Origin of the sequence: Iodobacter fluviatilis, assembly GCF_900451195.1 — a bacterium.
Classification (GTDB): Bacteria; Pseudomonadota; Gammaproteobacteria; order Burkholderiales; family Chitinibacteraceae; genus Iodobacter; species Iodobacter fluviatilis.
The window spans coordinates 1,035,415-1,266,100 of record NZ_UGHR01000001.1 but is presented as its reverse complement, the minus strand read 5'-3'; the positions used below and the strand labels follow the sequence as shown (position 1 = coordinate 1,266,100).

Below are 230,686 nucleotides of genomic sequence, written 5' to 3'. Positions count from 1 at the left end.
ACTTATCAAACGTCTTCATTCTAAAAATATGACATGCTAACGCCATCCATAAGCCTTCTAAGCGCCATGTTTAAAAAACCAAAAACAGATGATGAAACAGCGTTTCGCAATCATCCAGATCCAGTAGAAAAAGATCATTCGACGAATCCAACACTCGATTTGATTGCAAATCTAAAAACGACGAATCGCAGACAGTTTATTGGCTTATGCATTTCAGGGTTAATTGTTACAACAATGGCGCTGGCGCTGAATGGGCTAACACCGCTCAAAACGACTGAGCTTTATGTAGCCAATGTTGATTCTAAAAAAGGGACCGTTTCCGTTAGCGAGGTTAGCGCACAGAAGTATGTACCTGGAGAGAACGAAAAAATCCACCTGATGAATGCGTGGGTAACGGATGCAATGACCATTGATCCCGTTTTGAGCGAGGCCGAATACCTACCTCGCGCATACAAAAAAGTCAGAGGTAAGGCAATTGATGAGTTTCAAGATTTTCTTAAAAAACAAAAAATTGCTGAAATTCTAAAAACGCTGCCAAACCTAACAAGAGAAGTTGAGGACGTAAATGTGTTTTTTCATAAAAGTGAAAAAATAGCATTCGTTCGATTTGTTACGCGAATCAGGGACAGTCGCAATCAGCCGATTGTAAATCACTGGCTATTGACTGCTCATTATGAAATTGAAGCGCCGAAAACAAAGAAAGAAATTTTCGATAATGCGATTGGCATGTTCATTACCCATTTTGAATTTGTTGATGACCCAGAGACATAACTCAATGAAAAAATTTTTACTGGCCACCGCCATTGCGACCCTTCCACTGCTTACTGCTAGTTACGCCTTTGCGGAAGCAAAACCAAATAGCTTCTCAGCGGATCCTCGGCTGATTGTGTATCAGTTCGATAAAAATAACAGCTATACCGTGATTTCTGCTCCAAACCGCGTTACCAACATTCAACTTAGCCCAGATGAAACACTCGAAATGTTAATTCTAGGCGACACGGTACAGTGGATCCCCGCCAATACAGACACACAAGTTTTTTTGAAGCCAACAAAGGCTGGTCTAAGTACGTCAGGCCAGCTCGTAACGAGCAAACGCACCTATCAGCTGCATTTGAAATCAGTAGAGGATTCTCAAACATGGTTTCAGCGTGTTAGCTGGAATTACCCGGAACTGATCGCCTACCAGCGACAAGTCTCTGCGGCAAAAGCTCAGGCAAATGAGCTGGAATCAAGCCGAATTGAGCAACCCATCGTCGAGCGCAATATCGATATTGAGACGTTGAATTTTAATTACGACGTTAATGGCGATGCAGATTTCAAGCCTTCACAAATTTTTGATGATGGCAAATCAACTTGGATTAAATTTTCACCACGCATGCAAGAGCTGCCTGCCATGTTTATGGTCGATAGCGATGATCGGGCCGTGCTCGTCGATTACACGCAGCGAGCTGACTATTACGTTTTAAATCGCTTGGTTGAACGTGCACTGCTCAAACTCGGCTCACAGGAAGTCAAAATTGAACGAGGAGAACGTGGCGAATCAAGACGCGTAGCTCCACGGATGAGGAGCCGGTAATGTCCGCTAACATCCAAAATGATCTTGATGAAAAAAGCCTCATGAAGGGGAAAATTTCACGAAAAATCCCCCACATCATTATCGGCTTAATTTTAGGTGGCCTATTCGTTGTTCTCGCCATAGAAATTATTCACGGAAATAGTAAAAGCCTGTCTCAAGTTGAAAAAGAAAAACGCGTTGCCGCACGCAAGGCCGAAGCGAAGGACAACGTTCGCCCCAATCTTCAGCTGAAGGCGGAAGAACAGAAGATAGAGAAGAAACAGACCTTAGATGAGCTATTAGCAGCCGCAAACACCCCCAATGCGAGCGGCGTTAGCGCAGAACGAAGATCACCTTCTCCATATGCAGCAAATGGTGAGTTTGACGCGACGGGCAGCATCCCAACCAAAGGAGGGGGTAGCTCTCTCGGTCTAGTTTCAGGCACAGAAGATGCTGCTGAATACGAGAAGAAAAAACAACAAGTTCAGGTTGATTTGCGGAAATCACCATTAATTTCAATTGCGGCTAAATCGTCAGCCTCAGGTGGTGATGCCGATACTCTTTCGGATACTGAGCTAAAAATTAAATTGCTTAAGCAACAACAGGCCGCAACAACCCCTGCTGGCGGTTCGATTCAAAATAGTGCACTGAATGATCGGTTAGCACTTCTACAAAAAGGTGCGGGGGCTGGCGAAAGCAAAGTAGAAGGCGGTAACAATGAAAACCTTGCTCAATTCGTTGAACATGCGAACAAAAGCAGCCGCAAAGGGGCCATTGTTGCTGAGGGTCCGGGTGATCCTAACACTATTTACCAAGGATCCATCGTCCGGGCAGTGACACGACAACGTATTGACTGCCAGCAACCAACCTCAATTACTGCCCATATAACACGAGATGTTTACGACACCGTGCGCAATCAACGCGTTCTCATTCCCGCTGGATCACGGGTAGTGGGTATCTGCAATGCCAATATTGATCAGGCAAGTACTCGCGTAGCCGTGGCATTTGAACGAATCATTTTTCCTAACGGTGCAGATATTCGTCTGGGCGGCATGACGGCTGCCGATGCAGAGGGTGTTGGCGGCTTAACAGGCGATGTAGATGACCATTTCTGGACTCAGTTTAGAGCGGCATTTGCGATCTCACTCATTCAGGTTGGCACAGATGTTATTTCAAATAAAAACAGCAATGGGAATGGCTCAAACAGCAATAGCCAAATAGTAATGAATAGCGCGGGAGCAACATTAGGCGATGTAGCAAAGCGCAGCATGGATAGGTACACCAAGATGGCCCCTACCATCGCAGTTCCTGCGGGTGAAACATTTCTAATTCAGATTAAGAGAGACATCGTAGTTCCCAATAGCGTTTTTAGAAAATCTTAATCATGCATTACCAATTACTTGCTACAGCCCTTTTATTCCCTGTTTTTGTATTTGCAGCGCCACTGCAAATTGCCGTTTCAGGGGGGAATATTGAAATCGCTAATGTTCGTCGCCTGCTTTGCAATGATCAAAACACCGTGAGTTATTTGCAAGCAATGGCCAATAAAAACGAATTAAAGCTAATTAAGGCCAATGGCGGTTACGACATTTGGGCCACGAATCAAACAGGGGCAATTAATGTTGGGGAAATGCTGGTTAAAAACGGATTGATTGGAGCCAGTGACAATCGATACGCCAGTTTTGAAGATGATGCAGTGGCAGAACGAAAAGGCATATGGGGTACAGCCTGCGTAGGAAAGCTGACCCCATTTGAAGCCACAGCCAAGCGGGCAGGCATAGAGCCAGCGGTCTTGTTTGCGCTAGCCCAAAACGAATCCGGTATCAATGGGCGGCCATGGCCTTGGACACTCAATGCAAATGGGAAGGCTAGGTATTTCCGTAGTAGAGAGGATGCATTCCGAGCGGCTGAATCACTCATAAAAAACGGAAACGAAAACTTTGATATCGGAACGATGCAGGTGCACTGGGCCTATCACAAACAGCGCTTTGGCAACTCAACTTGGAGAGCATTACAACCCTCAACAAATGTTTCAGTTGCAGCACAGATTTTGCGAGAAAACTACCGAAGTACCGGAAACATGAATGAGGCCATTCGGCGCTACCACAGCAAAAATCCGAATAAAAACCAGCCTTATTTCAACAAATTTATAACTCATTATCGTTCGGCCAGGTCCGAAGGGAGCATTTAGTGAAAAAGGCGACATTCGCGGCCAGCATCATGGCCATTCTGTTTGCAAGCATGGCGACGGCTGCAGATATTAGTAACTACGAATTTAATTACAGCGTTAATGGCTCGCGCTTTGCAAAACCTAGCCAGGTTTTCAATGACGGGGGGAAAACATTTTTTCAATTTCGCGACCCCTCTCAAATAACGATCGCAACAGTTGATAGCGAAGGTAAAACTGTTCCACTCACAGCTCAACTAATGAAGCCATATCTGGTTGTTGATGGTGTCTACCCCGCCTATGAGGTTCAAACCACTGGTGGAGAACAGTCCACGGTTCGTTACTCCGGTACACGCGTAAATATCCGGGCGCTGGCCAGTACAAACACAGCAACACAAAAAACAGCGATTACCTCGCAACCTTCAAATCAGGTGGTCGGAACGCAATCACCTGAAATGATGCTCGCAAAAATTGACTCGCAATTAGCTGAAATACGGGCCAAGAAAGCCGGAATTGAGGCACAGGAGTTGCAGGCAAATGTTGATCTTTTGGCGGCAAAAGAAGCCCTCATCCTGCAAGTTTCATCGAAGGCAGCTCCCAGAAAATCTGCGGCAGATAAACCTGCTGAATGTTGGAAGGTGGGTCAAACAGACCGGCTAGCAAGCACGGTTATATCAAATTGGTCACGTCAGGCGGGATGGCAAGAACCCATCTGGGAATACCCAACAGATGTTGCCCTCGATGGTAATGCTGAATTTTGCGGTGAGTTTGAAAGCGTCATTACCCAGTTCATGGACGCGATCAATCCCCAGCAAAAAATCCGAGTCCGCCTTTACGCAGAAAACAAAGCCATTCGCGTTTTCTCTGCCGCTAATTAATTGCCATAGGCCCAAAAGCTCATGTTTAAAAAATCAACTATTTCTGGCCTTGTCGCCCTTTCTCTTACTGCATGCTCAACAATGAATGTTGAGCAAAAGCGCGTCGAAAGCTCAAAACAAATTGAGCAGGCAAAATCAGCATTAATCGCGAGGGAGACGCTAAACAGTCGCCCTACTGTTGAACGAGTAAATGGCTCTTACCTTGGCAGCCGGACTGTTCCATTGTCTCGAGAGGCATCGCTTCCAGCCGTATTTGCAAAGCCATTTCAACACCCAGTCAGGTTGGTGTCTGAAGGGAGAATTAACCTCACCACAGCTGCAGAAATTATTCATAGCGCGACCGGCATTGTGACGGAGATTTCTCCTGATGTTTATGTCAAAAACAGTACGCTTCCCAATGGGGATGGAAAAGATACAGGTATCTCCGCCGCAAATACGGCCAGTGACTTAGAAGCCAATATCACCTTAGATTGGAAAGGCTCCCTTGCTGGTTTCCTGGACTCAGCAACGGCAAGGCTGGGGATAGCCTGGGAATTCAAAGATAATCGGCTGCAGTTTTTCCGATATAAAACGACGACTTATGAAGTTAAATCACTGGCTGGTATTAAAGAGGTCCAGTCAGAATTTAACTCAAGCGGGAATGTGGCCACTTCCGCAACGAAGGGCGGAAGCGGTGGCAATAGCGTCATTAATGTTCAGCAAAAAAGTAGCGCCAAACTCGATTTTTGGGGCGCACTCAACTCTGAAATTAAGGCTTACCTGACTGCTGGTGGCCGCGTCAGTATGAACGAGGCGGTGGGCACTGTTACGGTCACAGATACCCCTGTTGTTCACCGCCAAATTGCTCAAGTTTTGTCTGAACAAAACCGTCGTATTTCACGGACTGTTTATTTCCGAATTGATTTGATTAACGTAACAGCGCGTGATGGCGTCGAGTTGGGCCTGAGTCTGGATGCCATTTATAACGATGGATTTAATTCATTCAAACTCAAATCCCCAGGTGGACTGAACTCTACATCGGTCGGGTCACTTTCTGGTGCAATCATGGCACCAGTTACCACCAATGGTGTTGTAACTCCTGGCTCTGATAGCCCATGGGCAGGCTCTTCAGTGGTCATCAACGCACTGAAGCAAGTAGCAAACGTCGAGGTTAAATCCACCATGACGGCCACGACAATCAATAACAGCCCAGTGCCATTTACGATGGCCACTACGCAAAGTTACGTCGATTCAGTTGGCTCGTCATCCGCTCAGGGCTCAGGCTCTACCCAAGTGACGGTCGATCAAAAGCAGGTCACAACAGGCATCTTTATGCAGTTGCTCCCTCGCCTGCTCGACAATAACAAAATGCTACTGAGCTACACCGTCGATACCTCCGTGTTACAGGGCTGGGAAAGCACCCCTACCGCGGTCGCTACGCTGAAATCCCCCATCGTCCCACGACGAGCTACCTCACAAACCGTCAATATCAATGTAGGGGAAACGGTCGTTCTTTCTGCGATGAACAACCTCACTTTAAACCGTGATGCAAAGATCACCTTTGGTGGCAGTTACGCCAATACAGCGGCGGAAGAAAATCTATTGATTTTAATTACGCCTGTTCTCGTGGATAACGATGCAGCACTAGAACCAGGCAAGTACTTCAAAGCCGATTCATTAGTCGCTTTAAACCTATTGCAACCACAAATCATTGCCTCGATGAACCCTTCCCGAAAACTGAAACGGTTAGGGTGATCATATGGCGAGCATAGTTGAATACCAGGGTAGCAACTTAGCGATCGGTTTAGTCTGGTTGCCACTAGACATCGATCCCGCAAAAAGCAAAAAACAACGCAAGGAACAATTAAGCAGCACCAACTCACTATTTTGCGCTGAAATTAAAACCCCTTTTCCAATGCTGGGATTTGCAGGTGGCCGAAAAAAGAAATCCGACCTTGCAATTAAAAGTTGCTTTGCAGGAGCACTGTGGCTAACAGAACTGGCTCAGGGCCGGGATGCGATTATTGTACTGCCCTTGGCAGAAGACCAATTGTGGGTGTGTGCCACCGCGCAAGGCGTGCCGGTCGAAGGCTCTGATTTTGTATACAGTGCCGCGTCTATTGACAAGGCCCATGCATTCATCGCTGAGTTACACGCAAAATTCCCGACCGCGACTCTATTTTCTGCCGGTGGAATGATCTATGAACTCACTAGCGTGTATGGAGTTGAGGTTGTTGACGTTCATCCCCTCGCCTCCCCTTCGTCATTTTCATTAATGAAGCGATTGGGTAAGCCAGCTTATTTCAATGCACTGCTTTCCATCATCGGAGTTTCACTTGTTTGCGGAGCAGGATTTGGCTACTACCTCTACGAAAAAGAAGTAGAAGAACAAGAACGCATCCAAGCTGAAATAGCCGCCGCCGCTGCAAAAAAAGCGGCCGCCAAGCTGCCCACGGCAGAAGAGCTATACACCGTATCGTTCGTTAATCAATTTAACGCTAAACGCTTTATAACAGCCAAAGACTTTAATGAGCTCGTTACATCGCTTGCAAGTCATTTACCTGAACAAAACAATGGTTGGCTACCTAACGACTTAAAGTGCTCAAACTTCGGTTGTACCGCTCGTTATGAGCGACAAGTCTACAGCAGACCCTTTGGTGCTATTGAGGATGCAACGGCAACTGTCAATGATCTAGATTATGCCGATGTTGCGATGAACTTTACACACCCCAATGCTGCGATATTGCCCATTAACTTATCACCTGATCAGCTACTACATTTTTTTGAAGCCAATCGAAATGAAACACTTCGTGCTTTGCAGGGAGCAAAAGACAATGGCTGCTCAGCATCGATCCAATTAAACCAACCCGTTTGGCCCGATGTCGCAACACCAAGACCAGCCAGCGCAGTTGTTGGCGCAGCCTCCCCCTCAGCAAGCAAGATAAAGGTGGCCAGCCACGCCTGGACTATTCAGTGCCCTGCTTACTTAAAAGATAGTTTGTTTCGCTTCCCAAAAAATTTGTTTGCTACTGCGATTGACTGGGAGTTGAAGGATGCTAAAGAAGCAAAATTCGCAGCAAAAGGTTTTTGGTTTGAAGCGTCAGGTGAAATCACCAGCAAAAAACTGAGTGCCCTTACGCCTGCTACGGCATCTGCAGTGACCACTCAGTCGCTGGCCATGATGCAAACACTGCCACCCCAGCAACCAGTTACGCAAGCAGCCTCAAATGCCGCTGCAGCTCTATTGCCTGCAAAAAATACTGCTAGCAGCAGCTCTGCCCCCCAAAAACCGGCTCCTTCAGCGTCATTGATTACGACACAGAAGCCTGTGGCTAAAGTCACTCCAGCCGATGAGTTGTTAAACAGCCTTACTCCTCCAAAAGGGAAATAAAAATGCGCAGCAAAACACTCATTGCATCGCTTCTTCTGCTCACTGGCATTACTCATGCGGGCGTTGATTTAGATGCTATCGCCAATAAGGGCGCGGAATTACGTTTGAAGCAGCTCGATGAAGCGATTAAAAAGACTGAGAGCAATTCAATTTCAGCTCCAGCATCAAATGTGCAAGCTAATTCAGTATCACCGACGCCATTTAACCCATTAATGGGAACAACCGCCTTAGCAACTGATGAATTAAAACTTCTCGTTATCTACGGTGTCGGCAAAGATTTAATGGCCAAAATTGCAATCGGTGACCGTGGCACTCTCCCTGTCCGTGTTGGCTCTAAATTCGAAACATGGACAGTCAGTGCTATTAACGATAACGAAGTTATTTTAGAAAAATCTCTTAATACAAAAAGTACAAAGAAAACAAAAAAATCAAGAAAATCGACTGCTAATACAAATAGAACCATAACTAAAAAATTAACCATGTATGCCAGTGGCACAAACAGCACTTCTATACCTTCAGTTCCTGTAACAGAAATAAATACTGCGCCTCGAGCTGTTACGGATTCCAATCCATTTGCAGTTAAGCCATTTATTGGCTTAAGCAATAATGCTCGATAAGTAAATATAAAGGTTTCCACATGTCTATTATTTCACTGTTTATGTCCACTCTTTTTCCATCAAAAAAGGTTAAGGAAGAAAGCAATAAAGTAACAAATATTGCACCTCGTCCATCGATTCAATCCAGCTGGCTGGAAAAAGTAATTGCAGATATAAACGAAATAAATTTGGATGGGCGTGAACCAGAAGCGATCGCATTAAGCGAATTTTCGCGCTGCGCCATGTTGCGTAATTTATCTGCCAACGATATTTTTATTTTCAAAACAAAAAGCGCCCCTGTTGTGTTGTTTTCTATTGCATTTGCTCAGGTAAAGCGTGGCGAGGTCATGGCCATTAAACGCTGGCTAGATGAAGAATCTGGATTAAATACCCCATTCCAGCCCTACGTAGTATCCAGCCCGGTTCTAGCATCAATCTCAAATCTGCTAGATAAGGGAGCAATTTCCGCTACAGGAAAATTGGACTCTGAAATCGTTGAGGAGTTTTTAGGAATAGTCCAATCTGCGGCAGAAAAAAATGCCTCTGATATTCATTTTTGCGTGCGCGAACCGAATATGGATTTCAAAAAAGGAGGAGATAATTCCGTTGGACTGTTATTCCGTCTGGATGGGCGTTTAGTTAGACAATCACGTACATTAAGCTACGGCCATACCACCAATATGATTCGGGCTATTTATGGTGAATCTGAAAGTGGTGCAAATGATAAATCAAGCTTCTCCCCCAGTGGATCTAAAAGAACTTCAATTATTGTCTCTGTAGAAGTAAATGGCGTATTTCAAAAAATACAACTCCGCTTTCAATCTATCGAAGCAGCGGGAGGCTACGACGTCATTATGCGATTGTTGTGGCAATCTGGCGGAAAAATTAAAAAGGGAAAATCCCTTACATCAGACCTAATTCAACTTGGGTATTTGCCAGAGCAAGCGGAACTCATTGCGCTCTCGATGAGAAAAACATCAGGCGGCTTGGTTTTTTGTGGTCCTACCGGCGCAGGTAAAACCACTACGCTTTATTCCGCCCTCACGCATATGGCCACGCCAGGCGTGATGATTCGCACAGCAGAAGATCCGGTCGAAGTGAAGCTTTTTGGTGTGAGTCAGCATCAAGTTACACCCAAAGAAGATCAGACCACAGGGAAGATGGAAACAAAAGATCAAGCTCTATCGCTATTGATCGAAGCCTTCCTGCGCGCAGATCCAGATATTTGTATGGTATCTGAAATTCGCGGAGCGGATACTGCCGGGGGCTTTGAAGCCTTAGTTTCAACTGGCCACCTGACGCTCACAACACTCCACACCGAATCAGCAATGGGTGCGTTCTATCGGCTGAATGGTGCCATGATCGGCTTAGATTTACATACACTAACCCAGCCTGACTTCTTATCCCTAATTTGTTTTCAGAAGCTCGTTCGATCACTTTGCAAGCACTGCAAACTAACCGCAAAACAAGCCATTGCTGAAGGAATCATTGATTCCGACTATATGGAAAATGTTGCCACACTACTTGGCAATCTGACGTCAGATGTGCACTTCAAGAATTCGCACGGTTGTGCACACTGCTTTGAAGGTGAAAGCGATAGAACGGTCTGCGCCTCCGTATTAATGCCTGACAACACCCTGCTTGAGAAAATCAGTAAACACGATCAAATGGGAGCCTTGCGTTATTGGGAGTCCCAAAAATCCCCTTTATGGGATAGCTCTCAAAATGGCAAAACAGCGCACGAAATTGCACTTTTTAAAATGAGCCAAGGGCTTATTGACCCGCGTGAAGTAGAGCATGAATTTGAACCTAACTTGTTATACATCAGAAAAAAATCAAGTAAGAGCACTCAAGACACTAAGCAATTAATGTCCGATTTAATGGTTACAAAACCAGTTACCTCTGCCGCAGTAGTCAACGAATAGGGACTTCTATGTCTTTCTCATTATGGGCTTCAAAAGTAAGTTTCAAAGGCAAACGTATTAATGTTCTTAAAGATATGATTGCCGAAATGAAAATGAATATATTAACTCACCAGTATTTCGGGGCAATGAGCGAATTCTATGGAAAAAGCATCAAAGCGATTGCATTTGAAGATTTAGAAACAAAACTTCGCCGCAAAGGTGCTCGTGTTTCTGACGCACTCAGCGGTTATTACAGTATTGATGAATTATTGCTAATAGAGGTAGGTGAAAACACCAGCCGTTTAGAAGAAAGTTTAGGCTGGGCAATTAAAGTCAATGAAGCAAGAAAAGCTATTTTTGGATTGATTTCTAAAAGCTTAGAGCTTCCTTTATATTTCATTATCATCAGTATTGTTGGGCTAGGGATATTGGCGACAGCCATAGCACCGAGCCTGATGGAGGCTGGAATTAAAGAAGACAGAATGGGAATTACAACACGTTTTTCTCTTTTTTGTCTTCACACGCTAGAAAATCATCCCTATAGCATGCTGTTCATCATTATCTCTCTTTTAACCGCAAGTATTTGGTCAATGAGTAATTGGCGCGGAAAAACACGAGCGGTGGCTGAAAAGTTTCTGCCGCATTACATGATTTATCGTCAATTTTGTAGTGTGTATTTCATGATTGTTTTTTCAGCCATGATTCGAGCTCAACTTCCACCAAAGAAAGCAGTTCAAATGATTCAAGAAAAAAGTTCACCATATCTAGCTGATCATATGGCAAAAATGGCTAAAAATTTTGGGGATGGCCTGTCTTTAGCTGAGTCTATTAGTACTGGATTGATGCCTAAAGATTTAATAGCGCGAATTGATCGCTATGACAAAAACAAAAAGGCAGAACAGTTTATATCTGAACTGGGGGACGAAGGATTTGAGCAAATGCTAAATTCTATTCGCAGCACCCTTAAACCAATTACAACAATGCTAATTTTAATCAGTGGCTCGGTAATTATTGGTGTGGCTTTTGACTTTGCTGGAATGTTCTCCGCTCTTAAATCTGGACTTGGTGTTTGACTTTTTATTATTTTTTTTAATGTAACATCTCAACTAGGAAGAAAAATGAAATACTTCAACAAGAAACAAACAGGTTACACACTCATTGAAATTATGATTGCTATGGTCATTATTTCTATTATTGTTGGCGGACTGATCATGGGTTTCAAAATGCTTAAATCAGGGGCTAATGTGGATCGAGAAGCCAAAAAAGTATCTTTAATTCAGGCCAGCCTCGTTAAATACACAACAAACAACGTTGATACACAGGGCATTGATACCACTACCGTCATTAATTTGAAATCAGTCCCTGACGAAACAATTTTAGGTGGCAACAAGATTACTAATCGGTTTGGTGGGGAAACGACCATTGCTCCCGATACTTTAACCAATGCAAATGATGCCATTAACATCACCAATAATGGCATGAATAAAGAGCAATGCATTGAATATGGCAAGACGGGTGGGGCCTCCTATGAAGTGATTAAAGCGAATGGCACAACCGTCAAAGCACGGACAGAAACAAAGGTAAACGAAACCATCAATGCAGCCTGCATTGTAGGTACAACTAATTCTGTTTCCTTTATTTTTGGCAAAGGTTAATTAAAGCTTAGGTGACATTTATCTGCGCTGCACTACGTGATGAATAGTTAATCCCTATTCATCACGTACTTTGCTCTAGGAGGAGTAAAAATATGAAAAAAATAAAAAGCAGGCAGCAAGGATATTTGCTGCTCGAACTCATGATTGTAATGACCATCACCGCCATTATATTAGGTGGATTTATTCATAGTAGCGCACAAGAACGCAAGCAGCGGCGAGTTGATACCTATGCCCAGCAATTAAAAAACCTCGGCAATACCATTGAAGGGCAATACCTCACAAAAGTATATGCACTACTCCAATCAGGAGCCCCTGTGCCAGGCTTTGCTAATCCCAGCAATCCATCAATTGCTGAACTTAAAGCCGCGCATTACTTGCCTGTTGATTTTCCTGAAAAAGGCAAAATGGGTGGGAATTTTGTTATTGAAATGACACTTGTTCCTGCGGGCTGCACTCCCCCGGCCTGCGATGTGCAAATGATCGTTCGGGGCTCAGAACCCGTTTATCACCAAGGCACTACCGATCCTGATCCTGCCCGTGCGGCATCCGCTGCGCATGATGGAGGCGCTGATTTTGGGTTTTCTCGTTTAGACACTACGAACCTCATCACCGGCACGGGCGGCGACTGGCGCATTAACAACCCAATTAACAAACCAGGGATGCTTGCTTTCCGCCGTGGCTATATGTCATCTGGCTGGGGGCAGTTCGTGCGCACAGATGGCAGCACACCGATTAATGGCAACCAAGTCATTAATGGCAACGCCTCAATAAATGGTAGCACCACCCTCACAGGCCAAACCGATATCAACGGCAATACCACTGATGCCAATGGCAACATCGTCATCAAAGGTAAAACCAAGATGGAAATGGATATGGAGGCGCAAGGCGCGATTAAAGGCTGGAGTTACATCGAAGCAAAAGGCAACATCGAAGCGAAAGGCAATATTGCTGCTGGAGGTCAGTTCAACGGCAATGGTGTTGGACTCAATAACATCCAATATGCAAAGAATGCTGGTGATGCAGATAGAGCGGCTTGGGCCAATAAAGCAGGCGATGCTGATCGTGCGGTACTGGCCACAAGAGCAACAAATGCAGATTATGCAGATAAAGCAGGATGGATAGATTGTAAGAATATTGCCTATACAGAATCAGGGCTGCCATGCAAAAACACCCTCCCCAACCCCCCTCCTGTCTCGACTGAAAAAGCCATTTCCTCCGGCTCTATCCCCGTGGCTGGTGATCCTGTTTATAGCAGCTGGACAGTTAAAGTTGGCCAAGGTGGTGGTGGATGGCACTGGGTTACTTATTCAGGATATATAACCCAGTGGGTTTTTAATGGCGGAGGAGATCGATGCACCAATGTCAATGGCAATCCCGCATGCAATGTGGCTGGATTGTTTGCTGATCCAGGTGGCGCATTTTCGGGTGGGTATTTCACCTCTTGCCAAATTAAATTTAATGGCGACACCAACATCCTTCACGGAGGGCCAACAATGAACGCTGGAGACTCTAAAATGATTAATGGCAGATTGCATTACAAATGGAACATTTACATTGATACGAATGAAGTCGTTTTATATGGAGCAGGCGAGTACAACAACCCCCCATATGCAGGCAGGTCTGCAATTGATTACGTTTGCTATGGAATGGTATAAAACCATATTGGTATAATCCAAATTATTGGATTAGCTCATTAAAAAACCGCACATAGTGCGGTTTTTTAATGAAAACAAAATCACCACCATTTAAATGGGTCAATCACTTGTTTTGATAGTTGCCACTCATTTTTATGATTTAACTCTCCCAATTTAAAATCTCTCATCCATTTTTTAACTGAATAATCAGAAGTCCAAATAGGGTTACAATACCCCGCCAAATCAAAGTGCAAACTAGGATTTATTAGTTTAATTTTTCCTGCTTCTGATACTAAATCAATCCCCCATACCCCCCCCATTCTTCCACCAGTATAAGGATAGAGTTTTGTAGTTTGCACCACCGAACCACATACCGCCACATCATCTGACTGGGCAGGGCCATTCCAAGTTTCATTTGAGAGCGCTTTAGAAATGGCAAATTGGCTGTCGGCAATAATGCTTGATGTACTCAAGGAGGAGGTAATTCCGCCAGCAGTATCTGAGCGAACTAATCCCAAATAATATTCCTTGCTTAGCGACCCCATATAATTATGATCAACATCATCAGCTAATTTCACCTCCACTCCGTCGTCTTGCGGTAATCGAGTAAAGCTACCAGGCAAATCTCCCGACATTAAATCCATAATCGCTTGTTGCCCTCTTTTTGGGTAAGCATCTACAGTTACTCCCACCCCTAAAATATTCGGGTTTGGCACCCACGGATCACGGTGGCGAATATTCACTGCCGGCACTGGGAAATACTTCATTAGCTCAGTTCTGATAAATTCGTCGCTTGGCATTTTTGGCAACGTACCTGCCACTTGAATCGGCACGAGGGCAATATTCAAAGGCTGAGTAATATGAGGCTCAAGCTGAGCTGTTTTTACGTCGTTAGCCGAATTACTATCCAGCACAGTGCCCGTTACAATTTCAGCCTTAACAGTGAGTTTTTCAGCAAGCACTTGCCCGGCTGGCCAGCGCACCAGATAACTGCGATTCAGATCAGGCAAAGAAGTGCTTTTGATTTCTGTGGCTGGCTGGCTACGATCCTTGTATACGCCGACATTACTGCCATTATCAACATAATCCCGAGTGGTATAGGCAGCATAATAAATTGGTGCCTTGTCGATTTCGACAGGCAACACACGCTGGCCATCCCGGGCAGAAACAACTTGACTAAAGACCTCGCTGCCATCTTTATCTTTAGTGATAGTAACTTTTAGCTTAGGCGCTTTTAAGTTTGCCACTGAGCCGGAAACGGCCACCCGGATCAAAACATCCCGATTAGCCGCCAGCGCAAAATATGGCGAATCTGCGGTCTTCAGATTGATTTGCCCGAACTCAATTTTCTGGACGTTGACATCACCAGTGGCCACTGCTGCAGCAGACGAATCCCCGTTGAACCCGTCTAGCGCTGCATAAGTGAATGATTCAGCCGCATCATTAGAAAATGCCATTGCATCCCCCAATGCAGGAGGAGGAATAACTGGGTTAGGTGTTGGCACAACCACATTGCCCCCACCAGTAGAAGGATTACCTCCAGACGGTGCAGAGTCGCCACCACCTCCCCCGCCACCGCAGGCAGACAACAACGCCACAGCAGCCAATGTGACAACAGGCAGCAATGCAGAGTGGGGGGTATTTTTAACTGTCATTTTAAATTCCCTGTGTTTTCTTTGAAAGGTTATGCGGATGTATTAACAAAGACTACTTTACAGGAAATTTTATTTAGCGAAAGAGTAACGCAAGGGAAAATGAAGAGACCAAAAAAAATAATACGTAGTAATGACGTAGTATTTTCTTGGAAAGATAATCCGGTTCAAAAGATGGCATTAACACTACGTCATTACTACGTATTACTTCATCCACCAATCTCCAAGGTATTTATGAAGTGGAGTGAAATGATCCAGTATGCAAAGAATATGGAGAATGCCGATAGAGTGACCAAGGTGAATAAGGCTAGGTGATGCAGATCTTCGCTCATCCGTACTGCCGCAAAAGCCATCCTTTGGTAATGGCATATTAAACCCATCAGCAAAATCGATATTGACGAAGCCGTCAATACCGTTTACATTGGAATACAGAATGCAGCAGAACGGATCTTCATGATTCGTACATTCCTCCACCTAGATTGTTAAATTAGGTCGCGGCCAAGTCCGGTAAGGGGGTTCTGAAAATCAGAAAAGCTTACTTTTCTGTCCAGAGAAGTTTTCTGGCGAAGCCCGCTTAAGCGGGCTTTGTTACGTCTGGCCACTTCACAATCTACAGTGGTTTTCCGTTGGTAGTGCTCGTCCAGTCTTTAAGTTATGCGCTAACGTAAAAAAACCGACCTTTCCTCCACCAGGTTTCTCAAGTAGAGGATATGCGCTAGTTACGTGCAGACGAAACTTCCTCTGAGAGCGATAAACCTTAAATGGCACAAAATACCAGACTTTATTCCCACTCTCATCGACAACTGGTGCAGTGGCATAGCTACCAAAACCAGCATGTATTACTCGCACATCAGAATTGCCAAGTTTTTCGACAATCTGCCTAAGGTATGACTTAGCCAAAGCGTGTCGGCGATAACAAAAAGGACGCTGATCTTTTCCCGCGTAATACATTAAAGCATCTTTTTCTTCTGCGCTTTGGCCAACATATTCTTTCGCAAAACAATGGAATGAGTATGTCACCCAAAACGTATAAGTAATGTCATCCTTACCTAGAGCGGAATGAATGTAGTCTACTTTGTGCGCATCCAAATACGACAAATCAATGGGCGGACCACCATCCAGTGGCACAAATGGCTTCCAAGACGTGATTTCATCAAGATTCACGATTCGACACTACACAATAAAAGCCACTGATTATGCCCTATTCTGTTGATCTATATGCTTATCGATTTACCCCCAGCTCTTATGAAGATTGATAACCCAGTGGCTTTTAATTACAGGGGTAACAAATTTCATTTTTCAGAAGAGAAACACAATGAAAAAGAAAGTGAGAAGAATAAAAATTATACGTAGTAACTGCGTAGTATCATGGTTGTTAGGCTAATCGACACATAAGCACTATCTTTTTACTACGTCATTACTACGTATTATTTACTCCCTTTATCTCCAAGGAAATTTTTTAGGCTGGATAAAATATCCAGCCGTTGGCTGTAACACTACGTGATATTCAGGCGTATTAAATTGAGCAAATAACCGTAGGATTACGTGAACATTTGAATCCTCCATTCGGACTTGCATTGCATGAAGGCCCTTTGCTTCGTTTGCTGGATCACCAGTCCAAGCCCCCACCCAATGCCCAATAGACAGATCCTCTCCCAAAATTACTCTACGAATTGGCGAACCTTTAAACGGAGCAATTCCTAGGGTATAAACAGCGGCACAATATGCAATTTTCGCGATTGTTCGCGCAAAGTACCCAGGATAAAAAGAGAGCTGACTGCCTACGAAACATCCGCCGTAACGGAGACTCACCTCTTCAAAAGATGGCCCAGCAACGTGAATAAAATTAACGTCTGCCGAAAGCGGGAGAGATAAAGAAGTACCAACCAATATACCTGGCGGGGGAAAAATTGGCATAGGCAAATACAAAGGGAATTCATTGATTGGAACTTGAATTATTTGCTGCAAACCTTGATTTTCTAAAACCAAAGGCAAACTCAATAGACGTTCTTTTGGCCTCCGCGATTGCATTCTGAGAATTGTTCGAACATTCTGAAAAAGCCCTTTCATCGTATCCCGCTCAAATCGATGTGTGATACCTGCACACTTTGCACAACTCGCATCTAATAACGTCCAAGGCCCATTTAACCCATATGGGATAGCATGCTCCTTTGTAAGATTATCGTCAGTAGAGCCACAATAAATACACTGCCCCACTTTGGGCCCATAGCTAGAAACTTGAGTTATTACCACTCTGGCACCTTCTATCTCAGCAAATCGAACCCCAATATCTGTATTACAACAAAGTACTCACAGCAAATATATTACTCGTACATTTCATACACCTACAAATTATTGACACCATGCAAACCAAATAACTAAGCTTTATGTTCACAAACCTACCGAGATTTCAGATGAAAAAGTTACTTCTAGTACTTGTATCTGCATACCTTGCTGTTAGCTCTCCTGCTGCGATGGCCGATCAAGATGCTTCGTCCATTTATCCAGAGAAAAAAGCGTTTGATGACTATGTTTTTGGCCAACCGCTACGCCTAGATCTATCTCAAATAAAACCTGCAGAAACAACAAAGTCATCAGCTCACGCAGAAAACACAACTTTCGCACCTGCAGCACCTCTATCTCAAGTTAGAGTAATTGCCGTTGGTTCTAACAATATAGGTTGGGAAAATATTCCAGTAGGTGCTCAAGCGACAGTACAAGATCATGGGGGAGCGTTTTTAGCCGTTGCCGTTTTAGAAATGGGCTATGGAGGCAATCCGATTGCACGTATGAATGGAGGAGTAGTCCCGTCAGCATCGATCTTCCGTCGTGATACCTTATGCTTTGTAAATGGAAGTGCCGCTATTCCATGCCCTCCTGGTAATACAGTTGCAGGGTTTATCGTTTACTGGGATGTTTCAGGGAATCAAAATGGCTTCTTCCAACATACAAATACATCTCTTAACTCGCCTTGGAATACACTTTCGGCTCAAATAAGTATCCGATAAAAATATTTTTAGTAAAAAAAAGCCGCCTAATATTTGGCGGCTTTTTTTTATGCTGAAACATTAAGTCTTCTTCCTGGTTCCGTAGCTGTTTGTTTTAAAACATCCAGAAGGTGTTGGTAAATTTTAGCGCCTTGCTCATCATTTCTTGACTGGCAACTACGAACACTTGTTTCAGCATAATCAATGAAATTCCACTTTTTCGATAAAGTTGCAGTGTCTTCTGTGCGAGGGCTACCATCTTCATTAATATTTAGATGGCAAAGCTGCATTGCCCCAAGCTCATAAAAGCTAATTTTGCCGTCATTGTACAAGTCAGTGGCTAATTTTGCCGCCTCCTTATCCGTCATGCTTGTCGGGTCATATCGACTCGAATCACTACTAGGGGCATCTGTCTGATAGGGTATCTTAGGCCGCATGCTGCTAGGAAAAGGACTTAGAGGGGAGACTCCTGAGATGTTCATTCATGGCACCTTGGTTGTTGATTCAATATCAAGCAAGCAAAAAGTAAGCCAGAAAAATACAAAACATTATGTCAAAGCACTCCTTCTAATGCCAATGTGTCTCACCAGAACTAAAGCTGGGAAAATCTAGTACCACCTAGCCTTATTTAAATAGAGCTCAACGGCTCTTTTTGGCGAAACTATCGAGGCAGGTGTAACTTCAGTTTTTTTTAAGCTGGGCCAGCGGCATGCCCGATGCAGGGTCTAGCCCCTTGGCTTTTGCCAGTTTTGCGATCAATTCATCGCTCGGCTTTTCAGGGGCGACTTTAGCCTGGTATTCTTTCAACCACTGAAATGTGCCATCCCACTTGGGCAGTTTGGCTGGTGGCAAAGGCACGATTTGATCCAAATCGGGCACTTTGGGATTGGCAAAATAATAAGCTGTCAACATCTTGCCAATGGCTTCGTAGCGCTTTGAGCGCTCATCGTCTTTTTCAAGGCCAAGGTAATCCAATGGGTTATCAGGGGAGGGGGCTTTAAATCCACCAGCTAAGTACGATGGAGCAAGTTCATTTCCTGCTGCCACGCCCAGTTGGTATGACTTAACTGCCTCTTTATAATGCTGATCAAGTTTTTGGTCACTACCTAGCTCAATAGCCGCTTTCCCGTGGCCTTGTTCTGCTGCACAACGTAACATTTGACGGGAAATATCCGGTGCAATATCAATTGGGGCCAGCTTATCACCTACATAATATTGCGCATCTGGATTACCTAAATCAGCCGCCTTGCGGAAATAGCGCAAAGCAAGATCAGGATCCTTTTTAATCCCTGCGCTGCCGTTTTTAATATAGAGGCCCATTAGAAAATAACCCGCAGGAATATTGGCTTTGATCAACTCCTCCGCCCAATCGGCCATTTCGGTGGAGCTGCCGTGTAAATAGCGGCTCATCATGCCATTCTGTAAATTTATACTAGCTTTATAATGACCATTGGCGGTAGCAATTCGGTAAAGTCGCTCAATTTCTGCAAAAACACCTTCATCTTGTTTCTGGGTATTATACTTTTCTAAAAATCGGGCGTATTTAAATAAGATATCTGCCTCGACAGGCAAGGCCGGTAAATGGTCTTTTTCGTAAGTACAAGTAAAGGCCAGCTTGGCTTTGATACCATCCAGATTATCCAATTTTCTTTCCTTAAAATCATTGCCGCAGGCGGTGATTGCAAGGATAGAAAACAAGACGGAGCAATAAATACGCACAGGTATTCTATTGCCTCTCGCCCCCCTTAAAAAATCATGCATCGGTATATTTTTCCAATTGCCATTCCATAGCCAGCTCCATTTTTTCAGGACCTTTTAACCATTGGGCTAGCCTATTGCTGCGGGGAATCGATGTTGAAATTGTCGGCATGGGCTGGCCTTTGCTTAGCAGATGGCTATATTGCTGTCCTTCAAAAGAGCCAAGCCATAGACCCGCCTCGGGGCAAGGCTGGCCGGTGCGGCAAAGCGTGCCAAGGGAAACACGGTCTGGCGTAGTGGCTGCGATGGTTGCTGGAGCAACTTCCGCTTTTTTAAGCTGGGCCAGCGGCATGCCCGATGCAGGGTCTAAGCCCTTGGCTTTAGCCAATCTGGCGATCAGTTCATCGCTTGGTTTTTCAGGGGCGACTTTAGCTTGATATTCTTTCAGCCACTGAAATGTGCCGTCCCATTTGGGCAGTTTGGCCGGTGGCAATGGCACGATTTGATCGAGCTCGGGGACTTTGGGGTTGGCAAAGTCATAAGCGGTCAACATATCGCCAATGGCTTTATAGCGTTTTGCGCGCTCATCGTCTTTTTCAAGGGCTAAATAATATAGTGGATGATCAGGGGGGGGGCTTTAAATGCATTTTCTAAATTTAATGCAGATATATCATTTCCTGCTAACACACCAAGTTGGAAGGCTTTTATGGATTTGGAATAGATCCCATTTAATTGAAAGTCCATACCTAAATCTGTTGCCGCCTTCCCGTGCCCTTGTTCAGCAGCACACTGATGCATTTGACGGGCGACATCCGGTGCAATATCAATAGGGGCCAATTTGTCCCCAACATAATATTGCGCATCTGGGTTGCCTAAATCAGCAGCCTTGCGGAAATAGCGCAAAGCCAGCTCAGGGTCTTTTTTAATCCCTGCACTGCCGTTTTTAATATAGAGGCCCATTAGAAAATAGCCCGCAGGGATATTGGCTTTGATCAACTCCTCAGCCCAATCGGCCATTTCGGTGGAGCTGCCGTGTAAATAGCGGCGCATCATGCCATTCTGTAAATTAATACTGGCTTTATAATGGCCATTGGCCGTGGCAATTCGATAAAGGCGTTCTATTTCTGCAAAAACACCTTCATCTTGTTTCTGGGTATTATACTTTTCTAAAAATCGGGCGTATTTAAATAAGATATCTGCCTCGACAGGCAAGGCCGGTAAATGGTCTTTTTCGTAAGTACACGTAAAGGCCAGCTTGGCTTTGATACCATCCAGATTATCCAATTTTCTTTCCTTAAAATCATTGCCGCAGGCGGTGATTGCAAGGATAGAAAACAAGACGGAACAATAAATACGCACAGGTATTCTATTGCCTCTCGCCCCCCTTAAAAAATCATGCATCGGCATATTTTTCCAATTGCCATTCCATCGCCAACTCCATTTTTTCAGGACCTTTTAACCATTGGGCCAATTTATTGCTGCGGGGAATCGATGCGGGAATGGAGGGCATAAGCTGGCCTTTACTTAGCAGATGGCTATATTTCTGCCCTTCAAAATAGCCAAGCCATAAACCGGCCTCTGGGCAAAGCTGGCCGGTGCGGCAAAGCGTGCCAAGAGAAACACGGTCTGGCGTGGTGGTGGTGGCGATGGGGGCAGGTGCAACTTCAGCTTTTTTAAGCTGGGCCAGTGGCATGCCCGATGCAGGATCTAACCCCTTTGCTTTAGCCAATTTGGCGATCAGTTCATCGCTTGGTTTTTCAGGGGCGACTTTAGCCTGGTATTCTTTCAACCACTGAAATGTGCCATCCCACTTGGGCAGTTTGGCTGGTGGCAAAGGCACGATTTGATCCAAATCGGGCACTTTGGGATTGGCAAAATAATAAGCTGTCAACATCTTGCCAATGGCTTCGTAGCGCTTTGAGCGCTCATCGTCTTTTTCAAGGGCTAGATAATTTAATGGATCATCAGGAGGGGGGGCTTTAAATCCACCCGCTAAGTACGATGGAGCAAGTTCATTTCCAGCCATAACACCAAGCTGAAAAACTTTTACTGCCTCAGGAAATAACTCGTCACCTTGTAAGTCAACCCCCAAATCTATTGCTGCGCCCCCATGGCCTTGTTCCGCAGCACACTGCCTCATTTGACGGGCGACATCTGGTGCAATATCAATAGGGGCCAATTTCTTCCCAATATAATCTTGTGCATCTGGATTGCCTAAATCAGCCGCCTTACGGAAATAGCGCAAAGCCAGCTCAGGGTCTTTTTTAATCCCTGCACTGCCATTTTTGATATAGAGGCCCATTAGGAAATAGCCAGCAGGGATATTGGTTTTGATCAACTCCTCCGCCCAATCGGCCATTTCGGTGGAGCTACCGTGTAAATAGCGGCGCATCATGCCATTTTGTAAATTAATACTGGCTTTATAATGACCATTGGCAGTGGCAATGCGATAGAGACGCTCAATTTCAGCAAAAACACCTTCATCTTGTTTTTGGGTATTATATTTTTCTAAAAATCGGGCGTATTTAAATAAGATATCGGCCTCGGCAGGCAAGGCGGGTAAATGGTCTTTTTCGTATGCACAAGTAAAGGCCAGCTTGGCTTTGATATCATCCAAATTATCCAACTTTCTTTCCTTAAAATCATTGCCGCAGGCGGTAAGCGCAAAAGTGCAAATCAAGAGTAAACGGGTCAACATATTTAATCCTGATCGCTAAGTTTTGGGTCGTCACGGTAAAATTCGACCAATGAGGCTATGGGGGACTTATGCTTACTTTGAGCCTCATTATTTTTGTTGATAATTTTTCCCCACTCTTCAAAAGCCTTCACCGGATCATCCTGTGCTCCCAATCCCTTGGTATGCAGCGCCCATAAATCACGGCGCATTTTCTGGGTGACGCTACCTGCTTCATGGGCGATATTTAATTCGCTATCTACTTCCATGCTGCGCACATTGATATTGGCCGAGCCGTGGGTGGTAAAGACATCATTAATGATCATCAGCTTGCTGTGGATATAAACAGGCGTCCATGGCGTCCAAGTTGGCTGAGGAGCTGGGGGCAGACTGCCTACCGGACGTGGCACGGGTCTTTCACCTTGTGAGCTTGCGCCATTGCGGTAAGTGCCATAGGCATCTGGCAGGGTGGACGCTTTCATGGATGAATCCGGCGCGACCAGCGTACATACAATCACCTTAAGCCCCGTCCTTGATTCGGGATGTACGCTGTAATCTGGGTCTTTTAACTCTGCTTGTTTTTTTTCTAGCTCAGCGGTTTTTTGTTTGGCCGCGGCTAGCTCTTGATTGGCTTGTTGGCGCTCGGAGTCGAGTGCTTTTTGGGCTTGTTTGCCCATGCTGCTGTTTGGGTTCAGCCCTACATTAGTTCTGCTGGCGTTATTGTTTTTAATTTGGGCAAGGTGTTGCTGGATTCTGGCCTGCTGCAATGCTTTTTCAGTATCGTCCAGCCTCATTTGCTTAGTGACGCCGGGGATATTATCTGCTTTACCTAGGCTATCCATCATTTTATAAGTATTGACAGTGCCAGGCCCCACGCCCTCGTCACTAGAATTTGTTACAACAAATAAGTGAACAGGCGGGTATTTGCCCGCATCGCTACCATGCGCTTCTTTGCTTTTAGCCAGATTGGCTGCAACGTCTTTGATCGTTTCCGCTAGTTTAGTCCAGCGAAAATATTGATTTTCCAGATATATAAAACCAAGTGAATTGTTCACGGCTTGCATATACAGCTTTTCAATATCACGCACGGCCTTTTTACTCTGAGATTGTGTGCGTAATATTTGCGCCATCAACAGCTTGCCCGCTCCATCTGGCCGAGGGCACAGCTTTGCACCAGCCTCTTTGGCCTTGCGCAAACCCATTAAATCTTCACCCGTTTCTTTTTGCCAAGCTGTTGCAAAGTTATGATGTAAATGCTCCAAAATCGGGCCATTCACTTTTGATGAAATATCTTGGCGAGGTTTATGGCCATTGGCCCCAAGATTGCCTGCGAAGCGCTGAATGCTATGTGCGTTAGTATCCCAATATTCGTCTAGCATATTGTGACCCATCACAAAACCACAGGCCGATTCAGGCAGCTCATAATCAATCACGACCATTTTTTGATGGTGAGTGACCGATGCGGCATACAGCTTTTGGGTGGTGCCACTGATTTCTTTTTCGCTGCGATTGATTTTTGCGCGGTAATAAATTTCTGCGCGTTCAAATGCATCAAACCCACGCCCAATAAAGCGTAGAGGAATACCTAATCTGGGGCTGAGCGGCTGGCACCAGTTTTCTTGCGCAACCTTCCAAGGCTTGCTGCCATCGCCGTACTGGCTGTACCACTTTTTATCGTAAGCATACTGATCATTGCTAGCCGTTTGCCCTGCTCGATCTTTAATCCCTATTGTTCCATAGCCGGGCAAATTAGATTCGCCGCCTGCGCCAGTAACATTGATCCCTGCTGGGGCCATTGCCCAGCCCAATACCCTCACCTTAACGCCTTCTTTAGCTTTTATAACTAACAGCTCACCAATTGATGGCTCTTTTCCATTGCGGATAAAATACATCGACGGCTGAAATCCCCAGCAAATAATATCAACTGTTTTTTTAGCTTTCGCAATCGCTAGGTGGACTTCACGGAAAGTATCTTCACCATTTATCAAAGGCTGATAGCAGGTAGGAACAGGGTGATATTCTGTTTTTTGTACAAACCACTTTAGGGAGGCTGTGGCACTGTCCGTTACTTTAGTGCAGATGGGTACTACGGTGTCTTTACTCATTAAGCCTTACCTTTGGCATTAAAAAGACCCTTCACGGTATCTAAGTAAGATTGGCGATGATCTGTATGCTGGTCTGGCTGATTGATTTCAGCGTTACTTTCTGGTTGGTGATGTTGTAAACCTTGGTTGGCAAGGTTTGCCTGCTCAGCATTACGATACTCGCTTGGCACTGGTATTTGGTAAGTCTCGCCGTTAGCGAGTACCAGCTTGTAATGTTGAGTCACAATTTCATGATCAACTAATAGCTGCCCTGTTGAATCCATCACATCTTTTTTGACCTCTGCCCCATCTGCAAACAAGGTATAAGGCATCCCAGCCAAGCTGGCATCGGTTGTGCCAGGTGTTTGCTGCAAGTTTAATTTTATTTTTTGTTTCGGCGTACCTTGGGGGAAAGCGGGATGTTGGGCGGTCATTTTAGCGGGGCCGCTTACATCATGATTCGCACCTTTTACCGTTACCGTACCGGGGCAATGAATCTCGATATTGCCGCCTTTCAGCCGGATATAGCCGCCCCCTGCCGTGACCAGAATTTCGTCTTTGGCCACTACGGTAATGCTTTCTTTGCAGGCAGTGACTTTTAAATCTTTATCGCCGGTAATTTCAATATCGTCGCTTTGCGCCTGCAGTTGGATTTTGCCCTTGGCAGCAATTAGCTTCAGTGCAACTTTGTCTTTTACTCCCGCTACAAACAGACTGATGTGTTGGCCTACATTATGTATCCAGCGGCGGCCTGAGGTTTGATTGGTGTCGCGCAGCGCAACCAGATCTAGGTTGGTGCCTGCGGTGAGCGTCTGGCTTTGCGGGCTGGTGATGGCCACGCCGTCTTCCCCGTGCAGCAGGATGATTTTTTGTTGGCCTACCTGGCCTTGGGATTTACTCTTGCCGTCTTTATCGGTATTGCTGCCTGCTTCCAAGCTTTTGCTGGCGTGCACATGGTGATACAGATGGCCGGAGGTGGCTTTGTCGCCTGCGCTATTGTCGGGCTTAACGGTTTTATCGCCTTCGCCGGTTTCGATAGTATCAGCGAGTTGGTTGGTGGCCGTTTCGCCTAGGCTTTGGGCCAACGCTAAAGCTGATTCGAGCTGGCTTTGGGCTGGGCTGTGGTCTAGCTGCTTGCCCGATGCACCGCTCTTGGCTTCGGTGCTGATCAGTAAGCCTTTGGCGCGGATGGCTCCCTGATTATCCGTGCGTAATTCAAAGCCTTCGCCGCGTGGTTCGCCTTTGCCGTCGGCTCTTGGGTGGATTAAGTAGCCAAGGTTGAGCTGGGTTTTGCCGTGCTCGCTGGATAGCTTAGTGCGTACTTCGCCCTTGGTGTCATCAAACAGCAGCTCGCCGTACTGGCCGCCTTCATGTTCTTTGGTTTTGATACCTGACAGTGTTTTATTAGCGGGTAAAGCACCAGTGCCGCTAAAGGCGGGTACTGGATGGCTGCCGTTATAGACCACTCCAGTGACTACAGGGCGGTCGATATCGCCTTCAACAAAGCTGATGGTCACTTCCTGGCCAATGCGCGGGATGAACTGATGTCCCCAGCTTGCGCCTGCCGATGGCGCGGCAACCCGTATCCAGCAGGAAGATTGCTCATCCATATTTGCGCCAAACTCAAGATGTTCTGCAGGCCGGGCCCAGTGAAATTGCACTTTTATGCGCCCTAGCTCGTCGGTATGCACTTCTGCACCGGCAGGGCCAACAACGGTGGCGGTTTGCAAGCCTGGGCTGGTGGGCTTGGTAAATTCTTGCTCGCCCAGATGGCTAAGCACAGGCTGGCCGCGCCTTTGGGCGGTGAAATCGGCTTGGTAAGGCGCGTTATCTTTGGCTGACGTGGCAAGCAGGCTAGGTGCAACTAAGCCAAGTTGCAGGGTTAAATCCACCGGCAAATTATTATAGGCGGTGAATTTAAGCTCAGTGATGGCGAATTCGCGCTGTTCAGCCGAATCGAAATCATGCGCAGGGTGATCTTCTAATCGGAACCATTGGCCTGCTTGCAGGCTGCGCAATGTGCCAGAGCCGGTAAATGATTTCTTTTGCCCGTCTAAAGCATCTTGGCGCAGTTTTGCATCTTGGTTAAGCTCGTCTAAATTGCTGGCATAGTAATGCGCTTGTGGGTCGTAATATTCCAGAGTTGATTGGATTTGTTGCCCACCTTCGCCTTGGTCGATCGCGCTATTACTTGAGCTGTGGCTGGTACTGCTAGCTTTGTAGTCGAAGCTGGCAAGGGAAACAGAGCTACTGCCAATTTTCCTTTGACTGTTCCATTGGGTAAGAGAGTCACTTTTCTCGCTCGCATCGGCACGGTGAAAGCGGGCGGTTGGCTCCAAAGCTTCTGGGATGGAGAATACGTCATCAAAAACCACAAGCTGCACTTGTGGGGAATCGCCCGCCAAATGTTCAAATCGCCATGATAAACCGCATTCTTTCAGTTGCCTGGACAAGAACGAAAGATCATCCTCTCGGTATTGCACGCAGTAAGATCGGGGCGGGTATTCGCCGGACAATTTAAAGTCTAGCGTTTGTACTGAGGCAAACACAGGATTCTTGGCCTGATGCTCTGCCAGTACCTGCTTCACAATATCGATGATCGATAAGTCTTGGAATACCCGCGAAGTGCGACGATATCTAAGTAGCGCAAAAGGCGGCTCTACTGTGAGGGAGTATTGAGCAAAGCCGCCATCAGATCCCAATAATTGCGCCTGGCTAATTACCCCGCAACGCTCGATCGCATTGCCATTGGCGTCAGCTATAGACAATACCACCGGCTGGCCTAGCAGCGATTTGAGTTCTAAAGAGCCGTCGGGGGACAGGCAGTTAACCTGATAATGATAAGCGTAATTAATCCCCTCGCTACCGATCACATGCTGGGGTAGCAACTGCTCGCCCCATGCTGCACCATCGCCTAGCTGAAGAGAGATAAGTCGCTGATCTTGATTAAAAGCAGCGGCGAATGAAGCAAGCAGATCAACGGTCATAAGAAACCAAGGGCTTACAGGAAGGATGCTATATTACACGAAGCTTTATTCTTGCTGATCTACCATTGCAAAGATTGTATGGTGTAATTATGAACATAGTTAGAATTTGTAAGGTAAACCACCTATTAGAATATCGAGATAGAACGCCCAAGTGGCGGGGATATCTCCTGATTGATTTTGTACGAGATCTGCAACACCATCGCTTAAGCCCACTAACGGATATGCTACGTATCTGAACAAAAAAATATCAAGAAAAGTGACCTTATACTACGTATAAAGTACGTCGTATAAAGTGCGGGGTGTAAAACACAGCCCAACTACCGTAGAAACAATGAAGAAATCATAGCGAAAGATTTAAATGAAATTTAAGCCAATAAAGACACACCGGCTATCAGTTAGGAAATATTGCACTAGCTTTTATTTTCCTGCTAAACTATCATTTTGATAGGTTAGTGAGATGACGATGGGTGTTGAAATACAGACCATGACTCATCTAGAAGCGATGCAAACCATCAAAGCGGCATTCAGCTCTGGTGATAATTTCGTAACAACCAGCCATGCAAGTGAGCGCATGGCAGAACGTGAAATTAGCTTGCACATGATCCGTCATGCTGGGAAAAATGGGCACTTGCAGCGCCCGCCCGTTTTTAATGAGGCACACAAAAACTTTGAGTGTCGCATTCAGAATTACTGTGCTGGTATGAACTATGTTGTTTGTGTTGCTCTATCCAAGAACGATGATGGCGTAATTGTTATTACCGTCTGGGAAGTTAGCGAAGAATAACTCGCCAACACTTATACATCTATTCGCAAAAAAACGTGCTGCTCTAGCGCGGGAATTAAGGCGCTATTTTGCAATAGCGTCTTTTTTCATAAGCGAAACTCTTAGGTATGAAGATAATGACTCAGCTATATCACTATACGATGTGTGGTTTAGACAACGTATATCTTGAAAATGGCTATACGCACACCCAAACCACCTATGGTCCAGCGGTTAAAATCGAAGACTCCGAAGGTCTTGATCGAGCAATTGCTGTTGCCCTTATCAACGGCAACGCTCCACTCAACGGGAAAGAGATCCGGTTCATCAGAACGATGATTGGCATGTCCCAAGGCGACCTAGGCGCTCAATGGTTCAACAAGGATGCGCAAACGATTGCCCGCTGGGAGAAAGGCACCAACCAGATCCCTTGCGCTGAAGAAATGCTATTTAGACTATTCAGCAAGGCATTTCTGGATGGCAATGAAACTGTACGCCAAGCCGTTCATGCGCTTAATTTTATAGATCGAGTGAAAAACCAGAACATCGTTCTATCAGAGACAGATGGCCACTGGGTCCCATTAACCCAAATCATCGAGCCTGAAGAATGCACTGGGTAATCTACGACTCTAAAAACAAAAAAGCCACGAAAAGATTCGTGGCTTTTTAACTTTAAAGCCCCTTATCCCGGTGGGAGCTGACGTATCAAGTATTGCGCCTAAAGTTCAAAAAGAGTAATTGTTTTTTTATACGGAAACCGCAACAATTCTAGCGCCAATTGTACAGCTCACGACAAGAACCAAACCTTGCCAGCCTGTGTGTTTCAGCCCCATTATTTCGGCTTACGGCATGCACCAACTTTATTTTAATGATTTACCTGCAGTTGATACGGTATGCGCACGCCAGGCTCATCCGCGTGGAAGTCTTTAGGGTTACGGGTGACCAGTAATAAATTATTTTCTTGAGCTGTTGCCCAAATAATAGCATCCGGTAGCTTTACCCTTTTAGCCTGCCTAATTTCAACGGCCCTGCGTGCAACGTGCATATCGACGGGCAGTAGTTCAAAAGATTGTAAAAAAGCCTCTGTCTCAAGCCGATCTAGGTCTGTGGCTCCTGCCATTACCTCCATCCAGGTAATCATGCTGATTGCCACTTCGGTATAACGGGATAGCTCGTTACGCGCTTCTTCATGGCCATTCAAATAGTCGATCAGAATATTGGTATCGAATAACGCTTTTACCATTCTTCGCGCATTCCGTTTTCATACTCCACCCCATCGATGGCCCGTGTTTTCCACAAGCCAAATGCTTCATCTGTTTTAGGTGTATTGGCTTGAATAAATGCGTCAATAGCACGCCTCACAGCTTCAGCCCTGCTGATACCTGCTCGCTCACAGACCTTGGCCAACGCATCTATTTTGTTATCTGGTATATCCATCAGTGCCCGCATAACAGCATCTCCATGTTTACGATATACATATCATATATCAAAATCAGGTAAAACCAAAAAGTCAATATTATTCGCGCCATGAACGGCTTAAACATTCTGTCTTAAAACCCGTTCCGGGACACTTATAGTTAGTCCGATATTTGTATACATTTTTTCGGACAATAAATCAGGCTTATAGATGAAGGCACTCGATTAGCAGCCTTTATTCAATGAAATACTACGTATATGCTACGTATATCTTAAGCAAGATACAGGATGTAATTATTTATACTACGTATTAAATACGTAGTATAAATTGATAAATACAGGCATAAAATCTAACTCCAATCTTTCCCTATTTTATCGATCGTGTAAAAAGTCAGACTATCGTTTTATCTAAGGGAGATGGCCACTGGGTCCCATCAACCCAAATCATCAAGCCTGAGAAATGTACAGTGTGATTTACGATTCTAAAAACAAAAAGCCACGAAAAAATTCGTGGCTTTTTAATATTAAAGCTCTTTAACCTATTGGGAACTGACGTATCAAAAATTACGCCTAAAGTGCACGATTCCTTGCTCTTCCACTACGGAAATACGGCTGGTCTTAGAAGAGGCAAGCGCCTTAATTGCCCCAAAAGAAATCACTTTCCCTTCCAAAACTACGGGCCTTTTTGAGTGGAGAGCCCCTTCAGTAGTCACGCCGTTATGCTGGTATAGCAGTGAATAATTGGACATCATTTTTCCTTAGCCCTTACACAAAAAAATCGAAGAGACGTATTAGTAGTACCTCTCTTCGAAAACCCAAAACGTCATAAGCTCACACACAATAACGCGACCTACTTCCGCGCTTCAAGCCTTCAAAATACACGTACTCAAAACTAATAGCTGCCATGTGCTATGGCATCTTGTCTGCTCGATCTAGGCTAGTTTCCTCACCAACCCTGCTTGCTGCATCTGAAACTTCATCGGCCTGATTTGGGTATAGACTTTTCATCAAATGAGCACGAAGAGATCTTGAAACAAGCACCAAATCCCCTTGATCAGAAATTTCATATACCCCTGTCTCTTGTCGCCCGCTTGGTAATTTTTTTGGCATTAAACCTGTCCATTTCTTCTCAATTTCAAAAGATTTCGCACGGCAAAGAACAACCCTATCGTGCCAAAATATACTGAATCTACTATGGCATTATCAGGCTGTGTTAGAAACACAACGTGCTCATTAAACGTCACGCGGCCCATGCTTTTAACCTCCCAATATTCTTTAGCTTCTGAAGCCAAGGAATGTAACGTCGGAATTTCAATACGCCCTGCAGCAGATGAATTTATCACCATCAAGCTTTCTAAACTGGCCCCTTCAATCACCCCAGATACATGCAAAACTGTCAGCATAAAACTCTGAAATTCTGTCTTAATAACCCAGTGAGAAACACACTCTGAAACCATCTTTTCGCGTCGTGGAACCTGAATTTGAATGACTTTAAAAACTGATTTTTTGGCATACCATCTACATATCGCTTTCACATAAATTTTAAGCATTTTTGGTAATAGCCAAACCATCAACTTATGATCATTTGCGGGCTGGCGTAACAGAGATCTCGTAATCGAAAAGCCCGCAGCTAACATAAAAGCAATAACCGTAAACGTCTTGATAGCATTAACTCGAACCTGTTCGGGCAGCGATAAAAGAACAACCGCCACAGCAAAAGTCACTCCCAACAAGCTAATCCACAGCAAGGTTTTAGGCAACGCTTGCATGGTGATAATCATTGAGACAATTGCGAAAAAAGATAAGCACATGGCAATGCAGAACAAAAAATTAATAACCAGGTTAGGTAACGGAATTAATTGAAGCACGCATAACATTATGCCGAAGCAAATTAGAATCGCTTTGGAAATTTTTGACGCCAGCTTATCTATAAATAGTGGAGCAGTTTTAGACATACAAACCTACTTATTCATGTAAAAGAACGAGGCTCAGAACAGTTTTTTTGCCCTTTAAATTTGATTTACTGGGGTACTAGATCGGGCGATATTATCTTCAGCAATTTTCATAAAAGACAACTCAAGATCATCATCTGACATCTCATTCAAACCGTACTTTAATGCGAGCCTGCCCAGGCGATCTATTTTAACTTTCAGCTCTTTCTGCTCTTCAGCCTTAATTCTTTTTTTCAAATTTAGCAGCTCAGCCCGATGCTTTGCCTCTTTATTTTTCAGCTCCAACACACCACTTTTAGCACCGGCCATCTCTTAATCCCCTTTAAAGAAGTTCAATTATTTAAGCCCCTATTTTACGACAGGGCTAGTGTCGCCTCGTTTGCTAAGTCCCCCTATATTTCACGCCATTAGTACACATAAAACTAAAGCCGTAAAAAAATCACTTAATGAGTGATAATTAGAGAGACAAATCAATGCCGTTAATTATCAATGATTTACCCCTATAAATAATGTGATACTTACAGGAGATTAAAAACTGAACGCAAAATAATGTTGACACTTACAAGTGTTTTACTTAGATTGATGTTGCAGTCACAAACGCAAGCTGAGCGTTCAATAAATGCAGCGCCTCTAAAAAGGGCAAATCAAAAATGCTGGTAGAGATACCGGACTAGGCTAGGATTACCTAGACCATTTAGAGGAGTTCGCTCCTTTTGTAGATCGGTAGAAATAGCATCAAGCGATTGTAGCTATTTGAATACTGATGAGTTAAGAAGTACGGCCATGGCAATAGCTTAGGCACATAGATCAGTTTTTTTTCAGACTGACAGAAAAAAAGCGGTAGAAAATATCGCTCCTATTGGCGCTCGCCAATGGGTCAAGTAATCCACCTGTTGTTCTCTCGAACAACACATACCAATGCATCTTAAGTAAGCAAATTTCGCAACGCCTGTAGTGTTGGCATTTTTTCGCCCCTATCTACTTCGCACAACGCGCTTTTTGTTTTTTTTGATCCATTGAATAGATCGGCCATGCAGAGCCGGTTGGTAAAAAAATACGCATATAGCCCCATAGCACCCGCAAGCAGCCGCTTGAATTACATACCGAACCTCCCTATCGCAGGCGTGGCAATCGTTATGGAATTGTGCAGAACTGATCGCTCAAAAGTAGGCCCATTGAGTGAAGATATGATCAGGATGGAGGTGCGAAAGAATTAGTTGCCGGTACTTATAACCGGATCATTGCTTATCGGGTTTTGTCTCCCGGTAAGCCTACGCCTAGCGTAGCCCTGTATTGCGTATGCCACGCACAACAGGAGGATGAATTCAGCTCTAAAGAACATGGCTGGCCAAGATTTATTAATCGCAACACCTGTGGTACTGCAACCGCACAGCATTGAATATTGATGACCTCGACTGCACGGGTATTGAATTGATTTACAAATACAGGCAGAGCACAGCATGAACACACTTAAACAGGCAGCAATCAATAAAGACCGAGCACGCCGGAAGCGAGTAAACACAAGTAGCCCAGCTCACAGCCCAACAGTAAAAAAAGATTTGCAAGTCGAAAGAATGGCCACGAGATTGCGCGAAAAAAATGGCGAATTGCAAATAAGCCCACTGCACCTCGATATATGCACCCTGCTTGCGGAGCACAGCGGCAAACCGGCCAAGATGAAGCACAGCCACCACAATATTGTGAGTGACGAAACCAGAGATAAAAAGGCAACAACGATCTTTAACGCATTCAAACAATTGCGCGGGCTTGGTTACAAAATTGAGCGTAGTCACTCACTTGGCCAGAAGCATTTGATCGCATTGTTTTCGCTTTGGCAGGATCAAAATTTAAGCGCATCAACAATCGAAAATCGTGTCAGCGTATTACGTCAATTTTGCTGCTGGATGGGGAAGTTTGGCATTGTTGATGATGCAAAGGCCCAACTTTCTAAGCCTCTGCCTAAACGGGCATACGGGGCAACAAGTGACAAAACGTGGACAGGAAATGGTGTTGATGTGCTCAGTAAAATTGAAGAAGTTGCCGACGAAAATTTAATTATCGGCTTACAACTCAAGCTTCAATATCATTTTGGCCTGCGCCGGAAAGAGAGCTGGCTATTCCAGCCTTGTATCGCCGACTGCCTGGATATGATTGAGCTATCGCGAGGGACCAAAGGTGGCCGTGGCCGTGTGATTGCGATCAAGACGGTAGAGCAACGTCAGTTGCTCGATACCTGTCGATCCCTTTTCAAAGGAAAGGCAACGATGGTGCCGAAAACCTACAAGACACTAAAAGAATGGGAAAACCATTATGCCTACGTTTTGCGCAAACATGGCATAACAAAAAATGAGCTCGGAATCTCCAGTCATGGGCTTCGTCATGAATTTTCAAATGAGCAGTATGAAAAATTAGAAGGCGTGCCATCACCGATTAAAGGTGGTGTATTGCGGCCACAGCAGGACATGGATACTCGTTACCGTATTTCTCAAATGCTCGGGCATGGCCGACCTTATGTAACGAGCTGCTACATCAGCAGTCCAGGCTTATTAAGAAGGCATCAGGCGGAGACACAAAACAAAGATATGGCGTAGTAAATACGTAGTATTTCTACTATTTGATTGATTTGTTAGGGGCAATGAATAATTACTACGTATCAATTACGTAGTTCAAGTAGTACTCAGTTAAATTTAGCCTTCTCTCCGTTCAGTTTTTATTTCAGCATCCGTGAATCGAATTGATACGCCCGTAACGATGACAACTGAATTTGTCTTGCTGCTGGATGGCGAGGGTTAATTACGAGATTTAAAGACTCTGGCAATAGCGCTGAAGGAACAATCAAGCCGAGATACCGGCCTGTATTTAAAAAGCTGGAACCGTATGCTTGTGTTTCCTCGGTAGCGCTCTCGCTACTCCATGAGAGTGGCAAACTATCCCTTGTAGGCTGAAAATATAGCTCTGGGTCATCAGGCAGTGACAACTCAACGATTACATAATCATCAGGCAAGGTATCACCCAAGTGAACAAACGTCTCAAGCACACATATGGCCGGTGTAAGCCCAGCATATAAAGCAAAATCACCACGACGATTCCATCGTTGTCCAAACCGAGCTGCACCAGTTCCGCTTAGGTCTTCAGCATAAATATTTTTTGCAATTCGCCACACCTGCATCAGAACCCACCACCGTGAACAATAGCGGAAAGTGTGCGCCGAATATGCATAGCTCCTTCTTCTGTATCCAAGTATTGCAATGGAGACTCACCACTAAGTGTGTTCAAACGGGATGACATCCAATGGCCCGCTTTCTCTTTGCTACCAAAAGCCTCGGAGGCCAGAGTTTCAATCTCTGCGATTCGCATTAAACGCTCAGACTGAACTTCATTCATTAACAATTGATTGTCTTGGTAACGTTTACGCGTGGTCTTTGGTAAGCCAATAGCTGCCTCGATTTCATCTTGTGAAACCAGTAAATCACGCGCAAATACTGGAACCAACTGAGGAGGAAACCCTTTCTTAATCAGGATACGCCGATTAGGCGACGAAAAAGCACGCATTGAATCTTGGAATTGTTGAATAGAGCCTACGGAAATATTTATGCCAAGAAAATCGACAACAACGGGGTGAATCGCTGCTTTACTGGGGGTTACATTCCCCCTATTTGGTAGCGCTGGCCCTGCTGATGTTACTAACTTCAGTTGCTTCATCACGCTCTCCATAAAAAGTCCAAATGGTCAGTTAATTATAACCAAATGGATCAATCTTTAAAGGTGAATTGCATCATTATTTATTTCTGAGGACAAAAAAATATGTTTAGCTTAAAGCGCTTATTTTTTAAGCACACCAATCGATCGCGTTACTTTTAGCGGTTCAGTACAACGTAACACTGAATTAACGAGGTCTTTATCCACAGATTGTGTGAGCAACTTAGCCTTTCCCAAGGAAAATATTACTAGCAAACAACAAAAACCAAACAAAAAGTACGTATAACGCAAGAACCATACGTAGTAAATACGTAGCATATCTCACCAAATATTACATAACACTACGTATTTACTACGTATATTTTAGTTATTGATTGCTAAATAAGAGCTACTTGACAGCCTACATCGGCTCAAGCTAATGTTATGACTCATACCCTATCTTTATCGCTTTACGACGTGCGAGCTGGCCACGGATAGACACACAGCAAGGACTCCCTGTAGTCCCTATTCAAAATCTTGTGCTTTATGCAAGTTCGACATCTTTGGTACAGATGTGTGATTTCACCGTGATCCTTGCCGCTTTACCTCGGCACTCCCCTCTACCCAAGTAAGACCATCCCCACGCATTTTTAATGCACTTGGATGGCTTTGGCACGTCCTGTTTCGCTTAAGACCGCCTGCGGCCACGAAACCCACTCTCATCGCACATTGCGCATTAAACATCACCTAGATTGCACTAATCTCCCGGTGATTTTTTTTGCGTGTCGTCATGAGAGCATCTGCCAGGCTGCTGAGAACCTTGTTCTCGCAGTCTGGCCATCAATTCCAGTGCTCGCTTCACCCCTACACTGAAAACCTACCTCTGTTATGAACTCTGAGGTATTCCCTTCCCTTTTTTTTATCAACTACGATTTACTCACCCACTGGGCGCACTACCCCAATGGGGATATTGCGTCGTCTTTAAGGAAAACATGATGAGCAAAGAAATCGCTTTAAACAGCAGCATGAATAAAAAAGAAAAATCATTCATCGTCTGCTGGACAATTGGCGATACAGATCACTGGCAGCCATACCTTCTTGGCGATCACAACGACCCAGAAGCTGAAGCTCTAAAACATTACGATCGTTTAATCGAAAGCGGCGTAAGTTTAGTCAATGTGACAGCCGTGATTAAAAGCACAGACTATGCAGAACCAACTCTTTGCACTAATCCAGACAGCACACATACTTTTACAACGAAGCAGGTACTTGCATTACGTTGCATTTTTGCCGACGCGTTGGGGGCCTTTCAAAACAAAGTAACGCCCACAGAGCATGATTGGAAAAACCACTTACTTAGTTTGCAAGATCTTAAAGACGCGTTTCCTTCCGTACTCAGCAATTCACCGGAGACAGAAGATCTGCATTTAGCTTAAATAAATTCACCTTCATTCAATCCCCATTGGGTCATGCCCACTGGGGGCATGATTCCCTTAAGAAAGGAACAATCATGCAAATTTACACATCAGCTCAAGAAACTTCACCAAACTACTCTTTGGATGAGATGACACAGCTCCTGCAAGCAAGGGATCGCTTGCTTGCAATATGGGACAGCACATTAAAAAGGGAATGTGTAATAAAGAGTCCCAAAGCACTGGTAGACTACTATCAGCTCGTATTTGGATATGACGGCCTAGAATCTTTCTTTGTATCCTACCTTGATGCCAAGCATCAAGTAATCGCCACACACCGAGAATTTAGCGGAACAGTCAACGAGGTCAGGGCTTACCCTCGTGTCATTGCACGTCGAGCACTTCAGCATGACGCAGTTGCAGTTGTATTAGCTCATTGCCATCCAAGCGGACACGCGGAACCAAGCCAATCCGATTTAAGAACCACAACCGAAATTAAAAACGGTTTAGAGCTCCTGAATATTAGCGTCCTAGATCACATCATCGTAGCAAGGAAAAATCATTACAGCTTTGCAGAGCATGGTCTTCTATAGCCTTTGGTCGTCAGACCAAAGAAACAAGAACACCTTAACGAAAGCGCGATGAAGTGAGATCTTTAATGGTTAAAAAACATAACTTTGCGGCTAGGAAAATGGCAGACCATTTCCGAGTGGTTGGCCTCGCTGGTGCAGGGGGGTTTTATGTGGCTGGCACAAAGGTATCAGGAGATGAGTACATTATCATTTGTGCCATCGGTGCTATACTAATTTGGATGTCTGCATTCGCTGCAGCAACCCTATTAGATTTAATTTTTGGGGAGCCAGATCAATGAACCCAGTTCTTACCCAAATCATCCAACTAGCTTTAGTATTTATCTTTGCAATTATTTTCACAGGCGTGGCCGCAGGTTTAGCGTTGTCGTGGAATAGTCGCAGGCTGAAACGTAACGATGATAATCAAAAAATAAAACCAAGCTAAAAGTTACTTTTAGCTCAATAAAGCCTACGTTTCGACGTGGGCTTTTTTACGTCTATTTTTCAAACCCAGTGGGTGCATCGACACCTAACGGGTTGGTGTACCTGCTTATTACGAGATACACCATGAAAAAGCTAGCAATTTCGATTACCGGCAAAACAACGTTAGATTTAGAAAATTCCATACTTGAGGTTCTAAGGCTGATAAGTAATGGCAATACTTCAGGTTTCGATTCAAACGAGTCTGGCCAATATACTTTTGAAGTAGAAAGCCGAACAGAACCCAGTGCCTTTCCAGAAGAGTTTTACAAAGGGCATTGGTATTTAGATCTTGAAACAAGTCAGCTTTATATCGTTCCTAATAGCCAGTATGCAATTGCCGAAATTATCGGGGCTGACGATGAAAAGCTGGAGTTACTCAACACAATCTATCGAGAAACACCATTCGATAAAATTAATCCATTACTGATCGCTGAAAAACTCCATCTTGAAATTGTTATTGATGCACTTAAGCGCTTTGATCCAGATGAAGAGTTTTACTACGTAGCGTAATATTTTTTTAAAATCTAAATTGGAAATAAAAAATGACCATTCACTCAACACATCCTGATTTAATTACACGTATTCATTCAAATGTTTTACTTATAAAAGCAGGATATGACGTAAATGACCCAGATGTTATAGATTTAGCTTACCACCCTGAACAGCTCAATGGCAAAGTTATTGATGAACAACATAAATCATTAAATATAAACGCACTGGAATATTATCTTGATCATTTATATTCTAATTGCGAAAAATCAAATACATTTTTTGACAAAGTAAATGGAAAAGTAATCGATAAAATGTGTGATAATTTAACAATCACTTTAATTATTATGTTCATACTCTTGATGGCAACATTGGCCGTTATAGATAGCTTTCATTCAAAAGAGTTTACATTTATCCCTGTTGATGAAGTTCAACGTTTCTGCTTCTCATTTGAAACATCAAAACCATACACATTTTCGCCGGGAGGAGAGTATACGTTTAACGGAAAAAACTATCGGTGCGAACAGGTAGCCAATTTTTACCAATGGATACCTATCGATAGCAATGCAAATAACTAGACCTAGCGATTAATGCCAGCGCTAAATAACAAAGCCGCTCCCCTTTCAGGGGAGCGGCTTTTTACAGCTCAAACATATAGGGAGTGGCCGCACTTTGGCTTAAGCCGTCACCTGGGCCATGTAAGGTTTTGAAGTCATATCGGTCGTTGAATTTGAAAACGGGACTATTTGTTTTTCTAAGGATTAGATAACATGTGACCATGACTAATCTATGAGTAGTGAGCGGTGCAAAACTCTCCCGTACTAAAATTGCAGGACATGGCAAGTTCAACCTCGACTAGCATTGAAGAATTGCTATCAAGAGCAAAGATGATATCAGTAAAGCTAGGCTTACAAGATATATCCGATTGGCTTGAATATGAGCTAAATGGTTATCCATCAGCAGACATTCTTCCTGATTACCGAATTTTAAAAGATATTCCAATCAAAGCATGGAATCCACACAGGGGATGGATTCCATGTGAGGTTGGTAATTTTGCAAATAGTGAAACACAGGATATCTACGATGAGCTAACAACGGTTAGCATCAGCCAACCAGTGTCAATGCTGACTGAATTAGCCAAAAGTGAGGAAACGTTGCATGCTGATCTACCTTCTTATCTGGCGACTGTATTAAATGCAATGACTAACACCAATTTCCAGATGAAATGGTTTATCCCCTCAACTCAAATGACTAAAATACTTTCAAACACGCGATCAAAAATACTCGACTGGGCATTGTTGCTTGAACAAAAAAATATTTTAGGTGAAGGATTACAGTTTTCTAATGAAGAAAAGAAAGGGGCGGCAGAAATGACAATAAATAATATTAACTTCCATGGAAATGTTAATAACGCTGGAACAATAGGTGCAGGCAATACTGGTGATATTAGCCAGCAAAACAGGATCATTGCAGGTGACTTCAGTTCGCTTGAACATCAACTTAAAGAATATGGCATCCAAGATAAGGATATTGCTGAATTAAAGCTGGCTGTTGATGGCTCTCCTGCTCCTACTTCATCAGCTAATTTAGGTCATAAGGTTGGAGGTTGGCTTGGAAATATGATTGGAAGCGCTTACTCAGGTAGCCTTAAAATTGCCGGATCAGTTGCTCCAACTCTGCTTACTAATGCGCTCTGCCACTACTACAATATTCCTGCTTGATCCCCTTGGAATTTGGGAAGCTGAACGGGCACTTTCAAGCATCCTCAATACTATTTGAAAGAGCCCGCAATAACTTCATTAAGGCACTTCAATCAAGATCTGTTCTTACCAACTTGAAACATGTGGTTGCAACGATTACAAAGAAACGAGTCATCCCATATGGCTTTGAGAGGTGGCCATGTTTTCGAGTTGTAATTAACAGCAAAGACTATCCAAGCTACAGAACCTGCAATCCACAAAGTGCCAGCAAGCCCAGCAAGTACCTTGTTGTGCCCCATAAAGAGACTAAGAACAAAATACGCTAGAAAGATGTACCCAAGCGGCTTCAATAGTCGCTTTTTAGGTGGAGGAGAAGCCTTCAGAGACATTGCTGTCTGGGCAGTTCCCCGTGTTTTCGTTTTTGCTAACCCTAGGCCCAAACCACCTCGGCCCAGCCCGATACCTGATGTATTGGATGAAGTATTAATGTCAGATATTCCGTGCTCAAAGATCACAGAAAGTCGCTGTGTCGCATCGCTATTACATGTAGGGCAATTTAAGTCTGTACTCATTGTCATCTCGCTGATTTTATCCTTCGAACATTGTAACAAAGTAGTAAAACTTTGAAAGAAATTATGCTGATTTAATATGACTATTCTCAAAATAATTCAAATAATTAGCACTTCCCTTTAATGTTGCAAACAATAAGGGCTTCGTAGATAATGAAAATTCATGCTTCAATCATTAATTTGACGTGCGAACTGAACACGAGCTGAAACACAGTCATTGCGTATAGCAAATCGCCTCAACTTGTATTTTTCACCCCCCAAACACAAAGAAGATTATTCAGTTTTTTTGTGTAGCAGATCTTGAAGCCGTTTGTACTAAGGCACAGATCAGCATTTAAGCTTTTCACTTTTAAATTCACCCCACTGGGAACACCATCCCAGGCGGGCATGGTGTTCTTCTTTTTTGGAGATTCATCATGTTCGGTACTTCTCATTTAATGCACAGTAATCGTGGCGCTATCGCGTCCTCTCTAAGCAATGACCAACTCCGTCGTGCAGCTTCAAGCGTCTTTGCTGAAGATCCTCACGACAGTCGTTCTGAGCGTTATCAGTTCATCCCCACCATCCAAGTACTTGATGCCATGCGTGCTGAAGGTTTTGTGCCGGTCCGAGCCATGCAAAGTAAGACGCGTGATCTCGACCGCCGAGATCACACCAAGCATATGGTTGTGCTTCGACACCAAAATGATTTATCCAAAACAGATATTTGCCCTGAAATTATTCTATTAAACAGTCATGACGGAAGTAGCAGCTACCAGTTGCATGCTGGCTTATTCCGCTTTGTCTGCTCCAATGGAATTATTGTTTCTGATGCCACTTTTGCGTCTGTGCGAGTACATCACTCCGGTCGAAATTTGATTGATGATGTTATCGAAGGGACCTATGAAGTTGTTAAAGAAACACCCATGTTGATGGGCAAAATAGACCTGATGCAATCCACGCAATTGAACGATCGGGAGCGAAATATTTTTGCTGAATCGGCATTAGAGCTGAAATATGAAAGCGCAGATGCAGCTCCCATCGACAGTTCAAAGTTACTTTCTTATCGTCGATCAGAAGACAAACTGCCTGACTTATGGACCACCTTTAACACTGTTCAAGAAAACTTGATCCGTGGCGGATTAAGCGGAAGAACAGCCAAAGGGAACCGGACGTCAACACGCGCAGTGAAAGGCGTATCTGAGAATGTACGCCTGAATAAAGCTTTGTGGACGCTGGCCGAAAAAATGGCTCAGCTTAAGCATTAATTTTTAAAATCGCACCGAAGCTATTATGGTGCTTATCAACGAAGAGTGTGGGCCTTAGGCCCGCACTCTTTTTTTTGAGGAAAATATTTATGCTCACTACTGACGAAATGGCAACTTTCGCGGCCTTATGCTCGAAGTTGAAAAACATCGAAGTAATGCAAATTGTGCTTTCAGACGGGGAATATGACCTAACGTTGCAAAGACGAATCCACATTCCAGATTTCACCACAGCTCTTAACCTAATCACGACGGCTGTGTCTTTAGAACAACTCAAGAAAATCATTGAGAGGTGCGATGCCCTTTATCTCCAAGGAAGCCTAGAAATGGCAGATGAAAATTGGCCACGACTTACTCATGCAATCTCTATTCGCGCAGACCAAATTAGGCTGCAAACAAATAAGCCGCAATAAAGGGACAATCATGGCGGTAAAATATGTCGTTAAAGATGAACATACCCTTGGTTATATTAATGATGAGTATCCAGGCCTAATGGGGGTTCTTTTTGGAAGCAGGCTTAAAGGTGGCCATGATTGGCTAAACGGGCCAGTTCACATTACAAGCGATACACAGGTACGTTCTGCCACTAAAGAGGATTTTGAGACTTTTCGGGTAGTGATGCCTTCAGACTTCACGTAAGAAAGATTGATTGCAATTTAACCTTACCGATTTATCGTAATTAATCATTAAATTAAGTCTTAGTCTTTTATATAAAGCGTTTAAGAAATTTTCACATTTTATAACCCTTAGGGATACTAATCCTTAAGGGGATTGGTGTCTCACTTTCGGAGCACATCATGTCTTATAAAACCATTCGTAAAAATGCACTAAAAACCATCAAAGCAACGTTGGAACAATGCTCTGTTATACATTGCCACGAATATGATGAGATGAAATCATATGCGGACAACAAGACATTCTCAGTTACAGACGTACTTGAAGCAGGAAAAAAATTTGAATTTGATCGGGTATATCTCAGCTTAGAAGGCGAGGAATGGACCTATATTCGTTGTGTAATTCATAGCAACTACTTTTTCACCGGCTATCGCTCTAAAGAAGCTGCAAGGCGTCTGATGACAAAAGAAGCTTTTGCTAAGTCTTTCCCTGACGATGCAGCAGCAGAGCTTGTCCTAGATGAATTAAAACAAAAGCAATTAGCAGAACAACGCAGCAATGATCAAGCTAAAGCAGTAATAAATCAAAAAACAAATGTTTCTCAGCCAATTTTCTATTTAGGGCAACACATAATTGCGAAATTTTCAACGAAAATAAAATTTAGCCATATTGCAGACTATATCAATGAATGCTCTAAACCACAGGAAAATCCCCCTTACTGGATAGACAACCAGTGGAAGAAAAATTTCAACTGGGAAATTAGGGAATGCAAAATACAAAAAATCCTGACGTTAGAGCCATTAGAATATGATTTATTTATGGTCAATCTTTTAGAAGATCGCTATTATTTTTTCAATGGGACAGGAGGGACAAGCAGCGACTTCAATCTCAATAGAGAAATTAAAAATTTTGGAGAATTAACCGATGAGGAACAAGTAAAGTGGCGAGCTCTTGCATATAGCTTGGTTGTCATCATTCAATCGCATGGACGTAAATCAATTGCGGTAAATCCAGAAGGACATAACTATGTTCGCTACGTTGGAATAGAACCTACACAAATATACGTAGATAAATCAATTAAAATAGTGAGCAATCAACATTAGTAAAATGCCACCATAAAAAGACAAACCCCAGCCTTATTCCTTTGGAATGCGACTGGGGTGTTTTTTAAATATTTTCACTATAAAAAAGGTAAACATGATACCAAAAATAAACATCATACTTACTTAAAAATCAAAAAAATCCTGTAGCCTTTTATAATAAAAAACTGAATTTGAATATTTTTTCAACAATTCATCACTCACTTTTTTCATCGGCTCAGCAAATTGAGGCTTCAAAGAAAAGATATTTGTAAATTCAAGCGAATACTTATTTAAAGCATTGAGATACGCCAGCATAACTTTCCCCTCTTCAAGAGGGTTATTACCCCATGATCTTAACGTAACTAAATCGCGAATTTTGTTTTCGATTTCACTCCCGACCTCCACTAAAAGCTGACATTGCCTTTTTAAAAAATCTCTATCACTCATTGTATTGCCGTCAAAGATAGTCAAACCATCAATATCAATCTCTTTAGCGCGTGTTACAAGCTCATAAATTGTTGTCATTACAATTAACCTTATTTTAAATATAAACACATAAAATCGAAAAGAAATCAATAACACTACATTTTAAATTTATATTTTTTAACTATTTAGGCAATCTGATATAACCATTTCGACTAGGTATAAAACAATCATCACTTCTAGCCGAAGTTTTAAGATTACCACGCAATGCCTGAACCCAACCCCGCTCATACTCATTAAACTGCACTGAACCTTGTTCGAAAGGTATCTTTAACGGCAGGCCAGATAAGAAATTTTCTTGGCCTAATAAAAATTCATTAGATTCCATCAGGAACGTTCCTTACTATTTTCCTTATTGCGCTCACGCAATTGAATAGCAGACATTCCTTGAATAAGTCCAAGTATGCAATGAAGCACCCCAGAAAAAACAATAACGTGCAAAATAAAATCAAATAAGCTAGATGAGCGATTTGAAATGATTCCGGCAACATAAGCCGTCATTATTAAGCCAATAGAAATGGCTATAGCGAAAAGTGCGCCTTTCTTAAGACAAAGGCACCACTTATAAATGGCGAGTAATTGATTGTTTGTCATTGGTAAAAACGCGATTCATCGCAAGTTGAAGAGGAAAGCTGTATATGGGCGATCACTTTATTTTTCGCTTTAAATAAAAGTGCAAGTCCTTCTTCACGCTCAACTTCATTTGCAAAATTAGCCTGCGAAAAACAAGCGCCTAAATTTTCTAATGCAGAGCGTGCCCGCAGGTAATCCGTAGATGGAAGAGTGTCAAAAAGTTTAAAAAATCTTTTTGTCTCTTTTTTCATTTGATTTAAAGCGTAACTCATACCAATCACTCCAAATTACTTTGTTATACGTATAGCTAGCGATTCTATCGCTCTCCAATACGCAATGGGACCAACAGATAAGATTCACATAAAACCGAACTGAAATAAAACAATTTGATGCTGCCATTCTCTATGAGGGTACAGTGGCAACATTAATATTTTAGCAAACAGTAGGAAACTCTAATTAATCAGCACATTTCAAAGCCAGCCAAAATTTACTCCATTCAGTACGATATTATCCCACCCTAACCTCTGTAAGCTTTCACCGACAAACCTCAATAAATATTATACCAATCGAAAGCAATGAAACAACTTTAAAATGGAACAACAACTTAAATGTCGCTATTTTTTAAAAATAAAAAAAACCTCGCTTAATCCCCGGAGAAGGGATTAAAGCGAGGTTAAGATTCAAAATCATAAAGCAACTTCTTTACTTTCTTGAGAGACGCGATTGTCCTCATCAAGCGGTAAAGGTAAAGACTGCTGCTGTGCATCATCAGGTGTTTCCGGCTCAACTAACTCCCCCATCAGCTCCATGATCTCCTGGCGAAGATCATCCGGTAAATGATCAAACACCGGGTGGGCCTTTAACTTAGCTACAGTTGCATACAGCTTTGGGGCAGCTTTTTTTACCTGTTTTTGATGAGCAGTCTGCGGATTTAAGTGCTTACTTGTAATCTTTACGCGAGCACTATTATCAACAACACCGCCTTTCACAGAAAGGTCAGCTTTAGCTCTTAGTTCTGCCAAAGCTTTTTCCAGAACTTGCACAACATTGCTTCCGTGCTCTTTAATTGCATCGATGGCCACATCAACAGCGACTAATCGCTCCTGAACCATTTGACGAACACGAAGCGGGGAAGACATCAACAATAATAAGCGATCAACGTGAGTGACCGATACGCAGGCACTATGGGCAATTTCAGCGGTCGTTTTACCGAACTGCATACTTAGCCTCTTAAATACCACCGCTTTTTCATACTGGGTTAGTTGCTTGCCCGAATTGCTTTGGACCAATCCCAGCGTGATATCTTCCATCGAGGTGCCAGAAGAAACTGTAACAGCGTAAACCGTTTTAATTTGATCTGCTTCACTTAGCTCTGAGTTAGCCAAGTGCACCGCTTCATATCGGCAATGACCATCTGTAATGTAGATAACATCTTCTAAGCCTTCTTTCGCAACAAAAACCTCCATTGCTCCGTTTTTCTTAAAACCGTGAGCCTTCATGCTGTCTGCCAGATAGCGGATATGAGCGTGGTATTCCTCATCTTTCACACGCACATTGAAATCAGGCAGAATTTTCAGCTTATCAATTGATGGCTGCCAAAGATCGGCACTGCTCGTACCTTTCATACTGCCTTTAATTGAGCCAGGAACCAAATCTTTGATTATTGATTGATCATCGGTCATTTTTAATACCTATTAAATAATATGGCATGCCATAAAATGTACATGCTGGATATTGAATGATTAGGTATATCATAGCAAGAGGGAAACAAACCCCTTTTGCTATGAATTACCCATTATGAATTTTTTACTTATTATAGCATAATGCCAGTTTAATTTATTAATGGAACATATAACGATCCAAATTACGTAGCAATCTAAAAATATAAATGATACTTTATATTAAAACCCTTAAAACATAAGCGTCAATGATCGCTTATGTCCTATACAAAGCATATTTAATCTATTTTTAACATATGCATGCATGCGTTCCCTTGCACTATTCCTCAAGGGAGCCTCCATACGTTTGATACTCTCTATTTTTGCGCTTAAACGACGCGACAAAGGATAGTTTTTATTTTCCAAAAGAATAACCAATTCATCATCTGAGTAGCTCTCAAAATTCTGCCCTGATTCACGCATTAGCTCTTTTTGAATATCACAAAATTCAGACCAACTTAATTGACCTACATTAACTTTGTAAATCAGACTGTTTAACTCATTTCCTTGCTTCCACATGGTTGTCCTGTTCAGTTTATCTAGCATGCCAAGTGCTTTTAAATGATATGAACAGCACATTTCTTCTGCAGCAAGCTCAACTGTTTTATATGTACCGTGTGACGTAAACCCTGAAGCCCGGAAATATTGGATGCGATAAGCTCCATCTTCGGGATTGCTCATTTCAGGTAATATCACGGCCCATTGATCACCAGAACGATTTGAGAACTCAACCCCCACAGGATTGCCCTGTGTGGACCCCATAACCCATTCATATTTACGCTGCAAACCTAGCGTAAAATTTTTTAATAAGCACAAGGACGACTCACTGGCTTGTTCTGCCTGCCTACTAGGGCAAAGATACTTTCTCATAACACCTCCAAAAAAAAGTAAACGAGAGGTGCCCCCTAGAGGTTGCACCCTCTAGGGACTTGAATAAAATTTATTTATCCAAAAATAATATTTTTTAGATAAAGTCTGGACGAAAAAAAACGCCACTGGGGGCGTTAACTGAACATCGCATTAAACGAAATAGATAAAGTACCGAGTAGGTACACACTGTGTTTTCAGCTCGCGTTCAGTTCCCGCGTCAAATTTATTGATAAAAGCATGAAATTGCATTGTCATTGAAGATTCAGTATCTTGCAACTGCAAAACCACTCTGAAAAAAATTAATCACACCTAAGCAAGAAGTAACTGGTCGAAATATATTTTCGCAACAAAAATCGACAGGAATTGACAGCAGTGAGACGACTAGAAAGCCCTATTTTTGATGGCATTCGTGAGAAATTTGGCCAGCCTGCGAAACTGCTACGCTTGCTCACAGAACGGCAGGACATTCATGTAGCACTAAAGCCTACATCAACACTCATTGATGTAAATAGCGTCGTTGCATGGCATAAATTAGGCGAAACGCCTCGATCATTCCCCCGTCATAAGAAAGGAGATGTTCACGGCTGGAGTAGTACCAAAGGCTTTTTCCACACACACCGGCCAGAATACGATCAAATTAGCAGTTGCCAGCTTATTGAGCAGTGGGCATGCGATATCCAAGAAGTATATGGATTTGCGTGTTCAAAATCCGACCTAAGCAAATTCAGCAGTACAGATGCAATGGTAGAAAAAAACTCATTAGAGATGATTAATGAAATCACCAAAGCAAAATTAGCGCAAAATCTTGCACATAAAGAAATTCGCATAATTCATGCACCACAAAGCTCAGATTTTTTTTTCATATACCAATGGGATAAGCGTGTATTTTTAATGAATAATGGCGGTTCGCATCATTTTGCGGCCGCAAAATTCATAGCAAATCGCCTCGCTATAAAAGTACCGCTTAAGGGAAAAATCCGTATCTATTCACTCAACCCACTAGCTATTGCCTCACTACGTAATGATTTCGATATCTTCATTATTTCAAACAAACCAGATGTCTGTAACGCATTTCGCGAGGCAATGAAATCTTTCAAGGCAACATGGCTATGGCACGCACTGCCAATTCCCTATGACAATGCACAAGCAGTATTACTCCCAAGAAACGAGCAGCGATCAATAAGTGTGTCTAAAACATTACGCCAAGCAGGAATAGTTGACCTTGGCCAATATTTAGCAGACCTCTGTAAAAGGCAAGATCAACATTAAAACGACTAAAATAAAATTTGCTTTGCCGCCCACATAGTCATGATTATTCAGTCCTTTTTTTCAGTATGATATAAATAGTAATTAATAGGATAATCTAGGTTGATGGAGGTGAAATTTAATTGAAACCCCATTTTTAGCTAGATTGGTTAAATAAATTATTAGATAAATCTAAATATTAATGAATCCCTACGCTACGGCTAATGACACGCGATTCACACTGGTTCCATGAGTACGAAATGGCCTGTGCATCCTGCCGTATATTGTTCCTAATCTCACTTTCTTTACTTACCCGACCGAGTACAATTCCGGTAATGAGCAGTGCTGTTGCCGGAACAAATAAAATTAAGAATTTTTTAAGTTTTTTCATTTTTTCCACCCATAGCTTGGTAAGTTAATGTCGTCCGCATTCATATGCTTTTCGGATAACTTGGTTTGCTGCTAGATTTTGGCACTTATGCCCACGCTCACACCCCATAGCTGTCATTGATTTAATCTATGAGTTCAAAATTTAAAGAATGAATAGTCGTACCTACCCGATGGACCTCAGTGCAGGATGCATTTCAAAACCATTAAACTTTTGAAATAACCCTGCGGCCCCGCGCAAATATTGAATGATCAACTCTGTAGACATCCAACGACGGCCAAGGCGCTCTGCAGCCAGCCCCGTTTTTATTGTTCCTCCAAAACAATCGACAACTAATTCATTTGGCTCGGTCAAGAACTGGATAAAAAACTCGGGGATACTCGTAGGAAACATTGCGCCATGAATAGGTAGGTTATGATTTAGTGCGTACTCCCTGTACGCTTTAGTATCACTACATGCGTGGCCACGCTCTAAAACATTTCTAGCAATTTTTCCCTCAGTAACTCGGCCAAACGAATCTGGGCGAATCTTATAAGCGCCATCACCATACGTTGCCGATCGTTTTGCCCCACCAGCGGCCATCAAACGCTGCTGCCTATCGCTGTGAGGTTCCAGTACGCGCCGGTTGTCCGATCGGACTTTCAATGGATCATTTGTGAACCAAAAAATTGGCTCATATGCAGTTGTTAATTGCACTCGATTCACACATGCCCAGTATGTCGGGCCTGGCGGCTTACTTTTATTAACCCACGGAATCCGATCCATAAGAAAAAGTCCCAGTCGGTCATGTAGTGACAAGACCAGTCTCTCAACATACAAGGAGCGAGCCGGAGATTTACTCAGAAAAATGTCACTACTCAGATTTAGAACAACGCTAGCACCTGGAATTAAATTTTTAATGATGGGCTCCAACGCGGAACAGATGAAATCAATATATTCTGATTCGGCTGGATTCCCATATGCCCGTGCATTCCGTAAAGGGTAGGGCGGTGAAGTAATACACAACGCAATTGGCTCGCTGACAGAGGCAAATATGTCTTTGCAATGCCCCCAGAAAGCAACACCAAGATCTGTACTAAAAGCGACAAGACGAACACCATCTGCAGCCTTATGCAAGTCCTTTCCTACTGGCTCAGCAAGCCGCCACACGCCCCTTTCTCCTTGGACCCGCTCTATTACACCAAGCTGTTTAAGCGTCTGCTGAAACCAGCGTATTTTACGCTTTATCAGGTTATGCATTTCTCCTGAAGAGCCAACTGGAGTTTTAATTTTGAGCAATTCAGGGCGACCCAATTTCTCAGCTACAACGGCATATAAAGAATCATTGCTTATTGCTTCTTCACCGGCTTGAGAATAAGTATTTCTCACATGAGAAAAAAGATCGAGCTGTATTGCCTCTTTACCAAAATCACTATCCATAAAAAAACCACACATTATTATTCAATACAAACACAATACATTCTATTTATTCATAATCAATAGCAAAATACAGATTAAATTTAATAATTAAAAAATATTAATTATTTTGCATCAAAATATTCTTGCTCAACCTTTTCAATTTTTTCAATATCCCTTATAAAATCTGGCCGCATAGATTGCCTTTTTTTAAAACGATACTCTTTCCCATTTATGTGCAAAGGAAAAAACTCAGTTAATATCTTTAGGCTTACATCAAGAGGCATAGGGTGCTCAAAAAACAAGGCAACAACTTGAATTTCGGATAAGGAATATGCAGGTCGTCCATCAACGTATACTTGATATATTGGAGCGCTCAAAACAGCGCAGCCAAATTCAACGAAAAGTCGATCTTTCGCAGTCTTTGCTGAGCTAGACTCTAAAATTTCGAAACTACGGCGGATTTCCATCACTAGCTTAGCAACTAAATAGAGCACAAACAAAATAGATATATACGACAATATAAGAAACATATAATATACCCGTGATTGATTAATCGCCACAAATCAGCATTTATTCAGAACGGGTAATTATGAAGCATCATTTAATGTAATATTTTCTTTAATGAGTGCTAATTAGCCATAAAAAAAGCTTAAAAAACAAACAAAAACATATGAAATATTAATTAACTCATTCAACAAACAAAAAAAGGGGGAGAGCCCCCCCATTCCAATCCGCCACCATCAGGGTGCAATACCAATACCCCAAGTGTACCTTTCAGGTCCATCCTCACCAACATAAGTCAGAGAAATCCGTTAAACTTCAGTCGGTGCAACCTGCTTGATATATGGTTTTACACTTATAATCGCAGCATCTTCTAAAATCACATATTGAATGCCACGATCACTAAGTCCGCTAGTTTCCATGGCACGGAGCGTGCCAAAGATCATCCAAATACCCAATTGTGCAAGATGTAGATTACGTTCTTTCTTTGTAAATTTAGATATAGTCATTTCAATAATATCGCGAGCATCCAGTGTATCCTTAAAAGAAATTTCACATTTAGCTAGATGCAAAAGTTTAACTATTGAAGAACGAGCCTCAAAAGTCTGTTTTTTAAAAGGTTCATCAAGGTTAATGACGTAACTCCTATTTCCCCTTACCTCAACCTCATATATTTTCCCCTTCCTGTAAGGATAACAACCAGCAACTAATAGATCTTCAGTTAAATATACTCCTGGACCCAAAGGAGTATTATTTTGTGCAAAGGCAATTTTTAAGCTAGTAAGATCAGGCAGAGCGGAACCATGAAATAATCTTAAGGGAATATGCGGAATATTCATTGTCATTATTTAATAAATTAATTGGAGACACTATCAATAGGCTAAGAAAATACAATATCACTCACCGATCCAAAACCATCAAGCCTTAGTTTTTTCTCTCACAGTCTTACCTGTAATATACAGAACTGCACAGCCAGCAATTCCAATATAGACAGGTGCTTCAGAAACTTTAACCAACATAGAAGAATCAAAAGCCGCAAAAATAAAAAGCACACCTGAAGGAAAAGAACTTCCTGTAATGCCAACGACAAACATGTCCTCGACGGTAACAGGCTTAGATTTAAGTGCGCGATAACCCCAAACAGTGAGCATGACAATTAACCCACAAACTACCGGCGAAACCTTTATGCAGGTATTCAGATCAAAGGTCATCTGGAGCCTTCTTTGCATGCTCAGCCAACGCATACCCAATCAATGCCCCAATAATCGCCCCAACAGGCCCCGCAAGACTAGCCCCAAGAATCCCTCCTCCGATGGCAGCCCCTCCATCAGAAACTTGATCGGCAACTTTTGACACCTGCAAATGAAAACCCGTGCGTTCAATATTATCGAGAATTTCGTTTGCATCAGCCCCAATAATTTTTTGGCCAACATTAACTTCTCGCGACTTAATAAACGTCAAAGGGCCAAGCTGATCGAGCACGCTGGAAACAACGGCACCTGGATCCTTATCTGCCATCACAAAGAGGTAAAGATCTAAGCGTGTCTCAGGTCTGTAAATATCAATATTCATCCCGTCCCTATTTATATGTCGATGTCCTTGGATTTTACCTTACTTTTACCCAAGGTCAATCTTACTATTTTTTTAATAAGGATCAATTACCGCAAAAAACCCCAGCAAGCCGCTCAGGCTCATATAACCCCATCACGAAGCGAGAGCGGAGCAATTTGAAAATATTGATCGCTGGATTATCCTAAATCTTCCCTTGGTCATTTAGTCATTGCGAGAATTAACTGTTCACAGTCAAATCTAGCTTGGCCATAAACCCCACCGGCATCCCAAAACTCCCCCTGTGACGTTTGGTAGCTATCGCCAGCGGCAATACACGCTACTCCACCGCAGGCTTTAGCGGCATCATTCAAAGCCTGCCGGTAGCCAGCTTGGTAATCAGCGGATTTAGCATCAATCTGAACGCCCATAAGCATTCCTTTGTTTATTCATACTTTAAAAGATACTTTCTGTTTCTTTATGTCGTTGATTTGAATCATCATCGACATAAATCATCGTGGTATTCATATTGCTATGACGTAAATTACGCATCACATTACGTAACTCAATGCCATGATCCACCTGCCATTTTCCATAAGCATGGCGCAGCCAATGTGGGCTAGCACTGCTCACCACCTCGGCCTGCTCCAAACGCCCCTCATTTTTCAGCTCAAGTGCAATGTCTGCCAACACCCCTTTAATGATGCGATAGAGCGATTTCCTATCCAAAATCATAGGCGTGCGCGTAGACACATTGATGCCAAGGGGCAGTAGCAGAGGTAAACGCGCAATTTTGCTCGGAGTTCCCATTACGCCAAAGCAGACACGGTATTCATACAAAATAGGCAATAGCGCGGGAGGGATCGGAACCTCAGCCCGCTTTCCCCCCTTGCCAACAACGCACCAATACCAACGCGTAATATCACCATCTCGCCGACCAACAAGATCGCCTGAATATGTGGCCACTCCCTCGCTAGATCGCGCACCGACCATAAGATAGAACGCCATAACGAATCGTGCACGAGCCAGCTTTCTTTTTTCTATGAGAGACACACCATCTGGATAGGTCAGGTTTTTTGAAAAAGCTAAAATCCGTTCGATGATCTCACCCTCAAGCAATCTGCCCCTTACTGAGGTGCGAGCATCTTGCCCCTGGCTACGCCTTAATTTGCGCGATAAAGCGACTGGATTGCCTTTTAAGTAATTCGCCTCAACAAGGTAACTAAACATGGATTGCAGACAAAGCATGGTGTGATGGACTGCTCCGGGCTGAAGCCCATGAACAAACGGTTTCCACTCCGCATGTGTACGAGCTCTTCTTGGCCCGCACCATTTAACGGCTGGCTGAGGATCCGCCAAAAAAAGGGTGTACCTTAAAATATCCTCTCGACTGACATCACTAATTCCACGCCAAGTCTCCGCCAACCACAACATGAATCGCTCCGCCTCCTTTCGATAGGAGACTACGGTATTCGGGCTGCCTGTATATTCACTTAACCAACACAGCACGGCTTCAGCATCATTCATTGCAGAAATTTGAGCAGTTCCAGATGCACGATTTTTCCCATCAGGAATAGGCCAGTGCACGAAAGAGCCTTCAAATATTTTTGGAAAAGTAGGGGCAAGAAGTTCTGTCATCATTCAATCCCGCCCGCAACAGCCCCGGCTCTAGGCTTGACAACCAATTGCTCAGCTGCAAGTTCAAGCCGCAGGCACTTCAATTCCAACTCATTCCGCCGGATATTGTCTTGCTGAGCCTGCTCATTCATCGCGCTTATCTTTTCCAATGCACCGTCTAACCTGGCTCGTTCATGAGCAAGATCCGAGCTCAGTTCATTACCACGCTGTGTGGCCAAGGCTAAGTACTGGGTAGATTGCTCAAGTTTATGGCTGTAATCCCGAGCTTCGATTTGTAATTCATCCAGCCTTTTACTCATAACGGCCACTTGCTCCTCCGCCGATCGTTTTATTCGTTCTGCCTCATCAAACTGCGCCTGCAATTTTTCATGAGTGATCACAGAGGCTGAATGCAGTGCAGCGTCCCACACAGCTAAAATTGGTGCGATTAGAGGACTAGGGAGAGGGGGCTGCTGTAGTTGCTGAGACACACGCAACCCAAGAGACTCTTTCCATTCATTAAGCACGCCTTGCAGCACCGTATTAGATCCTGAGTTGCCCAAAAGCTGACGCAACTTTGTGATGCTTGAGGGTAATTCATGCTGCTTAAAAAACATATCATCTAAAATAGCCGCGGCTTTAGAGCGCGTATTAGTGAGTTCTAGTTCTGCATTAGGCATGGGTCACGACTTTAGAGAATTGAGAAGATCCAGCATTTTTTAATTGGCTCTGTTCAATAACATCCAACATCGCATAGAGCAGAGTTTCTTCAGGAAGAAAACGCCATTGATTACATAAGTTCACAACCGCCTTCCCCATTAAATAATCTATATTTTCATCATAAATAAAAAAACCATTTTGTTTGTACTGTGCATGTAATTCAAAAAGTATTGATTTCAGGTCATCTAAATATTTTCTGCGTAATAAAGGCAGATGTGTGTTTTTCCTGATTTTTTCCGTAACATGAAAACATAGAAGTATTTTATCAAAGTGAGCTGGTCCCATTTGCCCACTCGAATACATTTCTAAGGCCATAAAAATAGGAACAACCAAATTATTGTATAATTCAGAAGAAATAAGCTTTTTTTGTTTTTTCTTAAATGGATTCATTTTGCTCTTAAACCACTATTCAGAATGTTACTAATATAGAAAAAAACCAATTATAAACAAGCATTAGGCAGAGCAAAAGGGTAGTGCTTGCTTAAAATATCATTGAGTTTATCAATTAAATTTTTCTGCAAAAAAACAATATGCGCCGTGCCTTTTTTAAACCAGCGAACAGAGAAAAAATCATTCTGAAAGAATCTTTGCCCACTCCTTTCTTGATTCCCAATCAAGTAGCTCATTGCATGCCGATGATCTGGTTCTGGCCGATTACATAGTTTACAAAAGACTCTCATTAAATCATCCAACTTATTTGTTGCTTCACTTCTGATATAAAGAGATTTTCCACACATAGTAGAGCTAAAGTAGTTAATTATTATTTTATTCCCAAACTTGAAGGGCTGATTAGTTTTATGGTCCCACGACAAATTCTTGAATAATTGAATCACACCACGTTCTAACATTTCCTGCCTTTGAGCATAAAGAGAATTAAATGTGGACTCAATCGCATTTCTATCTAGGGGAACAACAACTCCTTTTCGTAATTGATCCTCCCACTGCTCACGAGCGGAGCTATCCATAAACGAACGAATTCCAGATTCATTCATCAAATAACGCCAACCATTAATATCCAACACCCTAATCAGTGACTCAACCCCGCATTCCAGTAAGCGATGCTGGCTTGGCATATGATTCGAATACTTAGACTCTAAAACTAGCAAATCTGATAAGTCCCCCAAATGAGCTTCACCGGCCAACTCAGCGGCTTCGCAAAGCAGACGATGCGCCTCTGTTAGGCGCTCAATCACAGCGCTACGCTGTAGCAGCATTTTTTCAAGACTCGCACTAGGAATTAAGTTCATTTAGCGTTGCACCAAGCAATTACTTTGTGACAAAGAAGAAGAGGTCATCCAGGCAATCAAATTCGCCGGAGGATCCGCAGGCAAAGAGCACCAGCTGAGCACATCGCGGCTCACATCCAACCCATCAGAATTATCTTCAACCCACCGAACAAAATGCGGATCGTCTTCGTCTGGACAGCTACATATCACAACCGTTTTTCTGCCTCCTTTCAAAAAAGCCAACACGGGCTTTGACTGTGGCCACCCGTATAAATTTTCTGACAACAGAGGTAGCACTCCAGTTGATTCCCACGCCATAAAATTATTCCTTTTAGACCATCAATCTTTAAAACCACTTGGTTTGAAGCAAAACTCATTCGCTTTGCAATACAAATACAGAATACAGCATGTTTTTTTGCACACAATGGGCAAAGAAGGCCCAAAAGCCATAGATGTAAAAATAAATGAATTATCATGTAATTCATGCATATTTACATGAATTGATTTATCAATGCCCCATAACGATTATTATGGGACATTTGAGCATGAATTATTCCTGTCACGTTACGCACTTAGTCACAATACAAGTAAAGAAAAACGATTAGATATCGGCGTAAAAAAAGCCCAACCCGCAGGTTGAGCTTCATTATCTAATTAATACACTGAACCTCTTTTACCTCAAATCATTCAAAGTTGAGTGCTATCGGGCATACTATCCAAAAATGGCAATAATGCAGTCAAAGTACCAGGAAACAAGTGCCGATATGGGCCTTTGCAGAATTCACTCTTTGGCAAAAAAGTACTCTGAATATTATGCCTTGCGACGTCTTGCATATGCTTTTCGAACTGTTGCGCGTTAAATAGCAAATAAGGGCAGTCATCTACAATCGATATAGGCAAATTTGCCATCGCGACTTTTTGTCGTATCAAGGCATCCAAATTATCTTTAATCATAGGGTGTTGCGCTCTCCAATTTTCCAAAGTAACAACTACGCAAAACACCGGCAAGCCATTCATCTCGAAATCAGGCAATAATTGATTGCGTGCATCCTGAATGTTTTTATAGTTCTGAAGAAAAAAATTGGCTAGCGTATCTATTTCTTCGTTCAGCGCTATATCATAAAAATCCATTTTGGCCTCAATCTTCAGCCGCTTGGTCTTACATTCTATGAACACATGGCCAGTCGCATCACTAATTATCCAGTCGGCCCCGTCATGTCTTTCACTCGGTTTTGGAAAATAGGGCTGTTCAGAAAGGACAGTAAAACCTGACCCAGATAGTGCAGCAGTGAGGACATCACCGATATATTTCTCAAAAGCAGCTCCCCACCCCACTGAAAAACCTTTTAATTTACATATATCGTAATACAGCCCATCAGTAATTCTCCAAATCAGCAGTTTTTCACTGATACCCATGAGTAGATCCGGCTGTTGTGAGTCAAAAATCAGCGGTTTCGCTCTTAATGGATTGAAGGAAAAGGCCCATCGCCGATCATAGATTTGGTTTTCTTTAGTGGTCTGACGAAGCTCATTTAGATCGGCCGCAACCAGTCTAAAAAAAGCCTTTTCTGCCCCCTGTGCAATACCTGGCGCATTCGAATATGAAGAAGCCACGACACAAGGATTTTTATCAATTGCGCCAGCAACAGCAAACCCAATAGTATATAAATCACGAATAGTTAGGCCAATTTTGGCTTCAACTAGATTTTTCAATTGGTCAAACTGCATTATTCTCGCGTAACGTGCCATCCGAGATAATAGATCATCGTCCTGCCAAGGTATTTGTTGGTGTATCAAAGCATGGGCGGCCCGTAAAGCATCATCCGGCGACTTAACCGATACTTCAGAAATAGCTTCCGCGATCCTTCGGACATGGCTTATTCCGCGATCAATAGGGAATTGCGCATGATCATTCTGCCGTGGCACTATGCCACCTTGGCTATTAAGAATAATCTCTCTGGCAAGAAGTTCTAATTCCCAATCATAAGGAATGTTAGTCGAAGCATCAGGCCTATAACGTGAATCGGGTTTTCCGATGCGAGTCCCCCGATACCAGACTTGATATAAAGCCGAATGCAGGCTATAGGTGCGCAGCATATTGCGTAGTGGCTTATAGTGGACATAGTACATTGAGTTCAACCTTTCTTTTTCTCAATGATAATTTCATTCTCATTGTTAGTGCAAACAATAAAACCGGCCCAAATTAAATCGTGCGGTGCCACTCTCAGAGTGTTTTTAAAATAATTTAGCACAGCCATTCAGTACTATTTTTTTCTCCTAGTTACTTCGTGATCTTTTGAAAGAGCATTGCAAAGCCAACTTGGTAATTCATATATTTTTGATTCAAAAGTATTTTCAGGTACTCCTTGCCAAAATGCCACTATTGCATCAGAGAATGACTGAAGTTGCGTATCATTAACTAAAAGATGCGTATGATTAACCATCCGATACCATGACAACTCCTCCGCAAAACTACTCAAATATTCTGGATGATCCCGCTTTAGATCAGCAAAGGCGTTCCCTTCCCCATGCTTATAAACATTAACCACTAAACGACAAGCATTAAGTTTTCCGAAATATTCTGTAGTCCGAACGGGCCATGAAAAACATTCAAGCAGATCAAAAATCTCACTAAAATTTGCTGCCCAGATTTTAAATGCGGCTTTCTCTCCCAAATGCCAGTGATGAACTTCACCCACCAACCAGCTACGTAATTTTTTGTCCCACTCATGAAACATACCAGCAACAACATTTAAATAAGTTTGATTCCGCATATCACTAAGCAACCGGTAAAACTCAATGCCAGCGTTATTAGCTGTCTCATAAAAGCTCCCTGGATCATCACGGTCTGGATCAAAATAATGTTTGTGCTGATTTAACCATTCTTCAGCAGCACTATCTGCTTCTTTTTCAATATCAGTAAATTGAGACAGTAAACGCTTCTGTGCCTGCTCTATATAAAAGAGATGCTCATCAATTAACGACTGCCTAAAAGGTCCATACATTTGGAACAATACATAGTCACCCACGCAAACTTTCCTCTAAAAATGGTTATAAATTTAAAAGGTCCGGTGCTAAAAGATACAGGCATTACCACTTCTCCTATCACATGCCTCATATTACCCTCCCCCTAAAATTTCATATTTGGCGGTACTTTAACTTCTTTTATTTTGCTATAGGTTTGCCAAGTTAACTGGCGAGGCATCCAATAAAAAGGGCTGACTTTTCCCTACCGTTACTACGCCTACTTGCGAAAAGGCTGCCGCTCGCGCTCTTGGATCTAACACTAAAGGTTGTTGCGCCTTGGCCGCCAGCCGTGATCTAGCACTAGCGATTACATAACGATCCTACCCGCTTAATTATCAAAAAGTTATAAAAGCATTATTTAAACCGACCCTATTAATAAAGTGCTCCCCTAGCACCATAGGTTTATAATTAAAATTCGGGGTGCTTAATTTTTCTGGTGGGCCATAGACAACAGTACCAAGCAATTCTGGTTTGTTATTGACCTTCCCAAAACTAGTCATAAAGGATACGTCTAATATTTCCATGCTAGGCAATGTTAACCATACATGCAAATTTGCAGCATAATTCCCATTATGTCCCTCTGGGGAATTAAGTAATTCTGCAATCTCTGCTTCAGTCATTTTATAGTAAACGTTATTAGGATAATCCTCAATATAACCAATAGTTAAAACCAAAGGAACCCCAAAATACTCTTCTAAAAAAATTTTTATAAATATATTAATTCTCCAGCATTGCCCAGCTACATCATCTGCACGAATTTTATTTTCAAAATAAAACTCACTAAGAGCCTGAGCTAGTTTTGAGGCACTTTCCATATCAGACAAAAAAGTTTGTTTTTTAAAGGATATAGAGTCAACTTCAAGCCCAAAATTTATTGTCCGCTCTCTCGCCTCAATAAACGCCAGGTGATAATCCCCTGGATATGCTACATTTTTATATAAGAAATTATTAAAAATAACACTTTTCAGTTTTTCCACAAAAAACATAATTCCTCTCTTTTTTCTTGCTCCGCCAATTGGCGGTAGCTCTCAAGGCTCGATTTAATTGAGCCTACCGTTAGGTGCTAAAAACCGATGCCAGCTCTCAATCCTAAGAATCTCAGCCCACAGCAGCAACGTCCCATCTAGTGCAGATATAATCCCAAAGGGGCCTTGGTATCGTATATTTTAAATTGACCCACCCCGATTAATCATGAATAATAAATACACTTTAGCCTTTATCATTATTTTGAATGACGCGCGAACTGGACGCGAGCTAAAAACACAGTATTTTGTCTAAAATGACAAAAATAAATCATCGTTGTACATTCACGAATTCCACTCACGCCGTTCAGGCGTTTTTTTTCGCCCATATTTTAACCACCTGAGGGTCATCGCCCCCAGGCCATGATCCGTTTATAAGAAACCAATCATGGGAGCAACCATATTCACTAATTGCCGGGTATTCTCATTACCAAAAATATCAGGTCTTGATGGCAAAGGTATTGATATATCAATCGCCAATACACCTGCTCATTCTAATTTACAACAATTATAACTATCCACTTATCTTTTTATTACGTTTCAAACTACCCAATGGGGACTCTCTCATTGAGGGTAACTTCAACCCCATATTTGACACTCAATTAAACCGCAAGGGATAAGATCCCTTGTGGACTTGTCTCTCATATTTGGAGAAAGAAAATGTCTACATTCAACTTTGAAATAGCAATTAGTATTGCCGCTGATTCACTGGCGAAACTAAAAGAAGCGGATGTATTTCGTGTTCTTGAATCGACAGAGAATAGCAATCGAAACGAGCTTGCACTATATATCGCAAAAAACAGATCAGATCTTGCCCTGGAAGTTAAAGCGCTCATGGTTGTAGCTTTTTGCACTCCTGATTGGGACGTTCCCCAAAAAGAAGCAACATCAATTAAAACTGACAAACCAAGAACCTTGACGTGTTGTTGCTGCGGCAACTCTACACGAGGGCGACAATGGTGGGGCAGAGACAACGGATTTGGCCTTTGCACAGATTGCATCAGTTTTTGTGAGGCCGACGTAGGCCAAGGAGAAAAAACAGAAAGCTACGGAATACGTGGTGTTCATTTTGACTTACAAAACGAAGCTTAATCGCTCAATTTATTACGTTTGAGAATATCAAATTCATGCCTTTAACCCGTCACACGCGGGCGGCACTTGAATGGTCGCACGAGCTGCATGAAAAAGGGCTCGATCTATTCGAATCCCCTGCTCCATATCGCTCTGGATCAGCATTTAAAACAAACCCACGCGGGAAAGTATCCCCGCTTGGGGATACTCCGCATAATTTTTTTAGGAGTATCGAATTATGGAAAACAACCGGAATATGCCAAGAAAGGCTTCAAATGCCGATTTGGAAGGTAAAGAGCTACCCATCACCCTATACGACGTTGAGCAGTGCTTTGTAGGGGAAAAGTTCATAAAGGCTGAAGTTCGACCGATTACTGTTATTCGCTATGGTGTTGATCATTTGGTTGGTGCGGCGATACCATCAATTTCGTTCATAGACTCTGATGGGGCGTCCTGCCGAGGATCGGTCAACATGTTTTATCTCAACGAAGCGGGGGCAGATAATGAGGTCGCTCGCTTACTGAGTCTAAAAGTTACTAAATCAGCAGATCGGAAACTACCTCCGAATAATCTTGTTGAGCTGAATAACAGTTTATTTCGGTTTATCGATTTGGCTAATCAACGATTGGAAAAGCTGCATAACAATTCATTCGAAGAGATGCTCAAAGAAGGTGATCCTATCGCTGTGATATCGCTTGACGACATAGATCATGAAATGGATCAGCTTAGAATTCTGTTAAGTAATGCAGGGTATAGCATTCCACGATTTAACAACGTTAATGCATCGGATTTTCCTGATTTGATAGCACAGCTGCCACCGAGCTACGATGATAGATGGGTGTTCGATGACGGAACTCGAAGACTTGAATCAGAAGTTTCCGCGCTACTGCGCGACGCTGGCTGGAGCAATACTCGGTTCGGTCAAGCGGCCGATGGTAGTGGGCATTACATCGGGAGGTTCGGAGACATCCAGGGTGCATTTATTGGACTTTGGCACCGAGAGAAGCACGATGGATGTATTGCACAGTATCCAGTCACGTTACCAGTTCACGAAATTGCTTCCTCCGTTCGTGAATTGGCAGAGCGGAAAGTGCTAGGTAGCTACATTAAGGGGTATTGAAGATGTATTTCTTTATAACTAGGCGGGGCAAACGAAAAGCGTCGAAAAAAAGTAAGTTGCCGTGGAATCGACATTCAATTCGGGCGAAACGTGTTTTCTTTGAGCTTCTGTTCTGAGCTAGTGCATACATAGCCTTTTTATAACAACTCGAACCGCCGATCTGGATCATCCAGCGGCGGTTTTTCTTTGCCTGGCGTTTTGATGTGCAACGTCTGTTTTGCGTAGGCGATGGAAAAACAGTGCATGGGATTTTCCGAGAAGGCGAGGATTGGCGCGGGTCGCAGCGTGTGATGTGATAAAAACATCACTAACTTATTGTATTTATTACATCGTTCACTAGCAAAAATCAAGGTTTAGCTAATGGCGCTCTGCGGTCACATCGTTTCAATTATTACTCTTTATCATTGATATATTTTTAAATTTCAAACCATCAGCAGATCTATACATTTTTCCATAGTGCAAACTTCCTGATGAATTTAAATAACTCTTTCCATTTTCTCCTAAATGGATCTGATCTAATTCAAACTCATAATCAGTTAAATTTATTTCTTTAGAGTGAACCCATTCCATTAAAGTTTTTGAAATTCTTCCATCAACCAATCTATAGTAACCATCTTTTTTTCCAAAACGCTTAACAAGCCAAATTGCAAGCCATGCCCAGGGAACAGAAAATACTAACTTTGAATCTGCATAATCATTGAATACACGAAATCGTTGCATACTATTCCCCTATATATATTTTAAAAATTAATAAATATAAAAACCATATTTTACATTTTATTTCTACAATTCAAAATCAAGAAGACATCTATAGTTACCAACCAAATGAAAATGCCCCAAAAATTCATAAAGAATTATTGGGGCTCGTAAATCATATAAACATAAATGGTTTCAATCATATTCAAATCACTTTGAATTGAACTACTTCCTTCACCTCAAACTGTGATCCATAGACACGACACCATTCTGACTTAGCATCAATTTGATGCTTCCGAGCAACAGAAAGCCCGTGGCCACGACATGTCCAGCCATCATTGCTAAACTTCACTGTTACAACCAATCCAGTTTCACTAGACGAAACAAGTGACATTTCATTTCTCGAATGTTATTGAACACGCAGGGTAACCAACCTCGAAAGGTTGATTACCATGCCTATAAATTGATTTCATATAACTTTCATGTATAGAAATCACTCTGAGGTAAACCTCAAAACGGAATATCATCCTCAAAATCGTCAAAGTTTCTCGGAACTGAAGAAGCAGGCGTTGCTGCAGCAGCAGGACGCTGTTGCCGCCCACTACTTTGCTGGCCATCCACTCCACTGCTGCTATCACCGGAACGACTACCAAGCATTTTCATTTCATCGGCAATAATTTCAGTTGTATAGCGATCTTGCCCTGTGGCTTTGTCTTGCCATTTACGGGTTTGCAAACGCCCCTCCAGGTACACGGAAGAACCTTTTTTTAGAAACTGGCCAGCAACCTCAGCCAAGCGCCCATACATAGTGATGTTATGCCATTCGGTTTTTTCTTGCTTTTGCCCGGAGGCTTTATCTTTCCAACTTTCGGTGGTCGCAATACTGAAGTTACACACTGCACCACCCGATGGCAGAAAACGATTTTCAGGATCTTTACCTAAATTTCCAATCAGAATTACTTTATTAAGAGAAGCCATGATTACAATCCTTGAATGTTTTATGTTTGCAAATCAGCATTTATAAATTAAATACTGCTGCATGAATGAATTAACGTTTTTAACAACAAGACTGCCGTCAGTCGATTTAATATTTTTCTTAATAACAACAGGAATTCTCCCATTTTTAGAAAGAGAAATTTTATCACCTACTTTTGCGCCTGACTTTTCCAATGCCCGTTCAAGATCAACGCCCCAAATTTCACGGCCATTAATTTTCAAGAAAAAAGATTCAGACTCTTCTGGGTTGTGTTTATAACAATCCCCACCAAAAGATTCTAAAGTTCCTCGACGAACAAATGTCGATTCACTGTGATTAGAAGTTTCAGCTACAGCGGGGATCTCATTCACAGTTTCAGCAACTTCATCCTGCCTTCCTGAATAACTCTCTGGCATTTTTTTAATCGTTTCATTAATGGGTAAGACAATAACAGGTTCAGGCAGTGTAGGATCAGGCTTGCCATCCAACATTGCATAGACTTGCTCTAGTGAAAACCACTTAATAACTTTTTCTGTTATTAAAGCAGTCACTTCAATCACACCCATATCGTGTTTTTCGGACAAGTTATATTTTTTTTGAACAAAGTCATCGCACAATAAAGTGCGTCGAATTGCCGTAGTGGAAACCTCCATTTGCAAGGTCATTCCCTCCTGGATCCAAACGTTAAAAAAGTTTGTTCCATCAAAAATATTTGATTTATTACTATGGCGATCTTCCTCGTTAAAATAATAACGAGGCAACTCAACACGATGACGAAGAGTTGAAGGTTTAGGCTCTAATACTTCAGGAGCAGTCGTTTTGGCAGGTGTTTCCGCTACAAATAAATTACGAAAGAATTCTGCTGGATTTACGATAAGCATAAAAAGGTTAGATTTCATGATAAATTCCAAAATAGAAGTATTTAATAAGGGAGTGCCGTAGATTAAAATTCATCCGAAAGCGAAATACCTTTTCGACAATCTAAATCTGCGTAACCACACCATGTTTTAAAGTCAGAATTTGGATCATAAATCCAATCCAAAATTTCAGACTGACAAATCAAATCACCACTTTTTAGCAGTGAAAAAGTATGTTTTAAATATTTAATTGAAAGCTTATGAATATCATCCTTAAAGTAATGACAAACAAAGTTCCTATAAAAATCGACATCATGTAAGGGCTGATTATGCGAATGATGGTATTTATTCATTGCATCAACCCACATATCTAAATCGCTTGTCGGGTCAATAAACCAAATAAGCGTTTCATGAAAGAGTTTTCCTTTTCTTATCGCGAAATGCAAATTTCTCATTGATTCCACAATAAGCGCCTCAGCCAGCTGTCCTCTACTATTTTCAGAAAATGTAATATCCTGAAAAATGATTTGCTTCTCGCGCATCATGATTTTTCTCCATTAAATCAAACGAGGTTGTATTAATGAATCATATGAATCACTAAGCTGAGAGAGTGGAACAGGTTTGAATTCAATTGCATCGTAATATAATTTACGATTTGGTAGCGTATGAGACGAAACAATTGCGGTTTCATCTTTACTCCCAAAGAAAAGAATAATTTCATTCTTTTCTACAATATCTATTCTTGCCTTATGAATAACAGGGTGCTCTAAAGTCCACGTATAAAGCCGCTTACACACATTGGCCATACGTGCTTCAAAACCTTCAGGTACTTGAACAGCCATGATGTTTACCTTTATAAAAAAGACAACACCACGCCGCAACGGGTGGTGTGCCCGTTGGGGTTGGATATAACTGAGCAGAAAAATACTGCCCCTACTGCGTTTCTTCCGACGTTCAGGTCGCGCCCTCAATAAATTGAGCAAAGGAAGAATCTATTTTTCTAAAAAGCCACAAATATAGTTCTTTAGAAAAATCACCCCCTACGGGGTGATTAGATGAAACTGATATCAAGCAAAATTAGAAAGTTTTCTTTTAAACTCTTCTTTTGCTTTTCCTTGATAAGACGACGGAATCGATTTAATACTTGAATTTATGATTTTAGTAGCCTCTTCTCTTGATGCAGCTACGTTTAACCTCACCATAAAATCATTAAAAATCTCTTCTGGATCATTACTTTCAGGAGTACCAGCATCAGGAGTTTTACTACCTTCTGGCTGATTCACTGGTGCGGCTTCTTTCTTTACATCGGACTTAGTACGATTCCGAAGAATATCTGCTGCACTTGCTTTAGGTTTGAGCTCATCCTCCCCTGCCTGCACATGAGAAAACTCACCTTCAATCGCCTTCCCGTCAGCTTCCTCTGCGGTAACATCAGCGCAGCACTCGGGAAATCCCTTGCGTAACGCTGCCGCTTCAGCACACTTATCCGCCTGCCCATATGGCCGACTCATCCATGTGTCATTAGGCCGTTCAGATTTTGAGAGCTTTGCATAAATCTCCGCCCAAAATAATTTAGCTGGAAATTCGGCAACGACCCCATTCACTGAGCGCTTAGCAACTACTTTCACCCATTCAGGATGAACAAGCGTTCTAGCTGGATATACCTTCTCTTCCCAATCACCTTTAGCATTGATAAAATTAGCTTTATGCTCTGGGAATGCCGTAGAAATTGGCGGGCCATATTCTGTATCACTTAACCCTAAATATGTCCCAGTCCTTGTTGCATTAATTCGATGTAATGCAATACCCGGCATCACAACATCACGAAAAACTGATGTAACAGAACCATTTGCCGAACGTACTTTTGTATACATTGGAACTAAGTACACAACACGAGAAAGAATATCTAAATTACGAGCTTGGCAATATGCCACGGCCATTCGTATTGCTTCATCTGTTGCGCCAGGGAAAACTGTATCCTGAAGTGTTTTAAAAAGCACGGGAGGTAAATTTAACTCCACCAACTCTGATTTGGCGGTCATTATTTATTCCTCCTTGGATTAATAAACAATCGATAATTTTGTTTATTATCTTTTGTTTTTTGTCGATAATCATGAATAAACCCAGCAACAATTAGTGGCAACAAAAAAAGACAAAGACCACCAATACATATTGTTAATTCATCAGCATAATTCATGGATGACTCCGTAAATAGCAGCCACCCAGCGCGGGTGGCCCGCAATGGGATGAGTAAATTAAAATTAACCTATTTTTTTACGACGTGTTATTGGAGCTAATGCAATTAGTCCTTCCAAGCTTTTAATATTGCGTGGAGTCGTAGGCCAATGGTTTGTGAGTTGACTTTGCTTAATTTGCTGCAATGCTGATTTATACTTATCACGACCCTGCTCAATATAGCGAGAATCGACTTCGTACATATAAACAGCATGTGGGGCTTCTTTATGGACCACCGCAAAAATAAACGGAGGTACTTCGCCTGTAATAGCTTTTACACCATCAACATACATCGCGGCTTGCATGTCGTAACCTTTATCATCAGCTTCATAAAGAAACCGATGAGGCCGAGGATCTGCTGCAGTTTTAGGATCAACAATAATGTACCCAAGCTCGGGGTTCATCATGTCAACTCTTCCCTTTAACCACATGCCTGTATCTGCATCTTGCCAATACATAGATTGCTCAAATACGGAGCCCTCACGTATCGCTTCAAAAACAGGGTTAGTTTGTAACGCGATTTGCATTCCAGAAATTAAATCCCAATCCTCGTGAGAAATAACCTCCTTCTTACCAATAAGCTGCTCCCTTCGTTGATCCCATGTCTGAAAATATGGGTCAACTTCAAGGATACGATCAATTAAATCTGCCTTTGCTCCCGATATAGCTAAACCAGCATCTTTACAGCGCTGTTTTAACTCCTCAGCAGAATTAGCATATCCATTAGGTCGCGCTGGCTCTTGGCAATATTGATCAGCAAATTTTAGAGGCTCTAAAACCGCCTTGTGAAATGCCGATCCGAACGCCATGGCTGGTGTTCGTTTTGTTGATGTATTGGAATCCCATTTATGCTTGAGATATGCGGTTCCCCATTGATCCACAATCAACAAATCGCTTCTGCTTAATGCACGGCAATCTGAGTGATAAAGATCTTCAGGTGAATCAAAGAAACCCGCCTTGAGAGGGGGAAGGTCGTTTAGGTTCATAAAATTTCCTATGAGCTAACGAGGTTCCGCCCAAAGGGGCCGGAGCCCCAAAGAGGGTTGGTTTTACTCGCCGGTTGCTTGGGCGATGGCTTGTTCATGCTTTAACTTCGCAGCTGCAACAGCGCTCGTTGCGCCTTGTGCAAAATATGAAAACGATGCAACGGTAATGGCTGCGATGACAAATAATTTTTTCATGATGGATATCCACCCTGGCTGGAAGGGATATTAAAAAATATTCTCCACGGCCAGCCGCACGGGAGAAATGTGCACCCGCACGGAAAAACTAAAACTTACCAATCAAATTGGCATGATTTGACTTTTAATTAAGCCTTTTCAACTCGGAAACATACCCAACCAGTTCCTTGAAAACGCTCTGTTAGTTTTGCCCCATTAAGAACGATCGTTCTTTGCATGATTAAACCTCTATCGTAAAGATGAAAAAAATGCGCATCACGGATGTGAATGCGCATTATTGGAATACCCTTGAATCAACAAGGGTTGGTTTTCAGTACTCGCGTGAAGCAAGCACTGGAATTAAAGGCCAGGCTGCAAGAACAAGGTTCTCGGCAGCCTGGCGGGTGCTCTCATGACGACACGCAGAAAAAATCACCGGGAGATTAGTGCAATCCGGGTGATGTTTAGTGCGCAATGTGCGATGAGAGTGGGTTTCGTGGCCGCAAGCGGTCTTAAGCGAAACAAGACGTGCCAAAGCCATCCAGTGCATCAAAAATGCGTAGGGATGGTCTTACTTGGGTAGAAGGGAGTGCCGAGGTAAAGCGGCAAGGATCAGCTTGAAATCACACATCTATACCAAAGATGTCGAACTTGCAGAAAGCGCAAGATTTTGAGTAGGAACTACAGGAGTCCTTCTGTGTGTCTATCCGTGTTCAGCTCGCACGTCGTTGAAAAACGATAAAGATAGTGAGGTATGAGTTCCAACATTAGCCAATACTGGCTGAGCTTGTCAAGCAACTTGTCAAGCTTGAGTTTTTCGAGCTTTAAATACCGCAGATTGATTGCTATCAGTCATTTCTAACTCAATACGGCGATTCTGGCTTCTTCCCTCTTCGCTATCATTACTGGCAATGTAATCGAATCGTGCTTTGCTAAGCATCCGAATTTTAGACGCATGAACGCCTCGCTTAATCAAAAAACTTCTCGCCTCAATAACTCGATTAAGGGCAGCGGCCTCACTTTCAAAGTTGTCTCCACGCCCCCGCAGTATAATTCGCTTCGATTTATTAGACTTCCAATGACTGACAATTTGCAGTAAAGCAGCTTCATTATCTTCTGCAATCTGAGTTTCATTTGCCCCAAAGTTGACTTTCACAACACCCGCCTCACTAGACGTAAAATTTGCATCCATTACAGAAGTTGAAGTGCTTGAGGCTTTCGCCAGCGCGGGCAAAATCCCACCTTGATCATTTGCAGCCTGTACAGGCACTTTACGAAACCCCACGGCTTTCGCTTTTTCATATGCAACCATTGCCTTGGCTAGCCCTTTAGATGGCCCTGAACTCGCCACCTGAACATCAGCCGGTTTGTTTGCTTGGCTCATGATCATTTCTGCATCAATGGTCCCTCCCCCAATTGACCTCCCCTCATAGTGAAAAACTTCTGATCGCCCCCCCTCACCAGCCAAGATATAGTGGTTTGCAGAGCCTGAAACAACAGCCACATTTCCCACTAATTCAAAAGGCACAGGCTTTGTGCTTTGGCCATCGACAACAAAGATTGCAGGCAAAGAACCTTCCGCAAGGACAAAATGAGTACTGCCATTTTCTTGATAAACTAACTTTGGGGCTGCTCGCTGATCACCAGAAACAACAAAGCTTGAGTCGGCCAGAGCAGCGGCTGATATAACAAGCAAAGCAGAGCAAACAGCGATTTGGCATAGGTTCTTTTGCATCTTCCACAATCCTTATTAGTGGTTTATTAGCCTTTCCAAAATCGGCGGCGGCCAATATCAATATGAATAAATTTACTCCCAGGGTAATAACCAATGCCCCCTGCTTTGAAGTAATTCGCTACATTAAATAAATCAGGGAGAGGGACACGCTCATAACGCAAGTCTGCCGCTGCTCCATAAATATGGAGGCTTTGTTTAGCTGCATTTTCTAGGGAATTATTGGTTTTAACTGTTCGATGACCTGATAGCAAAATACCAGGCTGGCGGCGATAGTATGTAGCAACTGTTTCTTGCATTGCCCACCATAAATTCAATAAGCCAGGCTGCATCAAAATAGTTTGGTTCTGCCGGATATCTCGCATAATCCGACAAATCTTCATGTAGCCATCTTTTTGAATTTGCCCATCAGCCCAAAAAGTTTCTTTTATCTGCTCACCGCTCTCGGGTCGAGTCAACCAAATCGACCGTTCCTGAGTCCAAAACTTTTGTGTTGGTGACGCCTGACTTTGAAGAGGACTAGCGAGCAAAATCACCCCTGCTCCTTGCTGTAGAAATGCTCGCCTATCCATTTTGAACGCCACACGAAAAATATAATTGTCCTCTATTTCTTATGGCTACACATTTATTAAGTCTTCATATTTAATACACAGTTAAGCAACAAGAATTATCTTAAACCAAACAAAAAAAAGCTCGGCAGGTTCTCTTGAACCTATCCAAGCTTAAAATAAGACCGCAAAAAAATAACTTTACCAACTAACTAACTTTAATCGTTCTATTCATTAATTACCAAATAGATAAAGAATTCGAAAACAACAAAGAAACTTTATAGACCTTTGCACTCTTGGCTTTTCCTTCAGCCAAGTGCCCAAGCACATCAACCAACGATCTAGCCTCCTTAACATCTAAACGAACTAAAGGTGAAAGCGTATCCGCAGCAACTTTAAACTTTTCTGAAAGTACCAATACTGATTTAACTCGACGATTAGCCTCATAGCCCTCATTAAGCCACGAAGCTAAATAAATAAAATCAGTTTTTCTCCCTGTAATTAGATGATCACCAAAAACTACATCATCACCATCTTTATCTACTTGTTTAAAAATTTCAAATGTCATTTTATTATTGCCTTTCTCTCAGTAAACGCAAAAAAACAATTAAGACGAAGTACTTTACTTACCCACTATTTGCATAGGCTTTCGCATGCGACACCATCCCGATCACGATCTAATTTAGTTCGTCCACACTTTGTTAAGTACATCTGAGCCTCTGCACATGAGCTCATTTCTTTACAATATTGTTTAACTCCACAGGAGCTTAATAAAGGAGAAGTAGATAGAGTTGAACTTGACAATTTACTACCATGCCGCCATTCCCAAGGTGGAGTAGGCGCAGAATCATTCCAGAGTCCAATGCGTAGGCTCTTGGCTTTTTTTTCAGCTTCACGATAAACCGAATCATGCCCATATTGCGTATAAAACCAAGCCATCCCCCTTTTGATTTGCTCTAAATTAACATCAACACCATTAACAAAAATCGTTCCAATAGTGCGCCCATATTTATCAACACTTTCAGTCTTAATGGTTACTGTTTTCCCATAAACTAAATCAGACAATGACTGTTTCGACTTTTGCCCTTGGGGTTGCTTCGACTCAGGCGCATCGATTTGAGAAAGTCTTATTTTAATTTGTTTTTTGTCTAATGTAACAACCGAAATAGTATCTCCATCCATTACGCCATAAACCTTAGCTTGGATTTCAGACGTTTGGGCATAGGCAGATTTCAACAAGACAAACATTAGCAGCATAATTTTTAGCACACTTAATGATCGCATATTTATATAACTCCTTTGTTTAAACTAAAAAACATTATATTTATTTCAAGTAAATAGACCAACCTGTATCACTTGTACCAAGAGAATCACCATATGCATCCTTACGTCGTTTTCGATAAATATTACGCTGATCTTGGATCAATAAATCATCCGGCTGAGCACATGCCAAAACTAATCCACATTGCAAAAAATGCAATCGATCCGGTTCAGAATTAGAGCTAAATACATACGCTCGCACATCATGAAAAGGACGGTGAGCAACAATAGACAAAAAAGGGTTTTCAAGTAACTTGGCATTAATCAATTGCAGCGTATTTGCATCAAATCGACCACATCGCTTCACTAATTGATCTGTATCTGCAAATTGTTTCGATGCTTTAGCGATTGTTTGAGTTAAATTAACCCGCAACACATCAAATGAAACTTTAGGTACGTCTAACCAACGTGGAATTTTCCCTCTGCACGTATCTTCTATATGTGAAGATAAACCTAATAACACTTCTCCCATAGTTTGAGAAAACTCAGCGACTTGCTCATGAGTTCCAATATACAGCGGCAAATCTGGATACGATCGCATGCCCTTCGGTGGCCAATGTGCATTACGCCATTTCCGAAATATCCCCTCCGGGCTTAAAGACGAGGTTTTTATATTTTCCATTTTGCAGTTTAGGCTATTTGCTTAAATCAAATAAGATGAAATAAATCATATCTGACCTTGTAAATGAAACAAGCTAAAAACAGCCAAACAACGCTGATTTCGATAATTTAATTATTCAGGGCTGCGCTCTAACTTCTCACGAACAAAGACACGCTCACTGGTGAACAATCACAGGCATATATCCATGCTTTAGCCGACGAGCACACTCTTTTCTCATGGCAGTAACCTGTTCCTGAACGGACTCCACAACAACAAGGCATCGAGGCTTATTTGCAGACACATGCCCAATTCGTCCATTTCTGATCGTGAGCTCTAGCATGCCAAAGAGATCCGCAGGTAAGCACTCAATAATATAAAAACGGAATCTGTTTCTCGAAGGATCAATGCTGTGCCACTCGATACATCGGGCGCTCTGCAGTTGATCCAAAAGCTGCTGATGCTCTTCACTTAGCTTCTTTGCCATTCCCACGCTCCTATAAAAGAAAACGCCAATAACTCCCAACAATAATATTTGTATGTTACACACTAAAATTTTATGTAAAATCAATATAGTTGCGTGTATCTTATGTCTACTAAAAAATATTGAAAATTATAGGGAAAGTGCCAAATGAATATCTTGATCGGGAATTTAAAAGGAGGCGTTGGGACAACCACTCATGCGACAAACATTGCGGTGAAACGGGCAAGCATTGGGCGTTCAGTTTTTTTAATAGATACATCGACGCTACTTAATGCAGACATGTGGTGCACCGCACGATCAGAGAAGCACCCTGGTAAGGCAGAGATTGTAGGGGGGCCAAAATTTGGGACTGGAGTGAGTGGCCATATACAGCAGCTAGCACGGCATTACGATGATGTAGTAATCGATGCAGGCGGCTCTGAGACAGAGGAGTTTCGCCTAGCCCTAACACAGTGCCAATTGCTACTGGTTCCTTTCCGCTCCAGCCAGTTTGATCTCTGGGTGGTCAAGCGCATGGCCACGCTGCTTGAGGAAGCACAAAAGATCAATCCACTATTAAAGGCTCGCGCCTTCCTTAACTTAGTGAGCACTAATCCCAGTAGCCGCGATATCGACGAAGCTCGTGACCTATTTTCATCCGTAAACCTGCAACTGCCGCTGCTCACTTCAAAAATAGGTGATCGCATTGCTTTTCGTCGTGCATCTGCTGAGGGACTAGGGATCACTGAGTACAAAGGGAAGGATAACAAAGCGCTAACAGAGTTTGAGGGATTCTATGCAGAGGCATTCCCGTCATGAACACCGGCAAAGAAATTATTGAATTAGGCCCAGAAACTAAAGCGTCTTCTGAGGAAAATATCCCTGTCTGCCTACAACTCATTCAGCAGCTGGTGAGCGATGCTGCCGATCAAGCAGTAGTTCAAACTCAAATCCAAACCGATTATGATTTTTTTGCTCAGTTAAGCCACAAAAATTTCACTAAAACACTGCCGCTGCGCGTCACACCAAGGCAGCAAGCTATGTTGGATTTTCATCTCGGAAAAAAAGTAGGGATTGCCGATCGCACTGCATTGTTCAGAATGCTACTTGACGCATATTTAAGACAAGCTTTCAAAAAAATACACGGAATTGACGCAGATGAGCTTCTCCCAAAAGATTCTATTGACAATTCACAAGCACTTTAACTAAGGTTGTGGCTCATACCCTATCATTATCGCTTTATGACGTGCGAGCTGGCCACGGATAGACACACAGCAAGGACTCCCTATAGTCCCTACTCAAAATCTTGCGCTTTCTGCAAGTTCGACATCTTTGGTACAGATGTGTGATTTCAACCTGATTCTTGCAGCTTTACCTCGGCACTCCCTTCTACCCATGTAAGACCATCCCCACGCATTTTTAATGCACTTGGATGGCTTTGGCACGTCCTGTTTTGCTTAAGACCGCCTGCGACCACGAAATCCACTCTCATCGCACATTGCGCATTAAACATCACCCGGATTGCACTAATCTCCTGGCGATTTTTTTGCGTGTCGTCATGAGAGCATCAGCCAGTCTGCCGAGAACCTTGTTCTCGCTGCCTAGCCATCAATTCCAGTGCCCGCGTCACGTGAGCACTGGAAACCAGACCTACGCATTTAGGTGTTTTTTTAACCCAAGCGGGAATGTATCCCCGCTTGGGGATACTCCGCGTTTAATAGGAGTAATTTAATGGAAAACAATCGGAATTTGCCACATAGCACTCATATTTCCAGCTTTGAATTTTGGCGCGGCGATGTTGTCAACCAAATTGAAGAAATCGGAGCAATGGACAACAGCGATGCAGATGGTATAACCATGATGAATAAAAGCAAGCTTGAGGAATTGCATCAGCAAGGAGTCACCCCTGAAGTTGTTGCTCGGCAACTACTTGGCTTACCTACTGAGTTAAACCCGGAACAACATCACTGAGACAAGAAAAAAAGACTTGAAGTCTAATTATTCCTTGTAAAACAACCAAAACCGCTGATTTGGAGAAATCCATCAGCGGTTTTTCTTTGTCCGTTGGCTTTCATGCTCATGGCTCGTCAAACGAATGTGTTGATACATTATTCCTGAAGATTTGATTGGAGCAGGGGTATCTTAAAATATGCGCCTCGCAATAGAAACAAAACAGCCAGTTCATAGTAAAGAACTGGCTCTAGTCATAATGCTCCAGAATTACTGATTCTGGTTCAGTAGCTTTGCTACTTCGGAGATGCCAGCATCCAGAGCGTCAAGCAACATGCGCCGTGGTTTGCAATCGTCGTAGCCACGCTCAATGATGATGCGGGCTTTTAACAGGACCTCCAGACGCTCAGCATCCGTTTGGCAGACGGGTGATCTCTGCGGGCCATAGTACACGCTGTAGACCGCATCAGGATGCTCATGCTTATGCTCCCGAATCACCCATTCATCCAACTTGGAATGGGCGCGTGTCAACTTCGTACCGACCCGATACATGAAACCGCCACTGAGCGCTTGCATTAGGGGGCTGAGCTGCTGATGTAGCTCAAACGGCATTGCTTTCTTAGGGCGCCATTCAGAAGGAATGCCAGCAGTACCGCCATATGGCACGGCACCTTTGTACTCTCGCCAAGATGGCCCGGGGCGAGGGCGACGTGGCCTCGCATCAGCCTGGCGATTCGGACTAATAAAATAGTCGTTGTATGGAGCAGTCTCATGTGGCCATGATTCCGGAACGGGAACGGGAGCAACGCTCGCCAAGATCGTTGAGATACGCTGCAACAGTTCGGCGTTATCACCAATCAGACGTGGCAAACACTCGCCCGGAAAGTAGATGCCCTGCCAGTCAGGTGCTTTTTCGAGCAAGTTATTGTACTCAAGCCAGCCTTGTCGCTCCCCAGCGACGTTACGCAGGGCTGGGGCATACGGTTCATCGAGCACCAGGCCGAAGCCGGTAAGCGGATCGAACCATTGCGATTGATGATCGCGCCCAGGTATGTTGGTAATTAGGCTGAGTCGATCACGTTGCTTCTGAGTAGTAACCGGCTGCAAGCCAGTGGCCTCAATGAAGCGCAGGCCGCGTGCAGCGGTTAACAGCAAATCTCTGGCCGCATCCTGCCCTATGACATCTAAGCGGTGTTCCAGGTGATCGTTATATTCCATGCGGAAACCATGCAGACCCCGACAATAGGCGACACGATGTTTGGCAACAATTTCCGGAAGGGGCCGGTTGAGGTCGATGCGCCACATCTCACGGCCTGCACGCAGTTCACCTGGGTCGCGACGTGGCATGTGCCAGTGTACAGTCAGATATACAGGAAAAAGTGGTCGTTTGACCTGTCTTCGAGCATGCACAAAGTTCTCATAGCCAGCCTGTCGGCTGGCCACATCGAGAGCAATGGTATGGGAGATTTTCTGCTCGCAGCTGATTTTTTTGGCGAGCTGCTTTATGCCGTCAAGAGTAGACGGTCGAATGCTGGCGATATTCATACGTTCAATCCTATCGGCCTAGTCCGCAGTGTTACCGTCGCCACCGCTATAGGCCGGGATAGAAGTATCGGCCAAAATACGTTACAAACACTGCTCTAGGAGCTTCGGAAGACGGTATCGGGCTTGTGTCAAGCGCAAGCAGAAATTAGCAGCTTCATCGGGCGGAGTCAACTGCCGCAGGCAGGACGAAAAACGCCTATGCAAAGGCAGTATTTGTAACTTTCAGATACAACCAAAGGTATAAAGACCAGTTTACATCGTGATTCTTAGACAGCATATGAGGCGCTGGCCAAGATAGCCAATGAGGTGGCGGCACAACAACAAACGTGGCCCTTTCTTCTAATGCAAGAAGTAGGCATAAAAGAATCATACGCAGTAAATTTTAGTCATTGATTGCTAAATAAGCACTACTTGACAGCCCACATCGGCTCAAGCTAATGTAATGACTCATGCCCTATCTTTATCGCTTTATACGACGTGCGAGCTGGCCACGGATAGACACACAGCAAGGACTCCCTGTAGTCCCTATTCAAAATCTTGTGCTTTATGCAAGTTCGACATCTTTGGTACAGATGTGTGATTTCACCGTGATCCTTGCCGCTTTACCTCGGCACTCCCCTCTACCCAAGTAAGACCATCCCCCACGCATTTTTAATGCACTTGGATGGCTTTGGCACGTCCTGTTTCGCTTAAGACCGCCTGCGGCCACGAAACCCACTCTCATCGCACATTGCGCATTAAACAACACCTGGATTGCACTAATCTCCCGGTGATTTTTTTTGCGTGTCGTCATGAGAGCATCTGCCAGGCTGCTGAGAACCTTGTTCTCGCAGTCTGGCCATCAATTCCAGCGTCCGCTTCATGCGTGCACTGAAAACCTGCCGCTATGCATTTAGAGGCATTCAAAAGGCCTTGTAGCCCCAACCAAAGGTGACTTCATGAACCCTGATCAAAAGAAACAACTCCTTTTAGGTTTATTAAAATGGGCATCAGTATTTTTACTACCATTTATATGGCCGTTATTAAGAGGAAAATATAAACTAGGATTTATTTTACTAATAGCATCTTCTTTTGGATTTTTGGTAATAGCGGCCACATCATTTTTCGGCATTTATTACGCATTTTTTTATAAAGAAACACGCTCAATTAATGGTACAAATCATCGAGATAATTATGATGATAATATAAATATTTCTAGGAATTCAAAACGTAAAACCGTTAATTCTTAGCAATTAAACTCGCAACCTACTTCGGTAGGTTGCACCCCTATGTTAACCAACAACATAGGCGTGCAACCTACCAACCAGGAGTAGACAATATGAACACATGCGAGGCAACAACACTACAAAAGAAGACAAAGGCAACAATTAGTAATGCCAAAGACTTTAATGCGTGGTGTAAAAAATTTGGCATTTTTGATGCTGCAACCCAAGCCCGTGATGCAGGTGTAGATGTGCTAACTTGCTTGAACTGGCTAAAAAGTACTCATTAAAAACGATCCAGTGTTGTTCCCTAACAATAATGAAACAACACTGGATTTTCCTAAGTAAGGCAATAAACTTTATTTAGGAAAATTAATTCTTCCTTTGCCCAATTGGGGACGCGACCTGAACGTCGGAAGAAACGCAGTAGGAGCTTTTTTGCTCAGTCATATCCAGTTTTATAATTACCTTCATCACTTCAATCCCAACGGGAACATCCTCCCGTTTCGGGCTGATGTTCTCTCTTAACTATTCAAGAGGAAACATCGTGATTTCTATTTATTTCCCTCCCGTTTTTATAAACATCTTATCCAATTTTGGTCTTGCTTATTGACCTATTAATTTTTTATTAAATATTAGGAGAAGCAAATGGGTAACGATAGTTCAATAGAAATGTATAAAGAACGGATAAAAAATACCATATCCCTAGCCAACGGACATTGGTTATTTATCCTTGATCGCTTGGGCATTGATAAAAAATATTTGTCTGGTTCTAATACAGCTTGCCCTGTGTGCAAAGGAACAGATCGTTTTCAATTTCATGATAGAAATGAGAATGGGGATTGGTTTTGTCGTAAAGCAGGCGGCCACAGTCAAAGTGGTAACGGCTTTAATTTACTCATGGAATCATATGGCTGGAGCTTTCATGAAGCACTGGTTGAAGTCGAAAAAACAATTCAATGCAATAGTTACCGCACTGAATTGAAAAGATCCATTTCTTATTCAACTCAATTAAAAGAGAAACAAGATGCAGCTGAAAAGATCCAGAAGATCCTAAAGTCCTCTTTTCCGTTTGAGAAAAATGATCCAGTAGGCCGGTACTTAAAAGCGCGAGGCTATGAAGGGGTTGCAGATAAGTGCGACTTTCTTTTCCATCCTTCTTTGGCTTATTGGGAAAAGCAAGGCTCCCAGTTTGTTAAGTTGGGCACCTATCCAGCAATGATCGCCAAAGTAGTCAACACCCAAGGCGAAATCATAAGTCTCCATAGATTATGGCTCACACCCGAAGGAAAAAAAGCCCCAGTCCCATGCCAAAAAAAATCAATGCCTCCGATCGGTGGTTCAATGAAAGGCTGCTCAATACAGCTTTTTAAACCCGATAGTGGTCCCTTAGTTCTTGCGACGGGCATTGAAACATCGCTAGGTGCAGCAGCATTAACACAGCGGCCAGCATGGGCAACCATGTCTGACGCAATGCTGGGATCCGTCATCCTCCCAAGTCATACCACCGAAGTATGGGTATTTGGTGATAGCGACTTCCCCTGCACAAATAGTAATAACCCAGGAAAAGATGCGGCCATAAAAGCTGCTCAAACTTATCGTGACCAAGGTAAAAAAGTTCGTTTATTTTTACCGCAAACACCAGGTTTAGATTTCGATGACGTTTGGCAAACAGGGCAATATAGCCAGCAAAACAAAATTGCTGCGTAACTATTGCCAAGAATTGATTTCACACCTCCTTTATTCTCAACTCAATATGCTCTTACATAGAGGTAATAAATGAACAATCAGCCCAACCAAAGTCTCTCACAACGCCAACAGAGCCCACAGAGCCCACAGAAAAGTCATGATCATATGAGCTTAATGAGTTATCTCGAGGAAGAGCGTCAACGAGAGCTACACAAAATTTACAGTAAACGCCCGGATAAACGTTAAGAGCAGATTAATGACTCAAGCAATAACAATTTATCTTTCATCACGTCCTTTATTCCCTGTTGAGGGAATAAAGGACGGATTTGGCGAAATTAGAATTGGATCTGTTTCTGGTTGGGATTTTTCTCGCCCACTCACTAAAAATGAAATTGCAAAAATTGAGTATCCTGAAATAGTTTCAGTGGATATGAAAATTACACCATAATCATTTTTGACTAATTAATATTTCATCTTCCCAACAGGGCATATTTGCCTGTTGGTGAATATGCCCTCTTCCATCAAGAGGTCAACATAACACCTAAGACAATAAAAACCCTCGACAGCACAAAGCTGATCGAGGGTTTTTTATGATATAAAAGATACTTTTATGAAGTAATTGCTTCAAATGCTTCATTCATATTTGCATTTGCGCTAATAGCCATCCCACGAATTGTAATCATCTTTTTACAAAAATCTTTTTCATTTTCATCGGTACTGGCTCGTAACTTTGCGCGATAATCTGTCGTATCATTTACGATTTCATTTAATGTTTTTCCAGTTGATCCAACACGCTGGAAAGCGGGGTTTTCATAGACAACACCACGGGATGGAGTCTGAAATGATTTAGTAACGAATTTATAACTTAATATTGTTTCAAACTCAGCGTCTGTATCGCTATCTATTTCCACACGATTAAATAATACGCGAATTTTTTTAGCAGGAACGCCCAGCTTATTCAGTAACCTGATTGTTTCGATGGTGTCTTTTTGCTGTTTATCTTCTGAAACTGTCGGCAGAATAAAAAGGTCAAACTCACTATGCGAGTCAACGTTCTGAGCCATTAACTGCAAGAAAAGCTCAACATTAGAAGAGCCCACATCAACAACAGCAGAATCAAGTCCTAATAGCTCTTCATGCAAAACATTAAATTGCCTGCCCCGTAACTGCTCAACTTCAATACTGTCAATTTGATCTGATGAATTAATGCTTTCAACTGAGAAATATTGAGCATTAGGCATACGAGGCATAAACATGTGCTGTGCCAGTGTTGATTTACCTACATTGCCACTGTAATTCAAAATGCATAACTTGATATCTTTTTTCATAAACAAATCCTTTATTTAGTTTTTTTACTTTGACGAAATTTTTTAATCATTTCGTCGTGATTAATTGGTTCTGGTGCAAACTCATAAGGCATGACTACATTGACATTGCTAGGAACAACCTCCCCCCCTTGCTTAATCTCAACACCGGGTTGGGCTGACGCATTAGATACAACTGTCTCTGCCACATGCGCCACGCTTGGGAGAACTGTCACCCCCCTACTCTCATGCCATGCTCGGGCAGCCTCTGCAATGGCTACCGGGGCACGCTTTAAATGCCGACACCGAGAGAGATAAGTTGTAAACGTTCTCGCTGAAAAAAGAGGTATTTCTTCACGGATAAACTCAAGTACTACTTTTGATGACTCCCCCGCCAGCAATCGCTTTTCAATAACAGGGTACATACTCTTGAACTTAGAGTACTGATCCTCCATTCCCGATTTGCCAACCCCAAAATTTGTGGATTTCACACAAGTACTCCATTTTTATTACTACGTATTTGATACGTAGAATCATACTACACGTATTTTTTTCTGGCGCAAGTTTCCTAAAAATACTACGTATTTACTACGTATATATATTTAGAAAGGTATATGAGGCCAATCTACAGATGCAAAAGTTATGTCTTTATGGTTTAGAAAGATGGCAGTACCGCCCAAGCTCATGACTGCTTTACTGAAGACGCTGCGGCCACTGACAAATCAGAGCATGACCAAACTGGTCCGTATGCGTCCGGCGTGAGCACCTGGTCAATAGCGTCGATTTGGATTAGCCACACTGCGGCAGTAATTCATTAATCCTGCTATTGGGCCAAGGTAAGCAGTTTTTCCAAGATAGCCTTGAGCCATTGAGCTTGGCGGTGGCCAACAAACTTTGGATCGCAGCAGCTGCGTTTACCTGCACGTTCGCTACCGGCAAATAACCAATTCTTGTTGCCACTCGCAATGGGTCTAATGGCGTTCTCGATGGGACTGTTGTCAATCGGCAGATCACCCATTTCTATATAATGAATCAGTGCTGGCCAACGGCGTAGCGTGTAGTCGATAGCTTTGGCCAAGCAACCACCATTGGCAATTTTCGGATACAATTTCAGCAGCCGGTCGTGCAAAAATTGCAGTTCGGACTGATTGTTTAGGGCGCAACTTTGCGCGCGTTGGTCTGCGGTTTGATCTTTGGCCTGTTATTCGATAGCGTACAGGCGTGCAATGTGTTGCAAGGCTTCTGCCGCCACCGGATTGTCGCGTACAATCGTTGCCAATCCACACCAATAATCAACCAATCCCATTGTTCCTTTGGCATCGTATAGGTTAATTCACAGGGGTATTAGCCAATGAAATCGCCCGGCATATAAACTCCGCTGACATAGCCAGACGCCATTGGCATCCCAGATCAACAACTTTAGCCGTGAATAACTTCGATTGGCAAAACCACAGGCGGCGAGCGGCCGAGTGTCTGCTGCACCAGTAATGACAGGCGTTCGATAATCCAGCTCATATTGACAGGGGTAACGAGCAAAAAGATTTACTCGGGCTGGATCATTGCAACCAGCCCTATAGCCACTGGCCACATGCTGCAGCACAGTTCATTAGCCATTCGATTTGAATGTGAGTTTTGCCTTTCTGGATCTGGGTGCGAATCGGCAATGCGAATTCCGCAGGTTCCATCAGACAGTAAGATAGCTCTCGTTCATCTCTGGATGAACTTCAAATCTTTCAGTTCCAAAGTAGATCAACCCTATCTCCCTCGGAAGAGCATTCAGTCTCTCAATCGCTCTGTTGATCCGAGCACATTGCTCGGCATTGACATAGAAGCGATGGTTGTCCAACCAGTTTCGAGAGTCGTGATAGTTCTCTAGTGTAGCAGCTTCCAACCCTGTGACATGCTGCTCGATCCGAGTGCGACTAATCAATCGTCTGAGTCTAGGAATAATATCAATCGTGCGATCATCCGACACGACAATGGCTAACCTTCGATGATTGTCCGTCTGCACGTAGCGGACGCCAGAGTTGTATCGCGATCCACGTGAAGGAGTGCATTGATCGGTCGCTTCCCCGTCGAGAATGATCCCGATAGCGTGGCACAAACCAGAAGGATCGAGCAGTATGGTGCCATCGATTCCGCTGACACTCCGGAGCAACGATTCAGAGAGTAAGGTTGGCACGATACTGGTTCCTTGCTTTCTGAGCCGGTGTGCTTCGCTGGCCGCGTCTTCCGCGACGACAATCATACTGCCGTGTTCCTGGCGAACTTGGGCCAGAAGCAGGTTCCACAGCCGCAATCCATTTTCCTGTGACGTCTGAGGAAACAGTCGAACATAGTTTGCGAGGAAGGCCGCCTTATCGAAGGGTTCCTGCGGAAGTTTTGGCACTGCATAGTGACAGCGAAGCAGCACTTGATTACCACAGCACAACTCCCAGTGATAGTGATCAATGAAGGCTACAGTGAACGCATCTTGTGCGCTGGAGTCATGCGAATCCTTAAGTTGCCCAAGTCCGTAGATACTACGACTATCTGCGATGATTCCAACACCTGTCGTCGCCATCTGTAGCACTTTCCGAACCCATCGCGGCGCACGAAAAGTCACTGGCTCAGCAAACTTAACCATGAAATCGATGGCATCGTTCTCAGGATCGACGAGTATGAGATGGCCTACGCCTTTCGCACCCTCGTACATGAGAGAGGAGACGAGGTTTAGTACATCAAAAAGATCAGTATGGGTGTACCGTTGTTCGATCGATAGCCCCGGCGTATGCATAAAGTCCTTCGCTGCAATGCGAACGACTTCCTCTGCGCTTCTCATGCTGCGATGAGTAAAGCGCCCCGGATCTGGATTTTGTAGCTCCTCGGTTGCCTCACAAAGAGCTGCAGCCATTGCCGCGTGGATCAGGCTTCGATATCCCTTTCCAAACTGTCCCTTCTTGATAGGCTTGGAATGCAATGGAGGAAACTGCAAGAAGATAGCACTGGGAATTTGCACGACCGGGACGACATAGTAATCACCAATCTTCCTCGTTTCGCCACAGAACGATGTCACATCGTTCTCAGAATCGAAAGATCTGAGAGCCTTGCCAACCGACGTGCGCACTGAATCTCGGCGTATCCACTCCGGCTTGTCGCGCATACTTGGCCCGTCGCTGTAAAAAATGTTTTGCGAGTCGTGGTTGCGATAAGTAGATTCGACCGAATCGAGCAAACCATCAAAGAGTGAAAGATGCCACTTCCCATTTTCCGGCTCTACACACACCGGATTCGGGTTCATGCTATTGGGGCTACGTGCTCCGACAATAAGCACCTCAGCCTCCGCTGGAGCTCCCAATACCTCAAGGACATCTCGAGCCAGTGATCGAATTTGTATTCGGTAGCTCTCTTGGTATTCCCACATAAAAAGGTTGATGACGCGACCGACCATTCGTATCTCCACTTGTTCGCCGACCGGATTATCCTTGCAGCGGATGATTGTTTATGGTGCGGCTCACCATACTCTCCAGAGCATTCTTCGCCTGATTATCATGGACTACTTACTTATTTCAAAAGTGTTCAGCCACTATATCGTCAATGTTTTATTGCAAAAGGCGGGAATCGATATCGGAAGCCATTAATTTTTCCTTGTCCAGTTCATCGTACCGAAAGTCATCCGGCTATAGCCATTGAAGTATTCACCTTTCGCCGACTTAAGATCCTTGGCGATAGTCATAACGGAGCAGCCCATGTGCGATGCCAAGCCTGTGGCTCCGGCCTTGGGGTCATTCCGATAGTGATAGAGAAGCACGAATCCGTCGATGCTGTCGTGGGCGACAGCAGCTGAGATGCTGCTGGAGCCTGACGTCTTGGTGACAAGGCGAATGCGTAACTTGTCCCACGACTGGACGATTGTGACTTCGGCTTGCCAGTCGTACCTCATAGAACCGTCGCTTTCGAACGTCTTTCCAACACAGTCCCAAGTACCGGAGATGTCGGGGACCTTCAGCGCCAGACCTATGCCAGGCCACTTCCATGCCCACTTATTCAGCACCCAGTAGAGTAAGCCGAAAACTGCCCCGGCTCCCACCAGAGATAGCATGGTCGGCGGCACATTAACATTCCAGCCAAACTTCTTTGCAAGATCAACGGCGGACAGTAACGCGAATACTAATGCGCCAGAGATGGCGCTTGCTGCAAAGCTCAGGAGCCGACCGACATTAGCCCGATTTGCTCCTCCCATTACTGAATATTCGTGTTCTTGTGGGGCGACCATGAGTTTGGATTCGAATGATGTGGTTATTGATTGACATAAATGGGGAGGGCTTTGTATAAGTCAATAGTTACTTTGTGAATAATTGTGAATTCCAACGCTTGATCCACATTTCAAGCGGAAAGATGCGCCCAGTAAAGGGAGGTCAGAAATTTTGTGTAAAGCAACCACTGGAGCCTCTGTTAAAGCCGCAAGAGTGGGCAACAAAATAGTTTTAAAATAAACAATAAAGTCGTAGAAATTGACAATGCAGTTATAAACTAATTCCGCCGATTTATTGAAGTTGTTGGGTCAAGATAATGAATCTCACAACAAAATAATTTTAAGATCACAAGCAGAATCAATGGGATACGTTTCAAATCAAGCTTGATATACATCGTTTTGATGTACACCAAAACAGTGTATATCAGCAACTGCTACATTGATTAGTTCAGAACTATTTTGTTCAACCACAGCAAGGATGACGCTCAGCATGGATAGCTTAGCGACCGCTTCCGAATGCTTATCTACCATTAATGAAGAGGCTCACCGAGTGTCGGAAATGGGCAGGGAGTTGCCTCTCAAGTCCACAGGGTAAATGCGAAAGCGCGGGTGGTGACATCCGATAAGAACGGGTGGATAAATTGATAAGAATCTGCACACATAGTCTATTTATTCGTATTGCCTAGATTTACACCTTACAATGCATGCCTATTTTCAGCATCACAGAGTTTTTATGGAATTTGAACTATCGAATCTTCCAAGTTCTGATCAATACAGCGAGCAGGAGTACTTTACTTTAGTAGCTAAGGCGTTTATCAAAGCCGCACCGATACCAATGCCATCTAGTGCATTGGCAGGCGTGATCAAAACATTTAAAGATAAGCACGCCAACAAAGATACCTTGTATGCTTTTTTGCAAAAAATGTACGTACAAGTGGAATCAATGAATGATCAACTGGAAAGCCTCGGCAGCGAACCGGGGGAGATGCTTCAGTTAAAAATGGAAGATGGCACTCTAAGATTAGAAAAATCCACGGCCAAGCTGGATCTCTCGAGCATCCGTCCAATAGACGGCAGGCACGAAGAAATGAACATGACGGCTGATTTAATTTGCGAAACATTGCAAGCGCAAGACAACGGCCTTTCACCCACACTACTAACAACTGCTGGTTTAGCAGGAGTTCAGAGTTTTGCTAAAGAAGCAGGCCTCACAAAAACAGCTTTTATAGCCTTACTACACAGTCATGCAGTCATATTGGCAGAAGCTGAAGATGGAACTAAACCGTTACATTGAGCATAGACACCGGCAGATAATCACTTAAGTAGATCAACCTGGCCGCCTATTGACGTTAAAAAAATGCAGTAGGCTGCTAGGTATTGCAAACTAGATATGCGCATTTTGCGGTGATAAATTTAGAGCTTGTCTTTTCGGGGATTAGAGCGCTTTGATTGATGGCCGAGTTTTGGGTAATACCATTGACGCATTTTCCTAATTCAATTTTACAACTCTGTGATTACTTCCAGCGAAATACCATGCGCAAGCAATTTGCGTTTGGCTGTCAATAACAGTGCTTGAAGAACAAGCACAAAAAATAAAGTACACAACATCCCTAAAACCCATAAATAGAAAGCAAAATTTGGGGATAATAGCTGCACAATAAAATCAGGCAGACCAAAACCAGTAATATTAATAGTTTCATCTGAAGCACTAAAACAAAGAGGCCACTTAAATTTTAGTGGCCTCTTTTATTTTTAGAATATATTCAAACTAAATAAATGCTTGCTGTAACTCACTGGGTCGGTGGTGTTGAATAAGATCTATTTGTTTATCATTTTTTAAAATTTGGTTTAACTACATTATCAGCTGTTATATCTACACCGAATTGATTGCTAAGATACACTCCGAGACCTTGAACTGTTGCCCGATATTTTTCAGCTTTCCAACCAACAGTTCTGCCAGCAGACGTCCAATTCCACTGGGGCTTACTATCTTGAATTAATGGATGAAGTCCCACTAATTTGCTTTTCCCATCTTCTTGTTTAAGCCCATATGAGCCATCTGCTCGTTGAGTAAGCGAACCTTGCTCGCTCAGCAATGGTGTTCCTGCTGAAATAAGGTCACTTTTAATATTAACAGCTTTTACTATCAATTTATCCAAAGCTTGATATGCAGCGATATCATTAGCTGGTGCAACATCGGCTAATAAACTTGGATTCCAATCAAGCCAGTAATAAATATTATTTACCATTTCGAGTTCCATGCCATATTTTTTTCTGAGCTTATTTTCTGCTTCTGCTGTTGTCAAACCTTCAATATTAACTAGGTTTTTGAACTCAATTCGTTGTTGCATTCTGAAATTAATTTTCTCTTCTAAAGAGGCTCCCACCCTCCAATGTGTTGGCGTTTTCCCCTCATCTCCTGAAGAAAAAACCCCATCTTCCATGTCGGACCGTACCGAATCAATTACAGCTAGCTTATATCTTCCAGCGACCGCATTTGGGTCAATACTTAATAATTGCGCCACATCACCTGTCGCTTGCAATAATGCCTTTTGCTGACCATTCATAAAACTCTCTGATATAACTAAACTATCTCTTAGCGTATTTATTGTTTTACGATCATGCGCATTAATTGACTCAAGACGCACAATATAACTCTGCAATTCTTTGTTTTTCTCAGCAAGCTCCAAAAACATTAAATGAGTTGATTCTACTTCTGCTTGAAGTGCGTCTTTTGTACTGTTGGCCAATCTAAGCTTCGACAGAGCAAGCTCGGCATCTAGCTGAGATTCTTGCAAAGCTCGATCACTCATTCCCTGCTTAATTGCCTCAAACATACTCATCCTCACTTCGTTTTTTTGATTAGATTAGTTTTAACTAAATTGGTTTAAACCTCAAGCCATTACATTGCAAAAATTCAAAGAAAACCAAGTAAGTTTTTAATTTGCATCTCATTTGAATTTTTACTCCGACTTCATTAAGAGTACGTCATTCATTCGCCACAATCAATACCGCTCGGTAATGATTGCCAAAAATACCACACCATGCCGATAGAATATTTTTTGCTTCGTATTAAATCCATGGCACAATCACAATATTCAGTACCGAGCGGTAACATAATGAGCAATATTACGTCCCTCAAAGATGTGGGTAAAATTCTACGAGCCAAAAGGAATGAGATGGGCCTGAGCCAACAAGCGTTGGCTATTCAGGCTAATGTAGGCAATCGAATTATTGGCGAAATTGAGGCTGGAAAGCCTACTTGCCAATTTGATAAAGTCGCACATGTCATGCAACAGGTTGGGCTTCAATTGCGCGTTGTAACGACCAATCAAGGGTAAGTGCTCGTTTATTTCATACTTTCTAAAACTTCAGCAATCTTTCCTTTGCAAATTGGTTCGTTTTTTAAGCCGAGTTTAACTGTTCAGCATCTTTCTCGCCATCTTTGGCTCTTGTTACTTAAGCCATATACGGACAGCAATATAAGTAAAAGCCACACTCAGAAGAAATATAAAAAATCCTAGAATACTTATTCCAGTTTTCGATGCCATAACGAAGCTACACAGAAAAAACCCGAAACCAAAAAGAAAAACGACGCAACTTAAATAGCCTCAATACAATGGTAGAAAACATTATTATCTTCCCTATTTTGCCTTCGGCGGCTTCAAGCTCAGTGTCTACCCATGCACAGGTAAGATATACAGAGAATATTTTTCGCCATACAAACCGATACTTTACTATTTCGTTCGTTCCGATAACTGCTAGGATGCCAAGGTAGGCGATGGACAGTTCAACCGAGATTCCAGGAACCGTCCCGGTATTGGTAGTTGTTGTTTAGAATACCCGCCAGCCATGCCTGCACTGTTGCTGATTTTAGTAGTCCGAAGTGGACTAGCTGCTCGCCTTCGGTATTCAGCATTGCTACTGGCAGATTTGGTGGCATGCCGGTGCCAATACCCTGAGGTGGCATCACGTTGTCGAATTCACGAGTTATAAGCTGCCGCGAGGTGGCCTTTCCCAAGGTGATGAACGTCTCCTGGCGAACTAACCAATAGCACTCAACTGATGAATCCTTATAGCGGTCCTGACGGAGAGTAAAGTCACGAAGGTGCTGATAGGAGCGTTGCAGTTCGATCGCAATAGTGCGGCCGCCGACCGAGAAGAGAACATCGGCCTTCCACTTGTCACCGTTCGATGATTGACCCTGTACTTCATCACTACCCTCAATACCAAGTTCGTTTAAGGCGGCCAGCACGGCTGTTTTGCCAGACCGATGCCATATCGTCTCGGGTGCGGTAGCGCACTCATCCGATAAATGGGCAAAAAAAGGTAGTCCATTGATGCTTGTCTTAAGGACTGCCGGAGCCTTGCAACAAGGCATTACAAAATCACCGAGCTGTGCAGCTTGCTTCAATATCTCCCAGTCGACACTTAAATATGTAGCTGCATTTACAGGTAGTCCGTCTCTGGTCCAAGCACTCTGTGTCATGGTTTTTTTCCTATCAGTAGCCTCACGCTACATGTAGCGTAAAACTATCGTTTCCTTGTAAAACTAAATACAGGCAGATTCAACTCGTTCGATTGCACGGCTCAAATAATTCACTAATGCTGAATGAGCTTCAGTCAACTGAGCGCGAGCCCGTTGAGCTTCGCGAGGATCATCAGAGCGAATTGCTAAGGAACGCAATTCACTAATGTCATTTAATAGTTGTTTCAACTCAGCGGTTACTTCAATTGAAGCCAGTTTTTCTTGGATCTCTGACGTGGTTGTTTCTGCAGCTAAACGATCAAGGGCTGCAGCGTGGTTTGTTTGAAAAGCATCAATCATAAATTTTCTTTCCTCTTTTCCGTGGGTTATTTTTTTCCTGCCAAAAGCAAATCCTCAAGCGTTCCCGGCTTGGGGTGGCGTACCTTGTTTGGCGTAACAAGAAAAACTTGCTCTTGCACCCCATAACAAGTACCAGCCAAAACACCAGTAAAATCGGGTTTAACCGTTTCCTCCGCGAGCGTCTTTCCCGCGCACGTTAGCGTGATCTTGCGTTTTGTCGAAGAAACGTACTCGACATCAACAAACGCACGTTGGACATTGCCGTTTTCAGATGAAGCATGGACAAGGCTGCGTACATCACGGGCTACCCAATCTGCCCCACCATGCCGGACCTTGATTTGCAGAACCTTGCCATGCCACGGTTCCAAACCCGCGGCTTGTGCTCCTGACGCAATCAACAGAACTGCAAGAGCAATCATTTTTGAAGTCAATGTTTTTTTTCTGTCAAATACTCGGAGCTGAAACGTAATCAGCGTGTCTTTCTCACTCATCGCGACTTATCCGAATTAGTTGTTTATCGAGCGTAACGCCCGTAGTTTTTTTACTGCATTCGCTTTTTGGTTGCGGATCGAATGAGCAATATCATTTTCAAACTATCGGCAAAGTCCATTATGGTTTAGTCCGACATTCCGTTTATCCTTTCAGCTTTTCTGAATTAGTTATTGGGCATCAAGCGGCCTTTCTTTGTCCTACAACGCTGACAACTCTGCCGCAGATTTTTCAGCTAATCGCTGCATCAGTTCCAATGCCATGTTTAATACTTTGTCGTGCTCACCGGCATGGTAAGCTCGACGAAGTTCAGCAGGTCCTGATGTTTCATAGACCTCCAGCTTTTTTAATAAATCCGCACCAATTTGAGCTTCTTCGCGAGTCATGGCGTCCTTTCCTTAGTGGCACCAGTCTTCCAAATTTAGCGCTGGAACGCGGCTAAATTCTCGGACATTATTAGTAACCAATACACACCGACTAGCGATAGTGTGGCCTGCAATGGCTGTGTCGTTTTCGCCAATCGGTGTACCTGCAGCTATGAGCTGTCGTTTTATTTCCACCGTGGCATCCACAGCTGCCATATCCCAAGGCAAGATACCGTCAATTCGGCGAATGAATTCATCGACCAGCACGGTATGCTTGGGTGACGCCTTTTTGCCAATCTGGCCGTAGCGCATTTCTGCATAGGTGATCGCAGAAATGACGATCCGATTTTGCTGGGCTACTTCGTTTGCCAGTCGGCGTAAAACGGATTCAGGGCGCTCACGCATAATGAATGAACAAATGCAGGTATCAAGCATGTACGTAATCACAGAACAAACCTGCCTTCGTCAGCAATGATCGGTGTGCGGTCTTGCAAGAAATCATCATCTGCTTTGGGTAAATCAGCAAATGATTCCCAGCTAGGGCGCACTGGCCGGAGCGTAGTAATATCCCCTAGCCTGACAATTTCCAATTCGGAAACCCCGTCATACTCCATGTCTTTAGGAAAACGAACCGCTTGATTCGTGCCATTTTTGAATACTGAAACTGTTCGCATAAAGCCCCCTGCTTAATTTAACATATGTTCAACATATGCAAGTTACGCCTTTTTATAGGCATATGCAAGCCCTATGTTTTGATAGGTCACTTTGCTTTCGTATGTCTCTGCCATCGTTCCGTGCAAACTCTATTTAGCTTCTATTCAGTGACGGCACGCCAAAATTAGGCAAAAAGAAAGCCGCCAATGGCGGCCTGCTTCACAACATAGGAAAGTGGTATTAGGCAATACTTGATTGCCAATCAAATTTTCCGAATACCCTAAATTTAAAACTTATCTTTTTCTTGCCCTCTTAATGCCAATCACCACCCAGGATAAAGTGCATACAATCTGGCCCAATCACCTAGTGCATCACTTTTTTTGAGCTCATTAATACCTTCACACGCATGCCATTTTTTCGGAACGCGAACCATCCAATAATGATCAGGACCTTGCCTATATAGCTGTAAGATCGTGGCCACCATCAATTGTTTAGTAAGAGACAACAAACGAAACTCAGCACGCCATTGGGATAGCACATTGGGCAGCTCGGGCTGATCAGGGTCGGTCCAATTAAACCCCCGTGGGCGCATGCAATAGTGATCACCAAGCCTAGAATCACCTTCCACTCGCTCAAAAAATACGTCCAGCTGGTATCGTGCAATGACATCCCAAAGATGCTTTGCAAATGGCGCTGGATTGCCCCAAAACGGTGGTGATACTTCAATCCCACACACCGCTGCAAAAGCAAGAATTTCCCTTTCATCCATAGCTGGGCGCTTCTGAATAAAATCGATAAAACTTACTTTTGGGAAACGTCCCTGAGCAAATTCAGGTGAAACCATAGTAAAACCAGCTAAGGCTGTAGGCATTGATGAATGATGGACATAACACTCCCCTGCAAGATAAAAATCCACAATTTCAGTTTGTCCACCCAAGCCAATTACCAAACCGAATTGATCTAAAATCTTCTGAGTTGTAATGGATAATTTCATATCTGGATCCTTGAACCCTTGCTTATGCAGCAGTCGATATCGCTTTATAAACAGGTGTAGGTGGCACTAATCGCTGAGCAAGGTTCACAACCCTTCTTTCAGCTTTTGATGATTCAGCTAATGCATTCGAAATAGGGTTAAATCCCATCAAAGTCGCATTAACAATTCGTTTCGAAAAATTTGTATTGCTCCAACCATCTAAAATCATTCGTAGTCGATTTAATTCTGTGCCATTACACAAAGGAATCAATATATCCAGATTATTTAAAGCGGCAGGTGACCTAGAAATCACTGTCCCTTGATTAACAGCTTTCCAATAAGTACCATACTCAGCAATGCGCATAGAGATCAGCCGAAGGGGGACTGATTGCATTCGCTTGCATAATGCATCAGCTAATTCATTTAAACTTCTTTCAACCTTCACTACATATAAATAGTCAAAGCTTTCTAATAGGTAATTTCTTTTCTCTACAGTTTCATTCAAACTCAAACTAAGCGTCTTTTCTGCCCCGTCCTTTTTATAATAAGGGACTCCGCCTGACATAAACTTCACAACGGCCAATGCATCAGTGTGAATGATTAACTTTCTTATCCCCATATCAGCTGCTAGAGCCATAACACGCAATACTGAATTTATTTCAGCATCAACACTATTACTACCTTCAGCCAGATCTGAATACATTACTAATATATTTTTATTAGAAGAGCAAATATACCCACCAATTTGTAACCGATCAGGAGCACCACCATCACACCATGCCAAATGAAAGGACTCTACTAATGGATAGTTTGAGTTTTCTTTTGCAGCAACAACCACCGCATTATTTTTTACCGAGCGGAGCTTACCAAGTAGGTTCCTATGTAAAGGGCGACCAAATGGGCGGTTTGATTTTAATTTCGGCATTATCGTTACATCATCAAAATCAGGCGCAACTTCAGTTGAGCGTGACGGCTTAGTCGTTGTTGTAATAAAAATACTTCTTTCTTGATTAATCATATTCTTTCTCTTTCTTCACACAGATAAGAACACTATATCTAACTTCCAAAACACAACAATACTAAAAATCATAATTTATTACAAAATAGATAATTTATTAATTCATCACTAACCACAAAGGAATGTAAAAATTAGTATTAAAGAAAACAGCCGCATATAGCGGCCTTTACACAGAACAGAACAGAACAGAACAGAACAGAACAGAACAGAACAGAAATAAAAATTTAATTGTTAATTTGCAAATTAGACAACATCACAAACGATGAAAATGATGCAAATCCAAACCACAAAGGGACCATTGATGCTGAAATATACGAGGGAATACACAAGTAAACCCCCAACAAGCCAATCAATGCAATTATGCCATGTTCTCCTGCATTAAATAATATAGGATTTGACAATTTAAAATTAAATCTCCTAATTAACTTATTCGCCCTTGAATCAAAAAAAACTCCGACAAAAAACACTGAAAATGGTATTGCCCATAAGCAAAAAACCAACGAGCGCAAGATAAACCGATACCCTAAAATTACGGATGTAGCGACCACTTTCGACATTAAGTTATTACTTTTTGAAATGCCCTCTCCCACAGTTTCTCTCGTATGGTCTACTTCAGCATCAGAAACGATATAATCTCGCATTGCCACGCGAACATATTCAGAAGTCATCACAATTTTATATGTAGAATCGACTTTTGTAGAAATCCATTCACTAGATCCGCTACCGACGTGAGATTTTAATTCAGAAATTTCATACTGAATTCCACGTATAGCGCCAACAGGGCTTTGGGTAAAAGCCCCATAAAAAATCACACCAATGATTATAAGTAGCCAGATGCGAAAGTGAATTAAGAAAGACATTTTAATAATGCCTTTTTTATTACAGAGTCACGATATAACGTAGCCATACCTGGGATATCAAGAATTCGGCTACACATCATATGGACTACAATTTCATCAAACTGAGGGGTATGATCTTCCAAAAAATCTTCTAAAATAAAATCAGGAGATTGCTTCACTAAAGATCGGAACTCCGTATAGGGCTCGACAAACGGCCTCCAGTTTAATGACTTATTCCCAATGTGAAATGCCGCTTTACAATGAACAACCTCAGATGTGAGTTCTACTAAACCAAGTAAAAAAATTCGCATACCCTCGATTGTTTGCGGTTGATTTGCAGCAGTGTATTTATCTGCTGCATTGGCCAGACAGCGAATAAATAATGGTTCGTCATTAAATTTACAACCAGGAAAATCACCCAATTCAAACTGCAGCCTATTAATGGCATGATCTGCAGCTGGCCAAAGTGTTCTAACTTTACGAATTACATTGTGATAATTTTGAGGTCTTTTCATTGTCTTTATTTCTTAATTAGTGATAATCGGCAAACGACCTTTAACTATCGTGCCACCCGCAATAACTGCAAAATATTGAAGATTCGGAAGAGCCCCTAAGCATTCAGATGGGATTCTATCCATATCTTGAAAACCTCTTGATTTGGACATCCCCCCACCAAAATGAGCTAGATTTTTTTCTGAGGATGTAGAAACATTTTGTGTTTCGTTTTCAATTTCGATGGGACATATCCCAAATTTGCGGGTAACAAAGTCCCATGTATCTGTGTCAACGGTTCTTAGTACAATTAAATTGTTGGCATTACCCAATAACTGAGTGGCCTCCGCTTGCGTGCCCATTTTAGCGGTAAAATCAGCAACGGTTTGTGTCGCAAACGTGTTATTAAAACCTGCGCCACGCGTTTTATTTAAAATCTGGACGTACCCTTTATTAACAGTTTCAGAGGCTTCATCAACAAATACACTAATTTTAATTGGGTCGGAATCATAGTTATACCTTACACCCGCAGCCGCCTTTAGGTCCTCGATGAGCGATGTGCCGATAACGGTTCCGATCACATCATTACTCAGCATGTCCAAGCCCACGTAAACACATGCTTTTTGCTTAATTACCCGGTTCCAATCCCAAATTTCTCGCGTGTCATGAATATCAGCAGCATCAGGTGAAAAGAGATCCCCGACCTCCCCTGAGGTCAGCATTTTCAAAATTGGAATAACTTCAATCATGATCTTAGAGTAGTGCTTCTGATCATGCCCAGCTGACGCGATCAAGGATTCTAAATCTGGATCTTCATAATCAGACATGTGCTCTGAAAACAGCTCGATCAGCTTTTCACCCCGATGGATGTTTTTTGTTTTCTTCCCCGCTAAGGCCTGCTCAAAGACAGAAATACCCAGATGTTCTTTCAGTAGTTTTTCTAACACGCGAGCAACCAGCTCAATAGGCGGTTGCAGGGCATTTTTTGCAATTTTCTTAATTGTGGGGCGCTCACCTAACAACAGTAGGCCATTCACAATATCGTTCATGACCTGCCAGCCATATTTAGTACTGAACGACGAACCACTGCCTATCGTTTCAATCACAGATGTCAAACGACTAGCAATCTCAGATTTACTGTTCCAGTTTTTTAGCGGGTCCATCCTGGCGGATAGTTCAGGGTGCGCCAAATGGATATATACAAACGGCTTCCCCTTTCTTAAGCACTCTTTCCTTAAGCGTTCAGCCCAATCTTGATCGCCCTTAGGATCCATGCAAATCACTACATCGTCACGATGGATGGCCTGAGTTGTTACCGTTTCATAAAGCCGAGTCTTGCCCGATCCCGTTGTGCCAACAACTAGCGTGTGCCCAGCTTGGGCAACAATTGAAAACCGAACGGATACTTCTTCAGTTTCAACGCCATGAATCCATGGTGCACCAATAGGATTACTATCGATAATGCCATTGGACTTTCTAAGTTTTTTATACCAGCTAGGGACTTCCAGGTACTCGGGCTTACTACGCATCAAGTCATATAAGCGCTGGGAATGCTCTGTATGCCATTCAAACCCATAGCCCAACCATATTGCATCAGGGACCTTCAAGCACCATTCTTGCAGCTGCTCTGACTTAACAGTGGGCAACTCTTTAATCTGCAAAGTATATTTTTTTTCCCAGCTATCCCATGATTGCTTCAGCCTTAAGCCACTAAAAGAAAGTGCAAAAGCAGCATAAATAGAAGCTGTACCAAGAGGTAGTCCTGCTGCATTTGCAGCAATGAGCGTACCAACCCCTGTTGTTGACCAAGCAAGTGCCGCAGTTGCCTCGTAAGTAGGCCTCCACGGGGTTTTATAGTTATTCAGGGCCATTGGTAGGCTCAACAGTAGATAATGTGCCTAAAATAGAAAGCATCACTGGCTTCGTCAGGGTATAAGCATCCAGTGACTTGCCATCGATTTTCACTTTCTTCTTCGTGGCTTTACCTGCCTCTGTTTTAAAAAAGCCTCCGACTTCTAACGATTGAGCAACACGCTTAGCGTCAATTCCATACTGGCCCAACAAATCAAGGGTAATTTGAATGTCATCGCCTGTATGAATAAAATGCTTTTTTGTATCTTCATTTGACTGGCGTAAGTCATCAACAATGCTTTCAAGAACCAAAAGACCAATTTGATCTAATTTTTTAACCAGATCCGCAAATGGAATTTCAACAAATGGCTCGTCAGGATTATTTACCTCTTCCAGCTCCTCATTTTGGGTATTGGCATTAAATAAATCAATTTGTGCTTCTGGTGCTAAAGCAGCCCCACCTTTATGAGAAACACTAGGCATAGAAATTGGATCTGGAGCACTAAAGGATGAGTCTAAAGGTAACAAACTAGCAGGATCTCTCACTTTGATAGATTTAATCAATACACCATTAAATTCCACCATTTCATATGGAGAATGTTCACCTGTTGACGTACTAAAAAAACCACACTTCAACAACGTATCAACAATCGTTATTTTGCTACGTGGAATATCCACAAACCCATTAATCAATGCACATTCAATCAATTCATCAATACATTCAACATTAACAAATAAACTTTTATCTTTCTTTAAGATACCCAACCCGAGGTCAACACTCCATCGATTCCTTTCAATAAGGAATCGAATGTTGTCAATAATCTTGGGTTCAAGATAAATATCCTGCCGTGATGTTGAAAAATTATGAGAAAGAGATTTGTCATGCTCAATTAATTTAGTGATGATTTTATTGAGAAGATTAGATAAGACGGTTTGCTCACTACTTCCATAGAGCGCATTATTCAATGCAAATAAAATCTGCACATCCGCTTCAATAAGATAATTAAGGGAATTTTTTGAAACGAGTTGTGAAAAAACGATAGGTGATAATTTTCGGGTATGAACAAAGGATGTCATTACACTGTGCGGCCAACTGGCAACAGCTGTGCCATGCTCCATCTCCCACTCTGCAAGTGGTCCCTTGTAGATATTCCAATCATGCAGGCCCACTGCGCGTACCACCCTTCCATCAAGTAGCCAGCAAGCTCCTTGGTACAATCCTGCCAAAAATGCGGCATAACGCCATACAGGTTCTAGCTTACGTCTTTGGGCCATGGTTTCAGCTGCACAAAAAATAATTCCATCTGTGGCCTGCACACAGAAAAAAGCACTTTTCATGCAAAACTCTAACATCCCACCTGGATGCGCGAACTCAGCATTACTCGTTAATGGCTGCTGGCCAATATAGGAGGCAAGCTGCCGGATCGGCAGGGAAACCAACTCAGCACTGTTTGGCATACTGAGTAGAGATAAAATTTTTCTTTCGATCTCAGCGTACTGAAAATCTTGAGTCAACCTATTTACATTAAGCGTGTTTTTCTGAGGTTCATTACTTGCTTTGTCCGTAGGCTTTTGTCGTGAAAACAGCTTAAACATAAGATGAGTGACTTATAAAATTTATCCCATATATCTAACCATAAAATCAGGAAAAAAAAAGCGCGTAAGTCTGCAAAAAAACGACACAATTAAGCAACAAAGACGAAGAGGCCTAGTCTGGCCTATTAACTTTTCTTGTTTTTTTGATGCCTGTTAGACTTTTGCTTTTTGCCATCCATCTAGCCATTGAGCCATTGCATATAGGGCACACATAGGTGCTCCTAAATCCAAACGAGGGCAGGATATATAGCCGTCCGCAATTTTTCTTAGAACAAACAACCTCCATTACATGGTTCGTATTGACGTGAGTAATTAACTCCCAAAGTGTATTTATACAAACACGGGGCTCAATCCCGGCTATATTACAAATTCCTAAATATAAGCGCATGGTTGCATGCATTGATTCTGATAAATCAAAACCAGCAGACTCTAATCGGCGGTACTCTGATAAACAAAAAGAAAACTCAATAACGTGCTTTACCGATCTAAAAAAATATTCACCGGATGTCGTTTTAGGCCGTGGCCCCATTTTTTTATAATTTGGCGCTAAACGAATGCGCTGTTTCAAATGCATTGTTGGAAAAATAACTTCGAGAATTTCAGAACGAGCTCCTAATGCTGAGAATGAAGTTGCCAGATATTCAAGCCGATGCTTTTCATCTATGACTTCAATCCAGGAGTTTTTAGGCATTTTCTGCATCTCTCATCTCATGAAATACAACCATATTTACTCCATAGCCCTGTTGCAATGCAGAAATAGGTTTTAGTTTAAAAATGGGTGATGTCATGCGATCGGCAATAGCCTTTAGATCTTCCACATCACCATCGCGCAATAAATCAACATCTGCGGGATGAATTCCATACTCCGCCATTGCCAGAGCAGGATCACGAATCATTTCGTCGCGAATTTGCATTAAAATACGATAATTAAGATTTTTTCTTATTTTTTCGTGTTTCAAACTCACAGATGTAATTTCATTCATTTCTATAGCTCCCTAATTAGCTATCAAATTCTTATTAAGCAATAATTTCATATACGCAGGTAATGAATTAACCAAGTCATCATTTAACGTTGGAACAGGTAAATTTTGGGTCACATACTGAAGGCCAGTCATTCGTGAAGGCGAGTTTAGATTCTCCCCCACTACAGCATCATTTTTTACGCGATGCTCCGAAGATGAAAATGAAGCAAATGGTGCATCATCATCTTTCCAGAAATAATCTGGCACATTCAATTTACCATTATTTGCGTTTTTGACTAGCGCATTGAAGTACGCAATAGGCTTGGCGATTTGTTTTATGCTTAATTTTTGAAGAAATATTCGAGCAACGTCAGGTTGATACGTTTTTTGACATTGCCTCATCAATATTTCAATAGTCCGGCATTGACTATTAGGGAGCAGTTTTGCAATTAAATTTAGAAATTCAGCACCAATTTTTTTAGTTTTAACTTTGGCGCTATCTGCTTCAAATACCTGGCTGGATGCATTTTCATTTGAAGCACCAGCGATTTGATCCGAAGCATCCATAGGCTTAACAACCTGAGAAGCTGCACCAGTAGGGGTAGAGTTATCCACACCAAGCTGGTTATCACCCTGTGGTTTGGTTTTAGAATTACCAACATCCTGTACAGATAAGGGAACGGGAGTTTTTGCTGTTGTAGAGCGGACTTTTTTGGCTTGATTGCTGGCTTTGTAGCCGGGAAAAAAACGACTTACAACACTTTGAATCAACTCCGAATTACGCACCCAGATCATTAAATTACGTTTTCTGTCATAGTACGAGGCATACAGTTTGCCTTTAAAAGGTTCAGCTTCAGCAAAAAATGCGGTCGCACTTTCATAACGTGAGCCAACACTGTCAAATGAAGCCCTGACAGTTTTAGCAGACAGATGAAGCGCCTCACACATGCTCTGACCCTCTTTGTACAGGCGATGCTTTGGAGATGGTTCTAAAAATTTATAGAACGTTTTTTTCCCTTTCTTGCTCATGACCTCAAACCAGTGTTCCAGCTCTAAAATGAGCAGAATTAGGTTGCCAGGGCGAGCATAGCCCTGATTAACGGCATGAGTAGAAAGGGCGACGCTAATGTCGCGAATGGAGGGGTTAGTGCTCATTGACACACCCCCTCTTTTTGAAAAGAGGACGACTTTTTCGGCGAGCGAAAATCGTGCGCGATCGGCGGCGCAATACGTTGATTACATGAATTATTCACGCAAATATACCTTGCGGAAATTGCATCGCCGATGTACAATTTCCGCAGTTGTTAGGAGTACCGGTGCGCAATCTCCGCTAAGAAATTTGGCGCACCCTGTTTTGAAAAAAAACCTCATTTGCCGTGAGGTTTTTTTTCGTCTGTACTTTGCGTATCGCGAAGAAATCACCCTAAAGATAAAATTCTCATTAGAATGCTACGCAAGCGAAAAAGCATGGCCTTAGCTTCTAGGGCACATGCTTAACAGGTCGTGTTTTTTGGGATTTACTGCTGAGGAAAAATCATGAGGCTAACTAGATATTTAACCTGGAACGTGCAACACGTTCCAGGTCAAAAATTGGTGCCGACGGCAGGAATCGAACTCGCGACCCCCTGATTACAAGTCAGGTGCTCTACCAACTGAGCTACATCGGCGTAAAACTTTACAAACAAACTGTGCTGCCAGATAAGCTAAGCTCACCCTTAAATATTTTCTGGTGCCGACGGCAGGAATCGAACTCGCGACCCCCTGATTACAAGTCAGGTGCTCTACCAACTGAGCTACATCGGCAACGGCACGCAGAATAATTCATCAGGCTGATTAAGGCAAGCCTTAATCCTAACTATTTCGCTAAGTCCTTGGAAGTAAAGAAGGCATCAGAGAAAAATTCATCGTTTGGCAAACCGCGTGAAACACAATGCGTGTACGCCGCCTCCACCATCACGGGCGCACCGCAGGCATAAACTTGATAGCCTTCAAGGTTAGCAAAGTCATTCATCACCGCCTCATGCACCAGCCCGGTACGGCCATTCCATACATCCGCATCGCTTGGCTCAGACAAAACAGGAATAAAGGTGAAGTTAGAGTGCGTTTGCTGCCATTCGGACGGCAGCTCAGGCATATAAATATCAGCCAGAGTGCGTGCGCCCCAGTACAGAACGATTTCGCGCTGAATGCCATTTTTAAAAGCGTGTTCCAGAATACCCTTAATCGGCGCAAAGCCTGTACCGGTTGCGATCAGCAGAATCGGCTTATCGCTGTCTTCACGTAAAAAGAACGAGCCCAAAGGGCCGGTAAAGCGCATGATTTCGCGCTCTTTCATGGTATTCCATACGTAATCAGAAAACTCGCCGCCTGCTACATGGCGAATATGCAATTGCAGGTATTCAGCATCGTGCGGTGCATTCGCAATTGAGAACGAGCGTTTCTTACCGTTTTTAGTGTGGATATCAATATATTGCCCGGCTAAAAAGGCCAACTTTTCGCTACTTGGCAGCTTAAGTGATAACACGGCCACATCGTGCGAGACTTTATCGATGGTTTGCACACGACATGGCAGGGTTTTAATCTGAATATCTTTGCTGGCAGTCACTTCTTTGCATTCAATCGTGATGTCTGCATCGGTACTGGCACAGCAAAATAGTGCGTAGCCGTTTTCACGTTCCATTGTGGATAAAGCGCTTTCCGCATGATCGCCGTGAGTCACTTCGCCGGTAATCACTTTGCCTTTACACGAGCCACATGCGCCATTTTTGCAGCCGTAAGCCATATTAAAGCCGCCGCGCATGGCCGCGTCTAAAATAGTTTCATTATCATTCATGGCGATTTGCTGGCCACTTGGTAGAATAGTAAGTTGCTTGCTCATTGCGATCCGCTATGCGAAAAAATCGATTACTTATTATAGGGTGCGGCGATGTACTCATCCGCGCCCTGCCTTGGTTAACTCAACGTTTTAAAGTCTATGCCACGGCGCGAAGCGCTGAAGCGGCAGCCAAGCTGCGTGAGCTTGGGGTCATTCCTGTACTGTGCGACTTAGACCATTCAGCCAGCCTTAAGCGCTTATCCGGCCTTGCCCGCTGGGTGGTTTACAGTGCGCCGCCAGCAGGAGATGGTGCAGATGATGTGCGCTGCAAGCGCTTTATTGCCAAAATGGAGCGCTACACAGGCTTTGATAAGTCAGCGATTCTAACACCTCGTCACCTTGCCTACATCAGCACCAGTGGCGTTTATGGAGATTGCAAGGGTGAATGGGTGGCAGAAACCCGGCCCCTCTCTGCACAATCAGCCAGAGCGATTCGCCGGGTAGCGGCTGAAAGCTGCTTAAAAGCATGGGCCAGATCACAAAAAATCAAGCTGGCCATTTTGCGCGCCCCGGGGATTTACGCTAAAGAGCGCTTACCCGTGCAGCGCATTATGCAGGCCACACCGGCACTGATCAGAGAGGAAGACAGCTGGTCTAATCATATCCACGCCGATGATTTAGCACGCGCGGTGAGTATTGCTCTGTTTCGCGGCAAACCATTACGCGCCATTAATGTGGCAGATGATCAGCCGCATAAAATGGGTGATTATTTTGATCAGGTTGCCGATTTTATTGGCCAGCCCCACCCGCCGCGTATTAAACACGAGGAAGCCCCGGCTGTATTATCTGCCAGCTTAATGTCGTTTTTAAATGAATCAAGACGGCTGAAAAATACCCGCTTAAAGAAAGAGCTCAGACTGCAATTAAAATGGCCCGCAACTGAGCAATTTTTGCAGCAGAAATAAAAAAAAGGGGCGATTTATTTCGCCTCTTTGTTTATTTAAAGCCCGGACATTATCCGGTTAACGCTTTTCTTTCGGCTTCAAGCTGCGCCATTAATCTTTGAATATTCGCTTCAGTTTGTCTTGGCAAATTAACAAACTGACAGCCCATCATCCATGCAAATTGGCCAGGCCTTTGCTCCAACTGCCGTAAAGAGCGTACTTCAAAATTAAGTTTCAGAATTCCGGCAGGGCCAAAATCAAAAGGGACTTCATTATAAACATTTCCCCTTTCAATTAAAGGCTTCAGCTCATCAGGCACCCATGCACCAATACCACCTAAGGAAACATCATGCAAATTAACCCACTCCCGCGCACCATTTGCAAAAGTCATCTGACAGCGATAAGGCCGTGCAACAGGTGTAGGCAGCCGGTAATATTCGCGGCGTTGCAGCTTGATTAAATCTGCAGGAAAAGCAGCAGTTAAAGCGGGGCCACCTTCGTATTTGCAATTACGCACAATACCCACAGCAAATTGTATTTTTACGCCATCAGGGATGGCCAGCACGAGAGAGCGGGCAGAATTAAGTAAAACCTGATTGGTTTCGGCGTGACCGCCCACATCAAAAATAAAGGTTTTACCTTTAATATCCACTTCAAGAATACGGGATAAAATCAGCTCCCTGCCTTCATTCACATAGATAGTAATAAATGTTCCACGCTGCGCCAGCGTGCGCAGCACTGCGCCAATCTCCATCGGGGCAGTGATCCGATAAGCCTCAATATCTTCACCATCCGGAATCGGACTTACTTGCTCGCTTTCACCCACGGATTTCTCGCCTTCATTAATTATTCATTAAGCAAAAGTGTTAAATCATGCACAAAGACACCTGCACCCGCACCATAGCTTACCATTACACGCGGCTTGCCGTTTTTATCCAGCAAATAACTGCCAGCACTATGATCCACGGTGTAATCGCCACTGCCGCTCACTTGCTTTTGATAAATGATTTTATAACGGCCAGCGATCTCAGCTAATTGTTCCGGCGTACCGTATAAACCTAAAAACCTTGAATCAAAAGCGGGTACATACTGACTTAATACTTCTTTTGTGTCTCTCTCCGGATCAACAGAAACAAACAAAACCTGCACCTGATCTGCTTTTTTACCCAATTGCTGCATTGCATTTTTTAATTCAATCATTGTGGTCGGGCAAACATCAGGGCAATGAGTATATCCAAAAAACAACACGACGATTTTATCTTTAAAATCGGCTAAAGAGCGCGTTTTACCCGAATGATCACTTAAAGTAAACTCGCCCCCCAAAGTACTACCACTAATATCACTACCCTGAAACTGAGGTTTAGAACAAGAAGTCAAAAAAACCAGACATAAAACACACCATAGAGCCTTAAACATCAGCATGATCCTTTCAATTATTTATAGTGTGCTTTGCACCCGCTCTACAAGCAAGTGCCGCTATTGATTGAGCAGGTAAGGCCTGATCCAGGGCCTGCGGGCTATAAGCGATTTCAGCCAGTAAAGGGGCAGGCAAATGCGTTTGCAAATATTGCACATTCTCGGCATAGCGTGGCATCACTGAATCAGGCTGATTAGCAATCCACCCTGCTAATGGCAAACCCGCAGCTAAAATAGCTTTAGCGCTCAGCATGGCGTGATTTAAACATCCCAAACGCATACCAACCACCAAAATCACCGGTGCTTGTAAACGTGTCGCTAAATCGGCCATGGATGCGTCCTCTGATAAAGGCGAAAACCAGCCGCCCGCGCCTTCTACCAGCACCACATCCGCCAGCGCCTGCAGCGCATTTGCGGCGCTCACCATCAAATCCAAATCTAAAACCTGAGCAGCATCTTTAGCCGCCAAATGGGGCGAAACAGGGGCTTCAAACAAATAGGGGCAGGCCAGATGCGCGGGGGCTGCGATATTCGATGCTGCGGCATGCGCAGCCACATCGCTATTCCAAAGCTGGCCATTGCGCCACTCGCAGCCTGCCGCCACCGGCTTCATGCCCACTGCCAATTGGCCACCCGCCACAAAAGCACGCAAAAGCTGGGCCGTGGCGATGGTTTTACCGACGTCAGTATCGGTGCCGGTCACAAAATACATTTGCCCGCTCATGCTTGCCTTGGCCTGAATTCAATAATCTGGCTGCCATCTGCATTCTTTTTGGCAGGCTGAGTTAGCGGCTTCCATGCATGACCGTAAACCACTTCGTAGGTACACGGCAACAGACCATCTCGCCTGAATGTCTCGTATTTCGCCACAATCTTTTGCCATGCTGCTTTGCCCAACATGCCCCGTGAGCGCCCTTCTGCCACATTATGTGCGCCGATATCTTTTAAATCCTGCATGATGGCCTTGGCACTATCGTAAGTCATGGTGAGGTATTCCATATCCATCACAGGCGTGCTCAGGCCATTTTTAACCAAAGCATCGCCCAGATCGTGCATATCGATAAAGCGGTTCACATGCTCTTTATCATCCACCGCAGCAAAAGATGCGCGCAGCTCTTTCAGCGTATCCGGGCCAAGGGTAGAAAACATCAGCAAGCCACCGGGCTTTAAAACGCGGGTGAATTCTGCGAATGCGGCATCCGGCTCATTACACCATTGCAGGGTCAGGCTGGACCAAATCACATCAACCGATTCATCCGCAAGCGGCAGCGATTCAATATCTGCACACAGATAAGCCGCGCCCTGGCCACGCAAGCTGGCCCAGAGCTTTTTAATGCCACCACCCTCTTTGGCTCTGGCCACTTGCAACATGCCCGGCGCTAAATCCAGCTCGATCAGCCGGGCTTCTTTATACAGATTTTGCAATTGCGGCGCACAATAGCCCGTACCGCAGCCTGCATCTAATACCATCACGGGATTAACCTTGATGTAATCCAAACGCTCAAACATACGGTCCGCTACTTCGCGCTGTAAAACAGCGGCGGCATCGTAGCTTGTTGCTGCTTTATCAAAAGCGGCCCGCATGGCCGCTTTTTCGGTATGAAAGGATTTACTCATTGAGTCCTTGTAACACGTTTACAGCGATATCAAATAACACCGAATAACATCAGAACCATCCGGCTTAAACTAGGATGCAAACACCACTCGCTTACAAGCTGATCTGCATCAGCAGCGAAACAGGCGTGTAAAACACCCACATCTGGCATGCTTACGCTTCTTTTTTAGCAAATTTCATTTTAAAAAATTCAATCACCACCGGCATGGCCGGAATTAAAACCAGGGCAATGGCAATAGAGCCGATATTTTTGGCAATAAACGGAATACCGCCCAAGAAATAACCGGCGTAAAGCAGGGAAACCACCCAAACCGCTGCGCCAATAAAATTGAACATTAAAAAACGGTGGTAGCTCATTTCCGCCATACCGGCCACAAAGGGTGCAAAGGTACGCACAATCGGCACAAAGCGCGCCAGAATGATTGTTTTACCACCATGCTTTTCATAAAAAGCATGGGTCTTTTGCAAGTAATCCTGGCGAAATATTTTTGAATCTTTATTGGCAAACAGTTTATGCCCGAAATAACGGCCGATAGTGTAATTCACGGCATCCCCTAATACCGCCGCAGTAAATAACAAGCCCATCAGCACATACAGATTCATATGCCCGCCACCGGCCAGCATCCCTGCAACAAACAAGAGCGAATCACCCGGCAGAAAAGGCATCACCACCACACCGGTTTCTACAAAAATAACGGCAAATAATAGTGCATAAACCCAGCTGCCATATTGGGCAATAATCTGGGCCAGATAGACATCTAAATGCAAAAAAACATCAACTGGATTGAATTCCATACCTGCTCTCCTTGGAGGCAAAAACACCCGGGATATGAATCATCGCCGAATGGCATGTCCGGGCGATTTACCCGGGAGGGGGATTATTTTGCGATGGCTGGCTTAACATAAAAACGCCGACGAAAAACTCGTCGGCGTAAGATTAAACACAGGATAAAACTTTAAACCACCGCTTCTTCTTTAATTCTGACGGGCTTAATCATGTTTTCACGAGTAACACCCAGCATCAGTAAAAGAGGGGATGCCACGAGAACCGATGAATAGATACCAAACACAATACCAATAGTCAGCGCCATTGCAAAACCATGCAACGCCGCGCCACCGAAAATCAGCATGGATAAAACCATGCATTCGGTAGAGCCGTGGGTAATGATCGTACGGCTGATCGTTGCGGTAATGGCATTATCAATCACTTCCGGCACTGTTTTGCCGCGCAGATTAGGCTTGCGGAAGTTCTCACGAATCCGGTCAAACACCACCACAGATTCATTCACCGAATAGCCCAGCACGGCCAGAATACCCGCCAGCACGGTTAAGGTGAACTCCCACTGAAAGAGTGCGAAGCAGCCCAAAATAATGATCACATCGTGCATATTCGCGATCACGGCCGATACCGCAAACCGCCACTCAAAACGAACGGCTAGGTAAGCAATAATGCCAAGACAAACCAGCAAAATCGCCGTTGCACCGTGAGAAACCAGCTCGCTGCCTACTGAAGGGCCAATAAACTCAACTTTACGCAGCTCAACATCAGCGCGATCCGTTTTAAGTAAATTCAGCACTTCATTAGATAACTGTGCACTGGTTTTAGTTTTGATATTAGGCAGGCGCACCATCACATCGCGCGTAGTACCCAAAGACTGAACCTGAGCTTCGCCATACTTTAATCCGTCCACTTTTTCGCGAATCTGATTTAAGTCTACCGATTGTGCGTAGCGCAGCTCCATTACCGTGCCACCCGTAAATTCCACGCCCAAATTCAGGCCTTTCATCACGAGGAACACGACCGCCAAAACAAAGGTTGCCAGCGAAATTGCCGTTGTGAGCTTACCGTAGCTCATAAACGGAATATCACGCTTTACATGAAAAAATTCAATCATAGCGATGCACCCTTACACAGCCAGCGTCGAAACACGACGGCCGCCATAAATGAGGTTAATGATGCCGCGGGAAACAAACACCGCACTATACATCGACGTTAAGATCCCGATGCAATGTACCCATGCAAAGCCACGTACAGCACCCGAACCAAAAATCAGCAGGGCAAGGCCAGCAATCAGGGTCGTGACGTTAGAATCCAGAATCGTAGCAAAAGCATGTTCATAACCATTGCTGATGGCAGCCTGAGGCGTCATCCCTAGGCGCAGCTCTTCACGAATCCGCTCATTAATCAACACATTCGAGTCAATCGCCATGCCCAAGGTAAGCGCAATCGCCGCAATACCCGGCAGCGTTAAAGTCACGCCCAGCAAAGACAACATCGCCAGCAAGAATAATAAATTCCCCGCCAGTGAAATGGCCGATACCACACCAAATACACGGTAATAAACCATCATAAACACGGCAATCGCAAGGAAACCGTAAAGAGTTGAGTGGAAACCCTTGCTGATATTGTCTTTACCTAGGCTTGGGCCAATGGTGCGTTCTTCAACGATATTCATAGGCGCTGCCAATGAGCCAGCGCGTAAGAGCAGCGCAGTATCGTTGGCTTCTGCAACACCCATCGAGCCGGAAATCTGCACCCGGCCACCGCCAATTTCAGAGCGAATCACAGGGGCAGTCACCACTTCGCCCTTGCCTTTTTCAACCAGCACCATGGCCATACGCTTACCAATACTTTCTTTAGTCAGCGTTTTAAAGATGGCAGCACCGGTTGAATCCAAGTTGATATGCACCGCTGCTGAGTTCTGATCATCAAAGCCCGCTTGTGCGTCATTGATATTATCGCCAGTCAGCTCAACTTCTTTTTTCAGCAGGATAGGACGATTCTGGCCATCATTGCCGCGCTCACTCAATAGCTCAAAGCCGGCAGGTACATTGCCATTCAGTGCTTCAGACATTTTAGCCTGATCGTCTTCCACCATACGCACTTCCAGCGTAGCAGTACGGCCCAGAATATCTTTTGCCTTTGAAGTATCTTGCACGCCTGGCAATTGCACCACGATACGGCCTTCGCCCTGCTGCTGAATAACGGGCTCGGCCACCCCCAGCTCGTTCACACGATTATGCAAGGTGGTGATGTTTTGCTTTACAGCATCGTTTTTCAGCTGCTGCAATGCAGCAACAGAATAAGAAATCACAATTTTGTTATCGCGAATATCAATCTGGCGCTGTTGCAGAACCTGACGCAAGGCCTTGGCAGCGGCCTGTGTGGTTTCCTCATCACGCAGCTGCACTTCAACGCTATCGCGGGTTGCAACAATCCGGCCGTAGCGAATTTTCTTTTCTTTTAATTCACGACGAACATCGCCTGCGGTTTTTTCCAGCGCCTTATCTACGGCCGCTTTCATATCCACTTCAAGCAGGAAGTGCACACCACCGCGCAAATCCAGGCCCAGCGACATTGGCTTCGCGCCAATTCGAGTCAGCCAAGATGGGGTATCTGATAAAAGATTTAAAGCCACGCTGTAATCGTCGCCCAGCTTGGCTTGTAACAGATCTTTGGCCTTAAGCTGAACATCAGTGTCTTTAAAACGAAACTTCACTGAATTGACATCAAGAAGCGCATCTTCAATTTTGACACCGCCGCTCTTTAAAATAGCTTCAGCATTTTGCTGTAGCGCAGCATCCACCTTCACCGTAGCGCGAACGCTGGCAATTTGGACTGCAGGGCTTTCACCAAACAGATTAGGCAGGGTGTAGAGCGCGGCCAGAGCAACGGTCAGAATAATTAATAGGTATTTCCAAATCGGGTAGCGATTCATGGCAGGACCCAGAAATGCACAAAAGGCGGCCGGGTTGTTGATACAACCACGGCCGCCTGATTGGCTTTACTTGTTATTTTTAATAGTGCCTTTTTCCAAACGAGCCGCAACAGCAGAACGTTGGAACAGGATTTCTACGCCATCGGCTAACTCAAGAGTGACATACTGCTCATTCACCTTGGTGATACGGCCAACCATACCGCCGCTGGTTACAACTTCATCGCCTTTAGCCAGAGCAGCCAGCATGGCTTGTTGTTCTTTAGCGCGTTTTTGTTGTGGACGAATCAACATAAAGTAGAACAAAACAAAAATCACGATCATTGGAAGAAAAGACATAAAGTCCATTCCTGGCGCCGGTGCGGCACCTTGGGCAAACGCGGGTGCAATAAGCATATCGGGTCGATTCCGTGTCAATAAAGCAAAGCGGCCCATTCTAGCCGCTGAACCACACAAAATCTACCCGGCTTTTTTGCCTTGAGTCATCAAAGCGACTTAAATGCGCCTAGCTTTGCTCCCTGCCTAGTAGGCCGCAGCTTTTTTGAAAAAAATACGGAACTTTAATCACCCGCGAGGATCAGGCCGCCTGTCTTCCTAAGACAGGGCTCGTTTTGACTTGATTCTGGCGCTCCTGATCCTGCCAAAGCTCAGGCAGGCCACGATTTTTTACTTTGCCCAGAAACGCTCCAACCAACTTTTTTTATGCCAGCTCGCTTGAGCACCTCGGGATAAAAAATGTTCGGTATAGCGCTTATCGCCTTCAATAATGTGATGAGTCAGCCAGTTTCTGAGGAAATGCATCAGCTCAAAAGTAATCGCCTCCCCTCCCAGTAAGCGCGCTTGTAAATCATTCATTTGCTTTATTAAATCTTCATGATGTTGCTTATGTGCATCGTAATCGGGATACCCCAAAATACGCATCAGGCTTTCTTCCACAGTAAAATGAGTCCGCGTGTAATCTGCCAACCTGCCCAGAATATGCCCTGAAGCCTCACTGCCATGATGCAGACGAATCGCATCGTGCAACTCATTCAGCAAATCAATCAGCACTTTATGCTGCTCATCAATTTCCTGAATACCTACTGACAGCTCATCACTCCATTCAAAAAAGACGGCCATTTCGTGTTTCTCCCTATTTTATTTAAGAAGAATCTTGCAGACAAAATGCCCTCCAAATATTGAGCCATATCAATTTTTGCATAAGCCCAGGGAAAGCCTGAACAAGATTGCACACGGATTTTTTTAAGTTTCAAGCTAGAAATACTGACATCCCCAGCATAAATACCGGCTAATCAGGCAAAATAAATAACGATAAAATCACCAGAAACCGCAAAAGCGTTCTCAAAAGAAGGCTGGAATGCGACAATACGGCAGAGAACTCCTATTAGGTAAGAAAAAATGCCCTGGCAAGAACTACGCATCACCACTGAATCATCCCAAGCAGAACGCTTTTCCGACGCACTTTTTGATCTGGGCGCTTTGTCCGTGAGTGTTGAAGATGCAGCTGCGGGCACAGATGCAGAAAAACCCATCTTTGGTGAGCCAGGCGAGCCCGTCGATCAGATGTGGGAAAACAGCGTGGTCCTCGCACTTTTTGATGAAGATATCGACACCAGCCTGATTGTCACCGCAGCCAGTAATACGCTGAAACTAGCCATCCCACCTTACGATGTGGTGCGTGTGGAAGAACAAGACTGGGTACGCCTCACCCAATCACAATTTAACCCCATTCCTATTTCTGATCGCCTCTGGATCACCCCAACCTGGCATGAATGTCCTGATGCTGGTGCGATCAGCATTCAGCTTGACCCGGGCCTAGCTTTTGGTACGGGCAGCCACCCAACGACGCGTCTTTGCCTGAAATGGCTGGACAGCAATCTGGCAGGCGGCGAGAAATTGCTCGATTACGGCTGTGGATCGGGGATTTTAGCGATTGCCGGGATTAAGCTTGGTGCTGCCTCGGCTGCTGGTGTGGATATTGACCCACAAGCCATGACCGCATCACGACAAAACGCAGAACAAAATGCAGTTGAAGTCGCCTTTTACCTTCCAGATGCAGAGCCGGTTGACAGCTACGATGTCGTGATTGCCAATATTCTAACTAATCCGCTCAAGGCCTTAGCGCCAATGCTGGCTGCTAAAGTAAAAATCAATGGTCGCATTGCTTTATCCGGCATTCTGGCCGAGCAGGCTGACGATGTGATCGCAATTTACAGCCAATGGTTTGCCATGAACACGCCGCAAACCGAAGACGGCTGGGTCTGCTTATCAGGTATTCGTAAATAAACCGCATGAACGATATTACCCGTTGCCCAAACTGCCAAACCGCTTTTCGTGTAACGGAAGCGCAGCTGCAAGCCCACCGCGGCAAGGTTCGCTGTGGGCGCTGCGCCTTTGTTTTTAATGCCACTGAGTGCCTGGAAAGCGAAACAGAATCAGCCATTGTAGCCACAGAAACGACAACAACGCCTGCGCCTGTTGCCGAGCCTGCTAAACCAGCGCCTGAGACCACCGAAACGCCGGTCAGCCCCAAGGCCCCGGCCAAGCCTCAGCTCAGCCTTGAGCCTCAGCCCCTCAGCCTCAGCCTCAGCCTCAGCCTCAGCCTCAGCCTCAGCCTCAGCCTCAGCCTCAGCCTCAGCCTCAGCCTCAGCCTCAGCCTCAGCCTCAGCCTCAGCCTCAGCCTCAGCCTCAGCCTCAGCCTCAGCCTCAGCCTCAGCCTCAGCCTCAGCCTCAGCCTCAGCCTCAGCCTCAGCCTCAGCCTCAGCCTCAGCCTCAGCCTCAGCCTCAGCCTCAGCCTCAGCCTCAGCCCTCAGCCTCAGCCTCAGCCTCAGCCTCAGCCTCAGCCTCAGCCTCAGCCTCAGCCTCAGCCTCAGCCTCAGCCTCAGCCTCAGCCTCAGCCTCAGCCTCAGCCTCAGCCTCAGCCTCAGCCTCAGCCTCAGCCTCAGCCTCAGCCTCAGCCTCAGCCTCAGCCTCAGCCTCAGCCTCAGCCTCAGCCTCAGCCTCAGCCTCAGCCTCAGCCTCAGCCTCAGCCTCAGCCTCAGCCTCAGCCTCAGCCTCAGCCTCAGCCTCAGCCTCAGCCTCAGCCTCAGCCTCAGCCTCAGCCAGCAGAGCATGCCCGGCCTAAGCGTATCGTGCCAGACACACCTGCCACAGAGCCTGTGGTTGATTTTGCGGCGATGGGCTTAGCAGTGAAAAGTAATTCCAAGCCGGCCGAAGAGCCTTTTGCGCCCACGGAATTTCTCATCGACGCAGAGCCAGAGCCTGAAAATAAGACTGAACACTTGGCAGAACCAGATGCTCATCACAGCTACCGGCCGATCTACACCGAAGTAGATGAAACACTGCTTGATGTGCAGCCTGTACGATCGCGCTGGCAAGGCGTATGGATTGTAGCCTGCCTGATTCTGATTTTCAGCTTTGCGGCACAACTTGCTTACCAGCAGCGCACAAATATATCGATGGAATTCCCATGGATGCGCCCTAAGCTAATTGCGGCCTGCCAGGCTATAGGCTGCAGCATGCCCTTGCCTGAAAACGCAGAAATGCTGCGTTCCGAATGGTCTGAGCTTAGTTATGTGCCCGAGTTTCCAAACATCATTCAGCTTAATGCTACTTTGCGTAATCTTGCTCAGTACGAGCAGGCTTTGCCCATGCTTGAAGTAACTCTGACCGACGATCAGGAAAAAATCGTCCTTAAGAAAGTATTTAAGCCCGCCGAATACCTGAGCAGCCATGATAAAAACAGGCTGAAATTTGACGCGCAAGATGATTTACGGGCTTTCCTGCAAATCGATTTAGGCGAGTTGCATTCAACGGCTTACTCCATTTATTGGTTTTATCCCTAGCTTTGTCTTGTATCGATAGCGGGACATTGCATTTAAAACTAATCTGTAAAATTCAATAAAACAGGCGGGATCGGTCATGGCCACTGTTTACTTAAACCATACTGAAATTAATGTCGGGGGCCAGTTCCCAGTTGTTGGCGAATATGCTCACAGCTTTTTATTAGTTGATTCCGGCATGATCGATGTGCCGCTCTCACGCTTTGCTGGCAAACCTAAAATTATTGCCGTCATTCCAAGTATTGATAGCGAAATTGGCCTGATCATTGCCCGCCAGCTGGATCGTTTATCTGCAGACTGGCCAGACTGTGTCATCCTGGTGATTTCTGTTGATACGCCCTATGCCTTAAGCCGTGTGATAGAACAAGAACGCTTTCGCCGCGTTCAGCTACTGTGCACGCTGCGCGGCCGGGATTTTCACAAAGACTATGGGGTAATGATCACAGATATCCCACTCTCCGGCTTTATGGCAACAGCACTGATTGGCTTAAATGCTTACGATATTGTGATGTATAGCGAGCTAGTGTCTGATTTAAGCTTCGAGCCCGATTACGGTGCAATGGCAGAATGCTTATTCCCGCCTGTTGAAGAAGAATCAGAACCCATCATTGACGATGCAGAGCAAATTGCCAAGCTTGAGCGCTACGAACCCAACAGCTGATCGTTGAAAACCTTCATCTTTGACAAAAAAAACCGGAACCTTCTTTTCCAGGGGCATTCATAGATATGCCCTGTTTGCTTTACGCTTGCCTTCAGGCGCCGTAACAATAGATAATTGTTATCGTACTTAAAAAATGAATAGCCACATAACGGAGATTATTTATGTCTGCAGTGACTCTTGGCGGCAACGCCATCGAAATCAAAGGTACTTTCCCTAAAGCTGGCGATAAAGCTCAAGACTTTAGCCTAGTTGCAAAAGATTTGTCCGATGCCACACTGGCCACTTTTGCGGGCAAAAGAAAAATTTTGAATATTTTTCCTAGTGTCGATACTGGCGTGTGTGCAGCATCAGTCCGTCGTTTTAACGAAACGGCCTCAAGCTTAGAAAACGCCGTTGTCCTGTGCATTTCTGCTGATTTGCCCTTTGCGCAAAGCCGTTTCTGCGGTGCCGAAGGCCTAGAAAACGTGATCAGCTTATCGACCATGCGTGGCCGTGAATTCTTAAGCCACTACGGTGTTGAAATTGTCAGTGGCCCATTAGCGGGCGTATCTGCCCGTGCCGTTGTAGTGCTCGATGAAAACAATCAGGTATTGCATGCAGAATTAGTTTCTGAAATTAAAGAAGAACCCAATTACGCTGCTGCACTGGCTGTTTTATAAGCCGCAATCAGATAAACGCCATTTAATAAGCAGCGCATTAGCCAGACTTTGCCTGCTAAAAAACACAAAGCCGCTCTATGCGGCTTTGTGTTTTGATCAATACCGATTCAGAGCTCAATGATCACGCGAGCTAAAATCTTGCTTATCGGTGAAATGCCACATCGGCCTACTTTTCACACCGCTCCGGCTATTCTGATTCAATTATCAATACCTGCATAAGCTCAATTTGAAACCGGCGAGTACATACAGATATTTTGTATTTTTTATGATATAAATTTTTCAAATTAAAAATAAATAATATCGAAACAATCAAAAATAACCTGAATCAGCCATCTGTGCTTATAATCCCCTCATTTTCTGCAATAGCATGCAATGACTTCTACTTGGCCACTTTCATTTTTTGATCAGCAAGCGCCCTTCGCTCCCTTACTTAAGCAGATCAGGCAATTTAAACGCTTTCCCAATCACGCAGATTGGGATGCCACCGACTCGCTTGCCTGTAATCAGCAAGGATTGCCCATTCGCTTTGTAGCCCCTGAAATCATCAGTGATTATTACGAAGTAGAAATCGCCAAAAATGGCTGTGTGGCAACCCGTGCCGACAACTGGCATGATTGCTTTAATGCACTGGTCTGGGGCGTTTTCCCTCAAAGCAAAGCAGCCATTACCGCACTGCATATGAGGCATTTCAGCCCGGATGGCCCACGCGGCGCAATTCGCGATGCAGCCACTTTGTTTGACGAATGCGGGCTGATCCTGCCCTATTGCGACGATGCACTATTGCAGCTATTAATTGACCATCAGTGGCACCATTTATTTCACACGCACCGTACAGAATGGAGTGTAAAAATAAATGCAATTTGCTTTGGCCATGCCAATTATGAAAACCTGCTCAATCCTTTTTTAGGATTAACCGGAAAATGCTGGCCAATTAAAGTCAGTGCTGATTTTTTTGAAAAAGAAATCACAGAACAATGCGCATGGCTGGATAAAAAACTGGCACAATTTCTTGACAGTGAGCAATTAAAAAAACCCCGCCAGCTTCCCCCTCTCCCATATTTGGGAATCCCACACTGGTGGCCGGCGCAGGATGAAGTATTTTATGCAAATACAAACTATTTCAGGCCACCAAGAAAAAGTATTACAAAAAAATAGATGCCCAGTATATTAAATGCAGTGCGTTTTTAATAAAAAATAATTTTGCATATTTTTTCAGCGGGCATTCGTAAGAAATATTTATTTAACCCTAGTTATTTTCATCAAAATTTAATCAAATCTGGCTAGATTTGCACTTGGACCAAGTGCCTCATTCAAGCGCATAAAATTAAACGGTGGAAGCAAATATTAGAAAACGATTAAATATATAATTAAAAACCTATCTGCAACATCTTTTAATCAATATTTATCACCATAGTCTGGATCAGGGTATGATCTCTGGCCGCGCCGGGCAAACAATTATTTATAACCATATTAATTGCCCGCTAAAAAACAGGCTTTGCCTGAAATATAAAACACAAAAGACCTGGCATTTCTCATTCATGTTTACTTTGCATCAATCCTTGCACAATTGTTTTAACGCCGGAGAATTGCCCGCAATGCGCTCATTTTTATTTGCCTCAGCCCTTCTGCTCTCACTTTCTTTTGGGGCACAAGCCAATACTATTGACTTTGATACGGGCAGCGCAGACGAACTTGTTGACTCATTTTATTCAGGGTTAAGATTCTCTGAGGCCCGCTTTGCAGAAAATTTCGCGAAACCGGGCTCTTCTGGTGCTCTGGGTATAGTTAGCAGTCAAGGTTATCAGTGGGATGCCAATAACCCAATCTCTGTCTATTTTAAATATGGAATATCCGATTTCAGCATTGGTGTTTTAGATTTGGGCGAAAATGGCTTTACCATCAACGCTTATGATGAAAACAAACATTTACTTGGCAGTGAAACCAAGTATGGCACGGGAACAGGAGAAGATTTTTACGATATAGTCTCTGTATCCTATTCGGATATCACAAGCATTGAGATGTTTCAAGTGGGCAGTATTTTTGGCGATGGCATTATTTTAGACAATATGAGCTATATACCTGAGCCGATTCCTGAGCCCGAAACCTATGCACTGATGGGGCTGGGCCTCATGACTTTGCTTGCCCGGCGCCATTATCAGCTTAAAAAATAATCCGCCCTCCAATAAAAAGCTAGGCTTAAAGCCTAGCTTTTTTATTGCTTATTCATTACTTGGCAGCAAGCAATTGCTCAATCTGCTCTTTAGGAATGGCACCCGATACAATCTGCCCTGATTTAAAAATCAGAGCGGGTGTACCGCTGATTCCAAGGCTTTCGGCCAGTTTCATATTCTTTTCAACCGGGTTTTCGCAATCACCTGTGCCTTCGGCCATTTGATCTTTGAGCATCAGATTGCTCCAAGCGGCTTGCTTATCGGCAGCACACCAGATCACTTTGGATTTACGTTCTGCATCAGGGTGAATACTTAAAGGCATCAGGAAAGTATAAATAGTGACATTGGTAATGCCATTTAAGCTTTCACGCTCTAAGCGCTTGCAATATGGACAATCCGGGTCAGAAAACACGGCCAGTACACGCGAGCCATTACCACGCACTTCTTTAAATGCCTGCTCCAGCGGCAATTTACTGAAATCCGTTTTTTGTAATTCAGCAGAACGCTGTTCAGTCAGGCTGGATTTTTTAGCCAGATCAATCATATCACCCGCTAAAATATATTCGCCCTTAGCGTCGGTATACACAATTTGACGCTTGCCAATCACCACTTCATAAATGCCTTTCATCGGCGTGGTATTAATTGAGGTAATTTCACGGCCCGGTAATTGCTTTGCCAGTTTCTGTTTAAGCTGACTAATTGAATTATCAGCAGATGCAGAACAAGCGGTCAGCGCGATAAAACCAGCTGCAATCAAAATACGGGAAATCGATTTCATAATCATAACAACCTCAGGCATCCATGGCATGGCGGATTAATTGTCTTTTAAGCCATGGTAATTGATTAGTGGCCCCCAAGCCGAGATTTCTCAAGTTTTTTAACAGGGGGTTTGAATTATTAAATAATTTTTGCAAGCCATGGCACACGCCTTGCATGGTATAAACCGCCTCACGCCGGCTGCGCTCATAACGACGTAAGAGTAAATAATCGCCAATTTGGTTCAATGGCGCACTGGCTAATAATGCAGCCAGTTCAATCACATCACCAAAACCTAAATTCACACCCTGCCCTGCTAATGGATGAACAGTATGCGCAGCATCGCCAATCAGCACGACTTTATCTTTTACTGTTTCGGGTAAGTGATTTAATCGCAAAGGAAATGCGGCAGGTGGCGTAATCAGCTGCAATGCACCTGATTGATGCCCCCCTGCTGCGGCAACGTGCTCACACAATTGCTCTGGTGAAAACGCCATCAGCTCTGCACGTTTTTCTTCATTACAAGACCACACCATCGACATGCGATTGCCCGCCAGCGGCAGCCAAGCCAAAATGCCATCCGGCATAAACCATTGCTTTGCCACGCCCAGATGCGGTTTTTCAATTTCAAAATTAGCAACCACACCAAACTGCTGATAAGGCATGACTTGCGGCTCAATAGCCAGCTGGCTGCGCACCCAAGAATTGGCACCATCGGCCCCCACCACTAAACGCGCGCGCAATTGCCGGCCATCTGCAAGCTGCAGTGTTGCACCAGACTGATCGGTCGTGAGCCTGACTGGGCTTGCAGGTGACAAAATCTGTATCTGCGGCACGGCTTGCACTCCCCGCCACAGCGCTTTTTGCAGTTCACGATTTTCCAGCATAAAAGCCAGCTCATCGACGCCAGCTTCAAGTGCATTAAATTGCAGCGCCGCACCTTGAGCATCACCAAAAATCTTCATGGCGGATGTGGCCTGCAGGCGGTTTGCATCCATACGTTGCCATGCGCCGATACGCTGCAACATGTTTCGGCTGGCACGGCTGATGGCGTAAATACGCTGATCCCAAGAATCTTGCGGCCATTCAAAGACAGGCTGGCGGCCTTCGATCAATAAAACCGAGAGGCTGGTTTCTTTCAGCGCCAAAGCTAAAGCGCTCCCTACCAAACCGCCACCGACGATGATGACATCTGCGTCAAAATTTTCCATGGGGGGAGTTTATCAGGCCGCTTTACGCTTTGGGAACCCGCAAAACGCTCTATAGACCCTTTAGTGTCAAACTACCTTCTGCCACCAAAGGCTTCAAGAAGCATGTCTTCCTGCGGCAAGACCAGTTTTTCTGCCAAGGCCCCCTGCTCCCACTCCTTCATGGCCGGGTGCTTCAGCATCACATCACGATAAATTGCCACATCGTCAGGCAGTGCTACGTTATAACAATGCAAGCGCCAAACCACCGGGGCATACATTGCATCTGCCACAGAGAATGCACCAAATAAATAAGGCCCAATCTCTGCCAGCTGACGCGCTTCCCGCCAAATACTACAAATGCGCTCAATATCCCGTTTTACGCTAAGAACTAAATCCCCTCCCTGTGCGCGCAATTTAATATTCATGGGCATCACGCAGCGTAAATTAGCAAACCCCGAATGCATTTCTGCCGCAATACATCGGGCACGCGCCCTTGCTTTGGGGTTTTTTGGCCACATTTCCGGATGTTTTTCTGCCAAGTATTCAGCGATTGCTAGGCTATCCCAGACATTAAACCCATCGTCGTACAGGCAAGGAAGTAAGCCGTTTTCTACATACTCCCGATAAGCTTGTTCGCCATCCAGAGGCGCATTTTTTTCTAAGAATTCAATATTGAAATGCTTCATTAATATCCAGGGGCGCAATGACCATGAGGAATAATTTTTACTGCCAATATGCAATTGATACATTCCAGCACTCCTTTATTCTGGCTGCAGCGCAGCTCGCTCAACCAGACTATGTCATTGGGCACTCTATTTCCAGACGGACTTACTTCAACAAACAAAACGAACCCCATGGCTTTTAAGCAAGCATGTCCGTATTAAGCCAAAGATAAATATCAGCTGCTAAGCTGATTTATGCTGACTTCCTACCTGCTTCTCATTACAGCCTTTATATGTGGTGTGTGCTTTTTGCAAAGCCAGCCCGTATTACCCCTGCTTTGGCCGGCAATTTGCATATCTTTGCTGTGTTTTATCCTGAGCCATTGGCGTTTTAAACTGGCTTTTTTGATTCTGGCGGCATTCTTAACCGGCTTTTCATGGGCTAACTGGCAGGCACATCTTCGTATGGCAGACAGGCTAAACCCGGCGCTGGAGCAGCAACTCATCGAAATCAATGGTCTGATTACGGATTTGCCCCAAACCACACGCTTTGGTACACGGTTTTTGTTTATTCCGGAGCAAACGCCTCAAACACGTTTACCAGGAAAAATTCAATTGCAGTGGTATGGTGGTCAGCCCGACCGGGTTAAAGCGGGCGAGCGCTGGCACTTTTTAGTAAAACTCAAACAAATTCACGGCCAGAGCAATCCGGGAAGTTTTGATTCTGAAAGCTGGTTTTTGCAACAGGGCATAGGCGCAACCGGCACGGTTAAATCAGGCGAACGCCTCAGCGGGCAGGGAGCTTGGCTGCATCAGATGCGCGCCCGTTTAAGAGCACACATATTAAACGCCTTACCCGATGCACCTTATCGCGGGGTCATGATTGCACTCACGGTGGGGGATCAGGGCGCGATTCCCCAAGAGCAATGGCAACGCTTTGCGGCCACGGGGATTACTCACTTAATCAGCATTTCCGGCCTGCACATTACCCTGCTGGCAGCCATTGCCGCTGCGATCAGCAGCTGGATTTGGCGGCGCATTCCCTGGCTGGCCGCCCGCTTTGCCGCACAACGCGCGGCTTTAATTGCTGGTGTGATCACCGCGTTTTGCTATTGCCTCCTGGCGGGCATGGCCGTACCTACTCAGCGCACTCTCTTTATGCTGGCCATTGCTGCGGCGTGCCTCTGGCGCACCCAGCCCAGTGCCAACAGTGCCATCTGGGCGGCGGCCCTGCTTGTTACGGTCATCATTGATCCCTTTGCGGTTCTGTCGATTGGCTTTTGGCTGTCTTATCTAACCGTTGGCGCATTGCTTTGGGCTGGCAGCAATCAGCTTGGCGAGGAAGCCAAGTGGAAAATGTGGATCAGTACGCAGGCAGCGGCCACTCTGGCTTCTGCGCCGATTCTCTTGGTGGTATTCGGCCAGTTACCGCTGGTTTCCCCATTGGCCAATGCCTTTGCGATTCCAATTGTAAGTATTCTGATCACCCCGCTCGCCCTAGCGGGTTTACTGGATCCTGGAGGCTATTTACTCTTAGGTGCAGAGCGTTTATTTGCACTGACAGACTATCTGCTGCAATGGTGCACCACCTTGCCCAGCCCTGCTTTCAATATGCCCGGCGCGCTCACGCTTGTGCCCGCTGCATTTGGCATTATGCTTTTACTTCTTCCCCGCGGGCTGCCTGCAAGACATTTGGGGCTGATCTGCTGCCTGCCGCTGTTTACCAGTACCCCAAACAGCCTTCAGCCTGGCCAATATCGGGCAACCGTACTGGATGTGGGCCAAGGGCTGGCCGTCATGGTGCAAACCGCGCAGCACCAGCTGCTGTTTGATACCGGCCAGCTGCCCAATGGCGAACGCGTCCTACTGCCAGCCTTACGCAGCATGCATATTCGTCAGCTGGATACACTGATTTTGTCGCATAACGATCAGGACCATATTGGCGCAGCCATCCCCTTACTAAATAAGATGCCCACAAAAACAATCTGGCACAGCCTGCCGGATCAGCATTCACTCTGGGCGCAGTACCTAGGCAGCAGGCAAAACTGCCAAGCGGGTAAAACATGGCTTTGGGACAAGGTACGCTTTACCCTGCTCTGGCCCGACGCCCAGTTTGCAGCCCGCTCAGACAACGCCATGGGCTGCGTGTTGCGGGTTGACAATGGCCGGTACACATTGCTTATCCCTGCCGATATAGGCATCCATGAGGAAGCCCGCTTAATCGAACAAGGCATGGGCAAATCCGACATCCTTTTGGTACCGCACCACGGCAGTAAATCATCGTCATCATTGCCCTTTGTAAGCCAAAGTGCGCCGCAATACGCCATTTACTCCGTGGGCTATTTAAATCGCTTTGGACACCCCAAAGCTGAAATCGTCGCCCGCTACCATGATATCCAGTCACAAAACTTACGCACAGACCAGACAGGTGCATTAATTTTTGACGTGGGCCAGGAGATCAAAGTCACAAGCTGGCGGCAAGCTCATCCGCATTATTGGTCAGCAAACACAAAGTAAAATGGCAAAAATTAAATCAGCCCTAGCCTTAGCAGCCGATTAACCATCCGCATTCACGTATTTATCTTCCCGCATAAAGCCGCCGCACCCAGCCTGACAAGTAAGATAACCTCTATTGTTTGTTAACTTATATTCAGTTAACGTAAGCAATTTTACAGGGTTAACACCATGCCAATCCGGCTCACAGGGCTTTACCGCTACCCGCTTAAATCCAGCAAGGGGCAGCGCCTGCAGCAAAGCGAAGTGCTGAGCAGTGGCTTGCCTTTTGATCGTATGTGGATGATTGCAAGACCCAATGGGCTGCTGGTTACCGGACGTGATTTTCCCAAATTAGTGCTGCTATCGGCCGAGCCCAGTGATGAAGGGCTGACGCTGAGCGCACCCGGCATGCCCACGCTTTTCATTGCCACCTCGCGCTTTAATCAAATCCACCCGGCCAGCGTATGGCAAAGCGACTTCACCGCCCGCCACGGAGCCAGCGATGCCGATGCATGGTGCTCTGCCTATCTGGGAGAGCAAGTCGTATTACTTTGGGCTGGCTTTGAGCTGAACCGGCACAGCAGCACCGAAGTGCCCATTGCCTTTGTGGACGGCCATCCCTTGCTCCTGATTGGCGAAGCTTCTCTGGGAGATCTAAGCGAGCGTGTTGGCCGCAGCTTATCCATGCAGCGCTTTCGCCCCAATTTAATCGTACGTGGCGCTGAAGCCTTTGCAGAAGACCGCTGGAAAAAAATCCGCATTGGAGAGGTGATTTTTAATTTCGTCAAACCCTGCGAGCGTTGCGTATTTACCACGATAGACCCGGAAACCGGCGAAAAATCAAAAGATCAGGAACCTTTGCGCACCATGGCCAAATATCGTAAAAGCGCAGCGGGCGTGCTGTTTGGCCAAAACATCAATGTAGAGAAAGGAGGCATCATTCACGAAGGCATGGCCATAGAAATACTTGAGTAATCCCCTGAAAAACATAATGGAGATATAAAAGTGGTAAAAAAACTTTTCTGGCCCCTGATTTTGTTGTCGCTCTTGCTCTCTTTTGCTATTGCCTGTTTTGCACCTGTTTCTACCAATGCAGCCGCCAGAGCCTCGGCCGTCATCAGCCCCGCCAGTGAAGCATGGCAGGCCGCATTACCTGCCGACCCAATGGCCGCCACAGAAGCCTATATGCAGCGGATTTCTCCAATTAATAAAGCCCGCTCCGATGCTTATTTTGAAGGAGGCTACTGGCTGCTGCTGGCTAATACTCTGCTTGGTATCGGTGCCTGCTGGATTATTCTTAAATCGGGAATATTAATTCGCATCAGAATTAAGGCAGAAAAAATAACGCGTTTTAAATTTCTGCACAATTTATCAATCAGCACCGGCTTTGTATTTTTCTTAACCTTATTATCATTTCCGCTCACGGCGTACCAAAGTTTTTTTCGGGAGCATCAATACGGCCTGTCAAATCTGAGTTTTACGGCCTGGCTGACAGAACAAGCCATCAGCACTACCATTTCAGTACTCAGCATGGGCTTTTTTCTTAGCCTAATTTATTTGCTTATTCAGAAGATGCCCCGCTTATGGTGGGCATTGGGTGCCGTACTAAGTATTGGCCTACTTTCAGTTATGATGTTACTGGGCCCGGTCTATATTGATCCATTATTTAATCAATACCAACCACTCAGTGATCAGAAAATTAAAGAGCCCATTTTATCTATTGCCCGCGCCAATGGAATCCCTGCAGATAATGTGTATCAGTTTGATGCCTCCAAACAAAGCAACCGAATCAGCGCCAATGTAAGCGGTATATTCGGCAGTGCCGCAATTCGTTTAAACGATAACCTGTTGCACCGCTGCAGCCCTTCAGAAATTGAGGCGGTCATGGGGCATGAAATTGGCCATTATGTTTTAAATCATGTTTATAAATTGCTTTTGAATTTTGGATTAATTTTATTATTTGGCTTTATTTTCATTCATAAAATCCTAACTTTTTCAGTAAAGCGCTGGGGGCAAAAGCATAATATCAGGCATCATAGTGATCCTGTCAGCCTGCCATTTTTTATGGCGTTTTTATCTGCTTATTTTTTCTTGATGACGCCGGTTCAAAATACCATTATCCGTACCGCTGAAACTGAAGCAGACGCCTTTGGAATTAATGCGGCAAGACAAGCCGATGGAATGGCCGAAGCTAATTTAAAACTCACCGAATACAGAAAATCTGATCCGGGTTATTTAGAAGAATTATTCTTTTTGATCACCCCAGCCCTAAAAAACGCATCTATGCCGCAATGCGCTGGAAAGCAGAGCATTTGAAATAGAAGCATGCAAATGAATAAAGCCGGCATTGCGCCGGCTTTATTTTTTACGCCTTATTCAACCGGAGCTGGCCTGACCCTCGCAATGACCTGATTGCCACAGCCTTTGTATTCCACCGATTGAAACGATAACATCCGCGCCATCGAAATCCCCCGGCCATGCGGATCAAATGCACGCTCTGGCGACATTTCTAAAAAAGGCTGCCATTCAAAGCCCTTGCCTTCATCGGTAATCGTAAAAATAATGTCTTCTTCTTCCCTGTAAAAAGCCACTTTCACTTTGCGCTTTTCATATTCAGGCAGGCTTAAACGAGCTTCAACCTCATCTTGCCAGCACCCATGCTGTAACAACCGTGTTTTTTCAGCATAGCTGATCGCCAAATTACCATGCTCAACGGCATTGACCAATAATTCTGACAAGCCCAATGCAACCCTTTGCGGTTCCGGGCAGGCATTGGACAGCAATAATGTAAGATGCCGCGCTTCTTCCAGCGTTTGGAAATGAAACTCACCTTTCATTAATAAATGATAGGAGCTGGCCTGTGCCGCAAGTTGTGCATCGAGCTGGCTTTTTTCCCGATGAAAATTAACCGCTGCCGCCACAATCGCCAACAGCATATCGCGCTGAAATGGCTTAATCAGATAGTAATATGCGCCAGCGGCAAGGCCTTCACGCACATTCTCTGCCGCGCCTACGGCCGTTTGCATAATCACCGGCAAATGTTCAAATTCTGGCTGCTGTCTTAATCGGGCAAGCAAGGCCATGCCGTCCATACGTGGCATCATACGATCCAACAAGACCGTATCAAACGCCCGGTCTTGCGACAAAATTTGCCAGGCTACTTCGCCATCTTCGGCCACAACCACTTCGTAGCCAGCATCGCTCAGATGCTCAGACAATATTTCCAGATTAAAAGGTTCATCATCAACGATGAGTACCCTGGCCCGCTCTTGCATGACGTCTCCTTTCTATCGGCGCATGAAGTATTGATTCAAGCTGTCTTGCTCAATAATCAGTGTAATTTTTTTAATTCAGTAAAAGCTGGCTTTGATGATAAACAAGCCACTTTATTTCTTACTTCGCCATTTTAATACTAGCGAAGCAAGCGCAAGCGGGCAGAGGCATTACGCTAATTTGCCCGCCTGACGTTAATTAAGCAGGGCGTATAGTGCGCTAAACTGCTGCGATAATTTATGGTTAGGATCAAGCAACAACAAGGGAATCGCCCGTTCATGAGATTCTCTTACCTTTACCGATGCCCCCAGGAAAACATCCAGCACCGGCAAGCCCTGCACTTGCAACTCTGTAACCATACGCGCAGGCAAGCTTGCACGCGCCTGATACTGGTTCACAATGATTCCTTCTACTGCCAGATCAGCATTATGGTCATTGCGTATTTCTGCCACCCTGTCAATCAGTCCCAAAAGAGCATGGCGAGAAAACTCATCGCAATCAAAAGGAATTAAACAGCCCTGAGCGGCAATCAGGGCTGAAAGCGTAAAGAAATTTAATGCCGGTGGCGTATCCAGCCAAACTTCATCAAAATCACTGGCTAATTCATTGAGCGCCTCACGCAACTTATAAATTTTATGCCGGGATTCTAACTTTGATTCTAATTCAGCAATTGAAGGATGCGAGGGCATAATTGAAAGCCGCTCAAATGGCGTACGGTGAACAAATGCCGCAGGCGCTTTAGCATACATACTAAAATTGAGCACCTGATCAAAAAAATCAAATAAACCGGGCTTAGCCAAATCAAGCCCAGCGCCCAATAGATAATGACTGGAATTACCCTGAGGATCGAGATCAACCACCAACACACGCTGGCCAGCTTTAGCTGCTGCAGCGGCCAGATTAACCGTTATTGTCGATTTACCTACGCCGCCTTTCTGATTAAAAACCACTCTGATTTTCATTTTGCCGTCTCATCACCACATCATTGTTCAATAGATGTTAGCAGCTCTGATTCAACTTGTATTGCATCGCACAATAAATGTGGCAATTATGTTAATCATTGATCATTGGCAAAATGTCAGCAGAGAACGCCCGCTTTTTATTAATCACTCAATTGGCAAAGGCTGCCAGCGGCCATTGAATAATCCCTCAATCGGTTTATAGCGTGCTTTGTAAGCCATTTTACGGCATTGATCAATCCAGTATCCCAGATACACATAGGGAAGCTGCATTTCTCCGGCCAGTGAAATTTGCCAAAGAATATTAAATACACCAAAGCTGCTATTGGGCATATCCGGATTATAAAAGGTATAAACAGAAGAAATACCGTCATCTAACTGATCAATCAGGCTTACCATCTGAACTTCATTATTGATACTAAATTCAGCCAGAAAACTACTGACATTACTTTTTAAAATAAAATTCTGATATTGCTCACGATTATCCTGATCCATCCCTCCGCCAGCATGACGGGCAACCTGGTAACGCTGATAGAGTAAATAATGTGATTCTAAATATTCAAGGCCCATTACCCGCACTTGCAAATCTGCATGCCGCTTCAGCGCACGGCGCTGAGTGCGGTCTGGCTTAAACAGGGCAACAGGAAGCCTGACAGGCACGCATGCTTTGCAATGATCACACCATGGCCGATAAACAAATAAACCACTGCGCCGAAACCCATGTTGCACCAGCTGGCTATAGGCATGCCCGTCAATCAGCTCGGCAGGTACGGCAACCTGAGATCTGGCGACCTGATGATCTAGGTAGCTGCACTCATAAGTTGCCGTTGTATAAAATTGCAGCTGAGAGGTGCGCGTTCGTAAGGAATCATTCATCCTTCTACCCTGTATTGATAAGTCCAAGGCCCGGCAAGATGCTCTTTTGGAGTAAGCCGCTTCAGCCGCTCTATAAATTCATCACGCAAAATCTCCCGCGCACCAAAACGAGCCAGATGATCGGTACGCATCTGACAATCAATCAATTCAAATCCCTGCTGATGTAAATATCGCACTAAATGCACAAAAGCAATTTTGGAAGCATCCGGTTTTCTGGCAAACATGGATTCACCGTAGAACATTTTGCCAATGGCGATTCCATATAATCCTCCTGCCAGCTCCCCATCCATCCAACACTCTGCAGAATGTGCCCAGCCACCGCGATGCAAAGCCCCGTAGCTGGCACGAATCTCATCGCTGATCCATGTTGCTGGCTCTCCGTCCCGCGGTGCAGCACAGCCCTGCATCACCCGATCAAATGCGGTATCAAAACGTACGTCATAGGGACGATTACGCAAAACCTTGTCGAGGGACTTAGGAATATGCAGCTCTTCAGGAAAGAGCACCATACGTGGATCGGGGCTCCACCAAAGAATAGGTTCACCCGGCATAAACCAGGGAAAAATCCCCTCCGCATAAGCCGCCAGCACCCGCCGGGGCGATAAATCGCCTCCAGCCGCCAGCAGACCATTTGGCTCTCGCAGCGCAAGGGAAAGCGCAGGGAATTGCAAAGTATTATCCAGCCACGGAATCACAAATTACGCGGCCTTACATTTTACACAAATGCCATACAAATACATTTCATGGTCCTGAATTTCAAAATTATGCTTTTTCGCAATCTCATCCTGTCGTTTTTCAATTTCCGAATCATAAAATTCTTCAACCTGCCCACACTTCACGCAAACAAGGTGATCATGATGCCCGCCTGCACTCAATTCAAAAACAGATTTACCTGTTTCAAAGTGATGGCGTACTAATATTCCTGCCTGCTCAAATTGAGTCAGCACCCGGTAAACGGTGGCCAGACCAATATCTAAATTGTCAGCAAGCAACAGACGATAGACATCTTCCGCTGTCATATGGCGCTGATCACCTGTCTCAAATAAGTTCAGAATCTTCAGGCGGGGTCCTGTCGCTTTCAGCCCCATTTCTTTTAATTCGTTTGCTTTACTCATGTCTTATCTCCCTGATTTAGGCTATGTGCTTCGGCAAGCGGCCAGATCAGGTTATGATATAGCGTTTAAGTTGGTCACTCCAACCCGCTCTGGAAGAATATCGCTCATGTTGAAGGCAAAAGTACTCATTTTGTTGCTCCCTATCGCGCTGATGACCTCAGCGTGCAGTGTTGCAAATTTTATTACACCTTATAAGCTCGATATCCCACAGGGAAACGAGATCACAGCCGATCAGGTTACTAAGCTCAAAGCAGGAATGACGCGCTCGCAAGTCCGCTTTCTTTTAGGCACCCCCTTACTGAACGACCCCTTTCACGCCAATCGCTGGGATTACATCTACAGCGATGCACGGGCAGGTGAGCTAAAAGAAAAAAAGAGCTTTGTCCTTGTATTTGAAGGAGATAGCCTGATTCGTTTCAGCGGCGAAACATTACCTGCCCCCGCAAAATTCAAATCAGCAGACCTGCCCGCTGCCACAACGGCAGCAAGCGGCGTAACGGCTGCACCAGCCAGCAAGGAATAATCCATGAGCATAAAAATTGCCATTGCCGGCAGCAGTGGCCGCATGGGCCGTATGCTCATCGAGGCCGTACTTGCCCAGAGTGATTGCCAGCTTTTTGCGGCTCTTGATCGTGAAAACAGCTCTGCTGTGGGCCAAGATGCATCTGCTTTTCTTGGTAAAAATTGTGGTGTAAACATCAGCGCCAATTTTGAAAATTTAGCAGGAGCCGATGTTTTAATCGACTTCACCCGTCCTGAAGGCACACTGCAACACTTAGTTGCCTGCCAACAACACGGTGTGAATATGATTATTGGCACCACTGGCTTTGATGAGGCAGGAAAAGCAGCCATTCAGGCTGCAGCAGATAAAATTGCCATTGTGCATGCCTACAATATGAGTGCAGGCGTCAATTTGCTGGTTAAATTGCTTGAAGTCGCCGCAAAAACGCTCAACACCGGCTATGACATTGAGATTGTAGAAATGCATCACCGCATGAAGGTTGATGCTCCTTCAGGAACAGCTTTAATGCTGGGCGAAGCCGTTGCTGGTGCATTAGGCCGTAATCTTGCAGATTGTGCCGTTTATGACAGGCAAGGCATTACCGGCGAGCGTGATCCTTCAAGTATCGGCTTTGCCACACTGCGTGGCGGAGATGTGATTGGTGATCACACCGTGATTTTTGCAGGCATGGGCGAGCGGATCGAAATTTCGCATAAAGCCTCTAACCGCAATATCTACGCACAAGGCTCAATCCGGGCCGCCCGCTTTTTAACAGAGCAAACAACTGGCCTATTTAATATGCAAGATGTGCTTGGCCTGAGCTAAACCACGAAGAGCGGAGAATGCTATGCGCTGGCAAGATTTAAGACGAAGCGATAATGTCGAAGATCACCGGGATGATGAAACCGGCAGCGGCACTTCATCAAGCGGTTTGCCACTGGGTCAGCTGGGTATTGGGGGTGTAGTGGTGGTTAGCATTATCAGCTTGCTTCTGGGTCAAAACCCCTTGCAAGTACTGGGGCTGATCGCAAATCATACACCACCCGCCCCAGTGGCCCGGCATGCGCCCGCACAGCATCCAGCAAAAGACCCGGCCAGTGAATTTGCCCGCAGTATTTTAGCGTCCACAGAGGATGTGTGGAACAAAGTCTATCCTGAAGCCTTTGGCTCAGCCTATATCCGTCCCAAGCTTTATTTATTTAGAAATGCAGTTGAATCCGCCTGTGGCAGCGCATCTTCTGCGATGGGACCTTTTTATTGCCCGGCCGACAAAAAAGTCTATATCGACCTTAGCTTTTATGATGAGCTGGCCAAACGGTACGGTGCTCCTGGTGACTTTGCCAATGCCTATGTGTTAGCTCATGAAATTGGTCATCATGTGCAAAATTTATCAGGTATTTCCGGCAAAGTGCATCAAAAACAGCAGCAGTTATCTAAGAAACAAGCTAACGCTTTATCTGTAAAACTTGAGTTGCAGGCAGATTGCTTAGCGGGCGTCTGGGGCTATTATGCCGCTCAAAATAAGCTATTAGAACCCGGGGACATTGAGGCAGGGCTGGCTGCGGCAAATGCAATAGGCGACGATACGCTGCAACGCAGTGCTGGCCGCGCTGTCACTCCAGACGCATTCACGCATGGCAGCTCGGCGCAGCGGATGCACTGGTTTAAGCAAGGGCTGGAAAGTGGCGCAGTAAATAGCTGTAATACATTTTCAGCCAAGTAAAGCAGGGGCACTTCAATAAGCGGGATTAAGGTTCAGACCGGAAATGCAACAACAGACAAGTTCTGAGCCCTATTAAGCAAGTTAATGATTAACAAGCAGAAACGACAACGGGACGCGAATGCGCCCCGTTGCTTCTTGCGGTAAAACAGATGAAATGCATACTGAAGGTTAATGTTAATAAAAACAACTTTCACTTCAACAGCAGCTACAGGAAAAACACGTACAAAAAATACTACGGTACGGCCACATCTACAGCTACAACCTTAACAGTTCATACATTAAACACACTTACATCTAATACACGCAAAGAGCAGTTACTACGACACCTGATGGCTTTCACGTGATGGCTTGGTTCTGTGCCTTCACTGCACTACAGGCATCCAGCAAAACGACACATTAGCCGCGTCGCAACGGGGGTTAACTTCACCTCCGAAAACAGCACACCTTGGAAACTATTCATTCGATCTCCTTTTGCTGTTGCTGGAGATTTAGTTATACACCTAACAATTTAATCCTGCAACATATCCGGATGACCAAGCCCATTGAAAGTTGTATCCGCCCAGCCAGCCGGTCACATCAACCACTTCACCAACAAAAAATAAGCCCGCAACCTGGCGCGATTCCATCGTTTTAGAAGACAGCGCCTGTGTATCCACCCCACCGCGTGTTACTTCTGCTTTTTTATATCCAACCGAGCCCGAAGGAATAATCCGCCAGCAATGGAAGCTATCAGCAATTGCAGCCCGCTCTTTAGGGGAATATTGTTTCAGCGGTTTGATCTCACCCCATGCAGCCAGCCATGCATGTACCAGTCGTTTTGGCAAAATTTCAGCAAGCGCAGTAGTGATAAGCGCATCCCGATTAGCAGCAGCCCAAAACGCATCAAAATCTACATCCGGCACCAGATCGATCTCTAATGCATCACCAGAGCGCCAGTAACTTGATATTTGCAAAATCGCGGGCCCTGAGACCCCTTTATGCGTCAGTAAAATGGCCTCCCTGAATTCTGTATGACCGCACTTAACGATAGTGTCTTCAATGGCCACGCCCGCTAAATCAGCCCAAAGATCCTGCGGCTGAAATGTGAGCGGTACTAAAGCAGGCGCAAGTGGCATAAGAGGAATATCAAATTGTTTGGCAATTTCAAAGCCCAGCCCTGTCGCCCCAATCGGAGGGATAGATAAGCCTCCGCAAGCGACTACCAGCGAGCTACACAGCCAGGTTTCCCTGCTGGTTACCACCTCAAAACCCGCTTCAGTTTTTTGAATAGAGATTATTGCGGTATCCATACGCCAAATTGCGCCGCCAAGATCAACTTCAGCTTTGAGCATGTCAATAATCGCCTGCGATCCCTGATCACAAAAAAGCTGACCTAGCGTTTTTTCGTGGTAACCGAGGCCATGTGACTCAACCATTTTGATAAAATCAAACTGGCTGTATTGTTTGAGCGCTGATTTAACAAAGTGCGGGTTTTCTGATTGATAGCAGCCAGCCAATGTATTCAGATTGGTGAAGTTACAGCGCCCGCCTCCGGAGATGCGAATCTTCTCAGCAAGCTTGGTGGCGTGATCGATCAAAACAACACTGCGCCCTTTCTGACCAGCCGTAGCGGCACACATCATTCCCGCAGCACCCGCCCCAATAATGACCACTTCAACTACATTTTGCATAACGCTCCACACACAAGCTGGGCTAAAACGGCGTATTGTAACCCACTATCGAAATGACTTACGGAGCAACAATGAATCCAGCAGATGTACTTTCTTTCTGGTTTGGCAGGCAACTTGAAGTTCGAACCGAATGGTTTCGCAAAAATGCTGAATTTGACGCACAAATAAAAGCGCAATTTCTGCCTGCAATCCTTGCCGCTGAAAAAGGTGAGCTGAATCACTGGCTGAACGCCCCTCACTCTTGCTTGGCTTTTATTATTTTATTGGATCAGTTTCCACGCAATATTTTTAGGAATGATGCACGCTCTTTTGCGTATGACCACCTTGCGCTGCAAACCGCGAAAGAGGCAATCAAAGCCAAATATCACGATCAGCTTCAAGCGCTGGAGCAGCTTTTTCTTTATTTACCTTTTGAGCACTCAGAAAATCTTAGCGATCAGGAAGAAACGCTCATGCTCATGAAAGACTGGCAATCGCACGAGCAACTCAAAGGTTTTTATGACTATGCCGTTAAGCACCACGCCGTCATCCAGCAATTTGGCCGTTTTCCCCACCGAAACCGTTTGCTGAACAGAAGCGCTACTGCAGCAGAGCAAGCTTATCTGGCATCACCAGATTCGGGTTTTTAATTAGTTTTAATTGGCATTTTTACAAGCGCAATGCAGGCTACATAGAAGATAAAATCAATGCTCTCAGAATCTACCGGATTGCCCACAATGTATCAGCTTATCGCCTCCGATCTTGATGGCACTTTGCTCAATAACGAACACATGGTGGATGCCTACACCGCAGAAACGCTTCAAACACTCGAAAAAAAAGGCATCCAATTTGTCATTGCCACTGGACGCCATTATCTGGATGTAATGGGGATTCGTGATGTGCTCGGTGTGCGTGCGCACTTAATTACCTCAAATGGCGCGCGGATTCACAGCCCGGAAAACAAACTGATTCATGAAGAAAATATTGAGCCCAATGTCGTACAAGCGCTGGCACAGACCGAGTTTTCGGCGGGTACACTGCTCAATTTTTACTTAGACGATGCTTGGCTAATTGATCAGCACAGCCAATATTTACTTGATATGCACCAGGATTCAGGCTTCACCTATCAAATTAGTGACCTAGCCCGGCACCATGGTCAGGGCGTGGCAAAAGTACTTTATATCGGTGATCATGCACATCTGCTTACCGTAGAACACAAGCTGCGTGAACGCTTTGGCAATACTTTGTATATCACCTTCTCTATGCCGGACTGCCTAGAGGTCATGGCGGCCAGCGTATCCAAAGGGCACGCGCTGCAGGTCGTTTTAGAACGCCTGAAAATGTCTGCCAGTCAGTGCATTGCCTTCGGTGACGGTCAGAATGATCTGGAGCTTCTCCAGACAGCAGGCCATCCGCGCCTAATGAGTAATGCCAACCCACGCCTCGTCGCCGCTCTTCCTGATGTTTTAAAAATTGGTAGTAATGAAGAATCTGGCGTAGCAAAGCATTTGCGCACGCTCTTTCAGATAGCACATTAATCAATTTTAATCACTCCGGGGGCTGTACGCAGCCTCCCCCTTCCAGCCAGCAAACCCTGATATTTGCACGTTTTTTTGCAACACTCTCCTTAGCTCCTGCATAAACATAAAACAACAATTTTTAAAAACTCACCTATCCTATTCCTTAGCTTAGTGTTCAACCTGTCTTGCAGCATTTTTTTTGTTCTGATATAAATAGTACTAACACGAACAATCAAAGCCTCAACTCATGGAAAATTTCCAAATTACGATCCGTGAACTGGTGCGTTGCTATCAGGCATTTGAGCAGTTGTCCAACAGGCACATCCGTGCAATGGATTTAACACCAGCTCAATTTGACATCATCGCTACCCTCGGCAATACACAAGGCATGAGCTGCCGTGAATTGAGTGAAAAGACCCTGATTACTAAAGGCACGCTCACCGGCGTACTCGATCGTTTAGAGGCACGGGGAATCATCAACCGGGAAACCATTAACGAAGACAGGCGAAGTTTCCGTGTTTATTTAAGCGCAGAAGGTGAAGCCATTTTTCACCGCACATTCAAACAGCACCTTGAATATATACAGCCATTTTTTTCAGAGTTTACTGAACAAAAACTGTCAGAAATCACTTGTACACTCGCTGAACTTCGTAGCAAGTTTCAAGACTAAGCACTGCGACCTCACGACCTTAATCATTTTCTAATAGTGAAAAAAATGAGCAAACAACATTACGATAGCATTCAAGTTTTATTACATTGGCTTGTCGCAATCCTCATCTTTGTAGCTTTCGGGCTAGCATGGACCATGGATGATATGCCGCTCTCGCCCACGAAATTCAAAATCATTTCATGGCACAAATGGGCAGGTATTACCGTTCTGGGATTGGTTGCTATACGACTTATCTGGTTAAAACTCAAAGGCGCGCCCCCGGCAGACCCTAGTCTGCCTGCATTGCAACGCAAGCTATCTGCAGGTGTCCATCACCTACTTTATCTGCTGATGTTCGCAATGCCGCTTTCCGGCTGGCTGATGAGCTCTGCTAAAGGATTCCCTGTTGTCTACCTTGGCTTATGGAAATTACCTGATCTTGTTGCCAAAAATGAAGGGCTGAGCGACACGCTAAAAAACAGTCACGAACTATTTGCAACCGCTTTATTAATTTTGATTGGCCTGCATATTGCAGCTGCACTAAAGCATCACTTTATTGATAAAGACACTATTCTTGCCAGAATGATTCCTTTTTTACGCAAAAAATAAATCAGGTATGGTTATCTGCCATTTAATACCAGCACCCATGGAGCATCAAATGATTCGTCATATCCTTAGCGCCACATTACTTACAGCACTTAGTTTTTCGGCAAATGCAGCACAAACACTGGTAACACAAAAAAGTAAAATCGATTTTAGCTTTAAGCAAATGGGTGTAAGTGTTGATGGCGGGTTTAAAAATTTCTCTGCAAAAGTGGATTTTGACCCAAACAAGCCAGAAAAAGCACAAGCTGAAATTAGTGTTGAACTAGCCAGCATTGATGTAGGAGGTAGTGATGGCAATACTGAAGCCAAGAAAAAACCATGGTTTGATGTAGCCAGCTTCCCTAAAGCCACTTTTGTAGCCAGCAGCATCAAAGGATTGGGAAATAATAAATTTGAAGCAAAAGGAAAATTAACAATTAAAGGTATCAGCCGTGATGTAACAACTCAACTCACAGCAAAGCCAGAAGCAGGCAATCTGATTGTAGAAGGCAATTTACCTATTCTGCGCCTGCAATATAAATTAGGTGAAGGCGTTTGGGCAGATACCGAAACAGTTGCAGACCAAGTCATCATCAAATTTAAAATTGCGCTTGCAGGCACGGCAGGAAAATAAAGTTTACCACCCACTGGAGTCATAAGATGAAGCGTTTTATTGCCACAGCATTATTAGCTGGCTTAACCAGCACCGTATTCGCAGCACCTGTTGTATATCAATTAGATCCATCACATACATATCCTAGTTTTGAATTAAGCCATATGGGCTTCTCAATTCAAAATGGTCGCTTCGACAAATCCAGCGGCACGATTACACTGGATGCAGAAAAGAAAACGGGCAGCGTAGACATTAGTATTGACACCCGCAGCCTTAATAGCGGCTGGGAAAAACGCGATGCACACGTCAAAGGCCCTGATTTCTTTAATAGCGACAAATTCCCGGCTATGACTTTTAAATCCAATAAATTGGTATTTGAAGGTGAGAAACTTGTTGCAGTAGATGGTAATTTCACTCTGTTAGGCGTAACAAAACCACTCACATTAACAGTTAGTAACTTCAAATGTGATATGCATCCAATGATGAAAAAACTGGCTTGCGGCGCAAATGCAAGCGCAACGATCAAACGCAGCGAGTTTGGTATGAGTGCATACGTACCAAATATTGGCGACGATGTTAAGCTGAATATTGCAGTAGAAGCCGTACAGAAATAAGCCTTAGCATATTAAATAAAAATAGCTTCCAGAAATGGAAGCTATTTTTTTGTCTGGATATTTAATAATTTGATTCGTCTGCTACAAAATATATTTAGAATTGATTCTAATCTTTACAGTCGGAATTATTCTCTATCAGTGCATTAACAACAGCACTCTATACTTGTCCCCTAAATACCGTAAATTTGTAATTGTTTATGGCTTTCCACCCGGAATAAAAAACCATCAACATACACCAACAAAAATCGTCAATCCGCATAAACAATCATTCTGAAAAAGACAACATTGACGAGTGCAACACCGCCCCTATAGCTACAAAACTATCCTGAACAGATCTGCTTGGTAGTCTGCGTACAAGATTCACCCCGTGCAGATTAGGTTAGCAGTTCTTCGCACGAGATTTACCTAGCCTAACCCAACACGCAAACCTCTGGTGCTTATCGTTACGCTACAGCGCGCATTTCTTCCGCGCAAAGCAAAACCCCCGCCTCTTTCGAGTACGGGGGTCTTGGTACGGCTTAGGGTGTCTGGCAATGACCTACTTTCACACAGGTAATCTGCACTATCATCGGCGCTAAGGTGTTTCACTGTCCTGTTCGGGATGGGAAGGAGTGGGACCACCTCGCTATGGTCGCCAGACTTTAACGGGTTAACTCGTTGCACTTACTGCTCTGCAACGCGTTCAGTTCAATAGAAGAAGTAATATATTACCTTGTACTGCTTGTTTCTCAAATTCAGCTCTAATCTTGGGTAGATTATACCGTCGCACACACGCGCTTCAGGTTATAGGATCAAGCCTTACGGGCAATTAGTATCGGTTAGCTTAACGCATTACTGCGCTTCCACACCCGACCTATCAACGTCCTGGTCTCGAACGACCCTTTAAAAGGCTTAAAGCCTTGGGGAAATCTCATCTTGAGGCGAGTTTCGCGCTTAGATGCTTTCAGCGCTTATCTCTTCCAGATTTAGCTACCCGGCGATGCCACTGGCGTGACAACCGGTACACCAGAGATCTGTCCACTCCGGTCCTCTCGTACTAGGAGCAGCCCCCCTCAAATTTCCAACGCCCACTGCAGATAGGGACCAAACTGTCTCACGACGTTTTGAACCCAGCTCACGTACCACTTTAAATGGCGAACAGCCATACCCTTGGGACCGGCTACAGCCCCAGGATGTGATGAGCCGACATCGAGGTGCCAAACTCCGCCGTCGATGTGAACTCTTGGGCGGAATCAGCCTGTTATCCCCGGAGTACCTTTTATCCGTTGAGCGATGGCCCTTCCATTCAGAACCACCGGATCACTATGTCCTGCTTTCGCACCTGCTCGACTTGTCTGTCTCGCAGTTAAGCCGCCTTATGCCATTACACTATCAGTACGATGTCCGACCGTACCTAGGCGACCTTCGAGCTCCTCCGTTACAATTTGGGAGGAGACCGCCCCAGTCAAACTGCCTACCATGCACGGTCCCCGATCCGGATAACGGACCAAGGTTAGAACCTCAAAGGGGTCAGGGTGGTATTTCAAGGACGACTCCACACAGACTAGCGTCCATGCTTCAATGTCTCCCACCTATCCTACACAAACCACTTCAAAGTCCAATGCAAAGCTACAGTAAAGGTTCACGGGGTCTTTCCGTCTAGCAGCGGGGAGATTGCATCTTCACAAACATTTCAACTTCGCTGAGTCTCAGGAGGAGACAGTAGGGCCATCGTTACGCCATTCGTGCGGGTCGGAACTTACCCGACAAGGAATTTCGCTACCTTAGGACCGTTATAGTTACGGCCGCCGTTTACTGGGACTTCAGTCAAGAGCTTGCACCCCATCATTTAATCTTCCAGCACCGGGCAGGCGTCACACCCTATACGTCGTCTTTCGACTTTGCAGAGTGCTGTGTTTTTGATAAACAGTCGCAGCCCCCATTTCTCTGCGACCCATGTCAGCTCCAGCCGCAAGGGCCTTCACCTAATATGGGCTCACCTTCTCCCGAAGTTACGGTGATAATTTGCCGAGTTCCTTCTCCTGAGTTCTCTCAAGCACCTTAGAATTCTCTTCCTACCCACCTGTGTCGGTTTGCGGTACGGTCAATATAAAGCTGAAGCTTAGAGGCTTTTCTTGGAAGCATAGGATCAATCACTTCAGTCCGAAGACTTCGTCGTCACGTCTCAGCGTTAAAGCAGCCCGGATTTGCCTAAGCCACACGCCTACTCGCTTAAACCCACTATTCCAACAGTGGGCTGACCTACCTTTCTCCGTCCCCCCATCGCACTTTATATCGGTACGGGAATATTAACCCGTTGTCCATCGACTACGCATTTCTGCCTCGCCTTAGGGGCCGACTCACCCTGCGCCGATGAACGTTGCGCAGGAAACCTTGGGTTTTCGGTGTGCGGGCTTTTCACCCGCATTATCGCTACTCATGTCAGCATTCGCACTTCCGATACCTCCAGCATCCTTCTCAAGACACCTTCGCAGGCCTACGGAACGCTCCTCTACCATATGCACATCGTGCATATTCGCGTCTTCGGTTATCAGTTTGAGCCCCGTTACATCTTCCGCGCAGGACGACTCGACCAGTGAGCTATTACGCTTTCTTTAAATGATGGCTGCTTCTAAGCCAACATCCTGGCTGTCTATGCCTTCCCACCTCGTTTTCCACTTAACTGATTATTTGGGACCTTAGACGGCGATCTGGGTTGTTTCCCTCTTGACCATGGACGTTAGCACCCACAGTCTGTCTCCCATGCTCGCACTTGACGGTATTCAGAGTTTGCCATGGTTTGGTAAGTCGCGATGACCCCCTAGCCATAACAGTGCTTTACCCCCGTCAGTGATACATGAGGCACTACCTAAATAGTTTTCGAGGAGAACCAGCTATTTCCAAGTTTGTTTAGCCTTTCACCCCTATCCACAGCTCATCCCCTAATTTTGCAACATTAGTGGGTTCGGACCTCCAGTGCGTGTTACCGCACCTTCATCCTGGCCATGGATAGATCACTTGGTTTCGGGTCTACGCCCAGCAACTATGCGCCCTATTCGGACTCGGTTTCCCTACGCCTCCCCTACTCGGTTAAGCTTGCTACTGAACGTAAGTCGCTGACCCATTATACAAAAGGTACGCAGTCACCCCATTTTGCAAGGGCTCCCACTGTTTGTATGCATCCGGTTTCAGGTTCTATTTCACTCCCCTCCCGGGGTTCTTTTCGCCTTTCCCTCACGGTACTGGTTCACTATCGGTCGATGATGAGTATTTAGCCTTGGAGGATGGTCCCCCCATCTTCAAACAGGATTTCTCGTGTCCCGCCCTACTTGTCGCATGCTTAGTACCAACCAATCTTTTTCGTGTACGGGGCTATCACCCACTGTCGCCAGACTTTCCAGACTGTTCCACTAAAGTTTGATTTATCACATGCAGGCTCTTCCCATTTCGCTCGCCACTACTTTGGGAATCTCGGTTGATTTCTTTTCCTTCGGCTACTTAGATGTTTCAGTTCGCCGAGTTCGCTTCTCATGACCTATGTATTCAGTCATGGATGACCCAAAAGGGCCGGGTTTCCCCATTCGGACATCACGGGATCAATGCTTATTTGCCAGCTCCCCCGTGCTTTTCGCAGGCTAACGCGTCCTTCTTCGCCTATCATCGCCAAGGCATCCACCAGATGCACTTAGTCGCTTGATCCTATAACCTCAAACACGTGTCTTGTTCTATTCATCAATAAAGATAAATAAAGCGATTCACATTTTTAAAGTATCTGATTTCGCTTTGTTTGCGACATCGATTATTCAGTTCTGACTTCGAACAATCGATTTTGATACAATCTACCCTTATTTATTTTTAAATTTGAGTATTACTTCTTCTATTTTTTTAAAGATCAAAGATACGTCTTGCTGATTTTAGAAATCAGAAATAAACCATCGTCCCAAGCTTTGAATCTCTCTTGAGACAGTGTGTTATTTCTAGTTTCTTTATTCCACCAACCCAAGGGGATGGTGGAGGCTAACGGACTCGAACCGTTCACCCCCTGCTTGCAAAGCAGGTGCTCTACCAGATGAGCTAAGCCCCCAATTACTGCTTACTTTCTTGCAATCAAAACCAAACTGGTCGCTCTGTTGACAGAGCCTTCCAACCATTAAAAAATTAATGGTGGGTCAGACAGGAATCGAACCTGTGACCCCCGCCTTATCAAGACGGTGCTCTAACCGACTGAGCTACTGACCCATTTCAGAATACTCAGGTAGCTAATCTACGCCGCCCGAGCTACTGACCCAATCTGATTTTGTATCTTTGTTTTTTTACAGTCGATGAGTGTGAGTACTCAATCCAAAAGACTTTTCTCTTGAAAGGAGGTGATCCAGCCGCAGGTTCCCCTACGGCTACCTTGTTACGACTTCACCCCAGTCATGAATCCCACCGTGGTAAGCGGCCTCCTTACGGTTAGCCTACCTACTTCTGGTGAAACCCATTCCCATGGTGTGACGGGCGGTGTGTACAAGGCCCGGGAACGTATTCACCGCGACATGCTGATCCGCGATTACTAGCGATTCCGACTTCATGGAGTCGAGTTGCAGACTCCAATCCGGACTACGATCGGTTTTATGAGATTAGCTCCACCTCGCGGCTTGGCAACCCTCTGTACCGACCATTGTATGACGTGTGAAGCCCTAGCCATAAGGGCCATGAGGACTTGACGTCATCCCCACCTTCCTCCGGTTTGTCACCGGCAGTCTCCTTAAAGTGCCCAACTAAATGGTAGCAACTAAGGACAAGGGTTGCGCTCGTTGCGGGACTTAACCCAACATCTCACGACACGAGCTGACGACAGCCATGCAGCACCTGTGTTCAAGTTCCTTGCGGCACTCCCCAATCTCTCAGGGATTCTTGACATGTCAAGGCTAGGTAAGGTTTTTCGCGTTGCATCGAATTAATCCACATCATCCACCGCTTGTGCGGGCCCCCGTCAATTCCTTTGAGTTTTAGCCTTGCGGCCGTACTCCCCAGGCGGTCTACTTCACGCGTTAGCTGCGTTACTAAGGAACGAATTCCCCAACAACTAGTAGACATCGTTTAGGGCGTGGACTACCAGGGTATCTAATCCTGTTTGCTCCCCACGCTTTCGTGCATGAGTGTCAGTATTAGCCCAGGGGGTTGCCTTCGCCATCGGTGTTCCTCCGCATCTCTACGCATTTCACTGCTACACGCGGAATTCCACCCCCCTCTGCCATACTCTAGTTGACCAGTTTGCAATGCAATTCCCAGGTTGAGCCCGGGGCTTTCACATCACACTTAATCAACCACCTGCGCACCCTTTACGCCCAGTAATTCCGATTAACGCTTGGACCCTACGTATTACCGCGGCTGCTGGCACGTAGTTAGCCGGTCCTTATTCTTCCGGTACTGTCATCCCCAATGGATATTAGCCACTAGGATTTCCTCCCGAACAAAAGCGCTTTACAACCCGAAGGCCTTCTTCACGCACGCGGCATTGCTGGATCAGGCTTGCGCCCATTGTCCAAGATTCCCCACTGCTGCCTCCCGTAGGAGTCTGGACCGTGTCTCAGTTCCAGTGTGGCGGATCGTCCTCTAAGACCCGCTACAGATCGTTGCCTTGGTGAGCCTTTACCTCACCAACTAGCTAATCTGATATCGGCCGCTCTAATAACGAGAGGTCTTGCGATCCCCCTCTTTCCCCCTCAGGGCGTATGCGGTATTAGCTATCCTTTCGGATAGTTATCCCCCATTACTAGGTACGTTCCGATATATTACTCACCCGTTCGCCACTCGTCAGCGGTGCAAGCACCCTGTTACCGTTCGACTTGCATGTGTAAAGCATGCCGCCAGCGTTCAATCTGAGCCAGGATCAAACTCTTTAGTTTAATCGCTAAGCTAGTACTTACTGGCTTACTTTATTCAGAGCAACCATCGCTGGTTACTCCTTACTCATGTAAGCACTTGTTTCGCTTCCGAATCAAGCACTCACACTCATCGACTGTATTTTTTTAAAGATCGTTTCGCTACTGCTCGAACACCGTGTTGCTGTGTGTGCTGCAGCGAGAGGCCGAACTATACCGGCGGCACCCTATTCGGTCAACCCCTTTACCGCAATAAAACACAACAAACAGCTAAGTTATTGATTCAAATGGGATCAACATAAAGCGTATGTGATGAGAATTATGCGACCGCATCTTTGATTGCTTTAAGCGGTGTGTACTTTAGTGCTTTCTTTGCGGGGATTTGCACTGGCTCACCTGTTCTGGGGTTGCGGCCAACGCGTGCATCACGATGTTTAACTGCTAATTTGCCAATCCCTGGCAAAGTCACTTCGCCGCCACCCTTCAAAGTTGCACCTGTCACATCGCCTAGGGCTTCTAAGGTGGCTTCTACTGCCTTTTTAGAAATACCTGGTATCTCGTACTCAGCAACCCTGAGTACGGCCTCGATGAGCTCTCTCTTATTCATAGTTAAATTCCAGATATTGAAATAATTCAGAGCCTATTGTGCCAGCCATTATTACTCTATGTCTGTTTGAAATTGAGAGAAAGATTATTTATTAGGCTTTGCTGCAACAGTTATCTGATTAGCATTTCATTCACACACTAGGTACAACAACAATTGCGATTCTGTATATTTACTGAAAAAATAGATAAATGCCTCTTAAACTCAATTCCCAAGCCATTCAAATTGCCGTGCTGCTTTTGCCTCCGGCGCCCATGCTAAGCATCGCTGGCATCGATACTATTTTGGGCATGGCAAACACAATCAGCGATGCGCCTTTATATAAGTTGCAGTACTACACTTTAGATGGCTCTGCGATACCGCTGGCAACGGGCGGACACTCCCCTCAGCTTCCCGCTTTAGCTGATACAAGGGCGATTGATGTTTTACTCATTGTTTCCCAAACCCCTCCTTTTGCGAACGATCCACGCCTTACGCAGCTTAAAACTCTGCTAAATGACGCCACTTCAGTTGGGGCGATAGATTGTGGAGCATGGTGGCTGGCAGCCTGCGGTGTATTAGATCAGCACCGGGCCACATTGCGCTGGCCTGAGCTGCGATCTTTTACTGCAACGTTTCCCAGTGTAATTTGCACACAAAATATATATGAGTTTGATCGCAAATATTTTAGCTGTGGTGCAGGCGCAGCAACGCTGGATGCCATGCTGGCCTTAGTTGCTAAGCAGCAAAGCCTTGCTCTGGCCGAGCAGATAGCTGAATCTCTATGTATTGAACGCATCCGAACGCCTGAGACCCGCCAGCGCACTTCGCATGCGGTGCAACTTGGGCAGCGCCAGCCCAAGCTCAGCGCCGTACTGCAATTAATGGAAGCCAATTTAGAAGAGCCCATCAGCAGTGACGAGCTTGCGAGGCACGTCGATTTATCCCGCCGCCAGCTGGAACGCCTGTTTAAGCAACATTTAGATACCCTGCCTGCCCGCCACTATATGCAATTGCGCCTAGAACGAGCCCGTACGCTACTGCAACGCACCGGGATTTCTGTGGTACAGATTGGTTTGTCTTGCGGATTTTCTTCTGGCGCGCATTTTGCTACCGCCTACCGTGCCCACTTTGGTTTGTCGCCTCGCGATGAGCGTGCCGCTTTTTCTAAGTCATAACGCTCATAAGCATCTACATCAGTTTGATGCAGCTGTTCCCCCTTTGAAAAAGAAGGGATAGGGAGATTTGTCGTTGATTTTTGGCTTAAAGAAGTAAAAAACTACAAGCTAAATCCCCCTCGGGCCCCCTCAGCCCCCTTTTACAAAGGGGGAGGCTAAGATCAAAGCCTCTTGAGTGAACGGCATTACCCTCTCACCTCCCCTTTTTTACTAAGGGGGAAGTTGTAGCGGAGGCGACGGCTGAAGTTGTGTAGATACTAATGCATGAACCTGCTGCTTTCCCCAGGTCGTAAAGGTGCAAAGCTATAGCTTTATGTCGCATTTATAGAAGATTGATGAGTGATGCCCGCTCTACACTGGATGCACTTTATCCCGTATGCAGGATCTACCCATGTCTGACGTAAATCGCGCCACCTTTGATCAAGTTATGGTTCCCAACTACGCACCTGCGCCGTTTATTCCAGTAAAAGGCTTGGCCTCACGTTTGTGGGATCAGGAAGGACGCGAGTATGTAGATTTTTCCAGCGGCATCGCTGTGACCAGCCTGGGGCATTTACACCCTGAGCTGACTGCAGTGCTGCACGAGCAGGCCGATCAACTTTGGCACTTATCTAATGGCTTTACCAACGAGCCAGCACTGCGCTTGGCGCAGCGCTTGATTGACGCCACTTTTGCCGAGCGCGTATTTTTTTGCAACTCGGGCGCAGAAGCCAATGAAGCCGCGCTGAAACTAGCCCGCCGCTATGCTGTAGATCATTTCTCCAGCGATAAAGATCAGATTATTGCCTGCACCCAATCCTTCCATGGCCGCACACTGTTTACCGTGTCAGTAGGTGGCCAGCCCAAATATGCAGAAGGCTTTGGCCCAACGCCAGCGGGCATCAACCACGTGCCATTTAATGATCTGGCCGCCATTGAAGCCATGATCAGCGACAAAACCTGCGCGGTGATTGTAGAACCCGTGCAAGGCGAAGGCGGCGTCATCCCTGCTACGCAAAAATACCTCGCCGCCCTGCGCGCCCTTTGCGACAAGCACAATGCCTTGCTGATTTTTGATGAAGTGCAAATTGGTGTGGGCCGCTCCGGCTCGCTTTATGCTTATATGCACTACGGCGTAACACCAGACATCCTGACTTCGGCCAAAGCACTGGGTAATGGCCTGCCCATTGGCGCGATGCTGACCACCGCCAAAATTGCCAGCGCCTTTGTGGTAGGCACGCACGGCTCTACTTACGGTGGCAACCCGCTGGTCACTGCCGTGGCCGACAAAGTAATCGAGCTAATTAATACGCCTGCCGTATTAGATGGCGTAAAACACCGCAATAAGCTGTTTGTAGATGGCTTAAATAAGATCAATGCCAAACACGGCGTATTTAAAGAGATTCGTGGCAGCGGCTTATTGATTGGTGCCGAGCTTGCCCCAGTATTGCAAGGCCGCGCTAAAGATGTAGTGACCCTGGGTGCAAAACACGGCGTAGTACTACTGATGGCAGGCCCGAATGTGCTGCGCCTGCTGCCGTCTTTAGTTATTGCCGAAGCAGATATCGCTGAAGGCCTGCGCCGTTTAGAGGCGGTGATTGCTGAGCTAGTACCGGCAACAGTTGCGGCTTAGAGTTGCCAAATAGGATCAAACCCACACCTTAAACCACGGAGGACACAGAGAACACGGAGTTTCACGGCGAACAACAAATTCAACACAAACATGTAATGCCAAATGGTTTTCTCCGTGTAACTCCGAGTCCTCCCAAACGCCGTGGTTCAAGATTTGGGGGTTAACCTCCACCATCCACCTCACCCGGATCGCCCCTATGCTTATCGTAAGACCAGGAAAACTGTCCGACCTTGATCAATTAGAGCGTATGGCGCGCTCTAAGGGGCCGATTTTGCATTCGCTGCCGCCCGATCGCGCACGCCTGCAAGAGCTGATTTTGCGCTCGATTGATTCCCTGCAAAACGAGATCGACTACCCTGGCGAAGAAAGCTATTTATTTGTATTAGAAGAAAACGGCGTTTTATATGGCTCCGCCAGCATCGTCGCCCTCGCGGGGCAGCACGAGCCTTTCTATGCCTTTCGCAACGAAGTAGTCGTACACGCCTCGCGTGAATTACAGGTTAATCACCGGATTCACGCCTTGGTGATGTCGCATGAGCTAACCAGCTGTACTCGGCTGACCGGCTTTTATATTGAGCCGGAAAAAGCCGCCTATGCCGATTTGCTCTCCCGGGCGCGGCTATTATTTATTGCTCAGCACCGCCAGCGCTTTAGTAAAGATATCTTCTCTGTGCTGCCAGGTATTGCCGATGCAGAAGGCCACTCACCATTTTGGGAAAGCGTGGGGCGCAAATTTACCCGCCGTGATTTTGCCGAAATGGAGCTGGAATCTGGCGGGCGCAGCCGTGGCTTTATTGCCGAAGTCATGCCGGTTGACCCGCTCTATGTACCGCTGCTTTCGGAAGACGCCCAACGCGTCATGGGCGAACCGCACGCCAGCGCTCGCCTGCCTTATCAATGCCATCTGGACGAAGGCTTTGAGCCGGACCGCTTTATCGATATTTTTGATGCTGGCCCCGTGCTCACCGCCACGCTGGACGCCTGTTATTCGCTGCGCCACAGCGCCCTGCACCGCATTGCTTACGAATCAGACATCCACGGCACAGCCAGCTATCTGATTTGCAATACATCCAGCAGCGAATTTCGCTGTATTAAAACCCATTTGCCTAAGCAGCTCAGCCACGATCTGGCCTTGCCACCCGCCTTAGCCAGCGCATTAGAAGTGGGCCTTGGCAGCGAAGTGCGCTGCGTAAAACTCAATCACTCAGGGGCCGTATTATGAAGATTGTCCGCCTCTGTCAATTTAGCGATGTAGATAAGCTGGTCGAGCTAGCGCATAAAGCCGGCCCCGGCATGACCACACTCAAACCCGATCCGGGTGCACAAGCCGCCAGAATCGATCGCGTTCGCCGCACCTTGGAAGGCAGCGCTCAGCTTGCCGATCAGGGTTATTTATTCTTAATGGAAGAAACCGACACTGGCGAGATTGTCGGCGTATGCGGCATTGAAACCGCCGTGGGGCTGGAACAGCCGTTTTACACCTACCGGATCGATACCTCGGTATACGCCAGCCGTGAAATGAAGATCTGGAGCAAGATGGATAAGCTGACCATCTCGCACGATCTCACCGGCTATACCGAGCTATGCTCGCTGTTTTTAGACCCGCTGCACCGCGTGAACTGCAACGGTGCGCTTTTGTCCAAATCTCGCTTTATGTTTTTAGCGCAATTTAGCGACCGTTTTGGCGAGCGGGTCTGTGCCGAAATGCGCGGCGTATTTGATGAACACGGCGATTCCCCCTTCTGGCGAGCGCTAGGCAGCCATTTTTATCGCATCGATTTTCATGAAGCAGATCGCTTGGTATCACTCGGACAAAAATCTTTCTTAGCCGAACTGATGCCGCGTTTTCCGGTGTATATCGACTTTTTGCCGGACGACGCCAAAGCCTGTATTGGGGCCACGCACAAAGATACCACCCCTGCCCGTCATCTATTAGAAAGCGAAGGCTTACGTTTAGAGCGGCATATCGACATCTTTGAAGCAGGCCCGGTGCTGGAAGCCCGTATCGACAGCCTGCGGGTGATGCGGGAAAGTGGGCTATGCAGTGTGGTCATCAGCGACAGCAAAAAAGCACCATCGGCACCGCATTTAATTGCGACCAGCCAGTTAAAAACTTTCCGTACCGGGCTGATCTACACCGCGCCAGAACAAGGCTTGATTATGCTGACACCAGCAGAAGCAAAAGCATTGCAAGTAAAAACAGGCGATCAGGTCAGAATGATGGAAGCTTATCCACGGAGAGTGGTGTAAGCCTCAGAAGCCATAAGTATCTGCACAATATTTGGCGGCTGTTAATGCAGCCTCCCCATTTGTAAAAGAGGGATTGAAAGTAATACTGTTCACTTAAGCGATTTTGCTTAATTCCCCCCCTTTGAAAAAGGGAGGCTAGGGGGGGATTTGCAGTTGGCGCTGAGCTTAAATAAGCAAAAAACCAAAGGCAAATCCCCCTTTGAAAAAGGGGGAAGCAAAACCAATACCTTAAGTGTATGGAATTACCTCCTAGTTCTCCCCTTTTTCAAAGGGGGAAATCAGTACATCAAACTGATGCAAATAGTTTTGGTCTAAAGCACCAATCTGTAACTTACAAAGCGAACTCACGCTGCATAGCTGCGTACAACACTTTTCAAAGCCAGAACTCACTTTCACAATAAAGGACAGCAACATGGCTCAACTGTTTATTAATGGACAATGGCAAGATGGCACGGGTAGTGAACTGATTTCTACCAATCCGGCGAATAACGCGGTGGTGTGGCAAGGCAAGAGCGCCAGCAGCGACGATGTAAACCTGGCCATGCAGAGCGCCCGTGCGGCCTTCCCCGCTTGGAAACGCACTTCCTTAGAAGCTCGCATCGCCATTGTGCGTCGCTTTGGCGAGCTGCTGGGCGAGCATAAAGAAGACCTGGCCCATGCGGTTGGCTTTGAAACCGGTAAGCCGCTGTGGGAATCACGTCAGGAAGTAGCCGCGATGGTCGGCAAGATTGAGATTTCTATCCGCGCCCACGCAGAGCGCACAGGCGAGCGTAGCAGCGCCACGCCAGATGGCAACGCTGTTTTGCGCCATCGCCCACATGGCGTGGTCGCCGTCTACGGCCCTTACAACTTCCCCGGCCATTTGCCCAACGGCCATATTGTGCCAGCGCTGCTGGCGGGCAATTGCATTGTGTTTAAGCCATCCGAGCAAGCGCCGCTGGTGGCCGAGAAAACGGTTCAGCTTTGGCAAGCAGCTGGCCTGCCTGCAGGGGTAATTGCGCTCTTGCAGGGCGAAAAAGAAACCGGTATTGCGCTGGCTAAGCACGATGATCTGAACGGCCTCTTGTTTACTGGCAGCTCCGGCACCGGTGTGGCACTGCACAAGCAATTTGCTGGCCGGCCTGACTTTATGCTGGCACTGGAAATGGGCGGCAATAACCCGCTGATTATTGCCCCAACCGAAACACTGGATGCAGCGGTACACCACACCATTCAGTCGGCATTTTTATCTGCGGGCCAACGCTGCACCTGCTCGCGCCGCATTCTGGTGCCGCAGGGTGAATTTGGCGATCGCTTCCTAGCCCGCCTGATTGAAGTGGCTGGCAAGCTGTCTATCGGCCATTTTGACGCTGCCGAGCAGCCTTTTATGGGTTCGGTCATTTCCTTAACCGCTGCACGCCAGCTGATGGCCGCGCAAGACAAGCTAATTAGCCTTGGTGCTGTACCATTACTGAAAATGCAACACGCGGACCCAAGCAATGCCTTTGTTACACCGGCAATTCTGGATGTGAGCAGTGTGGCCCAACTACCGGATGAAGAATACTTTGGCCCGCTGACGCAAATTATCCGCTACAGCGACTTTGCCAAGGCGATAGAGATTGCCAACGACACGGCCTATGGCCTATCTGCTGGCCTCTTAGCCGATGACCCAGCGCTGTGGGATGAATTTAAAACCGAGATCGACGCTGGGGTCGTGAACTGGAACCGCCCAACCAATGGCGCATCCTCTGCCGCGCCATTTGGCGGCACCGGCAAATCCGGCAACCACCGCCCCAGCGCCTATTACGCAGCCGACTACTGCGCCACCCCGATGGCATCCATCGAATCAGCCACGCTGGTGCTACCTGCGCAGCTATCACCGGGAATTAGCCTGTAAAGCGCTTAATCAATAAAAAACGGGAAGCCTAGGCTTCCCGTTTTTCTTCTGACTACCTGCTGCTTATTTACAAGCAGAAGAATCATTCACCTTAGAACACTTGCTTAAACAGATTGCAGCTTACGACGACGAGCAGCAAGCAGACCAACCAAACCCAAACCCATCAAAGCGTAGGTTTCTGGCTCTGGAACAGGTGAAGGCATCTGAGTATCCATTGCAATATTATCCAAAGCAAAATCATTGCCATGTGCTACGCCAGTATAATTTACCAGATTTAAATTGGCAGTTACGTTTGTGCCAGAATTCCAAACCGCATAAAAATTTTTCCAGCTACCATCAGCGGTCGCGATAAATGAATCCTGCCCTCCTCCTGAAAATGGATTGAGCTTTACCCCATTGATGCTGAACGCAAGTTGAGCTGGGCTATGAGAATCAAGCGAAGCCACCCAAGCAGAGAAATAGTAATTTGTGTTTGCCAACACTTGCACGCTCTGATTCCAAACGCTGACATCAGCTACACTAGTACCCGGTGCAGCATACGCGCCGTTAACCATCATCATTTTCGAACCAGAAGAAAACGACGCTTTGTCCTTGTTATCGAACCATGGATTTGCAACACCAACATCAGAACCTACTAAGTATTTACCTTCGTGCCAAACTTTTTTACTCTCGTCCCTTTTGCCTTCTTCGCTTAGATCTTGGTTACCTAAGGATACATACTCACTATTAAAACCTGTATCGCCCCCCTCAAACCCACCATTTACGACTAAGTTTTCAGCACGAACTTGCGAAGAAATTGAGAGCGATGTCAGCACCATCAATGTTAAAAATTTTAGCTTCATAAATATCCAACCCCTAACGATTTATATTTTTTGATATGAAAAACCATCAAAGCCGCAGCCATATAACCAGATAATTTTAAAAAAACATGGATAAAACACAAATAAATTCAATAAATTATACGATTACAAGCTGCTGCAGCTAGGATAGTACTGCACATGTATTAAGGAAATACGTACATACTTTAGTGCAGTCACAAAACATTTTCTTTGCAGCTGTTTTAAATAATAAAATCTGTCTTTTCGATACAACAGAAGTGGTTAATTCCGTGCATTTAATCAAAGACAACACCGTATATTAGCCAACAGTAATTAAGCATCATTCCGAAAACATCACGCCCCAACATTAAAAATAATATAAGAATAAAATTAAACCGGCAAGACATAGCAATCTAATATCATCATTTATTAATATTCAAATCTTCGATTTTTGTTATTAAAAACAAACTTAAAACCCTTATACCATTAATTGCTTATATACCAGAACAGGTAGAGATTATCTATCAAACTTTATGATTTAACGATAGAATGCGCGCATAAAAATTTAATATTGCGCTGGCAAAATATAAACATAGCTGCATATAGCCCTTCACCCAGCGCCCTCATTGTTTTCAACATTCTGGAAAAATAAATGTTCAAAATTAAACCCGTATCCGGATTAATTGCGCTCGCGCTGGCAATGAGTGCGATTTCTTCAATCAGCTATGCAGACGAGCAACCCAAAGCGGTAACTTCAACTGATTTACTGGATAAATTATCATCCCCCAACAGCACTAAACCCAAGCCTAGCTTTGATGCAAAAGAATTTGCTGATACGGGCCGCCAAAGCCCGTCACCGATTGAAGCTGGCCCATTTTTCATTTACCCAACGCTGGGTATTTCGGTAGGAAGAGATAGTAATGTTGCCCGCACCAGCAGTAATGAAATTGCCTCTACCGCTACACTAATCAGCCCATCGTTTGTTGCTGATTTATTAAACAACGGTGATCGCTATGTATTTGGCTACAAAGGAAAATTCCTTCGCTACGCAGATAGTAAAGACAACAATACCGACAGCAATGAACTGCAATTTCAAGCAGAAAACACTTACAGCGCACGCCTTAGTTCTCTGATTCTGGGCAATCTGCTTTATGCAGAAGATGCACAAGGCACGACCGACAGCGGCTCAAGCACGCCAGACAAATACCGCTCTTTAAGCCTGAAAGGTTTAGTGGGCTACGGTGCTGCAGAAGCAACAGGCCGTATTGAGCTGGAAGCGGGCATACAGAATAAACGCTATTCAAACAATCAAAGTGTGACGCGTTTTTTTGATCAGGATTCACTCTCTGCTGCTGCACGCTTCTTTTACCGCGTAGCGCCAAAAACAAGCTTGGTCTTTGAAGGCAGAGCGCAAAACTTTGATTACGTAGTGAACCCAGAGCTGCAAAACAGTAAGGAATATCGCCTTTATACCGGCCTTAAATGGGATATGGACGATTCATTCATGGGCTCTGTGAAAGTTGGTATGCTCAATAAAAAATATGATTTGGATACCAAAGGGGAATTCACTAAATTCAGCTATGAAGCCCTGTTGCGCTTTACCCCGCTTTCCTATAGCAGTGTTGAGCTTAGCGCAATGCGCACGCCATCAGAATCCACCGGCTCTGGCAACTTCTTACTGGACGATGTCCTTAATGCACAGTGGAATCACTCCTGGAGCAGCTACTTGTCTTCACGAGCTTACCTTACCTATGTAAATAGTGACTATTCAGGAATCTCACGCACTGATGACACTTATATCACCGGGCTTGCCGTGGATTACAAACTGACCCGCTGGCTAAAAACAGGGGCAGAGTTAAGATACGAAAAACGCAATTCAAATATTACACTCCAAGACTACCAACGTAATCTGTTTATGGTTAATCTAAGCGGTTCACTGTAGTTTTTGCTTACAATTAACTAAATGAGACATTCCACTGATGCCAACTAAACCGTTGCTATCAACCTCTGAAGCGCAGGGTGGCCTGTGTTTCAGAGGTTTTTTATCTTCCGCCCTGCTTGCTTCTGCGCTACTGGCGGCAAATGCCAGTGCATCAATCTTTGATGCTCCCGAATTAAATGCTCCCAAAGCCAGTACAGAACCAGAACTGCCCGGCATTAAACCAACCAGCCCTTTATCCAACTACAAGCTAGGAGCAGGGGATATAGTGACCATTCGTGTATTTGGCGAAGACGAGCTAAGCCGTGAGCGGGTAAAGCTGACCGATGCAGGCACATTGCAATACCCTGTGCTGGGCGAGATTGTGATCAAAGATATGACCACCGGTGATTTACAACGCTTAATCACCACGGGGCTAAAAGGGCGTTATCTGGTCAACCCGCGCGTCGCCGTTTTTATCGAAGAATACCGCCCCTACTATATCAATGGCATGATCGCCAGTGCAGGTGGCTACCCATTTCAGCCTGGATTAACTGTACTAAAAGCAATTGCTTTAGCGGGCGGTTTTAAAGAACGCGCTTCTAAAGAAAAAATATTCGTAATCCGTGCGAATGACCCAAGCCAAGTGCAACAAAAAGTGGATCTTAATACGCTCATTTTCCCTGGCGATATCATTACCGTACAAGATAGCTTTTTCTAACTGAATATTTAGTCAGCCACCACAGATCGACAAGGCAAGGATTAGGCAATATGAATCGACCCCAACATCTTGCAGGGCTAATACCCGCGCAAGAAACCACTCCCCTGCTTGAATATTGGCGCAGCATTAACAAACGCAAATGGAAAATTATTGTTTTTGCCGTTGCAATTGCTGCTGTTGCCACAGCAGTCGTCTTTTCAATTGCCCCCTCATATCGATCCACCACAACCATTTTGGTTGAATCAAGTCGGCAAAAAATTGTATCTGTTGAAGAAGTTTATTCTGGAGTAACGGCCAACCGAGAGTACTTTCAAACCCAGGCAGAAATTTTGCAATCCAGAGATTTAGCCATTAAAACGATCAAGAACTTAAAGCTTTGGGAAAACCCGGCTTATGATCCACGCATCACAAAAAAACCGCTTTGGTCATCTTTTTTGAAGACTGAAGAACCCACACTCAATAATAACTGGACAGAAGAAAAACTGGCTGCAGCTATTTATCCCAGCTTTGCGGCAAACGTTGATATTGAGTTAGTCCGTTTAAGCCAGCTAGTAAAAATAAGTTTTACCAGCACAGATAAAGAACTGGCCGCAGCAGTGCCAAATAAACTAGCTGAAATGTATATTGATAGCGACAGAGATGCACGCTTTGCTATGGCACAAAGTGCATCACAATGGCTAAATGGCCGCGTTGGAGGCTTGCGCGAGAAACTGGATAAATCCGAATATGCTTTACAGAAATACCGCGAAACAAATGGCATTATCTCTTTAAGTAAAGAAGGACAAAATGGCACCAGCACGCAAATTGCAGATACAAACCAACAATTAATTACTGCAAAGATGAAACGGGCAGAGGCAGAAAACGCCTATCGACAGGTGACTGCCGTTAAAAATGGCGATTACAGCAGTGTGCCGGCAGTGATTACCAACCCACAAGTATCTGACTCAAAAAGACAAGAAGCAGAAGCCGAAAGAAAAGTATCAGAACTTATTCAGCGCTACGGTGAAGACCACCCAAAAATGGTACAAGCCGAGGGTGAGCTACGCTCTGCCAAAATAAATGCAAAACGCCAGGTCGATGCTGTCGTAGGAAGCTTGCGCCAAAGCTATGAAGCCGCACTGGGTACAGAGCGCGCTTTAGAAGCCGTATTAAACCAGGCCCGTGGCGCAGTATCAAATTTAAACCGCAAAGAAGTACAGCTTGGCGTACTGGAGCGTGAGGCCGCAGCGAATCGCCAACTATATGAAAGCTTTATTGCCCGAGCTAAAGAAACAGCAGTATCGCAAGACCTGCAATCCGCGATAGCCAGAATTATAGATAACGCAAGTATCCCAAACACACCAATAAAGCCCAAAAAGTTACAAATAATAATGATGGCAACGTTGCTGGGCTTATTAGTTGCAGCAAGTGCAGCCGTTCTATTAGACCGCCTGAATAACACAATTAATAATAGCGATGATGTAGAACGCTTATTAGGCCACCCATTACTGACCAGCATTCCACTGCTTAATAAGAAACAAGCCAGTGATGCAGGTAAATTAGTATTAAGTGAACCAAGATCTATTTATGCCGAATCTATCTTTACGGCCCGCACAGGCGTAGCTTTATCTTCAATTGATGCCACAGAGCGCACCCTGCTGATTACATCCAGCATGCCAAATGAAGGTAAAACCACTTTTGCCAGTAATTTAGCGCTGGCATTATCCAGCACACGCCGCACACTAATTATTGATGCCGATTTGCGTAAACCTGGTTTAGCACGCAAATTAGGGCTAAACCCTGCAAGCCCTGGCCTCAGCAATCTAGTAGCAGGCAATGCGACTTTAGAAGAATGCCTGCAGCGTGTTGGCGACAGCCAATTGTATTGCATTGGCACCGGGGATATTCCGCCAAGCTCTTTAGAGATATTGATGTCTAAGCGCTTTAGCGAATTATTAAAACAATTATCGGCAAGCTATGAAATGCTGGTGATTGATGGCCCGCCATTAAGCTTGGTTAGCGATCCACTGATTTTAGCGCCGCTGTGCAGCGATACCCTTTTTGTAACCCGCGCCCAAGAAACGCCGCACCCAATTGCACGCAAAAATCTGGCGCGACTTACACAAGCTGGCGGGCGGGTTTTAGGCGTAACGCTCAGCCACTTGGATTTTAAAAAGGCAGAGCGCTATTACGGGCAATACGGCAGCATCAGCCAATATGGAAAAGCATACGGGGCAACCTAATAGCCGGTGATGTAAAAACAAAAGGGCAACTTATATAAAGTTGCCCTTTTGTTTTATTGCTGTGAATTTGCATCTTTAGTTAATAATCTGCTTACAAGGTTTACCCCCTCACAGCGAGTTTTACTCAGCTTGACAGACCGGGGTAAAACCCGAATATTATGTTGCTCACCCCTCACTAATTGCAAGATTCAAATACCCAAGCATGCGATAATTAAATATTGTATATCTGACACCGTTAATACAATCAATACTCTAGGTAAAACCAATCATCATGATTGATATTCACTGCCATATATTACCCACTGTTGATGATGGCCCAAGGGATATGGAAATGGCGCTGCAATTAGCAGCAGAAGCCGTAAAAAATGGCATTAAAACGGCGATATTAACGCCCCATATCTACCCTGCCCGCTGGAATAACCAGCGCACAGCGCTTGAATGCGAAATTGCCATCTTTAAATTGCACCTAGCCAGCAAGAAAATCCCCCTAGATATTCATTTAGGGGGGGAGGTACGCCTTGGCGAAGAGATCTTGCCGCTGCTGGAAAAAAACGAAGTGCCTTTTCTGGGCGAAGTGGATGGCATGAAAATCATGCTATTAGAGTTTCCAGACCAAATGATCCCCGTGGGCAGCGAGCAATTTATCCGCCATTTTTTAAAACTGGGTATTCGCCCGCTGATTGCCCACCCAGAACGCAATGCCGCTATTCAGGCCCAGCCAGAAAAAGCGCAGCATCTCATTGATTTGGGCTGCTGGCTGCAAGTAACAGCCGGATCGCTTTGCAATCAATTTGGCAGCAAGGCCCGCAAAACAGCAGACTATTTATTAGAAAAAGACTGGGTCTATTTATTAGCCAGCGATTGCCATAACTTAGCGTACCGCCCCCCAAATCTGCACCTAGGCCATGCCGCTGTAATGGCACAACACGGCCAGGATTATGCAGATATGCTGACCATTGAACGCCCATTGGGCATTATAAATAAGCGCATATGAATAAATTAAAATCAGCAGCGGTATTACCGCTAATGGCTCTGGCTATCTGGCTGGCAAGTATCGCAATCTGGCCAAGCCTTAAATATGCTTGGTACGATATTCAAACATTAGAAGCACGCAAACAGGTACAAAGCTGGCTAAGCCAGCCGCAGCAGCCACTTGATTTGGCCCAATGGATTAAAAACCGAGACATTTTAGAAAAAGCCAGCATAGCCTGCCCCGATATTGCCCAATACCATACAGATCTTGCACGCCTGCAAGTATTGCGCGGGCTAAAAGCGGCTAATTTTAAACTAGTAAGAGATGTGTTTTATCAGGAGGCAATTAATCAATACCGCGCAGCCCTGCAGGTACAGCCTAATAATGGAAGTAATATGGCCAATATTGTGCAATTTAAAGCGTATCTGAATCAGCACGATGCAGAGTTTGAGCAATTACTGATCAGATCAGCACAATTAAACCCCTACGAGCCCGATACCCAACTGGCTATTTTGAATGCAGGGTTTCAAAATTGGGACAAGCTATCTGCTACAATCCACCAGAAAATGGGCCAAGTTTATAAACAAGCCATGCTGCAGCAAAAAGACAATGTGCTAAAGCTAAAGGCCAGCTATCCTAATCTGAATGTATAAATTGCCTGCTCTGCCCACCCGTAAACAAGCCCGCTTTAAAGTGGGCTTATTTGTGCTGGCGCTGAGTTTATGCACCGCAATCAGTATGGCTTCAGGCTTAACCGAATTTTCTGCTAATTTGCTTAGTGCAATTGCTAAACGCTGGGGGCAAAGTGCTGTGCCTAGGTTATTAGCATGGAAAGAATTTATTCAGGAAGAAAAGCCAGCGGCACAAGGCCAATGGAGCCCGCCCAAAACACCTGTGGTCAATACACTAAAAAACACCAATCGTTTTTTTAATAAAATACCCTACCAAACCGACCAGGCCCATTGGGGTGTAACAGATTACTGGGCCACACCTATTGAAATGCTGGCATCGAATGCGGGCGATTGCGAAGATTATGCTGCGGCCAAATATTTTAGCCTGAGGGATTTAGGCGCACCAGCTGGCCAATTACGTATGGTGTATGTACGGGCACTAAAAATAAATGAAGCCCATATGGTACTGGCCTGGTATCCCACCCCCGAAGCCGAGCCCTATATCCTAGATATTTTAACCGGCGAAATTAAACCAGCATCACAGCGCACAGATTTAGAGCCGGTATACAGCTTTAATGATGATGATATCTGGGCGGGAGATACCCAGAAAAAAGGTGGCGCAAGCCAAATCAGATTCTGGAAAGACCTGAAAGAAAAAATGGCCCGCGAGCAGGCCATGTGATAAAAAATGAACATTATAAAGGAACAAATCAAAGTAAAATTAACGGCCAAATTTATAAGGGGCGATAAATAAAAATTTAATGGGGTTGCGCTTTGCATAGTGCCATACAAACATAGGCATGAGCACAGAAGTAATCAGTCCAGCTATGAATAGAATATAAAAATTTTGAATTCCAAAAAATTTATTCAATGCAATTCTTGCACCACTTCCAACAATGACATGAATTAGATAAATAGCTAACGAAGCCTGACCAACTCTCATAATAAAACCATACTTATCACCTATTCCAATACAAAAAGAACTAAGTAACAAGATACAAGATAGTGAATAAACGAACATCAACATTCGGTTAATGATGTCACTTTCATGAATAGTTCTGGCAAGTAAAAAAGTAAACACAGCAAACGCTAAATAGATCACCATCATCCATTTATTCACTCTCAAAAATTTAGCATTCTGTTTAATCAGCATACCAAAAACAAAAAAGACAATAAAATGTGCTGGTAAATCAATAGCAGCAATTTTTGTAAGTGGTAAAAAAAACAATATCAACAAAGAACATACAAATGTGATGGTAATATTTTTAACTATCCAGTCTTTAAAATAAATAATAAAAATAAAAATAAAAAACAAGGCATAAAGAAACCAAAAATGAGCTCTGGGCTCCCAAAATAAACTCAATACAGAAGCACCATCTATTCCTGCATTGGTATACCTGCTTAGCATAACCTCAACCGCACCTTGAATTAAAGACCAAATAATATACACATACAATATAGAATCAATTTTATTAAAAAATAATTTTTTACTATTCCACCTTTGGGCAGATTGTATAAAAAGGTAACCGGACAAAAAGAAAAAAAGAGGCATATGAAAGCCATAAATAATAGCATCGATAAAGTTTAATTCTGACAGATGGATAGCCAAGCCAGCTTTAATTAATCCACGAATCACATGACCATATACCACCAATAAAATACCAATACCCTTGGCATAATCAACCCAATCATCACGATAATTATGAGACATACAGCCTTCTTAAAAATTAGATAATCACTAAATACATTCCATACTAGATTAAAATCATTTATTTATTATTAAAATATCAAATAAAACATACTCACATAAAAGCAATGTATTTCAATATGCGAATATACTATCAATTTACACATTCCATTTTTATCTTTTTAGTTCGTATAAATCTCTTTCCTAAAAACAAGGTACTCAAAATTGGACTCTTGGACAGAAATTTGTATAAGACAATTGAACCAGCAATAGCGCTGAAAACTCCAACACTGAGGTGTAGCGCAATATCATAAGTAAATAAACCAATCGTCATGCGGGCAGATGCGCTAAAAAAAACATGATATAAATAAACACCATAAGAGTATTTTCCAATACCAGACAAAAATGAAGACTTTAAATCTAAATTAATTAAAAAGTAGCATGCAATCAAACCTACACAAAGAGCAACTGGAGTTTGCCTATTAATGGCACCACCTACCAGCCCTATCGCCCCTAATACAAACACAGCAACAAAAAAAGATGCCATTTTTACAAAAAACCGATCTGACTTTAAATTAAATCGACAAACACCAAGCCCAAAAAGAAAATAAGGAAGTAAATATAAAGCACCATGAATACCAATGTATACAGGAGCAGATATAGTGCAAAACATCAAAGTCGCAATTACAAATATAATAGCAAATCTTCTACCATCATTAATAAAATTAAATTTCTCAAAAAATATTACAAAACAAAAAACAATAAACAAAGACTCAACAAACCAATAATGAGCCACTGGCACAATATGTAAAAGCCATATATTTTCAGTTTTAATATTAGTTGCATCTATATTGTATTGAATAACAGCAAACAAACTACCTGCTGTTAACATAGGCAACAGCAAGCGTCTTGCTTTTGAACGCAAGAACAAAAAAGAGGAATAGTTTCCTATAGGCCGCAGGCTATAAACATAGCCTGATAAAAATGTAAACAAAGGCATTCTTATATAAGCTAATATATCATTTGCATCACGAAGAAACCCATTCGAAATATGCAAGCCTTGATCCGGCGAGCCACCAATAACGTGATAAACCACCAATAAAATGCATGCAAGTCCACGCAAAGGGGTTATATTATTAACGATCACATTCTCCCGCTATATTTTATAAATTAATCACATCATATAGATATTTAAAATATATATAATTTAACTATCAATGCATAAAAGATTTCATACACACATAAAAAAAATACAATCTATTAAAGATAAAAAACCAACAACCAGCAACATTCAACAATTAAAAAAGTCACCAATAGTTTTTATCATATTCATCAGAATGATAAACACAGAACAACACAACAATCAAAAGACTAAACGTCACACTTTTTGCAACTAAGCCAACCCCAGATGAAGTACTCACAAAAAAGAAGACAATAGACCAACAACTAATTAATCCATACTTTTTAATGATTAAAACTAGCATTTTAAAAGTAAAATAAAATAATACAAAACTGAGGATCAAACCATAAGTTAATACCATGCCAACCCAGAATATTTCAATACCATAAATAGTACCGTATGCAACTTGGCGAGCAGCAAGAGTTCGATGTATATCGCCTAAAAATAACTCCATATTTGATACATCAGCTAAAATTTGCATTGCTAAAACACGCGTATAACCACTGCCATTATCATATTCAATACGGTCAATTAACTGATCAAACATACCCATTTGGAACGCCACAATTAATGCAAGCACTGCAACAGTAATTGCTATCTTTATTTTTATGACATTAAAATAATTAGTTCCCTTGCCAACTAATTCCAGCCAAAACCGCACAAGACACATTAAGCCAACAAATACCAAAGCCATTGCAATACTTGTACGACCTCCAAATAATGGTAATGCTAATAGGCAATGTAACATGGTAAAAATCTGTAAACGTGATGCATTCTTAAAACAGATCAGTGAAAAACAAGCTACTATGTATAAAGAGCAAATTAAAGTCGATGCTAATGGGTGACCAAATAAACCTAGTGCACGCATCTCCCCCCAATCACGCATATCTAAAATTTCACCTGAGCCAGTGTAATCAATCAGAATCGCAGGTATAAGGGGAGCACCTACTTTATATTCAAAAATAGCCATTATGGTATTTATTAGCAGCAAACCATGCATTAAATAGGCTAAATATTTAATTTGCTTGCTATTTACTTGCAACAATAACACCAGCAATAGGCCGGGGGTAAACCAACTAACGATTAAACCGGATACAGGTAAACCCAATATGGCTTGGGTATACACAATTGAGATGCAGCTAACAAAGAGATAAGGAAAAACACCCAATTTAAAAATGCTGTAACTTATTTTTTCTTCCCCCTGGGGATAGGCCAAAAAAGCCAGTAAAGCTAAAATAAGCGTAAGCGTAGAGGGATGAATTTTTTCTAAAGCATTGCCACCCTCACCGGCATAGTTATAGCCGAATAAAGCCAGCATATTTCCTGATGCACCCAACAATAACAAAACTGAAATAAACAATAGAATATAAGACCACTTAGGCAAGCCCTGTTGTACTTCCACCTTAAACAGTGCTGCATGATGGTTATCTAAAATAAATTTTTCTGCCATTATTATTTCTGCCCAAAATAGTGTTGCAAGCGGCTACGATATGCAAAGGCCAAAACAGCGGCATAGACCAGCATGCCCAGCAAGATATTGCCTGCTAAATTTAATTTTATATCTTTTAATTCTGGTTTAAGGAATATCACTAGGGCCATGACTAGGGTAGCTATCACTACTTTGCTGGCATCTTTTATGGGAAAACGTAATTCACGCTGCCCTAGTAAGTACACCATCAAAGCAATCACCACGCAGATGCCAGCTAATACCATAGACAACACGCCGCCCACTAAGCCTAAATAGTGAATTAATGGAAAAGACAAGGCCAGAGTAAGCAAAGCCAAGCTACCATCAACTAGAATTAATGGACGAGTATTTTTGGTAACTAAAAAATAATGATTTAAATAATTATAAATAAATGAATACAGGCCGCCACTTAATAAGGCCCAGGGTAAAATTTCTAGGGTCACAGTTTGAAATTTTTTAGCCACACCTAATTGTACTAAATCGGGGCTAACTAAATATAAGCCAACCAAACAAGGTAGCATGGTAGCTAATAATAAAGCGCAATTATCTCCTAATTGCTGCATGGCCACGCTAATACCTGATTCCTGCATACGGCGAATAGCTAGTGGCAATCCTGCGGCAGTTACCAGCATAGCGGCTAGTGCCGCAGCCCTTTGCCCCAGCCCAAAGCCCACGGCATAATCACCGGCCGCAGCCACCCCCAACTGATGATCAATAATATAACGGGATAAATTTCCGGCGCTCCATGCCAGCGCTCCAGAAATAATTAATGGCAGGCTATAAGTAAAGGCCTGCTTTAATATTGAACGATCAATCTGCCAGCCTACCCAGCCTGTTTTATTGCGCATTAATGAATAAATTAAGCCTAACGCCTCACCCATGGCATAGCCCAAGAGTGGGTAAGCGGGGTTATCCCCATGCGACAATAAAATAACGCCTATACCAAGGCCAAATACCGGCCCGGCAATAGATAAAACATTATAATCCAGCGTAAAACCCCGGGCAGCAGCTATATTCACGTTATGTTGATTAATACAGCGCAATATAACAAACAAAATAACGGACATAGCCAGCAAGAAATCTGGCTCTTCCACAACAAAAGTACGCAATAGCATCAACCCGGAAATAGCTTGTGCGATACCTGAAAATACAAGTACAGTATTTGAGGTGCTCTGAAAAATTTTACTATTCCCCTGTGCTTCTCCAATAAAACGTAATGCATATTGTGACCACCAACCCAGTAAAATTGTACGAATTAACTCTTGCTGTCCTGAAATTAAAGTAGCAATACCAATTGTTTCAGAACTAGCTATATGTGTCCAAATAAGGATAGAGGCAAATTGTGCAAGCGGGCTTAACAATTGAGCGGGTAATAATTTCAAAGTTTTTTTAATTAACATATCATGCTTTCAAATTAATATTAGTCATCTTTCCGACTGCAAGAATAATTTTTTCCCGACTAAGAACAACCATTGTTGAAATTTGTAATATATTTTTTATTTTTTTGGTAAAACCAATTTGAGGCCAAAGCATAAACTTAACGATACAATTATAAGCCAGCATTAATCTTGAATCATCAACAAAAGGATGATTTTCATTATCAACAACAAATGATATATAACGTTCTTTCCAATGATATGGACCAAGTATTTTATTCTTTTTAATTAGGATATTTTTTTCGGATGCTAAAGACTCTGAAATTTTTTCAGCATATAAGTCAGAGGCTAATAAATTTTTCCTCAGTTTATTTAAAGATATTTTTGCATGCTCACTCAAACTTGAGTGCCCGATTCTATATGCGCCAAGAGCATAATTAACAGAAGAGATTTCTCCATAAATTGGAGCAGTAAATGTAAGTAAATGGTCAATCCAGCCACATCTGCTCGTATCAAAAGGTAAATGATTTGCCAGAAATTTAGCAGAATATGCAGCTCCTGACATAGGCGCGGTTTGAAAATAGCCATACTTAATTATGAAATCAAGGTGATTACTTTCTAACAAATCAATACTAGGTAAAAATTCATCTCTTAAAAATCCCTGCTCATTGCACAACTGAAGTTTATATGAAATCATCGAATGCGCTTTTGTATATTTCCTGACAACTTCACAGCATGCATTAGCAAATAAATAATCATCAGAATCCAAGAATATTATTAACTCACCCGTAGCTATTGAAAAACCTTCATTAATAGCAGAAACCTGCCCTCCATTTTTCTTAAAAATAGCTTTTATGTTTGAGTACCCTTTTATAATTTCAATTGACCCATCTGTGGATCCATCATCTACAACAATAATTTCGACATTCTCGTAAGTCTGGTCCAGTGCACTTTGAATCGCCACACCTATATATTTTTCATAGTTATAATTATTAATAACTATGCTAATTTTAGGTTCAAAACTAGTCATAAAGCACTCGCATATTGAATCTTATTATGACGGTTATATAAAACACTCATTTGTATACTCGCCTTAAACGGGGTAACTTCCTTACTCACCTCTTCTGCAAGTAATTTACCCGACTTCATATCCAGCCAATATAATAAAAGCGTATTAGCCAATTCTTCAACCCGTGCTTTGCTATCATCATTTTCCGACAATACAGTGCCACTACTTTTCGCTTTTAATACTAGATGCATTTGCGGCAAATGTAGCGAACATACCGGGCGGCCAGCACACAATGCTTCTAATACATAAACTGGCATTCCTTCAAACGTAGAAGTAACCAAACCTAAATGCCACTGCGGCCATAATTTGGAAATTTGGGTGGCGTTTTTAAAACCATGCAGTGTGCTAATTTCTTTAATCGCATTAAATTCAGGAAATACTGCAGGGTCAGCGGCACCCACATAATGAAAATGCGCACCAGTTGGAGATAATTCATTAACCCGCTTAATGACATTAAACATCATACCCGGGCGCTTAAAATGATCCAGCCGGCCTACAAACGCTAATTGCACCGGACCGTTTAAATTTAAGTATTCTGTAGGTTTAAATATACGATCATCCACACTAACGGTCATAAACTCCGTCTTTTCTGCTGCACCAGCAATTTGTGTCTTAATTCTTTCTGTCTGCTCTTTATTTACTGAATACACATGCGCAGCATACTTCACGGCATGCCGCTCATTAAAATGGTGAATATAAGGGTACTTTGCCAGCAATGAATCCATAGGCTGATCTGGTTTCATATCACCGTGCGTTGTAAGCACATAAGGACAACCAATAAGCTGGCACAGCCAGGCATATTCATAACGCTGAATATCAATAGATGTCGGCATCTCACTGCTTATTGCTCGTATTTTGCGCAAAAACTTAATAACACTTTTGAAAAAGTTTAAAGTTAATGATTGTGTCAGTTTTTTTGCAACACTATTGGCAATTTTCTGATTACAGTGCATTACAGGCATAAACCAATAGCTGCATTCATTTTCAGTAATTTCAACAAGCTCACCTAGTGGTAATTTTCCTGAATCATCAACTCCGATTAAAATAATTCGAGTTCCTTCTGGCTGATAGCGAAGGACTTGACGAACATGAGTTTCAATCCCTCCTACTTTACTGCCAAATGGATCAAGTGCATGCAGTGAAATAATCGTATTTTTATACAGAGGAAGGTCAAATTTCATAATGTTGATTTTTCACTTTATGATTAAACAGTGTGGTCCAGGCAATGCATAAACAATTCTCCTGTTTCTTTAGCTGCTTTCTCCCAGCTGAAACGAGCAGCATTTTTTTTAGCTTTGGCTGATATCTCAGAAAATAACTGGTCATCTTCATACAAACGCTGCATACAATCAGCCATTGCCTCTGCATCACCCTCAGGAAAATATAATGCCCCCTCTCCTGCAACCTCTCTCAGAACTGGAATGTCAGATGCAATGACAGGAAGCCCAAAAGATTGGGCCTCAACAATAGGTAAACCAAAACCTTCAAAATGTGAAGGAAATGCCAGATAGCGGGCGGTTGCATATAAATGCCCTAGTTTTTCTGTTGAGACATAACCCAGTGATAATGGGCAAATTCCATTTTTTAATTCTGCAGCGTGTGCGGCAAAGCGCCCCTGATCATCACTGCCTACATGGTAAACAGGCAAATGAATACCTTTATTATTCAGATATGTCATTGCCGCAACTAAAGTCTTAGAACCTTTATTAGGGGATAAATTAGCGACAAATAACCCTGACTTTTCAGTTGATCGCTCTGGATGAATATCAGGCAATCCCAGACAAGATGCTTCATGAATCACTTGTGTTTTTTTAACTAATTTCGGGTGATAGTGGTGTACATCATTTTCAGTATTATCAGATACACAAATGATTGCATCTGCCGCCTGACCTGCTATTGGAAAAAATATATTCCACGCCAAACGATGATGCCATTTATATGATTTTGGTGACACATCAAAATAAAGATCATGCGCCACAAACACTTTCTTTGTCTTACCACGAGTTCCACCTACAGGATTACAGCTAAAAACTAAGTCGATGTTAAATTTTTTAATTAACTTAGGTAGTATCAAGTTTTGGTAAAAAATATTTTTTGGCTGAGAGTGGATATAACTTCTTTGAATCACCGTTATTTTTGAATTAGCAATAGCCTCAGGCAATTTAGAACGATCCCAGCAAGTAAGTAGCACAAATTCAAACTGATCCTGATTTATCAATACTGATAGCACACCAAATAAATAGTTACTAATACCTGACAACTTATTGGCAGGCTCAAGGAGATGATTAACTAAAATTATTTTCTTCATACCATTCAACTAAAAAACGAATTTAATATATTTTTTTACTATGTATGCCATAGGAATGATAAGTAATAAAATTCCAAATTGAAAGATTACTCTATATTCATTTGAACCTAATTTATTGGCAATAATAATTGCTAGAGGGTGAACTAAAAAAAGGATGGTTGAGAAATCGCGTAATAGACGCGAATTATTAACTGTAACTTTTAAACTCAAACAACCAACAAGCAGCAATGGTAAGAATACTATATTACTAAAAAGCAAATCCCTGGAAAAATTTGCATTAACAATTAACTGTGGCTGTAATGCTGACTCAAGCACGACTGCGAACAATCCAATAAACAGCAATGAAACAAGAGTATATTTTTTCACTCTAGTTTTCAGATTATGTTTATTAATTAACCAGCCTATATATACATATGGCAGAGCAAAGAATAAAAAATTTCTTGAAAAAAAGTCATTAGTTATGACGGGCTCTAATACGAAATTAGAAAGGTCAACCATACTGCGAACATATTGAACAACAACCCCTAATATCGCGACAGCAATAACCATAGGTATCGTGTATTTAAAGTCTTTAATTAAATACAAAATAACGCCAGCCAACAAAAGAGCCATTAAATACCATAAATGCCAAAATCCAAATATATAAGTAAACAATGACTCTTTATAATAAAATGGTAAGTACACCATCATCCAAAACAAGTAAATTATCAACAAAGTTTTACACCAATTATATAAATCAGAAGAGGTTTCAACATTATTAAAAAAATAATATCCAGACACCGTAAAGAAAAATGGTACTCCTATTCTAAATATACCATTTTCTAATATGGATTGAAAAACAGGTCCAAAGTGCTTTGCTATATTAGCATGCAATAAATATATAAGAATGGCGCACACTACTTTTGCAACATCAATTGCACTATTTCTATTCATTTAGGCAATACCATAGAAAAAGCCCGCTTTCTATCATGTTGAGCGAGTGTATTCCAGGATTCAATTGCATTCTTAGCTGCTGTAATTGATGTTTCAAATATACTTCCATCATGAATAGCAGCGGCAATTGAACAACTCGCTTCGTATTCATTACTATTACTAATTAATACTGATTTAGCATTTGCAGTTACTTCCTTAAACACCGGAATATCTGACGCAATAATTGGTATGCCACTATACAAAACCTCCAGCAATGGCAAACCCAAGCCTTCATCAAGTGACGTGCAAAGAAAAAGATGACTCGTATCAAGTAAATCTTGCAATTCATCTATGGACAAATAGCCATGATATTTTATATGAGGGTATGGCTTTAGCGTTTCCAGCACATTGCCCCAGCCTTCACGCCCAGAAATATGCAACTCTACGGGTCTTCCTAATTGAGCTGACAATTGCTGAGTCATTTGAGCAGCAAAAAGATAATTTTTGCGTGGCTCTAATGTACCAAGCATCATTATTTTCAGTGGGGCATTACCCGCAGGCAGACTGCGTTCTTTAAAATCTAAGCTAAATACATTTTCTGCCCTAGGCCTTAATTTATAAATTCTGGCATCAGGGCATGTAACTTTTGCTAAATTATCTGCAGTAGTCTGTGAATTCACAAAAAACATTTTTAAGTTTTTAATCGCATAGATAAACGATGGGCGCATATATAGCCTCGCCCGGATGTTTAGCTCTTCAGGGCGTTCCAGCAAAAATAAATCATGAATATAAGGCACAACTCTTTTACCAAACAACATACTGATTAATATGCTGGGCGGAAACCCCGGAAACAATATTTGTGCTTGCGGGTTTTTGCGCGCCAGCAAAGGAATATCCAGCCACTGTGCTTTAATCATACCCAATGCAGTTGCTGGCTTAGTATGCATTACATTAAATTTTTTTAATACTGAAGGCGAAAACAACTCTTCTGAAATGCGCTCAATACCCGTTATTTTTCGGCCCATATGAGAGAAATCGACAATTAAACTGGGATTTTCTGAATTATTAGCCTTCATTATTTATTCTCATAGCCCAATTTACGCTGATTCAGCATTTCTTTTCCTGCATAATAAAAAAATTTCCACGAGTTGATCAAATAACGTTTCGCTAAACGACTTGGCTCGCAGCCGAGCCGCCACAACCACTCAAAACCATTTTTCTGCATCCATACAGGCGCTCTGGTCATATTTTCACTAAAAAATTCAATTGCAGCGCCAAAACAAAATACATGCATATTTTCAATGCTATCTCTGTGAAGATAAGCCCAAATTTCTGATTTTGGTGCACCAACTCCCATATACAGGTGAGTACATTGCACTGATTTTAATTTTTCAATAAATGACTTTGAAAAATCATCATTTTTTTCAAAGCCGAAGGGTGGCACTTCAACTAGAAACTCTGACTCATTAAAACCATGCTTTTTAAGCCATAAAGTTAAAAAATGCTGAGTAAACTCTGTAGCAACCATAAAACATGGTCTGTGTTTATCCGGGCGCATAGCCTGCATTAATTTAGGAAATAAATCTGCACCGGTTACCCGCTCAGGGATTTTTACACCGACTAGCGATAAAAATCGTTCCACAGGAAAACCATCCACAGTTAACAACCATGCGGAGTGGCAAGCTTCTCTGTAGGTGGGATTATTATGAAGAGTAACGATGTGATCAACATTAGGGGTAATTAAAAGACGAGAAGGGAAATGATGTCCAATTTCATTACATGTCGCCGTCTTAACCACTTCCTCCAGTGTTAACATACTAAAATTCAAACCAAATACTGCCTTACTTTTTATCAAATTTACATCAGAGGTATTTTGCATTTTTTAAGAGTCCATCTGTATTAAAGTTCAATTTACTTACTACTAATTTCACCACATTGTGAAAATACTTTTTTAGTAAGCATTTTTATTGATAAATCCTTTAAAGACAGTCAAAAACACAATTTTTAAATCCAGATACAAAGACCAGTTTTCTAAATAATGTAAATCGTAATTAACGCGTGCTTCCATTTTATCCAGCGTATCAGTTTCGCCTCGCAGGCCGTTGATTTGTGCCCAGCCGGTAATGCCGGGTTTCATTTTGTGGCGCAGCATATAGCGGGGGATCAGCTCTTTATAATGATGATTATGTTGCACGGCGTGCGGCCTTGGGCCTACTACGCTCATGCGGCCTTGTAATACATTAATAAATTGTGGCAATTCATCCAGACTGGTACGGCGTAAAAAAGGGCCGATGGGTGTGAATCTGCTGTCGTTCTTTTGTGCCTGGGTCACAATATTTTTGTCTTCGCTGTGCACTTTCATACTGCGAAATTTGTATACTTTTATTTCTTCGCCATTCCAGCCATGGCGGCGTTGCCTGAAAAATACCGGGCCGGGCGAGGTGATTTTTACTGCAATGGCAATGCCAAGTAATACAGGGCTGATCAGAATAAGGATCAGGCTGGCCAGTAAATAGTCTTCTATTCTTTTAATCAGTTTATTCGTGCCACCCAACGATGAAGCAGAAATATCCAACATGGGCATGCCCATGATAAAAGTAATGCCGTGATTCATAATTTTATACGTCAGCATATCCGGCACCACGCGGATATCGGCCGCGCTGTAGCGCAGTGCGTGCAATACTTTTGGGATAAGCGCGGTATCGTTTACGCCAAGGTTAATCCACACTTCATCAAAATCATTATCTGCGGCTAGTTTTTCAACAAGATCTAATGAATGCGCGTTAACTACCCTGCGGATCTGATAGCCGCTCCACGATGATCGCTTTGCACGCCGCTTTAAATCTGCGCTCATCGGTCCTGTGCCCACCAGTAATACATCTTTGGTGTTGTAGCCTTTTTTACTAAGCCAGCGCATCCCCAGCAAGACCAGTGAGCGCTCTAGCACTAGGCTGATCAGCATCAACAGCATCCATGTGCCAATAAATAGCCTGGAGTACGCATCTGCACTTTTAGAAAAGAACAGCCAAGCCACCAGCAAGCCACAAGACACCAGCCATGTCAGCTTTACCCTGCCCAGCATGGCCAGCCAGCTGCCACCGCGAAACGATTTGTAAACGGCAGATGAGCAGCCTGCCACCATCAGGCTGGTTGCCAATACCAGAGTTGCGTAATTGCCATCCAGATCTTCAGTACCAAAACGCCATCTTGCCGCAGTAAACGCGCTGATCCAGACTGCTGCAATGTCTAATAATAAAATCAGCGTGCTTAATAAAGGTGATCCGTTTCTTGTTGCATTCGCCCGCATTATTTCTATCCAGCCTGCGCATTAATTAATACACTTAATTATTGTTTTAATTGATTTTTTTCATAAAAAAACAACCATAAAAAATCAACTTACAGCAAATTCTTACAATTTAATAGAAACATTATTTAGTGATTACCTATGACAAAACAACAGGCGAAGTTATACCCCCGATGATCTGCAATTTTAATAAATTAGTATTTGCTAATAATGAGTTCTTTTAATTTTTATATATTAGCAACAGCTGTTTTTGGTTTATTACTTTTGCGGAATATATCACACAATTGTTTCATTTTTAAACAAACAACACATTAGCATTGAATAATATAAATTTAATTGACAATACCGTGGCTAATGCATACTCTCGCGCAATATAGAATCCCATATTTTATGAAGGTTTAGCGTAATGAAACTTAAATTACCCGTACTCGCTTTAGCTTTATCCGCGGTGATAAGCGTAGCGGCTTACGCTGCTTTTGAAAAAGGCATGCCTGCTAATCAGGTTGAGCCATCTGTGGCAGAAATGAAAACCGCAGGCAAGAATGCTACTGAGATTATTAAATCTGGTTTAGCCAGTGATGTGACTGCTCCAAATCTGGCGGTTGCATTACTTAATCAGCGCTTTACCTGCCTGCACGTTGCTGAAGGTATGAGCAAAAATGCTGTTGCACCTGCAATCATCCTGCCTACCTTACTTGGTGCTTTATGCACAGCCCCAGAAATCACAGGTGGTCTGCTGGCAGCAGGTATTAATCAGACAGATATTGTGGCTGCTGCGGTGCAAAATGGCTTAGACCCGGCGACATTTACGGCTGCAACGGCTGCGGGTCCTGCAGGTGGTACTCTAGGCAATACTATTGCTACAAATGCTGGCGCACCTGTACTCACCAGCGCTGCGGCTCCAACGCTCAGCGGCGGTGGTACATCAGCCGTTTCACGTAATTAATTAAGCATGTGTTAGCGTGCTAAGAAGATGCCTGCGGGCATCTTCTTTTTTTATCTGTTCTTTGCAAGCCCGTTATTTCAGGCCTTGTTATTAGCCGCTATTGCGCCAGATTGGTCTTTCATCCACACCCCAATCTATAAATTGAGCCTTGTTTTTAATGATAAATGTTTTAGATTCCCGCCGTGATGAGCCTTTATTCTGGCTTTTAATTGCACAGATTTGCTGGGCGCCTTTGCCACTGGCCAGTAATCGCACTTGGGCACTGGGTATTTTGCTCTGTATTAGTTTAGTGCTTTGGTTAAGCGCAGCTGTACGCTACCGTAGCCATTGGCCTTTGGTCATTGATCGCTTAAAACTATTTGCTCTGCCTTTAGGCGTCTTACTGGCGCTATTGTGCTGGACCCTATTGCAAGCCACGCCTTTGCCCTTCGGGCTTATTCAATACTTATCGCCCAATGCGGCGCAGATATGGCAAAGCATTGCACCTGATGCCAGTGCAACCTTATCGCTTAATGCCGCGCAAACCCAATTACAAGCAGCACTGTGCTTTATTTATGGCAGTGCATTTTTATTTACGGTATTGCTGGTGCGCTCTTCCCGGCGAATGATGGCCTTAGCCTATGCCCTGCTTTTTATGGCGCTTTTTCAGGCTTTATTAGGCGGTTTTTTATATTCTTTTAATGCGCAATACGAGCTGTTTACCAGCGATGTTTTCCATGGCCGTATGTTAGGCACGTATGTTTACCACAACAATGCGGCCGGGATGCTGGCCATGTGTTTATCTGTGGGCATTGGTTTATTTATTGTTCAATTAGAAAAAAACACCGGCAGCCAGCATAAAAAATGGACGGTTAATTTGCTTGATTTTATGCTGAGCAAAAAAATGCTGCTGCGTCTGGGGCTGGTGATTTTAGTCATTGCACTGGTCATGACCCGATCCCGCATGGGAAATGCAGGCTTTTTTACGGCCATGCTTTTAAGCCTAGCTTTATATGCCGTATTTAGCCCAAAGGTACGTAAAGTTATTTTTATCTTGTTAATCAGCCTAGTGCTAATTGATATCTGGATACTGGGCCAGTGGGTGGGGCTAGATAAAGTGGTAGACCGGCTGGAGGCTACCCAGCTGAATAATTCAGCCAAGGCCGCCGTCATCAGCAAGGCGCAGCAAGCCGGTGCAAACTCGCTTAATTTTGTGCAGCCCCATATCGAGGAATCGGTAGAGGAGCGCACCCTGCCTGTTGCTTATGCCCAACACGCTGTGGGCGATTATTTCTGGACAGGATCTGGCGCTGGGACGTTTTACTCTATTTTCCCCCAATACCGCCCTGCTAACTCCAAAGGCTATTACGATCACGCCCACAATGATTATGTAGAGATTCTGACGGATTACGGCGTAATGGGTGCAAGCCTGTTTGCTATTTTGGCGCTCTCTACGCTGTGGCAAATTGTCACCACGATTAAAATCCGCAAACACCCGGTAGCCCGTGGCATTGCCCTTGGCGTGCTGATGGCCATGCTGGAAATCTTTTTGCACAGCCTTGTGGATTTCAATTTGCAAATCCCCGCTAACGCCCTGCTCTTTACCGTGATTATTGCCTTAGGCTGGAGCACGGCGCAGGTGGATAAACAAACCCAGCATATTTAAATACCAGCACCACAGGCGCTGCCGTAGCTGCGCCTGCACAGCACCCCAATAGCCCATAACAGAGAACCAGCATGTCACTCAGGCTTAAATTTTTAATCGGCTTAACCTTATTGTTTACCCTGTTAATGATCGGCCTGTTTGCCGAGCGCGTTCACAGCACACGGCAATATGTAGAAGCGCAGCTGGCTTCAACTGCCCAAGATGCCGCTACCTCGCTGGTTTATCCGATATCGCGTGCCTTGGGTAAAAACGATGTGGTTTTGGCAGAAACTGCGATTAAATCCTTGCTGGATAGAGCTTATTTTCAACGCATCGAGATTGTGGCTTTAAGCGGCAAAACCATGGCCAAAATGGAGCAGGCCAAGCCGATTGCGGGTGTGCCTGTCTGGTTTATTAAATGGCAACATTTAGACCCCGCACCCGGTACGGCGCTGCTGAGTGATGGCTGGCGTCAGCTTGGGCGGGTGGTGGTGATCAGCGAGCCTGCATTGGCTTACAAGCAGCTTTGGGATGTGCTGACCCACACACTGGCTTTATTGCTGGCTACCTATGTGATCAGCCTGCTGGTGATGAACTTTTTAGTACGCATTTTGCTGCAACCGCTCAGCGCCATTGAAAAATCAGCCAACGAGGTGCAAGAGCGCGAATTTAACCCCATTAAACAGCTACCCGATACCCGCGAATTTCGCCGGGTTGTGCTGGCTTTTAATGTGATGATTGAGCGGGTACGCCAGTTTTTAAGCATCGAGCAGCAGCGGGCCGAGGAATACCGCCATCAGGCTTTTACCGATACCACCACCGGCCTGGATAATCGCCGTAATTTAGATTTACGCCTCGATGGCTTACTTAAAAAATTGCCGCAAGACAGCATCGGGGCCGCTTTTGCCATTCAGCTTGAAGACTTAAGCGAATTTAATAACCGGGAAGGCTACCAGAAAGGCGACGCAATTCTTAAGCAGGTGGCGCATGTATTACTGGAAAAAATGGCCCAGCAAAGCCCGTTGATTGCCCGCCTGAATGGCACCACCCTTTTTGCCCTGCACTTTAATCTGAACAGCGGGCAAATTGATCAGATGGGCGATCAGATTTTAGCCAGCCTTAAAGAAATCACCGCCACGCTGGAGCGCCCTTTGCAATATGGCGTGGCGATTGTGGATTTTAAACATGGCACGCCTAAATCCAAATTGCTTTCCACCACCGATTTAGCCCTGCAACAGGCGTTGTTTAATGGCGGAGAATCACGCCAGCGCATGTCGGCTAATGAATCATCGAATCAATTGCCTCATGGTTCGCAACAATGGCGCGAAGTATTGCAGGCCGCTATTCAAGATAAAAGCTGGGGTATTCAAGCGCAATCAGTACAAAATATTGCAGATAAACAAATCGTGCATCAGGAGCTAACCGCCCGCCTGCGTAATCAGGATGGCCCATGGATCAGCGCGGGCCTCTTTATGCCCATGGCCGCCCGACATGGTTTACTGCAAGCCGCCGAGCAATCTTTATTTGATTTAGCCATCAGTAAATTAGAAAACGCCGCCACTTTGCAGGGCCAGTCTATTGCGCTGAATGTAGGTTTATTGGGCGCGCTGGGCAGCTTAACCGGGCAGGATGAATTTGTGGCCCGCCTAAATAAGCTTAAAAAACACGCTGCCCGTATTTCTTTTGAAGTACCAGAGCATCAATTAATTGCCGCACCAGAATTAGCTAGGCGCTTTGCTAGGCTGCTGCGTGATGCGGGCTTTGGCTTTGGGATTGATCAATATGGTTTTGCGGCCACTGCCGCCGCCTTAATCCGTGAATTAAAACCCAATTATGTGAAGATAGACCGCCGCTTAATCAGCGATATGGCCGTGCATAAAGACACCAAAGAAATGATTCTTTCGCTGATCCAGGTTGCCGAATCGCTGAATATCACCACCATTGCCCAGGGCATTGAAAGCGAAGCGCAACTGGCTTTATTAAAGGCCATGAAAATCACCGCCATGCAGGGCTATCTGATCGGCAGGCCGGAGGAAGTGATTTAATCAATAGCGGGGCAAGCTGGCTGCGGTGTGGAATGTTTTGCAATTATTCCTACACTAGAGTCTGTTGACGTTTCATTCGCAATTGCGCTGAGCCGGGAAACGGCCAGGCACAAGGCATGCGAAGTTTCATTGCTTGCGATTTCCGAGGAGCATAACGCAGTGAATGAAACATCAACAGACCCTGATAGTCAGCCATCACAACCGAGGCATCTCATGCTCCTCTTCAAGCCACTCTTGCCTGCTTTATTGATCAGCCCTTGCATCCATGCTGCAGAGTTTTCTATTCAGCCTGCAGTGGCCACGCTGCATTACCAGGCAGAAGAGCACAATCAGATTGGCACGGTCATCAATCAGGAATCCGGCCATCTGCCGCAGTTTGAAATCAGCATGCAGGCCAAAGAAGCGCCCTGGCTGATTAAAATTGATTATTCCCGCGCAGAGGGCGATGTGGATTATCAAGGCTATACCCAAATGGGCATCCCGCTAACTACCCGCAGCGAGCTGAATATAGAAAGCTGGCAAGCCTTGCTAGGCTATCAATGGCCAGTTGGAGATCAGCAGCAGATTACGCTGGGCGCAGGGCTGAATGGCTTGCAAATTGATCGGAATATTTTGCCCGCACTGGGCTCTTTTCCGCTCAATGAAACACTCAAGAGCCAGCGCTTTGTTTTAAGCCTGATCTGGAAGTGGCAAATGGCCGCGTTGCCTGTTACGCTGAACTCTCAGCTGGATATCCTGCCTCAGCGGCAAAACCGCCTGACAGTTGATACACAGGGCCTGTACGACACCATAGAGCTGGATGCAGATCAGCATACTGATTGGCGCTGGGCGCTGGATGCAGAATGGCGCTGCACTCCCAATACAAGGCTGGGGCTGGGGCTGGCTTATCAAAGCTATCAGCCCGGCAGTAGCCAGCAAGGCATACTGAAACGCAATGGACTTGCCGCCGCGACGGTTCGTTATCCGGGCAGCGATCAGCGCTTATTAGTCCTTAAAAGCTTTTTTAGCTGGCACTTTTAACCCAGCGGCACAGGCTAATCGACTAACGTTATTTTCCTGCGGGTTTATCTATTTGCTTCTTGAATTTTTTTCCTTATTTGCTTGACTGCCTAAGCAAGTATTTGTCTCTTCCCCCTGAGCACAAAGGAAAAATCATGAAGAAAGACTTAAAAATATTGCTGATTGCGAGTGCAGTAAGTGCCGCACTGGCCGCCTGCGGCGGTGGAGGCTCAAGCAGCACGGTGGACACCTCTGCTTCGGCGTCTTCCACAACAACACCTACCCCCACACCCAATCCATCATCCGGCACCGTGCCTGCTCCTGGTACTGCAGCAACCACCGTACTGGATTCCAGCCAAACAGAGGCCAATAAGCTTTCTACCGAAGCCACAGATGGCCTGAGCGCAGCCCAATCAGCTGCGGCTGGTACGGGAGTGAAAGGCCCGCTGGGGGTTGAAATTGGCAGCCTGCCCACCGGCATCAGCAGCAGTATCAGCTGCTCGCTCTTTGGCGCGGGTGGCTCGGGCAGTATCAGCTACGATATCCCCACCACCGGCATCGCCGCCGGAACCGTACTGACCTACACCTATAACCAGTGCAACATTAGCGGACTAGCCACTTATAACGGTACTTTCTCGCTGACTTATAACCGCTACGTAAGCCCAAGCGACTTTTCCTATACCTCCAAATACACCAACTTTACAGTGAACGGGAATGGCTTTACCAACCAGGCTATTAATGGCTCTTCGACTTGCGATTTTAGTAAAGGGGCAATGTCGTGCTACTACAGCGATGGCACTCGGGGCTGGAGCAGTAATCTGACTTACGCCAATGGCACAGTAAATGGCAGTTACGCTGTCAATTACGGCACTGGCACTATTCAAGTGAAATACACCAACTTTAGCGCCACAAGCGGCAGCTGCGAAATCACCGGCGCTAATGGCAGTAAAGCCGTCATCACCCGTACCTCCGCCAAGCAATTTACCGTGTCTATTACAGGCGCAAATGGCAGCAGCACTAGCTACACAGTGAATACCTGAAATAGATCTGCAATAGAAACGAGGCACTGCTCAGGCCATTCTGGCAACTTAAGCCAACTGATGTGATTCCCATGAGCCGCTTTAGCTGCTCATGGGGTGCAGATCTTAAAGTGGGCAGGATGGCCAGCTCAGGGGCCTCGTTTTTTATTTCACAGATCGATATAACATTTTGTGGCAGCGCCTGCAGACGTAGTGACATTTGCAGGACGGGTGCAATTTCATTAACGCTAAACGAAGTCAAAAAATCTTTTTAATACTACAAAAATTAGTTGTATTCCCCCCTTTGACAATGGGGGAAGCTACAGCACTGAAGTGCAGCCTGAATTGTGCAGATACTTATGCCGCACGAATTTGTTGTGTTCCCCCCTTTGAAAAAGGGGGGCCAGGGGGGATTTAGCATTGCATCTCTTTACAAAAAGACAGCACATAAATCCAATTCACAGGCAAATCCCCCTCAGTCCCCCTTTGAAAAAGGGGGAAGCTGCAGCACTGAAGTACAGCCTGAATTGTGCAGATACTTATGCCGCACAAAGACACCATAGCTGTGAAAGCCGCTGTCTTTTGAATAAAATATCGAGGCTACTCCCCCAAAAAAAACCTCACCCCAACTCACACTGCTCCAGCAACCAATCCTTAAACACCTTCACTGGATAGGCATCGCGCTTGCTGTTGGGATGAACCAAATAATAGGCATTCCGGCTGGGCACGGGCAGGTCTACCGCCACCACCAAACGCCCGCTGGCCAGCTCATCCTGCACTAAAAATAGCGGCAACACCGCCATACCCAGCCCTGCCAAGGCAGCCTGAATCACCATATAAAACTGCTCAAACCTCGGGCCTTTTACCGCATTGATGCTGGGCTCGCCCACCGCTTCAAACCAGTCGGCCCATGCATCGGGGCGGGTGCTGTGTTGCAATAAAGTAAAACTCATCAAGTCGCTGGGGCCTTTTAAGCTGCGGCCAGCCAGCAGGCTGGGTGCACAAATCGGCACAGTGACTTCGTTCATCAGATGGTGATATTCCACGCCGGGCCAAGAGGTATCGCCAAAGTGAATCGCCACATCGATTTCTTCTTTGGCAAAATCAAACGGCTTTAAGCGCGTCAGCAAATTAAGTTGGATTTCTGGGTATCGGGTAGTAAAACTCCCCAACCTAGGCACTAACCAGCGCGAGCCAAATGTGGGAAGGATGGCTAAATTAAGCGCGCCACTGGTGCCGCTGTACGCCATCAGGGCCAGCGTGGCCGCCTCTGCCCTATCCAGCACATCCCGAATATCCCGCGCATAAGCGTCCCCTGCATCGGTCATCACTAAACGTTGCTTAATCCGATGAAAAAGCGCCCTGCCTAAGAATTCTTCCAGCAAACGGATCTGCCGGCTGACTGCGCTTTGCGTGATATTTAATTCGGTCGCCGCACGGGTAAAACTCAGCTGCCGCGCTGCCGCATCAAAACACTGTAAAGCAGCAAGAGAAGGAAGAATGCGTCGCATAGACTTCATGAGTTTTAGTAATGATGTAATAAGAATACATCGCTTGAAGCCAATCGCAAATCGTCACAGACTGTGTAATGGAAATCTTTGAAAAAAGTGGACCGAAAATACAAAACTCGCGGGCTTCACCCACCCTGCAAATACATGAATTTTGTAGCTGCACCATCAGCGTTTTGTTTGTAAAAAATTTAAAAATATAACCACAAGCAAACACCACTGAAACATCGCAGGGCAGGTTCAACCCGCGTATTTTCATGGCCATGCACAGCTTGCACACACACTCATAAAAGGTCTTGCCAAAATGGAACAGAATGTCTTTGAAACATCCCAGCTTGCTCAATTACTGATTCGTGTTGCGGGTGCAGAAAAAGCGCAGCAGCTTTTTGCCATGATTGAGGTAGACCCGCGCTTGCTGGGTGCCAACGATGCCCGCGTCAGCCGTGGCTTGCTGGCCCAAGCGATGAATATGATGTTGTTTGCGCAAAATCTGGCTGCGGTGCCTGAGGGCGCCCGTTATGTGGCAGAAAAACTAGCTGTGGGCGAGAAAGTGCTGTTTGACCATGGCGCACTGCGCACGGTGGATGCGCCGCGCACTGGCGCTTTGCCGCATGGCGAGCTGGCATTTAAACGCATTCTAGAGCCGCTTGGTTTTGCGGTGGCCAATGTGTATCCGCTAAAAAAACTGAAAATGACTGGCCGCGCATACTGTCATCTGGATTTACCCGAAGTGATTTCGCAGTTTTTTGTGTCTGAATTGCACGTTGAGCAGTTTTCGATGAACTTTCAGATTGCCGCCGAGCGCGTGGTGCACAACTCCCGCGACCCGCTTAAACCCGAGCATTTAAGCCTGCTGGCACAATTGAGCGAACATCACTCATTAAGCTTTGACGATGCCGTCACCCTCTTACCCGCCTTGGTCGGCTGTTTTGATGTGCAGCACGAAGTGCCACACCAAGTGGATTACGAAACGCTGCTGGCAGAATCAGCCGAAATGGCCTGGATCAGCACCGAAGGCAATCGCTTTAACCACGCCACCGATCGTGTTGCCAATGTGATCGCACTGGCAGATGATCTGCGCGCTAAAGGCTATCCAATTAAAGACAGCGTTGAGATTTCCGGCTCAGGCGCAGTGCGGCAAACAGCGCTAAAAGCGGCCATGGTGCAGCGGATTTTCCTCGACGAAAAAAATCACCCCATCACCCGTACCGTACCCGGCTCTTTCTACGAATTTATCAGCCGCGACAAACTCCCCAATAGTGAAGCGCTGGATTTACGCTTTGATGCATCCAATGCACAGGGGATTTTTAAGATGACGGCAGCGGCTGTGGCTTAGATTGAATAAACCCAAACCTTAAAACACGGAGCCTCCCCCTTTGTAAAAGGGGGACTGAGGGGGATTTGCCTTTGTGTGGCTTTGTTACATGCCATTTTGGAAAAATAAGCAATGCAAAATCCCCCCTGGCCCCCCTTTTTCAAAGGGGGGAACGAATCAGACATATGCCGATGCTTATGCCTGGGGCTGGCACGTTTTTGTGCCCACCCTGCAAAACTGTTCCAATACAATTCTATTTTGCAGGGCGGGTGCCACCTGCCGTTTTTAAAATTACACGGCCATAACTGGCGGCTTGCACCCGCCCTACCTTCATCCACCAGCCCAGATCTATGATCCCTCGCCTCTCTAAAACACCAGCACCACAGTCCCTCTACCTCGATTTCATCGCAGAGCTGCGCTTGCGTGGTTTTGCAGGGGAGATCAGCAGCACGCTAGCGAACCGCACCGTTTTAGCGACGGATAATTCGATTTATCAGCTATTGCCGCAGGCCGCGGTGTTTCCCAAGCATACGGATGACGTCATCCGCGTGGTGAAGCTGGCGAGTGAGCCGCGTTTTTACGCCATCAAGCTTTACCCGCGCGGCGGGGGTACGGGCACAAATGGGCAGTCTTTGGGGGATGGCTTAGTCGTCGATCTTTCCAAAAATATGAACGCCATTCTGGAGATCAACGCAGCGCAGCGCTGGGCCAGAGTACAAACGGGTGTGGTGAAAGATCAGCTTAATAAGGAGCTGGCCAAACACGGGCTGTTTTTTGCGCCCGAATTATCCACGTCCAACCGCGCCACCATCGGCGGGATGATTAATACCGATGCCAGCGGCCAGGGCTCCTGCCTTTACGGCAAAACACGCGATCATGTGCTGGAGCTAGATACCGTCTTACTGGACGGCACGCTCTGGCATTCACAACCTTTAAGCCAGGATGCGCTGGAGCAAGCATGTGAGCAGGGCAATCTGGTCGGCCATGTGCACGGCCTGATCGCCCAAATTCATAAAGACCATCACCCGCAAATTACCGCCACTTTTCCCAAGCTCAACCGCTGCCTGACCGGCTACGATCTGGCGCATATTTATAATGATAAAGGCCAGTTTGATCTGAACGCGATTTTATGCGGCTCGGAAGGCACGCTGGGGCTGATTGTTGAAGCCAAGCTCAATGTGCTACCACTGCCCAAATTCAGCGCGCTGATCAATATCCGCTACGCCAGCTTTGATGCAGCATTACGCGATGCACCGCATCTCATGGCGCTGGGTGCGGCATCCATCGAAACGGTGGATTCCACCATTTTGCAGCTCGCCAAGGGCGATTTAATCTGGCAAGGCATTCGTGAGTTTTTCCCCGAAGACACAAAACCTGCGCTGGGGATAAATTTGCTGGAAGTGCTGAGCGACACAGAAAACGATCTGACGGCTCAAATCGCCCATATCGAGCAGGGCCTGCAAGGCGAAGCAAGGCTGGGCTTTACCGTGGCGAGGGGCGATGCTGCAGTAAAACGCATCTGGGGAATGCGTAAAAAATCAGTCGGCTTATTAGCGAACAGGGCTGGCGACGCCAGGCCGATTCCTTTTGTAGAAGACACCGCCGTGCCGCCAGAAAATCTGGCCGATTATATTCATGAATTCAGGGCACTGCTCGATCAGCATGGTTTGTTTTACGGCATGTTTGGCCATGTGGATGCGGGTGTTTTACATGTGCGGCCCGCAATTGATATGAAAGAGCCCAACGCCCTAGCCATGCTGCGCGAGATCAGCGATGGCGTAGCGGCAATTACGCAAAAATATCACGGCGTGCTATGGGGCGAACACGGCAAAGGGCTGCGCAGCGAATATGCACCGGCTTTTTTTGGCAAGCTCTACCCCTGTTTGCAGCAGATTAAGCAGGTGTTTGACCCACATAATCAGCTCAACCCCGGCAAAATCGCCAGCCCGGATGATTTAATCAGGATTGATGAATCACCCACCCGTGGCGTATACGACCGGCAAATTCCGATCCACATCCGCAAAGATTACGATGGGGCGCTGCACTGCAATGGCAATGGCGCTTGCTACAACTTCGATCCTGACGATGCCATGTGCCCATCGTGGAAAGCCACCAGAGAGCGCCGCCATTCGCCCAAGGGCCGAGCCTCTTTAATGCGCGAATGGCTGCGGCAATTAGCAGCGCAAGGGGTTGATCCCACGGCCACAAAACCCGCCAATTTGTTACGCCGAGCAATCAACAGCCTGAACAAGCAAGGCGACTTTTCAGAGGAAGTCATGGAAGCCATGCACGGCTGCCTGGCATGTAAATCTTGCGCGGGGCAATGCCCTGTAAAGGTCGATATTCCTGATCTGCGCTCTAAATTTATGTCGCTCTACTACGGCCGCTATCTGCGCCCTGCCAAAGATTACTTAGTCGCCAGTGTAGAAGCCACGCTGCCTACGATGGCCCAAATACCTAGGCTCTACAACGCGGCGATCAGCAAGCCGCTGGCCCGCAATATCATGCGGCGGCTTAATCTGATTGAAAGCCCACTGCTTACCGGCGTTAATCTGCAAACCACCCTGCTGCAACGTGGCTTTGCAATGGCTGACGGGCAATATCAGGCTAACGCTGTAATCATCGTACAAGATGCTTTCACCAGCTATTTTGAAACCCAGCTGGTGCTGGATGTGTTCGAGCTGCTCAAAAAACTGGGCTTCACCCCGCTGCTCGCCCCCTTTAAACCCAACGGCAAACCGCTGCATGTTCATGGATTTTTAGATCGCTTTAAGCGGGCGGCGGCTGATAACAGCGCCATGCTGCAAAAACTCACCCAAAACGGCGTGCCGCTAGTGGGCATCGATCCTTCGATGACACTGACTTACCGCAGCGAATACGCCAAAACACTGACGAATCCACCTAAAGTAGCGCTGCTGCAAGAATGGCTGGCCGAGCAATTTACCCAGCAAGCCCCCGATCTGAAGCTGAAAACCGCCACCTTTACGCTAATTCCGCATTGCAGCGAAAAAACCAATGTGGCCAGCGCGTTTAGCGATTGGGATAAGGTATTTACGGCGTTGGGTATCACGCTGACCACCCGGGCAGCAGGCTGTTGCGGCATGGCCGGCACCTTTGGCCACGAGGCGGATCACAGAGCGCAATCAGAGCAAATTTACGCACAAAGCTGGGCTAAAATTGTGGCAGAGCAAGGAGAGAATCTACTCGCCACCGGCTACTCCTGCCGCTGTCAGGTTAAACTCATAGACCAAACCACCCTCCGCCACCCAGTGCAGGCTTTACTGGCTTGCTTGTAAACATCTTAAAGATCAAAAAGGTCTGTAGACAGTGAGAACACAGAGCACACCGAGAAAACCGAGAAAACCGAGAAAACCGTTTAAAATAATACAATTATTCTAAATAGTACTTCGTAGGAGCGGCTTTAGCCGCGAAAGTGCATCAATATGAACAATATCCGCGGATGAATCCGCTCCTACGGCATAAGTATCTACACAACTTTTAGTGGTTCTGCAGCTGCAGCTTCCCCCTTTGTTAAAGGGGGATTTGCCTGTGCATTAGCTTTGTTTAAGACCTTGTTGTAATGACATATCGTGCCCCCCTAGCTCCCCCCTTTTTCAAAGGGGGGACAAGTGCATCAAACTTATGTAGATACTTATGCTCCTACGGTGTGTTTTTCGATTAAATCCTTGTCGATTTAAAATTGCTGAAAATAATGCCTTGTCGTTTTTAAGAAAATATCCTCGGTATGTTTTTTCTTTGTGTTCTGCTTTTTAACTCCGTGTGCTCTTTGTCTACAGATCTTGCTGCTCATTACCAGGACCCCGCCATGCCACATACTCATCCTGTTCTTGCTGATTTCCTGAGTTTTACCTTACAAGATCATCCCATCGATATCGTTAAAGGCACCTTGGCAAGTGGGGTGCATTGGCATTATCTGGGTGAGGGCTTGCTAGAATTTGTGCCGCATCATGGCAGCGATCAGAGCCTGGTTTTATCTGCCGGAATACACGGCAATGAGACTGCGCCGATTGAGCTGCTTAATACCTTAGTTAAAGACTTGGCGACGGGGCAGCAGGCTTTGGGTGTACGGCTCTTGGTTTTGCTGGGGAATGTTGCGGCGATGCGGACCAGCGATCGCTATCTGGATGACGATCTCAACCGCTTGTTTGACCACCGCCATACCCGCCTGCCAGATAGCACGGATGCTCAACGTGCAGCGCAAATTGAAGCCGCCATGGCACAATTTTTTGCCGGAGCCAGTGGAGCGCGTTATCACCTCGATCTGCACACCGCTATTCGCCCCTCCAGCTTTACCCGCTTTGGCCTGCTGCCTTATCAGACCCGGCCTTATGACCCGCAATTGCTTAAATGGCTTGAGTGCTGTGATTTAGGTGCACTGCTGATAAACCATGCCCCGGCAGGCACTTTTGCTTACCACTCCAGCCAGCACCACGGCGCGCAATCGGTGACGCTTGAGCTGGGCAAGGTACAGCCTTTCGGACAAAACCAGCTGGATGACTTTGCCGGTATCAATGCACTGATGCAAAGCATGGTTGCCGCCACCCAACCAAGCAGGCCCGCCCAACCCTATCAAGTCTTTAAGGTAGTTGGCCAGCTAGAGAAACACAGCGAAGCCTTTAAGCTGCACCTGCCAGACGATGTAGCCAACTTCACGGCCTACCCCCAAGGCACGCTGATTGCATCTGACACCGGCTACGAATACAAAGTCAGCCACCTTGAAGAGCGCGTAGTCTTCCCCAACCCCAAAGTAAAACCCGGCGTGCGGGCGGGGCTGATGGTAGTGGAAGTGAAGGATTTTTAATTTAAAAACCCAAGTCATAAAACACGGAGAGAAGGAGAACACGGAGGAGCACGGAGAGCCCTGAGAAAACATCAGTCGAGGAAAACATTGATTAGATCGTCATCCCCGAACGCTTTAATCAGGGATCCAGCAGCGCCACTGGATTTCCGATAAAACACTCGGAAATGACGGAATCGCCCAACGTAATCACTTTGGTTTTGCTTTTCTCCGTGAAACTCCGTGTTCTCGGTGTCCTCCGTGTTTTAAGATTTAGGTTTAGATTTAGCGTTTTCGCTTACAATCCCCTCCTGCATTAAATAAAGGTTAGTCCTGTGTTTCCCATCAATACCGACATCCCCAGCTATGGCGCGGATACACATACGATTGAAAACTGGCAGTGGTTTCAGGCCGTTGGCCATTTGGTAGCGAGTGAGCTGGCCGCTAAGCCGCGTGGTACGGTGGCGGTACTGGCGGAAGAAGAACGCGCTTACTGGCTGGCGCTGATTGAAGAGCAATATTATCTTGCCACGGCACCGATTATCGAAGGCGAAATCTACCTAGCAGCCGCAGCACTGGCGCGGGATTTAGTGGGGATGTGTGGCGATGAGCTGGCCTATATGCGCGGCGGGCTGGCCAGCTGGCTACTTAACCAGACAACATTGCAAGTTGAGGCGCGGCAGTTGCAATGCTGGCAAACGCTGCCCACTTACGCGGGATGGGATGATTAAAACGGGCGATGTGACTCAAAAATTCTGCAGATACCGAGCACACTAAGAAAACCTTTTAAATCCACCTTAAGCATAAATATCTACAAAAAATGGGAGGCACTTCAGTACTGCAGCCTCCCCCCTTTGTTAAATGGGGATTTGGCTATTTTGCATCAAACGTATAGATGCTATGCCCCTAAGTAGCATCGGCTTGATTTCTCTCTGTTCTGCTTTTTAACTCTATGCACTCTGCAGATTTTAGCTACGCACAGCGTATTGCCACTAAGGCATGGCCCGCAAAGCCACATCCAGCTGATCAATGACTTCGGCCCAATCGGCGTCTTCTTCCAGCTCTTCGCGCAAAAATATGGCCTGATTTTCTGTCCAGAAAGGCGCTTCTAGCAGCGAGAAATGAGAAGGCAGAGGAGCGTGTTTCATAATAAAGGCCGCTATATCGTCATCGCTGGATGCCAGACCCAGCTGGGCAAACAGCGCATTGAGATGGTGAGGAAATTTTTCCATAGCAGCCTTCTTATCGCCCGGTGAATGACTTAAAGCTTAGCAGTTACTTGCTATTCCAAAAGGCAAAACATCATATCGCTGGGATGATGATCCTGAGCGCCTAGCCAGCAGCTACCGCCTAATTGCACCACAGGCTCTTCGGCCAGCTGTGCAGCAGGCACATCACGCTGATCCAAGATTAAGGTTACATCGCAGGCCAGACTGTGGCCCAATGCAAATTTAAGCAGCTCTCTGAGCGAATGCGCTGCATCGGCATTGGGTTGCAGCGCAGAAAACTGCGCCCAGCGCAGTGGCCCAAGGCGCAGATTAAGCTTGGTTTGCCTGTCCCAGATTCTATCCCCAGCAAAGGCAGAAACACCCAGCTCGCAGGATGCACCGCCCAGCTGGCTTTGTTCTGCTTCGGGTAAATTCATCCACTGGCCGGCAAACTGCACCAGCTCGGCCCTGAAGCCAAAAAAGCCTTCGATCAGCGTGACTAAAGCCTGGCTAGACATCGGCTTCTGGCTTAATAGCCCCGCATAATAAATAAACAGGTTTTCATCATGCAGCGCGCCCTGCCCCATTTGCGCCCGCAATGCACTTAGCCCCATACCGCCCAAATCCAGCAGATTGCGGCTAAAGCCGTCCTGCTCGCCGCTTTCGGCTTGCAGCCAGAAGCGATATTTTTTCCATGCGCCATAAAATAAGGCAATAGAGCGGTGGCTGAAAATATCCAAGAAGGCATGCAGGGTTGGATCGCGATACTGCTGGCGGCGCTCGATTAGCAGCTCGGTATAGCTGGTGGGCAAAACACCGCTTGGGCCGGTGAGGCCCATAAATGCGACTTCCAGCTCGTTCAGCTCGCCGTCTTCAGTTTGCACAGCGGTGTAGCGGGTCATTTCGCTGGCTGGGAAAGACAAATTAGCTAGGGTGCGAAAGCGTAGGCCCGAAGGCAAAGGTCCGCGCCGGTCGCCCCGCTTTCTGGCGGATAAACCCAAAAGCCGCACCGCCTGAAAAAAGCCAAAGCCCGTTGGATTAGCCAGAAGCTCCTGATCCAGATGACGAGGGTGTTTAGAGCTGGCCATGCAGCGCTCTCCCGTTTGATACGCAAAGATGAGTCATTAAATAACCAAAGCCTCACCCGCTCGGGCAGGCCATGCAGCCAGCTCTTCGTGCTTGGTTTTTACCCGCAGACGGGTAAAGCTGTTTGGCGAGCAGTACAGTGCAAAAAAGCGCTCCAGCACACTGGCAAACAGATAAATACTGCCGCCTACGTAATATTCTTCATCCAGTGTCAGGGTGATTTCGGTACCGCGCACAAAGCCCGCAAAATCCCGGCCCATCACCCGTGTAACTGCCGGTGCGCTGCTGATGGCGCTGATGCCCTGAATCTGCCGAGTATTCACAGGAGAATCGGTCTGGTTATACAGCACCAGCATTTCTTGCAAAGCTGAGCGCCCCGATTCGATCAAAGACAAATAGTTAAGCGATAAATGCGAAACCAGACGCCACTGCAGGCCGCGCTTTTGCGGCGGACGTAAGCTATTACTTGGTTTACGCAGCAGCTTTACCCGCTTCACCACCGAATGCCCTGGCAGGCTGAAATCAATATGCTGGCCAGACTGGCTGCCGCCAAAAGGAATCAGCTCGGGCAGATCACGATTACTACAGAGTAATTCTAGGCTTAATACCTCAGCCCCTGGCCTAACGGCATTAAAATCAAGATCAACCAGATGCAGCTCTAAATCCGTCCCTTTATCGTCCTGGCGTGGCGAGGCTTCACGGCTGGCATGCCAATAAAACTTGGGCCCTTCTTTACTCACCCCGTGCCGGATTGCATAAAACGGCAGAACTTCTTCGCTGCTTTCCTGGCTGCCGGTTTTTTCTACCCTCACCACGCGCCTAAGCTGCATCACTTCAAAAGCATGCTGCTTGCGTGCATCGGGCACAACGGGATAGCTGGCTTTCTGGTGGGTCACACGGATGGGCTCACCCGCCTGTACAAAGAGATTCACAATCGGCGTGCAGCCCAGCTTGAAATGCGAGGCCTGCAAATGATGCAAGAGGCGTGCGTGGCGCTCGGTATCGGGCCAGCGCTGAATCATGCACTGAATCACCAGCTTGCTGCCCTGAATGGTTTGCGCCACATCGCTCAGCTGCTGAATATCAACAAACAAAAATTTATCAGGGCAGCTGAAATATTCGGTCAGTAAGCGATAGCCAAGGAAGGAGCGCTCATCGTATTCCAGCACGCCTTCATCACGACCAAAGCCTACCGGCGCAATGGCTGCAGCGGGCAAAAAGCGGGTGCGGGCTGGATCATCGCTGCCATCGCCCACGCGCAAACGCGTTGTGCCGGACAGCAACAGCTCGTACACCAAATGCATCAGTGCGGGCTCACCATCCAGAAATAATCTGAGCGATTGCAAATTAATGCCGCTGATGGGCAAATTGCCGTGGGTATTGAATTCCAGCGTTAACACCGCTGCGGCATCGGGCGCGATGCGGCGCAAATTAGGCGAGCTGCTGCTTAACTCCAGCTTGGCATCTGATAAAGACAGCGGATAAAGATCCACCGGATAGCAGGTTCTGAATTTGCACGTTACACCCTGAATGGCGGGTGCATGCACAGGCTGGCCACGCTCAATCACATAGCGCTTGGCGATTTCCGGCCGCAGGGGATCACACTCAAACTGCACAATACTGGACGATGGAATCGGCCGCAGATAATGCGGATAGAGCACATCTAAAAAGCTGGAGGCAATTTCCGGGTATTCGTCGTCCAGCTTTTTATGAATGCGTGAGGCAAGAAAGGCGAATGATTCAATCAGACGCTCGGTATGCGGATCTTCACACTGATCCCCTTCTAATTGCAGCCGGCCAGCAATTTTAGGGTAACGGCGGGCAAACTCGCCCGACAATTCGCGTAATAAACTCAGCTCACGTTCGTAATATGGCAATAATGAATCAAGCATGAGGCACAGTCTTTCGGGAGTGAATAAATATAACGAGCAGATTCCGCGTCAATATTAAATATACCATCGGCCCGTATTAAGCTGACATTATCAGGCAATACTGAGTAATAATGAAAGGAATTGTTACCCTATTGATAAATTTACCCCTAGGTGTAATGACAAGTTGTTGTAATTAAAACACCATATTGACAGACCTGACATTCTTTAAAAAGCTCTGGAAACGCCATGACGACCCAAGACAAACTGGCCACTTTGCTGGCCCCCATCTCTGCAGATCAGCCCGCTGGTGAGGATTTGGGCTATTCCGCTCTCTTTGATCAGATCCGCGAAGCCCGCCGTGCGGATGACCCCAGCCTCTCTCAGGGCGATTGGGGCCAGCAATTAAAAACCGCCGACTGGAGCAAAGTGATTCAACTTTGCAAACAGGCACTCAGCCAGCAAAGCAAAGATTTTCAACTTGCGGCATGGTATGGGGAAGCACTGGTTAAAACCCGCGGTTTTGCCGGAGCTCATCTGGCCTTGCAAGTGCTGGATGGCCTACTAGATCATTACTGGGAAACCGCCTATCCGGAATACGATCCTGATGATTTAGACGAACGGGTTGGCAAGCTGGAGTGGTTTAATAATCAGATGGGCATGGCGCTACGCGAAGTGCCGCTGACCGATCCGATTCACGGCGGCTACAACTGGCAGCAGTGGCAGGAATCGCGTGAAGTAGAAAACATGGGGCTGAAAGACAGCCAAGCCAAAGAAGCCGCACTGGCCGAAGGCAAGCTCGCTGGTGAAATCTTTGATAAAAGCGTAGACGCCAGTGGCGCCAGCTGGTTTAAACAGCTGCATACCCAGCTTGAACACACCCAACAGGCTTATCACGCACTGGATAAACGCATCGACGATCGCTTTGGCTTTGCTGCGCCTAATTTTGCCGAATTACGCAATGCGCTCAATGCCTGCCTTGAGGTTGTTAACCGCCTGCGCCTGCAATGGGGCGAGCCATCTACTGCCCCCGCCCACCATGAGCCAGCCCCTATGATCAGCCATGAAAGCCCAGCAAGCAGCCCTACCCCTCAGGCCATTAGCCACACTCCTGCCCGCCAAGGCCCGCTGCAAAGCCGCACAGATGCCGTGCGCCAACTGGTCGAAGTGGCCCGCTACTTCCGCCAGCACGAGCCACACAGCCCCGTAGCTCTGCTGGCCGAGCGCGCAGCCAAGTGGGCAGAAATGAGCCTAGAAGAATGGTTGGGATCAGTCATTAAAGATGATGCAACACTGGGCCAGCTTAACGAGCTGCTGGATATTAAGCGCAACGATTAAGCGCCCGGGAAGACACAGCCTTCAATGCTGCCGCCTTATGAGTTTAAAATCCACCGATTGCCATAAGGCGGCTGCATGCTTGCAAACTTTGAATCGGCTGATGGCTGGCGAAAACCGCGTATTTTTCAGTACCGCCCGCGGGTTTCGCCCTTACTGCAAAAGCAATAGCCCATTAGCCTGATGGATCATGGGCTACGCTTGCCGCTAAAAGATTAACCACCGATTTCCAGCTCAACTGCGTGTTCTGCATCGTCGGTGTTATAACGCAAGCTCATTTTCTGATCCACAATGCCCTGGGTGACTAGGAATTTTTCTACATTGATCGCGCGGGCCAATGCAGAATCTTTGGCATTGCCAATATCTCTTTTACTGCAATAGCCACGCAAAATAATCAATTTGGCATCTTTAAGCTGAGGAGCCAGCGCAGTTAAGATTTCTTCTTGCTGCGGTGTAAGCTTGGCTGACATTTTTTCAAATTTAAGCATATATGGCTTACCCAGCGCCACCACAGGGGCTTCTGGTGCTTTTAACCATGATGTAGCGGATGCTGTAGTAGCTGGCTGCGTCGGAAGATCTGTACACCCTGTCAGTATCCCGGCAAAAAACACCGCCGAGCAGGCTAAAACAATTTCTGATTTCTTCATGATTAAATCCTTTATTTACAAACAATCTGCTGAATTAAGCGAGCAGTTTAAACTTATCGCAGATAAAGCAAATGGGTAATATTTTAAAACAACAGACCCCAAAGCCAGACAAAAGCGAGTTTGAGTCTGGCGGTCAGGGAAAGCAATGAAAGTACGAAACGATCTGTGACGGACAATTTGACCACATTTTTTGTCCATTTTTATTAATCACAGTGCAATTTTACAAGAATACTTTCTCATATGTCATATTTCAGACACTAACCCTTACCCATCTCTGGCATCGTAGAAATCAACGCCGAGCCGCAAGATGTTTTATGCCCTTCCAGCGCCACGGGTTTTCCATCAATTAGCCAGCTTGGATCGCCTTCAACAATGGGGCAAATACCGTGGCCAGGCACAGGGCAGCTGACTTTATCACCCAGCAATGCCACTACTTTTCCAAATAAAACGGTTTTGGATGCGCCGCTGATGACCACGCCACCATGGCTGGTCGGGTCGCCAATGCGAATGACTTTTTTCATGCAGACTGCTCCTGCGGCCTGATCAGGGCCACGCTGAAATGCTCGGTATCACCCTGGCGATCAAATTCTGTTAATACGGCTGGTGCTGCTAAACGGGCGCTGTGCACCACGGCCACGGCCATTTGCAACACAGACCTTGCCGCGCCCACATCGCCCCATTCGCGCACGCAATTACTGGCGTCATCGATCGGGTTTAATGGCACGGCATATTGCTGCAGAGCCGATGAAACTGCGGCGAGTCGCGTGCCGCCCACATCCACATCGCCACTATTGTGAACCAGCCAGGCAATGCTTTCTGCCTGATCTTTGGCCTCGTCTTTATCATCACTACTAAATGGATAATCCCGCAGGCCTGCATTCACCAGCGCATTATCAAACAGGGTATGGATTTGCCTTGTCATAGGCAGCAGCTGCTTATGCACAATGGTGGCTTGTTCACCAAGGCGCAGCTCGGCCAATACGGGTAATTGCGCCAGCGTATCCTGCCATTGCAAGGGCACGCGTCCCCAGCGCTCGTCACCATACTGCTGCTGCTTTTCCCAGTAAGGTGTGTAAGCATCCTGGCTGGCTTCCTGCGTGCTGACCGGCTGTGGCACCGGCAGGTTTTCCCGCAAAAAGATCATGGCTACGGCGGCATAGCCTGGTTTTCCCAGCCATTGATTCGTTTCTTCCTGAGCCGCATCCGGCTCATCCCACTCGTCTTCAGGAATACCACGCGTTAAAAACGGTGCATCAGCGGCATAAACCACCATGCCGGGCAGGCCGGGGTCTTGCTGAAACAGCTGCTGAACGCGGCTCATTAATGCGCCGGAGCCAGGAAAAAAACGCGGCTCAGGGTTGGGTGAGTTTTCTTCGAAATCCTGATGAGCAATGGCTTGCAGCTGGGCCTGCTTCAGCATTTCCAGCTGCTCACGCCCTTCCAGCTGCGGGTTGGCTTCAAAATAATGCGGCAACCAGGCCGCCCCTGGCGCGGTCGTGTAAACATCACTTAAAAGCTGCTGCAAAGTCTGCTGAACCTGCTCTGTGGTTTCTTCTGCATCTGCGCTGATTTCATCCCGCTCCAGCGTCGTCCAGTAGGCGCCATCGGGGATTTCTTCCAGCCATGCCGGCGCATCTTTTACCGGCAAAGCCTGCACCCAGACGCCCCGGCAAAGCGATTTAATCTGCCGCTCTGCCAGCGCCGCATAATGCTGCTGCTTAGCAGCTTCACGCTGAGCCTGACGATCTGCTTCTGCCGCTTCCTGACCAGCGGCCTGAGCCTGCACGATGCGGGATTCGCGTATTTTTTGCCAGATACGCCACGCCACGCCAAAGATCACCGGCGGGGCCAGATGCGTCAGCAGCATGGCCGTTGGGCTCATTTTCTGAAAGCTGATAGGCAAGCCCCACCACAGCAATAGCCACCAGCCAGCAAAGAGCCCGCCAAACAGCCCCAGTGTTCCCAACATATAAAATTCCTTAAACGAATAAAAACGCCATTAAGGGCAGGCAGCCCTAAGCCACCTGCCCTTGCCTTGCGCTATAACTGCTTAGCTGATTTTCACTTTTACTTCGTCGTTTTTCAGTGAAAGCACAATCTTTTTCACCGGCTTGCCTGCCGACATTCTGGCCAGCAAATCAGTGGAAATCTGCGCCAGCACAGTACGGGTCAGAATGGCATCTGCATCGCGCGCACCGCTATCTACATCCATGCAGCGGTTGGCAATTGAATCCACCAGCTCGCTTGGGTATTCCAGCACTGCACCATGGTTTTGCGCGATACGGCGGGCGATTTTGGCCAGCTTCAGCCCTACAATCTTACGCAATACTTCATCCGAAATCGGGAAGTAAGGCACGATAGTCAGGCGGCCCAAAAACGCCGGTTTAAAGGCTTTTTGTAAAGTTGGGCGCAAAATTTCGATCAAATCATCGGCCGTCGGGTCACGCGTGACATCTTCAACCGTTACGCCATGCTCGCAGGCACGCATCACCAGATCGGTACCGGTATTGGATGTCAGCAGGATAATGGTGTTTTTAAAATCGACTTCGCGCCCTTCGCTGTCTTCCAGCAGGCCCTTATCAAACACCTGGAAAAACAGCTCCATCACATCAGGGTGGGCTTTTTCGACTTCATCTAGCAACACCACCGAATAAGGCTTGCGGCGCACGGCTTCGGTGAGCACACCGCCCTCGCCATAACCCACATAACCCGGAGGCGAGCCTTTTAGGCCGGACACACTATGCGCCTCTTGGTATTCTGACATATTAATCGTAATCAGATTACGCTCACCACCGTATAAAGATTCAGCCAGAGCCAGCGCAGTTTCAGTTTTACCCACGCCAGACGGGCCAACCAGCATAAACACGCCCTTAGGCTTGCTTGGATCATCCAAATTGGCCTTGGCAATCTGCACGCGCTCGGCAATTTGCTCTAAGGCGTGATCCTGGCCGATCACCCTTTCTGCCAAGAGGCCGGCCAGCTTTTGCACCTGCTCTAATTCATTACTGACCATGCGGCCCAAGGGAATGCCTGTCCAACCAGAAATCACGTCGGCAATCACGCTTTCATCCACGCATTCATAAGCCAGCTGATGTTGCTTTTGCAGCTCGCGCAGCTCGGTGCGCTTGGCCTGCAGCGGGCTGATTTTCTTACCCTTGGCAGGTTTGGTATCAGTGGCGGCGGCTTTAAGCGCCTCAATTTCATTAATCACCTGCTGCTGCACGGCCCATGCGGCCTGCAACTGCTGTAAATCTACTTCTAAAATTTCACGCTGCCCCGTCAGCTCGGCAATTCTCTCACCATGGCCTTCTTCGGTTTGCAGCGCCTTGATTTCACGCTCGATATTAGCAATCAGCACTTCTACATTTTCGATCGGCGCTGGGCGGCCAGAACGCGACAAAGCTACGCGGGCGCAGGCGGTATCGAGCACGCTGATCGCCTTATCTGGAAGCTGGCGACCCGTGATATAGCGGCTGGATAGATGCACCGCGGCCACTACTGCCTCATTCATAATCACCACTTCATGGTGCTTAGCCATCGCATCGGTAAGGCCGCGCACCATTTGCACCGCAATGTCTGGCGCTGGCTCGTCCACTTTAACCACCTGAAAGCGTCGCGCCAGCGCGGCGTCTTTTTCAAAATATTTTTTATATTCGGCCCATGTGGTGGCCGCAATCGTACGCAGCTCACCCCGCGCCAAGGCAGGCTTTAATAAATTAGCCGCATCATTTTGCCCAGCCGCACCACCCGCACCAATCAGCGTATGTGCCTCATCAATAAACAAAATAATCGGCACAGGGCTGGCTTTAACTTCATCAATCACCTGACGCAGGCGGTTTTCAAACTCGCCTTTCACTGATGCACCGGCTTGCAGCAGGCCCAAATCTAAGGTGCGTAAAGTTACGCCACTCAGCACCGGCGGCACTTCACCGCTCACAATTTTAAGCGCCAGGCCTTCTACCACGGCGGTTTTACCCACGCCAGGCTCGCCGGTTAAAATGGGGTTGTTCTGACGGCGGCGCTGCAGAATATCAATCATCTGGCGGATTTCTGTTTCACGCCCCAGCACCGGATCAATCTTGCCCAAACGTGCTTGTGCAGTTAGATCGATCGTATATTTATCTAGCCCCGGGCTGCCACGGCGCGGCGCAGGCTGATCCAAATTCATATCTGGCGCATCGCCAGTTGGCAGGTTTTCTGAATTGGTCGCCGCCTCATTACCATGCTGGCGCAAAGCCACATAGCCCTGCAAAGCGCGCTTGCCATCCATCTTGGCCAGCGTGGCCGAGCTGCCCTGTAAGGTTGCGCGTAAAGCATCATCCTGCACCAGCGCCAGCAGCAAATCCAAAGTAGAAACCGAATCCTGCCCCAGCTCGGCACTGGCCAGCAGCCATGCTTTTTCTAGCCATTTTGGCAGCCAGGTGGATAAGACCGGATTGCGCGTATTGCCTGTGCGAAAGCGATCCAGCGCCGCATCCAGCTCTTTTTCTAACTGATCTAGGCTCAAACCTAGGGAATGCAAAGCCGCCACCCCCGCATTATCGTCCTGAGCCAAAATTGCCAGCACAACGTGTTCAATTTCAATCTCAAAATGAGTACGCGACAAAGCACGACTAGCCGCCTCCTCCACCGCACGGCGGGCTGTAGGAGTAAGGCGGGAGATAAGAGCTTTAAGGGGGGTAGACATGGGATGGGTCCCGAAGAGTTATAAGAGTCTAAAATTAATTACCGCAATAAATACACAGATTAGAAACATCAAGCAATAATTCAATCTATTTACCAAACTTTTTACCACGACTTATTCACACGGATAGCAGAAATTTTTTAAAACTTACAGCCATCATTTCATTATCAGATAATCATGATACACATGCAGAGCTTAAATCTTCTTAATTATATCTCTTGTTTTAATCACAAACTCTTCAAATGCTCAATTCATTATTATAATCTACACAAGCTTACAACAAATCGCTTCGTTTTTTTAAGAATTTCAATCAATTCTTTATTTAAATAGCGATGACTCTCTTCATCGAAAAAACTCATTTCAGAGCCACAGGCGTAGCCCGCCGTCTTCTAAAAAAAACCGATCCCTTGATCGTTCTAACAAATAAACTAAAATCAGCAATCACAGTGCGCAGGTCAAGCCCCCTACACGGCTAGCATTCGCTTTTTTTTTTCAAAACCCTTTGAATAGATTTTATTTTGCGCATTGCTGCAAAGCTTTTCTGGCAGATAAAATATCTCCCGTTTTATTTGGATTACCAAGACAACTATCATCTTGTGTAATAAAAACCTTACCATTTCTCTCGTGAAATTTAAGCAATATAGTCATTTTTTTCACATTACTCGCATCAACATCAACTTTCTGAACTGCCTTTATATTTTCTAATACATAAGCAATCGTCATCAATAATGCATCCTGTCCTTTAACCGCCCCTAATCCATAAATACCATTACAGTAATGATACTCTGGAAGGTTAACTCTAAATGATGCTACTTTAATCATTTCATCGTCATGCACATATAAATCACAAACACCATTATTATGTATATTCATTCCTTTCTCGCTAGCATTTTTTTCTTTAGAAGAAAGTAATTTATTAACTTGATACTGCTGAGCCCAAATATAATATTTTTTCTTATTTAAAAACATTCGGGCACGATTCTCCCCTCCCGATTTTATTTTACCACTCAATTCAGCATTAGCTCCAATATCACGGACAACTGCATTTTCCCAACTCTCCATAAAATTTCTAATATCATCCGCCTCTTCGGGCGACATAGAAACATAAGGTTTATTAATTGCATAGCCTTGATCAAGGGAAAGTGCAGCATAAACAGGAGCAGTTACTAATAAACAATAATTAAAAACTAAGAATGCAATATTTTTCATGCGCTACCTTTACTCTTTCATTATATTGCTACATTCTGCAAATAGGTTCATTATAATTCATAGCAATATATGGCAGGCTAGAGCCGCCACCCAGTAACAAAGCAAAGAGTTTTATACGAATAAAATTAATCCACCAACAATTTTGATCGGGCCAAGACCCGACCAACGCTACTTTAATATACTTTCACTTTACGATCACTCTTGCTATTTTTAGCAGCAAAATATTAATTAAATAATATTCTATAAATAGCCCTTCAGACGGACCTTTAATGTCTATTTAAATATTTATAAATATAGAAAAATAAACACACAATTTACTTCTCATTTTTTAAAAAATAGATCAATTAGATACACACATTTTTATAGTACTTATGTCTAGAATGGCTATTCTCATCTGTATAATTCAAAATCAGTCCACCTTTATGATCAAAAGTAGCCTCCATGCCAACATACATAACCGCCCTTGATTGATCAAATTTCATACTTGGATCTGTGTAAGGTATTTTCAATCTAACTTTACGACTGTAAATATTTTCTAAGCTCAACCCATTTTCAGTGGCAAGCAATACACATTGCTTATTAGCTTCTATTGCCAAAACCTGTTGCAGCGGGATACTAAGGCCATTTTTAACATGATAGTAATACTTAATATTGCAATCACTACCACAGCTTAAAATGATCTGTGCCAATGACGGATTCAACCAACTTATTGCAGGATACCTTGCTTTAATTTTACTCAGCAACTTCACCTCAGTTGCATGATTATCTTTAACCCAAAAATCACATTTAAAGTCTGCACACTCATAATGCAAGCTGTGCATGCCATCACTAGAAAAAACTGTATCTTTTTCAACATCAGCAAATGCCAGTGATGAAGAAATACAAACCATTAAAAACATAAAAATTTTAAACATAACGCCAATTTTTTTAATAAAAAACAAGAACAATGGGGGCAGGTTTTGCATTAACATATATTCCCACCGATTAAGAATAGTTAGTGTGTTAATCCAAGGCCTGACCCCAAGTCGTGACCCCAAGCCGCAGCCTTAAATTCATTCGCAATCAGTTAGTTAATAAAGTCAGTAATTTCATTTACTTTGGCTTATTCTCTTTCCGCACTTTAAATTCGTAGACATGGTTGGAATATTTCCACCAAATTCGCACCCATTTACTTTTCCACGAACCGGACAGCCGAATCGCTTTATTGGAGGTTCAATTTCCGAGAATCGATACTCAATTTTATTATCGATTACCAGAATAAAATCAGCATTTATTGGTAAACGAGTCGATTCTAGCTCTGAGAAATCGATTTCTAAGGTCGGTAAATACTCTGGCTTAGGTTGATAAAACTCTATATTTTTTCTTTCGATAACTGACTTTTTTTTATCAATAAATTTACTGTCACCCTTGTATATTTGCAACTCCGCTTGCTTGGGCAACTCGCCAACCCAGTCATGAATCAATACCGCAGCAGGTATAGACTCACATTCACTTGCATAGGCAGCAAATGACAAGACTATAAAAAAACCTGCTACGATCTTAGTTGTATGCTTCAATATGGCCATAATGGTTACTCGTAAAAGAGGGAAATAAAATACCGTCACTTGTTTTTATTGGGTTACGTTTCTTTGAAGTTAACGAGACTTGATTAAACTCATACTTAGTACCGGTACTGGGATCATATCCCCAGCTATATACTTTAAACTTCACACTTTGCTTACTTGCATCCTTTACCATACCACCTTCATAAACAATCCAGTGTGATTGAGCAATATCGCCTAGCTTGTAGCCTGGTGTGTCCAATAGCATATCCATATCGATCATCATTAAGATTTGCTTGCCCTCGCGATGACTCTTCTCCATTTCATCCAGTTTGACCAGATCTTTTGCAGGATCGCGGCTATTACTAAGGAATGCGTTTTGAGTAAGTGGTGTGAGCAAATCTACATCCACAGCTTTAGTTTGTTTATATCCGCCAATTTTTTTGACCAAGTCTTCCATCATTCCAGGCCAATTAATTGCGGCAAATTGATCCCAGCTACCCGATTCCAGCCCATGATAGCCTAAATTACTTTCCGAGCTGCGCGTTCCGGCGAGCACAATCCAATCGACTTCCCACATTTCCATCCGTTTGTACCCACCATGATTTGCGGGGTCGATTTCATACATTTTGCCTGATGGCTTTATTCGAAATCCATCTATGGTGCATTCACCCATTCGATGCAGATCTTGTGCAATCTTTTGATAGCGATCGGCACTATTTTTGATAGTGACATAATAAAGTGCGGCCATACCACACAGACTGCTACGGCCCTGATCAATTCGCCATGGCTCGCTTTTTCGCTCCTGAATCTGTTTATCGATTCTTTTTTTATCAACCCAATAAAAACGGTGATGAACCAGTTGTTTTAACTCGATAAATTTTTCAGGTGCATCGGTATACGCCTGAATTGAAAGCTCACAGCCGCAATAATCGATGTCATCAATTTCTAAGCCAATTCTCGCTCCTTGCTGTTTAAGTTCGTGGCGAATTTTTTTGCCTTGCAAGGAAGGAGAAATATACTCAATAGCCCATTTATAATCTTCGCTATTCGGTAGTTTTTCGCCATTAAACAGGCACACCTCAATATTATATCGATGATCATATAGCATGGCAGTTGATGTGCTACTACCTGACCCATCGTTGCCTGACCCTTTATCAAGCTCCGTCAGAAATTGAATTTTCTTGGGCATGCAAATGGGCTTAATCTTATCCTTACCATTGGCAGCGCCAAGAGAGTCTGTTTGTTTACATTCCAGATCCGCATTATTCGGCGTCGTCATTACTAATCCTCTGACTTTTTTCTTTTTTCTTAGGTGTTGCTACCACTTCAATTTGAATGCGTTCAGAGGTATCAGGGTTTTTAATCATATGAGTAAACCCATTGCCATCTGTTTTACCGAATTCCACTTCGCCTGTAGCACGTGTGATTTTAAATCGCTGATTAGCGAGTGGTTGGCCCGATTCTTCATCTTTGATTTGATATTTCCGCTCAAACTTGCTCACGGGCATTTCATTATAAGTTTTTGCCAGGCTCGTCCCCCCACTCAACTCATGACTCGCCCCCTTAATACTCACTTCTCCCGGGCAATGAATCTCGATATTGCCGCCTTTTAAGCGGATATAGCCGCCACCGGAGGTGAAGAGCACTTCGTCGCCTGCGGCGATTTCTACTTTTTCTTTGCAGGCAGTGATTTTTACGTTTTTGTCTGCGGTGATTTCAATATTGTCGCTTTGCGCCTGCAGCTGGATTTTGCCTTTGGCTGCGATCAGTTTGAGCGAAACTTTGTCTTTTACCCCGGCTACAAACAGGCTGATGTGTTGACCTACGTTGTGTATCCAGCGGCGGCCGGAGGTTTGGTTGGTGTCTCTTTGGGCAACCAGATCTAGGTTGGTGCCTGCGGCAAGGGTCTGGCTTTGTGGGCTGGTGATGGCCACACCATCTTCGCCGTGCAGCAGAATGATTTTTTGCTGGCCCGCCTGGTCTTTAGATTTGCTCTTGCCGTCTTTGTCTGTGTTGCTGCCCGCTTCCAAGCTTTTGCTGGCGTGCACATGGTGGTGCAGATGGCCGGTGGTGGCTTTGTCGCCTGCACTGTTGTCGGGCTTAACGGTTTTATCGCCTTCACCGGTTTCTATGGTGTCGGCGAGCTGGTTGGTGGCGGTTTCACCCAGGCTTTGGGCGAGTGCCAGTGCTGATTCAAGCTGGTTTCGTGCTGGGCTGTGGTCGAGTTGCTTGCCTGATGCGCCGTTTTTGGTTTCAGTGCTGATCAAGAGGCCATTAGAGCGGATTGCACCTTGATTATCCGTGCGCAGCTCGAAGCCTTCGCCGCGTGGCTCACCCTTGCCATCGGTTCTAGGGTGGATTAAATAACCAAGGTTAAGCTGGGTTTTACCGTGCTCGCTCGATAGCTTAGTGCGTACTTCGCCCTTGGTGTCGTCAAATAGCAGCTCGCCATACTGGCCGCCTTCATGCTCTTTGGTTTTGATACCGGATAGGGTTTTGTTGGCGGGCAGTGCACCAGCGCCGCTGAAGCTGGGCACGGGGTGGCTGCCGTTATAGACCACGCCAGTGATGATGGGGCGATCGATATCGCCTTCGATAAAGTCGACCAGCACTTCCTGGCCGATGCGCGGGATAAACTGGTGGCCCCAGCTTGCGCCTGCCGATGGGTAAGCGACGCGGATCCAGCAGGAGGATTTGTCATCCAGATTGGCACCAAACTCGGGGTGCTCTGCGCCCCGCTGCCAGTGGAACTGCACCTTAATTCGGCCTTGTTCGTCGGTATGCACTTCTGATCCAGCGGGGCCGACCACGGTGGCGGTTTGTACGCCACGGCTTTTGGGCTTGCTGTGCTCGATATGGGCAAAATCAGGCGTAATTGGCTGGCCGCGTCTTTGGGCGGTGAAGTCGGCCTGGTAAGGAGGATTCGCGGTTGAAACCGCTCCCTCGAGTAGGCTGGGGGCGACTAAGCCAAGTTGCTGAGTTAAATCCACGGGTAGATTATTTTGCGCGGTGAATGTCAGCCCGGTAACGGCAAATTCGCGCTGCTCGGCGCTGTCCCACTCATGTGCGGGGTGGTCTTCCAAGCGGAACCACTGCCCAGCCTGCAAGGCACGCAAAGTGCCAGATCCGGTAAAGGATTTCTTTTGACCATCATGCGCTTGCTGACGCAATTGGGCGTAGTGGCTGAGGCCTTCTGCATCGCTGGCGTAATAAAGGGCTTGCGGGTCGTAATCTTCAAAACTGGCCTGCAGCTGCTGGCCGCCATCGCCCTGGTCAATGCGGCTTTCATCAAAGCTTTGGCTGGTGCTGGTGGCTTTGTAATCAAAGCTCGCCAAAGATACGCTGCTGCTGCCCACCTGGCGCTGGCTGTTCCACTCGGTGAGCGCGTCAGATTCTTCCGTGGCATCGGCGCGGTGGAATCGCACCTGCATTTCTTGTGCTTCGGGTAGCGCAAAAGCATCGTCAAAGATGACCAGCTGCACCTGCGGATTGTCGCCCGGCAGATGTTCGAATCGCCACGCCAAGCCTTCCTCGGCTAATAATCGCGTCAGAAAGTCGAAATCGGATTCACGGTACTGTAAGCAGTAAGAGCGCGGGCCATGCGTGCCAGAGAGTTTGAAATCCAGCGTTTGCACGGCGGCAAACACGGGGTTTTTAGCCTGGTGTTCGGCTAAAACTTGTTTAACGATATCGGGGACGGATAGGTCTTGAAATACGCGAGAAGTGCGGCGGTAGCGGAGTAAGGCAAACGGCGGTTCTGCCGTCAGTGCGTATTTAGCAAAGCCCCCATCTGAGCCCAGCAATTGCGCTTGCGAGATGACGCCACAACGCTCAACCGCATCGCCATTGGCATCAGCCACCGATAAAACAATGGGTAAACCGAGTAAGGATTTAAGCTCTAAAGCGCCATCAGGGGATAAGCAATCGATCTGATAGCGGTAAGCCTGGTTAATCCCTTCGCTGCCATCCACCCGCTGAGGTAAAAGCTGCTCACCCCATGCTGCGCCATCTCCTAACTGCAGGGAGATCAATCGCTGATCTTGATTAAATGCAGCCGCAAAGCTGCTCAGTAATTGTGATAAAGGCATGGGGGAAATCATTTGCAATCCAGGTAGAGCGGGTAAATGGCAAGGGAATGAACGGTATTATTTGCCGATCTCAACACGTACAGCATGCTCTGCATCTTCGGTATTAAAGCGACGGCTTAATTTCTTTTTAGAGATACCTTGTTTAACCAGGAATTTCTCTACATTCACCGCGCGAGCCAAAGCGGCGGACTTCGCGTTACCAATGTCTTTCTTGTAGCAATAGCCACGTAGGGTAATTGCTTTAGCTTCTTTTAATTTTGGCAGCAGGCTCATCAGTTGCAGCTCGTGCTCTGGGGTCAGTTTGGCAGACATTTTGTCAAACTTAAGAAAGGATGGATCAACAGCAGCTTGGGTGGCCGCTGCTGCTGTTTCTGCAGCTTTTGTAACGGTTGACGTTGTTTCTACCGGCGCATGCTTCCATGAAGTAGAAGGCGTTGCAGTCGGTGTTGCTGGATTTTCTGCACATCCGGTCACACTGGCAGCAATCACAAGTAAAGCTGCATAAACAAACCCTGAACGTTTCATTATTAAATCCCTTTTTTTAAAACAACTGATCTGCCTTGCAGCAGATCAGTTTGCTACTTATCGCTTATCACCCGAATGGTGATATAAAAACGATTTAAGCGATCGTTTTGTTAGCGGTCAGATCCCAACCAGAGCTAACATTACCGCCACCAGCGCCGTCAGTACGTTTTTGCTGGGTGTAAGTCCACTTGATTTTGCCGTAGCTGAAGCTTACGGTTTCGCTAGGGAAACCTTCATCATTGGCTGAACCATGTGGCTCTGCCTTAGAAATCAAAACTTGTTCCATTTTGATTTCCATGTACTTCACTTTATCGCCACCGGAACGGCACAATTCGATGGTTACATCTTTGATGTGCTTACCAGTGCAGCATGCTTCGTAGATCTTTGGGCTGGCTTTATCCAAGAAGTGAGTGATCACGTATTGAGCGTGGTTTACACGTTCAGCGGTAGCACCACCAGCAGAGCTAGCAGTTGCTTGAGCTGGCTGCTCAATTTTGTGCGAGAAAGATTGGATTTCGATCCAGTCTTTATGCTTGTCATCAGTAGATTCACCTGGAATACCATCAATTTTCAAAAATGCATCAAAAGCCATTTGTAAACTCCTTACAGTTAATAAAAGTTACTTCTACGCTTCACTGCATCAACGGGTTGGTTTTGGCAACTCAGCCACAAGACGCAAGGAAATGGTTAGCTCATCGAGCTGAAAGTGAGGGCGCAAGAACGCGGCTGCGCGGTACACACCTGGCTTGCCAGGTACTTCAACCACGTCAACACGCGCTTCACGCAATGGGTATTTAGCTTTGGCTTCCTGGCTAGCCGAATCATCCAGCAGCACATATTGCGCCAGCCATGTGTTCAGGAAATCCTGCACATTTTGGCGTGAAGCAAAGCTGCCGATCTTGTCGCGCATGATCGATTTCATGTAATGCGCAATGCGCGAAACCGAGAAAATATAAGGCAGCTGAGTAGACAAACGCGCATTGGCATTGGCCGAATCAGTGTTATAAGTCTTGGCTTTTTGCGATGACTGGCCGCTGAAGAAAGCGGCGTAATCGGTGTTTTTACAATGCACTAAAGAAATAAAGCCCAGATCAGACAGCAGCTTTTCAGTGCGGTCGGTCACGGCGACTTCGGTAGGGCATTTCAGGGCCACTTCGCCATCGTCGGTTTTAAAGGTGTGCGCTGGTAAACCTTCTACCAAGCCACCTCCTTCCACACCGCGAATCGCAGCGAGCCAGCCGTATTCGGCAAAAGCAGCCGTTAAGCGAGCGGCATAGGCGTAAGAAGCATTGGTCCACAGGTATTTGCTGTGATCGGTGCCATCGACGTTTTCTTCAAAATCAAATTCTTCAACCGGCACGGTATCGCGGCCATAAGGCAGGCGGCCCAGTACGTGCGGCAATACCATACCTACATAGCGGGAATCATCTGATTCACGGAATGATTTCCACTTGGTGTATTCAACCGTATCAAAAATCTTGGCCAGATCGCGTGGCTTGCCGATATCGGTAAAGCTTTCCAGGCCAAACAAGCCTGCACCTGCCGAGGTAATCAGCGGCGCGTGTGAAGCTGCGGCCACATGGGATAATTCTTCCAGCAGGTAGAAGTCTTCCGGATGGCGGCCAAATTCAAAATCGCCCACGAGACCCGCATAAGGTGCGCCACCAAAGGTGCCGTATTCTTCTTCGTAAATCTTTTTAAATAAGGCGCTTTGGTCAAATTCAGACGAAGCTTTAAAATCTTTCAGCAGGTCTTTTTTAGACGCATTCAGCACCTTGATTTTCAGCATGGTGCTGGTTTCTGATTCAGCCGTCAGGTACTTCAGGCCACGCCATGAGGATTCCAGCTTCTGGAAATCAGCGTGGTGCATAATTTCATTCAGCTGCTCTGAAATCAGCGCATCAATTTCTGCAATACGCACATCCATACTGGCGCTTAAATCGCGGGAAATCGTTACGGTACCTGCCAAAACCTGATCAACCAGTTCGCTGATCAAATCACGGGTACGGTCTTTTTCCTGCTCATTGCTGGCAATACGGCTGTTATCAATAATTGAATCAAGCAGGCTGCTGGCTTCGCTGTGCTCAACGGTGCCCGCTTCAAGCTTCTGTAGATCTGACATAGCGATTACTCCTCTGCAGAGGCTGGTCTAGCCTGGCTAATTTGATGTAATTTTTCGGTATCGCGAACCACTTCATCCAGCAGCTCTTCCAGCTTATCGTTACCGACTACCTTATTACGCAGGTCTGAAAGTCTTCTGCGTGCATCCAGCAGTTTTTTTAATGGCTCAACCTGATTCACCACATTTTGTGGTTCGAAATCGGCCAGTGATTCAAATTGCAAAGAAACCGACATTTGCGAATCGTCATCTTTCAATTTGTTATTTACTTTCATGGCAAGGCTAGGTGCCATGCCTTTTAAAACATCATCAAAATTATCGCGGTCAATTTGAATGAACTTGCGCTCTTTCAATTTGGCCTGTGGGGTATTACCGGTGTAATCGCCCACTACGCCCAATACAAAGGGCAGCTCTTTGTTTTCAATTGCGTCGCCAATTTCAACGTCGTAAGTAATCTGAACGCGAGGAGGACGAACGCGCGATAGTTTTTTCTGTGTGCTTTCCTTGGCCATTGCCATTCCTAAATAAAATAAGTTGCAGAATTAAAACACGAAACTAACTGATTCCGTAAGTAATTTTAACGACAATTTCACGCAATTTTAGTAAAGACAACGTAGGATCGCTAAGCTGTCTGCCTAAAATATACGAAGCCTCGGCATAGGATTGATGACTGCGCCACGGGGAGTTCAAATCGCATACATTCACTAATTGCAATGGATCGGCTGTTTCCCCCCACAACATGCTCAACTGCTTATCAGTCAGAGGATTAAGCGCCAAAGCCATAAACCGGCTACCAGCCTGCTCAATAAAGGCAAAATTAATCTGACTAATACCCTGGGCTTGAATCGCTGCACGGCAAAGCGATAACCAAACAGCGGCGCCCAGAATTTCTTCACCCACACCTACAGGCAATGGCAACAAAAACACTTGCGAGGCCATGCTGCCGCCGTAGCGGCGTGATAATTGCAAATAAAACGCAAAAGCCAGCAGAGTTGATTCCAAATCCCCCCGCCCGGACTTATTCAATGCCTGTTCGAGTAATGTAGCAGGCGTGTTGGCCATATGCCGTTCGAGCAATTGGGCGGCAAGGCCCAGATCTGCTGCGGCACGGCTGCCAAACGACATCTGGTCTTCCATAAACTGCTTGCAGGCAATCATTTCTACCGAGTTATCCACCGCGCTTTTCAGCTGGTCTTTTAAACCAGAAAAAAACAGCTCGTTGGCCAGTAAAAACTCGGCTTCGTTGCCCATCAGTACATCAGCGGGCACACAGACCCCGGCCACCAGCGGGTAGTAACGCAAAGCTTCATCATGGCTGGGCAGGCAAACGCCTAAAAAAGCGCCCCGCAAATCACGGCTATGCATTAAAAATTCGCTGGCCGGAGCCTGCATATAGCGTGTTTGCCAATCCGGTTTTAAAGCCAGAACCTTCAGGCTGTCGGCCAGCGACTGATCCACATCCAGCGCAACCGGGTGGCTGGCATTGATACGGATAAAATCAGCACGCCGGGGTAATTTGCCAAAAATTGCATATTGCATCGGCAAATCCTGAGCCCGTTTAAAATTATTTAGCATGGCAGCACCTTACATTGTCACGCGTTCTGGCAATGACAGCTTACGTAAACCAGAGAGTTGCAGAGGGTTTACACCACTCACTGCGCGGAAATTAAAACGGACGACATCCGCATCCCCGGCATCTCCCCGACGAATCTTCCAGGTCAGCGTGGCCGAATCGGCATCGTGCTGCTCAACCTGAGCTTGCGCGAGTAAACGCATCCAGCCCATACGCCCCTGCTGATTGCTGACAACAGCGCTTACACCGCTAAACGCAACCACCTGAATTCTGGCGCCCTGCGTATTACCTGTGCCTGGCCAGCTGAAGGATTGCCATGGCTGAGGCCCGTTGCGGTAACGCATTTCCTGGCCATCTACCTCAAACACAATCTCGGATAAGCCCGATGTAGGAATCGCTTGCAGCTCAAATTTAGCACTAGATGAATCTGCCATCTGGCTGGAAGCCATACTGCTCAGGCGGCCCATCCCAGCCAGAAATGCCGGATTAAAACGAATGCCTAAATTTGCCCATGTGCGCGGTGTTAGGCTGTCGCCCTTTTGCGTCACCAAGCCATTCAAATACTTTTCAGTAAACTTATCGACCGTGCCTTCTTTCGGTTTTACAAACTTGGCGATATCCGACATAGGCGCTTCATTGGCTGAATCGCTGAATGGATATTTGGCAGAAAGCACTTTCCACTGGCCGTACACTTCTTTTTGCCATGCCTGATTCAAATCTTTTTCTACCGGACCAAGCAGCACGGCGTAAGTTTGGATCAGGGGGCGAACCAGCATTGGCCGCACCATATCGCGTGTTTCTTGTGAAAGAGGTGTAAGCAGCGCGTTATCCACCTGCTGCAGGGTATCGGCCAGCTCGGAGCCACTGCCATTTAAAGTAGCTTGAACAAGTGGCCGCGCCTGTGCACCCGGCTCATCGCTGCTGGCAATCTGATTCATCTTGCCTTTAAGCTTGCCCAGCTGCTCCAGATAGCTGTTAATCGGCGCAGCACCGGCACTATCTGCCTGCACCAAACGGGTAATGCCCAAGAACTGCTTGCCCACTTCGCCCAGCTCAGCAGCATTAGTGTTGGCGGGCTGATTGCTGCCTTTTAATAAGGCAGTGGTTTTTTCCAGCACAGATTGCTTGGCGTTTTCCAGCTTGCGTGATAGCTCGCTTGGGTTATCCCATGCCGTTTCAAAAGCAGCGCGGGCCAGAATCAATTTAACTGGCGAGTTCTGCATATCAGCCAGTTGGCCAATGGCATTGCCCGCAAAAGGCAGATCGTTGAAATCACGAATCACTACGCCTTGCAGAAATTTCTTCCACTCGGCCGCGTATTCAAGGCGGTAAAGCGCTTCCAGATCGGTCCGGTTTTTTTCGATATTGCCGTCCCGGCCCAGGTTATCTTGCACCGAAGAAGCCAGTACCCAGTCATCGCTCTTCACTTCGCCCTTGCTGGCCTCATCAATCGAATTACGAACAAAGTTATCCCATGCTTCGCGGGTAAATGCGCCTGCAACCATCTGGCTGCCGGCAATCACGTCACCATTTTTATTATTCAAAATGCGCGGCACAGTCAGCGGGGCAAAGCGTGTATTAGCACGCGCTTTGATCTCGTTATAAACGCGCTCGGTTGCGCTTAAACGCTTAAGCGAAGCACGCAATACTTCACGCGCAGCAGCCACTGTTTTTTCATCATTGGCGATCAGAGGTAAATCTGGCTCTTTAATCTGGCTGACATAAAACGCCACCAGCCTTTCAGCCGCAGCCATCACTTCTTCGTTGCTGCGGTTACCTTTATTCGCCTCTAACCAGCTGCGCCAGTAGCGCGGAATCTGATCTGTAAGATGCGCTTCATCCATACGGGAGCGATCATGCAGCATCAGGTAAGTTTTCAGCGCGTTATAGCCCTGATCCAGCTTAGGCTGAGCAGCTGGCGCTTCTGCAGTTTCTTTTGCTGTTAATGCCGTGGCCCGCTGTGGGATATGCCATGCGCCCAGCTGGATATTTGGCAGACCTTTTTTATGCGGTGCGGGTGCACGTTTTTTAACTGGCTCTTTGACAGGCTCGGCCGCTTTAGGCGCTTCAGGTGCAGGTGTTGGAGTGGGTGTTGGTGCAACCACAGGCTTAGGAGCCTCTGGCACGGGTGCTGGCTCGGCTACTTTATTAGAAGCCAGCTGCTCAAGAGACAGCTCCAAATTCTTTTTCACCGGAACCAGCATCGATTCCTTCAGGCCTGCAAAATATTCTTTACGCAGCGCGATTTCCAGCTCTTTACCTTGGTAAAGCCCCAGACCCACCTGCCACGGATGGCCGTCTTTGCGATAAGACTGTAATTCTTCAATCCGTTTTTGCAAGATACCCAGCGACATCAGCTTGTCGTAGAGCTGGCCGGACGAAGCCAGTTTTTGTGCGGCAACACGATCATTTGCCACGCTTTCCATCAGCTTCTGATTACCGATATACGACCATGTCCAAAGCCCTGCGCACAGCGCCAGGCCAGACAAACCCGCCAGCATGCCAAGTAAGCGCCAGCGGCTGCCTGCCGGGCGAGTTTGACGTGATACTAAATGCTGATCCGGGAAAACAACTTCTCTGAATAAATCGCGCAGGAAATAGCTGTAGGAAGCCGGTACTTGGCGCGCATCAAAGCCCTGGCGGCTTAAATCAAACTGATTAGATACATGGGTTGCGGCACCAATGCGTGGTACCCCTTCCTGTAAAGCGCTAGAGAAATAAAAGCCGCGCAGCAAAGGACGCGCATGGTAAGGGTCTTCTTCCTGCAGCAGCTTTACAAATTTGGCAACGGCTTCTTTAAGCGCATGAAACTCAATAGGAAAAGCAAAAAAGGCGGGTTTATTCTGATTGCCGCGATGCGCAGCCAGTTTTTCTTCACCAATTTGCACGAGGCCACGGTACATCGCATCAAACTGCATGCTGACCACATGGCTGGCATCAAAGCCAGAGCCCTGCTCGGCGCTCAGGGTGGCACCCCATACGCGGTGACGCTCTTCTTCAGGCATTTCTTCAAAAAACTGCGAAAAACCACCTAGTAAATCAAGCTTGGTAAAAATCAGATAAATCGGGACTTGCAAGCCAAAAGTGGCTTCAATTTCATGGATACGCTCACGAATCTGGCGGGCGTAAAGTGCAAAACCTTCAGAATGATGCTGCGCCAGCTCGGGCAAGCTGATGGTCACCAAAATACCGTTCACCGGTGCTTTGGAACGATGGCGCTTCAGTAATTTTAAAAACTCCAGCCACTCCACGCGATCTTCTGTCTGCGTGGCATAACGTCCAGCCGTATCCAGCAACACGCCTTCGGTAGAGAAAAACCAATCGCAATTACGCGTACCACCCACGCCCTGCACACCCGCTTTATCGCTAAACGGAAAAGTCAGGCCGGATTGCAAAATAGCCGAGCTTTTACCAGCGGCAGGATGGCCGATGATCATATACCAAGGCAATTCATACAGCGCCGCATTACCGCGCGATTTGCCCAGCTGCGACGTTTTAAGCGTATCAATCGCACCCAGCATGCGCTGGCGCAGAAGATTCACCTCAGCGCGCTTATCTACGCTGGCCCCAATCACGGCATCATCTGCTTGCTTGAGCAGCATTTTTTCGATCAGGCCCCCCGCACGATTTGCAATTAATTTGCCAACCATGAGGGTAAAGACCCACAGCAGCATCACAGCGAAGATCCAGCCAAAGCGAACCTCTGCTGTTTTCAGACCAAACCATGGACCTAAAAACCAGATCAAAGCAATCAGAATTAAAAAACCGATTGCTGACGTGACTTTGGCGTTACGCAGCCAATGCTTCATGAACATGAATCTCCATACAAAATGAAATACAAAAATTACTTATTTCGCAACATGGCGGCCAGAGAGCCCGCCTTTTCGATATGCCCATAATCTTTAAATGACCAAACTCCGCCCCACGTCAGCCCCGCAGCAACGGCTTCTTCCCCCAAAGCCTGATAGGCCGCAAATGCCCACGGATCACGCTCTGAAATAATAATTTTTCCATCTTTCATCGGCGCCAAATCAACCGCTAAACCATATTGATGCTTGCTCTGCCCGCCTTTTGCCTTAGTGACCACATTCGCCTGAGAGATCAGATCATCCTGACGCTCTGGGCTTCGGTAGCCTTCCAGCAGCGCCATGGGATAACCCCGCTCTGTCATTTTTTTCATAATCTGTAAAACCGTCTGCACAAACTGAGGATCAAGCTGGCTCCAGTCCCGATTGGCAGTGGCTAAACCAGGACGCGCAGCAGCAGCTGCAGCACTGATAAATACTTCCGGAGGCAAAGCGGGTGGTGGCTCAAGCTTGGCTTCTGTAAACGTGCCTTGTATATGAGCAACCTGGCTATATTCCTGGGGCAAGAATGGTGCAATAACATGCCGGGAATTGAAATGCAGCGTTATACCGACAACAGCTAAAACCAAAATCAGACTCGCCAGAGGCAAGAGCGTTAATTTCAGTTTTTTATGAAAAAAAGATCTCTTTATGAATGATTCTTTATGCTCTGGTTTATCAGGTGAAATACTTACAACATCTTTTCTCTTCTTTTTTGTTGCACCCGAGCAACTTGCGGGTTTTACCTTATTTTCAGCCTGTACAATCGTATTGACAGAACCACGGACAAAGAATCTCCAGCCGACCCAAGCCAAAACGAAAAATATTACTATTAAAATCATAAAGATAGCAAACAAAACCCGAACCCCAGATACTTACTAAGCCGTTATTCTACATTTAAGCAAAACAAAAGCATAACTCATGATCATATTTTACCAACGTGTCTTATTCCCCATGCACGCATCCTTTTCTCGTGATATATATCTCTACCTTGAGGGCATAATTTCCATTTTTTATCCTCCCTTACCATGCCATTTTTAAACCCTTTTTTATTCTGAAAACACAAAGATGATGCTCATTCATTCACTTAAAAAACACGCCAAAGTGGCATTGGTCGTTTCCAGCCTGCTCGTACTTTCTGCCTGCGCCAGCAGCGGCCCGAAACCCTTCAAAATTCAGGGTGAAGCAGACCCAGCGCTCAACCGGGACAGCAGCGGCAGGCCGCTTTCCCTGGTGCTCAGGCTGTACCAATTAAAGGGAATTGAAGAATTTAACCGCCTGACATTTGACTCGCTAGTCAGTGGAAAATCGGATACAGAATTACTGGGCAACTCGCTCATTTCACAAAATGAATTTGTGCTGCTACCCGGGAAAACACTCACTCTGGACGACAAAATTGCCCCAGAAACCAAATTTTTGGGCGTCGTTGGCTTCTTTCGCAAGCCTGACTCCCAGCTCTGGCGTGTACTGGTAAATGCAGAAGATGTGCGGGACGAAAAAGAATTCAGCATCAAAGCGCAAGATTGCTATCTGCAAGTGATTCACCCCAAAGCCCAGCTTATTCCCGGCCAGCCAGCAAGTTTTAAGGCGGACTGCGGCTTTATCAGCAAAAAACCAGCCCTGAAAACTAAATAACTATTGTGGCCTGCTGCCGGAGCGGCGGCTTGCCGGAGTCTTAACACCTATGTTGAAAGCCAAACGTGTTTTATGGGGCGAAGGAATGTTCCTTCGCCCGCAGCATTTCCAGCAGCAGTCTTTATTGCAAGATTATCAACAAGCTGAAACACGCCAGTTGCTCAGCCGCCACAGCTGGGGTTTACAGAAGTTTCAGATTGACGAAGTCGCCCTGCGCGGCGGCCAGGTTCGCTTAGATTCGCTCTCGCTTTTATTCAGAGATGGCAGCCTGTTTCAGGCCCCGCAATCCGAGCCGCTGCCCTTATCCCGTAATCTGAATGATTTGCCGCAAGTGGGCGTGAGCACCACACTTTATGCCTGCCTTGCCGAGCTGCAGCCCTATGGCGGCAACACGCAAACCAATGAAAACACCGCATCGCGCTCTACCCGCTACCGCAGCGCACATCAGGGTGTGGCCGATTTATACACGCAGGCGCTGGAAGCTGATCTCACCACGCTGGAGCTGGATGTCCGCCTGATGGTGGAAGAAGAAAACCGCGATGGTTATGAAGCGGTTCCACTCGGAAAATTAGTGAAGGACGCCACAGGCCAGTGGTCTTTGGGTGCCGGTTTTTACCCGCCCGCCACTACGGTGAGCGCCATCCCTGAGCTCAGCCAGAATCTGCGCCGCTTATTAGATATTTTGCTGGTTAAAAGCCAGGCACTGGCCGGTGCTCACCGCGAGCGCGCCAAAAATGTGATGGAATACGGCACCACCGACATCGCTTCTTTTTGGCTGCTGCACACGGTAAACCGCAACTTTGCCCGCATCAATCACTTAGTAAAGTGTGAGCCACTTCACCCTGAAGAGCTTTATCGTGCACTTGCCGAATTCTGTGGCGAATTGCAGACATTCTCATCGGTTTACACACTGGCCGATATTCCGCCTTACCGCCACGAAGCCCTGCACGACAGCCTGCTAGTGCTGGATGTACAGATCCGTGAATTGCTCGATACCGTCATTTCAGCGCGTTACGCTGTGATCCCGCTCACATCACCGAAGCCTTCATTCCATATTGGCCGGCTGGAAAGCGATCGCTTCCTTGAAAATGTTGACTTCTACCTGTCAATTCAAAGCGAGCAATCGTCATCCGGCATCATTGAAACCGTACCGCTTAAATTTAAAATTGGCGCGCCGGACGATGTAGATAAGATTTTGAATTCGGCCATGCGCGGCGTCAGCATCTCCTACGCGGCACAAACGCCATCCGCGATTCCGATTCGCGTAGGTAATCATTACTTTGCCTTTGAGCCTAAAGGCGATATTTATCAACGCATGCTGCAATCACGCAGTATTTGTATTTATGTTCCGCAATCGCTGTCGGATTTAAAACTAGAGCTGATTGCAGTCTTTCGCTGAGAGTAAAAAATGAGTCAAACCGCTAACACAGAAGCGCATCCGCTGGCCGTAGCCAAGCCATCCGCCCCCAGCCTGCGCGAATTACTAGAAGACGGCATTTATCTGCTGTTTTTACTCAGGGACGGCAACGCCCCAAGCAGCGCTGCCGAATTCAACCGCCGCGTGGATCATTTCCTCGCCCAGTTTGAAAAAAATGCCCGCAACTTTGGCAAAGAAGTCCCCAATATCAGCGAGGCCAAATACGCTTTCTGCGCGCTGATGGATGAAATTATTCTTTCATCAGAATTCAGCCTGCGCGAAGAGTGGGAACGGATGCCTTTGCAATTACGCATTTTTGGCGAGCATCTGGCCGGTGAAGGTTTCTTTGATCGTCTGGAAGTATTGCGCCGCGATCCAAATAATAATTTCGAGGCCATGGAAGTCTTCCACACCTGCCTTTTACTGGGCTTTCAGGGCAAATATCTGCTGGAAGGCCAAGAAAAACTGGGCTATTTAACCGCCCGCGTAGGCCAGGAAATCCAGCAGGTCAGAGGCGGAAAAGCAGAATTTGCCCCTAACTGGAAGCTGCCACAGCGCTTTCAAGCCTTTGTGCGCCACGAACTACCGCTCTGGCTGTACTTCGCACTGCTGGCCTTGGTAGGCGCCGGGCTGTTTATCGCATATCGCTTATTACTGGCTCAGGAATTAAGCAAGATCATTGCTTAAACAGATGACCAGTGCGGGTTAAGCACAAAGATCAACTTCATAAAATGTGTAGCCTAGGGCAGCCATTAATCAGCAAATAAACCGGCTGGCCCAAGCTGCAAAAGCACATGCACCGCAGATTTTGCTTAAGCAGTTCGGCAAATCGCGTAAAAAATCAAACAGGCCCAGTATGAGCACGCCACGCCGCCAAACCCTTACCCTGCCGTCCGTACTGGACAGGCTGCTGGATAACGAGCCGGATATCAGCCACGCATCATCGGCCATGCTATTTGAGCTGCCACAGTTTCGCCGGGCGCTGGCGCGCGATTTAGAAGCGCTGCTCAATACGCGGATTATGGATTTACCCGAGACTTTTGAAGCCTATCCGCTGGCCACAGATTCGATGCTGCTATTTGGTATTCCGGATTTATCCGGCATTAGCCTGCTAAACCCAGACGACAGAGAAATGCTGCGTGATCGCTTACGCCGCGCCATTGAGCGGCACGAGCCGCGCTTAAGCCGCGTAAAAATCAGTCTAGATGCCCCGCGCGAATTAGAGCGGCATTTGCGCTTCAGGGTGGATGCCGTGCTCAAAGTACATCCGCACCGCCCCCCTGTTAGTTTTGATGCCACTTTGCAACTCTCGTCCAACGTTTATCGTATTCAGGACAGATAATCGCCAAATAGCCGGGTCATCCCATGTTTACCGTATTCAAGTTAGCGATGCAGAAACATATGCTGTGGGCCTTTCATGACGAATAAGCAGCGCAGCGCAGGCGCTGCAGCCTTATTCGCTGCCAGCTTGTGCCTGCCACCCCCTATTTACCGTATTTAAGATCGACAACCGGAACCTTCTTTTATGGACATGAGCCAGCTTCTCGCCTCCTTTGCCGCAGCCTTTAATCAGGATCAACGCCTTATTTCGCTTCAGCTGGGCGACGGGGCGGCGTGGGGTGAGCAGCTGTTGCCGCAGCAGGTCAGCGGCAGCGAGGGGATGAATCAGGCTTACCGCTATCAGATTGATTGCTTATCCCCTGATGGCGCTTTAGAGCTTAAATCCTTACTGGGCCTGCCGGTGGTTTTATCGGTGGCAGATGCCAATGGCAGCGAGATTGAGCGCTGTGGTGTTGTCTCGCAAGCGAAGTTGCTGGGATCTGATGGCGGCTTTGCTAAATATGCGCTGACAGTAGAACCACCGTTTGCCTTACTTCGCTATCGGCGCACTTCCCGCGTGTTCCAGGATTTATCCGTGCCGGATCTCGTGAAGCAGGTTTTGGCCGAGCATCAGGCTAAAAACCCTGTGTTTGCAGCTGTGCAAACGCTGGATTTCAAATTATCCGGCACACATGGCCCGCGCTCTTATTGCCTGCAATACCGCGAATCAGATTACGATTTCTTAGTGCGGCTGATGCAAGAGGAAGGCTTAGCGTGGCGTTTTGCTCATCAGGCAGGTGACAATCCTCAGGTGCAATTGGTGGTCTTTGACGATGCCTTTGCCGTGCCGGAGGCGCAAGACAGCCAGGTGCGTTTTCACCGCGCCGATGCCACGGAAGAGTCTGATTCACTTACCGAGTGGAATAGCCAGCGTCAGGTAGGCAGCAGCAGCGTTTCCTTGGCAAGCTTTAATTACAAAGCCGCCAACACCAGCCACACCGCCGATCATAGCGCGGTAGATCAGGGCGATGGCGGGCAGCAAATCCAGTCCAGCTTTGAAGATTACGATGCCCAGACGCACTATTACGCCAGCGATGCAGAAGGCCTAAGCCACTACGCTAACTTGCGTCAGCAGGCTTTGGACGCGCAAAAGAAATCCTTCACCGGCTCTGGCACTTTACGCAGCCTGCAAGCCGGGCAATGGTTCAGATTAGAAGACCACCCCGCCCATGAATGGGACGCCGCCGAGCAGCGCGAATTCGCCATTACCGAGCTAAAATTCACCGCGCAGAATAATCTGCCGGCGGATTTAACCCAGCAACTTGGCCTAGTCGCCCCCAGCCTACTCGTAGGAGCGGTTTCAACCGCGAATCCTCCTTACCAGGCCGATTTCACCGCCCAAAGACGCGGCCAGCCGATTACCCCCGCCTTTGCCCATGAGCCACTGAGTAAACCAAAAAGCAAAGGCGTACAAACCGCCACCGTAGTGGGCCCCGCCGGATCAGAAGTCCATACCGACGAGCAAGGCCGGATTAAGGTACAGTTCCACTGGCAGCGTGCCGCAGAGCACCCGGAGTTTGGCGCAAACCTCGACGATAAATCATCCTGCTGGATCCGCGTCTCTATGCCGAGTGCCGGAGCAGGCTTTGGCCACCAGTTTATTCCGCGCATCGGCCAGGAAGTTCTCGTCGATTTTATCGAAGGCGATATCGACCGCCCTATCGTCACCGCCGTGGTCTATAACGGCAGCCACCCAGTGCCGACATTCAGCGGCGCAGGCGCTTTACCCGCCAATAAAACGCTCTCTGGCATCAAGACCAAAGAGCATGAAGGTGGCCAATACGGCGAGATGCTGTTTGACGATACAAAAGGCGAAGTCCGCACCAAATTATCCAGCGAGCATGGTAAAACCCAGCTCAATATGGGCTATCTGATCCACCCACGCACCGATGGCAAAGGCGAACCACGCGGCGAAGGCTTTGAGCTGCGCACCGACAAACAAGGTGCCATTCGCGCCAGCGGCTTACTCATCAGCACCGAAGCCAAAGGCGGCGCATCCGGCAAACAGCTAGACCGCAGCCCAGCGCAAAGCCAGCTAGAATCCGCCCTGGAAACCGCCAAAAACCTCGGCGAATACGCGGCCAAACAACTCGCCGACACCATCGAAACCGGCGACGATGATCAAACCGTCAAACCCGACAACAGCCCCGGTGACAAAGCCAACCACGGCCATCTACACCACCATGTACACGCCAGTAAAAGCTTTGAAGCGGGGTCAAACACGGATAAAGACGGTAAAACCAAATCCAAAGAGCAAGCTGGTCAGCAAAAAATCATCCTGCTGCACGGCGAGGATGGCGTAGCCATCACCACCCCGCAAAGCCAGACCATTAGCGCAGGCACAAACCTCGACCAGGTCGCCCAAAGAGACAGCAACCAAAGCACCGGCCGCCGCTGGATTCACAACGTCGGCCAGCACATCAGCCTGTTTACCGGCGGCGTTAAAGACAAAATCACCATGAAGCTGATTGCCGCCAAAGGCCAGCTACAAATGCAGGCCCAAAGCGACGACATCGAAATCACCGCCGACAAAAACGCCAGGTTCACCGCGATCAAAGGCAAGGGTCTATTCAACGCCAAACAAGAAATCCTGCTCACCGCAGGCGGCGCTTATATCCGCATCAAAGACGGCAAGATCGAGCTGCATGCGCCGGGGAAAGTGAGTATTAAGGGCGAGAGTCATGATTGGAGCGGGCCGAAGAGTTTGAACCCGCCTTTGCCAGCATTTGCAGGCAAGGCACCTGCCGTAGGCGATATTCAGCTCCATCATTTCTATGAAAATATGGAAGGGATTAAAAGCGGCAAGTACACCTTGCTGGATCTCAATGGAAATAAGCATGAAGGGGCTTTAGATGCAGAGGGCAAAGCGCTGGTGAGTGGCTTGCCTATGGGCGCAATCAGCGTTGCCTTTCAGGCTGACCCGCGTGCACCTAAAAATCAGGAACGTAAGTTCGATATTCCTAAATGGCCCCAAGCGCCTTTGGCGGCCAATAAGATCGTCGAGGAGGCGCAAGCATTAAGCCTGCTTGAAGGATTGATCCCTGCGGCTGGGGCTAAAGCAGCTCAGCTAGCGACTCAATCTGTGGCTCCAATGATCGCTGAACAACTTGCCCCCGCCAAAGCACTACTCGGGCAGGCAGAGCAAGGCTTAGCACAAGTTCAGCAAGTGCAGGCTCAGGCCCAGCAAGGGCTGGATCAGCTAAAACAAGTACAGGCCAAAGCGGAACAAGCGCAGGCCTTACTCGATCAAGCCAGAAATAAAATTCTTTGAGCCTGACCACCCAATAAGCATCGTCTCTCCTATAACCCCACCTGGCTTCATACCCAGGCTTAATATTGCTGAATAAAATATGGGCACATACCTTAATCCTACCCCCGCAGAAACCAAGGGCGAATACACCGAGCGCGGCGAGCTAGTGCGCGATGTGATGAAGCAATACGCGCTGGTGCCGCTGGATGCGCAATTGTCTAAAGATGTGCAAAGCAATGTTGGGGAGTTTGATAAGTGGATTCAGGAGCTAACGGGCGGCAAGTTATCGCTGAATGATTTGCAAATGGTTTTGGCGGGCATTCCCGTAGTGGGCAATCTGATTGCGGCCAGCGATGTGATTATTGGCTTGTATGAGTTAACGCAAAAGCAAGAAGAACCCGGCCTGATGGATTGGTTTGGCATTGGGGTAGATACGATAGGCGTGATTCCGCTGCCACCGGGCTTGGCGCCGCTGCGTATGACTTTGCGCCCAGTGATTGCCGTCGTGAAGCAATCCGTGGTTGCCAATAAAGGCGCAGTGGCTTCTGCCGTGGTTGAAGTCATTATCAGCCATATCATGGCTGACCAGCGGGTGGCGGCCACCGTAGAAACAGCGGTTCAAGACCTGAGCAAAGCCATTAAGCCAATTATGGAAAGCGTGGCGACGTTTATCATCGGTCTGATTGATCAGTTTGCTTTATTTCTCACGCAACTAGCGAGTGGAAAGCTAGATAGCAATTATCGTGCTGTTCCAGCGGGGATTGCTTACAACAAAGGCACTAATTTCCGCGATGCCAAGGCCACCAAGGCCAGTATCTTCCATGCCCTGTTGGAGATCCATGCCAGCGCCAGAAATGTGGTCATCAATACCATTAGCCAGTTGGCGCTCGCTACGGAGCAAAAAGAATGGCTAATGCAAGCTGCAGATCACTTACAACGTAAAATTTCACCGCAGGTGAAAGCGAAGATGAAAGATCTGGGCGATGACAAAGTACAAGGCAGCATTGCCCAGCTGCTCAAAACCTTGTTAGAACGTCTGGCACATAAAAAAACCAATAAAACTCATGGCTCCGCTACGCCGGGGGTGAAGTCTGAAGCCAAATACCGCGTCTCCCAACAGCAGTTTGAAAAATCCCGCAAACTTAAAAAAGCAGAAAAAGCCCCCAATAGCTGCAAAAGCTGCCCGATTACTGGCGGCACCGACAATTCGATTGGCTTTGCCCTTGGTGAAGAAAGCTTCAGCCACACAGATTTTGTATTACCCGGCGTGATGCCTATTGTTTGGGCCCGTACTTATAACTCCCGCTTAGCGTGTTTTGACCAAAGCAGCCAAGGCGCACGCTGGCTGACGCCATTCCACACCCGCTTTGATCTAAGTGACGATGGCATGGTGTATATCGACGATCAGGGGCGTGAAACCCCTTATCCTCGCTTAAAAGTGGGCGAACACCACCAAGACCGCAGCGAAGGCCAAACCCTCAGCCAGCTGAGCGACAAACTGCTCACCGTGGCGCATGGCCATGAGCTGCTTGAGATTTTTGAGCGTCATGGCGAAAGCTATTTACTGGCCATGTTGCGCGACCGGGCTGGTAATGAAATTGTGCTGGATTATGATATTCAGGGCCGCCTGAGCCGCCTGAGAAATGGCGAATCGCCTTGGGCGTTGTTGCAATACGATGCGCACAACAGAATCAGCAGCATTAGCTTAGCCAGCACGCCCCCTCGCCAACTCGCCAGCTATCAGTACAACGATGCGGGCGATTTGATAAGTGCCAGCGACGAAGACCAGCAGCGCTGGCAGTATCAATACCAACACCATCTTATTACCCGCTACACCGACCGCACCGGTCGAGGCCAGAATATCGAGTGGGACGGCACAGACGCCAAATCCAAAGCGATTCGTGAATACGCCGATGATGGCAGCAACAGTATCCAACTCGAATATGTGCCTGATCTGCGCCTGACCATCACCACCAATGCGCTGGCACAAGAGACTTACTATTACTTTGATATCGACGGCTATGTGTATCGCACGGTTTACCCCGATGGCAAAGAGGAATGGGCCTTCAGGGATGAAGCTAAAAACCTGACCAAACACATCCATCCCGATGGCACGGCTGAAAGCTTTATCTATGACGACAAAGACAATCTGATTGAACATATCCGCCCGGATCAAACTCGGGTGTTGATGGCCTATGACGATAAAGACCAGCTAATCCGCATCACCGATCCAAGCGGCCATGAATGGCTGCGCGAATATGATGCCCAGGGCAATCTCACCAAAGAAACCGATCCGCTGGGCCATTGCACCCAATACAGCTATAACCCGCAGGGCTTGCCCGTAGCGATTAAAGATGCCAAAGGCGGCAGTAAAAAACTCGCCTATCTGCCTAATGGCCAGCTCAGCAGCTATACCGATTGCTCCGGTAAAACCAGCCAATGGCAATACGATGCCCGTGGCCGCCTGATCGTGGCGCAAGATGCCGCAGGCAATGCCAGCCAATATCACTACGGTAGCGATGGCCAGCTGGCTAAAGTCGTCAATCCTGACGGCACACACAGCCTGCTGCAATACGATGCCGAAGGCCGCTTACTCAGCCACACCGACGCGCTGCAAGCTAAAACCCAGTTTGATTATGACCGCGCAGGCCGCGTCAGTAGCCGCAAAGACGCCGCCAATCAAACGCTGAGCTACCAATACGATAAGCTGGGCCGCCTGCTCAGCCTGATTAATGAAAATAAGGAGGCTTATCGTTTTACTTACGATGTCGCCAGCCGCCTGCAAGAAGAAACCGACTTCGGCAATAAACGCACCCGCTACCAATACGAAGCAGCAACGGGCCGCCTGCAGCAAATCGACGAAGCAGGCAAGATCACCACCCTTGCCTACGATGAAACCGGGCGCTTAACAGCAAGGCAGAGTGGCCAAAGCAGCGAGCGCTTTAGATACGACGTATTAGGGCGGATTTTCGCCGCAAAAAACCAATACAGCGAATGCCATTTTGGCTTTGATGCCGTCGGCAACCTCATCACCGAGCGCCACGAATACAAATTATTCGGCCAGCAACAGCAATACAACTGGCAGCATGAATACGATGAACTCGGCAACCGCATCGCCAGCATCCGCCCCGATGGCCAGCGCACCGACTGGCTGATTTACGGCAGCGGCCATGTGCACGGCATACTGTGGAACAAACAAGAAATCGCTAGCTTCGAACGTGACGATTTGCACCGTGAAACTCAGCGCACGCTGGGCAATCAGCTGACTGCCCACACCCATTTCGACAAAATGGGCCGCATTACCCAACAAACACTCAGCGGTAAAACCAGCAGCCACCGCAGCTACAAATACGATCCAGTTGGCCAAATGCTAGGCATCAGCGACAGCCGCAGTGGCCAGATCAGCTATCAATATGACCCAGTGGGCCGCCTTATCGCCGCCAACAGCCGCCTCGGCCATGAAAGCTTTGCCTTTGACCCTGCAAGCAACTTAGTCGATACAAAACACCAAGCCGGCAATAGCACCAGCAGCAGCTTACCCACCATGCCCGCCGTACTCGGCAACTTATTAAAGCAATACGCCGGAACCCATTATAAATACGACGCCCGTAGCAATCTGATTGAAAAACAGCAAGGCGAACAAACCACTAAATACAGCTGGGATGGTTTTAACCGTCTGAGCAAAATCAGCAGCCAAGCAGGCGAAACCAAATACTTCTACGACGTATTCGGCCGTCGCATTGGCAAAGAAAATGCCCAGGGTAAGACAGAATTTATCTGGGATGGTGACGTGATCGCCCTGGAAAAAAACGCCGAACACACCCGCCACTACCTGTTCGAGCCCAACAGCTTTATCCCACTGGCACAGATCATTACCGCCAATGATGACAGTGAAAAAATGGCCTACTATCACGTAGACCACCTCGGCACGCCGCAAACACTCAGCGATGAAAACGGTGAGATCGCTTGGAGCGCGGAGTACAAGGCTTGGGGAGAAGCGCAGGTCGTCATTAGTGAAGCGGCAAAGACAGCGGGTATCAACAACCCAATCCGCTTCCAAGGCCAATACTTCGACGAAGAATCCGGCTTGCACTACAACCGCCACCGTTATTACGATCCGGAGATTGGGCGGTTTATTAGTAGTGATCCAATTGGGTTGGAAGGAGGCCTAAATTTACACCTTTACGCTTTAAATCCAACTGAGTGGATAGACCCATTAGGATTAGCAAATAAGTATCGTAAAAAGGATGGAACTTTTGGGAAAAAACCTGGGCCTAAGCCAGCAAATAAAAGCGATGGCACACATGGTAATTGCTTAACATCCGATAGAAAAGCAGTTGGATATGAATTAAGAGATATAAATAGCGGTAAGATTGTTAAGTATGGTGAAACTACAGAGTTGAATCCAAGTGATCGTTACTCTAGAACTGAATATGAAAATATGAATGCTCGTATGTTTGTAGTTAAACGAGGAACAAAGTGTGAGATGCACAAATGGCAGCATGAGAAGATACTTGCATATAAAGCTACACATAATGGTGAAAGACCGATTTATAATTTCAATGATTATTAATAGATGGAATTGATATGAGATTCTGGAGTACATCTGAAACTAGTGATCCAACTCAATTGGATGACTCAAGTATTGAAGAGTCTGCTTATGCAAAAGAGTTAAGGCTACTCTTCAATAGCATTGAAGAAAAAATAAATACAAAATTAAAGGGCGTTCAGTTTGATAACGACTTTGAAGTTTGGGGTGTGATTTACGTCTGTGTTTCAGATGAATTTTTAGATTTTTTTGGGGAAACGAATTGTGTAAGGAGAAATCCTAAAGCTATGGAAATTAGGCTTCAACTTGACTTTAGTATCTTTTCGACTGCCCCTAAAGAGAAACGGCTCCTCATGTTGATGGATCTCCTAAGGCGTTCTGTTGATGTTATGAAAGAAAAGAAATTCAAGGTTAATGAAGACGATAGAAATAAAATTTCATGTCTTTTGGAAGAGCTTGAATGTGAGTTGTAAAAGAGTTTGAATAACAGGTGACAACTGAAGTCCGAGGAAACAACTGAAGTCCGAGGAAACAACTGGGGTCAGAGTAAAATTAAATTTGTTTTCTCGAATCCCCCAAGAGAATTTAATTTTGTTCCGCCTCCAGTTATTTTAAGCAATACACCGGAACCCATTACAAATATGCTGCCCGCAGCAATCTAATTGAAAAGCAGCAAGGCGAACAAACCACCCAATACAGCTGGGATGGTTTCAACCGCCTGAAAAAAATCAGCAACGCAGCAGGCGAAACCAAATACTTCTACGACGTATTCGGCAGCCGCATCGGCAAAGAAAATGCCCAAGGCAAGACAGAGTTTATCTGGGACGGTGACGTCATCGCCTTGGAAAAAACGGCCGAACAAACACGTCATTACCTGTTCGAGCCCAACAGCTTTATCCCGCTAGCGCAGATTGTGGAACAAGGTGAAAGCAGCCACACTGCCTACTACCATGTGGATCAACTTGGTACGCCGCAGGCCTTAAGCGATGAAAACGGCGAAATCGCATGGAGCGCGGAATATAAAGCGTGGGGTGAAGCGCAGGTCGTCATCAGCGAAGCCGCAAAGACAGCGGGCATCAATAATCAGATTCGCTTCCAAGGCCAATACTTCGACGAAGAATCCGGCTTGCACTACAACCGTCACCGCTATTACGATCCAGAGATTGGGCGGTTTATTAGCAGCGATCCGATAGGCTTGTTTGGGGGATTTAATACTTATGCGTATGCGCCTAATTCGACTGGGTGGGTAGATCCTTGGGGGCTAAAGAAAAAAGGTGGCAGTTGCGCTCTTGATAAAAGTTTAGCTGGCGTAAAGTACGATAAGAAGCAAGCTCAACATCTTATACCGCAAGATGTGTGGAATAGAAACGAGACCTTTTTTGATGATATTGGTATGAGCGGAATGCGTGACCATCGATCTAATGGTGTTTTAATGCCGGACAACTCTACTGACGCTTTAGCAATGAACAGAAAGTATTACCATAATGGCTCGCATTCAAATTACTCAAGATCTGTAGAGAATGATGACAATGGAGTAAAAGATCGTTATCAACAAGGAAGAATATCGGCCGCAGAGGCAAGGACTCAAATTGGCAGATTGCAGGATAAAAAAAGAAGTGATATGCGAGCCCAGCTAAACCCAGGGCAATGTCCAACCAGATTAAGTTGAGATTTGAAAAATGAGCAAGTATTTTGTCATGGCAGCAAAAGAAGAAACAGGATGTCCTTCGGGCTTCTATTATGTGTATTTACTAAACACATTTGATGCTAAAACGTACAAAACTGGAGGCTATGGTAAATTACCTTGGTATACGGGGCCTAAGAGATATGGCACCCCCATTCCGCCATTCCCTTCCGACCTATTCTTAGTAACGGAGAATACAAAATATGAATACGACATAAGAAGTGGATCTAGTTACTTCTATGTCCTTAGTGAGAAATTTGCTTCGATTATTTCAGAATATAAAACTAATTTTATTCAAATTAGCCCTGTTAAATATATTGATAAGAACGGAGATGGTGTTCTTGGCAAGTCATATTTTGTTGGGAGAACTAAACCTCTTAAAAAAGAAGAAGTTTTTGATTTACACGCCAGTAAATTTGTTAACGAATCAAATTATGACTTTGAGCTATTAAAAATTAAAAATGAGTTCAATTTTGATTTGTTTGACACACGATATACTGCACCCATTCAATTTAGTTTAATAATTTCAGAGAAAATGAAAGCTCATCTTGAGCGAGAAGGAATTAAAGGAGTTGATTTCCTGGATCTTGATTTATTAAAATTAAATAAAGATCAAAGTACCTCTAATGAAAAACCCACGTATGATCCAATTTGAAATTTGGACTCACATGCAACAACTGGGGTCAGAGTAAAATTAAGTATGCTTTTTTTAGGTCCAAGAGGATTTAATTTTGTTACGCCTCCAGTTATTTGAAGCAATATGCCGGAACCCATTACAAATTCGACGCCCGCAGCAATCTGATTGAAAAGCAGCAAGGCGAGCAGATCACCCAATATACAGCTGGGATGGCTTTAACCGCCTGAGCAAAATCAGCAATGCAACAGGCGAAACCAAATACTTCTACGACGTATTCGGCCGCCGCATCGGCAAAGAAAACGCCCACGGTAAAACAGAATTCATCTGGGACGGCGACGTCATCGCCCTAGAAAAAACCGCCGAACACACCCGGCATTACCTGTTTGAACCTAATAGTTTTATTCCGCTGGCACAGATCATTACCGCCAATGATGACAGCGAAAAAATGGCCTACTACCACGTAGACCACCTCGGCACGCCACAAACACTCAGCGATGAAAACGGCGAAATTGCGTGGAGCGCGGAGTACAAGGCGTGGGGTGAAGCGCAGGTCGTCATTAGTGAAGCGGCAAAGACAGCCGGTATCAACAACCCAATCCGCTTCCAAGGCCAATACTTCGACGAAGAATCCGGCTTGCACTACAACCGCCACCGCTATTACGATCCAGAGATTGGGCGGTTTATATCGAGCGATCCGATTGGGTTAATGGGAGGGTTTAATACCCATGCTTATGCGCCGAATCCGACGGGATGGATTGATCCATTAGGCTTAGCAAAAATTTTCAATAAGTCATGCTTTAATTCGCCTTCAAATAAGCAACACACAACCTATCAACAAGATATAAACTGGGATTTACCTGCAAATACACGAAATGGTGTAAAGACAAACTTAGAATTAGCAAATGAAGGAAAAAGCCCTTTTGTTGTAAAAAATGGAAAGTACTCCCAATTAAACCTACACCACTCCAAGCAAGATGCAAATGGTTCGCTGTTTGAATTGTCAGCAGATACACACCAAAAATACTATGGCAGTAATGCTTTGCACCCATACCTTCCAAATGCTCACCCAGAAAGACCGGTGGATAGAGACAGTTTTAATCTTGATAGAGATGCATATTGGAAAGATCGGGCACAGAACGAAGTCAAAAGAAGAAATGGTAAAGGATGCCAATAACATGATATCGAATAAATTAATTGATTTTATGAAGAAAAAAAACTGGTGGTTTGATGAAATATCTGATGCTTATGTAAGCTCCCTTGAGTTACTTGGAATACCACTGGACTCAGATGCTGCCTTTTTTTTCTTACATGCAGAGGACGGCCCTTCCTTTTGCTCCAAAAAAGGACAAATACATCAAATTGGGTGGCACATAGCTAATACAAATTATATAGAAAATACTAGTAGTCAGAAAAAGACACTTGGGATACCTGATAACTACTTGGCACTAGATAATTTTGAAAATGGATCGGGATTTTTTTATGACTCAAAAACTGGATGGGTAATATATCTCGAGACAGGGTCAATACTCATCAATTTTCAACATGGTTCTATAGAAAAAAAATGGGAATCCTTTAATGATTTCATTGAGTGGTTCTTCGATATTAAGTAATAATCCATATCTACTTTGGTATTAGAAAACAAATTTGGGACAGACCACAGTTAATTAAATGGAGTGGGATGGCCAGCATGCAGATGCAAAGGCGATCCGCGAATACGCCGACGATGGCAGCATGGATATTCGCTTAGCGTGGGATAAAAATATTGATCTCACCTATGTAACCGATGCGCTGGGCCAGACCACCGAATATTACTTTGATGAAAAAGGCTACAACTACCGCATCGTTTACCCGGACCATAATGAAGAATGGTTTAACTTTGATGCTAAAAAACAGCTCATCAGCCACATCTTTCCAGATGGCTCCTCGGAGACATTTGAATACGATGATGAAGGCAATATGCTGCTGCACGAGCGGCAGGATGGCAGTGAAGTGCGGTTTAGCTACGATCAGCAGCAAAACCCAAACGAAATCCTCGATCCAACAGGGGAAAAATGGCTACGCGCTTACAACACTAAAAACCAGCTCATCGAAGAAACCGATCCGCTGGGTCATAAAACGCAATACACCTGGCCTGCCCGTCAGCATCACCGATGCCAAGGGCGGTAAAAAACAAATTAAATATCGCCCGGATGGCTTGCTGCAAAGCTATAGCGATTGCTCTGGCAAAACCAGCCAGTGGCAATACGATGCCCGTGGCCGCCTGATTGTTACGCAAGATGCAGCAGGTAATGCCAGTCAGTACCAATATGGCAGCGATGGCCAGCTGGCTAAAATCATCAACCCTGATGGCACGCAGAATGAGCTGCAATACGATGCTGAAGGCCGCTTGCTCAGCCATGCCGATGCCCTTAAGCGCAAAACGCAGTTTGAATACGACCGCGTGGGCCGGGTCAGCAGCCGCCTTGATGCGGCAGGCCAAACCCTCAGCTACCAATACGACAAACTGGGGCGGCTTACCCAGCTGACCAATGAAAATAACGAGCATTATCGCTTCAGTTACGATCTGGCCAGCCGTTTGCAAGAAGAAACAGACTTTGGCAACCGGCGCACCCGCTATCAATACGAAGCCAGCAGCGGCCGCCTGCTAAAAATTGAAGAAGCGGGCAAAACCACCGCCCTCGCCTACGACAATGCCGGCCGCTTAATCGAGCGCAGCAGCGGCCAAAGCCGTGAGCGCTTTAAATACGATGCACTTGGCCGGATTTACGCCGCTAAAAACCAATACAGCGAATGCCATTTTGCTTTTGATGCCGTCGGCAACCTCATCACCGAGCGCCACGAATACAAGCTATTCGGCCAGCAACAGCAATACAACTGGCAGCACGAATACGACGAGCTGGGCAACCGCATCGCCAGCATCCGCCCCGATGGCCAGCGCACCGACTGGCTGGTTTACGGCAGCGGCCATGTGCACGGCATGCTGTGGAATAAACAAGAAATCGCCAGCTTTGAGCGGGATGATCTGCACCGCGAAACCCAGCGCACCTTGGGCAATCAGCTGACTGCCCAAAACCATTTCGACAAAATGGGCCGCATTACCCAACAAACACTCAGCGGTAAAACCAGCAGCAACCGTAGCTACAAATACGATCCAGTCGGCCAATTGCTGGGCATCAGCGACAGCCGCAGCGGCCAGATCAGTTATCAATACGACCCTGTAGGCCGCCTTATCGCCGCCAACAGCCGCCTCGGCCATGAAACTTTTGCTTTCGACCCAGCCAGTAATTTGAGTGATACAAAACACGCTAGCAATAGCTAGCTTACCTGCCATGCCAGCCGTACTCGGCAACCTATTAAAGCAATACGCCGGAACCCATTATAAATACGACGCCCGCAGCAATTTGATCGAAAAACAGCAAGGCGAACAAGCCACCAAATTCAGCTGGGATGGTTTTAACCGTCTGAGCAAAATCAGCAGCCAGGCCGGTGAAACCAAATACTTCTACGACGTATTCGGCCGCCGCATCGGCAAAGAAAACGCCAAAGGTAAGACAGAATTCATCTGGGACGGCGACGTCATCGCCCTAGAAAAAACTGCCGAACACACCCGCCATTACCTGTTTGAACCCAATAGCTTTATTCCGCTGGCACAAATCGTTTCCGCCAACGATAGCGAACAAGAACACACCGCCTACTACCACGTAGATCATCTCGGCACGCCACAAACACTGAGCGATGAAAACGGCGAAATCGCATGGAGCGCGGAATATAAAGCGTGGGGTGAAGCGCAGGTCGTCATCAGCGAAGCCGCAAAGACAGCGGGCATCAACAATCCAATCCGCTTCCAAGGCCAATACTTCGACGAAGAGTCCGGCTTGCACTACAACCGCCACCGCTATTACGATCCGGAGATTGGGCGGTTTATATCGAGTGATCCGATTGGGCTAATGGGGGGATTAAATACCCATGCTTATGCGCCGAATCCGGTTGAGTGGATTGATCCGCTGGGACTGGCAAAATTTGGATCAGGTAAAGGCACACATACTGCAACAGTTACAGTACAAAATCAGCAAGGAACCACTACTAGCAGTTCAATTTATCAAAGTGGCAACATGACAGAAGAGGAAAAAGCACTAGGATTTCCTCAAAGTACGCTAGCCACTCACACAGAAGCAAGAGCCATGAAAGATCTTGATTTAAAATCAGGGGGTAATGTTCTTATTGAAGGAGAATATCCGCCTTGCACCTCTTGCAAAGGTAAAATGAATAAAAAAGCAAAGCAAAGTGGCTCAAGCATAAAATACACATGGCCAAGCGAACAAGGCCAAACAAATATATGGACAACAAAAAAATGAATGAAAAAGATGAATTTTATAAATTCGAAGCTATATGTATTACTTCATTTTTTGATGAAGACTCAGATTGTTGGACTGTCGCTTTTGCTAATGACAATACTCCTTCCCCAGAGAAGTATCTTATCCTGCAAAGAGCAGTAGATGATGATGACTTATATTATTATGAGGTTTGCAGTAGAGAGTACTCTGGCAATGGAGGTTTTAAAAAAGTTACTGTCACAAACAAAGACTTAGAAATTATATTTTCGGAAGAATTAATCAATAAATTTGAGTGTAAAGGGCTATTAATAAAATTCACAAAAGACGCACAATTTTTTTCTGAGGCAATTCAATCGCTCAATCATATTTTTATACAATCTGATTGTAATTTATCTACAAAATTAAGTAGCTAATCTTTGCTTTTATTTCCCCCGCCTTTCATTTTTATATTTGGCTGGGCATATGTTATTAATACCTCCGATGTGTTATATCCCGAACTTAAACACTTCCTTAAGTCTTTACTAGGGGGATTCCCCAGTACCGAGCGACGGGTTAAAGTATGTGGATAATGCCTGTAAGCTATTAGCCGATCACGTAAAAATCAGAATAACTGGAATAACTAGGGTCAGAGTAAAATTAATTTAAGTTTGTTTTAAACACGGTTTTTCATCCGCCCACAGCCTGCGTAAAGAATGGGAACGGATGCCACCGAAGAGAGCGATGCACTTACCGAGTGGAATAGCCAGCGACAGGTAGGCAGCGGCTCGGTATCACTCGCCAGCTTTAATTACAAAGCCGCTAACACCAGCCACACCGCCGATCATAGTGCGGTAGACTAGGGTGATGGCGGGCAGCAAATCCAATCAAGCTTTGAAGATTACGACGCCCAGACCCACTATTACGCCAGCGATGCCGAAGGCCTAAGCCACTACGCTAACTTGCGTCAGCAGGCTTTGGACGCGCAAAAGAAATCCTTCACCGGCTCTGGCACTTTACGCAGCCTGCAAGCCGGGCAATGGTTCAGATTAGAAGACCACCCCGCCCACGAATGGGATGCGGCCGAGCAGCGCGAATTTGCCATTACCGAGCTAAAGTTCACCGCGCAGAATAATCTGCCGGTGGATTTGACCCAGCAACTTGGCCTAGTCGCCCCCAGCCTACTCATAGGAGCGGTTTCAACCGCGAATCCTCCTTACCAGGCCGATTTCACCGCCCAAAGGCGCGGCCAGCCGATTACCCCTGCCTTTGCTCATGAGCCACTGAGCAAACCCAAAAGCTTTGGCGTACAAACCGCCACCGTAGTGGGCCCCGCCGGATCAGAAGTCCATACCGACGAGCAAGGCCGGATTAAGGTGCAATTCCACTGGCAGCGTGCCGCAGAGCACCCAGAGTTTGGCGCAAACCTGGATGACAAATCATCCTGCTGGATACGTGTCTCTATGCCGAGTGCGGGCGCAGGCTTTGGTCACCAGTTTATTCCGCGCATCGGCCAGGAAGTTTTAGTCGATTTTATCGAAGGCGATATCGACCGCCCTATCGTCACCGCCGTGGTCTATAACGGCAGCCACCCGGTGCCCACCTTTAGCGGCGCAGGCGCTTTACCCGCCAACAAAACCCTATCCGGCATTAAGAGTAAAGAATTTGAAGGCGGCCAATACGGCGAGCTGCTGTTTGATGACACTAAGGGCGAAGTGCGCACCAAATTATCCAGCGAGCACGGTAAAACTCAGCTCAACCTTGGCTACTTAATCCATCCACGCACCGACGGCAAAGGCGAGCCACGCGGCGAAGGCTTTGAGCTGCGCACCGACAAACAAGGTGCCATTCGCGCCAGCGGCTTACTCATCAGCACCGAAGCCAAAGGCGGCGCATCCGGCAAACAGCTAGACCGCAGCCCAGCGCA

General features: G+C 45.5%; 219 protein-coding genes, 4 tRNA genes, 3 rRNA genes and 3 pseudogenes (1 of these 229 cut by a window edge). 94 read left to right on the top strand and 135 right to left on the bottom strand.

The annotated features are described in order from the left end of the window. The first annotated feature begins 66 nt into the window (after positions 1 to 66). The 12 genes from DYD62_RS05770 to DYD62_RS05715 all read left to right on the top strand — a co-directional run bounded on the left by DYD62_RS05770 (position 67) and on the right by DYD62_RS05715 (position 13,780). A complete protein-coding gene (locus tag DYD62_RS05770; protein ID WP_165928730.1) occupies positions 67 to 771 on the top strand; it encodes a VirB8 family type IV secretion system protein in 705 nt (234 codons plus the stop codon). A 4-nt stretch (positions 772 to 775) separates the two neighbouring features. Next, positions 776 to 1,576, top strand: a complete 801-nt coding sequence (locus DYD62_RS05765; RefSeq protein ID WP_165928729.1) for a TrbG/VirB9 family P-type conjugative transfer protein — start codon at positions 776 to 778, stop codon at positions 1,574 to 1,576. Further along, on the top strand, positions 1,576 to 2,937 hold the full coding sequence (locus DYD62_RS05760) for a TraB/TrbI/VirB10 family type IV secretion system protein (protein WP_115226474.1): 1,362 nt from the start codon (positions 1,576 to 1,578) through the stop codon (positions 2,935 to 2,937). The genes DYD62_RS05765 and DYD62_RS05760 overlap by 1 nt, the downstream gene beginning before the upstream one ends. 137 nt (positions 2,938 to 3,074) lie before the next feature. Beyond that, positions 3,075 to 3,746, top strand: coding sequence for a lytic transglycosylase domain-containing protein (locus DYD62_RS05755; RefSeq protein WP_165928728.1), 672 nt, complete (start codon positions 3,075 to 3,077; stop codon positions 3,744 to 3,746). Then, complete coding sequence (locus DYD62_RS05750) at positions 3,746 to 4,600, top strand: TrbG/VirB9 family P-type conjugative transfer protein (protein WP_115226472.1); 855 nt, start codon at positions 3,746 to 3,748, stop codon at positions 4,598 to 4,600. Before DYD62_RS05755 ends, DYD62_RS05750 begins: the two co-directional genes overlap by 1 nt. A 21-nt stretch (positions 4,601 to 4,621) precedes the next feature. Then, positions 4,622 to 6,334 (top strand): secretin GspD/PilQ domain-containing protein, encoded by a 1,713-nt coding sequence (locus tag DYD62_RS05745; protein ID WP_132038699.1) that lies wholly within the window; start codon positions 4,622 to 4,624, stop codon positions 6,332 to 6,334. A gap of 4 nt (positions 6,335 to 6,338) precedes the next feature. Continuing rightward, positions 6,339 to 7,970 (top strand): type 4b pilus protein PilO2, encoded by a 1,632-nt coding sequence (locus tag DYD62_RS05740; RefSeq protein WP_115226470.1) that lies wholly within the window; start codon positions 6,339 to 6,341, stop codon positions 7,968 to 7,970. Positions 7,971 to 7,972: 2 nt separating this feature from the next. Continuing rightward, entirely contained in the window at positions 7,973 to 8,587 is a 615-nt protein-coding gene (locus DYD62_RS05735) for a hypothetical protein (protein WP_115226469.1), read from the top strand. A 20-nt stretch (positions 8,588 to 8,607) separates the two neighbouring features. Beyond that, entirely contained in the window at positions 8,608 to 10,491 is a 1,884-nt protein-coding gene (locus tag DYD62_RS05730; protein WP_115226468.1) for a GspE/PulE family protein, read from the top strand. A gap of 8 nt (positions 10,492 to 10,499) precedes the next feature. Next, positions 10,500 to 11,543, top strand: coding sequence for a hypothetical protein (locus DYD62_RS05725; protein WP_115226467.1), 1,044 nt, complete (start codon positions 10,500 to 10,502; stop codon positions 11,541 to 11,543). Positions 11,544 to 11,588: 45 nt separating this feature from the next. Next, positions 11,589 to 12,125: a type 4 pilus major pilin gene (locus tag DYD62_RS05720; RefSeq protein WP_115226466.1), complete on the top strand. Its 537-nt coding sequence runs from the start codon at positions 11,589 to 11,591 to the stop codon at positions 12,123 to 12,125. Between the two features lie 92 nt (positions 12,126 to 12,217). After that, entirely contained in the window at positions 12,218 to 13,780 is a 1,563-nt protein-coding gene (locus tag DYD62_RS05715) for a pilus assembly FimT family protein (protein WP_115226465.1), read from the top strand. Between the two features lie 80 nt (positions 13,781 to 13,860). Here the strand turns inward: DYD62_RS05715 and DYD62_RS05710 are convergent, their stop codons facing one another. The 3 genes from DYD62_RS05710 to DYD62_RS05695 form a co-directional block, all read right to left on the bottom strand. Beyond that, a complete protein-coding gene (locus tag DYD62_RS05710; RefSeq protein ID WP_115226464.1) occupies positions 13,861 to 15,414 on the bottom strand; it encodes a hypothetical protein in 1,554 nt (517 codons plus the stop codon). Between the two features lie 600 nt (positions 15,415 to 16,014). Beyond that, entirely contained in the window at positions 16,015 to 16,575 is a 561-nt protein-coding gene (locus DYD62_RS05700) for a YjaZ family protein (RefSeq protein ID WP_233702873.1), read from the bottom strand. A 276-nt stretch (positions 16,576 to 16,851) separates the two neighbouring features. Next, complete coding sequence (locus tag DYD62_RS05695) at positions 16,852 to 17,412, bottom strand: hypothetical protein (protein WP_132038698.1); 561 nt, start codon at positions 17,410 to 17,412, stop codon at positions 16,852 to 16,854. Between the two features lie 413 nt (positions 17,413 to 17,825). On the opposite strand from DYD62_RS05695, the gene DYD62_RS05690 reads away from it, so the two are divergent. Beyond that, the gene (locus DYD62_RS05690) at positions 17,826 to 18,419 is read left to right on the top strand and encodes a DUF4879 domain-containing protein (protein WP_165928727.1); all 594 of its coding nucleotides are present in this window, start codon (positions 17,826 to 17,828) and stop codon (positions 18,417 to 18,419) included. A 47-nt stretch (positions 18,420 to 18,466) separates the two neighbouring features. Here DYD62_RS05690 and DYD62_RS05685 read toward each other — a convergent pair whose 3' ends face one another. The 7 genes and pseudogenes from DYD62_RS05685 to DYD62_RS05660 all read right to left on the bottom strand — a co-directional run bounded on the left by DYD62_RS05685 (position 18,467) and on the right by DYD62_RS05660 (position 27,841). Continuing rightward, positions 18,467 to 18,766, bottom strand: coding sequence for a hypothetical protein (locus DYD62_RS05685; protein ID WP_132038697.1), 300 nt, complete (start codon positions 18,764 to 18,766; stop codon positions 18,467 to 18,469). A 313-nt stretch (positions 18,767 to 19,079) separates the two neighbouring features. Then, entirely contained in the window at positions 19,080 to 20,117 is a 1,038-nt protein-coding gene (locus DYD62_RS05680; RefSeq protein ID WP_207916678.1) for an SEL1-like repeat protein, read from the bottom strand. 34 nt (positions 20,118 to 20,151) lie between these two features. After that, a pseudogene (locus DYD62_RS23785) lies at positions 20,152 to 20,667 on the bottom strand (DUF6396 domain-containing protein); the annotation flags it as partial. Positions 20,668 to 20,699: 32 nt separating this feature from the next. After that, on the bottom strand, positions 20,700 to 21,455 hold the full coding sequence (locus DYD62_RS23780) for a tetratricopeptide repeat protein (protein WP_218586909.1): 756 nt from the start codon (positions 21,453 to 21,455) through the stop codon (positions 20,700 to 20,702). A gap of 34 nt (positions 21,456 to 21,489) precedes the next feature. After that, a complete protein-coding gene (locus DYD62_RS05670) occupies positions 21,490 to 22,794 on the bottom strand; it encodes an SEL1-like repeat protein (RefSeq protein ID WP_115226459.1) in 1,305 nt (434 codons plus the stop codon). A gap of 2 nt (positions 22,795 to 22,796) precedes the next feature. After that, positions 22,797 to 24,875 carry a phospholipase gene (locus DYD62_RS23720; RefSeq protein WP_174900832.1) on the bottom strand — a complete coding sequence of 693 codons (2,079 nt, stop codon included), beginning with the start codon at positions 24,873 to 24,875 and terminating at the stop codon, positions 22,797 to 22,799. Beyond that, on the bottom strand, positions 24,875 to 27,841 hold the full coding sequence (locus DYD62_RS05660; RefSeq protein ID WP_115226458.1) for a type VI secretion system Vgr family protein: 2,967 nt from the start codon (positions 27,839 to 27,841) through the stop codon (positions 24,875 to 24,877). The genes DYD62_RS23720 and DYD62_RS05660 overlap by 1 nt, the downstream gene beginning before the upstream one ends. Positions 27,842 to 28,298: 457 nt before the next feature. Here DYD62_RS05660 and DYD62_RS05655 point away from each other — a divergent pair, with 457 nt between their 5' ends. After that, on the top strand, positions 28,299 to 28,625 hold the full coding sequence (locus DYD62_RS05655) for a DUF4258 domain-containing protein (protein ID WP_115226457.1): 327 nt from the start codon (positions 28,299 to 28,301) through the stop codon (positions 28,623 to 28,625). A gap of 116 nt (positions 28,626 to 28,741) precedes the next feature. Next, the gene (locus DYD62_RS05650) at positions 28,742 to 29,221 is read left to right on the top strand and encodes a hypothetical protein (RefSeq protein ID WP_132038696.1); all 480 of its coding nucleotides are present in this window, start codon (positions 28,742 to 28,744) and stop codon (positions 29,219 to 29,221) included. Positions 29,222 to 29,466: 245 nt separating this feature from the next. Here the strand turns inward: DYD62_RS05650 and DYD62_RS05645 are convergent, their stop codons facing one another. The 5 genes from DYD62_RS05645 to DYD62_RS05620 all read right to left on the bottom strand — a co-directional run bounded on the left by DYD62_RS05645 (position 29,467) and on the right by DYD62_RS05620 (position 32,278). Next, positions 29,467 to 29,844: a type II toxin-antitoxin system VapC family toxin gene (locus DYD62_RS05645; RefSeq protein WP_115226455.1), complete on the bottom strand. Its 378-nt coding sequence runs from the start codon at positions 29,842 to 29,844 to the stop codon at positions 29,467 to 29,469. Next, positions 29,838 to 30,050, bottom strand: coding sequence for a ribbon-helix-helix protein, CopG family (locus DYD62_RS05640; protein WP_115226454.1), 213 nt, complete (start codon positions 30,048 to 30,050; stop codon positions 29,838 to 29,840). The genes DYD62_RS05645 and DYD62_RS05640 overlap by 7 nt, the downstream gene beginning before the upstream one ends. 876 nt (positions 30,051 to 30,926) lie before the next feature. Further along, positions 30,927 to 31,127 (bottom strand): hypothetical protein, encoded by a 201-nt coding sequence (locus tag DYD62_RS05630; RefSeq protein WP_115226452.1) that lies wholly within the window; start codon positions 31,125 to 31,127, stop codon positions 30,927 to 30,929. Further along, on the bottom strand, positions 31,127 to 31,972 hold the full coding sequence (locus DYD62_RS05625) for a hypothetical protein (protein ID WP_132038695.1): 846 nt from the start codon (positions 31,970 to 31,972) through the stop codon (positions 31,127 to 31,129). Before DYD62_RS05625 ends, DYD62_RS05630 begins: the two co-directional genes overlap by 1 nt. 54 nt (positions 31,973 to 32,026) lie before the next feature. Beyond that, positions 32,027 to 32,278, bottom strand: coding sequence for a hypothetical protein (locus DYD62_RS05620; protein ID WP_115226450.1), 252 nt, complete (start codon positions 32,276 to 32,278; stop codon positions 32,027 to 32,029). A gap of 1,151 nt (positions 32,279 to 33,429) precedes the next feature. On the opposite strand from DYD62_RS05620, the gene DYD62_RS05615 reads away from it, so the two are divergent. Then, the gene (locus tag DYD62_RS05615; protein WP_115226449.1) at positions 33,430 to 34,560 is read left to right on the top strand and encodes a phage integrase N-terminal domain-containing protein; all 1,131 of its coding nucleotides are present in this window, start codon (positions 33,430 to 33,432) and stop codon (positions 34,558 to 34,560) included. Between the two features lie 119 nt (positions 34,561 to 34,679). Here the strand turns inward: DYD62_RS05615 and DYD62_RS05610 are convergent, their stop codons facing one another. Together DYD62_RS05610 and DYD62_RS05605 are read right to left on the bottom strand one after the other, a co-directional pair. Beyond that, positions 34,680 to 35,138, bottom strand: a complete 459-nt coding sequence (locus tag DYD62_RS05610) for an RES family NAD+ phosphorylase (RefSeq protein WP_115226448.1) — start codon at positions 35,136 to 35,138, stop codon at positions 34,680 to 34,682. After that, positions 35,138 to 35,671 (bottom strand): Xre family toxin-antitoxin system antitoxin, encoded by a 534-nt coding sequence (locus tag DYD62_RS05605; RefSeq protein WP_165928726.1) that lies wholly within the window; start codon positions 35,669 to 35,671, stop codon positions 35,138 to 35,140. The genes DYD62_RS05610 and DYD62_RS05605 overlap by 1 nt, the downstream gene beginning before the upstream one ends. 968 nt (positions 35,672 to 36,639) lie before the next feature. On the opposite strand from DYD62_RS05605, the gene DYD62_RS05600 reads away from it, so the two are divergent. The 9 genes from DYD62_RS05600 (at position 36,640) to DYD62_RS05550 (ending at position 43,834) form a co-directional block, all read left to right on the top strand. Further along, entirely contained in the window at positions 36,640 to 37,083 is a 444-nt protein-coding gene (locus DYD62_RS05600) for a hypothetical protein (RefSeq protein WP_132038694.1), read from the top strand. 74 nt (positions 37,084 to 37,157) lie between these two features. Beyond that, complete coding sequence (locus DYD62_RS05595) at positions 37,158 to 37,652, top strand: JAB domain-containing protein (RefSeq protein ID WP_115226445.1); 495 nt, start codon at positions 37,158 to 37,160, stop codon at positions 37,650 to 37,652. A 274-nt stretch (positions 37,653 to 37,926) separates the two neighbouring features. Beyond that, positions 37,927 to 38,076, top strand: a complete 150-nt coding sequence (locus tag DYD62_RS23585; RefSeq protein ID WP_165928725.1) for a hypothetical protein — start codon at positions 37,927 to 37,929, stop codon at positions 38,074 to 38,076. A 122-nt stretch (positions 38,077 to 38,198) separates the two neighbouring features. After that, positions 38,199 to 38,624 (top strand): hypothetical protein, encoded by a 426-nt coding sequence (locus tag DYD62_RS05585; RefSeq protein ID WP_115226443.1) that lies wholly within the window; start codon positions 38,199 to 38,201, stop codon positions 38,622 to 38,624. A gap of 32 nt (positions 38,625 to 38,656) precedes the next feature. Next, positions 38,657 to 39,181, top strand: coding sequence for a hypothetical protein (locus DYD62_RS05580; protein ID WP_115226442.1), 525 nt, complete (start codon positions 38,657 to 38,659; stop codon positions 39,179 to 39,181). A gap of 225 nt (positions 39,182 to 39,406) precedes the next feature. After that, the gene (locus tag DYD62_RS05575) at positions 39,407 to 40,324 is read left to right on the top strand and encodes an AbiTii domain-containing protein (RefSeq protein WP_115226441.1); all 918 of its coding nucleotides are present in this window, start codon (positions 39,407 to 39,409) and stop codon (positions 40,322 to 40,324) included. 964 nt (positions 40,325 to 41,288) lie between these two features. Next, positions 41,289 to 42,119, top strand: coding sequence for a DUF932 domain-containing protein (locus tag DYD62_RS05565; protein ID WP_115226439.1), 831 nt, complete (start codon positions 41,289 to 41,291; stop codon positions 42,117 to 42,119). A gap of 330 nt (positions 42,120 to 42,449) precedes the next feature. Continuing rightward, entirely contained in the window at positions 42,450 to 42,755 is a 306-nt protein-coding gene (locus DYD62_RS05555) for a hypothetical protein (protein ID WP_132038693.1), read from the top strand. A 158-nt stretch (positions 42,756 to 42,913) separates the two neighbouring features. Next, positions 42,914 to 43,834 carry a hypothetical protein gene (locus DYD62_RS05550; RefSeq protein WP_115226436.1) on the top strand — a complete coding sequence of 307 codons (921 nt, stop codon included), beginning with the start codon at positions 42,914 to 42,916 and terminating at the stop codon, positions 43,832 to 43,834. A gap of 123 nt (positions 43,835 to 43,957) precedes the next feature. On the opposite strand, the gene DYD62_RS05545 is transcribed toward DYD62_RS05550, so the two are convergent. The 6 genes from DYD62_RS05545 to DYD62_RS05520 form a co-directional block, all read right to left on the bottom strand. After that, positions 43,958 to 44,338, bottom strand: coding sequence for a hypothetical protein (locus DYD62_RS05545; RefSeq protein WP_115226435.1), 381 nt, complete (start codon positions 44,336 to 44,338; stop codon positions 43,958 to 43,960). 82 nt (positions 44,339 to 44,420) lie between these two features. Continuing rightward, the gene (locus DYD62_RS05540) at positions 44,421 to 44,624 is read right to left on the bottom strand and encodes a hypothetical protein (RefSeq protein ID WP_115226434.1); all 204 of its coding nucleotides are present in this window, start codon (positions 44,622 to 44,624) and stop codon (positions 44,421 to 44,423) included. Beyond that, positions 44,624 to 44,890, bottom strand: coding sequence for a hypothetical protein (locus tag DYD62_RS05535; protein ID WP_115226433.1), 267 nt, complete (start codon positions 44,888 to 44,890; stop codon positions 44,624 to 44,626). Before DYD62_RS05535 ends, DYD62_RS05540 begins: the two co-directional genes overlap by 1 nt. Next, positions 44,887 to 45,141 carry a hypothetical protein gene (locus DYD62_RS05530; protein WP_115226432.1) on the bottom strand — a complete coding sequence of 85 codons (255 nt, stop codon included), beginning with the start codon at positions 45,139 to 45,141 and terminating at the stop codon, positions 44,887 to 44,889. The genes DYD62_RS05535 and DYD62_RS05530 overlap by 4 nt, the downstream gene beginning before the upstream one ends. 414 nt (positions 45,142 to 45,555) lie before the next feature. Beyond that, positions 45,556 to 46,551 carry a ParB/RepB/Spo0J family partition protein gene (locus DYD62_RS05525; RefSeq protein WP_115226431.1) on the bottom strand — a complete coding sequence of 332 codons (996 nt, stop codon included), beginning with the start codon at positions 46,549 to 46,551 and terminating at the stop codon, positions 45,556 to 45,558. A 228-nt stretch (positions 46,552 to 46,779) separates the two neighbouring features. Further along, positions 46,780 to 47,457 carry a hypothetical protein gene (locus tag DYD62_RS05520; RefSeq protein WP_115226430.1) on the bottom strand — a complete coding sequence of 226 codons (678 nt, stop codon included), beginning with the start codon at positions 47,455 to 47,457 and terminating at the stop codon, positions 46,780 to 46,782. 372 nt (positions 47,458 to 47,829) lie between these two features. On the opposite strand from DYD62_RS05520, the gene DYD62_RS05515 reads away from it, so the two are divergent. Next, positions 47,830 to 48,726 (top strand): DUF6685 family protein, encoded by an 897-nt coding sequence (locus DYD62_RS05515; RefSeq protein WP_207916669.1) that lies wholly within the window; start codon positions 47,830 to 47,832, stop codon positions 48,724 to 48,726. A 529-nt stretch (positions 48,727 to 49,255) separates the two neighbouring features. Here the strand turns inward: DYD62_RS05515 and DYD62_RS05510 are convergent. The 13 genes from DYD62_RS05510 to DYD62_RS05445 all read right to left on the bottom strand — a co-directional run bounded on the left by DYD62_RS05510 (position 49,256) and on the right by DYD62_RS05445 (position 60,113). Continuing rightward, positions 49,256 to 50,509, bottom strand: coding sequence for a site-specific DNA-methyltransferase (locus DYD62_RS05510; protein ID WP_115228214.1), 1,254 nt, complete (start codon positions 50,507 to 50,509; stop codon positions 49,256 to 49,258). A 101-nt stretch (positions 50,510 to 50,610) separates the two neighbouring features. Then, positions 50,611 to 50,955, bottom strand: coding sequence for a hypothetical protein (locus tag DYD62_RS05505; protein ID WP_132038692.1), 345 nt, complete (start codon positions 50,953 to 50,955; stop codon positions 50,611 to 50,613). Between the two features lie 345 nt (positions 50,956 to 51,300). After that, positions 51,301 to 51,828 carry a hypothetical protein gene (locus DYD62_RS05500; RefSeq protein WP_132038691.1) on the bottom strand — a complete coding sequence of 176 codons (528 nt, stop codon included), beginning with the start codon at positions 51,826 to 51,828 and terminating at the stop codon, positions 51,301 to 51,303. Between the two features lie 78 nt (positions 51,829 to 51,906). Next, a complete protein-coding gene (locus DYD62_RS05495; RefSeq protein WP_115226427.1) occupies positions 51,907 to 52,200 on the bottom strand; it encodes a hypothetical protein in 294 nt (97 codons plus the stop codon). Beyond that, on the bottom strand, positions 52,190 to 52,561 hold the full coding sequence (locus DYD62_RS05490) for a YcgL domain-containing protein (RefSeq protein ID WP_115226426.1): 372 nt from the start codon (positions 52,559 to 52,561) through the stop codon (positions 52,190 to 52,192). Before DYD62_RS05490 ends, DYD62_RS05495 begins: the two co-directional genes overlap by 11 nt. 197 nt (positions 52,562 to 52,758) lie before the next feature. Further along, positions 52,759 to 52,968 carry a hypothetical protein gene (locus DYD62_RS05485; RefSeq protein ID WP_115226425.1) on the bottom strand — a complete coding sequence of 70 codons (210 nt, stop codon included), beginning with the start codon at positions 52,966 to 52,968 and terminating at the stop codon, positions 52,759 to 52,761. 25 nt (positions 52,969 to 52,993) lie between these two features. Next, complete coding sequence (locus DYD62_RS05480) at positions 52,994 to 54,178, bottom strand: tyrosine-type recombinase/integrase (protein ID WP_115226424.1); 1,185 nt, start codon at positions 54,176 to 54,178, stop codon at positions 52,994 to 52,996. Continuing rightward, entirely contained in the window at positions 54,175 to 54,771 is a 597-nt protein-coding gene (locus DYD62_RS05475; protein ID WP_172476479.1) for a DNA-binding protein, read from the bottom strand. Before DYD62_RS05475 ends, DYD62_RS05480 begins: the two co-directional genes overlap by 4 nt. A gap of 55 nt (positions 54,772 to 54,826) precedes the next feature. Next, on the bottom strand, positions 54,827 to 55,264 hold the full coding sequence (locus tag DYD62_RS05470; protein WP_115226422.1) for a hypothetical protein: 438 nt from the start codon (positions 55,262 to 55,264) through the stop codon (positions 54,827 to 54,829). A 50-nt stretch (positions 55,265 to 55,314) separates the two neighbouring features. After that, entirely contained in the window at positions 55,315 to 56,121 is an 807-nt protein-coding gene (locus DYD62_RS05465; protein ID WP_115226421.1) for a DUF4942 domain-containing protein, read from the bottom strand. 666 nt (positions 56,122 to 56,787) lie between these two features. Then, positions 56,788 to 58,197 carry a hypothetical protein gene (locus DYD62_RS05455; RefSeq protein WP_115226419.1) on the bottom strand — a complete coding sequence of 470 codons (1,410 nt, stop codon included), beginning with the start codon at positions 58,195 to 58,197 and terminating at the stop codon, positions 56,788 to 56,790. 167 nt (positions 58,198 to 58,364) lie between these two features. Continuing rightward, positions 58,365 to 59,129: a hypothetical protein gene (locus DYD62_RS05450; protein WP_115226418.1), complete on the bottom strand. Its 765-nt coding sequence runs from the start codon at positions 59,127 to 59,129 to the stop codon at positions 58,365 to 58,367. A 333-nt stretch (positions 59,130 to 59,462) separates the two neighbouring features. Then, entirely contained in the window at positions 59,463 to 60,113 is a 651-nt protein-coding gene (locus DYD62_RS05445) for a hypothetical protein (protein ID WP_115226417.1), read from the bottom strand. Positions 60,114 to 60,809: 696 nt separating this feature from the next. Here DYD62_RS05445 and DYD62_RS05440 point away from each other — a divergent pair. Together DYD62_RS05440 and DYD62_RS05435 are read left to right on the top strand one after the other, a co-directional pair. Continuing rightward, positions 60,810 to 61,241: a hypothetical protein gene (locus DYD62_RS05440; RefSeq protein ID WP_115226416.1), complete on the top strand. Its 432-nt coding sequence runs from the start codon at positions 60,810 to 60,812 to the stop codon at positions 61,239 to 61,241. A 217-nt stretch (positions 61,242 to 61,458) separates the two neighbouring features. Further along, the gene (locus tag DYD62_RS05435; RefSeq protein ID WP_115226415.1) at positions 61,459 to 62,340 is read left to right on the top strand and encodes a hypothetical protein; all 882 of its coding nucleotides are present in this window, start codon (positions 61,459 to 61,461) and stop codon (positions 62,338 to 62,340) included. 384 nt (positions 62,341 to 62,724) lie between these two features. Here the strand turns inward: DYD62_RS05435 and DYD62_RS05430 are convergent, their stop codons facing one another. The 15 genes from DYD62_RS05430 to DYD62_RS24370 all read right to left on the bottom strand — a co-directional run bounded on the left by DYD62_RS05430 (position 62,725) and on the right by DYD62_RS24370 (position 72,949). After that, positions 62,725 to 63,060: a hypothetical protein gene (locus DYD62_RS05430; protein ID WP_115226414.1), complete on the bottom strand. Its 336-nt coding sequence runs from the start codon at positions 63,058 to 63,060 to the stop codon at positions 62,725 to 62,727. A gap of 486 nt (positions 63,061 to 63,546) precedes the next feature. After that, positions 63,547 to 64,014, bottom strand: a complete 468-nt coding sequence (locus tag DYD62_RS05425) for a single-stranded DNA-binding protein (protein ID WP_115226413.1) — start codon at positions 64,012 to 64,014, stop codon at positions 63,547 to 63,549. A gap of 33 nt (positions 64,015 to 64,047) precedes the next feature. Next, positions 64,048 to 64,911, bottom strand: coding sequence for a hypothetical protein (locus DYD62_RS05420; RefSeq protein WP_115226412.1), 864 nt, complete (start codon positions 64,909 to 64,911; stop codon positions 64,048 to 64,050). Between the two features lie 44 nt (positions 64,912 to 64,955). Next, positions 64,956 to 65,414 carry a hypothetical protein gene (locus tag DYD62_RS05415; protein WP_115226411.1) on the bottom strand — a complete coding sequence of 153 codons (459 nt, stop codon included), beginning with the start codon at positions 65,412 to 65,414 and terminating at the stop codon, positions 64,956 to 64,958. Between the two features lie 12 nt (positions 65,415 to 65,426). Beyond that, positions 65,427 to 65,711 (bottom strand): hypothetical protein, encoded by a 285-nt coding sequence (locus DYD62_RS05410; protein WP_115226410.1) that lies wholly within the window; start codon positions 65,709 to 65,711, stop codon positions 65,427 to 65,429. 225 nt (positions 65,712 to 65,936) lie between these two features. After that, the gene (bet, locus tag DYD62_RS05405; protein WP_115226409.1) at positions 65,937 to 66,911 is read right to left on the bottom strand and encodes a phage recombination protein Bet; all 975 of its coding nucleotides are present in this window, start codon (positions 66,909 to 66,911) and stop codon (positions 65,937 to 65,939) included. After that, positions 66,911 to 67,066, bottom strand: coding sequence for a hypothetical protein (locus DYD62_RS23580; RefSeq protein WP_165928724.1), 156 nt, complete (start codon positions 67,064 to 67,066; stop codon positions 66,911 to 66,913). The genes bet and DYD62_RS23580 overlap by 1 nt, the downstream gene beginning before the upstream one ends. A gap of 64 nt (positions 67,067 to 67,130) precedes the next feature. Continuing rightward, positions 67,131 to 68,090, bottom strand: a complete 960-nt coding sequence (locus DYD62_RS05400; protein ID WP_115226408.1) for a PD-(D/E)XK nuclease-like domain-containing protein — start codon at positions 68,088 to 68,090, stop codon at positions 67,131 to 67,133. A gap of 63 nt (positions 68,091 to 68,153) precedes the next feature. Next, on the bottom strand, positions 68,154 to 68,285 hold the full coding sequence (locus tag DYD62_RS24215; protein WP_267896108.1) for a hypothetical protein: 132 nt from the start codon (positions 68,283 to 68,285) through the stop codon (positions 68,154 to 68,156). Positions 68,286 to 69,066: 781 nt separating this feature from the next. Then, entirely contained in the window at positions 69,067 to 69,999 is a 933-nt protein-coding gene (locus DYD62_RS05395; RefSeq protein ID WP_115226407.1) for an OmpA family protein, read from the bottom strand. A 26-nt stretch (positions 70,000 to 70,025) separates the two neighbouring features. Beyond that, the gene (locus DYD62_RS05390) at positions 70,026 to 70,532 is read right to left on the bottom strand and encodes a YcbK family protein (RefSeq protein WP_165928723.1); all 507 of its coding nucleotides are present in this window, start codon (positions 70,530 to 70,532) and stop codon (positions 70,026 to 70,028) included. A gap of 250 nt (positions 70,533 to 70,782) precedes the next feature. Continuing rightward, complete coding sequence (locus DYD62_RS05385; protein ID WP_115226405.1) at positions 70,783 to 71,112, bottom strand: hypothetical protein; 330 nt, start codon at positions 71,110 to 71,112, stop codon at positions 70,783 to 70,785. Between the two features lie 65 nt (positions 71,113 to 71,177). Beyond that, positions 71,178 to 71,828, bottom strand: a complete 651-nt coding sequence (locus tag DYD62_RS05380) for a thermonuclease family protein (RefSeq protein ID WP_115226404.1) — start codon at positions 71,826 to 71,828, stop codon at positions 71,178 to 71,180. A gap of 40 nt (positions 71,829 to 71,868) precedes the next feature. Next, entirely contained in the window at positions 71,869 to 72,486 is a 618-nt protein-coding gene (locus tag DYD62_RS05375; RefSeq protein ID WP_132038690.1) for a hypothetical protein, read from the bottom strand. Positions 72,487 to 72,640: 154 nt separating this feature from the next. Then, positions 72,641 to 72,949, bottom strand: coding sequence for a WGR domain-containing protein (locus DYD62_RS24370; RefSeq protein WP_115226402.1), 309 nt, complete (start codon positions 72,947 to 72,949; stop codon positions 72,641 to 72,643). Positions 72,950 to 73,093: 144 nt separating this feature from the next. On the opposite strand from DYD62_RS24370, the gene DYD62_RS05365 reads away from it, so the two are divergent. The 3 genes from DYD62_RS05365 (at position 73,094) to DYD62_RS05355 (ending at position 74,896) form a co-directional block, all read left to right on the top strand. Beyond that, entirely contained in the window at positions 73,094 to 73,744 is a 651-nt protein-coding gene (locus tag DYD62_RS05365) for a nucleotide-binding protein (protein WP_115226401.1), read from the top strand. Continuing rightward, complete coding sequence (locus DYD62_RS05360) at positions 73,741 to 74,130, top strand: hypothetical protein (RefSeq protein ID WP_115226400.1); 390 nt, start codon at positions 73,741 to 73,743, stop codon at positions 74,128 to 74,130. Before DYD62_RS05365 ends, DYD62_RS05360 begins: the two co-directional genes overlap by 4 nt. Positions 74,131 to 74,656: 526 nt before the next feature. After that, entirely contained in the window at positions 74,657 to 74,896 is a 240-nt protein-coding gene (locus DYD62_RS05355) for a hypothetical protein (protein WP_115226399.1), read from the top strand. A 249-nt stretch (positions 74,897 to 75,145) separates the two neighbouring features. Here the strand turns inward: DYD62_RS05355 and DYD62_RS05350 are convergent, their stop codons facing one another. Next, the gene (locus tag DYD62_RS05350; protein ID WP_115226398.1) at positions 75,146 to 76,420 is read right to left on the bottom strand and encodes a DUF5623 domain-containing protein; all 1,275 of its coding nucleotides are present in this window, start codon (positions 76,418 to 76,420) and stop codon (positions 75,146 to 75,148) included. 938 nt (positions 76,421 to 77,358) lie between these two features. On the opposite strand from DYD62_RS05350, the gene DYD62_RS05345 reads away from it, so the two are divergent. From DYD62_RS05345 to DYD62_RS23405, 3 genes are all read left to right on the top strand, one after another. Continuing rightward, positions 77,359 to 77,649 carry a hypothetical protein gene (locus DYD62_RS05345; protein ID WP_115226397.1) on the top strand — a complete coding sequence of 97 codons (291 nt, stop codon included), beginning with the start codon at positions 77,359 to 77,361 and terminating at the stop codon, positions 77,647 to 77,649. A gap of 621 nt (positions 77,650 to 78,270) precedes the next feature. Continuing rightward, on the top strand, positions 78,271 to 79,332 hold the full coding sequence (locus tag DYD62_RS05340) for a DUF7146 domain-containing protein (RefSeq protein ID WP_115226396.1): 1,062 nt from the start codon (positions 78,271 to 78,273) through the stop codon (positions 79,330 to 79,332). 235 nt (positions 79,333 to 79,567) lie between these two features. Beyond that, positions 79,568 to 79,759 carry a hypothetical protein gene (locus DYD62_RS23405; RefSeq protein ID WP_132038689.1) on the top strand — a complete coding sequence of 64 codons (192 nt, stop codon included), beginning with the start codon at positions 79,568 to 79,570 and terminating at the stop codon, positions 79,757 to 79,759. A 160-nt stretch (positions 79,760 to 79,919) separates the two neighbouring features. Here DYD62_RS23405 and stbB read toward each other — a convergent pair whose 3' ends face one another. The 6 genes and pseudogenes from stbB to DYD62_RS05310 all read right to left on the bottom strand — a co-directional run bounded on the left by stbB (position 79,920) and on the right by DYD62_RS05310 (position 84,870). Beyond that, a complete protein-coding gene (stbB, locus tag DYD62_RS05335) occupies positions 79,920 to 80,639 on the bottom strand; it encodes a StbB family protein (RefSeq protein ID WP_115226395.1) in 720 nt (239 codons plus the stop codon). 11 nt (positions 80,640 to 80,650) lie between these two features. After that, positions 80,651 to 81,106, bottom strand: coding sequence for a hypothetical protein (locus tag DYD62_RS05330; RefSeq protein WP_115226394.1), 456 nt, complete (start codon positions 81,104 to 81,106; stop codon positions 80,651 to 80,653). Between the two features lie 332 nt (positions 81,107 to 81,438). Next, positions 81,439 to 81,792 (bottom strand): annotated as a pseudogene (locus tag DYD62_RS05325) (IS66 family transposase); the annotation flags it as partial. Positions 81,793 to 81,948: 156 nt separating this feature from the next. Then, complete coding sequence (locus DYD62_RS24365; protein WP_373280366.1) at positions 81,949 to 82,029, bottom strand: hypothetical protein; 81 nt, start codon at positions 82,027 to 82,029, stop codon at positions 81,949 to 81,951. Positions 82,030 to 82,299: 270 nt separating this feature from the next. Further along, positions 82,300 to 84,045, bottom strand: coding sequence for an anti-phage protein (locus DYD62_RS05315; protein WP_115226392.1), 1,746 nt, complete (start codon positions 84,043 to 84,045; stop codon positions 82,300 to 82,302). A gap of 186 nt (positions 84,046 to 84,231) precedes the next feature. Further along, on the bottom strand, positions 84,232 to 84,870 hold the full coding sequence (locus DYD62_RS05310) for a Cap15 family cyclic dinucleotide receptor domain-containing protein (protein ID WP_115226391.1): 639 nt from the start codon (positions 84,868 to 84,870) through the stop codon (positions 84,232 to 84,234). A gap of 712 nt (positions 84,871 to 85,582) precedes the next feature. Between DYD62_RS05310 and DYD62_RS05305 the strand changes: the two genes are divergently transcribed. After that, complete coding sequence (locus DYD62_RS05305; protein WP_115226390.1) at positions 85,583 to 86,143, top strand: hypothetical protein; 561 nt, start codon at positions 85,583 to 85,585, stop codon at positions 86,141 to 86,143. 535 nt (positions 86,144 to 86,678) lie between these two features. On the opposite strand, the gene DYD62_RS05300 is transcribed toward DYD62_RS05305, so the two are convergent. Next, positions 86,679 to 87,686 carry a hypothetical protein gene (locus tag DYD62_RS05300; RefSeq protein ID WP_115226389.1) on the bottom strand — a complete coding sequence of 336 codons (1,008 nt, stop codon included), beginning with the start codon at positions 87,684 to 87,686 and terminating at the stop codon, positions 86,679 to 86,681. A gap of 282 nt (positions 87,687 to 87,968) precedes the next feature. On the opposite strand from DYD62_RS05300, the gene DYD62_RS05295 reads away from it, so the two are divergent. Continuing rightward, positions 87,969 to 88,190 carry a helix-turn-helix domain-containing protein gene (locus DYD62_RS05295; RefSeq protein ID WP_115226388.1) on the top strand — a complete coding sequence of 74 codons (222 nt, stop codon included), beginning with the start codon at positions 87,969 to 87,971 and terminating at the stop codon, positions 88,188 to 88,190. 449 nt (positions 88,191 to 88,639) lie between these two features. On the opposite strand, the gene DYD62_RS05290 is transcribed toward DYD62_RS05295, so the two are convergent. The 18 genes from DYD62_RS05290 to DYD62_RS05205 all read right to left on the bottom strand — a co-directional run bounded on the left by DYD62_RS05290 (position 88,640) and on the right by DYD62_RS05205 (position 101,794). Further along, positions 88,640 to 89,338, bottom strand: a complete 699-nt coding sequence (locus DYD62_RS05290; protein WP_115226387.1) for a competence protein CoiA — start codon at positions 89,336 to 89,338, stop codon at positions 88,640 to 88,642. 63 nt (positions 89,339 to 89,401) lie between these two features. After that, positions 89,402 to 89,677, bottom strand: coding sequence for a ZW10 interactor (locus tag DYD62_RS05285; protein WP_115226386.1), 276 nt, complete (start codon positions 89,675 to 89,677; stop codon positions 89,402 to 89,404). Between the two features lie 26 nt (positions 89,678 to 89,703). Beyond that, on the bottom strand, positions 89,704 to 90,168 hold the full coding sequence (locus DYD62_RS05280; RefSeq protein ID WP_115226385.1) for a hypothetical protein: 465 nt from the start codon (positions 90,166 to 90,168) through the stop codon (positions 89,704 to 89,706). A 198-nt stretch (positions 90,169 to 90,366) separates the two neighbouring features. After that, complete coding sequence (locus tag DYD62_RS05275) at positions 90,367 to 90,552, bottom strand: hypothetical protein (protein WP_115226384.1); 186 nt, start codon at positions 90,550 to 90,552, stop codon at positions 90,367 to 90,369. A gap of 12 nt (positions 90,553 to 90,564) precedes the next feature. After that, positions 90,565 to 90,978, bottom strand: coding sequence for a type II toxin-antitoxin system VapC family toxin (locus tag DYD62_RS05270; RefSeq protein WP_115226383.1), 414 nt, complete (start codon positions 90,976 to 90,978; stop codon positions 90,565 to 90,567). Then, on the bottom strand, positions 90,975 to 91,205 hold the full coding sequence (vapB, locus tag DYD62_RS05265; protein ID WP_115226382.1) for a type II toxin-antitoxin system VapB family antitoxin: 231 nt from the start codon (positions 91,203 to 91,205) through the stop codon (positions 90,975 to 90,977). Before vapB ends, DYD62_RS05270 begins: the two co-directional genes overlap by 4 nt. 302 nt (positions 91,206 to 91,507) lie before the next feature. After that, a complete protein-coding gene (locus tag DYD62_RS05260) occupies positions 91,508 to 92,179 on the bottom strand; it encodes a hypothetical protein (RefSeq protein ID WP_115226381.1) in 672 nt (223 codons plus the stop codon). 22 nt (positions 92,180 to 92,201) lie between these two features. Next, positions 92,202 to 93,176: a ribonuclease H family protein gene (locus DYD62_RS05255; RefSeq protein WP_115226380.1), complete on the bottom strand. Its 975-nt coding sequence runs from the start codon at positions 93,174 to 93,176 to the stop codon at positions 92,202 to 92,204. Between the two features lie 224 nt (positions 93,177 to 93,400). Continuing rightward, positions 93,401 to 94,036 carry an IncC plasmid conjugative DNA transfer DtrJ family protein gene (locus DYD62_RS05250; RefSeq protein WP_115226379.1) on the bottom strand — a complete coding sequence of 212 codons (636 nt, stop codon included), beginning with the start codon at positions 94,034 to 94,036 and terminating at the stop codon, positions 93,401 to 93,403. Continuing rightward, positions 94,024 to 94,530 carry a hypothetical protein gene (locus tag DYD62_RS05245; protein ID WP_115226378.1) on the bottom strand — a complete coding sequence of 169 codons (507 nt, stop codon included), beginning with the start codon at positions 94,528 to 94,530 and terminating at the stop codon, positions 94,024 to 94,026. Before DYD62_RS05245 ends, DYD62_RS05250 begins: the two co-directional genes overlap by 13 nt. 12 nt (positions 94,531 to 94,542) lie before the next feature. Further along, positions 94,543 to 96,378 carry a conjugative transfer system coupling protein TraD gene (traD, locus tag DYD62_RS05240; protein ID WP_115226377.1) on the bottom strand — a complete coding sequence of 612 codons (1,836 nt, stop codon included), beginning with the start codon at positions 96,376 to 96,378 and terminating at the stop codon, positions 94,543 to 94,545. Next, entirely contained in the window at positions 96,365 to 97,954 is a 1,590-nt protein-coding gene (locus DYD62_RS05235; RefSeq protein WP_115226376.1) for a TraI domain-containing protein, read from the bottom strand. The genes traD and DYD62_RS05235 overlap by 14 nt, the downstream gene beginning before the upstream one ends. A 112-nt stretch (positions 97,955 to 98,066) precedes the next feature. Beyond that, positions 98,067 to 98,654: a FlhC family transcriptional regulator gene (locus DYD62_RS05230; RefSeq protein ID WP_115226375.1), complete on the bottom strand. Its 588-nt coding sequence runs from the start codon at positions 98,652 to 98,654 to the stop codon at positions 98,067 to 98,069. Then, positions 98,638 to 98,937: a hypothetical protein gene (locus tag DYD62_RS05225; protein WP_115226374.1), complete on the bottom strand. Its 300-nt coding sequence runs from the start codon at positions 98,935 to 98,937 to the stop codon at positions 98,638 to 98,640. The genes DYD62_RS05230 and DYD62_RS05225 overlap by 17 nt, the downstream gene beginning before the upstream one ends. Positions 98,938 to 98,949: 12 nt before the next feature. Beyond that, positions 98,950 to 100,071, bottom strand: a complete 1,122-nt coding sequence (locus DYD62_RS05220; protein WP_115226373.1) for a hypothetical protein — start codon at positions 100,069 to 100,071, stop codon at positions 98,950 to 98,952. 436 nt (positions 100,072 to 100,507) lie between these two features. Beyond that, a tRNA-Thr gene (locus DYD62_RS05215) sits at positions 100,508 to 100,583 on the bottom strand. A gap of 60 nt (positions 100,584 to 100,643) precedes the next feature. Next, positions 100,644 to 100,719, bottom strand: a tRNA-Thr gene (locus tag DYD62_RS05210). 52 nt (positions 100,720 to 100,771) lie between these two features. Beyond that, positions 100,772 to 101,794, bottom strand: a complete 1,023-nt coding sequence (locus DYD62_RS05205) for a CDP-6-deoxy-delta-3,4-glucoseen reductase (protein WP_115226372.1) — start codon at positions 101,792 to 101,794, stop codon at positions 100,772 to 100,774. A gap of 11 nt (positions 101,795 to 101,805) precedes the next feature. On the opposite strand from DYD62_RS05205, the gene DYD62_RS05200 reads away from it, so the two are divergent. After that, on the top strand, positions 101,806 to 102,696 hold the full coding sequence (locus tag DYD62_RS05200; protein WP_115226371.1) for an NAD-dependent epimerase/dehydratase family protein: 891 nt from the start codon (positions 101,806 to 101,808) through the stop codon (positions 102,694 to 102,696). 49 nt (positions 102,697 to 102,745) lie between these two features. Here the strand turns inward: DYD62_RS05200 and DYD62_RS05195 are convergent, their stop codons facing one another. The 9 genes from DYD62_RS05195 to DYD62_RS05155 all read right to left on the bottom strand — a co-directional run bounded on the left by DYD62_RS05195 (position 102,746) and on the right by DYD62_RS05155 (position 110,541). Beyond that, a complete protein-coding gene (locus DYD62_RS05195; RefSeq protein ID WP_115226370.1) occupies positions 102,746 to 103,501 on the bottom strand; it encodes a flagellar brake protein in 756 nt (251 codons plus the stop codon). Between the two features lie 20 nt (positions 103,502 to 103,521). Beyond that, on the bottom strand, positions 103,522 to 104,091 hold the full coding sequence (locus DYD62_RS05190) for an SCO family protein (protein ID WP_115226369.1): 570 nt from the start codon (positions 104,089 to 104,091) through the stop codon (positions 103,522 to 103,524). Positions 104,092 to 104,104: 13 nt separating this feature from the next. Next, on the bottom strand, positions 104,105 to 104,815 hold the full coding sequence (gene bioD / locus DYD62_RS05185; RefSeq protein WP_115226368.1) for a dethiobiotin synthase: 711 nt from the start codon (positions 104,813 to 104,815) through the stop codon (positions 104,105 to 104,107). Next, a complete protein-coding gene (bioC, locus tag DYD62_RS05180) occupies positions 104,812 to 105,708 on the bottom strand; it encodes a malonyl-ACP O-methyltransferase BioC (RefSeq protein WP_115226367.1) in 897 nt (298 codons plus the stop codon). The genes bioD and bioC overlap by 4 nt, the downstream gene beginning before the upstream one ends. Positions 105,709 to 105,859: 151 nt before the next feature. Next, positions 105,860 to 106,501, bottom strand: coding sequence for a DedA family protein (locus DYD62_RS05175; RefSeq protein WP_099399830.1), 642 nt, complete (start codon positions 106,499 to 106,501; stop codon positions 105,860 to 105,862). A gap of 161 nt (positions 106,502 to 106,662) precedes the next feature. Beyond that, positions 106,663 to 107,598: a protein translocase subunit SecF gene (gene secF, locus DYD62_RS05170; protein WP_115228213.1), complete on the bottom strand. Its 936-nt coding sequence runs from the start codon at positions 107,596 to 107,598 to the stop codon at positions 106,663 to 106,665. Between the two features lie 15 nt (positions 107,599 to 107,613). Then, positions 107,614 to 109,425 carry a protein translocase subunit SecD gene (gene secD / locus DYD62_RS05165; protein ID WP_115226366.1) on the bottom strand — a complete coding sequence of 604 codons (1,812 nt, stop codon included), beginning with the start codon at positions 109,423 to 109,425 and terminating at the stop codon, positions 107,614 to 107,616. A 66-nt stretch (positions 109,426 to 109,491) separates the two neighbouring features. Continuing rightward, the gene (gene yajC, locus DYD62_RS05160) at positions 109,492 to 109,761 is read right to left on the bottom strand and encodes a preprotein translocase subunit YajC (RefSeq protein WP_444542810.1); all 270 of its coding nucleotides are present in this window, start codon (positions 109,759 to 109,761) and stop codon (positions 109,492 to 109,494) included. Positions 109,762 to 110,088: 327 nt separating this feature from the next. Further along, positions 110,089 to 110,541 carry a bacteriohemerythrin gene (locus tag DYD62_RS05155; RefSeq protein ID WP_115226365.1) on the bottom strand — a complete coding sequence of 151 codons (453 nt, stop codon included), beginning with the start codon at positions 110,539 to 110,541 and terminating at the stop codon, positions 110,089 to 110,091. 279 nt (positions 110,542 to 110,820) lie between these two features. Here DYD62_RS05155 and prmA point away from each other — a divergent pair, with 279 nt between their 5' ends. Next, positions 110,821 to 111,708, top strand: coding sequence for a 50S ribosomal protein L11 methyltransferase (gene prmA / locus DYD62_RS05150; RefSeq protein WP_115226364.1), 888 nt, complete (start codon positions 110,821 to 110,823; stop codon positions 111,706 to 111,708). 5 nt (positions 111,709 to 111,713) lie between these two features. Next, positions 111,714 to 111,818: pseudogene (locus DYD62_RS24210) on the top strand (MJ0042-type zinc finger domain-containing protein); the annotation flags it as partial. A 39-nt stretch (positions 111,819 to 111,857) separates the two neighbouring features. Here DYD62_RS24210 and DYD62_RS23945 read toward each other — a convergent pair. Further along, positions 111,858 to 112,535: a hypothetical protein gene (locus DYD62_RS23945; protein ID WP_233702950.1), complete on the bottom strand. Its 678-nt coding sequence runs from the start codon at positions 112,533 to 112,535 to the stop codon at positions 111,858 to 111,860. Between the two features lie 18 nt (positions 112,536 to 112,553). Here DYD62_RS23945 and DYD62_RS23940 point away from each other — a divergent pair, with 18 nt between their 5' ends. From DYD62_RS23940 to DYD62_RS05115, 5 genes are all read left to right on the top strand, one after another. Beyond that, a complete protein-coding gene (locus tag DYD62_RS23940; protein ID WP_132038687.1) occupies positions 112,554 to 113,267 on the top strand; it encodes a DUF3426 domain-containing protein in 714 nt (237 codons plus the stop codon). A 76-nt stretch (positions 113,268 to 113,343) separates the two neighbouring features. Beyond that, positions 113,344 to 113,925 (top strand): thiol peroxidase, encoded by a 582-nt coding sequence (tpx, locus tag DYD62_RS05130; RefSeq protein WP_115226362.1) that lies wholly within the window; start codon positions 113,344 to 113,346, stop codon positions 113,923 to 113,925. Between the two features lie 161 nt (positions 113,926 to 114,086). Continuing rightward, positions 114,087 to 114,584 carry a thiol peroxidase gene (gene tpx / locus DYD62_RS05125; RefSeq protein WP_115226361.1) on the top strand — a complete coding sequence of 166 codons (498 nt, stop codon included), beginning with the start codon at positions 114,087 to 114,089 and terminating at the stop codon, positions 114,582 to 114,584. Positions 114,585 to 114,956: 372 nt separating this feature from the next. After that, entirely contained in the window at positions 114,957 to 115,739 is a 783-nt protein-coding gene (locus DYD62_RS05120; protein WP_115226360.1) for a DUF3025 domain-containing protein, read from the top strand. A 272-nt stretch (positions 115,740 to 116,011) separates the two neighbouring features. After that, positions 116,012 to 116,755, top strand: coding sequence for a PEP-CTERM sorting domain-containing protein (locus DYD62_RS05115; protein WP_115226359.1), 744 nt, complete (start codon positions 116,012 to 116,014; stop codon positions 116,753 to 116,755). A 55-nt stretch (positions 116,756 to 116,810) separates the two neighbouring features. Here the strand turns inward: DYD62_RS05115 and DYD62_RS05110 are convergent, their stop codons facing one another. The 3 genes from DYD62_RS05110 to DYD62_RS05100 all read right to left on the bottom strand — a co-directional run bounded on the left by DYD62_RS05110 (position 116,811) and on the right by DYD62_RS05100 (position 119,450). Then, positions 116,811 to 117,533: a DsbC family protein gene (locus tag DYD62_RS05110; RefSeq protein ID WP_115228211.1), complete on the bottom strand. Its 723-nt coding sequence runs from the start codon at positions 117,531 to 117,533 to the stop codon at positions 116,811 to 116,813. Between the two features lie 13 nt (positions 117,534 to 117,546). After that, a complete protein-coding gene (locus tag DYD62_RS05105; protein WP_115226358.1) occupies positions 117,547 to 118,722 on the bottom strand; it encodes a UbiH/UbiF family hydroxylase in 1,176 nt (391 codons plus the stop codon). A gap of 71 nt (positions 118,723 to 118,793) precedes the next feature. Beyond that, positions 118,794 to 119,450 (bottom strand): glutathione S-transferase, encoded by a 657-nt coding sequence (locus DYD62_RS05100; protein ID WP_115226357.1) that lies wholly within the window; start codon positions 119,448 to 119,450, stop codon positions 118,794 to 118,796. A gap of 168 nt (positions 119,451 to 119,618) precedes the next feature. Here DYD62_RS05100 and DYD62_RS05095 point away from each other — a divergent pair, with 168 nt between their 5' ends. The 3 genes from DYD62_RS05095 (at position 119,619) to DYD62_RS05085 (ending at position 124,175) form a co-directional block, all read left to right on the top strand. Further along, entirely contained in the window at positions 119,619 to 121,880 is a 2,262-nt protein-coding gene (locus DYD62_RS05095; protein WP_115226356.1) for a DNA internalization-related competence protein ComEC/Rec2, read from the top strand. Positions 121,881 to 122,048: 168 nt separating this feature from the next. Further along, positions 122,049 to 122,834 carry an MOSC domain-containing protein gene (locus tag DYD62_RS05090; protein ID WP_115226355.1) on the top strand — a complete coding sequence of 262 codons (786 nt, stop codon included), beginning with the start codon at positions 122,049 to 122,051 and terminating at the stop codon, positions 122,832 to 122,834. A 30-nt stretch (positions 122,835 to 122,864) separates the two neighbouring features. Further along, positions 122,865 to 124,175 (top strand): M48 family metallopeptidase, encoded by a 1,311-nt coding sequence (locus DYD62_RS05085; RefSeq protein ID WP_115226354.1) that lies wholly within the window; start codon positions 122,865 to 122,867, stop codon positions 124,173 to 124,175. A 56-nt stretch (positions 124,176 to 124,231) separates the two neighbouring features. Here DYD62_RS05085 and DYD62_RS05080 read toward each other — a convergent pair whose 3' ends face one another. From DYD62_RS05080 to fur, 5 genes are all read right to left on the bottom strand, one after another. After that, on the bottom strand, positions 124,232 to 125,134 hold the full coding sequence (locus DYD62_RS05080; protein WP_115226353.1) for a response regulator: 903 nt from the start codon (positions 125,132 to 125,134) through the stop codon (positions 124,232 to 124,234). A 192-nt stretch (positions 125,135 to 125,326) separates the two neighbouring features. After that, positions 125,327 to 126,094: a ParA family protein gene (locus DYD62_RS05075; RefSeq protein WP_115226352.1), complete on the bottom strand. Its 768-nt coding sequence runs from the start codon at positions 126,092 to 126,094 to the stop codon at positions 125,327 to 125,329. A gap of 144 nt (positions 126,095 to 126,238) precedes the next feature. Beyond that, complete coding sequence (locus tag DYD62_RS05070; protein ID WP_115226351.1) at positions 126,239 to 126,967, bottom strand: arginyltransferase; 729 nt, start codon at positions 126,965 to 126,967, stop codon at positions 126,239 to 126,241. Continuing rightward, complete coding sequence (gene aat, locus DYD62_RS05065) at positions 126,964 to 127,662, bottom strand: leucyl/phenylalanyl-tRNA--protein transferase (RefSeq protein WP_115226350.1); 699 nt, start codon at positions 127,660 to 127,662, stop codon at positions 126,964 to 126,966. Before aat ends, DYD62_RS05070 begins: the two co-directional genes overlap by 4 nt. A 3-nt stretch (positions 127,663 to 127,665) precedes the next feature. Next, positions 127,666 to 128,082 carry a ferric iron uptake transcriptional regulator gene (fur, locus tag DYD62_RS05060; RefSeq protein WP_115226349.1) on the bottom strand — a complete coding sequence of 139 codons (417 nt, stop codon included), beginning with the start codon at positions 128,080 to 128,082 and terminating at the stop codon, positions 127,666 to 127,668. Between the two features lie 106 nt (positions 128,083 to 128,188). On the opposite strand from fur, the gene DYD62_RS05055 reads away from it, so the two are divergent. Genes DYD62_RS05055 through ypfJ form a run of 3 tightly spaced genes read left to right on the top strand, consistent with a single transcriptional unit; the run spans position 128,189 to position 130,307 of the window. Beyond that, entirely contained in the window at positions 128,189 to 128,605 is a 417-nt protein-coding gene (locus tag DYD62_RS05055; RefSeq protein ID WP_115226348.1) for an outer membrane protein assembly factor BamE, read from the top strand. 3 nt (positions 128,606 to 128,608) lie between these two features. After that, positions 128,609 to 129,409, top strand: a complete 801-nt coding sequence (gene dapB / locus DYD62_RS05050) for a 4-hydroxy-tetrahydrodipicolinate reductase (RefSeq protein ID WP_115226347.1) — start codon at positions 128,609 to 128,611, stop codon at positions 129,407 to 129,409. Between the two features lie 22 nt (positions 129,410 to 129,431). Continuing rightward, positions 129,432 to 130,307, top strand: coding sequence for a KPN_02809 family neutral zinc metallopeptidase (gene ypfJ, locus DYD62_RS05045; RefSeq protein ID WP_115226346.1), 876 nt, complete (start codon positions 129,432 to 129,434; stop codon positions 130,305 to 130,307). A 500-nt stretch (positions 130,308 to 130,807) separates the two neighbouring features. On the opposite strand, the gene DYD62_RS05040 is transcribed toward ypfJ, so the two are convergent. After that, entirely contained in the window at positions 130,808 to 131,977 is a 1,170-nt protein-coding gene (locus DYD62_RS05040; protein ID WP_115226345.1) for a BaiN/RdsA family NAD(P)/FAD-dependent oxidoreductase, read from the bottom strand. A 71-nt stretch (positions 131,978 to 132,048) separates the two neighbouring features. On the opposite strand from DYD62_RS05040, the gene DYD62_RS05035 reads away from it, so the two are divergent. From DYD62_RS05035 to DYD62_RS05010, 6 genes are all read left to right on the top strand, one after another. After that, positions 132,049 to 132,606: a DUF924 family protein gene (locus tag DYD62_RS05035; protein ID WP_115226344.1), complete on the top strand. Its 558-nt coding sequence runs from the start codon at positions 132,049 to 132,051 to the stop codon at positions 132,604 to 132,606. Positions 132,607 to 132,693: 87 nt separating this feature from the next. Further along, positions 132,694 to 133,494 (top strand): Cof-type HAD-IIB family hydrolase, encoded by an 801-nt coding sequence (locus tag DYD62_RS05030; RefSeq protein WP_115226343.1) that lies wholly within the window; start codon positions 132,694 to 132,696, stop codon positions 133,492 to 133,494. 229 nt (positions 133,495 to 133,723) lie between these two features. Continuing rightward, positions 133,724 to 134,146 carry a MarR family winged helix-turn-helix transcriptional regulator gene (locus tag DYD62_RS05025; RefSeq protein WP_115226342.1) on the top strand — a complete coding sequence of 141 codons (423 nt, stop codon included), beginning with the start codon at positions 133,724 to 133,726 and terminating at the stop codon, positions 134,144 to 134,146. A gap of 45 nt (positions 134,147 to 134,191) precedes the next feature. After that, positions 134,192 to 134,734 (top strand): cytochrome b, encoded by a 543-nt coding sequence (locus DYD62_RS05020; protein ID WP_115226341.1) that lies wholly within the window; start codon positions 134,192 to 134,194, stop codon positions 134,732 to 134,734. Positions 134,735 to 134,783: 49 nt separating this feature from the next. Then, entirely contained in the window at positions 134,784 to 135,344 is a 561-nt protein-coding gene (locus tag DYD62_RS05015; protein WP_172476478.1) for a YceI family protein, read from the top strand. A 26-nt stretch (positions 135,345 to 135,370) separates the two neighbouring features. Next, positions 135,371 to 135,937 (top strand): YceI family protein, encoded by a 567-nt coding sequence (locus DYD62_RS05010; RefSeq protein ID WP_115226340.1) that lies wholly within the window; start codon positions 135,371 to 135,373, stop codon positions 135,935 to 135,937. A 525-nt stretch (positions 135,938 to 136,462) separates the two neighbouring features. Here DYD62_RS05010 and rrf read toward each other — a convergent pair. From rrf to DYD62_RS04980, 6 genes are all read right to left on the bottom strand, one after another. Continuing rightward, positions 136,463 to 136,576 (bottom strand): 5S ribosomal RNA (gene rrf, locus DYD62_RS05005). Positions 136,577 to 136,724: 148 nt separating this feature from the next. After that, a 23S ribosomal RNA gene (locus DYD62_RS05000) occupies positions 136,725 to 139,615 on the bottom strand. Positions 139,616 to 139,924: 309 nt separating this feature from the next. Continuing rightward, positions 139,925 to 140,000 (bottom strand) — tRNA-Ala (locus DYD62_RS04995). 78 nt (positions 140,001 to 140,078) lie between these two features. Next, a tRNA-Ile gene (locus DYD62_RS04990) sits at positions 140,079 to 140,155 on the bottom strand. Positions 140,156 to 140,276: 121 nt separating this feature from the next. Next, positions 140,277 to 141,810: ribosomal RNA gene (locus tag DYD62_RS04985) — 16S ribosomal RNA — on the bottom strand. Together the 16S, 23S and 5S rRNA genes with 2 tRNA genes alongside form the textbook arrangement of a ribosomal RNA operon. A 295-nt stretch (positions 141,811 to 142,105) precedes the next feature. Beyond that, positions 142,106 to 142,393 carry an HU family DNA-binding protein gene (locus DYD62_RS04980; protein WP_115226339.1) on the bottom strand — a complete coding sequence of 96 codons (288 nt, stop codon included), beginning with the start codon at positions 142,391 to 142,393 and terminating at the stop codon, positions 142,106 to 142,108. A gap of 188 nt (positions 142,394 to 142,581) precedes the next feature. Between DYD62_RS04980 and DYD62_RS04975 the strand changes: the two genes are divergently transcribed. From DYD62_RS04975 to astD, 5 genes are all read left to right on the top strand, one after another. Continuing rightward, positions 142,582 to 143,547: a GlxA family transcriptional regulator gene (locus tag DYD62_RS04975; protein WP_115226338.1), complete on the top strand. Its 966-nt coding sequence runs from the start codon at positions 142,582 to 142,584 to the stop codon at positions 143,545 to 143,547. A gap of 391 nt (positions 143,548 to 143,938) precedes the next feature. Beyond that, positions 143,939 to 145,159 (top strand): aspartate aminotransferase family protein, encoded by a 1,221-nt coding sequence (locus DYD62_RS04970; protein ID WP_115226337.1) that lies wholly within the window; start codon positions 143,939 to 143,941, stop codon positions 145,157 to 145,159. Positions 145,160 to 145,355: 196 nt separating this feature from the next. Then, positions 145,356 to 146,381: an arginine N-succinyltransferase gene (astA, locus tag DYD62_RS04965; protein WP_115226336.1), complete on the top strand. Its 1,026-nt coding sequence runs from the start codon at positions 145,356 to 145,358 to the stop codon at positions 146,379 to 146,381. Continuing rightward, positions 146,378 to 147,409, top strand: coding sequence for an arginine N-succinyltransferase (gene astA / locus DYD62_RS04960; protein ID WP_115226335.1), 1,032 nt, complete (start codon positions 146,378 to 146,380; stop codon positions 147,407 to 147,409). The genes astA (DYD62_RS04965) and astA (DYD62_RS04960) overlap by 4 nt, the downstream gene beginning before the upstream one ends. 412 nt (positions 147,410 to 147,821) lie before the next feature. After that, entirely contained in the window at positions 147,822 to 149,285 is a 1,464-nt protein-coding gene (gene astD / locus DYD62_RS04955; protein WP_115226334.1) for a succinylglutamate-semialdehyde dehydrogenase, read from the top strand. A gap of 104 nt (positions 149,286 to 149,389) precedes the next feature. Here the strand turns inward: astD and DYD62_RS04950 are convergent, their stop codons facing one another. Beyond that, entirely contained in the window at positions 149,390 to 150,127 is a 738-nt protein-coding gene (locus DYD62_RS04950) for a PEP-CTERM sorting domain-containing protein (protein WP_115226333.1), read from the bottom strand. A 628-nt stretch (positions 150,128 to 150,755) separates the two neighbouring features. On the opposite strand from DYD62_RS04950, the gene DYD62_RS04945 reads away from it, so the two are divergent. The 6 genes from DYD62_RS04945 to DYD62_RS04920 all read left to right on the top strand — a co-directional run bounded on the left by DYD62_RS04945 (position 150,756) and on the right by DYD62_RS04920 (position 157,290). Beyond that, positions 150,756 to 152,045: an outer membrane beta-barrel protein gene (locus DYD62_RS04945; protein ID WP_115226332.1), complete on the top strand. Its 1,290-nt coding sequence runs from the start codon at positions 150,756 to 150,758 to the stop codon at positions 152,043 to 152,045. Positions 152,046 to 152,082: 37 nt separating this feature from the next. Further along, positions 152,083 to 152,742 (top strand): polysaccharide biosynthesis/export family protein, encoded by a 660-nt coding sequence (locus DYD62_RS04940; protein WP_115226331.1) that lies wholly within the window; start codon positions 152,083 to 152,085, stop codon positions 152,740 to 152,742. Between the two features lie 50 nt (positions 152,743 to 152,792). Further along, positions 152,793 to 154,964 carry a GumC family protein gene (locus tag DYD62_RS04935; protein WP_115226330.1) on the top strand — a complete coding sequence of 724 codons (2,172 nt, stop codon included), beginning with the start codon at positions 152,793 to 152,795 and terminating at the stop codon, positions 154,962 to 154,964. 271 nt (positions 154,965 to 155,235) lie between these two features. Next, entirely contained in the window at positions 155,236 to 155,958 is a 723-nt protein-coding gene (locus DYD62_RS04930; RefSeq protein WP_115226329.1) for a tyrosine-protein phosphatase, read from the top strand. Next, on the top strand, positions 155,955 to 156,590 hold the full coding sequence (locus DYD62_RS04925; protein WP_115226328.1) for a tetratricopeptide repeat protein: 636 nt from the start codon (positions 155,955 to 155,957) through the stop codon (positions 156,588 to 156,590). The genes DYD62_RS04930 and DYD62_RS04925 overlap by 4 nt, the downstream gene beginning before the upstream one ends. Next, the gene (locus DYD62_RS04920) at positions 156,583 to 157,290 is read left to right on the top strand and encodes a transglutaminase-like cysteine peptidase (protein ID WP_207916797.1); all 708 of its coding nucleotides are present in this window, start codon (positions 156,583 to 156,585) and stop codon (positions 157,288 to 157,290) included. The genes DYD62_RS04925 and DYD62_RS04920 overlap by 8 nt, the downstream gene beginning before the upstream one ends. Positions 157,291 to 157,329: 39 nt before the next feature. On the opposite strand, the gene DYD62_RS04915 is transcribed toward DYD62_RS04920, so the two are convergent. The 11 genes from DYD62_RS04915 to DYD62_RS04865 all read right to left on the bottom strand — a co-directional run bounded on the left by DYD62_RS04915 (position 157,330) and on the right by DYD62_RS04865 (position 169,915). Continuing rightward, positions 157,330 to 158,319 (bottom strand): acyltransferase family protein, encoded by a 990-nt coding sequence (locus DYD62_RS04915; protein ID WP_115226327.1) that lies wholly within the window; start codon positions 158,317 to 158,319, stop codon positions 157,330 to 157,332. A gap of 130 nt (positions 158,320 to 158,449) precedes the next feature. After that, positions 158,450 to 159,442, bottom strand: coding sequence for an acyltransferase family protein (locus DYD62_RS04910; protein WP_115226326.1), 993 nt, complete (start codon positions 159,440 to 159,442; stop codon positions 158,450 to 158,452). Between the two features lie 160 nt (positions 159,443 to 159,602). Further along, the gene (locus DYD62_RS04905) at positions 159,603 to 160,925 is read right to left on the bottom strand and encodes a VpsF family polysaccharide biosynthesis protein (RefSeq protein WP_115226325.1); all 1,323 of its coding nucleotides are present in this window, start codon (positions 160,923 to 160,925) and stop codon (positions 159,603 to 159,605) included. Between the two features lie 2 nt (positions 160,926 to 160,927). Next, complete coding sequence (locus DYD62_RS04900) at positions 160,928 to 162,343, bottom strand: lipopolysaccharide biosynthesis protein (RefSeq protein ID WP_115226324.1); 1,416 nt, start codon at positions 162,341 to 162,343, stop codon at positions 160,928 to 160,930. A gap of 1 nt (position 162,344) precedes the next feature. Continuing rightward, positions 162,345 to 163,349 (bottom strand): glycosyltransferase family 2 protein, encoded by a 1,005-nt coding sequence (locus DYD62_RS04895; protein WP_115226323.1) that lies wholly within the window; start codon positions 163,347 to 163,349, stop codon positions 162,345 to 162,347. Beyond that, positions 163,346 to 164,569: a glycosyltransferase family 4 protein gene (locus tag DYD62_RS04890; protein WP_115226322.1), complete on the bottom strand. Its 1,224-nt coding sequence runs from the start codon at positions 164,567 to 164,569 to the stop codon at positions 163,346 to 163,348. Before DYD62_RS04890 ends, DYD62_RS04895 begins: the two co-directional genes overlap by 4 nt. 23 nt (positions 164,570 to 164,592) lie before the next feature. Next, a complete protein-coding gene (locus DYD62_RS04885) occupies positions 164,593 to 165,696 on the bottom strand; it encodes a glycosyltransferase family 4 protein (protein WP_115226321.1) in 1,104 nt (367 codons plus the stop codon). A 9-nt stretch (positions 165,697 to 165,705) separates the two neighbouring features. Continuing rightward, positions 165,706 to 166,629 (bottom strand): acyltransferase family protein, encoded by a 924-nt coding sequence (locus DYD62_RS04880; protein WP_115226320.1) that lies wholly within the window; start codon positions 166,627 to 166,629, stop codon positions 165,706 to 165,708. Next, on the bottom strand, positions 166,626 to 167,684 hold the full coding sequence (locus DYD62_RS04875; RefSeq protein WP_115226319.1) for a glycosyltransferase: 1,059 nt from the start codon (positions 167,682 to 167,684) through the stop codon (positions 166,626 to 166,628). The genes DYD62_RS04880 and DYD62_RS04875 overlap by 4 nt, the downstream gene beginning before the upstream one ends. Then, positions 167,684 to 168,487 carry a WecB/TagA/CpsF family glycosyltransferase gene (locus DYD62_RS04870; RefSeq protein WP_115226318.1) on the bottom strand — a complete coding sequence of 268 codons (804 nt, stop codon included), beginning with the start codon at positions 168,485 to 168,487 and terminating at the stop codon, positions 167,684 to 167,686. The genes DYD62_RS04875 and DYD62_RS04870 overlap by 1 nt, the downstream gene beginning before the upstream one ends. A gap of 72 nt (positions 168,488 to 168,559) precedes the next feature. Then, entirely contained in the window at positions 168,560 to 169,915 is a 1,356-nt protein-coding gene (locus DYD62_RS04865) for an undecaprenyl-phosphate glucose phosphotransferase (protein ID WP_115226317.1), read from the bottom strand. 403 nt (positions 169,916 to 170,318) lie between these two features. Between DYD62_RS04865 and DYD62_RS04860 the strand changes: the two genes are divergently transcribed. The 5 genes from DYD62_RS04860 (at position 170,319) to DYD62_RS04840 (ending at position 176,566) form a co-directional block, all read left to right on the top strand. Continuing rightward, a complete protein-coding gene (locus DYD62_RS04860; protein ID WP_115226316.1) occupies positions 170,319 to 170,858 on the top strand; it encodes a hypothetical protein in 540 nt (179 codons plus the stop codon). A 157-nt stretch (positions 170,859 to 171,015) separates the two neighbouring features. Further along, positions 171,016 to 172,503, top strand: coding sequence for an O-antigen ligase family protein (locus DYD62_RS04855; RefSeq protein WP_115226315.1), 1,488 nt, complete (start codon positions 171,016 to 171,018; stop codon positions 172,501 to 172,503). 71 nt (positions 172,504 to 172,574) lie between these two features. After that, complete coding sequence (locus DYD62_RS04850; RefSeq protein WP_115226314.1) at positions 172,575 to 174,527, top strand: bifunctional diguanylate cyclase/phosphodiesterase; 1,953 nt, start codon at positions 172,575 to 172,577, stop codon at positions 174,525 to 174,527. A gap of 213 nt (positions 174,528 to 174,740) precedes the next feature. Continuing rightward, entirely contained in the window at positions 174,741 to 175,547 is an 807-nt protein-coding gene (locus tag DYD62_RS04845) for a TonB-dependent receptor (RefSeq protein WP_115226313.1), read from the top strand. Positions 175,548 to 175,681: 134 nt separating this feature from the next. Further along, positions 175,682 to 176,566 carry a hypothetical protein gene (locus tag DYD62_RS04840; RefSeq protein WP_115226312.1) on the top strand — a complete coding sequence of 295 codons (885 nt, stop codon included), beginning with the start codon at positions 175,682 to 175,684 and terminating at the stop codon, positions 176,564 to 176,566. A gap of 599 nt (positions 176,567 to 177,165) precedes the next feature. On the opposite strand, the gene gcvA is transcribed toward DYD62_RS04840, so the two are convergent. Next, positions 177,166 to 178,056 (bottom strand): transcriptional regulator GcvA, encoded by an 891-nt coding sequence (gcvA, locus tag DYD62_RS04830; RefSeq protein ID WP_115226310.1) that lies wholly within the window; start codon positions 178,054 to 178,056, stop codon positions 177,166 to 177,168. Positions 178,057 to 178,357: 301 nt separating this feature from the next. On the opposite strand from gcvA, the gene DYD62_RS04825 reads away from it, so the two are divergent. The 4 genes from DYD62_RS04825 (at position 178,358) to DYD62_RS04810 (ending at position 184,897) form a co-directional block, all read left to right on the top strand. Further along, complete coding sequence (locus DYD62_RS04825; RefSeq protein WP_115226309.1) at positions 178,358 to 179,389, top strand: DUF1338 domain-containing protein; 1,032 nt, start codon at positions 178,358 to 178,360, stop codon at positions 179,387 to 179,389. A 329-nt stretch (positions 179,390 to 179,718) separates the two neighbouring features. Continuing rightward, complete coding sequence (ydiJ, locus tag DYD62_RS04820; protein ID WP_115226308.1) at positions 179,719 to 182,664, top strand: D-2-hydroxyglutarate dehydrogenase YdiJ; 2,946 nt, start codon at positions 179,719 to 179,721, stop codon at positions 182,662 to 182,664. Between the two features lie 530 nt (positions 182,665 to 183,194). Next, complete coding sequence (astE, locus tag DYD62_RS04815; RefSeq protein WP_115226307.1) at positions 183,195 to 184,190, top strand: succinylglutamate desuccinylase; 996 nt, start codon at positions 183,195 to 183,197, stop codon at positions 184,188 to 184,190. Between the two features lie 311 nt (positions 184,191 to 184,501). Continuing rightward, positions 184,502 to 184,897, top strand: a complete 396-nt coding sequence (locus DYD62_RS04810; protein ID WP_115226306.1) for a hypothetical protein — start codon at positions 184,502 to 184,504, stop codon at positions 184,895 to 184,897. A 261-nt stretch (positions 184,898 to 185,158) separates the two neighbouring features. Here the strand turns inward: DYD62_RS04810 and DYD62_RS04805 are convergent, their stop codons facing one another. Genes DYD62_RS04805 through tssF form a run of 3 tightly spaced genes read right to left on the bottom strand, consistent with a single transcriptional unit; the run spans position 185,159 to position 188,352 of the window. Further along, positions 185,159 to 185,398: a DUF2789 domain-containing protein gene (locus DYD62_RS04805; protein WP_115226305.1), complete on the bottom strand. Its 240-nt coding sequence runs from the start codon at positions 185,396 to 185,398 to the stop codon at positions 185,159 to 185,161. A 50-nt stretch (positions 185,399 to 185,448) separates the two neighbouring features. Further along, a complete protein-coding gene (tssG, locus tag DYD62_RS04800; protein ID WP_115226304.1) occupies positions 185,449 to 186,462 on the bottom strand; it encodes a type VI secretion system baseplate subunit TssG in 1,014 nt (337 codons plus the stop codon). 36 nt (positions 186,463 to 186,498) lie between these two features. Continuing rightward, the gene (tssF, locus tag DYD62_RS04795) at positions 186,499 to 188,352 is read right to left on the bottom strand and encodes a type VI secretion system baseplate subunit TssF (protein WP_115226303.1); all 1,854 of its coding nucleotides are present in this window, start codon (positions 188,350 to 188,352) and stop codon (positions 186,499 to 186,501) included. Between the two features lie 225 nt (positions 188,353 to 188,577). Here tssF and tssA point away from each other — a divergent pair, with 225 nt between their 5' ends. Next, positions 188,578 to 189,666 carry a type VI secretion system protein TssA gene (gene tssA / locus DYD62_RS04790; protein ID WP_115226302.1) on the top strand — a complete coding sequence of 363 codons (1,089 nt, stop codon included), beginning with the start codon at positions 188,578 to 188,580 and terminating at the stop codon, positions 189,664 to 189,666. Positions 189,667 to 189,878: 212 nt separating this feature from the next. On the opposite strand, the gene DYD62_RS04785 is transcribed toward tssA, so the two are convergent. The 16 genes from DYD62_RS04785 to DYD62_RS04710 all read right to left on the bottom strand — a co-directional run bounded on the left by DYD62_RS04785 (position 189,879) and on the right by DYD62_RS04710 (position 210,754). Beyond that, positions 189,879 to 190,310: an OmpA family protein gene (locus tag DYD62_RS04785; protein WP_115226301.1), complete on the bottom strand. Its 432-nt coding sequence runs from the start codon at positions 190,308 to 190,310 to the stop codon at positions 189,879 to 189,881. A 257-nt stretch (positions 190,311 to 190,567) separates the two neighbouring features. Beyond that, positions 190,568 to 190,831, bottom strand: coding sequence for a PAAR domain-containing protein (locus DYD62_RS04780; protein WP_099398580.1), 264 nt, complete (start codon positions 190,829 to 190,831; stop codon positions 190,568 to 190,570). Then, positions 190,828 to 192,279: a hypothetical protein gene (locus DYD62_RS04775; protein WP_115226300.1), complete on the bottom strand. Its 1,452-nt coding sequence runs from the start codon at positions 192,277 to 192,279 to the stop codon at positions 190,828 to 190,830. Before DYD62_RS04775 ends, DYD62_RS04780 begins: the two co-directional genes overlap by 4 nt. Before the next feature lie 81 nt (positions 192,280 to 192,360). Next, positions 192,361 to 194,997: a type VI secretion system ATPase TssH gene (tssH, locus tag DYD62_RS04770; RefSeq protein WP_115226299.1), complete on the bottom strand. Its 2,637-nt coding sequence runs from the start codon at positions 194,995 to 194,997 to the stop codon at positions 192,361 to 192,363. Positions 194,998 to 195,507: 510 nt separating this feature from the next. After that, the gene (locus tag DYD62_RS04765) at positions 195,508 to 196,203 is read right to left on the bottom strand and encodes a hypothetical protein (RefSeq protein ID WP_115226298.1); all 696 of its coding nucleotides are present in this window, start codon (positions 196,201 to 196,203) and stop codon (positions 195,508 to 195,510) included. Between the two features lie 344 nt (positions 196,204 to 196,547). Next, complete coding sequence (locus tag DYD62_RS04760) at positions 196,548 to 197,168, bottom strand: hypothetical protein (RefSeq protein WP_132038750.1); 621 nt, start codon at positions 197,166 to 197,168, stop codon at positions 196,548 to 196,550. A 123-nt stretch (positions 197,169 to 197,291) separates the two neighbouring features. After that, positions 197,292 to 197,768 carry a hypothetical protein gene (locus DYD62_RS04755; RefSeq protein WP_115226296.1) on the bottom strand — a complete coding sequence of 159 codons (477 nt, stop codon included), beginning with the start codon at positions 197,766 to 197,768 and terminating at the stop codon, positions 197,292 to 197,294. Beyond that, a complete protein-coding gene (locus DYD62_RS04750) occupies positions 197,743 to 199,026 on the bottom strand; it encodes a hypothetical protein (RefSeq protein WP_115226295.1) in 1,284 nt (427 codons plus the stop codon). The genes DYD62_RS04755 and DYD62_RS04750 overlap by 26 nt, the downstream gene beginning before the upstream one ends. Beyond that, entirely contained in the window at positions 199,010 to 201,835 is a 2,826-nt protein-coding gene (locus DYD62_RS04745; protein WP_115228208.1) for a type VI secretion system Vgr family protein, read from the bottom strand. Before DYD62_RS04745 ends, DYD62_RS04750 begins: the two co-directional genes overlap by 17 nt. A gap of 57 nt (positions 201,836 to 201,892) precedes the next feature. Continuing rightward, the gene (locus DYD62_RS04740) at positions 201,893 to 202,360 is read right to left on the bottom strand and encodes an OmpA family protein (RefSeq protein ID WP_115226294.1); all 468 of its coding nucleotides are present in this window, start codon (positions 202,358 to 202,360) and stop codon (positions 201,893 to 201,895) included. A 94-nt stretch (positions 202,361 to 202,454) separates the two neighbouring features. Next, the gene (locus DYD62_RS04735; RefSeq protein WP_115226293.1) at positions 202,455 to 202,952 is read right to left on the bottom strand and encodes an Hcp family type VI secretion system effector; all 498 of its coding nucleotides are present in this window, start codon (positions 202,950 to 202,952) and stop codon (positions 202,455 to 202,457) included. Between the two features lie 48 nt (positions 202,953 to 203,000). After that, the gene (gene tssC / locus DYD62_RS04730; RefSeq protein ID WP_115226292.1) at positions 203,001 to 204,482 is read right to left on the bottom strand and encodes a type VI secretion system contractile sheath large subunit; all 1,482 of its coding nucleotides are present in this window, start codon (positions 204,480 to 204,482) and stop codon (positions 203,001 to 203,003) included. 5 nt (positions 204,483 to 204,487) lie between these two features. Beyond that, positions 204,488 to 204,991, bottom strand: coding sequence for a type VI secretion system contractile sheath small subunit (gene tssB, locus DYD62_RS04725; protein ID WP_115226291.1), 504 nt, complete (start codon positions 204,989 to 204,991; stop codon positions 204,488 to 204,490). A gap of 43 nt (positions 204,992 to 205,034) precedes the next feature. Beyond that, positions 205,035 to 206,054 (bottom strand): type VI secretion system-associated protein TagF, encoded by a 1,020-nt coding sequence (gene tagF / locus DYD62_RS04720; protein ID WP_115226290.1) that lies wholly within the window; start codon positions 206,052 to 206,054, stop codon positions 205,035 to 205,037. Positions 206,055 to 206,063: 9 nt separating this feature from the next. Beyond that, complete coding sequence (gene tssM / locus DYD62_RS04715; protein ID WP_233702872.1) at positions 206,064 to 209,861, bottom strand: type VI secretion system membrane subunit TssM; 3,798 nt, start codon at positions 209,859 to 209,861, stop codon at positions 206,064 to 206,066. A gap of 35 nt (positions 209,862 to 209,896) precedes the next feature. After that, positions 209,897 to 210,754, bottom strand: coding sequence for a M15 family metallopeptidase (locus DYD62_RS04710; RefSeq protein ID WP_233702871.1), 858 nt, complete (start codon positions 210,752 to 210,754; stop codon positions 209,897 to 209,899). Positions 210,755 to 210,965: 211 nt separating this feature from the next. Between DYD62_RS04710 and tssJ the strand changes: the two genes are divergently transcribed. The 7 genes from tssJ to DYD62_RS04675 all read left to right on the top strand — a co-directional run bounded on the left by tssJ (position 210,966) and on the right by DYD62_RS04675 (position 222,601). Then, positions 210,966 to 211,532 (top strand): type VI secretion system lipoprotein TssJ, encoded by a 567-nt coding sequence (tssJ, locus tag DYD62_RS04705; RefSeq protein ID WP_115226288.1) that lies wholly within the window; start codon positions 210,966 to 210,968, stop codon positions 211,530 to 211,532. A 49-nt stretch (positions 211,533 to 211,581) separates the two neighbouring features. Continuing rightward, positions 211,582 to 212,931 carry a type VI secretion system baseplate subunit TssK gene (gene tssK / locus DYD62_RS04700; protein WP_115226287.1) on the top strand — a complete coding sequence of 450 codons (1,350 nt, stop codon included), beginning with the start codon at positions 211,582 to 211,584 and terminating at the stop codon, positions 212,929 to 212,931. A 9-nt stretch (positions 212,932 to 212,940) separates the two neighbouring features. Then, positions 212,941 to 213,636 carry a type IVB secretion system protein IcmH/DotU gene (icmH, locus tag DYD62_RS04695; protein WP_115226286.1) on the top strand — a complete coding sequence of 232 codons (696 nt, stop codon included), beginning with the start codon at positions 212,941 to 212,943 and terminating at the stop codon, positions 213,634 to 213,636. A gap of 169 nt (positions 213,637 to 213,805) precedes the next feature. Continuing rightward, a complete protein-coding gene (gene tssE, locus DYD62_RS04690) occupies positions 213,806 to 214,291 on the top strand; it encodes a type VI secretion system baseplate subunit TssE (protein WP_115226285.1) in 486 nt (161 codons plus the stop codon). A 183-nt stretch (positions 214,292 to 214,474) separates the two neighbouring features. Beyond that, positions 214,475 to 217,600, top strand: a complete 3,126-nt coding sequence (locus DYD62_RS04685) for a type VI secretion system Vgr family protein (protein ID WP_115226284.1) — start codon at positions 214,475 to 214,477, stop codon at positions 217,598 to 217,600. Positions 217,601 to 217,679: 79 nt separating this feature from the next. After that, positions 217,680 to 222,152: an RHS repeat-associated core domain-containing protein gene (locus tag DYD62_RS04680; RefSeq protein WP_115226283.1), complete on the top strand. Its 4,473-nt coding sequence runs from the start codon at positions 217,680 to 217,682 to the stop codon at positions 222,150 to 222,152. Between the two features lie 14 nt (positions 222,153 to 222,166). Continuing rightward, on the top strand, positions 222,167 to 222,601 hold the full coding sequence (locus tag DYD62_RS04675; RefSeq protein WP_115226282.1) for an Imm44 family immunity protein: 435 nt from the start codon (positions 222,167 to 222,169) through the stop codon (positions 222,599 to 222,601). 185 nt (positions 222,602 to 222,786) lie between these two features. On the opposite strand, the gene DYD62_RS23935 is transcribed toward DYD62_RS04675, so the two are convergent. After that, on the bottom strand, positions 222,787 to 222,999 hold the full coding sequence (locus DYD62_RS23935) for a hypothetical protein (protein WP_132038717.1): 213 nt from the start codon (positions 222,997 to 222,999) through the stop codon (positions 222,787 to 222,789). A gap of 42 nt (positions 223,000 to 223,041) precedes the next feature. On the opposite strand from DYD62_RS23935, the gene DYD62_RS24295 reads away from it, so the two are divergent. The 10 genes from DYD62_RS24295 to DYD62_RS04620 form a co-directional block, all read left to right on the top strand. Continuing rightward, positions 223,042 to 223,797 carry an RHS repeat-associated core domain-containing protein gene (locus DYD62_RS24295; protein WP_132038718.1) on the top strand — a complete coding sequence of 252 codons (756 nt, stop codon included), beginning with the start codon at positions 223,042 to 223,044 and terminating at the stop codon, positions 223,795 to 223,797. 28 nt (positions 223,798 to 223,825) lie between these two features. Next, the gene (locus tag DYD62_RS04660; protein ID WP_132038719.1) at positions 223,826 to 224,467 is read left to right on the top strand and encodes an Imm43 family immunity protein; all 642 of its coding nucleotides are present in this window, start codon (positions 223,826 to 223,828) and stop codon (positions 224,465 to 224,467) included. 178 nt (positions 224,468 to 224,645) lie between these two features. Continuing rightward, a complete protein-coding gene (locus tag DYD62_RS04650) occupies positions 224,646 to 225,623 on the top strand; it encodes an RHS repeat-associated core domain-containing protein (RefSeq protein WP_479686915.1) in 978 nt (325 codons plus the stop codon). Position 225,624: 1 nt separating this feature from the next. Beyond that, positions 225,625 to 226,059 carry a hypothetical protein gene (locus tag DYD62_RS04645; protein WP_115226277.1) on the top strand — a complete coding sequence of 145 codons (435 nt, stop codon included), beginning with the start codon at positions 225,625 to 225,627 and terminating at the stop codon, positions 226,057 to 226,059. 58 nt (positions 226,060 to 226,117) lie between these two features. Then, on the top strand, positions 226,118 to 226,615 hold the full coding sequence (locus tag DYD62_RS24525; protein ID WP_115228206.1) for a hypothetical protein: 498 nt from the start codon (positions 226,118 to 226,120) through the stop codon (positions 226,613 to 226,615). After that, a complete protein-coding gene (locus DYD62_RS23915) occupies positions 226,548 to 227,768 on the top strand; it encodes a hypothetical protein (protein WP_479686914.1) in 1,221 nt (406 codons plus the stop codon). Before DYD62_RS24525 ends, DYD62_RS23915 begins: the two co-directional genes overlap by 68 nt. A gap of 10 nt (positions 227,769 to 227,778) precedes the next feature. After that, positions 227,779 to 228,804: an RHS repeat-associated core domain-containing protein gene (locus DYD62_RS04630; protein WP_115226275.1), complete on the top strand. Its 1,026-nt coding sequence runs from the start codon at positions 227,779 to 227,781 to the stop codon at positions 228,802 to 228,804. Further along, complete coding sequence (locus tag DYD62_RS04625; protein ID WP_165928761.1) at positions 228,801 to 229,196, top strand: Imm10 family immunity protein; 396 nt, start codon at positions 228,801 to 228,803, stop codon at positions 229,194 to 229,196. The genes DYD62_RS04630 and DYD62_RS04625 overlap by 4 nt, the downstream gene beginning before the upstream one ends. 279 nt (positions 229,197 to 229,475) lie before the next feature. After that, entirely contained in the window at positions 229,476 to 229,622 is a 147-nt protein-coding gene (locus DYD62_RS24335) for a hypothetical protein (RefSeq protein ID WP_308418348.1), read from the top strand. Between the two features lie 18 nt (positions 229,623 to 229,640). Beyond that, positions 229,641 to 230,686, top strand: the 5' portion of a protein-coding gene (locus DYD62_RS04620) for a DUF2345 domain-containing protein (protein ID WP_308418351.1). 847 nt of this gene lie beyond the right edge of the window; only the first 1,046 of its 1,893 coding nucleotides appear in the window; its start codon is at positions 229,641 to 229,643; its stop codon lies off the right edge, out of view.

Bases quoted from the DNA above. Each gene is read 5' to 3' on its own strand.
- DYD62_RS05770 (WP_165928730.1), top strand. From the start codon at position 67: ATGTTTAAAAAACCAAAAACAGATGATGAAACAGCGTTTCGCAATCAT.
- DYD62_RS05765 (WP_165928729.1), top strand. From the start codon at position 776: ATGAAAAAATTTTTACTGGCCACCGCCATTGCGACCCTTCCACTGCTT.
- DYD62_RS05760 (WP_115226474.1), top strand. From the start codon at position 1,576: ATGTCCGCTAACATCCAAAATGATCTTGATGAAAAAAGCCTCATGAAG.
- DYD62_RS05745 (WP_132038699.1), top strand. From the start codon at position 4,622: ATGTTTAAAAAATCAACTATTTCTGGCCTTGTCGCCCTTTCTCTTACT.
- DYD62_RS05740 (WP_115226470.1), top strand. From the start codon at position 6,339: ATGGCGAGCATAGTTGAATACCAGGGTAGCAACTTAGCGATCGGTTTA.
- DYD62_RS05735 (WP_115226469.1), top strand. From the start codon at position 7,973: ATGCGCAGCAAAACACTCATTGCATCGCTTCTTCTGCTCACTGGCATT.
- DYD62_RS05730 (WP_115226468.1), top strand. From the start codon at position 8,608: ATGTCTATTATTTCACTGTTTATGTCCACTCTTTTTCCATCAAAAAAG.
- DYD62_RS05725 (WP_115226467.1), top strand. From the start codon at position 10,500: ATGTCTTTCTCATTATGGGCTTCAAAAGTAAGTTTCAAAGGCAAACGT.
- DYD62_RS05720 (WP_115226466.1), top strand. From the start codon at position 11,589: ATGAAATACTTCAACAAGAAACAAACAGGTTACACACTCATTGAAATT.
- DYD62_RS05715 (WP_115226465.1), top strand. From the start codon at position 12,218: ATGAAAAAAATAAAAAGCAGGCAGCAAGGATATTTGCTGCTCGAACTC.
- DYD62_RS05710 (WP_115226464.1), bottom strand. From the start codon at position 15,414: ATGACAGTTAAAAATACCCCCCACTCTGCATTGCTGCCTGTTGTCACA.
- DYD62_RS05690 (WP_165928727.1), top strand. From the start codon at position 17,826: ATGAAAAAGTTACTTCTAGTACTTGTATCTGCATACCTTGCTGTTAGC.
- DYD62_RS05685 (WP_132038697.1), bottom strand. From the start codon at position 18,766: ATGACGGATAAGGAGGCGGCAAAATTAGCCACTGACTTGTACAATGAC.
- DYD62_RS05670 (WP_115226459.1), bottom strand. From the start codon at position 22,794: ATGTTGACCCGTTTACTCTTGATTTGCACTTTTGCGCTTACCGCCTGC.
- DYD62_RS23720 (WP_174900832.1), bottom strand. From the start codon at position 24,875: ATGAGTAAAGACACCGTAGTACCCATCTGCACTAAAGTAACGGACAGT.
- DYD62_RS05660 (WP_115226458.1), bottom strand. From the start codon at position 27,841: ATGACCGTTGATCTGCTTGCTTCATTCGCCGCTGCTTTTAATCAAGAT.
- DYD62_RS05655 (WP_115226457.1), top strand. From the start codon at position 28,299: ATGACGATGGGTGTTGAAATACAGACCATGACTCATCTAGAAGCGATG.
- DYD62_RS05650 (WP_132038696.1), top strand. From the start codon at position 28,742: ATGACTCAGCTATATCACTATACGATGTGTGGTTTAGACAACGTATAT.
- DYD62_RS05645 (WP_115226455.1), bottom strand. From the start codon at position 29,844: ATGGTAAAAGCGTTATTCGATACCAATATTCTGATCGACTATTTGAAT.
- DYD62_RS05640 (WP_115226454.1), bottom strand. From the start codon at position 30,050: ATGCGGGCACTGATGGATATACCAGATAACAAAATAGATGCGTTGGCC.
- DYD62_RS05630 (WP_115226452.1), bottom strand. From the start codon at position 31,127: ATGCCAAAAAAATTACCAAGCGGGCGACAAGAGACAGGGGTATATGAA.
- DYD62_RS05625 (WP_132038695.1), bottom strand. From the start codon at position 31,972: ATGTCTAAAACTGCTCCACTATTTATAGATAAGCTGGCGTCAAAAATT.
- DYD62_RS05620 (WP_115226450.1), bottom strand. From the start codon at position 32,278: ATGGCCGGTGCTAAAAGTGGTGTGTTGGAGCTGAAAAATAAAGAGGCA.
- DYD62_RS05615 (WP_115226449.1), top strand. From the start codon at position 33,430: ATGAACACACTTAAACAGGCAGCAATCAATAAAGACCGAGCACGCCGG.
- DYD62_RS05610 (WP_115226448.1), bottom strand. From the start codon at position 35,138: ATGCAGGTGTGGCGAATTGCAAAAAATATTTATGCTGAAGACCTAAGC.
- DYD62_RS05605 (WP_165928726.1), bottom strand. From the start codon at position 35,671: ATGAAGCAACTGAAGTTAGTAACATCAGCAGGGCCAGCGCTACCAAAT.
- DYD62_RS05600 (WP_132038694.1), top strand. From the start codon at position 36,640: ATGATGAGCAAAGAAATCGCTTTAAACAGCAGCATGAATAAAAAAGAA.
- DYD62_RS05595 (WP_115226445.1), top strand. From the start codon at position 37,158: ATGCAAATTTACACATCAGCTCAAGAAACTTCACCAAACTACTCTTTG.
- DYD62_RS23585 (WP_165928725.1), top strand. From the start codon at position 37,927: ATGAACCCAGTTCTTACCCAAATCATCCAACTAGCTTTAGTATTTATC.
- DYD62_RS05585 (WP_115226443.1), top strand. From the start codon at position 38,199: ATGAAAAAGCTAGCAATTTCGATTACCGGCAAAACAACGTTAGATTTA.
- DYD62_RS05580 (WP_115226442.1), top strand. From the start codon at position 38,657: ATGACCATTCACTCAACACATCCTGATTTAATTACACGTATTCATTCA.
- DYD62_RS05565 (WP_115226439.1), top strand. From the start codon at position 41,289: ATGTTCGGTACTTCTCATTTAATGCACAGTAATCGTGGCGCTATCGCG.
- DYD62_RS05555 (WP_132038693.1), top strand. From the start codon at position 42,450: ATGAAAATTGGCCACGACTTACTCATGCAATCTCTATTCGCGCAGACC.
- DYD62_RS05550 (WP_115226436.1), top strand. From the start codon at position 42,914: ATGTCTTATAAAACCATTCGTAAAAATGCACTAAAAACCATCAAAGCA.
- DYD62_RS05545 (WP_115226435.1), bottom strand. From the start codon at position 44,338: ATGACAACAATTTATGAGCTTGTAACACGCGCTAAAGAGATTGATATT.
- DYD62_RS05540 (WP_115226434.1), bottom strand. From the start codon at position 44,624: ATGGAATCTAATGAATTTTTATTAGGCCAAGAAAATTTCTTATCTGGC.
- DYD62_RS05535 (WP_115226433.1), bottom strand. From the start codon at position 44,890: ATGACAAACAATCAATTACTCGCCATTTATAAGTGGTGCCTTTGTCTT.
- DYD62_RS05530 (WP_115226432.1), bottom strand. From the start codon at position 45,141: ATGAGTTACGCTTTAAATCAAATGAAAAAAGAGACAAAAAGATTTTTT.
- DYD62_RS05525 (WP_115226431.1), bottom strand. From the start codon at position 46,551: ATGACCGATGATCAATCAATAATCAAAGATTTGGTTCCTGGCTCAATT.
- DYD62_RS05520 (WP_115226430.1), bottom strand. From the start codon at position 47,457: ATGAGAAAGTATCTTTGCCCTAGTAGGCAGGCAGAACAAGCCAGTGAG.
- DYD62_RS05510 (WP_115228214.1), bottom strand. From the start codon at position 50,509: ATGGATAGTGATTTTGGTAAAGAGGCAATACAGCTCGATCTTTTTTCT.
- DYD62_RS05505 (WP_132038692.1), bottom strand. From the start codon at position 50,955: ATGGAAATCCGCCGTAGTTTCGAAATTTTAGAGTCTAGCTCAGCAAAG.
- DYD62_RS05500 (WP_132038691.1), bottom strand. From the start codon at position 51,828: ATGAATATTCCGCATATTCCCTTAAGATTATTTCATGGTTCCGCTCTG.
- DYD62_RS05495 (WP_115226427.1), bottom strand. From the start codon at position 52,200: ATGACCTTTGATCTGAATACCTGCATAAAGGTTTCGCCGGTAGTTTGT.
- DYD62_RS05490 (WP_115226426.1), bottom strand. From the start codon at position 52,561: ATGAATATTGATATTTACAGACCTGAGACACGCTTAGATCTTTACCTC.
- DYD62_RS05485 (WP_115226425.1), bottom strand. From the start codon at position 52,968: ATGGGCGTTCAGATTGATGCTAAATCCGCTGATTACCAAGCTGGCTAC.
- DYD62_RS05480 (WP_115226424.1), bottom strand. From the start codon at position 54,178: ATGATGACAGAACTTCTTGCCCCTACTTTTCCAAAAATATTTGAAGGC.
- DYD62_RS05475 (WP_172476479.1), bottom strand. From the start codon at position 54,771: ATGTTTTTTAAGCAGCATGAATTACCCTCAAGCATCACAAAGTTGCGT.
- DYD62_RS05470 (WP_115226422.1), bottom strand. From the start codon at position 55,264: ATGAATCCATTTAAGAAAAAACAAAAAAAGCTTATTTCTTCTGAATTA.
- DYD62_RS05465 (WP_115226421.1), bottom strand. From the start codon at position 56,121: ATGAACTTAATTCCTAGTGCGAGTCTTGAAAAAATGCTGCTACAGCGT.
- DYD62_RS05455 (WP_115226419.1), bottom strand. From the start codon at position 58,197: ATGCTGCGCACCTATAGCCTGCATTCGGCTTTATATCAAGTCTGGTAT.
- DYD62_RS05445 (WP_115226417.1), bottom strand. From the start codon at position 60,113: ATGTTTTTTGTGGAAAAACTGAAAAGTGTTATTTTTAATAATTTCTTA.
- DYD62_RS05440 (WP_115226416.1), top strand. From the start codon at position 60,810: ATGTCTACATTCAACTTTGAAATAGCAATTAGTATTGCCGCTGATTCA.
- DYD62_RS05435 (WP_115226415.1), top strand. From the start codon at position 61,459: ATGGAAAACAACCGGAATATGCCAAGAAAGGCTTCAAATGCCGATTTG.
- DYD62_RS05430 (WP_115226414.1), bottom strand. From the start codon at position 63,060: ATGCAACGATTTCGTGTATTCAATGATTATGCAGATTCAAAGTTAGTA.
- DYD62_RS05425 (WP_115226413.1), bottom strand. From the start codon at position 64,014: ATGGCTTCTCTTAATAAAGTAATTCTGATTGGAAATTTAGGTAAAGAT.
- DYD62_RS05420 (WP_115226412.1), bottom strand. From the start codon at position 64,911: ATGAAATCTAACCTTTTTATGCTTATCGTAAATCCAGCAGAATTCTTT.
- DYD62_RS05415 (WP_115226411.1), bottom strand. From the start codon at position 65,414: ATGATGCGCGAGAAGCAAATCATTTTTCAGGATATTACATTTTCTGAA.
- DYD62_RS05410 (WP_115226410.1), bottom strand. From the start codon at position 65,711: ATGGCTGTTCAAGTACCTGAAGGTTTTGAAGCACGTATGGCCAATGTG.
- bet (WP_115226409.1), bottom strand. From the start codon at position 66,911: ATGACCGCCAAATCAGAGTTGGTGGAGTTAAATTTACCTCCCGTGCTT.
- DYD62_RS23580 (WP_165928724.1), bottom strand. From the start codon at position 67,066: ATGAATTATGCTGATGAATTAACAATATGTATTGGTGGTCTTTGTCTT.
- DYD62_RS05400 (WP_115226408.1), bottom strand. From the start codon at position 68,090: ATGAACCTAAACGACCTTCCCCCTCTCAAGGCGGGTTTCTTTGATTCA.
- DYD62_RS24215 (WP_267896108.1), bottom strand. From the start codon at position 68,285: ATGAAAAAATTATTTGTCATCGCAGCCATTACCGTTGCATCGTTTTCA.
- DYD62_RS05395 (WP_115226407.1), bottom strand. From the start codon at position 69,999: ATGCAAAAGAACCTATGCCAAATCGCTGTTTGCTCTGCTTTGCTTGTT.
- DYD62_RS05385 (WP_115226405.1), bottom strand. From the start codon at position 71,112: ATGACATTTGAAATTTTTAAACAAGTAGATAAAGATGGTGATGATGTA.
- DYD62_RS05380 (WP_115226404.1), bottom strand. From the start codon at position 71,828: ATGCGATCATTAAGTGTGCTAAAAATTATGCTGCTAATGTTTGTCTTG.
- DYD62_RS05375 (WP_132038690.1), bottom strand. From the start codon at position 72,486: ATGGAAAATATAAAAACCTCGTCTTTAAGCCCGGAGGGGATATTTCGG.
- DYD62_RS24370 (WP_115226402.1), bottom strand. From the start codon at position 72,949: ATGGCAAAGAAGCTAAGTGAAGAGCATCAGCAGCTTTTGGATCAACTG.
- DYD62_RS05365 (WP_115226401.1), top strand. From the start codon at position 73,094: ATGAATATCTTGATCGGGAATTTAAAAGGAGGCGTTGGGACAACCACT.
- DYD62_RS05360 (WP_115226400.1), top strand. From the start codon at position 73,741: ATGAACACCGGCAAAGAAATTATTGAATTAGGCCCAGAAACTAAAGCG.
- DYD62_RS05355 (WP_115226399.1), top strand. From the start codon at position 74,657: ATGGAAAACAATCGGAATTTGCCACATAGCACTCATATTTCCAGCTTT.
- DYD62_RS05350 (WP_115226398.1), bottom strand. From the start codon at position 76,420: ATGAATATCGCCAGCATTCGACCGTCTACTCTTGACGGCATAAAGCAG.
- DYD62_RS05345 (WP_115226397.1), top strand. From the start codon at position 77,359: ATGAACCCTGATCAAAAGAAACAACTCCTTTTAGGTTTATTAAAATGG.
- DYD62_RS05340 (WP_115226396.1), top strand. From the start codon at position 78,271: ATGGGTAACGATAGTTCAATAGAAATGTATAAAGAACGGATAAAAAAT.
- DYD62_RS23405 (WP_132038689.1), top strand. From the start codon at position 79,568: ATGACTCAAGCAATAACAATTTATCTTTCATCACGTCCTTTATTCCCT.
- stbB (WP_115226395.1), bottom strand. From the start codon at position 80,639: ATGAAAAAAGATATCAAGTTATGCATTTTGAATTACAGTGGCAATGTA.
- DYD62_RS05315 (WP_115226392.1), bottom strand. From the start codon at position 84,045: ATGGTCGGTCGCGTCATCAACCTTTTTATGTGGGAATACCAAGAGAGC.
- DYD62_RS05310 (WP_115226391.1), bottom strand. From the start codon at position 84,870: ATGGTCGCCCCACAAGAACACGAATATTCAGTAATGGGAGGAGCAAAT.
- DYD62_RS05305 (WP_115226390.1), top strand. From the start codon at position 85,583: ATGGAATTTGAACTATCGAATCTTCCAAGTTCTGATCAATACAGCGAG.
- DYD62_RS05300 (WP_115226389.1), bottom strand. From the start codon at position 87,686: ATGTTTGAGGCAATTAAGCAGGGAATGAGTGATCGAGCTTTGCAAGAA.
- DYD62_RS05295 (WP_115226388.1), top strand. From the start codon at position 87,969: ATGAGCAATATTACGTCCCTCAAAGATGTGGGTAAAATTCTACGAGCC.
- DYD62_RS05290 (WP_115226387.1), bottom strand. From the start codon at position 89,338: ATGACACAGAGTGCTTGGACCAGAGACGGACTACCTGTAAATGCAGCT.
- DYD62_RS05285 (WP_115226386.1), bottom strand. From the start codon at position 89,677: ATGATTGATGCTTTTCAAACAAACCACGCTGCAGCCCTTGATCGTTTA.
- DYD62_RS05280 (WP_115226385.1), bottom strand. From the start codon at position 90,168: ATGAGTGAGAAAGACACGCTGATTACGTTTCAGCTCCGAGTATTTGAC.
- DYD62_RS05275 (WP_115226384.1), bottom strand. From the start codon at position 90,552: ATGACTCGCGAAGAAGCTCAAATTGGTGCGGATTTATTAAAAAAGCTG.
- vapB (WP_115226382.1), bottom strand. From the start codon at position 91,205: ATGCGAACAGTTTCAGTATTCAAAAATGGCACGAATCAAGCGGTTCGT.
- DYD62_RS05260 (WP_115226381.1), bottom strand. From the start codon at position 92,179: ATGAAATTATCCATTACAACTCAGAAGATTTTAGATCAATTCGGTTTG.
- DYD62_RS05255 (WP_115226380.1), bottom strand. From the start codon at position 93,176: ATGATTAATCAAGAAAGAAGTATTTTTATTACAACAACGACTAAGCCG.
- DYD62_RS05250 (WP_115226379.1), bottom strand. From the start codon at position 94,036: ATGTCTTTCTTAATTCACTTTCGCATCTGGCTACTTATAATCATTGGT.
- DYD62_RS05245 (WP_115226378.1), bottom strand. From the start codon at position 94,530: ATGAAAAGACCTCAAAATTATCACAATGTAATTCGTAAAGTTAGAACA.
- traD (WP_115226377.1), bottom strand. From the start codon at position 96,378: ATGGCCCTGAATAACTATAAAACCCCGTGGAGGCCTACTTACGAGGCA.
- DYD62_RS05235 (WP_115226376.1), bottom strand. From the start codon at position 97,954: ATGTTTAAGCTGTTTTCACGACAAAAGCCTACGGACAAAGCAAGTAAT.
- DYD62_RS05230 (WP_115226375.1), bottom strand. From the start codon at position 98,654: ATGCAGAAAATGCCTAAAAACTCCTGGATTGAAGTCATAGATGAAAAG.
- DYD62_RS05225 (WP_115226374.1), bottom strand. From the start codon at position 98,937: ATGAATGAAATTACATCTGTGAGTTTGAAACACGAAAAAATAAGAAAA.
- DYD62_RS05220 (WP_115226373.1), bottom strand. From the start codon at position 100,071: ATGAGCACTAACCCCTCCATTCGCGACATTAGCGTCGCCCTTTCTACT.
- DYD62_RS05205 (WP_115226372.1), bottom strand. From the start codon at position 101,794: ATGAGCAAGCAACTTACTATTCTACCAAGTGGCCAGCAAATCGCCATG.
- DYD62_RS05200 (WP_115226371.1), top strand. From the start codon at position 101,806: ATGCGAAAAAATCGATTACTTATTATAGGGTGCGGCGATGTACTCATC.
- DYD62_RS05190 (WP_115226369.1), bottom strand. From the start codon at position 104,091: ATGTTTAAGGCTCTATGGTGTGTTTTATGTCTGGTTTTTTTGACTTCT.
- bioD (WP_115226368.1), bottom strand. From the start codon at position 104,815: ATGAGCGGGCAAATGTATTTTGTGACCGGCACCGATACTGACGTCGGT.
- bioC (WP_115226367.1), bottom strand. From the start codon at position 105,708: ATGAGTAAATCCTTTCATACCGAAAAAGCGGCCATGCGGGCCGCTTTT.
- DYD62_RS05175 (WP_099399830.1), bottom strand. From the start codon at position 106,501: ATGGAATTCAATCCAGTTGATGTTTTTTTGCATTTAGATGTCTATCTG.
- secD (WP_115226366.1), bottom strand. From the start codon at position 109,425: ATGAATCGCTACCCGATTTGGAAATACCTATTAATTATTCTGACCGTT.
- yajC (WP_444542810.1), bottom strand. From the start codon at position 109,761: ATGTCTTTTCTTCCAATGATCGTGATTTTTGTTTTGTTCTACTTTATG.
- DYD62_RS05155 (WP_115226365.1), bottom strand. From the start codon at position 110,541: ATGGCCGTCTTTTTTGAATGGAGTGATGAGCTGTCAGTAGGTATTCAG.
- prmA (WP_115226364.1), top strand. From the start codon at position 110,821: ATGCCCTGGCAAGAACTACGCATCACCACTGAATCATCCCAAGCAGAA.
- DYD62_RS23945 (WP_233702950.1), bottom strand. From the start codon at position 112,535: ATGCTCTGCTGGCTGAGGCTGAGGCTGAGGCTGAGGCTGAGGCTGAGG.
- tpx (WP_115226362.1), top strand. From the start codon at position 113,344: ATGGCCACTGTTTACTTAAACCATACTGAAATTAATGTCGGGGGCCAG.
- tpx (WP_115226361.1), top strand. From the start codon at position 114,087: ATGTCTGCAGTGACTCTTGGCGGCAACGCCATCGAAATCAAAGGTACT.
- DYD62_RS05120 (WP_115226360.1), top strand. From the start codon at position 114,957: ATGACTTCTACTTGGCCACTTTCATTTTTTGATCAGCAAGCGCCCTTC.
- DYD62_RS05115 (WP_115226359.1), top strand. From the start codon at position 116,012: ATGATCTCTGGCCGCGCCGGGCAAACAATTATTTATAACCATATTAAT.
- DYD62_RS05110 (WP_115228211.1), bottom strand. From the start codon at position 117,533: ATGAAATCGATTTCCCGTATTTTGATTGCAGCTGGTTTTATCGCGCTG.
- DYD62_RS05105 (WP_115226358.1), bottom strand. From the start codon at position 118,722: ATGGAAAATTTTGACGCAGATGTCATCATCGTCGGTGGCGGTTTGGTA.
- DYD62_RS05100 (WP_115226357.1), bottom strand. From the start codon at position 119,450: ATGTATCAATTGCATATTGGCAGTAAAAATTATTCCTCATGGTCATTG.
- DYD62_RS05095 (WP_115226356.1), top strand. From the start codon at position 119,619: ATGCTGACTTCCTACCTGCTTCTCATTACAGCCTTTATATGTGGTGTG.
- DYD62_RS05090 (WP_115226355.1), top strand. From the start codon at position 122,049: ATGCCAATCCGGCTCACAGGGCTTTACCGCTACCCGCTTAAATCCAGC.
- DYD62_RS05080 (WP_115226353.1), bottom strand. From the start codon at position 125,134: ATGCAAGAGCGGGCCAGGGTACTCATCGTTGATGATGAACCTTTTAAT.
- DYD62_RS05075 (WP_115226352.1), bottom strand. From the start codon at position 126,094: ATGAAAATCAGAGTGGTTTTTAATCAGAAAGGCGGCGTAGGTAAATCG.
- DYD62_RS05070 (WP_115226351.1), bottom strand. From the start codon at position 126,967: ATGAATGATTCCTTACGAACGCGCACCTCTCAGCTGCAATTTTATACA.
- fur (WP_115226349.1), bottom strand. From the start codon at position 128,082: ATGAGTAAAGCAAACGAATTAAAAGAAATGGGGCTGAAAGCGACAGGA.
- DYD62_RS05055 (WP_115226348.1), top strand. From the start codon at position 128,189: ATGTTGAAGGCAAAAGTACTCATTTTGTTGCTCCCTATCGCGCTGATG.
- dapB (WP_115226347.1), top strand. From the start codon at position 128,609: ATGAGCATAAAAATTGCCATTGCCGGCAGCAGTGGCCGCATGGGCCGT.
- ypfJ (WP_115226346.1), top strand. From the start codon at position 129,432: ATGCGCTGGCAAGATTTAAGACGAAGCGATAATGTCGAAGATCACCGG.
- DYD62_RS05040 (WP_115226345.1), bottom strand. From the start codon at position 131,977: ATGCAAAATGTAGTTGAAGTGGTCATTATTGGGGCGGGTGCTGCGGGA.
- DYD62_RS05035 (WP_115226344.1), top strand. From the start codon at position 132,049: ATGAATCCAGCAGATGTACTTTCTTTCTGGTTTGGCAGGCAACTTGAA.
- DYD62_RS05030 (WP_115226343.1), top strand. From the start codon at position 132,694: ATGTATCAGCTTATCGCCTCCGATCTTGATGGCACTTTGCTCAATAAC.
- DYD62_RS05025 (WP_115226342.1), top strand. From the start codon at position 133,724: ATGGAAAATTTCCAAATTACGATCCGTGAACTGGTGCGTTGCTATCAG.
- DYD62_RS05020 (WP_115226341.1), top strand. From the start codon at position 134,192: ATGAGCAAACAACATTACGATAGCATTCAAGTTTTATTACATTGGCTT.
- DYD62_RS05015 (WP_172476478.1), top strand. From the start codon at position 134,784: ATGATTCGTCATATCCTTAGCGCCACATTACTTACAGCACTTAGTTTT.
- DYD62_RS05010 (WP_115226340.1), top strand. From the start codon at position 135,371: ATGAAGCGTTTTATTGCCACAGCATTATTAGCTGGCTTAACCAGCACC.
- DYD62_RS04980 (WP_115226339.1), bottom strand. From the start codon at position 142,393: ATGAATAAGAGAGAGCTCATCGAGGCCGTACTCAGGGTTGCTGAGTAC.
- DYD62_RS04975 (WP_115226338.1), top strand. From the start codon at position 142,582: ATGCCTCTTAAACTCAATTCCCAAGCCATTCAAATTGCCGTGCTGCTT.
- DYD62_RS04970 (WP_115226337.1), top strand. From the start codon at position 143,939: ATGTCTGACGTAAATCGCGCCACCTTTGATCAAGTTATGGTTCCCAAC.
- astA (WP_115226336.1), top strand. From the start codon at position 145,356: ATGCTTATCGTAAGACCAGGAAAACTGTCCGACCTTGATCAATTAGAG.
- astA (WP_115226335.1), top strand. From the start codon at position 146,378: ATGAAGATTGTCCGCCTCTGTCAATTTAGCGATGTAGATAAGCTGGTC.
- astD (WP_115226334.1), top strand. From the start codon at position 147,822: ATGGCTCAACTGTTTATTAATGGACAATGGCAAGATGGCACGGGTAGT.
- DYD62_RS04950 (WP_115226333.1), bottom strand. From the start codon at position 150,127: ATGAAGCTAAAATTTTTAACATTGATGGTGCTGACATCGCTCTCAATT.
- DYD62_RS04945 (WP_115226332.1), top strand. From the start codon at position 150,756: ATGTTCAAAATTAAACCCGTATCCGGATTAATTGCGCTCGCGCTGGCA.
- DYD62_RS04940 (WP_115226331.1), top strand. From the start codon at position 152,083: ATGCCAACTAAACCGTTGCTATCAACCTCTGAAGCGCAGGGTGGCCTG.
- DYD62_RS04935 (WP_115226330.1), top strand. From the start codon at position 152,793: ATGAATCGACCCCAACATCTTGCAGGGCTAATACCCGCGCAAGAAACC.
- DYD62_RS04930 (WP_115226329.1), top strand. From the start codon at position 155,236: ATGATTGATATTCACTGCCATATATTACCCACTGTTGATGATGGCCCA.
- DYD62_RS04925 (WP_115226328.1), top strand. From the start codon at position 155,955: ATGAATAAATTAAAATCAGCAGCGGTATTACCGCTAATGGCTCTGGCT.
- DYD62_RS04920 (WP_207916797.1), top strand. From the start codon at position 156,583: ATGTATAAATTGCCTGCTCTGCCCACCCGTAAACAAGCCCGCTTTAAA.
- DYD62_RS04915 (WP_115226327.1), bottom strand. From the start codon at position 158,319: ATGTCTCATAATTATCGTGATGATTGGGTTGATTATGCCAAGGGTATT.
- DYD62_RS04905 (WP_115226325.1), bottom strand. From the start codon at position 160,925: ATGGCAGAAAAATTTATTTTAGATAACCATCATGCAGCACTGTTTAAG.
- DYD62_RS04900 (WP_115226324.1), bottom strand. From the start codon at position 162,343: ATGTTAATTAAAAAAACTTTGAAATTATTACCCGCTCAATTGTTAAGC.
- DYD62_RS04895 (WP_115226323.1), bottom strand. From the start codon at position 163,349: ATGACTAGTTTTGAACCTAAAATTAGCATAGTTATTAATAATTATAAC.
- DYD62_RS04890 (WP_115226322.1), bottom strand. From the start codon at position 164,569: ATGAAATTTGACCTTCCTCTGTATAAAAATACGATTATTTCACTGCAT.
- DYD62_RS04885 (WP_115226321.1), bottom strand. From the start codon at position 165,696: ATGAAGAAAATAATTTTAGTTAATCATCTCCTTGAGCCTGCCAATAAG.
- DYD62_RS04880 (WP_115226320.1), bottom strand. From the start codon at position 166,629: ATGAATAGAAATAGTGCAATTGATGTTGCAAAAGTAGTGTGCGCCATT.
- DYD62_RS04875 (WP_115226319.1), bottom strand. From the start codon at position 167,684: ATGAAGGCTAATAATTCAGAAAATCCCAGTTTAATTGTCGATTTCTCT.
- DYD62_RS04870 (WP_115226318.1), bottom strand. From the start codon at position 168,487: ATGCAAAATACCTCTGATGTAAATTTGATAAAAAGTAAGGCAGTATTT.
- DYD62_RS04865 (WP_115226317.1), bottom strand. From the start codon at position 169,915: ATGCGGGCGAATGCAACAAGAAACGGATCACCTTTATTAAGCACGCTG.
- DYD62_RS04860 (WP_115226316.1), top strand. From the start codon at position 170,319: ATGAAACTTAAATTACCCGTACTCGCTTTAGCTTTATCCGCGGTGATA.
- DYD62_RS04855 (WP_115226315.1), top strand. From the start codon at position 171,016: ATGATAAATGTTTTAGATTCCCGCCGTGATGAGCCTTTATTCTGGCTT.
- DYD62_RS04850 (WP_115226314.1), top strand. From the start codon at position 172,575: ATGTCACTCAGGCTTAAATTTTTAATCGGCTTAACCTTATTGTTTACC.
- DYD62_RS04845 (WP_115226313.1), top strand. From the start codon at position 174,741: ATGCTCCTCTTCAAGCCACTCTTGCCTGCTTTATTGATCAGCCCTTGC.
- DYD62_RS04840 (WP_115226312.1), top strand. From the start codon at position 175,682: ATGAAGAAAGACTTAAAAATATTGCTGATTGCGAGTGCAGTAAGTGCC.
- gcvA (WP_115226310.1), bottom strand. From the start codon at position 178,056: ATGCGACGCATTCTTCCTTCTCTTGCTGCTTTACAGTGTTTTGATGCG.
- DYD62_RS04825 (WP_115226309.1), top strand. From the start codon at position 178,358: ATGGAACAGAATGTCTTTGAAACATCCCAGCTTGCTCAATTACTGATT.
- ydiJ (WP_115226308.1), top strand. From the start codon at position 179,719: ATGATCCCTCGCCTCTCTAAAACACCAGCACCACAGTCCCTCTACCTC.
- astE (WP_115226307.1), top strand. From the start codon at position 183,195: ATGCCACATACTCATCCTGTTCTTGCTGATTTCCTGAGTTTTACCTTA.
- DYD62_RS04805 (WP_115226305.1), bottom strand. From the start codon at position 185,398: ATGGAAAAATTTCCTCACCATCTCAATGCGCTGTTTGCCCAGCTGGGT.
- tssG (WP_115226304.1), bottom strand. From the start codon at position 186,462: ATGGCCAGCTCTAAACACCCTCGTCATCTGGATCAGGAGCTTCTGGCT.
- tssF (WP_115226303.1), bottom strand. From the start codon at position 188,352: ATGCTTGATTCATTATTGCCATATTACGAACGTGAGCTGAGTTTATTA.
- tssA (WP_115226302.1), top strand. From the start codon at position 188,578: ATGACGACCCAAGACAAACTGGCCACTTTGCTGGCCCCCATCTCTGCA.
- DYD62_RS04785 (WP_115226301.1), bottom strand. From the start codon at position 190,310: ATGAAGAAATCAGAAATTGTTTTAGCCTGCTCGGCGGTGTTTTTTGCC.
- DYD62_RS04780 (WP_099398580.1), bottom strand. From the start codon at position 190,831: ATGAAAAAAGTCATTCGCATTGGCGACCCGACCAGCCATGGTGGCGTG.
- DYD62_RS04775 (WP_115226300.1), bottom strand. From the start codon at position 192,279: ATGTTGGGAACACTGGGGCTGTTTGGCGGGCTCTTTGCTGGCTGGTGG.
- tssH (WP_115226299.1), bottom strand. From the start codon at position 194,997: ATGTCTACCCCCCTTAAAGCTCTTATCTCCCGCCTTACTCCTACAGCC.
- DYD62_RS04765 (WP_115226298.1), bottom strand. From the start codon at position 196,203: ATGAAAAATATTGCATTCTTAGTTTTTAATTATTGTTTATTAGTAACT.
- DYD62_RS04760 (WP_132038750.1), bottom strand. From the start codon at position 197,168: ATGCAAAACCTGCCCCCATTGTTCTTGTTTTTTATTAAAAAAATTGGC.
- DYD62_RS04755 (WP_115226296.1), bottom strand. From the start codon at position 197,768: ATGGCCATATTGAAGCATACAACTAAGATCGTAGCAGGTTTTTTTATA.
- DYD62_RS04750 (WP_115226295.1), bottom strand. From the start codon at position 199,026: ATGACGACGCCGAATAATGCGGATCTGGAATGTAAACAAACAGACTCT.
- DYD62_RS04745 (WP_115228208.1), bottom strand. From the start codon at position 201,835: ATGCCTTTATCACAATTACTGAGCAGCTTTGCGGCTGCATTTAATCAA.
- DYD62_RS04740 (WP_115226294.1), bottom strand. From the start codon at position 202,360: ATGAAACGTTCAGGGTTTGTTTATGCAGCTTTACTTGTGATTGCTGCC.
- DYD62_RS04735 (WP_115226293.1), bottom strand. From the start codon at position 202,952: ATGGCTTTTGATGCATTTTTGAAAATTGATGGTATTCCAGGTGAATCT.
- tssC (WP_115226292.1), bottom strand. From the start codon at position 204,482: ATGTCAGATCTACAGAAGCTTGAAGCGGGCACCGTTGAGCACAGCGAA.
- tssB (WP_115226291.1), bottom strand. From the start codon at position 204,991: ATGGCCAAGGAAAGCACACAGAAAAAACTATCGCGCGTTCGTCCTCCT.
- tagF (WP_115226290.1), bottom strand. From the start codon at position 206,054: ATGCTAAATAATTTTAAACGGGCTCAGGATTTGCCGATGCAATATGCA.
- tssM (WP_233702872.1), bottom strand. From the start codon at position 209,861: ATGAAGCATTGGCTGCGTAACGCCAAAGTCACGTCAGCAATCGGTTTT.
- tssJ (WP_115226288.1), top strand. From the start codon at position 210,966: ATGATGCTCATTCATTCACTTAAAAAACACGCCAAAGTGGCATTGGTC.
- tssK (WP_115226287.1), top strand. From the start codon at position 211,582: ATGTTGAAAGCCAAACGTGTTTTATGGGGCGAAGGAATGTTCCTTCGC.
- icmH (WP_115226286.1), top strand. From the start codon at position 212,941: ATGAGTCAAACCGCTAACACAGAAGCGCATCCGCTGGCCGTAGCCAAG.
- tssE (WP_115226285.1), top strand. From the start codon at position 213,806: ATGAGCACGCCACGCCGCCAAACCCTTACCCTGCCGTCCGTACTGGAC.
- DYD62_RS04685 (WP_115226284.1), top strand. From the start codon at position 214,475: ATGGACATGAGCCAGCTTCTCGCCTCCTTTGCCGCAGCCTTTAATCAG.
- DYD62_RS04680 (WP_115226283.1), top strand. From the start codon at position 217,680: ATGGGCACATACCTTAATCCTACCCCCGCAGAAACCAAGGGCGAATAC.
- DYD62_RS04675 (WP_115226282.1), top strand. From the start codon at position 222,167: ATGAGATTCTGGAGTACATCTGAAACTAGTGATCCAACTCAATTGGAT.
- DYD62_RS23935 (WP_132038717.1), bottom strand. From the start codon at position 222,999: ATGACGTGTTTGTTCGGCCGTTTTTTCCAAGGCGATGACGTCACCGTC.
- DYD62_RS04660 (WP_132038719.1), top strand. From the start codon at position 223,826: ATGGCAGCAAAAGAAGAAACAGGATGTCCTTCGGGCTTCTATTATGTG.
- DYD62_RS04645 (WP_115226277.1), top strand. From the start codon at position 225,625: ATGATATCGAATAAATTAATTGATTTTATGAAGAAAAAAAACTGGTGG.
- DYD62_RS24525 (WP_115228206.1), top strand. From the start codon at position 226,118: ATGGAGTGGGATGGCCAGCATGCAGATGCAAAGGCGATCCGCGAATAC.
- DYD62_RS04630 (WP_115226275.1), top strand. From the start codon at position 227,779: ATGCCAGCCGTACTCGGCAACCTATTAAAGCAATACGCCGGAACCCAT.
- DYD62_RS04625 (WP_165928761.1), top strand. From the start codon at position 228,801: ATGAATGAAAAAGATGAATTTTATAAATTCGAAGCTATATGTATTACT.
- DYD62_RS24335 (WP_308418348.1), top strand. From the start codon at position 229,476: ATGGGAACGGATGCCACCGAAGAGAGCGATGCACTTACCGAGTGGAAT.